This window comes from Wenyingzhuangia gracilariae (assembly GCF_056387575.1).
Window position 1 is genome coordinate 346,030 of the sequence record NZ_CM150748.1, and the last position, 230,686, is coordinate 576,715.

At 31.4% G+C, this 230,686-nt stretch carries 189 protein-coding genes, 2 tRNA genes and 1 pseudogene (2 of these 192 running past the window's edge); 99 read left to right on the plus strand and 93 right to left on the minus strand.

The annotated features are described in order from the left end of the window. From prmA to ACY2IJ_RS01345, 4 genes are all read right to left on the minus strand, one after another. A protein-coding gene (gene prmA, locus ACY2IJ_RS01330) for a 50S ribosomal protein L11 methyltransferase (protein WP_476725363.1) crosses the window boundary here: on the minus strand, positions 1-577 show its 5' portion. Its footprint begins 251 nt before the window's first position; 577 of the gene's 828 nt are visible here — the first part of the coding sequence; the start codon lies at positions 575-577; its stop codon lies beyond the left edge, outside the window. 83 nt (positions 578-660) lie between these two features. Continuing rightward, the gene (gene tpiA, locus ACY2IJ_RS01335; RefSeq protein ID WP_476725364.1) at positions 661-1,419 is read right to left on the minus strand and encodes a triose-phosphate isomerase; all 759 of its coding nucleotides are present in this window, start codon (positions 1,417-1,419) and stop codon (positions 661-663) included. Positions 1,420-1,427: 8 nt separating this feature from the next. Continuing rightward, positions 1,428-1,922, minus strand: coding sequence for a TlpA family protein disulfide reductase (locus tag ACY2IJ_RS01340; protein ID WP_476725365.1), 495 nt, complete (start codon positions 1,920-1,922; stop codon positions 1,428-1,430). A 4-nt stretch (positions 1,923-1,926) separates the two neighbouring features. Next, the gene (locus tag ACY2IJ_RS01345; RefSeq protein WP_476725366.1) at positions 1,927-2,997 is read right to left on the minus strand and encodes an ABC transporter permease; all 1,071 of its coding nucleotides are present in this window, start codon (positions 2,995-2,997) and stop codon (positions 1,927-1,929) included. 232 nt (positions 2,998-3,229) lie between these two features. Between ACY2IJ_RS01345 and ACY2IJ_RS01350 the strand changes: the two genes are divergently transcribed. The 3 genes from ACY2IJ_RS01350 to ACY2IJ_RS01360 all read left to right on the plus strand — a co-directional run bounded on the left by ACY2IJ_RS01350 (position 3,230) and on the right by ACY2IJ_RS01360 (position 7,366). Further along, on the plus strand, positions 3,230-4,357 hold the full coding sequence (locus tag ACY2IJ_RS01350) for a glycoside hydrolase family protein (RefSeq protein ID WP_476725367.1): 1,128 nt from the start codon (positions 3,230-3,232) through the stop codon (positions 4,355-4,357). Positions 4,358-4,359: 2 nt separating this feature from the next. Further along, complete coding sequence (locus tag ACY2IJ_RS01355; RefSeq protein WP_476725368.1) at positions 4,360-5,961, plus strand: sulfatase; 1,602 nt, start codon at positions 4,360-4,362, stop codon at positions 5,959-5,961. Between the two features lie 139 nt (positions 5,962-6,100). Continuing rightward, positions 6,101-7,366, plus strand: coding sequence for a glycoside hydrolase family 117 protein (locus ACY2IJ_RS01360; protein ID WP_476725369.1), 1,266 nt, complete (start codon positions 6,101-6,103; stop codon positions 7,364-7,366). 52 nt (positions 7,367-7,418) lie between these two features. Here ACY2IJ_RS01360 and ACY2IJ_RS01365 read toward each other — a convergent pair whose 3' ends face one another. Together ACY2IJ_RS01365 and ACY2IJ_RS01370 are read right to left on the minus strand one after the other, a co-directional pair. Then, a complete protein-coding gene (locus ACY2IJ_RS01365; protein ID WP_476725370.1) occupies positions 7,419-8,279 on the minus strand; it encodes a YihY/virulence factor BrkB family protein in 861 nt (286 codons plus the stop codon). 103 nt (positions 8,280-8,382) lie between these two features. After that, positions 8,383-8,544 carry a DUF1328 domain-containing protein gene (locus ACY2IJ_RS01370; RefSeq protein ID WP_476725371.1) on the minus strand — a complete coding sequence of 54 codons (162 nt, stop codon included), beginning with the start codon at positions 8,542-8,544 and terminating at the stop codon, positions 8,383-8,385. 286 nt (positions 8,545-8,830) lie between these two features. On the opposite strand from ACY2IJ_RS01370, the gene ACY2IJ_RS01375 reads away from it, so the two are divergent. The 4 genes from ACY2IJ_RS01375 to ACY2IJ_RS01390 all read left to right on the plus strand — a co-directional run bounded on the left by ACY2IJ_RS01375 (position 8,831) and on the right by ACY2IJ_RS01390 (position 15,987). Beyond that, positions 8,831-9,388, plus strand: coding sequence for an RNA polymerase sigma-70 factor (locus tag ACY2IJ_RS01375; RefSeq protein ID WP_476725372.1), 558 nt, complete (start codon positions 8,831-8,833; stop codon positions 9,386-9,388). Positions 9,389-9,486: 98 nt separating this feature from the next. After that, positions 9,487-10,653: a FecR family protein gene (locus ACY2IJ_RS01380; protein WP_476725374.1), complete on the plus strand. Its 1,167-nt coding sequence runs from the start codon at positions 9,487-9,489 to the stop codon at positions 10,651-10,653. 199 nt (positions 10,654-10,852) lie between these two features. Then, on the plus strand, positions 10,853-14,257 hold the full coding sequence (locus ACY2IJ_RS01385; protein ID WP_476725375.1) for a TonB-dependent receptor: 3,405 nt from the start codon (positions 10,853-10,855) through the stop codon (positions 14,255-14,257). An 11-nt stretch (positions 14,258-14,268) separates the two neighbouring features. Then, positions 14,269-15,987 carry a RagB/SusD family nutrient uptake outer membrane protein gene (locus ACY2IJ_RS01390; protein WP_476725377.1) on the plus strand — a complete coding sequence of 573 codons (1,719 nt, stop codon included), beginning with the start codon at positions 14,269-14,271 and terminating at the stop codon, positions 15,985-15,987. Between the two features lie 96 nt (positions 15,988-16,083). On the opposite strand, the gene ACY2IJ_RS01395 is transcribed toward ACY2IJ_RS01390, so the two are convergent. Next, the gene (locus tag ACY2IJ_RS01395) at positions 16,084-16,848 is read right to left on the minus strand and encodes a TIGR02757 family protein (protein WP_476725378.1); all 765 of its coding nucleotides are present in this window, start codon (positions 16,846-16,848) and stop codon (positions 16,084-16,086) included. Positions 16,849-17,077: 229 nt separating this feature from the next. Between ACY2IJ_RS01395 and ACY2IJ_RS01400 the strand changes: the two genes are divergently transcribed. The 7 genes from ACY2IJ_RS01400 to ACY2IJ_RS01430 all read left to right on the plus strand — a co-directional run bounded on the left by ACY2IJ_RS01400 (position 17,078) and on the right by ACY2IJ_RS01430 (position 24,410). Next, on the plus strand, positions 17,078-18,235 hold the full coding sequence (locus ACY2IJ_RS01400; RefSeq protein WP_476725379.1) for a cytochrome P450: 1,158 nt from the start codon (positions 17,078-17,080) through the stop codon (positions 18,233-18,235). 35 nt (positions 18,236-18,270) lie between these two features. Beyond that, positions 18,271-18,579 (plus strand): 2Fe-2S iron-sulfur cluster-binding protein, encoded by a 309-nt coding sequence (locus tag ACY2IJ_RS01405; protein WP_476725380.1) that lies wholly within the window; start codon positions 18,271-18,273, stop codon positions 18,577-18,579. A gap of 6 nt (positions 18,580-18,585) precedes the next feature. Further along, on the plus strand, positions 18,586-19,824 hold the full coding sequence (locus tag ACY2IJ_RS01410; protein WP_476725381.1) for an NAD(P)/FAD-dependent oxidoreductase: 1,239 nt from the start codon (positions 18,586-18,588) through the stop codon (positions 19,822-19,824). Positions 19,825-19,950: 126 nt separating this feature from the next. After that, positions 19,951-20,556 (plus strand): transcriptional regulator, encoded by a 606-nt coding sequence (locus ACY2IJ_RS01415; protein WP_476725382.1) that lies wholly within the window; start codon positions 19,951-19,953, stop codon positions 20,554-20,556. Further along, the gene (locus ACY2IJ_RS01420; protein WP_476725383.1) at positions 20,547-21,263 is read left to right on the plus strand and encodes a DUF3307 domain-containing protein; all 717 of its coding nucleotides are present in this window, start codon (positions 20,547-20,549) and stop codon (positions 21,261-21,263) included. The genes ACY2IJ_RS01415 and ACY2IJ_RS01420 overlap by 10 nt, the downstream gene beginning before the upstream one ends. 119 nt (positions 21,264-21,382) lie before the next feature. Next, the gene (locus ACY2IJ_RS01425) at positions 21,383-22,423 is read left to right on the plus strand and encodes an AI-2E family transporter (protein WP_476725384.1); all 1,041 of its coding nucleotides are present in this window, start codon (positions 21,383-21,385) and stop codon (positions 22,421-22,423) included. Between the two features lie 145 nt (positions 22,424-22,568). Next, entirely contained in the window at positions 22,569-24,410 is a 1,842-nt protein-coding gene (locus ACY2IJ_RS01430) for a sulfatase-like hydrolase/transferase (protein WP_476725385.1), read from the plus strand. 50 nt (positions 24,411-24,460) lie between these two features. Here the strand turns inward: ACY2IJ_RS01430 and ACY2IJ_RS01435 are convergent, their stop codons facing one another. The 3 genes from ACY2IJ_RS01435 to ACY2IJ_RS01445 all read right to left on the minus strand — a co-directional run bounded on the left by ACY2IJ_RS01435 (position 24,461) and on the right by ACY2IJ_RS01445 (position 27,548). After that, complete coding sequence (locus ACY2IJ_RS01435; protein WP_476725386.1) at positions 24,461-26,113, minus strand: RICIN domain-containing protein; 1,653 nt, start codon at positions 26,111-26,113, stop codon at positions 24,461-24,463. A 171-nt stretch (positions 26,114-26,284) separates the two neighbouring features. Beyond that, positions 26,285-26,812 (minus strand): KdsC family phosphatase, encoded by a 528-nt coding sequence (locus ACY2IJ_RS01440; protein WP_476725387.1) that lies wholly within the window; start codon positions 26,810-26,812, stop codon positions 26,285-26,287. Then, entirely contained in the window at positions 26,796-27,548 is a 753-nt protein-coding gene (locus tag ACY2IJ_RS01445; protein WP_476725388.1) for a Rossmann-like and DUF2520 domain-containing protein, read from the minus strand. The genes ACY2IJ_RS01440 and ACY2IJ_RS01445 overlap by 17 nt, the downstream gene beginning before the upstream one ends. 109 nt (positions 27,549-27,657) lie before the next feature. On the opposite strand from ACY2IJ_RS01445, the gene ACY2IJ_RS01450 reads away from it, so the two are divergent. The 3 genes from ACY2IJ_RS01450 to ACY2IJ_RS01460 all read left to right on the plus strand — a co-directional run bounded on the left by ACY2IJ_RS01450 (position 27,658) and on the right by ACY2IJ_RS01460 (position 29,091). Further along, positions 27,658-28,224: a glutathione peroxidase gene (locus ACY2IJ_RS01450; protein WP_476725389.1), complete on the plus strand. Its 567-nt coding sequence runs from the start codon at positions 27,658-27,660 to the stop codon at positions 28,222-28,224. Between the two features lie 2 nt (positions 28,225-28,226). Next, on the plus strand, positions 28,227-28,949 hold the full coding sequence (bshB1, locus tag ACY2IJ_RS01455; RefSeq protein ID WP_476725390.1) for a bacillithiol biosynthesis deacetylase BshB1: 723 nt from the start codon (positions 28,227-28,229) through the stop codon (positions 28,947-28,949). Positions 28,950-29,015: 66 nt separating this feature from the next. After that, positions 29,016-29,091 (plus strand) — tRNA-His (locus tag ACY2IJ_RS01460). 151 nt (positions 29,092-29,242) lie between these two features. Here ACY2IJ_RS01460 and ACY2IJ_RS01465 read toward each other — a convergent pair. The 3 genes from ACY2IJ_RS01465 to ttcA form a co-directional block, all read right to left on the minus strand. Then, complete coding sequence (locus ACY2IJ_RS01465; protein WP_476725392.1) at positions 29,243-31,297, minus strand: T9SS type A sorting domain-containing protein; 2,055 nt, start codon at positions 31,295-31,297, stop codon at positions 29,243-29,245. A 93-nt stretch (positions 31,298-31,390) separates the two neighbouring features. After that, the gene (locus tag ACY2IJ_RS01470) at positions 31,391-32,296 is read right to left on the minus strand and encodes a helix-turn-helix domain-containing protein (protein ID WP_476725393.1); all 906 of its coding nucleotides are present in this window, start codon (positions 32,294-32,296) and stop codon (positions 31,391-31,393) included. Positions 32,297-32,336: 40 nt separating this feature from the next. Further along, positions 32,337-33,125, minus strand: coding sequence for a tRNA 2-thiocytidine(32) synthetase TtcA (gene ttcA, locus ACY2IJ_RS01475; protein ID WP_476725394.1), 789 nt, complete (start codon positions 33,123-33,125; stop codon positions 32,337-32,339). 107 nt (positions 33,126-33,232) lie between these two features. Here ttcA and ACY2IJ_RS01480 point away from each other — a divergent pair, with 107 nt between their 5' ends. Continuing rightward, the gene (locus ACY2IJ_RS01480) at positions 33,233-33,916 is read left to right on the plus strand and encodes a DsbA family oxidoreductase (protein WP_476725395.1); all 684 of its coding nucleotides are present in this window, start codon (positions 33,233-33,235) and stop codon (positions 33,914-33,916) included. Between the two features lie 20 nt (positions 33,917-33,936). Further along, positions 33,937-34,536 carry a nitroreductase family protein gene (locus tag ACY2IJ_RS01485; protein ID WP_476725396.1) on the plus strand — a complete coding sequence of 200 codons (600 nt, stop codon included), beginning with the start codon at positions 33,937-33,939 and terminating at the stop codon, positions 34,534-34,536. 27 nt (positions 34,537-34,563) lie between these two features. Here the strand turns inward: ACY2IJ_RS01485 and ACY2IJ_RS01490 are convergent, their stop codons facing one another. From ACY2IJ_RS01490 to aroB, 5 genes are all read right to left on the minus strand, one after another. Then, entirely contained in the window at positions 34,564-35,397 is an 834-nt protein-coding gene (locus tag ACY2IJ_RS01490; RefSeq protein WP_476725397.1) for an ATP-binding cassette domain-containing protein, read from the minus strand. Next, positions 35,394-36,065 carry a molybdate ABC transporter permease subunit gene (gene modB / locus ACY2IJ_RS01495; RefSeq protein ID WP_476725398.1) on the minus strand — a complete coding sequence of 224 codons (672 nt, stop codon included), beginning with the start codon at positions 36,063-36,065 and terminating at the stop codon, positions 35,394-35,396. The genes ACY2IJ_RS01490 and modB overlap by 4 nt, the downstream gene beginning before the upstream one ends. An 87-nt stretch (positions 36,066-36,152) precedes the next feature. Next, positions 36,153-38,273 (minus strand): DNA helicase RecQ, encoded by a 2,121-nt coding sequence (gene recQ, locus ACY2IJ_RS01500; protein ID WP_476725399.1) that lies wholly within the window; start codon positions 38,271-38,273, stop codon positions 36,153-36,155. An 8-nt stretch (positions 38,274-38,281) separates the two neighbouring features. Beyond that, complete coding sequence (locus ACY2IJ_RS01505) at positions 38,282-38,623, minus strand: DUF1801 domain-containing protein (RefSeq protein ID WP_476725400.1); 342 nt, start codon at positions 38,621-38,623, stop codon at positions 38,282-38,284. A 198-nt stretch (positions 38,624-38,821) separates the two neighbouring features. Continuing rightward, a complete protein-coding gene (aroB, locus tag ACY2IJ_RS01510; protein ID WP_476725401.1) occupies positions 38,822-39,883 on the minus strand; it encodes a 3-dehydroquinate synthase in 1,062 nt (353 codons plus the stop codon). Positions 39,884-40,224: 341 nt separating this feature from the next. On the opposite strand from aroB, the gene ACY2IJ_RS01515 reads away from it, so the two are divergent. The 8 genes from ACY2IJ_RS01515 (at position 40,225) to ACY2IJ_RS01550 (ending at position 56,696) form a co-directional block, all read left to right on the plus strand. Beyond that, on the plus strand, positions 40,225-45,780 hold the full coding sequence (locus ACY2IJ_RS01515) for a DUF8202 domain-containing protein (protein ID WP_476725402.1): 5,556 nt from the start codon (positions 40,225-40,227) through the stop codon (positions 45,778-45,780). 135 nt (positions 45,781-45,915) lie between these two features. After that, on the plus strand, positions 45,916-51,408 hold the full coding sequence (locus ACY2IJ_RS01520) for a DUF8202 domain-containing protein (RefSeq protein WP_476725403.1): 5,493 nt from the start codon (positions 45,916-45,918) through the stop codon (positions 51,406-51,408). Between the two features lie 7 nt (positions 51,409-51,415). Beyond that, positions 51,416-52,663, plus strand: a complete 1,248-nt coding sequence (locus ACY2IJ_RS01525) for a metallophosphoesterase (protein ID WP_476725404.1) — start codon at positions 51,416-51,418, stop codon at positions 52,661-52,663. Position 52,664: 1 nt separating this feature from the next. Continuing rightward, complete coding sequence (locus ACY2IJ_RS01530; RefSeq protein WP_476725405.1) at positions 52,665-53,177, plus strand: hypothetical protein; 513 nt, start codon at positions 52,665-52,667, stop codon at positions 53,175-53,177. A 103-nt stretch (positions 53,178-53,280) separates the two neighbouring features. Continuing rightward, positions 53,281-55,053, plus strand: a complete 1,773-nt coding sequence (typA, locus tag ACY2IJ_RS01535) for a translational GTPase TypA (RefSeq protein WP_476725406.1) — start codon at positions 53,281-53,283, stop codon at positions 55,051-55,053. 88 nt (positions 55,054-55,141) lie between these two features. Next, positions 55,142-56,011, plus strand: coding sequence for a hypothetical protein (locus tag ACY2IJ_RS01540; RefSeq protein WP_476725407.1), 870 nt, complete (start codon positions 55,142-55,144; stop codon positions 56,009-56,011). 32 nt (positions 56,012-56,043) lie between these two features. Beyond that, positions 56,044-56,529: a YchJ family protein gene (locus tag ACY2IJ_RS01545; RefSeq protein WP_476725408.1), complete on the plus strand. Its 486-nt coding sequence runs from the start codon at positions 56,044-56,046 to the stop codon at positions 56,527-56,529. An 11-nt stretch (positions 56,530-56,540) separates the two neighbouring features. Further along, entirely contained in the window at positions 56,541-56,696 is a 156-nt protein-coding gene (locus ACY2IJ_RS01550) for a hypothetical protein (RefSeq protein ID WP_476725409.1), read from the plus strand. A gap of 131 nt (positions 56,697-56,827) precedes the next feature. Here ACY2IJ_RS01550 and ACY2IJ_RS01555 read toward each other — a convergent pair whose 3' ends face one another. The 5 genes from ACY2IJ_RS01555 to ACY2IJ_RS01575 are packed head-to-tail and all read right to left on the minus strand — an operon-like array spanning position 56,828 to position 63,048. Further along, the gene (locus tag ACY2IJ_RS01555) at positions 56,828-58,624 is read right to left on the minus strand and encodes an acyl-CoA dehydrogenase family protein (protein WP_476725410.1); all 1,797 of its coding nucleotides are present in this window, start codon (positions 58,622-58,624) and stop codon (positions 56,828-56,830) included. A 53-nt stretch (positions 58,625-58,677) separates the two neighbouring features. Next, positions 58,678-59,865 (minus strand): acetyl-CoA C-acyltransferase, encoded by a 1,188-nt coding sequence (locus ACY2IJ_RS01560; RefSeq protein WP_476725411.1) that lies wholly within the window; start codon positions 59,863-59,865, stop codon positions 58,678-58,680. A 13-nt stretch (positions 59,866-59,878) separates the two neighbouring features. Continuing rightward, positions 59,879-60,172, minus strand: a complete 294-nt coding sequence (locus ACY2IJ_RS01565; protein ID WP_476725412.1) for a four helix bundle protein — start codon at positions 60,170-60,172, stop codon at positions 59,879-59,881. Positions 60,173-60,211: 39 nt separating this feature from the next. Continuing rightward, the gene (locus tag ACY2IJ_RS01570) at positions 60,212-62,614 is read right to left on the minus strand and encodes a 3-hydroxyacyl-CoA dehydrogenase/enoyl-CoA hydratase family protein (protein ID WP_476725413.1); all 2,403 of its coding nucleotides are present in this window, start codon (positions 62,612-62,614) and stop codon (positions 60,212-60,214) included. Between the two features lie 2 nt (positions 62,615-62,616). Next, positions 62,617-63,048, minus strand: a complete 432-nt coding sequence (locus ACY2IJ_RS01575) for a MarR family winged helix-turn-helix transcriptional regulator (protein ID WP_476725414.1) — start codon at positions 63,046-63,048, stop codon at positions 62,617-62,619. A 252-nt stretch (positions 63,049-63,300) separates the two neighbouring features. On the opposite strand from ACY2IJ_RS01575, the gene ACY2IJ_RS01580 reads away from it, so the two are divergent. Genes ACY2IJ_RS01580 through ACY2IJ_RS01595 form a run of 4 tightly spaced genes read left to right on the plus strand, consistent with a single transcriptional unit; the run spans position 63,301 to position 67,152 of the window. Then, a complete protein-coding gene (locus ACY2IJ_RS01580; protein WP_476725415.1) occupies positions 63,301-64,221 on the plus strand; it encodes an ABC transporter ATP-binding protein in 921 nt (306 codons plus the stop codon). Further along, positions 64,214-65,461: an ABC transporter permease gene (locus ACY2IJ_RS01585; RefSeq protein ID WP_476725416.1), complete on the plus strand. Its 1,248-nt coding sequence runs from the start codon at positions 64,214-64,216 to the stop codon at positions 65,459-65,461. The genes ACY2IJ_RS01580 and ACY2IJ_RS01585 overlap by 8 nt, the downstream gene beginning before the upstream one ends. Before the next feature lie 8 nt (positions 65,462-65,469). Next, complete coding sequence (locus ACY2IJ_RS01590) at positions 65,470-66,633, plus strand: sigma-54-dependent transcriptional regulator (RefSeq protein ID WP_476725417.1); 1,164 nt, start codon at positions 65,470-65,472, stop codon at positions 66,631-66,633. Positions 66,634-66,672: 39 nt separating this feature from the next. After that, positions 66,673-67,152 carry a hypothetical protein gene (locus tag ACY2IJ_RS01595; RefSeq protein ID WP_476725418.1) on the plus strand — a complete coding sequence of 160 codons (480 nt, stop codon included), beginning with the start codon at positions 66,673-66,675 and terminating at the stop codon, positions 67,150-67,152. A gap of 1,152 nt (positions 67,153-68,304) precedes the next feature. Here the strand turns inward: ACY2IJ_RS01595 and ACY2IJ_RS01600 are convergent. From ACY2IJ_RS01600 to ACY2IJ_RS01635, 8 genes are all read right to left on the minus strand, one after another. Next, positions 68,305-69,723, minus strand: a complete 1,419-nt coding sequence (locus ACY2IJ_RS01600) for an efflux transporter outer membrane subunit (protein WP_476725419.1) — start codon at positions 69,721-69,723, stop codon at positions 68,305-68,307. A 3-nt stretch (positions 69,724-69,726) separates the two neighbouring features. Further along, entirely contained in the window at positions 69,727-72,867 is a 3,141-nt protein-coding gene (locus ACY2IJ_RS01605) for an efflux RND transporter permease subunit (protein ID WP_476725420.1), read from the minus strand. 23 nt (positions 72,868-72,890) lie between these two features. Beyond that, entirely contained in the window at positions 72,891-74,021 is a 1,131-nt protein-coding gene (locus ACY2IJ_RS01610; RefSeq protein ID WP_476725421.1) for an efflux RND transporter periplasmic adaptor subunit, read from the minus strand. 35 nt (positions 74,022-74,056) lie between these two features. Next, the gene (locus ACY2IJ_RS01615; protein WP_476725422.1) at positions 74,057-74,560 is read right to left on the minus strand and encodes a GbsR/MarR family transcriptional regulator; all 504 of its coding nucleotides are present in this window, start codon (positions 74,558-74,560) and stop codon (positions 74,057-74,059) included. Between the two features lie 322 nt (positions 74,561-74,882). After that, positions 74,883-75,446, minus strand: a complete 564-nt coding sequence (locus ACY2IJ_RS01620) for a hypothetical protein (protein ID WP_476725423.1) — start codon at positions 75,444-75,446, stop codon at positions 74,883-74,885. Between the two features lie 149 nt (positions 75,447-75,595). Beyond that, entirely contained in the window at positions 75,596-77,455 is a 1,860-nt protein-coding gene (locus ACY2IJ_RS01625) for an ATP-binding protein (RefSeq protein ID WP_476725424.1), read from the minus strand. Beyond that, positions 77,452-78,681, minus strand: coding sequence for a DNA cytosine methyltransferase (locus tag ACY2IJ_RS01630; RefSeq protein ID WP_476725425.1), 1,230 nt, complete (start codon positions 78,679-78,681; stop codon positions 77,452-77,454). The genes ACY2IJ_RS01625 and ACY2IJ_RS01630 overlap by 4 nt, the downstream gene beginning before the upstream one ends. Next, complete coding sequence (locus ACY2IJ_RS01635) at positions 78,678-78,899, minus strand: helix-turn-helix domain-containing protein (protein ID WP_476725426.1); 222 nt, start codon at positions 78,897-78,899, stop codon at positions 78,678-78,680. Before ACY2IJ_RS01635 ends, ACY2IJ_RS01630 begins: the two co-directional genes overlap by 4 nt. A 437-nt stretch (positions 78,900-79,336) precedes the next feature. Between ACY2IJ_RS01635 and ACY2IJ_RS01640 the strand changes: the two genes are divergently transcribed. Further along, entirely contained in the window at positions 79,337-79,594 is a 258-nt protein-coding gene (locus tag ACY2IJ_RS01640; RefSeq protein ID WP_476725427.1) for a helix-turn-helix domain-containing protein, read from the plus strand. Between the two features lie 148 nt (positions 79,595-79,742). Here the strand turns inward: ACY2IJ_RS01640 and ACY2IJ_RS01645 are convergent, their stop codons facing one another. Then, on the minus strand, positions 79,743-80,384 hold the full coding sequence (locus ACY2IJ_RS01645; protein ID WP_476725428.1) for a DUF6266 family protein: 642 nt from the start codon (positions 80,382-80,384) through the stop codon (positions 79,743-79,745). A 1,255-nt stretch (positions 80,385-81,639) separates the two neighbouring features. Between ACY2IJ_RS01645 and ACY2IJ_RS01650 the strand changes: the two genes are divergently transcribed. Then, positions 81,640-81,951 carry a GIY-YIG nuclease family protein gene (locus tag ACY2IJ_RS01650; RefSeq protein WP_476725429.1) on the plus strand — a complete coding sequence of 104 codons (312 nt, stop codon included), beginning with the start codon at positions 81,640-81,642 and terminating at the stop codon, positions 81,949-81,951. 819 nt (positions 81,952-82,770) lie between these two features. Here ACY2IJ_RS01650 and ACY2IJ_RS01655 read toward each other — a convergent pair. From ACY2IJ_RS01655 to ACY2IJ_RS01665, 3 genes are read right to left on the minus strand one after another with little or no spacing between them, the layout of a single operon-like run. Further along, positions 82,771-83,931: an iron-containing alcohol dehydrogenase gene (locus tag ACY2IJ_RS01655; RefSeq protein WP_476725430.1), complete on the minus strand. Its 1,161-nt coding sequence runs from the start codon at positions 83,929-83,931 to the stop codon at positions 82,771-82,773. A 45-nt stretch (positions 83,932-83,976) separates the two neighbouring features. Next, positions 83,977-84,609 (minus strand): NAD(P)H-dependent oxidoreductase, encoded by a 633-nt coding sequence (locus ACY2IJ_RS01660; RefSeq protein WP_476725431.1) that lies wholly within the window; start codon positions 84,607-84,609, stop codon positions 83,977-83,979. Between the two features lie 20 nt (positions 84,610-84,629). Continuing rightward, the gene (locus ACY2IJ_RS01665) at positions 84,630-85,211 is read right to left on the minus strand and encodes a TetR/AcrR family transcriptional regulator (protein ID WP_476725432.1); all 582 of its coding nucleotides are present in this window, start codon (positions 85,209-85,211) and stop codon (positions 84,630-84,632) included. A 289-nt stretch (positions 85,212-85,500) separates the two neighbouring features. Here ACY2IJ_RS01665 and ACY2IJ_RS01670 point away from each other — a divergent pair, with 289 nt between their 5' ends. Beyond that, complete coding sequence (locus ACY2IJ_RS01670; protein WP_476725433.1) at positions 85,501-85,836, plus strand: EF-hand domain-containing protein; 336 nt, start codon at positions 85,501-85,503, stop codon at positions 85,834-85,836. 57 nt (positions 85,837-85,893) lie between these two features. Here the strand turns inward: ACY2IJ_RS01670 and ACY2IJ_RS01675 are convergent, their stop codons facing one another. After that, a complete protein-coding gene (locus ACY2IJ_RS01675) occupies positions 85,894-86,919 on the minus strand; it encodes a LacI family DNA-binding transcriptional regulator (RefSeq protein ID WP_476725434.1) in 1,026 nt (341 codons plus the stop codon). A gap of 160 nt (positions 86,920-87,079) precedes the next feature. Between ACY2IJ_RS01675 and ACY2IJ_RS01680 the strand changes: the two genes are divergently transcribed. The 7 genes from ACY2IJ_RS01680 to ACY2IJ_RS01710 all read left to right on the plus strand — a co-directional run bounded on the left by ACY2IJ_RS01680 (position 87,080) and on the right by ACY2IJ_RS01710 (position 96,231). Next, on the plus strand, positions 87,080-89,677 hold the full coding sequence (locus tag ACY2IJ_RS01680; RefSeq protein WP_476725435.1) for a TonB-dependent siderophore receptor: 2,598 nt from the start codon (positions 87,080-87,082) through the stop codon (positions 89,675-89,677). A gap of 98 nt (positions 89,678-89,775) precedes the next feature. Beyond that, positions 89,776-91,104, plus strand: a complete 1,329-nt coding sequence (locus ACY2IJ_RS01685; protein WP_476725436.1) for an MFS transporter — start codon at positions 89,776-89,778, stop codon at positions 91,102-91,104. A gap of 10 nt (positions 91,105-91,114) precedes the next feature. Next, the gene (locus tag ACY2IJ_RS01690) at positions 91,115-92,038 is read left to right on the plus strand and encodes a carbohydrate kinase family protein (RefSeq protein WP_476725437.1); all 924 of its coding nucleotides are present in this window, start codon (positions 91,115-91,117) and stop codon (positions 92,036-92,038) included. A gap of 13 nt (positions 92,039-92,051) precedes the next feature. Then, complete coding sequence (locus ACY2IJ_RS01695; RefSeq protein WP_476725438.1) at positions 92,052-93,758, plus strand: alpha-amylase family protein; 1,707 nt, start codon at positions 92,052-92,054, stop codon at positions 93,756-93,758. A gap of 118 nt (positions 93,759-93,876) precedes the next feature. Next, positions 93,877-94,887 (plus strand): LLM class flavin-dependent oxidoreductase, encoded by a 1,011-nt coding sequence (locus ACY2IJ_RS01700; RefSeq protein ID WP_476725439.1) that lies wholly within the window; start codon positions 93,877-93,879, stop codon positions 94,885-94,887. Between the two features lie 146 nt (positions 94,888-95,033). Further along, on the plus strand, positions 95,034-95,915 hold the full coding sequence (locus ACY2IJ_RS01705) for a carbohydrate kinase family protein (RefSeq protein ID WP_476725440.1): 882 nt from the start codon (positions 95,034-95,036) through the stop codon (positions 95,913-95,915). Positions 95,916-96,063: 148 nt separating this feature from the next. Next, entirely contained in the window at positions 96,064-96,231 is a 168-nt protein-coding gene (locus tag ACY2IJ_RS01710; protein WP_476725441.1) for an adenylosuccinate synthetase, read from the plus strand. Between the two features lie 27 nt (positions 96,232-96,258). Here the strand turns inward: ACY2IJ_RS01710 and ACY2IJ_RS01715 are convergent, their stop codons facing one another. Continuing rightward, a complete protein-coding gene (locus ACY2IJ_RS01715; RefSeq protein ID WP_476725442.1) occupies positions 96,259-96,885 on the minus strand; it encodes a DEAD/DEAH box helicase in 627 nt (208 codons plus the stop codon). Between the two features lie 267 nt (positions 96,886-97,152). Here ACY2IJ_RS01715 and ACY2IJ_RS01720 point away from each other — a divergent pair, with 267 nt between their 5' ends. The 9 genes from ACY2IJ_RS01720 (at position 97,153) to ACY2IJ_RS01760 (ending at position 107,770) form a co-directional block, all read left to right on the plus strand. Beyond that, a complete protein-coding gene (locus tag ACY2IJ_RS01720) occupies positions 97,153-97,485 on the plus strand; it encodes an EF-hand domain-containing protein (protein ID WP_476725443.1) in 333 nt (110 codons plus the stop codon). A 132-nt stretch (positions 97,486-97,617) separates the two neighbouring features. Further along, positions 97,618-98,532 carry a helix-turn-helix domain-containing protein gene (locus ACY2IJ_RS01725; protein WP_476725444.1) on the plus strand — a complete coding sequence of 305 codons (915 nt, stop codon included), beginning with the start codon at positions 97,618-97,620 and terminating at the stop codon, positions 98,530-98,532. A gap of 201 nt (positions 98,533-98,733) precedes the next feature. Further along, positions 98,734-99,747, plus strand: coding sequence for an efflux RND transporter periplasmic adaptor subunit (locus ACY2IJ_RS01730; protein ID WP_476725445.1), 1,014 nt, complete (start codon positions 98,734-98,736; stop codon positions 99,745-99,747). 24 nt (positions 99,748-99,771) lie between these two features. Next, positions 99,772-102,969, plus strand: a complete 3,198-nt coding sequence (locus ACY2IJ_RS01735) for an efflux RND transporter permease subunit (protein WP_476725446.1) — start codon at positions 99,772-99,774, stop codon at positions 102,967-102,969. A gap of 96 nt (positions 102,970-103,065) precedes the next feature. After that, positions 103,066-104,343: a TolC family protein gene (locus ACY2IJ_RS01740; protein ID WP_476725447.1), complete on the plus strand. Its 1,278-nt coding sequence runs from the start codon at positions 103,066-103,068 to the stop codon at positions 104,341-104,343. Positions 104,344-104,356: 13 nt separating this feature from the next. Then, positions 104,357-104,956: a TetR/AcrR family transcriptional regulator gene (locus ACY2IJ_RS01745; RefSeq protein ID WP_476725448.1), complete on the plus strand. Its 600-nt coding sequence runs from the start codon at positions 104,357-104,359 to the stop codon at positions 104,954-104,956. Between the two features lie 137 nt (positions 104,957-105,093). Beyond that, positions 105,094-105,393 (plus strand): putative quinol monooxygenase, encoded by a 300-nt coding sequence (locus tag ACY2IJ_RS01750; RefSeq protein WP_476725449.1) that lies wholly within the window; start codon positions 105,094-105,096, stop codon positions 105,391-105,393. 408 nt (positions 105,394-105,801) lie between these two features. After that, positions 105,802-107,112 carry a KAP family P-loop NTPase fold protein gene (locus ACY2IJ_RS01755; RefSeq protein WP_476725450.1) on the plus strand — a complete coding sequence of 437 codons (1,311 nt, stop codon included), beginning with the start codon at positions 105,802-105,804 and terminating at the stop codon, positions 107,110-107,112. Then, positions 107,075-107,770: a hypothetical protein gene (locus ACY2IJ_RS01760; protein ID WP_476725451.1), complete on the plus strand. Its 696-nt coding sequence runs from the start codon at positions 107,075-107,077 to the stop codon at positions 107,768-107,770. Before ACY2IJ_RS01755 ends, ACY2IJ_RS01760 begins: the two co-directional genes overlap by 38 nt. 227 nt (positions 107,771-107,997) lie before the next feature. Here the strand turns inward: ACY2IJ_RS01760 and ACY2IJ_RS01765 are convergent, their stop codons facing one another. The 5 genes from ACY2IJ_RS01765 to ACY2IJ_RS01785 all read right to left on the minus strand — a co-directional run bounded on the left by ACY2IJ_RS01765 (position 107,998) and on the right by ACY2IJ_RS01785 (position 113,434). Continuing rightward, positions 107,998-108,687 (minus strand): YiaD family glycine zipper/OmpA-like lipoprotein, encoded by a 690-nt coding sequence (locus ACY2IJ_RS01765; protein ID WP_476725452.1) that lies wholly within the window; start codon positions 108,685-108,687, stop codon positions 107,998-108,000. 140 nt (positions 108,688-108,827) lie between these two features. Further along, positions 108,828-110,345, minus strand: coding sequence for a DEAD/DEAH box helicase (locus tag ACY2IJ_RS01770; protein ID WP_476725453.1), 1,518 nt, complete (start codon positions 110,343-110,345; stop codon positions 108,828-108,830). Positions 110,346-110,532: 187 nt separating this feature from the next. Beyond that, positions 110,533-111,708, minus strand: coding sequence for a hypothetical protein (locus ACY2IJ_RS01775; protein WP_476725454.1), 1,176 nt, complete (start codon positions 111,706-111,708; stop codon positions 110,533-110,535). Positions 111,709-111,785: 77 nt separating this feature from the next. Then, positions 111,786-112,265, minus strand: a complete 480-nt coding sequence (locus tag ACY2IJ_RS01780) for an Lrp/AsnC family transcriptional regulator (protein WP_476725455.1) — start codon at positions 112,263-112,265, stop codon at positions 111,786-111,788. Between the two features lie 113 nt (positions 112,266-112,378). Further along, the gene (locus ACY2IJ_RS01785; RefSeq protein WP_476725456.1) at positions 112,379-113,434 is read right to left on the minus strand and encodes a M14 family zinc carboxypeptidase; all 1,056 of its coding nucleotides are present in this window, start codon (positions 113,432-113,434) and stop codon (positions 112,379-112,381) included. Positions 113,435-113,743: 309 nt separating this feature from the next. Here ACY2IJ_RS01785 and ACY2IJ_RS01790 point away from each other — a divergent pair, with 309 nt between their 5' ends. Next, positions 113,744-114,172, plus strand: a complete 429-nt coding sequence (locus ACY2IJ_RS01790) for a helix-turn-helix domain-containing protein (protein ID WP_476725457.1) — start codon at positions 113,744-113,746, stop codon at positions 114,170-114,172. Here ACY2IJ_RS01790 and ACY2IJ_RS01795 read toward each other — a convergent pair whose 3' ends face one another. From ACY2IJ_RS01795 to guaB, 4 genes are all read right to left on the minus strand, one after another. Then, the gene (locus ACY2IJ_RS01795; RefSeq protein ID WP_476725458.1) at positions 114,173-116,644 is read right to left on the minus strand and encodes a M1 family aminopeptidase; all 2,472 of its coding nucleotides are present in this window, start codon (positions 116,642-116,644) and stop codon (positions 114,173-114,175) included. A 3-nt stretch (positions 116,645-116,647) separates the two neighbouring features. Continuing rightward, complete coding sequence (locus ACY2IJ_RS01800; RefSeq protein WP_476725459.1) at positions 116,648-117,178, minus strand: adenine phosphoribosyltransferase; 531 nt, start codon at positions 117,176-117,178, stop codon at positions 116,648-116,650. Next, a complete protein-coding gene (locus ACY2IJ_RS01805; RefSeq protein WP_476725460.1) occupies positions 117,179-118,351 on the minus strand; it encodes a putative sugar nucleotidyl transferase in 1,173 nt (390 codons plus the stop codon). Between the two features lie 103 nt (positions 118,352-118,454). Continuing rightward, positions 118,455-119,918, minus strand: a complete 1,464-nt coding sequence (gene guaB / locus ACY2IJ_RS01810) for an IMP dehydrogenase (protein WP_476725461.1) — start codon at positions 119,916-119,918, stop codon at positions 118,455-118,457. Between the two features lie 149 nt (positions 119,919-120,067). Between guaB and ACY2IJ_RS01815 the strand changes: the two genes are divergently transcribed. Next, positions 120,068-120,898: a universal stress protein gene (locus ACY2IJ_RS01815; RefSeq protein WP_476725462.1), complete on the plus strand. Its 831-nt coding sequence runs from the start codon at positions 120,068-120,070 to the stop codon at positions 120,896-120,898. Between the two features lie 114 nt (positions 120,899-121,012). Further along, positions 121,013-121,849 carry a universal stress protein gene (locus ACY2IJ_RS01820; protein ID WP_476725463.1) on the plus strand — a complete coding sequence of 279 codons (837 nt, stop codon included), beginning with the start codon at positions 121,013-121,015 and terminating at the stop codon, positions 121,847-121,849. 6 nt (positions 121,850-121,855) lie between these two features. Here ACY2IJ_RS01820 and ACY2IJ_RS01825 read toward each other — a convergent pair whose 3' ends face one another. From ACY2IJ_RS01825 to ACY2IJ_RS01840, 4 genes are read right to left on the minus strand one after another with little or no spacing between them, the layout of a single operon-like run. Continuing rightward, a complete protein-coding gene (locus tag ACY2IJ_RS01825; RefSeq protein WP_476725464.1) occupies positions 121,856-123,139 on the minus strand; it encodes a dicarboxylate/amino acid:cation symporter in 1,284 nt (427 codons plus the stop codon). A 17-nt stretch (positions 123,140-123,156) separates the two neighbouring features. After that, complete coding sequence (locus tag ACY2IJ_RS01830) at positions 123,157-123,282, minus strand: FeoB-associated Cys-rich membrane protein (protein WP_476725465.1); 126 nt, start codon at positions 123,280-123,282, stop codon at positions 123,157-123,159. Further along, on the minus strand, positions 123,282-125,246 hold the full coding sequence (gene feoB, locus ACY2IJ_RS01835; RefSeq protein ID WP_476725466.1) for a ferrous iron transport protein B: 1,965 nt from the start codon (positions 125,244-125,246) through the stop codon (positions 123,282-123,284). The genes ACY2IJ_RS01830 and feoB overlap by 1 nt, the downstream gene beginning before the upstream one ends. Continuing rightward, positions 125,243-125,476, minus strand: a complete 234-nt coding sequence (locus tag ACY2IJ_RS01840; RefSeq protein ID WP_476725467.1) for a FeoA family protein — start codon at positions 125,474-125,476, stop codon at positions 125,243-125,245. Before ACY2IJ_RS01840 ends, feoB begins: the two co-directional genes overlap by 4 nt. A 361-nt stretch (positions 125,477-125,837) precedes the next feature. On the opposite strand from ACY2IJ_RS01840, the gene ACY2IJ_RS01845 reads away from it, so the two are divergent. The 4 genes from ACY2IJ_RS01845 (at position 125,838) to ACY2IJ_RS01860 (ending at position 130,013) form a co-directional block, all read left to right on the plus strand. Beyond that, positions 125,838-126,185, plus strand: a complete 348-nt coding sequence (locus ACY2IJ_RS01845) for a hypothetical protein (protein WP_476725468.1) — start codon at positions 125,838-125,840, stop codon at positions 126,183-126,185. A 71-nt stretch (positions 126,186-126,256) separates the two neighbouring features. Continuing rightward, positions 126,257-127,477, plus strand: a complete 1,221-nt coding sequence (locus tag ACY2IJ_RS01850; protein ID WP_476725469.1) for an imelysin family protein — start codon at positions 126,257-126,259, stop codon at positions 127,475-127,477. A gap of 64 nt (positions 127,478-127,541) precedes the next feature. Continuing rightward, the gene (locus tag ACY2IJ_RS01855; protein ID WP_476725470.1) at positions 127,542-128,960 is read left to right on the plus strand and encodes a di-heme oxidoreductase family protein; all 1,419 of its coding nucleotides are present in this window, start codon (positions 127,542-127,544) and stop codon (positions 128,958-128,960) included. Further along, on the plus strand, positions 128,961-130,013 hold the full coding sequence (locus tag ACY2IJ_RS01860; protein ID WP_476725471.1) for an imelysin family protein: 1,053 nt from the start codon (positions 128,961-128,963) through the stop codon (positions 130,011-130,013). Positions 130,014-130,082: 69 nt separating this feature from the next. Here the strand turns inward: ACY2IJ_RS01860 and ACY2IJ_RS01865 are convergent, their stop codons facing one another. Both ACY2IJ_RS01865 and ACY2IJ_RS01870 read right to left on the minus strand, forming a co-directional pair. Then, on the minus strand, positions 130,083-131,594 hold the full coding sequence (locus tag ACY2IJ_RS01865; protein WP_476725472.1) for an HmuY family protein: 1,512 nt from the start codon (positions 131,592-131,594) through the stop codon (positions 130,083-130,085). An 11-nt stretch (positions 131,595-131,605) separates the two neighbouring features. Continuing rightward, entirely contained in the window at positions 131,606-133,759 is a 2,154-nt protein-coding gene (locus ACY2IJ_RS01870) for a TonB-dependent receptor plug domain-containing protein (RefSeq protein WP_476725473.1), read from the minus strand. A gap of 97 nt (positions 133,760-133,856) precedes the next feature. Between ACY2IJ_RS01870 and ACY2IJ_RS01875 the strand changes: the two genes are divergently transcribed. Further along, positions 133,857-134,759: a DUF6607 family protein gene (locus ACY2IJ_RS01875; protein ID WP_476725474.1), complete on the plus strand. Its 903-nt coding sequence runs from the start codon at positions 133,857-133,859 to the stop codon at positions 134,757-134,759. 4 nt (positions 134,760-134,763) lie between these two features. Beyond that, positions 134,764-135,252 carry a DUF2271 domain-containing protein gene (locus tag ACY2IJ_RS01880; protein WP_476725475.1) on the plus strand — a complete coding sequence of 163 codons (489 nt, stop codon included), beginning with the start codon at positions 134,764-134,766 and terminating at the stop codon, positions 135,250-135,252. Positions 135,253-135,306: 54 nt separating this feature from the next. Here ACY2IJ_RS01880 and ACY2IJ_RS01885 read toward each other — a convergent pair whose 3' ends face one another. The 6 genes from ACY2IJ_RS01885 to ACY2IJ_RS01910 all read right to left on the minus strand — a co-directional run bounded on the left by ACY2IJ_RS01885 (position 135,307) and on the right by ACY2IJ_RS01910 (position 142,877). Beyond that, positions 135,307-135,747 carry a heme-binding domain-containing protein gene (locus ACY2IJ_RS01885; protein ID WP_476725476.1) on the minus strand — a complete coding sequence of 147 codons (441 nt, stop codon included), beginning with the start codon at positions 135,745-135,747 and terminating at the stop codon, positions 135,307-135,309. Between the two features lie 3 nt (positions 135,748-135,750). Further along, positions 135,751-138,204 (minus strand): TonB-dependent receptor family protein, encoded by a 2,454-nt coding sequence (locus ACY2IJ_RS01890; protein ID WP_476725477.1) that lies wholly within the window; start codon positions 138,202-138,204, stop codon positions 135,751-135,753. After that, a complete protein-coding gene (locus ACY2IJ_RS01895; RefSeq protein ID WP_476725478.1) occupies positions 138,185-139,543 on the minus strand; it encodes an HTTM domain-containing protein in 1,359 nt (452 codons plus the stop codon). The genes ACY2IJ_RS01890 and ACY2IJ_RS01895 overlap by 20 nt, the downstream gene beginning before the upstream one ends. Positions 139,544-139,545: 2 nt before the next feature. Further along, the gene (locus ACY2IJ_RS01900) at positions 139,546-140,667 is read right to left on the minus strand and encodes an imelysin family protein (RefSeq protein WP_476725479.1); all 1,122 of its coding nucleotides are present in this window, start codon (positions 140,665-140,667) and stop codon (positions 139,546-139,548) included. Between the two features lie 89 nt (positions 140,668-140,756). Continuing rightward, positions 140,757-141,881 carry a DUF4856 domain-containing protein gene (locus tag ACY2IJ_RS01905; protein ID WP_476725480.1) on the minus strand — a complete coding sequence of 375 codons (1,125 nt, stop codon included), beginning with the start codon at positions 141,879-141,881 and terminating at the stop codon, positions 140,757-140,759. Between the two features lie 135 nt (positions 141,882-142,016). Continuing rightward, on the minus strand, positions 142,017-142,877 hold the full coding sequence (locus tag ACY2IJ_RS01910; protein WP_476725481.1) for a hydroxymethylglutaryl-CoA lyase: 861 nt from the start codon (positions 142,875-142,877) through the stop codon (positions 142,017-142,019). Between the two features lie 102 nt (positions 142,878-142,979). Between ACY2IJ_RS01910 and ACY2IJ_RS01915 the strand changes: the two genes are divergently transcribed. Beyond that, positions 142,980-144,500 (plus strand): NAD(P)H-hydrate dehydratase, encoded by a 1,521-nt coding sequence (locus ACY2IJ_RS01915; protein ID WP_476725482.1) that lies wholly within the window; start codon positions 142,980-142,982, stop codon positions 144,498-144,500. 134 nt (positions 144,501-144,634) lie between these two features. Then, entirely contained in the window at positions 144,635-145,648 is a 1,014-nt protein-coding gene (locus tag ACY2IJ_RS01920; RefSeq protein WP_476725483.1) for an aldo/keto reductase, read from the plus strand. Positions 145,649-145,702: 54 nt separating this feature from the next. On the opposite strand, the gene ACY2IJ_RS01925 is transcribed toward ACY2IJ_RS01920, so the two are convergent. Next, the gene (locus ACY2IJ_RS01925; protein ID WP_476725484.1) at positions 145,703-147,649 is read right to left on the minus strand and encodes a sulfatase-like hydrolase/transferase; all 1,947 of its coding nucleotides are present in this window, start codon (positions 147,647-147,649) and stop codon (positions 145,703-145,705) included. A 306-nt stretch (positions 147,650-147,955) separates the two neighbouring features. Between ACY2IJ_RS01925 and mnmE the strand changes: the two genes are divergently transcribed. Both mnmE and ACY2IJ_RS01935 read left to right on the plus strand, forming a co-directional pair. Further along, positions 147,956-149,347, plus strand: coding sequence for a tRNA uridine-5-carboxymethylaminomethyl(34) synthesis GTPase MnmE (gene mnmE, locus ACY2IJ_RS01930; protein ID WP_476725485.1), 1,392 nt, complete (start codon positions 147,956-147,958; stop codon positions 149,345-149,347). A 139-nt stretch (positions 149,348-149,486) separates the two neighbouring features. After that, complete coding sequence (locus tag ACY2IJ_RS01935; protein WP_476725486.1) at positions 149,487-152,453, plus strand: DEAD/DEAH box helicase; 2,967 nt, start codon at positions 149,487-149,489, stop codon at positions 152,451-152,453. A gap of 117 nt (positions 152,454-152,570) precedes the next feature. On the opposite strand, the gene ACY2IJ_RS01940 is transcribed toward ACY2IJ_RS01935, so the two are convergent. The 4 genes from ACY2IJ_RS01940 to ACY2IJ_RS01955 form a co-directional block, all read right to left on the minus strand. Beyond that, on the minus strand, positions 152,571-154,070 hold the full coding sequence (locus tag ACY2IJ_RS01940; protein ID WP_476725487.1) for a RagB/SusD family nutrient uptake outer membrane protein: 1,500 nt from the start codon (positions 154,068-154,070) through the stop codon (positions 152,571-152,573). A 16-nt stretch (positions 154,071-154,086) separates the two neighbouring features. Beyond that, positions 154,087-157,455, minus strand: coding sequence for a TonB-dependent receptor (locus ACY2IJ_RS01945; protein ID WP_476725488.1), 3,369 nt, complete (start codon positions 157,453-157,455; stop codon positions 154,087-154,089). Positions 157,456-157,563: 108 nt separating this feature from the next. Then, on the minus strand, positions 157,564-158,811 hold the full coding sequence (locus ACY2IJ_RS01950; protein ID WP_476725489.1) for a FecR family protein: 1,248 nt from the start codon (positions 158,809-158,811) through the stop codon (positions 157,564-157,566). A gap of 84 nt (positions 158,812-158,895) precedes the next feature. Further along, positions 158,896-159,534 carry an RNA polymerase sigma factor gene (locus tag ACY2IJ_RS01955; RefSeq protein ID WP_476725490.1) on the minus strand — a complete coding sequence of 213 codons (639 nt, stop codon included), beginning with the start codon at positions 159,532-159,534 and terminating at the stop codon, positions 158,896-158,898. Between the two features lie 147 nt (positions 159,535-159,681). On the opposite strand from ACY2IJ_RS01955, the gene ACY2IJ_RS01960 reads away from it, so the two are divergent. Then, the gene (locus ACY2IJ_RS01960; RefSeq protein WP_476725491.1) at positions 159,682-160,368 is read left to right on the plus strand and encodes a pseudouridine synthase; all 687 of its coding nucleotides are present in this window, start codon (positions 159,682-159,684) and stop codon (positions 160,366-160,368) included. Here ACY2IJ_RS01960 and ACY2IJ_RS01965 read toward each other — a convergent pair. Continuing rightward, positions 160,365-162,737 carry a heavy metal translocating P-type ATPase gene (locus ACY2IJ_RS01965; protein ID WP_476725492.1) on the minus strand — a complete coding sequence of 791 codons (2,373 nt, stop codon included), beginning with the start codon at positions 162,735-162,737 and terminating at the stop codon, positions 160,365-160,367. The two genes, ACY2IJ_RS01960 and ACY2IJ_RS01965, sit on opposite strands and share 4 nt — an antisense overlap. Positions 162,738-162,876: 139 nt before the next feature. Here ACY2IJ_RS01965 and ACY2IJ_RS01970 point away from each other — a divergent pair, with 139 nt between their 5' ends. The 5 genes from ACY2IJ_RS01970 (at position 162,877) to ACY2IJ_RS01990 (ending at position 168,527) form a co-directional block, all read left to right on the plus strand. Next, on the plus strand, positions 162,877-163,566 hold the full coding sequence (locus ACY2IJ_RS01970; protein WP_476725493.1) for a Crp/Fnr family transcriptional regulator: 690 nt from the start codon (positions 162,877-162,879) through the stop codon (positions 163,564-163,566). Between the two features lie 128 nt (positions 163,567-163,694). Continuing rightward, complete coding sequence (locus ACY2IJ_RS01975) at positions 163,695-164,207, plus strand: Dps family protein (RefSeq protein ID WP_476725494.1); 513 nt, start codon at positions 163,695-163,697, stop codon at positions 164,205-164,207. A gap of 34 nt (positions 164,208-164,241) precedes the next feature. Continuing rightward, positions 164,242-165,762, plus strand: a complete 1,521-nt coding sequence (locus tag ACY2IJ_RS01980) for a GH3 family acyl-acid amido synthetase (protein WP_476725495.1) — start codon at positions 164,242-164,244, stop codon at positions 165,760-165,762. A 334-nt stretch (positions 165,763-166,096) separates the two neighbouring features. Then, the gene (locus ACY2IJ_RS01985; protein ID WP_476725496.1) at positions 166,097-167,173 is read left to right on the plus strand and encodes a helix-turn-helix domain-containing protein; all 1,077 of its coding nucleotides are present in this window, start codon (positions 166,097-166,099) and stop codon (positions 167,171-167,173) included. 118 nt (positions 167,174-167,291) lie between these two features. After that, positions 167,292-168,527, plus strand: coding sequence for a leucine-rich repeat domain-containing protein (locus ACY2IJ_RS01990; protein ID WP_476725497.1), 1,236 nt, complete (start codon positions 167,292-167,294; stop codon positions 168,525-168,527). Positions 168,528-168,772: 245 nt separating this feature from the next. Here ACY2IJ_RS01990 and ACY2IJ_RS01995 read toward each other — a convergent pair whose 3' ends face one another. From ACY2IJ_RS01995 to ACY2IJ_RS02035, 9 genes are all read right to left on the minus strand, one after another. Beyond that, complete coding sequence (locus tag ACY2IJ_RS01995; protein ID WP_476725498.1) at positions 168,773-169,468, minus strand: hypothetical protein; 696 nt, start codon at positions 169,466-169,468, stop codon at positions 168,773-168,775. 11 nt (positions 169,469-169,479) lie between these two features. Then, a complete protein-coding gene (locus ACY2IJ_RS02000; protein ID WP_476725499.1) occupies positions 169,480-170,514 on the minus strand; it encodes an AI-2E family transporter in 1,035 nt (344 codons plus the stop codon). Between the two features lies 1 nt (position 170,515). Continuing rightward, positions 170,516-170,782, minus strand: coding sequence for a hypothetical protein (locus ACY2IJ_RS02005; protein ID WP_476725500.1), 267 nt, complete (start codon positions 170,780-170,782; stop codon positions 170,516-170,518). An 11-nt stretch (positions 170,783-170,793) separates the two neighbouring features. Then, entirely contained in the window at positions 170,794-171,105 is a 312-nt protein-coding gene (locus tag ACY2IJ_RS02010) for a hypothetical protein (RefSeq protein WP_476725501.1), read from the minus strand. A gap of 19 nt (positions 171,106-171,124) precedes the next feature. Next, complete coding sequence (locus ACY2IJ_RS02015; protein WP_476725502.1) at positions 171,125-171,376, minus strand: YtxH domain-containing protein; 252 nt, start codon at positions 171,374-171,376, stop codon at positions 171,125-171,127. Positions 171,377-171,388: 12 nt separating this feature from the next. Further along, positions 171,389-172,282 (minus strand): mechanosensitive ion channel family protein, encoded by an 894-nt coding sequence (locus tag ACY2IJ_RS02020; RefSeq protein WP_476725503.1) that lies wholly within the window; start codon positions 172,280-172,282, stop codon positions 171,389-171,391. Between the two features lie 18 nt (positions 172,283-172,300). Beyond that, positions 172,301-173,017, minus strand: coding sequence for a hypothetical protein (locus ACY2IJ_RS02025; protein WP_476725504.1), 717 nt, complete (start codon positions 173,015-173,017; stop codon positions 172,301-172,303). A gap of 170 nt (positions 173,018-173,187) precedes the next feature. Beyond that, positions 173,188-174,231: a response regulator gene (locus ACY2IJ_RS02030; protein WP_476725505.1), complete on the minus strand. Its 1,044-nt coding sequence runs from the start codon at positions 174,229-174,231 to the stop codon at positions 173,188-173,190. A gap of 4 nt (positions 174,232-174,235) precedes the next feature. Beyond that, complete coding sequence (locus ACY2IJ_RS02035) at positions 174,236-175,435, minus strand: PAS domain-containing sensor histidine kinase (protein ID WP_476725506.1); 1,200 nt, start codon at positions 175,433-175,435, stop codon at positions 174,236-174,238. A 171-nt stretch (positions 175,436-175,606) separates the two neighbouring features. Between ACY2IJ_RS02035 and ACY2IJ_RS02040 the strand changes: the two genes are divergently transcribed. From ACY2IJ_RS02040 to ACY2IJ_RS02095, 12 genes are all read left to right on the plus strand, one after another. After that, positions 175,607-176,101, plus strand: a complete 495-nt coding sequence (locus ACY2IJ_RS02040; protein ID WP_476725507.1) for a hypothetical protein — start codon at positions 175,607-175,609, stop codon at positions 176,099-176,101. Positions 176,102-176,130: 29 nt separating this feature from the next. Next, on the plus strand, positions 176,131-176,715 hold the full coding sequence (locus ACY2IJ_RS02045) for a porin family protein (protein ID WP_476725508.1): 585 nt from the start codon (positions 176,131-176,133) through the stop codon (positions 176,713-176,715). A gap of 45 nt (positions 176,716-176,760) precedes the next feature. Then, the gene (locus tag ACY2IJ_RS02050) at positions 176,761-176,970 is read left to right on the plus strand and encodes a hypothetical protein (protein ID WP_476725509.1); all 210 of its coding nucleotides are present in this window, start codon (positions 176,761-176,763) and stop codon (positions 176,968-176,970) included. 107 nt (positions 176,971-177,077) lie between these two features. Continuing rightward, a complete protein-coding gene (locus tag ACY2IJ_RS02055; protein ID WP_476725510.1) occupies positions 177,078-177,662 on the plus strand; it encodes a Crp/Fnr family transcriptional regulator in 585 nt (194 codons plus the stop codon). Between the two features lie 76 nt (positions 177,663-177,738). Continuing rightward, positions 177,739-178,542, plus strand: coding sequence for a type 1 glutamine amidotransferase domain-containing protein (locus ACY2IJ_RS02060; RefSeq protein ID WP_476725511.1), 804 nt, complete (start codon positions 177,739-177,741; stop codon positions 178,540-178,542). 212 nt (positions 178,543-178,754) lie between these two features. After that, positions 178,755-179,621 (plus strand): hypothetical protein, encoded by an 867-nt coding sequence (locus ACY2IJ_RS02065; protein WP_476725512.1) that lies wholly within the window; start codon positions 178,755-178,757, stop codon positions 179,619-179,621. 107 nt (positions 179,622-179,728) lie between these two features. Beyond that, complete coding sequence (gene argS, locus ACY2IJ_RS02070) at positions 179,729-181,501, plus strand: arginine--tRNA ligase (RefSeq protein ID WP_476725513.1); 1,773 nt, start codon at positions 179,729-179,731, stop codon at positions 181,499-181,501. Between the two features lie 6 nt (positions 181,502-181,507). Further along, positions 181,508-182,110, plus strand: a complete 603-nt coding sequence (locus ACY2IJ_RS02075) for a hypothetical protein (RefSeq protein ID WP_476725514.1) — start codon at positions 181,508-181,510, stop codon at positions 182,108-182,110. A gap of 209 nt (positions 182,111-182,319) precedes the next feature. Further along, complete coding sequence (locus ACY2IJ_RS02080; protein WP_476725515.1) at positions 182,320-183,471, plus strand: FecR family protein; 1,152 nt, start codon at positions 182,320-182,322, stop codon at positions 183,469-183,471. A 109-nt stretch (positions 183,472-183,580) separates the two neighbouring features. Beyond that, positions 183,581-187,138, plus strand: coding sequence for a SusC/RagA family TonB-linked outer membrane protein (locus ACY2IJ_RS02085; protein WP_476725516.1), 3,558 nt, complete (start codon positions 183,581-183,583; stop codon positions 187,136-187,138). A 12-nt stretch (positions 187,139-187,150) separates the two neighbouring features. Then, entirely contained in the window at positions 187,151-188,887 is a 1,737-nt protein-coding gene (locus ACY2IJ_RS02090; protein WP_476725517.1) for a SusD/RagB family nutrient-binding outer membrane lipoprotein, read from the plus strand. A 59-nt stretch (positions 188,888-188,946) separates the two neighbouring features. Then, positions 188,947-190,359: a purple acid phosphatase family protein gene (locus ACY2IJ_RS02095; protein ID WP_476725518.1), complete on the plus strand. Its 1,413-nt coding sequence runs from the start codon at positions 188,947-188,949 to the stop codon at positions 190,357-190,359. A gap of 55 nt (positions 190,360-190,414) precedes the next feature. Here ACY2IJ_RS02095 and ACY2IJ_RS02100 read toward each other — a convergent pair whose 3' ends face one another. Together ACY2IJ_RS02100 and ACY2IJ_RS02105 are read right to left on the minus strand one after the other, a co-directional pair. Next, positions 190,415-190,999 carry an RNA polymerase sigma factor gene (locus ACY2IJ_RS02100; RefSeq protein ID WP_476725519.1) on the minus strand — a complete coding sequence of 195 codons (585 nt, stop codon included), beginning with the start codon at positions 190,997-190,999 and terminating at the stop codon, positions 190,415-190,417. Positions 191,000-191,132: 133 nt separating this feature from the next. Further along, positions 191,133-191,492 carry a DUF983 domain-containing protein gene (locus ACY2IJ_RS02105; protein WP_476725520.1) on the minus strand — a complete coding sequence of 120 codons (360 nt, stop codon included), beginning with the start codon at positions 191,490-191,492 and terminating at the stop codon, positions 191,133-191,135. Between the two features lie 98 nt (positions 191,493-191,590). Here ACY2IJ_RS02105 and ACY2IJ_RS02110 point away from each other — a divergent pair, with 98 nt between their 5' ends. After that, on the plus strand, positions 191,591-192,463 hold the full coding sequence (locus ACY2IJ_RS02110) for an AraC family transcriptional regulator (RefSeq protein ID WP_476725521.1): 873 nt from the start codon (positions 191,591-191,593) through the stop codon (positions 192,461-192,463). On the opposite strand, the gene ACY2IJ_RS02115 is transcribed toward ACY2IJ_RS02110, so the two are convergent. From ACY2IJ_RS02115 to ACY2IJ_RS02145, 7 genes are read right to left on the minus strand one after another with little or no spacing between them, the layout of a single operon-like run. Beyond that, positions 192,464-193,852 carry an alkaline phosphatase family protein gene (locus tag ACY2IJ_RS02115; protein WP_476725522.1) on the minus strand — a complete coding sequence of 463 codons (1,389 nt, stop codon included), beginning with the start codon at positions 193,850-193,852 and terminating at the stop codon, positions 192,464-192,466. It lies immediately after the preceding gene. A gap of 8 nt (positions 193,853-193,860) precedes the next feature. Further along, a complete protein-coding gene (gene eboE, locus ACY2IJ_RS02120; protein WP_476725523.1) occupies positions 193,861-195,069 on the minus strand; it encodes a metabolite traffic protein EboE in 1,209 nt (402 codons plus the stop codon). Positions 195,070-195,080: 11 nt separating this feature from the next. After that, positions 195,081-196,223: a 3-dehydroquinate synthase gene (locus ACY2IJ_RS02125; protein WP_476725524.1), complete on the minus strand. Its 1,143-nt coding sequence runs from the start codon at positions 196,221-196,223 to the stop codon at positions 195,081-195,083. Between the two features lie 3 nt (positions 196,224-196,226). Further along, positions 196,227-197,126 carry a UbiA-like protein EboC gene (gene eboC / locus ACY2IJ_RS02130; protein ID WP_476725525.1) on the minus strand — a complete coding sequence of 300 codons (900 nt, stop codon included), beginning with the start codon at positions 197,124-197,126 and terminating at the stop codon, positions 196,227-196,229. Further along, a complete protein-coding gene (locus ACY2IJ_RS02135; protein ID WP_476725526.1) occupies positions 197,126-198,028 on the minus strand; it encodes a TatD family hydrolase in 903 nt (300 codons plus the stop codon). The genes eboC and ACY2IJ_RS02135 overlap by 1 nt, the downstream gene beginning before the upstream one ends. A gap of 16 nt (positions 198,029-198,044) precedes the next feature. Continuing rightward, complete coding sequence (locus ACY2IJ_RS02140; protein ID WP_476725527.1) at positions 198,045-198,836, minus strand: EboA domain-containing protein; 792 nt, start codon at positions 198,834-198,836, stop codon at positions 198,045-198,047. Positions 198,837-198,858: 22 nt separating this feature from the next. After that, the gene (locus ACY2IJ_RS02145; protein ID WP_476725528.1) at positions 198,859-199,224 is read right to left on the minus strand and encodes a transmembrane 220 family protein; all 366 of its coding nucleotides are present in this window, start codon (positions 199,222-199,224) and stop codon (positions 198,859-198,861) included. 446 nt (positions 199,225-199,670) lie between these two features. On the opposite strand from ACY2IJ_RS02145, the gene lpdA reads away from it, so the two are divergent. Together lpdA and ACY2IJ_RS02155 are read left to right on the plus strand one after the other, a co-directional pair. Then, a complete protein-coding gene (gene lpdA / locus ACY2IJ_RS02150) occupies positions 199,671-201,059 on the plus strand; it encodes a dihydrolipoyl dehydrogenase (RefSeq protein ID WP_476725529.1) in 1,389 nt (462 codons plus the stop codon). A gap of 134 nt (positions 201,060-201,193) precedes the next feature. Then, a complete protein-coding gene (locus ACY2IJ_RS02155; RefSeq protein WP_476725530.1) occupies positions 201,194-203,689 on the plus strand; it encodes a hypothetical protein in 2,496 nt (831 codons plus the stop codon). Positions 203,690-203,767: 78 nt separating this feature from the next. Here the strand turns inward: ACY2IJ_RS02155 and ACY2IJ_RS02160 are convergent, their stop codons facing one another. The 4 genes from ACY2IJ_RS02160 to ACY2IJ_RS02175 all read right to left on the minus strand — a co-directional run bounded on the left by ACY2IJ_RS02160 (position 203,768) and on the right by ACY2IJ_RS02175 (position 206,235). Continuing rightward, positions 203,768-204,604 carry an IS3 family transposase gene (locus ACY2IJ_RS02160; protein ID WP_476726529.1) on the minus strand — a complete coding sequence of 279 codons (837 nt, stop codon included), beginning with the start codon at positions 204,602-204,604 and terminating at the stop codon, positions 203,768-203,770. Beyond that, positions 204,601-205,110: a transposase gene (locus ACY2IJ_RS02165; protein ID WP_476723783.1), complete on the minus strand. Its 510-nt coding sequence runs from the start codon at positions 205,108-205,110 to the stop codon at positions 204,601-204,603. The genes ACY2IJ_RS02160 and ACY2IJ_RS02165 overlap by 4 nt, the downstream gene beginning before the upstream one ends. 63 nt (positions 205,111-205,173) lie before the next feature. Then, entirely contained in the window at positions 205,174-206,085 is a 912-nt protein-coding gene (locus tag ACY2IJ_RS02170; RefSeq protein WP_476725531.1) for a phosphatase PAP2 family protein, read from the minus strand. 76 nt (positions 206,086-206,161) lie between these two features. Then, positions 206,162-206,235, minus strand: a tRNA-Arg gene (locus ACY2IJ_RS02175). A gap of 249 nt (positions 206,236-206,484) precedes the next feature. Here ACY2IJ_RS02175 and ACY2IJ_RS02180 point away from each other — a divergent pair. The 3 genes from ACY2IJ_RS02180 to ACY2IJ_RS02190 all read left to right on the plus strand — a co-directional run bounded on the left by ACY2IJ_RS02180 (position 206,485) and on the right by ACY2IJ_RS02190 (position 208,421). Then, complete coding sequence (locus tag ACY2IJ_RS02180; RefSeq protein WP_476725532.1) at positions 206,485-207,420, plus strand: calcium/sodium antiporter; 936 nt, start codon at positions 206,485-206,487, stop codon at positions 207,418-207,420. Between the two features lie 69 nt (positions 207,421-207,489). After that, a complete protein-coding gene (locus tag ACY2IJ_RS02185) occupies positions 207,490-207,939 on the plus strand; it encodes a hypothetical protein (RefSeq protein ID WP_476725533.1) in 450 nt (149 codons plus the stop codon). Between the two features lie 77 nt (positions 207,940-208,016). Beyond that, on the plus strand, positions 208,017-208,421 hold the full coding sequence (locus ACY2IJ_RS02190) for a group III truncated hemoglobin (RefSeq protein ID WP_476725534.1): 405 nt from the start codon (positions 208,017-208,019) through the stop codon (positions 208,419-208,421). A 29-nt stretch (positions 208,422-208,450) separates the two neighbouring features. On the opposite strand, the gene ACY2IJ_RS02195 is transcribed toward ACY2IJ_RS02190, so the two are convergent. Together ACY2IJ_RS02195 and ACY2IJ_RS02200 are read right to left on the minus strand one after the other, a co-directional pair. Continuing rightward, positions 208,451-209,998 carry an SDR family NAD(P)-dependent oxidoreductase gene (locus ACY2IJ_RS02195; RefSeq protein ID WP_476725535.1) on the minus strand — a complete coding sequence of 516 codons (1,548 nt, stop codon included), beginning with the start codon at positions 209,996-209,998 and terminating at the stop codon, positions 208,451-208,453. Positions 209,999-210,067: 69 nt separating this feature from the next. After that, entirely contained in the window at positions 210,068-211,183 is a 1,116-nt protein-coding gene (locus ACY2IJ_RS02200; protein WP_476725536.1) for a peroxiredoxin family protein, read from the minus strand. 94 nt (positions 211,184-211,277) lie between these two features. Here ACY2IJ_RS02200 and msrB point away from each other — a divergent pair, with 94 nt between their 5' ends. The 5 genes from msrB to ACY2IJ_RS02225 all read left to right on the plus strand — a co-directional run bounded on the left by msrB (position 211,278) and on the right by ACY2IJ_RS02225 (position 214,971). Continuing rightward, on the plus strand, positions 211,278-211,718 hold the full coding sequence (msrB, locus tag ACY2IJ_RS02205) for a peptide-methionine (R)-S-oxide reductase MsrB (RefSeq protein ID WP_476725537.1): 441 nt from the start codon (positions 211,278-211,280) through the stop codon (positions 211,716-211,718). Then, positions 211,718-212,251 (plus strand): peptide-methionine (S)-S-oxide reductase MsrA, encoded by a 534-nt coding sequence (gene msrA, locus ACY2IJ_RS02210; RefSeq protein WP_476725538.1) that lies wholly within the window; start codon positions 211,718-211,720, stop codon positions 212,249-212,251. Before msrB ends, msrA begins: the two co-directional genes overlap by 1 nt. 5 nt (positions 212,252-212,256) lie before the next feature. Further along, positions 212,257-212,526 (plus strand): GNAT family N-acetyltransferase, encoded by a 270-nt coding sequence (locus ACY2IJ_RS02215; RefSeq protein ID WP_476725539.1) that lies wholly within the window; start codon positions 212,257-212,259, stop codon positions 212,524-212,526. Between the two features lies 1 nt (position 212,527). Beyond that, positions 212,528-214,069 carry a protein adenylyltransferase SelO gene (locus ACY2IJ_RS02220; protein WP_476725540.1) on the plus strand — a complete coding sequence of 514 codons (1,542 nt, stop codon included), beginning with the start codon at positions 212,528-212,530 and terminating at the stop codon, positions 214,067-214,069. A gap of 173 nt (positions 214,070-214,242) precedes the next feature. After that, positions 214,243-214,971 (plus strand): hypothetical protein, encoded by a 729-nt coding sequence (locus ACY2IJ_RS02225; RefSeq protein ID WP_476725541.1) that lies wholly within the window; start codon positions 214,243-214,245, stop codon positions 214,969-214,971. Between the two features lie 77 nt (positions 214,972-215,048). Here the strand turns inward: ACY2IJ_RS02225 and ACY2IJ_RS02230 are convergent, their stop codons facing one another. The 3 genes from ACY2IJ_RS02230 to ACY2IJ_RS02240 are packed head-to-tail and all read right to left on the minus strand — an operon-like array spanning position 215,049 to position 217,770. Further along, on the minus strand, positions 215,049-216,542 hold the full coding sequence (locus tag ACY2IJ_RS02230) for a cryptochrome/photolyase family protein (protein WP_476725542.1): 1,494 nt from the start codon (positions 216,540-216,542) through the stop codon (positions 215,049-215,051). Continuing rightward, entirely contained in the window at positions 216,527-216,676 is a 150-nt protein-coding gene (locus ACY2IJ_RS02235) for a DUF2256 domain-containing protein (RefSeq protein WP_476725543.1), read from the minus strand. Before ACY2IJ_RS02235 ends, ACY2IJ_RS02230 begins: the two co-directional genes overlap by 16 nt. Positions 216,677-216,681: 5 nt before the next feature. Next, positions 216,682-217,770 (minus strand): FAD-binding domain-containing protein, encoded by a 1,089-nt coding sequence (locus ACY2IJ_RS02240; protein WP_476725544.1) that lies wholly within the window; start codon positions 217,768-217,770, stop codon positions 216,682-216,684. A gap of 185 nt (positions 217,771-217,955) precedes the next feature. Here ACY2IJ_RS02240 and ACY2IJ_RS02245 point away from each other — a divergent pair, with 185 nt between their 5' ends. Then, positions 217,956-218,882 carry an aldo/keto reductase gene (locus tag ACY2IJ_RS02245; protein ID WP_476725545.1) on the plus strand — a complete coding sequence of 309 codons (927 nt, stop codon included), beginning with the start codon at positions 217,956-217,958 and terminating at the stop codon, positions 218,880-218,882. A 6-nt stretch (positions 218,883-218,888) separates the two neighbouring features. Here ACY2IJ_RS02245 and ACY2IJ_RS02250 read toward each other — a convergent pair whose 3' ends face one another. Together ACY2IJ_RS02250 and ACY2IJ_RS02255 are read right to left on the minus strand one after the other, a co-directional pair. Further along, positions 218,889-219,752, minus strand: coding sequence for a hypothetical protein (locus tag ACY2IJ_RS02250; protein ID WP_476725546.1), 864 nt, complete (start codon positions 219,750-219,752; stop codon positions 218,889-218,891). Positions 219,753-219,869: 117 nt separating this feature from the next. Then, on the minus strand, positions 219,870-222,503 hold the full coding sequence (locus ACY2IJ_RS02255; protein ID WP_476725547.1) for a valine--tRNA ligase: 2,634 nt from the start codon (positions 222,501-222,503) through the stop codon (positions 219,870-219,872). 120 nt (positions 222,504-222,623) lie between these two features. On the opposite strand from ACY2IJ_RS02255, the gene ACY2IJ_RS02260 reads away from it, so the two are divergent. From ACY2IJ_RS02260 to ACY2IJ_RS02285, 6 genes and pseudogenes are all read left to right on the plus strand, one after another. After that, entirely contained in the window at positions 222,624-223,025 is a 402-nt protein-coding gene (locus tag ACY2IJ_RS02260) for a DUF1573 domain-containing protein (RefSeq protein ID WP_476725548.1), read from the plus strand. Between the two features lie 165 nt (positions 223,026-223,190). Further along, positions 223,191-224,384, plus strand: coding sequence for a pyridoxal phosphate-dependent aminotransferase (locus ACY2IJ_RS02265; protein WP_476725549.1), 1,194 nt, complete (start codon positions 223,191-223,193; stop codon positions 224,382-224,384). A 10-nt stretch (positions 224,385-224,394) separates the two neighbouring features. Next, positions 224,395-225,204: pseudogene (gene proC, locus ACY2IJ_RS02270) on the plus strand (pyrroline-5-carboxylate reductase); the annotation flags it as partial. A gap of 178 nt (positions 225,205-225,382) precedes the next feature. Further along, positions 225,383-226,501, plus strand: coding sequence for an efflux RND transporter periplasmic adaptor subunit (locus ACY2IJ_RS02275; protein ID WP_476725550.1), 1,119 nt, complete (start codon positions 225,383-225,385; stop codon positions 226,499-226,501). Further along, positions 226,501-229,698 (plus strand): efflux RND transporter permease subunit, encoded by a 3,198-nt coding sequence (locus ACY2IJ_RS02280; RefSeq protein ID WP_476725551.1) that lies wholly within the window; start codon positions 226,501-226,503, stop codon positions 229,696-229,698. The genes ACY2IJ_RS02275 and ACY2IJ_RS02280 overlap by 1 nt, the downstream gene beginning before the upstream one ends. After that, positions 229,679-230,686, plus strand: partial view of a TolC family protein gene (locus tag ACY2IJ_RS02285; RefSeq protein ID WP_476725552.1) — the 5' portion only. 315 nt of this gene lie beyond the right edge of the window; only the first 1,008 of its 1,323 coding nucleotides appear in the window; it begins with the start codon at positions 229,679-229,681; its stop codon lies beyond the right edge, outside the window. The genes ACY2IJ_RS02280 and ACY2IJ_RS02285 overlap by 20 nt, the downstream gene beginning before the upstream one ends.

Here is a 230,686-nt window from a genome sequence, read left to right on the forward strand (position 1 = left end):
CAGTAATGTGCTTACAGTTGTTTTTTTCTACGTTTTCTTTGGTGTTGATGTAACACCATTCATCAATATCAATGGCATCAATAGGTTTGGCACCTTTCATTTCTGCAAAAATGGCTAAAATACCTGTTCCTGTTCCCATATCTAATACACTTTTGTTGGTTATGTTTAACTCTAACAGGTGTTTGATCATTAAATGTGTGGTTTCGTGGTGTCCTGTACCAAAACTCATTTTAGGTTCAATAATAATTTCGTATTCCAACCCAGATTTTTCGTGAAAAGGAGCAATTACACTTACTTTATTGTCTACTTGTATCGGTTCAAAGTTTTTTTCCCATTCTGCATTCCAATTTACTTGTTCTATTTCTGAATATGTATAAGAAATATCAAACTCAGAAGAGGTAAGGGCAAAAACAGAATCTAAAATATCTTCATTCCAATTTTGGGTTTGAATGTAAGCATTTACACCTGTGGTTGTTTCCTCAAAACTTTCGAAACCTAATTCGCTTAATTCTGCAATTAAAATATCTGTGGCAGGTTGTTGTGGTGTAACTGTAAAAAAGTAACCAATGTAATTCATAAGTTATTATCGTAATTGTGGGATACAAAAATAGCTAAAAGCAAAAGCTTTTAGCTATTTAAGAACTTAATATTTTTATCTAATTAAATGGCTTTAATTACAGCAGCAAAATCAGCAGCTACTAAAGAAGCTCCACCAATCAATCCACCATCAACATCTGGCTTAGAAAAAATTTCTTCTGCATTAGATGGTTTACAAGATCCTCCGTATAAAATAGATACGTTTTCAGCAACGCTAGCTCCATATTTATCGGCAACCAATCCACGAATAAAAGCGTGCATTTCTTGTGCTTGATCTGCAGAAGCAGTTAATCCTGTACCAATAGCCCATACTGGTTCGTATGCCAATACAATGTTAGACCATGCTGCAGCATCTAAATGAAATAAAGCTTCAGAAATTTGTTTTTTTACAACAGCTTCTTGTGTGTTAGATTCTCTTTCTTCTTTAACTTCACCAAAACAGTAAATTACTTCTAATCCATTTGCCAAAGCAGCATCTGTTTTTTGAGCTAATAAAGCTTCATCTTCACCAAAGTATTCACGTCTTTCTGAGTGACCTAAGATTACAGACTTAATTCCAGCGCTAGTTAACATTTCAGCAGAAATTTCTCCTGTGTAAGCTCCGCTAGCATTTTGGTTCATGTTTTGAGCAGCAACTTCTACAGCAGAACCTTCGGTTGCAGCTAATACAGTAGTTAAATTTACAAATGTAGGTGCAACAATTACTCTAGTATTTTCTAAAGAAACACCTTTTAATTCACTTACTAATTCTTGTGCTAACGCTTTAGATTCGGCAACGTTTTTATTCATTTTCCAGTTACCTGCTACAATTTTACTTCTCATTATGTTTATTATTTTTGATTTTCTAAAATTTCGATTATATCAGAATCATCGGCTTCAATGGCTCTGTAAACAACAACATCACTATTTGGATTGATTAGAATGTATCTAGGAATCCAATCTAAATGGATGTTCTCTGCAAATATACTTTTCCATCCATTTTCTGCATAGTAATGATCTCCTTTTATACTATAACGTTTGATACCGTTTTTCCAAGCTCTTTGATTGCGATCCAAAGATATAAATACATAGCTTATTTTAGGGTAGTTTTGCTGTATAGTTTTTAGTTTAGGCAAGCCTTTTATGCAGTCTCCACACCAACTAGCCCATACATCTATAAGAACTGTTTTCCCTTTATAAGATTCAACTAAGTTTTGAAAAGTAATTGTACTTCCGTTGTTTGTTACAATAGGGGCTTGTAAAGCTTTTGATGTAAATTGAGTATTGTTAGGTGGTTTGCAACTAAAGATTAGTAAACTAAGGAAAACATAAATAATTTTTTTCATGATTTTATTTTAATTCAACACTTGGATCTAAAATGCTGTAAGAAATATCTACCAAAATATTTAGGAGGATAAAAAATGCAGCAATGGTTAGAATACTTCCTGATATAACAGGTAAGTCGGAAGAATTTAAAGCGTTTACAATTTCTTTTCCCAAACCATTCCAGTTAAAAATATATTCTACAAAAACAGCTCCTGCTAATAAAGAGGCAAACCATCCGGATAATGTTGTAATTACTGGATTTAAGGCGTTTTTTAAAGCATGTTTTTTAACAATAGTAGTTGTTGTTAAACCTTTGGCTTTGGTTGTTCGTATATAATCTTTACTAAGCACATCTAACAAAGAGTTTCGGGTTAACTGAACAATAACAGCTAAAGGTCTAATTCCTAAAACCAAACTAGGTAAAATGGCATTTTTCCAAACTATTTTGGTTCCTTCACCAAAATCATCTACTTCAATAATATTCCCTGTCATTGCTAAGCCAGTGTATTTGTGTAGTACAAAACCAAACAACCAAGCAAAAATTATGGCCGAAAAGAAAGAAGGAAGACTCATACCTAAAGTACTAACAATCATAATACATTTGTCTAAAACACTATTTACTTTTAAAGCAGAAATAATTCCTAATATTAAACCAATAACTAAGGCAATACTAATAGCTGCTACAGCTAATAGCAAAGTATTGGGAAGTGTTTCGGCTAAAATACTGCTCACTTCTTTATCGTTTTTTTGAAAAGATTTTCTAAGGTTGGGCCATTTTAAAACCCAACTATATTCTTGCGTTTTAAACCATACAAACCTTTTTTTTGTTTTGGGTAAAAAAGAATAATCTGTAGAAGAGGTACTGTGTACAGAAATAGGCGATAAGTCGTTTAAGTAATGTAAATACCTTTTGTGCATTGGTAAATTTAATCCATATTTAATTTTAATATTTTCTAGCTGTTCTTGGTCTTCTCTTTGGTCTAAAAGCATTCTAGACGGATCGCCTAATAAGTTGAATAAAAAGAATAATAAGGTTGCAACTCCAAATAAGCTTACAAATCCTTTTAGTATATTTTTAATTAAGAATGATATCAATGGAAGTAATTATAGATTGTTTCAAATATATTACATCTATTTAAAATAAGTAAGTTCTAGGTTTAATAACTTAAATTATATTTAAAAATTAAAAGTTGTGTTTTTTATATAAATCACTCATAAAACCATTTGTTTCACAAAAATATGCATACCCGCTATTCAAATACCTAAGTATTTTTTTTATTTGCCATATCGTATTGCAATTTACGTATTACTAAAAAATAATATTTTTATGAAAATTAAAACTTTAGCAGTTTTATTCTTAGGATTAGCACTCATTACATCTTGTAAAAAGGTTTCTCAAAAATCAGAATTAAAAGATTATCAAAACATTTCTTTTGAACCCTTGTCTACAGCAGTAGTAACTAAGTTTTTTAACCATCAAACAGCAGCACAAGTTGTAGCAGAGCCTGGTTATTATGTTTGGGGATTGTCTGTTGTAAAATGGGAAGGGGAATACCATGCTTATTACTCTAGGTGGAAAAAAGAATATGAACACAAAGGTTGGATGACCCATTGTGAAATTGCTCATGCAGTTGCTAAAAACCCACAAGGACCTTTTGTGTTTAAAAATGTAGTACTAGAAAGTAAAAAAATAGGAGGTTGGGATGTAAATAATTCTCATAATCCATATGCAGTAGTAGCTAATGGAAAAGTTTGTTTGTATTATATAGCCAATGATATTAAAGAGTTGTTAGCAAAAGATGTTCCCCAAACTCCGGAGCCAACAACAGAATGGTTTGATGCACATAGAACACAAATTAGAGATAGTCAGCGTATTGGAGTAGCTGTTGCAGACAATCCTGCTGGGCCTTTTATACGTTCTAAAAATATAGTAGTTGCTCCAGATGATATAAAATTTAAGAAAATAGCCGTAAATCCTGCAGTTATTTATAAAAACAACGAGTATTTAATGATTATGAAAGGGGATGACTTACATCATAAAAATCCTTTTAGAATTCAGCTAGTAGGTAATTCTAAACATCCAGAAGGACCTTTTAATTTTTATGAAAAACCTGTATACGCAAAAGCACAAACAGAAGATGCTTGTATGTGGTACGATCAGGTGCTTAAAAAACATTATATGGTTTGTCATGTAATGGGAAAAAGTGAACTGGCCTTATTTAGTTCTACCAATGGTTTTGATTGGCAACCTGATGAAAGAAGAGTTTTTATGAAAAAGGAATTTGTATTGTCCGATGGAACTATATGGAAGCCCAAACGAGTAGAAAGACCTTTTGTATTAACCAATCAAAAAGGACAACCTATAATGATATATGTAGCAGTATATGATAAAAATGTAAATGGAAACATAGCAATTCCTATCAAATGGGAAAACTCTAAAAATAATAAAGAATAGACATGTTAAAATTAAACTACAATCTGTTAGCTATTTTTATACTAACAACTATTTTGTCTTCATGTAAAGAGAAACCAAAGAATATAATTAAAAAAGAACCTGAAAAGAAAAACATCTTGTTCATTTTAGCAGATGATTATGGGTATAATGATTTAAGTTATAGAAATAGTACTTTTTATGAAACTCCTAACATTGATAGAATTGCCAAAGAAGGAACTGCTTTTAATGAAGGGTATGCAGCTTGTCAAGTTTGTAGTCCATCTAGAGCAAGTATTTTAACAGGAACATTTCCAGCACGCCATGGAATTACCGATTGGATAGGTGCTAGATCTGGAGAAAAATGGAGAGAAAAAAAACGTTTCTCTAAATTATTGCCAGCTGAATACAATCATCATTTAAGTAAAGAAGTAGTAACATTACCAGAGGCTTTAAAAGAAGCTGGTTATACTACTTTTTTTGCAGGTAAATGGCATTTGGGAGAAAAAGGTTCGTGGCCAGAAGATCATGGTTTTGATATAAACATAGGAGGATATGAAGCAGGTGGTCCTAGAGGTGGTTATTTTGCACCTTTTAAAAATCCAAATTTAGAAAATCATCATGATGGGGAAAACCTATCTATGCGATTGGCCAAAGAAACTGTAAACTTTATGAAAGAGCATAAAGACCAAAAGTTTTTTGCTTACTTATCTTTTTATGCGGTACATGGTGCTATACAAACTAATCAAGAAAAATGGCAAAAGTATAGAGAGAAAGCGGTTAAAAATGGTATTGCAGATCAAGGATTTAAAATGGGACATTTTTTACCGATTAGACAAACACAAGACAACCCTGTGTATGCAGGTTTGGTAGAAAGTATGGATGATGCTGTGGGAACCGTTTTAAGAGGATTAGAAGAATTAGGTTTGGATAAAAACACGATTGTTGTATTTACATCAGACAACGGAGGAGTGTCTGCAGGAGATTCTTTTTCAACATCTAATTTACCTTTAAGAGGAGGAAAAGGATATCAGTATGAAGGGGGAATTAAAGAACCCTATTTTATTAAAGTTCCTTGGTTAAAAAATCAAGTAAAAGAGAGTAATACTCCTGTAACAGGAACAGATTTTTATCCTACATTATTAGATTTGGTAGGAGTGGAGTTAAAACCAGAGTCTCATAAAGACGGAATCAGCTTGGTACCTTTGTTACAAGGAAAAGAAACCAAAGAACGTCCTTTAATTTGGCATTATCCACATTACGGAAATCAAGGAGGAGAGCCATCTTCTATAATTAGACTAGGAGCTTGGAAATTGATTCATTATTACGAAGATGGAAGAAATGAACTGTACAATCTTGTGAAAGATAAGGAGGAACAATACAATGTTGTAGAAAAACATCCTGAGTTGGCCACAGATCTACATCAGCAATTATTTAGTTATTTAAAAAGTGTAGGGGCAAATTATCCCAAAAAAGATCCATTGTACAATGCTAAAAAGGAACAAGAATACTTACATAAAATAGCCACTAAAAAATTAATGAGTTTAGAAAAACAACGTTTAAATTTACTTAAAAAAGATTATCAGCCCAATGCAGATTGGTGGGGAAGCAAAATAACAAAAGACTAAGTAAAGTTGTTGTCTAGTTTAAATTCAGTTTTTCTGTATCAAAATAACCATATGATTTGTATAAATAAAGATATGTAGTTGATAAACTTTATTGTTTTTATTCTCTTTGTAACCAATCAACAATTATAAAATTTGTAAAATGATAAATTTGAATTTAACAAAATTGACAGCAGTAGCTTCTTTTTGTTTGTTAACGATGAGTGGTGTTGCTCAAGAAAAAACGGAAGCTTTTCCGTATAAATTGCCAAAAGAAAAACCAAACAGACCATTGAGTAGTTCAATGGAAAGAAGTTATGACCAATATGCTGCAACTCCTCAAGATAATGAGTTGTACTCACAATTTAAGTATACAGAAATAAAAGGATTAGATTATAGCAATCATGATGGTACTATAACTCGTAGAGATCCCTCTAAAGTAATTTTTAAAAACGGAAAATATTACGTTTGGTATACCTACAGACATACCAAAACTCCACCAATAGGAGGTAAAAATGCACACTTAGCTACAGATGAAATCCCATCGGCAGATTGGGATTTATGTGAAATTTGGTATGCTACGTCTAAAGATGGATTTACGTGGGAAGAGCAAGGACCCGCAGTAACAAGACCTAAAAAACCTCAAGCAGGATGGCGTTCTGTAACCACTACAGACATTTTAGAGTGGAAAGGTAAATATTACTTATACTACCAGGGATTTATGGAAGCTAGTGGAAAACGTGGAGACGATTGTCCTGTGGCAGTATCCTATGCAGACTCTCCTGATGGGCCTTGGACTCATTACGATAAAATTGTGATTCCTAACGGTAAACCAGGCGAATGGGATCAATATTCTATTCACGATCCATACCCATTGGTACATAATGGAAAAATTTACTTGTACTATAAGTCAGACTCTAACGGACAGCCAGATTTGATTCGTATGCATGGATTGGCTATAGCAGACAATCCTTTAGGGCCGTTTAAAAAACATCCATTAAACCCAATTTCTAGTTCAGGACACGAAACAACTATGTTTCCATTTAAAGAAGGAATTGCTTCTATAGTAATTAGAGATGGTAATGAACACAATACCATTCAATATGCAGAAGATGGAGTAAACTTTAAAGTAGCTGCTATTACAGAGTTTTTACCAAATGCAGCAGGACCTTTTATTCCAGATGCTTTTACAGATACGCAAAATGGAAGAGGAATTACTTGGGGAATTTGTCATTTTACAGCAGTAAATGGATGGAAAACTAACCATGCAATTTTAGCTCGTTTTGATTGTGATTTAAGTCAAGATGTAAATGATCCAGATATGAAAAAGAATCATGTGTATTTAAAACCAGAGTTCTTTTATAAAATGGGATTAAATGGTAAGCAAAAGAAACGTATAGCAGAAGAAACAAAAAAATTAAATAACTAATTTTTAAAAGTAGCATACAAAATATAAGCTCTGATTTATTTCAGAGCTTTTTTTAATTAAGAATACCTTGTCCGTATCTAGAGGCATACACTTTTGTAAATTCTGCTCCAAAAAATAAAATAAGACTAGAGTAAGAAACCCAAAGCAAAACAAGAATAACAGAACCTGCAGCTCCAAATGTAGATTCGGGATTGGTGGTACCAAAATAAATTCCTAATGCCATTTTACCTATACTAAATAATAAACTAGTCACAAAAGCACCTAGCCAAACATCTTTCCACTTTATAATTGCATCGGGTAAAATTTTAAACATTAATGCAAATAGCACTGTAATTAGTAGTAAAGGAATAATAAAGTTGATGATTTGAAATAACAAAATAACAAATTCAGGTAAAAAACCACGAATCCAGCCAGTAAGTGCATTAATAACAGATGTTAGAATTAAAGAGGTCAGTAATAAAAAACCTATGATTAAAACCAGACTTAAAGAAAATAATCTGTTTTTAATTAGTTTGAAAAAACTTTGATTTGTGTTTTCTGGCATGCCCCAAATTTTGTTAAGAGATTTTTGAAGCGAAATAAACAACCCTGTAGCACCATATATTAATGTGGCAATACCAATGTATAAAGCAATTGTAGATTGATGCGTGTTTAAAGAATTCTGTAAAATATTTTCAACCAAAACAGCAGTATCTTGTCCTAAAACAGCAGATATTTCATTAATTATTTTAGTTTTAATTTCTGATTTATTGTAAAATAAACCTATGGATTGTATAATAATAATTAACAAAGCAGGAAAAGAAAACAGTGCGTAATAACTAACAGCTGCACTCATTTGAAAAGGATCGTTACCAATCCAATTTTGATAAGTGTTTCCTAGTGTTTTTTTTATTTCTAGAATGCTTTTTTTCATAATTATTTAAAAAAGAGAATGTAAATTAGTTACACTCTCTTTGTTTTAAAATTTGTTCCTTTTTCATTTCAACTTTCATTTATATAGATTTTCTCAGTTGTTTTTAGACAGCTTTTCTTCCAAACAATAAAGAAATAAAAAACAAAATAATAAATAGTACAAATAGTATTTTGGCTATACTAGTTGCTCCTGCAGCAATTCCAGTAAAACCGAAGATACCAGCTATAATGGCTAAAACAATAAAACTTAAACTTAAACGTAACATAATTTTTGATTTAAAGGGTTTATAAATATGAGTTTGTAACTCCTGAAATCAAAATTAAGAGGTTTCTTAAATTTAAGTATTGACAACGAACAAGTTAAAAGTTGAGTAGTATCAATTTTATAAGAAATAATGGTCCGTATAAGGGGAAATGTGACAGACAATTGCTAGTCAGTAAACTAGGATTCTTTAAAATGTTTATTTAGGCTTGCTTTATGTTTTTTTAAGACTACTTTTCAGTGTTCTATTTTTATAATTTCGACAAACTAACTATTACTTTTTTGCTAAATTGACTGATAAAACCATATTATCATTAAAAGAATTTAAAGAACTTTATGATACTTTTTATTTTTCATTATGTCTGTTTGCTGATAGATATATGAATGATATTGAGTTGTCAAAAGATCTTGTTCAAGATGTTTTTGTAAAAATATGGAATAACAAAACCCCTTTTGAAAGTGAGTTGGCTATTAAAACGTATTTGTACAGGTCGGTTAGAAATAAATGTTTTGATGTGCTAAAGAGTAAAAATTTTAAATCTAAATCTAAACTCACAGATTATGATTTATCGATTATTGAATCTGAATCTTTTTATGAAAAAGAAATTTTTATAGAAGAGGTTTCTAGAATTATAAATACAGCCGTAAATACGTTGCCTAAAAAATGTGCTGCTATTATAAAATTGAGTTTAAAAGGTTTGTGCAACACACAAATATCCGAAGAACTATCTGTGTCTATTAGTACGGTTAAAGCACAAAAAAGGATTGCTTATCAAAAATTACGTCCCTTGTTAAAACAGAGTGTAATAAGTGTTTGTTTTTGTGTTTTTAACAGGTTTTTTTGTTAATAAATAAATTATTTATAAAAAAGTTTATCTTTTTTTAGTCTATTCTCTTTTTATATCGTCTTTAAGTATATAGGCAATAAATAAAGCTTGTGCTTAAGATGAAAAAAATTGAAAACATATTTATATTGGCAGCTAAAGTTGCTAAATCAATTTTAAAAAACAAGAAAGTAAATCTAAATAAGATTACGGAACTGTTTGATGAAAAAGAGGCTGTTGAAATTCTGAATAGATTAGATGCTATTGAAGAGAAAACGAACAGACAGTTAAAACTAAAGTCTCTAAAAAAAACTAAAAATAATGATTGGAAAAAAATCCATGAACAAGTTGTTCCTGCTAAAAAAACAATTCGTTTAGCATTGTTTTACAAAGTTGCTGCTGTGTTTGTTGCTGTTTTAGGACTGTCTTATTTTTTAACTTTTTACAGCAACAATAATACGGTATACAATATAGCAACGAATGATGCTATTGTTTTAAAATTAGATAATGGAAAAACTCAAATAATCCATACAGACGGATCTAGTGTCATTGTAAATAATAATGGAACTGTTGTAAGTAAACAAAAAGGAACAAGTTTAGAATATGTATCTGCAAATAATGTAGAAACTTTAATTTATAATGAATTAACAGTTCCTTTTGGAAAAACATTTCAAGTTTTATTGTCAGATAGTACCAAAGTGCATTTAAATTCAGGCACAACGCTTAAATACCCTGTAAAATTTTTAAAAGGAAAAGAACGTTTGGTTTACTTAACGGGTGAGGCCTATTTTGAAGTATGTAAAGATAAATATCATCCATTTACGGTAGTTTCTAAAGATATTAATATTAGAGTTTTAGGAACAGAATTTAATGTTTGTTCTTATCCAGAAGACTTTGGCTCTAAAACTGTTTTGGTAGAAGGTTCGGTTAGTTTATATAAAAACAATCAAGACTACAATAAAGAAAATGAAACACTTTTAGTTCCTAATCAAAAAGCGGTTTGGAATTTTAATAATAAAGAATTCATTGTAAAAGATATTCCTGATACTTCTATATATACAGCATGGATGGAAGGTAAAGTAGTGTTTAAACACACATATTTTAAAAATATCATCAAAAAATTGGAAAGGCATTACAATGTTAAAATTCAAAACAATAATTCTGAACTAGCACACAAAAAATTTACAGGATATTTTGATAATGAAACAATAGAACAAGTATTAAAAGCCTTCTGTAAAAACTATAAAATAGAATACACAATTAAAAACAACCTAATAACTATAAACTAAAATCAATGAAATAAAAAGAAAGAACTAAATCCGAAAAGAAAACGCTTTAAACTAAAAAATCGGAAAATGCTGCAACATTTCCCGATCGTAATTTAAAGTGTTACAATTATTAATTAAACACTAAACTCAAAACAAAAGTATGAAAAATCTCAAAAAGGTTGAGAGGTATTCCCTTTTTACATTAAAGTTTGACTTAAAGATGAAACTAACTATTTATTTGTTTCTATTTTCTCTTATCCAAATCAATGCTACAACTTATTCTCAAGACACAAAAATTTCCTTAAAACTAACCGATGTAAGTGTAGAAAAAGTATTAGATGAAATTGAAACCAAAACAGAATTTAAAGTATTATATAGCAGCGATGAAGTTGATTATACAAAGATTGTTTCTGTAAATGTTGTAGATACAAAAGTATCAGATATTCTAAATACTATTTTTAGCAATACCAATATTTCTTATGATTTGGTAGATAAACAAATTGTTTTATTTACTTCTAAAAACAAAAAAACAAACACCCATACTTCTAATAATACTCAGCAACAACAAACAAGGACTATTATTGGTAATGTAACCGATAAAAATGGAGTAGTTCCGGGAGTAAACGTAGTTGTAAAAGGTACCAATAAAGGAGCTATGACAGATTTTGATGGAAATTATTCCATTACTGTATCTGGACCTAGCGATGTGTTAGTTTTTTCATATGTAGGGTACGAAACAAAAGAAGTAATCGTAGGAACAGAATCACTAATTAACGTTGTATTAAAAGAAGACGTATCAGAACTTAATGAAGTTGTTTTGTTAGGATATACATCTCGTAAAAAAGGAGAATTAACAGGATCTGTTTCTCAAATTTCAGAAGAGGTTATAGAGAAATCATCTAGTAAGGACATCGCTAAATCATTAGCAGGTAGAGCTTCAGGTTTAATTATTAATGACCGTGGAGGATATCCAGGTGCTGGTAATGGAAACGGTGGAAATACAAATGATGATTCGACTACAATCTTAATTAGAGGGATGTCCACATTAGGAAATAATTCACCTTTAATTTTAATAGACGGTATTCAAGCGGGGTCTTTCTCTCATTTATCTCCACAAGATATTGCTTCATTAACCATTTTAAAAGATGGAGCAGCTGCAATATATGGATCTAGAGCAGCAAACGGAGTTATTTTAATTACGACAAAAAGAGGAAAAACAGGTGCTCCAAAAGTTAATTTTACAACTTCATACACCTCTTCTTCATTTTCAAGAACTCCAAGCTTAATGTCTTCAGAACAATTTGCTATTTATGAAAACGAAATAGCATCTAGGGCTGGCAATGCTGCTCCTTATTCTGCAGCCGATATCGCTAAATATAAAGATGGTTCAGACCCACTAAATTTTCCAAATACAAATTGGGCTGATTTAACCTTAGCAGATAGCTCACCAGAATCTCGTACAAGTTTAAGTATTTCGGGAGGAGATGATAAAACAAAATATTTTGTGAGTGGTGATATGTTTGACCAAAAAGGAATGTATAAATCAGGAGATTTAGGATTTAAACAAAAACAAATTAGATCTAATATAGATATGAATGTTTTTAAAGAACTAAAATTAGGAGTAGATTTATTAGGAAGATTTGGTGATAGAAATGAACCAGGAGTAGACGATGGTTTTATTTACAAACACATATACACAAATTCACCAACTCAAGTAGGATTTTACCCAAATGGATTAGCTGGATGGGGAGGAGAAAATGGAGCCAACCCAGCGGTAATGTCTAGTAATCAATCAGGTTTTATAAATAGAAAAGATACAGACTTAAGAGGGAAATTTTCTTACGATTTAAGATTAGATAAACTTGTTAAAGGTTTAAGTGTAAAAGGTTTTGCAGGTGTTAGAAAACAAAGTAATGATGAGAAATCTTGGTATACTCCATGGACAGTGTATGCTTTACAAGGTACTGATTATGTAGAACAACCAGGTTTTTCTCAAAGAGGACAAGAAAGGATTTTAAGAGAATCTTTTTGGAAATATGATGAAACACTATTAAATTCAACAATACACTACAATACTTCTATAGAGAATCACAATATTAGTGGTTTTGTTGGGGTTGAAAAATTAGAAAGTAAAACAAGACAATTTTGGGCACAAAGAATTGGAGGTTTTCCAACAGAAAATTCAACAGAGTTAGCTATTGGTGGACCCGACAATCAGCAAACATCTGGTCAGTCTAATGAGTTTAAAAGATTAGATTATTTTGGATCTATCTCTTATGATTATAATAAAAAATATTTTGTAGATCTTACCATACGTCGTGATGGTTCCAGTATTTTTAATAAAGGGTCTAGGTATGGAACTTTTCCAAGTATAGCAGTGGCCTGGGATATTAGCAAAGAATCTTTTATGGAAAACATTCCCATATTAAATTCTTTAAAACTTAGAACTTCTTGGTCAGAAATGGGGAATGATAGAATTGCTCCATTCCAATGGGCTACAGGTTATGCATCAGGAGAAGCAAACCCAAACAGTGCAATTCCACGATACTATACTTTTGGAACAGGAGGTACGCTAATTAATGCTTTTGGGGTAACCAATATTCCTAATAAAAATGTAACCTGGGAAACCGCTAACATGAAAAACATAGGTTTAACTTTTTCTATGTTAGATAAAAGATTGTCAGGAGATATTAATTATTTCCGTCAAGACAGAAGTGGTATTTTGGTAGATAACGCTAATGAAATTCCAGGTTTTACGGGTATAGATACTTCTTTAATTCCAGAAGAAAACATAGGGAAAACGAAAAGTTGGGGATATGAACTAGAATTATCTTGGGCAGATAAAATAGGAGCAGTTAACTATAATTTAGGAATGACTTTTTCTCAAGCTAAAAATGAAGTGGTAGATATTAATGAACCTGATGGTGTATTGGCATGGCAAAAAGAAGAAGGAAAACCTATTAATTCTTTCTTAGTCTACCCAACAAACGGAATTTTTAAAAATCAAGCAGAAGTTGATGCTGCTACTGCAAAATTGCCAGGAACTACAGAAGGAGAACCTTATTATATAGATACTAACAAAGATGGTGAAATTACAGGAGCAGATAGAGTTAGAGTTTCAGATACCAATATACCACAAGTTCAGTACGGTATTTTTGGAGGACTTACTTATAAAAACTTTGATTTTAACTTTTTATTACAAGGTCAAGCTGGTGCTAAAACTTTAGTGTTCTTTGATCAAGTAGGAGCTAAACCAGAATTTGTGTTTACAGACAGATGGACTCCAAATAATAGAAACGCATCTTATCCAAGATCTTTTGTTCAAGGAGATAAATTTAGTGGAAACCAAAGTGGTGATGAAGCAAATTTTGAAGGAGCAGATATTTATTTAGAAGATGCATCTTTTTTAAGATTAAAAGAAGTAGAAGTTGCTTACACATTTACCAAAGAAAAATTAAAGTTTGGAAACGTAAGAGTTTTTGCTAGAGGATTTAATTTACTAACCATGTTTTCAGATATCTATGATTTAGGTTTAGATCCAGAGGCTACAAGCTTTAATAATTTTAGAAATGCTACCTATCCTTCATTAAGAAGTTACACAGTAGGAGTAAATGTTAATTTTTAAAAATGAGAATGATGAAAATAATAAATAGATATAAATTAGCGTGTTTAGGTGTTTTTGCTGCTTTTAGCTTGTCTAGTTGTAGTGAAGATGTATTAGATACTTTACCAACAAATACAACAGAGGCTTCAGTAGTACTTTCTGATCCAGATTTAGTGGAACAATTACTGTTTAAAACTTATAATAGTACAGAGTCTTGGGGGTTTAACAGTAGAATATGGTGGTCTAGAAGATTTAATCTTGAAAACGCATCTTACGAAGCAAAATTTAATTTTAACAATTTAGATAGATTTAGAGTAAGAGCTGGTTGGACACCAACCAATATTGGTGATTTTAGATTAAAATGGGAAACGTACTGGCTTTATATTCGCGAAGCAAATGATTTTTTATTAAAAGTTCCTACTAGCGAAGCCATGACAAAAGACGAAGATGCTGTAAAAGTATTCATTGCTGAAATGAAATTCTTAAGAGCTAATACCTATGCAAAATTAGTAAACTTATGGGGTGGTGTTCCAATTATCACGAGCCCATTTGGTTTAAAAGATGATTTTCAAATAGAACGTAATTCTTATGAAGAGTGTATTAATTTTATTGTATCAGAATTAGATGCAGCAATTGCAGACTTACCAGAAACTAGATCGGGAGATGAATTTGGTAGAGCTACTAAATTGTCAGCCATGGCGGTTAAATCACGTATCTTGTTATATGCAGCAAGTGATTTACACGACCCTACAACGCTTCCAAATGGACCTTTGTATGATTATACAAAAAGCACAAAATGGCAAGATGCTGCCGATGCTGCTAAAGACATTATTGATGTAGTAGGAGATAGAGATTTAATTTCTGTAGCGAATGCAAAACAATACAATAACTTGTTCTTAGCACCTAATGACGATATTCTATTTGCTAGACCTTTTGGTTCTGATTTATACGGATTTGGAACAGACGTAAACTCTTTGCCAGATAAAACTCAAAGTCCAAGTGGTTACGGAGGATGGGCATTGTCATCTCCAACGCATAATTTTACATTAGAGTTTAATATGGAAGATGGTACAAACACATCTACAGGGACTTATGATCCTTTAAACCCTAACGATAATCGTGAAATGAGATATTATGCAAACATTCTTTACAACGGGGCTCAATTTAGAGGAAGAGATGTACAGTATTTTTTATCTGATGATCCTACTGTAAACCCACATGGATTAGATTCTCCTGAAGGATTAGGAAATCAATTGCATTCCTCTAAAACAGGGTATAATATTAAAAAGTTTCAGAACGAATCAACCACAACATTAACTGAAACTACCGCAGGAAGACCTTATATTTTGTATCGCTTGGCCGAAGTGTATTTAAATTATGCGGAAGCAATGTATCATGTAGGAGGTGGAGTTACTGAAGCTCAAAAATATGTAAGTAAGGTGTCTACAAGAGCCTTACAACCTGCAATTACGAGTGTAGGTGCAGAGCTTTTAGAAGATATTAAAAGAGAAAGAAGAGTGGAATTGTGTTTTGAGGGACATAACTTTTTTGATGAAAGAAGATGGATGAACACAGCACATTTAGGTTTTGATATTAAAGGGTTAAAATGGACCAAAGCAACAAATGGAGTTTTATCATTTAATGAAGAAACGGTAGTTACAAGACCTTGGTTTGATAAAATGTATTATTTACCAATTCCTCAAGATGAGATAAATAAAGTATCAACTTTAGTTCAAAACTCAGGATATTAATAGTTAGTTTTTTTAGGATAGAGAAAAGAGTTAGGTAAATTAATTTTTACTTGGCTCTTTTTGATTTTGTAGAAGTGCATAACAGCATTCAGTATATTAAAACCCTTTAAAAATTCCCAATCCAAATAATGCAAAATCGTACTTTACAGGGTCTATAGGGTCTAATTTTCTTAAAGAAGTATCTAATTCCAACAAGGCCTTAGCATCATTTTGTTTTCGGTTTATAAAACCTAGTTTTCTTCCCACATTACCTGTATGTACATCTAAAGGACAAGAAAGGTAGGCAGGCGGAATAGTTTTCCATATTCCCAAATCTACACCTAGTTTGTCTTGTCTTACCATCCACCTTAAAAACATGTTAATTCGTTTTGCAGCAGAACCTTTAAATGGATCAGAAACGTGTTTGGTGGTTCTAGTAGGGTGGGGTATTTCAAAAAACACCTTTTTAAATTCATGAATAGCAGGCTGTAAAGATTTGTCTTTTACATTGCTAGCAAATACATTTTCTAAACCTTTGTGGTGGGTGTATATGTTTTTTAAAGAACGAATAAAATATTGAAAGTCAATTCCGTTGAAAGTTCTATGTTTAAACTCGGTTAATTTTTCTAAATCAGCTTCGGTGTGATTTATTACAAAATCATAAGGAGTATTGCCTAACAATTCCATCATTTGTAAACAATTTTTAATAATCATAGGACGTTTTCCCCAAGAAATTGTAGCAGCTAAAAAGCCTGCAATTTCAATATCTTCTTTGGTAGAGTATATGTGTGGTATTTGAACAGGATCACTCTCAATAAACTCTCTAGTATTGTACTGTTCTACTTTTTGGTCTAAGAATAATTTTAAAGATTTTTGATCCATTGGTGTTTTTGTAATTAAAAAAATAAAGGTAAGAAACAAAATGACTATGCTAAGTATGAATTTCAAGCTGATTATATAGAAAGGTTAACTCTCTAAAGTTAATAAAGAGAAGTTATGTGTTAATATTGTATAATTTTTTAATATTGTGTTCCCTGTACATTTGCAAGTATTAGCTTTAAGATGTGGTATTGTTTAAAACACAGCATCTTTTTTACAAAAAACACAGCAAATGAAAACAAGTGAAATTTCAGATCCGTTTAAAGATACACGTATAGAGAAAGGTTGTGGGCATATGGAAGATCAAAACGATCCGGCTACCATGATATTGCGTTTAAAAGATGTGCGTAAATGTGCTCATAACTGGAAAACGTTTCAGTCGGGAGCAGAACCTGGTAGAATTGTAATACCATCAGAAGTACATATTAGAGATACCAGACAAATTCCTTTTGAAGTAGACCCACCAGAACACAAAGCCTATAGAAACTTGGTAGAAGCATGGTTCAAAAGACCTTTAGATGCGGATTATCAAGAAAAATTGACTGAAATTATAGATGGGGTTGTTGATGAGGTTTTGTCTAAACCCTCTATAGAAGTTGTTGCAGATTTATCATTAAAACTGCAATCAAGAGCTTTAACCCTTTTGTTGAATACTCCTTTTGAGGAATCAGAAAAATGGATTTCTTGGGGAACTCATGTGTTTAGAAGTGAAGACACTGCACTAGATGGAGATAAAGCTAATATTTTATATGATTACATTGATGCTGAAATAGACAAAGCGATAGCCAATCCAGGGTGTGATTTGTATTCAGTATTATTAGCTTCTGAAATAGATGGTAAAAAATTAACTAAAGAAGAGGTTAAAGGGGTAATGATTTTAACTTTTGCAGGAGGTAGAGATACTGTTATTAATGCATTAACCAATTCAGTAGCTTATTTTGCAGACAATCCAAAGTCCATAGAATATATAAGAAACAATCCAGAACATACAGGAAAGGCCGTAGAAGAATTAATTAGATATTTTTCTCCATTAACTCAAATGGGTCGTGTGGCTACAGAAGACACTACTGTTTGTGAACATGCTGTAAAAGCAGATACAAGAATTTCTTTATGTTGGGCTTCTGCAAACAGAGATGAAACTGTGTTTGAAAATCCAAATGAAGTAGTATTGGATAGAAAATTGAATCCGCATGTAGCTTTTGGTTTTGGTACACACAATTGTTTAGGAGCTACACATGCTCGTCAAATAATGAATATTTTTTTAACAACTATTGCAAAAAAAGTAGCTTCTATAAATGTTTTAGAAGCAAAAGAAAATATTGAAGATTTGGGAGATTTTAAAAGAAAAGTAGGGTATAATAGTTTAACTGTAAAATTTAATGCTCACTAAATAAAACAAACAAAACAACTAATACAAAGAATAGAATGGCTAAAATAACTTTTATTACAAGCGAAAACGAAAAAATAGAATTAGAAGCAACTTCTGGATCTGTAATGCAATTGGCGGTAGACAATGGTGTTCCAGGTATAGATGGAGATTGTGGAGGAGTATGTTCATGTGCTACATGTCATGTACACGTGTTGCCAGAGCATGTTGCTAAAACCGGAGAAGCAAGTGAAATAGAAAACGATATGTTGGAGTTAGATGATAATGTAAGTGAATACAGCCGTTTGTGCTGTCAGTTAGAAATTTCTGAAGCTTTAGATGGTGTTGTTTTACAAGTTGCTAAATAATTTAGGATGTCTGTAAATAAAGTATGCGTAGTTATTGGTGCTAGCCATGGTGGAGTAAATTTTGCGACCGCTTTGCGTAAAGAAGGTTGGGAAGGAGCAATTGTGTTGTATGATAAAGACCCAGAACTTCCTTATCATAGACCTCCTTTGTCTAAAGCTTATTTAACATCTCCTGATGGAATAGAAGCGTATCACTTAAAATCTGAAGAAAGTTATGCAAAAGACAATATTCAATTAAATTTAGGTGTAGAAGTTTTAAGTATTGATAAAGAAAATCAGCAAATATCTTTAAATAATGGGGCTGTTCAGTCATACGACAAATTAGTATTGGCTACAGGTGCAAGACCTATTATTCCTCCAATAAAAGGTATTCAAACAGCACATCATCTATATCCGCTAAGAACCGCAAAAGATGTAGAAAACATTCGTACAGCATTGTTGGCATCTACCACTAAAAAAGTAGTGGTTATTGGTGGCGGATATATAGGTTTAGAGACAGCAGCATCTTTAAAAAAAATGGGAGCTGTGGTAACTGTTTTAGAAAGAGAAGAACGAATTTTAGCAAGGGTTACAGCTCCAGAAATGTCTTCTTTTTTTAAAAATCTACACAATCAACATGGAGTAGATGTATTAACGAGTAAAAATGTAGTACAAATACAAACAGAAGCTAAAGTAAATACCGTTTTGTGTGATGATGGAACTTCTTACAAAGCAGATGTTATTGTAGTAGGAGTGGGAATTTCTGTAAACACAGAGTTGGCTAATTCTATAGGTTTAATTATTGAGAATGGTATAAAAGTAGATGAAACAGCAAGAACCAGCAATGATGCAATTTACGCTATAGGAGACTGTACGTACCATTTTAATTTGCATTACAATCAATTTATACGATTAGAATCTGTTCAGAATGCGGTAGATCAAGCAAAAATAGCCGCTGCTGCCATAGCAGGAAAAAATCCTATTTACAATAGTATTCCATGGTTTTGGTCAGATCAGTACGATGTAAAACTACAAATGGTAGGCTTGTCTCAAGGATATAATCAAGTATTGTTAAGAAAAGAGGAAGACTTAAAGTTTTCTATCTGGTATTTTAAAGACGATGTTTTATTGGCTGTAGATGCTGTAAACAATGCCAAAGCTTATGTAATAGGAACTAAGTTTATCAAAGAAAAGGTGTTGGTTGATAAAGAGAAATTAATAGATATTTCGGTGCCTTTTAAGCCTGCAGAACTAATACAAAAATAAACTTAAAACCTTAGATAATAAAAGTCTAAGGTTTTTTTATGAATTAAATAAAAATTAAACTTCTAAAAATATATGTAAAAAAGCATATATTTGTAATTATATGCTAATATGTATATATTTTAAAAAATGAAAGCTGTAATTACTGCCGATATTGTAAATTCAAGAAAAGTTTCTCCAGAAATATGGTTAGAAGCTTTAAAAAATACATTCATCACTTTAAACATAAAAGATAAAAATTGGGAATTGTTTAGAGGAGATAGTTTACAAGTAATACTAATGCCTCAGCAAGCATTGTATGCTGCAATCTTAATAAAATCAGTAATCAAACAAATACCAGATATTGATATAAGAATAGCCATAGGAATAGGAGAGGTTAGTTATGTGTCCGATAGCGTTACCACTTCTAACGGAACCGCTTTTATAAATTCTGGAACTGCGTTTGATCAACTTAAAAAATCTACATTAATCATTCAAACTCCTTGGGCAACTTTTGATGAGGTAATAAACATTATGTTAGATTTGGCTCAATTATCTATGAATAATTGGAAACCTGCCATGGCAGAAATAATAAGTAAACAGTTAGAAAACCCTAAATACAAACAAACAGAAATAGCAACTTTACTAAATAAAAAACAAAGCAATATAAGTAGTAGTTTAAAAAGAGCTGGATATTATGAAATTTTAAAGTTTATAGAATATTATAACAAAGAAATACATCAAAAATGTTGTTAATTAAATTACTATTAGCCCATGTTATAGGAGATTTTGTTTTGCAGTTTAAAAATTGGGTAGCAGACAAAGAAAAGAAACAACTAACTTCTAAATATTTGTATATACATGGTTGTGTTCATGGTCTAGTTTTATTAATTGTTCTAGGCTTTAAAACTCAATACGTTCCATCTATTTTATGCATAACCATAACACATTTAATTATAGATGGTATAAAAGTGTTACGACCTTTAAAAAACAAAAGAATATTGTTTTTGGCAGATCAAGTGGCTCATATTATGGTTCTTATAGGGGTGTTTTATTATTGGGAGCCTTTTTGTGTGTTTAAGGAGCCTGTTAAAAATCAATATTTTTTGTATGCTTTGTGTATTGTTTTATTAACCTCTGTAACTTCTGTAGTTTTAAAAATTATGTTTAGTTACTGGAATAAAGATGTAAAAGCATTACACAACAATCATAATTCTTTAAAAAATGCTGGAACTTACATAGGAATGTTAGAGCGTTTATTGGTGTTTTTATTTATTGTGCTAAATAAGTGGGAGGCTGTAGGTTTTTTATTGGCAGCAAAATCTATATTTAGATTTGGTGATTTAACAAGAGCTAAAGACAGACAATTAACAGAATATGTATTAATTGGTACATTGCTAAGCTTTGGTATTGCAATTGTAATTGGGGTTTTGTTTAATACGGTAGGTTTAATAACTTCATAATACAGAAATTAAAAGCTTTTTTAGCCATTTTCTTTTAAAATTAAGATTCGTTAATTTTAACAATTAGTACAAGTTAAATCATTACTTTTGAGTAGTTGTAAACCCTCATATTATAAAAAATGAAAGAGAGAAGAACCACCAATATGCTATTGTTAATTTTAGTAATACCTTTTATCTTTTTTTTATTAAAAACCTTATCATTTATATTTATTCCTTTAGTGTTGGCTATGTTTATAGCCTTGTTGTTTTTACCTTTAATGAGGTGGTTTGCTAAAAAGAAAGCCCCAAAATTTGTTGGAATTTTAGCAGTTATATTAGTAACTGTTGCTGTAGGAAAAATAGGAGTTGAATTGATTAAATTGTCTAGCAATGAAATTTTAGGAGCCAACAGTACTTTTTTTCAAAAAGCAGAAACAAAAATTGTTGATTTAGTGGTAATGATTGAGCAAAACTTAGGAATTGTAAGAGTAGAAGGAGACTCTCTAATGAGCCATTATTTTAAAGGAGACAATTTAATAGGAAAAATAATGCCATCTATAGATTTTGTAGGAGATATTATTTCTATGACTTTAATGACTTTGTTTTTTGCCATTTTATTATTAGCGGGTTCTGTAAACATGGAAAAACTATTAAACAACACAGTATTTAAACAAAAATATGCCTCTGTAAAAACATTTAGAAAAATAGAAAAAGACATTATTACTTTTGTAAAAGTAAAGTTTGTAATTAGCTTATTTACAGGAATAGGGTTTAGTTTGGCTTGCGTTTTTTTTGATGTAAGTTTTCCAATATTTTGGGGTTTGTTAGCGTTTTCTTTAAACTTTATTCAAATGATAGGTTCTATAGTTTCCATAGTGCTGCTGTCATTATTTGCGTTGGTAGAAATAGAAGTAATGAGTACGTTGTTGTTTTTTATAATAACAATTTCTGGAGTTCAAGCTATTTTTGGTAGTGTTTTAGAACCTATTTTTATGGGAAAAACTTTTTCCATAAACGTAATTACTATATTAGTTATGTTAATGTTGTGGGGGTTTATTTGGGGTGTGTCAGGTTTGATATTATCTATTCCAATAACAGTAATTATAAAAATTATAATAGACCAGTTTCCAAAATATCATATCATATCTAGTCTTATGGCAGGAGACAGTTCTAAAGTTTAAGTCTTTTAATTTGAGTTTGTACACTCAAAAATGTATTGAGAATCACTCTATTTAAACTGAACATTGATTGTTCCTTGAATTACGTATGTGTGTAAACAATTACTTTTGTAGTTAGTATTAACATTAAAAACACAACATAAATCTTATGATGAAGAGTAAATGGATGGCAGCTTTAATATGTTTTAGTTGCATCGCTTTGGCAAAAGCACAACAAAAACCAAATATTTTATGGATTGTTACAGACGATCAAAGAGCAGATGCTTTAGAGTGTTTTAATAGAGCAACAACAGGAAAATCAAAAAGTAAATTAGGATACGTTTCATCTCCTAATATAGATCAATTAGCTAGTGAAGGAGTTTTGTTTGTAAACGCATACAATAATTCTCCTGCATGTGGTCCTTCTAGAGGTTCTATGTTAAGTGGACGTTACCCTTTTAGAAACGGACATTATGCTTTTGAACAAACTCATCAAGAGCCAGACTTTGTAAAACCATCGTTACCACAAACCCTACAAAAACATGGATATGTAACTTCTTTGTTTGGAAAAGATGGAGCATATATTTTTAAATGGGGACCTGGTCAAACATTTAAAGACCCAGGACATTACAATTACAAAGTAAGTTTTAAACATGATTTGCAAAAGAATGATGTAGGTGATTTTTGGGCTCAGCCAGCTTATGTACCTGGTACATGGAAACTAATAGGAACAGAGGAACGCATTAAAACTCCAGACGGAAAAGTAGAGCATTATCTTATTAGCATGAAAAAGAAAAAAGATCCTGTAAGCGATGCTGATGTGCAGAAACGTAAACAAATGGAAGAGAAATATGAAATTTTACGTTCCTATACGCGTTTTGGAATGAAAGATTTAATTTTAGGTGGAGAAAATCCAATGCCAGCAGGACAAACCATTGATGGTAAAATTGTAGAAGAAATGAAATTGTATTTACAAAATGCAAATTCTACATTTAAAAACACTTACGGTAAACAAAAAAAAGGAGCTAACAGTCAAAAACCTTTATTGGTTAATTTAGGATTTCATTTACCACACACACCTGTATTGCCTCCAAAGTCTTTTAGAGATAAGTTTAAGAAGAAAAAATACAAAGTACCTGCATTTAGCAAAGAAGAAATGGAAACATTTACTCCTCAGTTAAAAAGATTGCACAGAAATTTAAATTTTTCTGACATGACCGATTCAGAAAAACAACAAGCAATTCAAGATTATTATGCTTTTTGTGCTTATGCAGATGCCTTGATTGGTGATGCAGTAAAGGCTTTTAAAAACTATTGTGAAAAAAACAATCAAGAGTATTTAATTGTTTATACTGTAGGAGATCATGGATGGCAATTAGGAGAACAAGGAATAGAAGCTAAATTTTCTCCTTGGGAAAAATCTACTAGAGGTGCTATGATTGTAGTTGCATCTGACAAGAAAAAAGTACCTAAAGGAAAAGTAAATACAGATTTAATAGAATATGTAGATGTTGCTCCAACATTGTTGAAAGCTGGAGGAGTTGCTATAGACACAGAAGCATATAACTATTTAGATGGAGTAGATTTACAAAAAACAATAAATGGTACGGCTCCTAAACGTGATTATATTGTAGGAGAAATGAATTTAATAGCAGGGCATAGAGCATATTTAAGATCTAAAGATTTTGCTTTTTCTATGCGAACTAGGCCACAATATATGAAGAATTGGAAACCTAATCAAAATGTAAAATGGGCTTTAAATTGTTCTGTAGAAGATGCAGAGTTGGCGTTGTACGATTTAAAGAAAGATCCGTTAGAACGTAACAATGTTGCCAATACCAAAAAATATAGAAAACTTGCAGCTTGGTTTAGAAATAAGTTAGGTTCTATTGTTTTGGGTGATGGTAGGATAGAGTGTGATTGGTCTCAGGCCAATACATACAATATAAGCAACTTTGCCAAAGGTGCTCATGATGGAAAATTAGATATTCCAAAAGAAATATTACCATAATTAAAAAAAGCATTTACCTTAAGGTAAATGCTTTTTAGTTTTAATAGGGGTTATTTTACAATGAATTTTTGAGTATAAGTGTTGGTTTCTGTTTCTGCTTTTAAAATATAAACTCCTTTTAAATTAGTTGTGTTTATAGAGGTGTTATTGTCTTTTGTTTGTATGCTTTGTACTAAAGTTCCATATACACTGTAAATATTTAACGTTGCTAGTTTATTGTTTAAGTTTAAAGAAACGTTTAAAACATCTCCTGTGGAAACAGGGTTTGGGCTTACTCTAAAAATAATATCATTATTGTTGTTAAAATTATTTGAATCAATAGTTTGTCTAGAGCTGCTAGGTGTTTGAGTAACTAATGCTCCAGAATTTACATCCACAAATTGCCACTGAGTCCAGTTTCCTTTGTAGGTATTGGGTCTTTGTTGTATTTGACTATAATCATTAGAGTTTTCTGGGCGAAAATACATTCCAGTTGCTTTGTTTTGTAAATAAAAATAATTTCCAGTACTACTAGTGCTTACTTTTTTAAATTTGGTATAATCACCTGTATAAGTATTTGGAACTTGTACTATTGGAGTTCCATCGGCATCGCTAGTTATGTTGGTATTGTTGCTAAGTGGTCTAAAAAACTTTTCGTTAGCCGTGTTTTTTAAATGGAAATATCCGTTTCCAGCATCTACCATTCTCCATTTTGTAGGCGTACCATTCCATGAATTTGGTACCAATTCTAAGTCTACAAAATTATTACTACCATTGGTTCTTAATTTTTTGCCTGTTTCTTTATTAACAATATAAAATTCTTGATTTTCTAGTTTCCAGGTTCTTACCCAGTCTACATACATGGTGTTAATGTTGTTATTGGTTAAATCACTCTGGTTGGCAAGTCCACCAATCCAATCTGCATCTGTAGTCCATAAATCCCAAATAATATTTAAATCTCTGGTAAATTCACGGTCATAAGTATTTCCATCTAAATGGTCTCCTACATAAATACTACCTGCTGGTTCTCCGTCTAAATAAAATTGAACATTTTTAGAGTCTGACCAGTATGCTCCAAAAATATGGAACTCCTCATTCCATTTTTTACCGTTAAGAGGATTGTTAGAGGATAAATTTCTGTTGTCAAAGTTTCCATGCTGACGAACTGTTTGTGGACTTTTATTTTCATCTGCTTGAAAATACTGAGAATTCATTTTCCAAGGAAAATCGGGTTGACATTCGCAAGATGGATTGGCATTGTTTTCTATGATATCAATTTCATCACGATTGTTAATATCACCATTGTTTAACCAATAGGTAGTATACGCAGAAATATTAGAAGAACGAATTCTACTTTCTGTATACATAGGATAACTTATTTGAACTTTTGACATAATTCTAGCAGATCTAAACCATCTTTCTGCTCTTTGGTCTAATGTGGCTCTAATCCAAAGATATCCATCCCATTCTCCAGAGTTGGCATTGTCTGCGGTCATTTCTACAGGAACATCATAATTCCATGTAGATTTTGTCCATTTGTTTGAGTCTAGAGAGTTGTCATTAAATTCATCTGTTAAATTGTCAACTTTTACCCATTTTTTACCTTGAGGCTTAGGGTCTGAGTTAAATGTTGGGGTGCTTTGTGCTGTTCCTATCAGGGTATAAAAAAAAGATAGGATTACTAATATGTTAATTTTTTTCTTTACAAAATAAATTTTTCTCATTATTTATAGTTTTTTGTTGTTAGTATTCTGTAATACTACTTTTAAAAATATAAAAACGACAAAATGAATATGTAAAAAGTTACCTCTTATGTTTTTAGTGATAAAAAACAATGTTAAAGGAGGTTTGTCTAGTTTTAGAGAATTTGTATTTGTTGTAAAGAAAAAAAAGTTTTAATCATATTTTGCATAAAATTTACCATTCCATTTACCTTGCACACGTAACACTTGTTCTATAATATCGCGTACACAACCTTCACCACCTTTAATGGGGGATACATATTTAGAAATGGTTTTAATTTCTGGAGCTGCATCTTGAGGTGCACAAGGCATTCCTACCAATTCCATAACAGGATAGTCAGGAATATCATCTCCCATGTATACAATTTCATCAGCCTTTAAACCGTGTTTTTCTAAAATTTCATGGTACTTTTTAATTTTATCATGCACTCCTAAATGAATTTCTGTAATTCCTAACCCTTGCAATCTGGTTCTAACTCCTTCGTTGCTTCCGCCAGAAATAATGCAAACAGGATATCCGGCATCAATAGCTGTTTTTAAAGCATATCCATCTTTAATATTCATGTTTCTTACCAATTCTCCGTTCGGAAAAATAGTAACCATTCCGTTGGTTAAAACTCCATCAACATCAAAAATAAATGCGTTTATATTGTTTAGTAATTCTTTATAACTCTGTGCCATGTTTTTCTTGTATAGATTTGGTTAATATTTTATAAACTTCTAAGTCAGTACCTTTTAATTGATTATAATGTGTTTGTATGGTTTTATCATCTCCTCTTAATGCAGGTCCTGTTTGAGAGATATGCGGAGGAAATAATTGGGCTTTTAAAAATGTTTCTTGTATTATAGGTTGTAAAATGTTAAAATCTAATTGATTTTCTTTACAAATATCATAAGCAATCCCCATAACTCTATTGCTAAAATTATTTACAAATACAGCTGCTAAATGTAGCTTTTGTCTTTGGGTTTGATTGATTTTATAGACCACATTTGACAGCAATTTTGCAAAATTTTCCAATAGAATAAAATCGGTATCAAATTCTGTTTCTAGACACAAAGGTATTTGTTTAAAACTAATTTTTTTTTCTTTGGTAAAACTTTGTGGAGGGTAGAGCACACCTCTTTTTAATGCTTTTAGGTTGGTGTAAGGAACGGTTCCTGAGGTATGAACTACTAAGCCCTTTAAATGTTCTAAATTTAATAAAGGAATTACGGAGTCTGGCAATGCTACAAGGTAAATATCTGCTTGTTTTAATTCAGATATTTGGTGAGTTATAGACAACATATCTTTAAATAATTCTACACCTTTGGCAGATCTGTTGTAAATTTGAATCAAATCAATATTAGGGTGATTGATGCATGCATGAATTAAATGAAGCCCAACTTTACCAGTTCCTAAAACACATATTTTAATCATAGTTTTCAAAAATAAGAACAATTCTAAACACTACCTTGAAATATATTACATTTGATTACGACAAAGTGGTAGCCTATCTTTGAGAGAAGAATAAACACATTTTATGACCATGAAATATATTTATATAATACTCCCTTTAGTTGTTATAGGAATTTATGCCTTTAAAAGTTCTAAAGTAAAATTAACCACCAACAAAACCAATTTGTACAATTTTGTGGTAAAAGATTTGCAAGGAAATGATTTTGACTTTTCGACCTTAAAAGGGAAGAAGGTAATGATTGTAAACACAGCTTCTAAATGTGGATTAACTCCTCAGTACAAACAATTGCAAGAAATTTATACAGAATATAAAGATTCTTATAATTTTGAAATTGTAGGGTTTCCATCAAATGATTTTTTATTTCAAGAACCAGGAAACAATCAACAAATAGAAGAATTTTGTCAATTAAATTACGGAGTAACGTTTCCGATGATGTCTAAAATAGATGTAAAAGGAAAAAATCAGGCAGAAATTTATCAGTTTTTAACCCACAAAAAATTAAATGGATTTAAAGATTCTAAAGTAAAATGGAATTTTCAGAAATATTTAATTGGTAGAGATGGAAAATTAGAAAAAATTATAAACCCTAAAACAAAACCGAACGACCCAAGTATTATAGCTTGGATTACAAAATAATTATGAGTTTTAAATTAGACATATTAGCCATTGGAGCACACCCAGACGATGTAGAGTTAGGATGTGGTGCAACCATTGCCAAAGAAGTGGCAGAAGGAAAATTAGTAGGAATTTTAGATTTAACCAAAGGAGAATTAGGAACCAGAGGAACTCCAAAGATTAGAGCCATGGAAGCGGAAGCTGCAGCAGGAATTTTGGGAGTTATGGTAAGAGAAAATTTAGGATTACCCGACGGTTTTTTAGAAAACACCAAAGAGTACCAATTAAAAATTGTAGAGATTATTAGAAAATACCAACCAGAAATAGTGTTGTGTAATGCCATTGATGATAGACATCCAGACCATGCAAAAGGAAGTAAATTGGCTTCTGATGCTTGTTTTTTAGCAGGATTAAGAGCTATTAAAACAGATATAGGTTTTGGGGAGCAAGAAGCTTGGAGGCCTAAAAACGTATATCATTATATTCAGTGGAAAGGTTTAGAACCAGATTTTGTGGTAGATGTGTCTGATTATATGGATGTAAAAGAAAATGCTATAAAAGCATTCAAATCTCAATTTTATGATCCAAATAGCAATGAGCCAGAATCACCTATAACTAGCAAAAATTTCTTTGAAAGTGTAAATTACAGAGCTAAAGATTTGGGTAGAATTATAGGGGTTGATTATGCAGAAGGCTTTACCTCAGAACGTTATGTTGCCGTTAAAAAATTATCAAATATTTTTTGATTTTTTTCTTTGTAGAAACTAAGAAACGTCTTATATTTGCAACCGCTAACGCAAATGCGCGCAAATGGTGATTGTAGTTCAGTTGGTTAGAACGCCTGATTGTGGTTCAGGAGGTCGCCGGTTCGAATCCGGTCCTTCACCCAAGAGTTGATAACTCTTTAAACTAAAAGCTTAAGATGTATTTCTTAAGCTTTTTTTTATGGATGTATTTTAAAATATTTAGAATTTAAAAAGCCCTCATTTATAACAAATGAGGGCTTTTAATGTAGGTTTTACGTTGATTTTACAACGGATTATTTTTTAATGAATTTTTGAATTGAAATTCCTTTTTCAGTTTTTAGGTTAAGAATATATACTCCTGTAGTTAAATTAGACAAATTAATTGTGTTGTTTGTTACTAGATTGTTTTCTTGTACCAAGCCTCCTGTAATATTGTATATAACATATTTTATAATGGATGAGTTTGTTGCAATGTGTAACTCATTTTCTACTAATTTAGGATATATACGAACCGAAGTGTCCTTTGTTAGGTTTTTAGAACTTAATGTACCATTGTATTCATAAGCTCCTAAATCAATAGTTGTGTTATAAACTCTGTTAGTACCTTGGAGGTCTAAACTACCATATGTATTTGTGTCAAAAAGGGTATTGTCTCCCTGATTTAATACATAATTAGAAGCAGAAGTTGGTTTGTATTCTGCATCTAAATGGAGAGATATTGTGTTTGGATCTAAATCTTGAACGTTTGTAAATGAGGGTGCACTATAACTACCAGAAGCTCCTCCGTTATTTGAGGTTTGAACAATTGAGTTTTTAATATTTAATAGGTAATGATTACCCTGAGTACCATATGAAATATCTCTGTCGGCATAATTTCCATTTAAGGTATTTCCGAAAAAGATAGAATTGTTTACAAGTAACTGACCCCAAGTATTTTCCGATCCCATAATAATACATTGACCATAAGATGTGTTATTGATATTAACAACATTGTTGTTTATAAATGAGTTATTATTTAAAGTTAGGTGTAATTCTCTAAAGTTTGTAAATGAACCATTAGGAATTCTGTATGCATTGATAACAGAAAATTTGGTTTGGTTATCCGCAAACAATACATTGGTAAAGTCTGCATAAATCTCGTTAAAGCGATCTGCATGTAATAAAATAATACTTTGTCCAGTACTTACATTGTTTATAAAACTAACGTTGTAAAGTTTGAAATTATCTTTTAAACCAATTCCTTTTATTAAAAAGTCGTTACTGTAATTGTTTTTAAAAGCACAGTTTTTGATGCTTAAGTTTTCTATCCAAGTTGAAGCTCCAACCTGTTTTGAATATATAACTCCATTATCTTGGTTATGTGCATTGCTTGTATTGTCGTAAATATTTTGAAATACCAAACCATTAAGATTGATACCAATAGCATCTACCAATATTAACCTATCGGCATTATCTGTTTTATTACTTGCAAAATCACCATCAATATCATCACCATTCATATCACCAGTAATAATTGTAGCATTGTCTGTGTTAATTTTTGTTACATCTCTGTCCGATAGTTCAGTTTCAGTACCATTAAAACCTCCATAAATAGAAATAGTTTCGTTAATTTCTAAAGGTGTGTTTTGTGCAGATGGTTTATAAATACCCTTAGCCACCCATATTCTACTATTAGTACCGGCAACAGCTAAGGCATCTTGTATTGTAGTGTAAGCATCAGCCCACGAACTACCATCATTTGCACCTGTAGCATTTACATTTACATAAATAGGTTCATAACCACAGTTAATAGAATAACTAGAGCTTGCATCTCTAGTCCAACCTGTAGCATACTGACCAGCATTGGTGTAAGATGGCGTAAAACTAGCATCGTGCTGAATACAGGTTAAATTAGGATTTCCGTAAGATTTCATGTAAGAAAAATTAGCATTGTTGCCATTAGCTAAATTTAACTTAACCAATTGATTGTTTTGGCAGTGAATTTGAGTTAGTGTTGGAATATTACTTACATCCAATGTAGTTATTTGGTTGTTGGCACAATGTAATCGTGTTAAGCTAGTGTTATTACTCACATCTAAAGAAGTTAAATTATTATTGTAAACTTCTAATGTGGTAATATTCACAAAGGCTTCAATTCCGGTTAAATCTGTAATCCCTATACCTGTTGCTGATATTGTTCCTGTAAAAGCTTGCGCTTCGGTAATCGAAATTTCAGAATCAGAATTTGTATTGATTGCAGTATTGTTTAATAAGTAATTTTTAAAGTTAGCATCGGGTATGTTTACGTTTTGTGCCATTGCATAAAACCCTGCTAAAAAGCTTAAAATAGGTAGTAATTTTTTTTTCATGTTTTTTATAATTTATAAAAAACAAAAAAACAGAAGATTCTATCGTTAGAATAACACAAAAGATGGATGTAATAACAAAAAAGTAGAAATAGATTATTGGTGTAGTTCTCTATAGGTTTTTGGGGTTACATCGTTGTATTTTTTAAATAGTTTGATAAAATAATGTGGTTGTGTAAACCCCATTTCATAAGCTATTTCTTGGATGGTATTTTGGGTGTTTAAAATCTTAATTTTTGATTTGTTAATGACAAATTGATTGATGTAATCTGTTGTCTTAATTCCAGTAATTTTATATATTAAATTGCTTAGATATTTATCCGAAAGATTTAAACAATCAGACAAGTAGTTTATTTTGGGGATTCCATGGGTTAGTTGTAGTTCTTTAGAAAAATAATTTTCAAGAATTTTTTCTATACTCACAATGATATCATTGGTTTTGGTAATAGCTTTTAATTGTAGTTGCTTTTGTAGTATTCTAGAAGCATGCCTAAGTATTAATTCTAGTTCAGAACAAATAATACCTTTAGAAAATTCATCGTTGATAGTTATTTCGTTCGCAATTCGTTCTGCGCAACTATTAATTATTTTTTCTAGTTTTGGCTTTAATTCTAGCGCTGTATTTAGTTCGTAGGAAAATAAATTAAAACTATCTAAAGTATTTAACAAGTTTGTTTTCTTTAAAAATTTAGGAGAAAAACAAAGAATCCATCCTTTTTTACTGTTGCTATTTTCTGTTCCTTCTATCACTTGATTTGGAGCTACAAAAGCTAAAGAACCAGATTGTAAATTGTATTCTTGAACACCATAACGAAGATTGTTAGAAGCTTTGTTAAACATAATACAGTAAAACTCACAAGTAACTTTTAAGTTTATAAGCTCTTTAGGAACATTTAAATCTTTTAGATTGATGTAGGCAAAATCTGAAAAATTAGATTTAGGATATTCTAATTTTTGTAAAAAATAGGAAACAGATTTGTAATGTATAGTTTTATGTGCCATTTTAAAACTATTTAAATAAAGGAATTAAGTTTTTAAAAATCTAATTTTTATTAGGAACCAAGCTTTCAAGATTCTTAAAATCATACAAATCACGATCTAGTAGGTGAGAGGGGTATACGTTTTGCAAAGCATTCATCATAATAGAACTTCTGTCAGGAAAATCTGCTTCCCAATCTTCTATCATTTGTTTTACTTTTTTACGTTGTAAGTTTTCTTGAGATCCACACAAATTACAAGGTATAATAGGGAATTTTAAATGGTGTGCATAGGTTTCAATATCACTTTCTCTACAAAAAGCCATAGGTCTTAAAATGACCAAATCTCCAGCATCGTTTACAAATTTTGGAGGCATGGTTTCTATTTTTCCAGCAAAGAAAAAGTTTAAGAAAAAGGTTTCTAGAATGTCATTTCTATGGTGTCCTAAAGCCAATTTATTACATCCCAAATCTTTAGCGGCTTCGTACAAAGTTCCTCTTCTTAATCTAGAACACAAACTGCAGGTGGTTTTCCCTTCTGGAGTTTTTTCCATCACCACTTTGTAGGTATTTTTTTCTATAATTTTATAATCAACTCCCAAGTTACTTAAATAAGTAGGCAGTACTTCTTCAGGGAATCCTGGTTGTTTTTGGTCTAAATTAACAGCCACAATTTCAAAAGAAATAGGAGCTACTTTCTGAAAATGCAACATCATGTTTAACATTGCATAACTGTCTTTTCCACCAGACAAACATACCATTACTTTGTCTCCATCTTCAATCATTGTAAATTGCTCTATAGCTTCTCCCACAGCACGGTGCAATTTTTTAGTAACTTGTTTTATATTCTCCATAATAACCACAAAAATAGTGTTTAGATGCTTAGAAATAAAGAATATCTTTTGCTTCTGTTACGAAATTAAACTTTGTTAGTTTTAAAATTTTATACGTCTAAAAAATCATGAAAACAGAAGCGTTACAAATAGATTTGATATATGATATTATTTGCCCTTGGTGTTATGTAGGACATCAACGTTTGGTGAATGCCATCAACAAAACAAATACCAATGTACAAATACATTTAGTTCCTTTTCAAATAAGGCCTAATCTTTCTGAACAAGGGATTTCTATCAAAGAATATTGGGAGGCAAAAGGAGTTACCAATGTATTAAAAGCTTACGAAAAAGTGATTGAGGCTGGAGAGTCAGAAAATTTAGATATTAATCCGAATAAGTTTTCTAAAATTCCGAATACCTTAAAAATTCATCAAGTAATTCTAAAAGCCGAAGAAAAAGGAGTAGGATTGGAGGTTTTGCATGCTATACAAACAGCATATTTTTCTAAAGGAGAAGATTTAACCAAATTAAATACCCTGGTTAAGATAATTAAGGATTTTTTGTCTGAAGAAGAAGTTGTTGATGTATGGAATGATGACAATCAATATAAAAATGCGGTGCTAACCAAAGAAAAACAAGCCAAAGAATTACATGTAAAAGCTGTGCCAACGTATGTTGTAGCGCAAAAACATCGGATTTCTGGAGCGGTTTCTAACTTTACTTTGGTAGATATGTTAAATCAATTGGCACCTAAAGAAATTATAGGCGATTTTTGTGATGTAGAAACAGGAAATTGTGAAACTTTGTAGGACTAAAAAATAAGATAAAAATGGATTTTTTAAAAGCAATAAAAAATAGATATACGACTAAATTATATGATCATTCTAAAAGAATTGATGTGGATAAAATTCAAAAATTACAAGAAATTTTAACTTTATCTCCATCATCCATCAACAGTCAGCCTTGGGAATTTGTTTTTGTGTCTGATGCTACTATAAAAGAACAATTGTCTAAAGTATCGCAACACAATACACAAAAAGTGTTAGACTGTGATACGGTGGTTGTTTTTAGAAGTATTGATAATTTATCAAAATTTAAAAACGAATTGAAGGAAAGGTTGCCAGAATATGCTATGGGGTTTTATGATGATTTTACGGAACATCATTCTGAAAGTGACGTAAAAATATGGATGGATAAACAAGTATACATTGCTTTGGGTACTTTTTTAAGTGCATGTGCTACTATGGAAATAGATGCAACTCCTATGGAAGGAATAGAACCAAAGGCTTATGATGCTATTTTAGGAAACGATGATTATAGAAGTATTTTGGCTGTAGCCATAGGATATAGACATGAAAAAGATGTAAATCAGCTACACATAAAACCAAAATCTAGAAAAAAAATAACTGAAGTAGTTAGAACTATTTAGAAAACAATAGAACCAGGGGCATAAAACTTAAGTCAAGTTGTTTTGAATTAAAACACGAATAATTTGTCCTTGTGCATAGTCTGTATCTAGTATTTGTGATTTGTTTACCAAAATTTGTTGCACTCCAATTAATATTGTTATTGTTGTTTTGTTGATGTGTAAAATAGTTCCTTTTAAAGTATTGTCAGGATTTTTAGATAACAAAATTTCTGTAGTTCCCTGGTCTATAACTTCTCCGTGGTTCATTACACAAACGTGATGCGCTATTTTTAAAACCTCTTGTAAACTATGCGTAACCATAATAACGGTAAACTGATACTTTTTTTGCAAAGTAATTAAGTACGATTGCAATTTGTGTCTTAAAACTTCATCAATAGCTGTTAAAGGTTCATCTAACAGTAACAAATCGGGTTGTTGTACCAATGCTCTAGCCAAAGCCACACGCTGTTTTTGACCCCCCGAAAGTTCATTGGGTTTGGTCATTAATAAATGTTTAATTTCTAGAGTGGCAATTACATCGTTTAGCAATTCTTGATTCAGTTTCTTTTTAACAAACTTTAAGTTGTTTAAAACGGTCATATTAGGAAACAAACCATAATCCTGAAATACATAAGCAATGTTTCTTTTAGCGATAGGTGTTCTTTTTCTCTTAGCGCTATGTTCCCAATAAACATGATTGAATTTTACAATTCCCTCATCAATTTTATCTAGACCGCTAATTAAACGTAATAAAGATGTTTTTCCGGCTCCAGAAGGACCATAAATCACATTGATTGCCTTGTGTTTAAAAGAGGAATTTATGTTTAAGGTAAAAGCTCTTTGATGACTGGTATAGGTTTTAGAAAATTCACATTTAATCATTGTACCACACGTTTTAAATAACCACCATTAATTAAATATACACATAACAATACCGTAAAAGAAATTCCTAATAAAATAAGAGAATATTGATTGGCTGCTGTGTAGTTTAACGCTTCTACTTCATCATAAATGGCAATAGAAGCTACTTTGGTTTTGTTAGGAATGTTTCCACCAATCATTAAAACCACTCCAAATTCTCCAATAGTGTGTGCAAAAGTTAAAACAATGCTTGTAAGAATAGCGGGTTTTATATTGGGTAATAATACTTTGCTTAGAATTAAAAACCGAGACTTACCCATTAGTTGCGCTGTTTCTGTGTAAGATGTTGGCAATGCTGCCAATCCTGCTTGAATAGGGTGCACCATAAAAGGTAAACTGTAAAGAATGGAAGCTACTATTAATCCTGTAAAAGAAAAAACAAGGTGTATGCCAAATGTATTTTGCAACCACAATCCTATAAAATGGTTAGGTCCTAAAAACACCAAAAAGTAAAATCCTAAAACAGTAGGAGGTAGTACCAAAGGCATGCTAACAATAGTTTCTATAATAGGTTTAAATTTAGAACGTGTTTGTACCAACCAGTAACATAGAGGAATGGCTATAAAGAACAATAAAAAGGTTGTAATAGCAGCCAGTTTAAAGGTAAGATATAAAGGTTCTAATTCCATGTGTTTTCAAATTCTTTAATAATTAAGATACAACTAATATTTTAGAACAGTTTTAAGTGTGTATTTAAGAACGATTGTAGTGTGTGTTTATTTTTCTTCATTTTCAATCACCACCAAAGCCATTTTAATAGCTGCATATTCTAATTGCTCATTAAAATACTCATAATAACTTTTTAGTGATTTAGGATTTTCTACTTTGGTCATGGCTTCTCTAACAGATTCAATTTCTTTTTCCGAAACAAAGTCTGTTAGGTTTATTTGAATGCCTTCGTTATATAGTTTTACAAAATGACTCTGAATTGTATTTGGAGTTAAACCTCTTTCTTTGGCAATTTCTTCTACAGACAAACCTTGTTTGTGTAATTCTAAGGTTTCTAAATGAGTAGCTGATTTTCCTTTTTTCTTTTTAGTAGGCTTGCTTACTTTTTCTTTGTTAAATTTTATGATTTCTGTAATAAAATCATAACCATAATCTTGTAGTTTTTTTTGACCCACTCCTTCTATTTCTAAAAAATCTTCATCGGTAACAGGACGTTCGTTTGCAATGGCTTTTAAAGTAGCATCACTAAACACCACGTAAGCAGGAACACCTTTGGCAGTTGCTAGTTCTAAACGTAAAGTTCGCAAACGCTCAAATAAATTGTTTTTAGGAGTGCTTGTTTTTTGCTGCGTTTTAGGTTCAGCTTTAACAAAATCTGCTGGTTTAGTTAAAGAAACTTTCATGCCGTTAAACAACACTTCTTTAGAAAGTTCGTTTAGTTTTAATGTATTGTTTTCATGAAAAGCAATTTCACAAAATCCTTGGTTAATGAGTTGAACCATGTATTGTTGCAAATCTTTCCAGGCAATGTCTTTAGCTACTCCGTAGGTTTTTAGTAAATGATAATTTTTGTCTAAAATGGTTGCATTTTGCGAACCTCTTAAAAAATCGACGACTACGTTTAAAGGCTCGTTTTCTTGCAATCTAAAAATTCCAGACAATACTTTTTGAGCAATAATAGTTCCATCAAAAATAACAGGAGGATGTTTGCAGACATCACAGTTCCCACATTTTTTGGTAGCAGTTTCTCCAAAATAACTTAGTAATATATTTCTTCTACAACTAGTCGCTTCTGCGTATTGCAGCATTCTTTCTAGTTTGGCTAACTGTACTTCTTGGTTTCCAGATCCTTCTGCAAATTTTCTGAGTTGAATCACATCTGCATAGGAGTGGAATAAAATGGTTTCGGAATCTAGTCCGTCACGTCCTGCACGACCAATTTCTTGGTAATATCCTTCTATATTTTTAGGCAAGTTATAATGTATAATCCAACGAACGTTAGATTTGTCTATTCCCATTCCAAAAGCAATGGTTGCACAAATAATAGGAGTGGTGTCGTGAATAAAGTTTTCTTGGGTTTTGCTTCTAACATCGGCAGGTAATCCAGCATGATAAGCAGCTGCTTTAAATCCGCTTTTCTTTAACCTATCGGCTAATTGTTCGGTTTGTTTTCTGCTTAAACAATATACAATTCCAGATTCATTAGGTCTAGATTTTACAAAATCTACAATTTGTTTAACCCTGTCTTGTGCAGGTCTGACTTCTAGACTTAAATTAGCTCTATTAAAAGAACTGATGTTTCTTTTGGCATTGGCAATGTCTAACTGATTGGCAATGTCTTCTCTAGTGGCTTTGTCTGCAGTTGCAGTTAAGGCAACCAAAGGTGTGTTAGGTAATCTTTTTTTTAAAAAAGATAATTGAGTATAAGCAGGTCTAAAATCGTGTCCCCAAGAGGAAATACAGTGAGCTTCGTCTACAGCAATTAAACTAATTTCGCAAACCTGAGAAAGTTGTTCAAAAAAGGCCAAACTTTCAGGAGCCAAATAGAGCAATTTAATTTCTTTGGCTTTTACCTTTTCTATGATAGAAGAATTCTCAAAATCTGTTTGGGTACTGTTTACAAATGCTGCAGAAATTCCGTTGGCATTTAATGCATCTACCTGATCTTTCATTAAGGCTATTAAAGGAGATATCACTAAAGTCAATCCGTCCATTAAAATAGCAGGCAATTGGTAACAAATAGATTTTCCACCCCCAGTAGGCATAATCACTAAGTTATCGTTTCCTTCTAGAATACTGGTAATAATTTCCTTTTGTAAAGGTCTAAACTGCTCGTATCCAAAATAATCTTTTAAGGTTTTGTGTAAAAGTATATTTTGATTTGTCATAACAGTGTTTAATAGAGTTTAATGGCTTGGTCTAAAATTTCTTGCAACAAATTTAGATCAATATCTTTATTTGGGTTGATAGGGAGTATTTTAAAAATTTTTCTATTTCCTTGTACTAATGCAGAATGATGTAAATCTGGACCTTTCGCAAAACTAATGTAAGGTTCGTTTGTTTTTTTATCTTTCCAAAGATAGCACAATGGCTTTGCTTTAAAATAAAAATAAGGTAGTCCCCATTTTAAATGCAATGTTATTTCTGAATGGTATTGATGGATGAAATTTCTAAGAAATAAAAACACACTTTTGTTGGGTTCTTCTTGTTTCTCAAAAAAAGCATCAGTAGCACTCATTAATTTATATATTATTTTAAATAATAAGATCTTTTTAGCAGTGTTGATAACTAGGTGTCTCCAGTCTACTTTGGTTGTAACTCAGTACAGACTGCTAAATGACAATAACTTCTTTTTGATTTATTTTTCATTCAATACAAATACATCTCAACTACGCTCGATGATCCTAATATGTTGACTGCACTTGATGAACTTGTTTTAAACTAAATAATAATCCAAAGATTCTTTAATCAAATCAATAGAAACCTTACAGTCTATTTTATATTTCTCAATACCTTCAAGTAATACAAAGTTTACCTGTCCGTTTACATTTTTTTTGTCGTGTTTCATTAAATCAATCACAGCAGGGTAATCTTCTTTTAAAACAGGTACTTTTCCAAAAATTCTAGTAATTGTTTTCTTTATTAAAGTTAAATCATCTTCTGGAAAATCAAATAATTTACTAGAAATATATGCCTCTGTAATCATTCCCAAAGCAATAGCTTGTCCGTGGGTTAATGTTTTTTTGTCTTCAGATTCTAAAAAGTATGATTCAACAGCATGTCCAATAGTGTGCCCATAGTTTAAAATCTTACGTAAGTTAGCTTCTAATCTATCTTCTAAAACTACTTCGTTTTTAATTTCAATAGAACGGTGAATCATTCCAACCAAGTCAACGTCATTTTCCTGATTGGTAAATTGATCCCACAAAGATTTGTCGTAGGTTAAACCGTATTTAATAATTTCTGCCATTCCAGAAGTCATTTCTATTTCTGCTAGTGTTTTTAAATAAACAGGGTCTATAAGTACCATTTCAGGGTCTGCAAACAAACCTATTTGGTTTTTTAACACCCCTAAATCTACTCCTGTTTTTCCACCTACAGAAGCATCTACCATACTTAGTAAAGTAGTTGGAATGTTAATAAACTGAATTCCACGTTTGTAAGTAGAGGCTACAAAACCTCCCATATCGGTAATCACACCACCACCAATGTTAATCAATAAACTTTTTCTGTCAGCTCCCAAATCAGTTAAAGCTTGCCAAACACTCATGCAAGTTCCTAAATTTTTGTTTACCTCTCCAGATTCTATTTCTATAACTTCAAAAACTACATTTGCTGTAACTTCTTGTTGTAAAATAGGCAAACAATGTTCGTGTGTGTTTTCATCTACCAAAATAAAAATAGTTGTAAAGCCTTTTGTTGTAATAAAATTATTTAAGGCATTGTAACCAGTTTCTTGAAAATGAACAGGATAGCTTGTAGATTGTATTGTTTGCATATTCACATAAAATTTAGCTACAAAATAAGGTCAAATTATTTGAAAAATAAAAAAAAAATGGTTTTATAAATTTAAAAGGTTAGGTGTGTTTTGTTTGTGATAAGTTTAATTAAAAATGATATTTGTTATGTTTTTTTGTAGTAAAGTATTTGATTAGTCTTTATAATTACACCATTTGTCTATTTATTGTATGTATAATGAATTTGTAGTAATATTTTTATGGGTTGTGCTTACCTAACTAAACCCAGTGAATTATCATTATGAAAAAATTATTAATAATAGTCTTTTTTATAAATTTTCTAGTTTATTCTCAAACTCCAGGGGGAGTCTCTACTACAAATATGTCAATTTGGTTATCGGCAGATAGTAACGTAACAGATTCTGGAACACTAACATGGGGAGATAAAAGTGGGGTAGGATACAATGCATATCAAGCTACACCAGCTAATAAACCAACACAATCAGTATTGTTTAATTACAACGAAACTTTTAGTTTTGATGGAGTAGAAGATTTTTTAGCGGTTCAAACCTTAAATTACACCAACGGAACTAATATTAGCGATTTGTATGCTTTTGTAGTTTACAGAACAGGGTTTTCGGGTAGTACTACCGCTAACTGGGCTTTTTTAGATTTTGACAGGAGTGAATCTTACAGTTTAAGTGTAAGTGGAAATGGAAAACTAAGAATGTCTTACAAATCTGGTGGTTCTATTATAGATGCAGATGCAAACACTGTAACCAATAACAATTCTCCCCACATAGCAACTTTTATTTTTGACAATTCGGTAACCAATGAAACTCAAATGAGAGCAGATGGTTCTTTGGATTACAATCAGAATAGAGTGAGTAATGATATCAACGTAACTGCAAACCGATATGGTTTTGTAGGAGACGGATCTGAAGCATCTAGTGAAAATGGATCTAGAAATGATGTTTTTTATGATGGAGAAATAGCAGAAGTAATTTTATTTGACAAAGGATCTATAACAGCAACAGAGGTTTTAAAAATAGAATCTTATTTAGCGTTAAAATATGGTATTACTTTAAATTCATCAAACGCTACATACCTAAACTCAAGTGGAACTACAATTTGGGACAATACTACCTATTGGAATAATGTAGCAGGAATTATTAATGATAGTACAACAGGAGCTATTCATCAAAAAATAGCCAAATCAGAAAAATCCAATTTAATTGTTTCTACAACAAATGATTATTCATCTGCCAATAGCAATGGAGCAAGAACCTCTTTACCATCTGGGGCTTATTTGTTGTTTGGAGAAAATGGACTTGCAGGGTATGACACATACAACGCAGGTGCAAGCGAAAATATTTTAAGAACCAAGTGGTTGTTTAAAGAAAGTGGAACAGACACAGGTACTATTTATGTTGCTTTTCCTAAAGCAGAACTTCCTACAGGAACAAGTGTAGATTTAATTGTAAGTTCTGGTGATGATGTTTTTGATGTTACAGACACAAGGTATACCATGACCGATGATGGAACATATTATTATAAAGATGTTAATATTTCAGATGGAGATTACATTACATTTATAGTAACCGATGCTAAAATAGCAGGAGTTTCTGTAGCTAACTTTGATATTTATTTAAGAGCAGACCACACAACCACTAGCGGTAGCGATTTAAGTTTAACAGATGGTAGTTTTAACAACGCACATGCGTACCAAAGCAATGCTTCAAATATTCCTTCTACAAGTAGTTTAATGAATTTTAATCCTACTTTAGAGTTTGATGGTAGCAGTGATTACATGTACATTAGAAATAAAAAATATACCGCTTCACAAGCTATTACAGATTTGCATGCTTTTGCAGTTTATAGCACATCTTTTATTGATGATGTGTATAATACAAACTGGTCTTTTTTAGATTTTGATAGAAGTGAATCTTACAACATGTATATTCATGGTGATGGACGTTTGGCATTCTCATACCAATCAAGCGGAACAAAAGATTTGTATAGCAATTCTTTAGGAAATGATGGGCTGCCACACATTGCAGAATATATTTTTGATGCTAGTTTAACCGATGAAACATTTATGAAATTTGATGGGAATATAGAATACAACTCCAATTTAACTACCGGAAATATTGTTGTAAAAGCAGATAGATATGGTTTTATTGGAGAGGGTTCTGAAGCTAGTTCTGAAAATGGTACAAGAAACGGAATTTATTTTGATGGTAAAATATCAGAAATTATATTGGCAGATAGACAATCTTTTACAGCAACAGAATCTTTAAAAATAGAAACTTATTTAGCATTAAAATATGGAATTACCTTGCACAATTCACTGGTAAATTATTTAAGTGCAGATGGAACCGTTTTATGGGATAATACTAGTTATTGGAACGGAATAGCAGGAATTGTAAAAGATGATATTGATAGCGATTTAGATCAAAAGGTAGCGCAATCAACATCAGCAAAAGATTTAATTTTAGCAACCACCTTAGATTTTTCATCAAGTAATTTAAATGGTGCTAGAACTTCTGTAACAGAAGGAAGCTCTTTGTTATTTGGAAACAACGGATTAAGTACAGGAGTAGAGGTTTTTAATATAGGAGCTAATGAATACATTACAACTAGAAAGTGGTTGTTTAAAGAAGTAGGTGCAGATACCGGTACTGTCTATTTAGCCATTCCAAAATCTTACTTTAGCGATGATGTAACTACTGTAGAACTATTGGTAAGTACAGATGATACTTTTGATGGCACAGATACAAGATTGTCTTTAATAGATGATGGTACAAATTATTACATTCATAGAAATATAGCCAATGGAGAAAGAATTGCTTTTATAGCAACCATTCCTTCGTTACCTGCACCTGGTAGTGTGAATAACGGATTGACAATGTGGATTAAAGCAGATAACAATGCTGTAAGTTCAAACGGAATTTTAACTTCTATTGGAGGTTCTACAACAAACGGATATGGAGTTTCACAGTATACAAACATTTTAAAACCAACAGATAGTTTAAGCTCTAATTACAATCCTTTGGTAGATTTTGATGGGACGAATGATTATTTAGCTATTGAAAATTTAAATTATACAACAACTGGAGAAATTACTAAAATGTATTCTTGGGTAGTTTATAAAACAGATTTTAGTGATACACCTACTGGAGGTGGATACGACACAAGTAATTGGGCATTTTTTGATTATGACAGAGATGAGTATTTTAGTACTTCTATTGGTGGAGATGGTAAATTAGGCTTTTCATACACTGCAAACGAATCTACTTATGACAATCAAGGAACTACTACGGGAACAAATGATGGAAAAACACATATAGGAGGTTTTATTTTTGATACAGCTATAGGAACCAATGAAACTGTAATAAGACTTAATGGGGCTGATGATTTTACTGGAAATGTAACAAACAATGCCATCGGTTCTGGTGTTACCAGATATGGTTTTTTAGGAGATGGATCTAACGCTACTACGTTTAACGGAGGTACTACAGGAAATTATTACAAAGGAGGAATTTCAGAAGTAATTCATTATACAGGAACAACGCTTACAGCAGCAGAAATAAATAGAATAGAAAGCTATTTAGCTATCAAATATGGAATCACATTAAATTCAAGTGGAGGAGGAACCTCAGGAGATTATGTCAATAGTTTGGGAAGTACCATTTGGGATGCCTCATCCAACTCATTGTATAGTTATGGAGTTGCTGCTATTGGTTTGGATGAAGAATCAGAGTTGAACCAAAAGCAATCTCGTTCTGAGTCAGCAAATTCAATTTTAACAATTTCTATAGATGGAAATATAGCAAGCAGTAATCAATTAAATACGGGTAGTTTTGATGATGATTTAGACTTTTTGTTTTGGTCTAACAATTCAGGAGGTAGCACAGTTACTATTGTAGATGCAGACATTCCCACAGGAACTTGTTTGCGAAGTACCAAAAAAATAAATAGAGATTGGAAAGTTCGCAATGTAGGGTCTGTAGGAGCGGTTACACTTTCTTTTGATTTGTCTAATATTCCAGACCCAGACAATTACGATTTGTTAATAGACCAAGACGGAGATGGGGATTTTGATACAGGAACAGTAGAGAGCATTACCACAGGTGTTGTTACCGGAAGTACTTTAACATTTACAGGAGTTACTTTGTTAGATGGTGAAGTTTTTACCTTACAAAGCAAAACAAGAACAGGTTTGGCTATTTATGGAAATGGAGTTTGGTACGGAGGAACCGGAACAGCAAATGCCATTTCTACATCAGACAGTAGTAAATCAGTTCAAATATTAGAGAATGTCACTTTAACAGAAAATGCAGTTTGCGATTGTATGAATGTGGCTAGTGGAAGTGTGGTTACAGTTCCAACAGATCAGTATTTAGAAGTTATCAATGGATTGGAATTAGATGGAGATTTATATTTAGAAGGAACAGCAGAATTGATTCAAACCGGAGCAAGCAATGCAAATCTAGGAACAGGGAAAGTTTATAAAATCATCAACGAGGCAACTAGTTCAATTTACCGATACAATTATTTTTCTTCTCCAGTACACAATTCAGGATTGTTTAGTATTGGGAGTGATTTAAAAATAAACAACGGTCCAACATTAGGAGACAATACAACTCCAGGATTTATAAGTCATGATTTGGATGGATTTGGAACTACGTTTAGTACCCGTTGGTTTCACACGTTAATAGATGATTTTGATTTTACAGAAATAGATCAAAATACGACAATGGCTCCTGGAATAGGTTTTACCATGAAAGGTACAAGTACAGCCAATGCTTATAATTTTATAGGAACACCTAATAATGGAGCTATTGATGTTTCTATATCAGCAGGAAAGTTCTTGTTAACCGGAAACCCATATCCATCAACCATAAGTGCCAATGCGTTTAACACAGCAAACAATACAGCTACAGATGGAACCATTTATTTGTGGGATCAACCTACAGATATAGGAGACCATTACAATGCGTTGACAGATAATAGTGGAGGGTATGCAACCATAACCAATGGAGTTACTGTAGCGGCAGCAAAGTACGAAGATGAAACGACCACGGTACCGGGTTCTACCACGCCATCTTTATTCATTAAACCAGGACAAGGATTTATAGTGTATAGTACCTCAGGTGGAACGGTTTCTTTTACCAATGGAATGAGAGATGGAGTTGCTTATGATGGTAGTAGACATTTCTTTAAAACCAAAGCCACCAAAACATTAAACATCATTAAGCCTTTGGTTCGATTAGGTTTTGAATATGAAACAGATGATCATAAAACTTATCACCGACAATTGGTCACTTCATTAGAAGGAAATACATTGGAAAAAGAGATTGGAAAAGATGCATTTATGTTTGATTACTATAGCAACGATGCGTATTGGATTGTAGAGAATGATATCGATCGATTTATCATTACCAGTGTACCTTATGTAAGTGAAACCTTAGAGCTACCAATTGGAGTCGTAGTAGATTCAGAAAAAGAGGTAACTTTTAAAATAGATGATGTAGAGAATTTAGCAAATGACATTTACATCTTAGACAAAGAAGAAGGAAAGGTGTCTAAAATTAGCAGAAATGATACTTACACAACAACCGTAGGATCAGGAGACCACCAAAATCGTTTTAGTTTGGTTTTTAAAGAATCAGAGAATTTAGATACAGAATACATAGATAAGAATAGCAAAACGGTTATTTACATTCAAGACAAAGTAATGAATGTAGTGTTAGAAAGCGGAAATATAGAACAAGTAGAAATCTACAATTTGGCAGGGCAAAAAATTGTTTCAAAACAAAATAAATTAAGTGAAAATAGGATAACAGTTGATTTAAGTAAGTTGGCAGAGCAAATTTATATTGCTAAAATTAGAACCAACACAAGTACGTTTACACAGAAAATCACACTAGAATAATTAAAGGGCTAATCTATTAAAAGCTGTCTTTTGTCTAATTAATAGTAAATGTTTACAAAACAAACTCTATTTTTGACCTTAGTTAACTTGTTAAAAGTTTAAAATACCCCAATATTATATATGAAAGCTATTTTTTTGAAAAGTAATTTACTTGTTGCTTTATTATTATCCCTAAGTATTTATGCACAGGTGCCAACCCCGGGAGGTGTTGAGGGAACAGTGTTGTGGCTAAAAGCAAATGCAGGAACCAATACAACTACAGATGGAGTTGGAATTACTTCTTGGACAGATCAGAGTGGTAACGGATTTAATGCCACAGGAACAGGAGATGCTGTATATTCTAGTGCCAATGCCATTAATGGAAATCCAGTTATTTATTTTACAGATGACGATCAACCAATTACAGGAACCACAATAACAAGAGGGTTAGGTCCTAATAGTAGTATTGAACAAAGTACTTCTTTTATAGTTCAAAGAAAATCAGCAACAACAGATGACTGTTTTATAGAATTTTATGAAGGAAGTTCAAGACAATTTTATATTGACAGAAGGTATGATGCCAACGAACCATTTTTTACCTTACCAACAGGAGTTCAGCAAATTATATCTGTAACAGATCCTGGAGGATCTGGATCTGGTGCTAATTCAAATATTTATCTAAATTCAAATCATTTTTTTACGTCACAAAATTTATTTTCAACCACATGGGAAAATGGTTCTTACGTAATTGGAGATGATAGTACAGGAGATAATGAATTGAATGGAGAAATAGCAGAAATTATTTACTTTGACTACGAAATGTCTGAGGCCAATAGAAAAAAAATAGAAAGTTATTTAGCTGTAAAATATGGAATTACATTAGACAATACAGATGGAGGAACAGATGGAGATTATACTACTAGTACAGGAATTACTATTTGGGATGCCTCTGTAAATGCTACATATCATAATGAAGTAATTGGAATAGCTAAAGATAATGGTACAGCTTTAGATCAAAGAAAGTCTACAGAATACAATACAGATCCAACTTTGTCTATAGAAAAAGCTGCTGGTTTTTCGAACGATTTAGATTACCTTATTGTTGGTAACAATGCGGCTTCTTTGGCTTTTTCTACATCAGGAGTGCCTAGTGGAGTTACAAATAAATCAGGAAGAACTTGGAAAACAGAAACCAATGGAACTCCTGGAACTATATCGGTTAGTTTTACTTTAGGAACCAGTTTAACCAATTCAGGTAATCCATCAGAATATGCTTTGTTAATAGATGCTGATACCGATTTTACTACAGGGGCAGCTGTACACACGAGTGGTGCTTCTATAAATGGTAATGTATTAACATTTACCAATGTAAGTTTAGCTGATGGAGACTTTTTTACATTAGCATATACTCCTATCAATGAATTTCCTGGAAATGTATCTACAGGATTAACGCATTGGTTTAAAGCTGATACAGGAATTACTACAGATGCAAACGGTATTACAAATTGGGGGAACCAAGCCACAACAGGTAGTGGTAACGATGCCATAAGAAATGCTGCGGTTACTACAGATTATCCTACAGTTGTATCAGATAAACACAACTATAATGCTTCAGTATTAATTTCAAATGGAGACAATGGATTCTTTGATTTGAATTTGGCGGATATTAAAAGTTCAGACTATAGTGTTTTAGCTGTGGTAGAAAGAACAAATACAAATGATCATAATTATTTTTTAGGAACTACATCAACCACTACAAATCAAAGTTTACGAATCGGATATAGAAATAACAATACCAATCCTAGAGGTTTATTTCATCAACAAGGTTCTGGTAATTCTGTATCTAGTAGTTTTGTAAGTTATAATGCATCTACAGAGCAAGCTACTTTATATAGAAGTGTTTTAGATGTTGGTGTAGAAAGAAACATATCTATGTTAATGTCTGGAGTTGAATATGAAAATGACAACTCTAACTTTTCTGCTTTAACAGGAACTGCAGCTGGAGTATTGGGAAAAGGAAATACCGCTACTAGAGGTTTTGAAGGGTATATGTCCGAAGTTATTATATACAACACAGCCATTTCTGGAGTTAGTTTAAACAAAATAGAAAGTTATTTGGCGGTTAAATATGCTTTAACATTAGACAATACAGGAGGTGGTACTAACGGAGATTATATAGACAGTGATGGAAACATTATATGGGATGCCTCTGCAAATACTACGTATCACAATGAAATTATAGGAGTAGGTAGAGATGATTCTTCTGCATTAAACCATCAAAAATCATCAGAACCTATTTCATCAACCAATTTAACGGTAGAAAAAACAACTAGTTTTAGTAATAATCAAGATTATCTTTTAATAGGTAATGATAATGGAACTATTGGAGTAACATCATCAGGAATTAGTCCTGTATATGCCGAAAGAATAGAAAGAACATGGAAAGCTGCAGTTTCTGGAACGGTTGGCGGAGTGTCTATAAGTATTACATTGCCAACAACAAGTACAGGAAACACAGGAGATTATGCTCTTTTAATAGATTCTGACACCGATTTTTCAAACAGTAGAATTCATACAGAAGGTATTTCTTTAAATGGTGATACTGTAACATTTACCAATGTAAATTTTTCTGATGGAGATGTTTTTACTGTTGGTATAGGATTGTCTTTTGGACCAGCAAATGTAACGAGCGGATTGACACATTGGTTAAGAGCTGATGATGGAACATCTACAACTACAAATGGAGCAGCAATTACGCAGTGGGACAATTTAACAGGTTCTAACCATGCAACACAAGCAGGAACTAGTGATTTTGCAACCTATGAACAAGCAATTCACAATTTCAATCCATCTGTACATTTAACAAACGGTGATAATGGATATTTTGATTTGAATTTAAATGCTATTAACAATTCAGATTACAACGTAATTGCTATTGTGGAAAGAGATAATACCGATGTTGAAAATTACATATTGGGAACAAATGCTTCTACTGTAAATCAAAGTTTCCATTTTGGTTATAGAAATAATAACAGTTTAACTCTAGCTCAATTTAGTAATGATGTTGATGTTGCAGTAAATAATTATAATGATCCGGCCATTTCTAGAGCATTAATAAGAGGTCAGTTAGACAGCAGTAGCGGAAAAGTAATTCAGGAATTAAGAGATGGAAGTTTTTCAGAAAACTCTCATACTTCTACTACCTTTTTATCTGGAAACAACCCAGGAGTATTAGGTCGTGGATTTAATACAAATGGTTTTCAAGGTTATGTATCAGAAGTAATTGTATACAACAACACATTGTCAAACGTGAATTTGGCTAAAATATATTCTTATTTAGCCATTAAATACGGAATGACTTTAGATCCTACGGATGGGGTAACCAACGGAGATTATACAGATAGTAGTGGAAACATACTTTGGGATGCCTCTGCAAACAGCACATATCACAATGATGTAACAGGTATTGGATATGACATAGCATCTAACTTAATTCAAAAACAATCCAAATCAGAAAATTCAGATGATATTTTAACCATTTCTATATATAGTTCTGTAACAGCTACAAACAATTTAAACTTAGGAAGCTTTGATGATAACTTAGATTATTTAATGTGGGGAAATAACGGAAGTACTTCTAGCATTGCTTTGGTAGATCACATAAGTTCAGAAAATGCTTGTTTAAAACAATTTGATAGAGACTGGAAAATTAGCAACACAGGAAATGTACAAAATGTAACACTTCAGTTTGACTTATCTGCTTTTAGTTCTAGAGAGTTCAATTTAATTGTTGATGTAGATGGTGATGGAGATTATACCACAGGTACAATACAAACCATAGCTACAGGTAGTGTAAATGGGAATAATATTATTTTTACAAATGTAGATTTGCCAGATGGATGTGTGTTTACATTGGTAGATAATAGTTCAGATATTGAGTACAAAGTAGGAGCGTGGATTGGTGGTGCAGGAACGAATCAAGAGTTTGATACTTCTGCTACAGATTTGGTAAAATCAGTAAGAATATCAGAAGATGTTACTTTAACAGGATCTCATAACTGTAAATGTTTAACCGTTACCAATGGTGCAAAAGTTACCGTATCTACAGATGAGTATTTAAAAGTAACCCATACACTAACTTCTAATGGTTCTGTTTATTTAGAAGGAACAGCAGAATTGGTACAAACAGATTCAGACACAAATTCAGGAACAGGGAAAGTTTATAAAATCATCAACGAGGCAACCAGTTCAATTTACCGATACAATTATTTTTCTTCTCCAGTACACAATTCAGGATTGTTTAGTATTGGGAGTGATTTAAAAATAAACAACGGCCCAACATTAGGAGACAATATAACTCCAGGATTTATAAGTCATGATTTGGATGGATTTGGAACTACGTTTAGTACCCGTTGGTTCCACACGTTAATAGATGATTTTGATTTTACAGAAATAGATCAAAATACGACAATGACCCCTGGAATAGGTTTTACCATGAAAGGTACAAGTACAGCCAATGCTTATACTTTTATAGGAACACCTAATAATGGAGCTATCAATGTTTCTATATCAGCAGGAAAGTTCTTGTTAACCGGAAACCCATATCCATCAACCATAAGTGCCAATGCGTTTAACACAGCAAACAATACAGCTACAGATGGAACCATTTATTTGTGGGATCAACCTACAGATATAGGAGACCATTACAATGCGTTGACAGATAATAGTGGAGGTTATGCAACCATAACCAATGGAGTTACTGTAGCGGCAGCAAAGTACGAAGATGAAACGACCACGGTACCGGGTTCTACCACGCCATCTTTATTCATTAAACCAGGACAAGGATTTATAGTGTATAGTACCTCAGGTGGAACGGTTTCTTTTACCAATGCAATGAGAGATGGAGTTGCTTATGATGGTAGTAGACATTTCTTTAAAACTAAAGCCACTCAAACATTAAACACCATTAAGCCTTTGGTTCGATTAGGTTTTGAATATGAAACAGACGATCATAAAACCTATCACCGACAATTGGTCACTTCATTAGAAGGAAATACATTGGAGAAAGAGATTGGAAAAGATGCATTTATGTTTGATTACTATAGCAACGATGCATATTGGATTGTAGAGAATGATATCGATCGATTTATTATTACCAGTGTACCTTATGTAAGTGAAACCTTAGAGCTACCTATTGGAGTTGTAGTAGATTCAGAAAAAGAGGTAACTTTTAAAATAGATGATGTAGAGAATTTAGCAAATGACATTTACATCTTAGACAAAGAAGAAGGAAAGGTGTCTAAAATTAGCAGAAATGATACTTACACAACAACCGTAGGATCAGGAGACCACCAAAACCGCTTTAGTTTGGTTTTTAAAGAGTCAGAGAATTTAGATACAGAATACATAGATAAGAATAGCAAAACGGTTATTTACATTCAAGACAAAGTAATGAATGTAGTGTTAGAGAGCGGAATTATAGAACAAGTAGAAATCTACAATTTGGCAGGACAAAAAATTGTTTCAAAAATTAGTAATCAAAAAACAGATAGATCGACTATTAAACTCCATAATTTGGCAGAGCAAATATATGTTGTTAAAATAACAACAAATAATAGTAGCTTTACCCAAAAAATAGTTTTAGAATAAGTTATACATGATTCAAAGAATATTAATTTTTGTCACCATACTATTGGTTTTAGACATATACCTCTTATCTAGTTTTAGAAATTACTTTACCAACACTACTTTAAAGTTAAGTTTTAAATGGTTTTATGGCGTTAGTATGGTTTTAAGTTATGCTTGTTTTGCTTTAATTCTTTTAAAATTAAATGATAGACCTACACAAGCATCACTAATAATAAACTTATGGTTTGGATATACTTTTGCATTTATTGTGTTAAAAATAGGAATGTTTTTAACTGCTGCTTTTGATGATGTTATTAGAATTGTAGAGTTTGTCGGAAAATCTATTTGGAGAGTGTTTTTAAGTTCTGATACTCCTGTAAAATTTAGTGACAGAAGAAAATTTATAGGCCAAGTAGGGTTGGGCTTAGCAAGTATTCCTTTTTTATCTATGTTGTACGGAATTACCAAAGGGAAATACAATTATAAAGTAAAAAACATTGTTTTGTCTTTTAAAAACCTGCCAGCATCTTTTAATGGTTTAAAAATAGTGCACATATCAGATATACATTCAGGTAGTTTTGATGACATTAACGAAGTAAAACACGGAGTAGATTTAATCAAACAACAAGAAGCAGATTTAATTTTGTTTACAGGTGATTTGGTGAATAATGATGCTGTAGAAATAGTACCTTACAAACAACTATTTAAAGAAATGACAGCTCCTTTAGGAGTTTTTTCTAGTTTAGGAAATCATGATTATGGAACACATAAAAGATGGAATAGCTCAAAAGAAAAACAACAAAACTTATTAAATCTTTTTCAACATCAAAAAGAAATGGGGTTTAATTTGTTAAACAATAGAACTCATACAATCACAAAAAACGGAGAAGAGTTAGATGTAGTTGGAGTAGAGAACTGGGGAAAACCACCGTTTCCTCAAATAGGAGATTTAAGTAAAGCCTTAGAAGGAACCAATCCAAATAATTTTAAAATACTATTGTCTCATGACCCAACACACTGGGATGAAAAAGTAATTCCTCACAAACAGCATATAGATTTAACGTTATCTGGTCATACACACGGAATGCAGTTTGGAGTAGAAATACCAGGATTTAAATGGAGTCCATCAAAATATATTTACAAAAGGTGGGCTGGTTTGTACACAAATAACAACCAGCATTTATATGTAAATAGAGGTTTTGGATTTTTAGGATTTCCTGGAAGAGTTGGTATTTGGCCAGAAATTACAGTAATTACTTTGCATAAAGAAAGTTAGTATGGGTGTGTTTCATCAACAATTAAAATATTGGTACGAAAAATCTAAACTAGCGTTAGAGGGTAGAGCTTTAAAAGAAAAAGAACTTTTAAAAAGAGCACATTTATTACAGCATTCAGAATACAATCCAGACTTTCGTGTTAACATGGTAAATGTATGTGGGATCTACGAAATTGTAGGAGGAAATCCAGATATTAAGGATAGCTATTACACAGGGCTGTTGCATATAGATTTAATCAGCAATCAAATAGAAGCTAGTTGGCTAATAGAAGGAGAACAACATCAAACAGGATATGGTTTTGTATTTAACAATACTTTAATCATTCATTTTAACTACCTGTCTAACAAAGAAGTTTACCACGGTATTGTAGCCTACGAATTTTTAACTTCAGATGTGGTAATAGGTAAGTGGACAGAAGAAGTTGCCATAGAAAATGCTTTTGAAATGGGACGAAAATTAACTCCAAACGAGTTAGGAGAACCTTATCCTGAAGATTTTTTTAGTGCCAATTAAATAAAAAGTGCCATCACTTATAGGAATCAAGTTAATAAATGACTTTTAATCCTAAAATGTAACTTCTTTTAATTACTTTTGCGCTTTAAATTTAAAGCACAACATGCAAGAAATAAGAAACATTGCTATTATAGCTCACGTTGACCACGGTAAGACTACTTTGGTAGATAAGATCATTGATCAAGCAAAAGTTTTAGACGAACGTAAAGAACGTACAGACTTATTATTAGATAACAATGATTTAGAGCGTGAAAGAGGAATTACTATTCTTTCTAAAAACGTATCTGTAAATTATAAAGGAACTAAAATCAACGTAATTGATACTCCTGGTCACGCCGATTTTGGTGGTGAAGTAGAACGTGTATTAAAAATGGCGGATGGTGTTTTATTACTAGTTGATGCTTTTGAAGGTCCAATGCCACAAACTCGTTTTGTATTAGGGAAAGCAATCTCTTTAGGGTTAACTCCTATTGTAGTTGTAAACAAAGTAGACAAAGAAAACTGTACACCAGATATAGTTCACGAAAAAGTTTTTGACTTAATGTTTGCTCTAGAAGCATCAGAAGAGCAATTAGATTTTACAACCATTTATGGTTCTGCTAAGAACAATTGGATGAGTACTGACTGGAAAAACCAAACTGAAGATATTGTACCTTTGTTAGATGCAGTATTAGAGTCTATTCCAGCAACAAAATACAATGAAGGTACTCCTCAAATGCAAATTACTTCTTTAGATTTTTCTGCATTTACAGGTAGAATTGCAATTGGAAGAATATTTAGAGGAGATTTAGAAGTTAACAAAGATTACATGTTATGTAAAGCTGATGGTTCTACTAAAAAAGTAAGAATTAAAGAATTACATGTTTTTGAGGGAATGGGTAAAGTCCAAGTAGAAAAAGTAAGATGTGGAGATATTTGTGCAATTACAGGTGTTGATGGATTTGAAATTGGGGATACAATTGCTGATTTAGAGAACCCAGAAGCATTACCAAGAACAGAAATTGACCAACCAACAATGAGTATGTTGTTTACTATCAACAACTCTCCTTTCTTTGGTAAAGAAGGTAAATTTGTTACTTCTCGTCACTTACGTGATCGTCTGTTTAAAGAACTAGAAAAGAACTTAGCTTTAAAAGTAGAGACTACAGATTCTGAAGATAAATTTAACGTGTTTGGTCGTGGTGTATTACACTTATCTGTTTTAATTGAAACAATGAGACGTGAAGGATACGAGTTACAAGTAGGTCGTCCTCAAGTTATCTTTAAAGAAATAGACGGTAAAAAATGTGAACCATACGAAACATTATCTATAGATGTTCCTGAAGAAGTTTCTTCTAGAGCTGTAAACTTAGTTTCTTTACGTAAAGGAGATTTAATGGTTATGGAGCCTAAAGGAGATTTACAACATCTAGAATTCACAATTCCATCTCGTGGATTGATTGGTTTAAGAAATAAAATTTTAACTGCTACTCAAGGGCAAGCAATTATCAACCACAGATTTAGTGAATACGGACCTTTTAAAGGTGAATTTACCGAAGAAGAAAAAGGAGCTATTGTTTCTGCTGCTGCTGGTAAAGCAACTGCATATGCTTTAGACCGTTTACAAGATAGAGGTAAATTCTTTATTGATATAAATGAAGAAATTTATATTGGTCAAGTAATTGGTGAAAACAGCAAAGCTGATGATATGGCTGTAAACTTAATTAAAGGAAAGCAGTTAACAAACATGCGTAAATCTGGTACTGATGAAGCTATGAAAATTGCTCCTAAAGTAAACTTTTCTTTAGAAGAATGTATGGAATACATTAGAGCTGATGAATATTTAGAAGTAACTCCAGAAAGTTTAAGAATGAGAAAAATAAACTTTAAAGGATAATACTTACCACATAAATTTATAAAAAACTCTTTCAAATTTTGAAAGAGTTTTTTTATGCCAACATATAATATTTTTGTAAATTAAAATTATGAAGTATTTTATTGTGATTTTTTTGCTATGGACACAATTACTTTCATCTCAATCCTTTAAAATTGAAAGAAAAGTTAGCTTGTCAAAAAAACTTGAAGAAACATCAGGTTTAATTTATTGGAATAAAGAATTAATTTCTTTTAATGATTCTGGAGGAAAAGCAGAACTATATATTTTAAATCCTTATACGGGAAAAAGAAATAGAACTGTTAGAATTCAAAATGCTCAAAATATAGATTGGGAATCAATAGCCCAAGATGAAAAAGCCATTTATATTGCAGATACAGGTAATAATTATGGAGATAGAACTAATTTGGTTATTTATAAAATTTTAAAAAAAGACATTGCAAGAAGGAATGCTGTAAATGCTCAGAAAATATATTTTTCTTATGAAGATCAATTTTTTTACGAAAGGCAAAAACACTATACCAATTTTGATTGTGAATCAATCACCATATACCAAAATCAATTATTAATATTTACCAAAAACTGGGGGAATTATCAAACAAATATATACAAACTACCCATAAAACCAGGGAACTATAGTGCTATTAAAATACACTCTTTAGATATTGGTTGCTTGTTAACTTCTATAGAATACAATCATCAAAATAACAAGTTTATAGGTACAGCATATGATAAAGATTACAAATCATATTTAATTTTGATAGAAGATTTTTATTTAAGCAAACAAAAAGTATCTAAAATAGATTTGACCCCAAAATTAAAATATGCAAATCAAATAGAAGGAATTGCATGGAAAGATAAAAATGAAGTTTATGTATCTAGAGAGGCCTCTAAGCGAAAAGTAAACGGAAAAAAATATAAGAACAAACAAAAACTCTTTTTAATCAAGCTAAAAGATTAGTTGTATTTTTGTGTATTCATAAAAACAATCTTGTGTCTAAATTTTCTAAACTAGTACAAAAACAAAAAGAAAATCAATCTTCTAAAAAACATCGGTTTAATTTAGAGGCTAAAACCAATGCCAATAGGGAATTGGTGTTGTGTGCTTGTGGTTCTCAAAAATCTTATAAAGTTTGTTGTGGTGTATATCACAAAGACATTTTAAAAGTAGAATCTCCCTTGCAATTAATGAAATCTAGATATACTGCTTATGTAGTTGCCGATATAGATTATTTGTTAAAAAGTCATCATTCTTCTACAAGACCAACACAAGAAGCTGATGAAATTTTGCAATGGACAACTTCTGTTACGTGGTTAGGCTTAGAAATTATAAAAGCAGAAAGACCCCAAAAAGAAGAAGGGTACGTAACTTTTGTAGCCCATTTTTTAGAAAAAGGTATTAAAAATACAATTACAGAAACTTCTAGGTTTGTAAAAGAAAATAAGCATTGGACTTATATTGATGGAATTCATCTATAAAAAAACTTACAATGGCAAAAGCAGGAAGCGATAAAAACACAAAAAACAAATCCAAACATACCAAGTTAATGGATAGAAAAAAGAACAAAATTAAAGCCAAAGAACAAGCTCACAAAGATAGGCTTAAAGCTTTAAAAGAGCAGATAAAATCAAAACAAGAAGAATAAAAAAATCAGAAATAGAGTGTGCAATAAACTCTTATTTCTGATTTCTTCGTAAATTTCATTCAACCTAAATTTACTTTGCTAATATATAGCTTTTTAAATAAAAAACTGAGAAAAAACAGTTTTTTATTTCTTTAACAAGGATATTCGTTTTTAGCAATGGCTACAGCAGCAATTTCTTTCTTTAAAGCTACAATGTTAGGATAGTTAGTGTATTTTGTAAATCGTTTTAATCCCATTAATAACATTCGTTGTTCGTCATTTTCTGTAAATGAAATAATAGCCTCTTTTCCTTTTCTGTTAATGGTTTCTACTGCGTTAAATAAGTTTAATTTTGTCATGGCAATTTGTAAACTAGCTTTACTTTCAGATGTTTTAGAAACCAATTTTTCAGTTTTTAATAATGTAGATTCAGCCATGTAAATTTCTATCAAAATTTCAGCAGCACACAACACAATTTCTTGTTGTTTTTCTAATTCCATTCCAAACTTTTCCACAGCTTTTCCGGCAATCATTAAAAAGGTTTTTTTCAATTTTGTTAAAACCTCTTTTTCTTCAGAAAATAAAACACTGTAATCAGGAGTATCAAAAGAAGGAATAGCCATCAAATCGTTAGCCACATTCATGGCTGGAGTCATTAAATCTATTTCTCCTTTTAAAGCTTTTTTCATCAGCATACCAATAGATAACAATCGGTTAATTTCGTTGGTTCCTTCATAAATTCTAGAAATACGAGCATCTCTCCAAGCACCTTCCATAGGAGTGTCTTCAGAGAATCCCATACCTCCATAAATTTGTAAACCTTCGTCTGCATTAAATTGACCTACTTCGGATCCATAAACTTTTAAAATGGCACACTCTAAAGCAAAATCTTCAACTCCTTTTAATTCAGCTTCTGCATGAGGCATTCCTTCAGAAATTAAAGCATCAATTTTGTTTTGAATATCTCCAGCAGCTCTATACACTCCACTTTCTGTTACAAAAGTTTTAGTACACATTAATGCTATTTTTTCTTGAATAGCACCAAAGTTTGCAATACTAGTTCCAAACTGTTTACGCTCATTGGCATAGTTTACTGCGTTGTGTATAATTCTTCTACTAGCATCTAAACAAGCGGCAGCCAATTTAATTCGACCAATATTTAAAATATTTAAAGCTATTTTAAATCCGTTTTGTCTTTCTGACAACATGTTTTCGACCGGAACGATTGTTTCGTTATAGAAAACTTGTCGGGTAGAGGAGGCTCTAATTCCTAATTTTTTTTCTTCCTCACCCATAGTAATTCCATTCGGGTTTTCTTTGTCATATTCAACAATAAAAGCTGTTAAGTTTTTATCATCTTCTATTCTAGCAAATACAATCATCAAGTTGCAAAAACCAGCATTTGAAATCCACATTTTTTGACCCGATATTTTATAATGTGTTCCATCTTCAGACAATACTGCTTTGGTTTTTCCAGAGTTGGCATCAGAACCTGCACCGGGTTCTGTTAAACAATAAGATCCAAACCATTCTCCAGTAGTTAATTTAGGAACGTATTTTTGTTTTTGTTCTTCGGTACCATACAATACAATAGGCATGGTTCCAATACCTGTATGTGCTCCAAACGCTGTAGCAAAAGAACCTGTAGCTCCAGAAATATAATCACAGACCAAAATGGTGGACATAAAAGACATGCCCATTCCTCCGTAAGACTCAGGAACAGCAATACTTAAAAATCCCATTTCTCCTGCTTTTACCATTAGTTCTTCTGTAAAAGCATAGTCTTTTTTCTCGAAACGTTCTTTGTGTGGCCAAACTTCACGATCTATAAATTCCTTTACAGATTCTTTCATCATAGATTGCTCTTCTGTAAAATCTTCAACAATAAAAACATTGTTAGCGTTTGTTTCTTTAACTATAAATTCTCCTCCTTTGATTGTATTTTTCATGCTATTTATTTCTTTATTAATTTTAAACTAAATTTTTATTTGTTTAAAAAAGGTTATTTTAAAAATTCATAAATTCCTGCTGCTCCTTGTCCTGTTCCTACACACATGGTTACAATACCATATTTGTTATTCCGTCTTCTCATTTCATTAATAAGTTGGACAGATAACTTTGCTCCAGTGCAACCTAAAGGATGCCCTAGGGCAATGGCTCCTCCGTTTACATTCACAATATCTGGATTGATACCCAGTTCATTAATTACGGCTAAAGACTGTGAAGCAAATGCTTCATTCAATTCAATTAAATCAATGTCTTTTAAACTCATTCCTGCATTTTTTAAGACTTTAGGAACCGCTCTTACAGGACCAATTCCCATAATTCTAGGTTCTACACCTACGGCAGCAAAAGAAACCAATCTAGCAACAGGTTCTAAATTCAGTTCTTTAACCATTTCTTCGCTCATTACAATTACAAATGCAGCACCATCGCTCATTTGCGATGAGTTTCCTGCAGTAACAGATCCATTGTTGGCAAATACCGGTCTTAATTTGGCTAAGACTTCTAAAGAAGTGTCTTTTCTTGGTCCTTCATCTTGGGTTACTTCATAGTTTTTAGTTTGTTTTTTACCATCGTTATCTACAAAAATTTCTTCTATGTTAATGGGAACAATATCATCTTCAAATAAGTTTTCTGCTTGCGCTTTTAAAGCTTTCTGGTGTGAGTGAAAAGCAAATGCATCTTGGTCTTTTCTAGAGATTTTAAATTGTTCTGCAACTGCTTCAGCCGTTAATCCCATTCCCCAATAATATTCTTCATTACCTGCTTTGGTTTCTTTGTAGTTGGGAGAAGGTTTGTATCCTCCCATAGGAATGTAAGACATACTTTCTACACCTCCCGCAATAATACAATCGGCCATACCTGACTGAATTTTAGCTGCTGCTATGGCAATGGTTTCTATTCCAGAAGCACAATAACGATTCACGGTCATACCAGCTACATCATCAATTTTTAATCCCATTAAAGAAATTAGACGTCCCATGTTTAAACCTTGCTCTGCTTCGGGCATTGCATTTCCTACAATCACATCATCAATTCTAGTTTTGTCTAATTCGGGAGTTTTTTCTAGTAAATATTCAATGGTTTCTGCAGCCAGTTCATCAGGTCTTTTAAAACGAAATAAACCTTTAGGAGCTTTTCCTACTGCTGTTCTATATCCTTTAATTATATATGCTGTTTTATTCATTAGTCTTGAGTTTTTAGATACGAGGTTTTAGAGCGTTTTGAAAACCGTAAATCATTTTTTGAATTTCTGTACATAATTCTAAAACGCTTGTTAGTTTGTTTTTATTGATAAAGTTTAATTCATGACATAATATTAATTGGGTTTGTCGTTCATAAGCAGATCCATTAGCAATTCCTAAAAAATGATGAAATTCCTTATTAGAGTTTCGGCCAGCTCCTTCTGCTATATTTGATGCAATTGATTTAGAACTTCTTTTATTGAATTCAATAGATTTTTGCCAAATTTTTAAATCCTCTATTTTATGCATCTCTCAAATCTAATTTCTATGATCTCATTAACCAAAACTTTAGTTTCTCAATGGTTTTCCTGTTTTTAGCATGTGCTGAATTCTTTCTAAGGTTTTTCTTTCTCCTAAAAGAGATAAAAAAGCATCTCGTTCTAAATTCAATAAATACTGTTCAGATACCTCCGTAGGTTCCGACAAATCTCCACCGGCCATTACATAACCCAATTTATTAGCAATCAATCGATCGTGTTCTGATGCGTATTTTCCTGCCACCAAACTATCAGCTCCTACCTGAAACATTCCTAAGACTTGCTGACCTAAAACTCTTACTTTTTGAGGTGTAGGCTTTAAATAACCGTCTTCTAACATTTGTATAGCATGTCTTTTGGCTGTGGCTATTTGTTGATGTTCATTAACAACAACAAGGTCTTTGTGTTCTTTGTAATATCCTAAATCAAAAGCTTCATGTGCCGATGTAGCTACTTTGGCCATTGCAATATTGATGAACGCATCTCGCATTCTATTTAATTTTACATCATCTTTTAAAACGGAATCTGAAACTCTTTTAGCCATTTCTTTGGTTCCACCACCACCAGGAATTACTCCAACACCAAACTCCACCAAACCAGTGTAGGTTTCTGCTGCTGCAATTACTTTATCGGCATGTAGACTTAATTCACAACCACCACCTAATGTTAATCCTCTAGGAGTAATTAGGGTAGGGCAAGAGGAGTAACGCATTCTCATTACCGTATTCTGAAAGTATTGAACGGCAAAATTTAACTCGTCATATTCTTGTTCAATAGCCAACATAAATACCATGGCTAAATTGGCTCCTACCGAAAAATTAGTGGCTTGATTTCCTAAAATTACAGCATCATATTCCGATTCTGCCAAATCAATCCCTTTATTTATAGCTTGTAAAACTCCGCTACCTAACGTATTCATTTTAGATTGGAATTCTACATTTAAAACACCATCTCCTAAATGCTGAATAGAAGCTTCTGAATTAGACCAAATGGTTTGACTTTCTCTAATATTATTTAAAATGATGAAACTATCTTGTCCTGGTATTTTAACCTGTTCTTTAGAGCTGATATTGTAGTAGTGTTTTTTTCCTTCTTTAACAGTATAAAATGTTGAGTTTTCTGAAGTGTTAAGTTCATTTACCCAAGCAGCATACGATAAATTTTCAGATTTCATTAGTGCAATTCCTTTGTTAACACCAATGGCATCCCAAATTTCAAAAGGACCGTGTTGCCAGCCAAAACCAGCTTTCATAGCATCATCTATTCTGTAGATTTCATCAGATATTTCTGGAATTCTATGACTTACATAGGCAAACAAGGCAGCAAATGTTTTTCTATAAAACTCACCTGCTTTGTCTTGTCCTTTGATTAATATTTTAAACCTATCGGTAACATTATCTATGGTTTTGGTTGCGCTTAAACTATTAAAATTAGCTTTTTGGGAAGGATGGTATTCTAAGGTATTTAAATCTAAAGCTAGAATAGATTTTTTTCCTTTGTCATCTACATGTTTTTTGTAAAACCCTTGTCCGGTTTTACTTCCTAACCATTTATTGTCTAACATGGTTTGTATAAAATCAGGAAGTTTAAACAATGCTACAGACTCATCATGCTTGCAATTTTCGTACAAACCATTGGCTACATGTACCAAAGTATCTAAACCAACCACGTCTACCGTTCTAAAAGTGGCAGATTTAGGTCTACCAATAATAGGCCCCGTTAATTTGTCAACTTCTTCTACTGTCATTTCCAAATCTTTTACAATATGGAGCATGCTCATAATTCCAAAAATTCCAATTCGGTTTCCTATAAAAGCAGGAGTGTCTTTGGCCAAAACAGTTGTTTTTCCTAAGAATTGGGATCCAAAGTTCATTAAAAAATCTATAACCTCTGGTTTACAGTCTGGACCTGGAACCACCTCAAATAGTTTTAAGTATCTAGGAGGGTTAAAGAAATGACTTACAGCAAAGTGTTCTCTAAAATCTTGAGAACGCCCTTTGTTCATAAACTGAATGGGTATTCCTGAGGTATTACTTGTAACAATTGTTCCTGGTGTTCTATGTTTTTCAATTTGCTCAAATACTTTTTGTTTGATGTCTAAGCGTTCTACGACCACTTCAATAATCCAATCAACCTCTTTAATTTTATGAATATCATCGGTTAAATTACCTGTAGTAATTCTATCAGCAAACTTTTGTGTGTATAAAGGTGCAGGATTTGATTTTATGGTTTTTTGTAGGTTTGTATTTACAATTCTATTTTTTACCAAAGGATGATTTAAATCTAATCCTTTAGCTGTTTCAGAACTGCTTAATTCAGTGGGTGCAATGTCTAACAGTAAAACTTGAACTCCAATATTTGCAAAGTGACAAGCAATACCTGATCCCATAATTCCTGAACCAATAACTGCTATTTTGTTGATGTGTTTTTTCATACTTAAAAAATTAATTTTTGGTCTATCAATTCCTGAATAGTTTCTGTCACAACTTTAAATGTTTCTATTTGTTTAGGGGTTAAATTATCTGCTACTGTTTGATTAAATTTTAATACGAGTTGTTTAGAAATCTCTCGTTGTTTTTTTCCTTTATCAGTTAGTTTTATCAATACACTTCTGCCGTCATCAGGATTTTTTTCTCGATAAATCAACTCTAGTTCTTCCATTTTTTTTAAAGTTCTGGATAGGCTAGTTGCTTCAATTCCCATTTTTGGGCCTAATAGCGTAGAAGGAGTTCCGTCTTTATAGTGAATGCAAATTAATACAAAGCCAATAGTCATTACACTATTTCTTTTTAAGGCTTCCTCATTGTACATTTTGTTAATGGATTGCCAGGTACTTCTAAATAAATAATCAAAAGGTGTTGTTTTCATAGACTTAAATATACTAAAAATAAACTATGCTTGCACAATATTTGAAAATAAAATTATTTAATATGTTGATTTTTTAACAGCTTTTTTAATATATAGTAGTTTTTAGTGATGAAAATTTAATATAAAGTAATTACGTAAAAAAAATAAACAAAGGGTAGGTTGAGTTTTTAGTTTGAATATTACAATCAATATATCCGTATATATACCTAACATTATAATATCTTTGAAACCGAAAATTAAAGGAAAGCAGTAATGCAAGAAATAATTCTGAATATACAGAACCTACAAAAATCCTATGGTTCTAAAACAGCTTTAAAAGAGGTTTCTTTACAAACTAACAAGGGAACTATTTATGGGTTAATAGGACAAAACGGAGCAGGAAAAACAACTTTAATAAGAATCATAAATCAAATTATAGAAGCTGACCACGGAACTGTTTTGTTTAAAGGTAAAAAGTTATCCTTAAACCATATTCAGCATATAGGTTATTTGCCAGAGGAAAGAGGGCTGTACAAAAACATGTCTATAGAAGAACAGGCTTTGTATTTTGGACAGTTAAAAGGGATGACAAAAACAGATGCAAGAACTCAGCTAAATTATTGGCTAGAGCGTTTTGATATTGTAGACTGGAAAAAGAAAAAAATCCAGGATTTGTCTAAAGGAATGGCTCAAAAGGTTCAGTTTATCATAACCGTACTGCATCAACCTGATTTGTTGATTTTAGATGAACCTTTTAGCGGTTTTGATCCTGTAAATGCAAATTTAATTGCAAACGAAATTAAAACGTTGGCTAGTAAAGGAACTACGGTTATTTTTTCATCACACAGAATGGAATCTGTAGCAGAAATGTGTGATGCTTTGAGTTTAATTCACAAAGGAACTATTTTATTAGAAGGTAGCATTGCCGAAATCCAACAAAAACACGTACAAGAACTTTATCAAATAGAGATTACATCTTTAAACAATGCAGCCATACCTTCTTTTTTAGAAAACACTAACTATTGTGTTAACGTGTTAAATCAAACTCCTAAAATATTAAAGCTAGAAGTAACCAAAGTAAACAAATCAGCAAATTTATTAGAAGACGTTTTAAAATTGGGCGAGTTAATTTTATTCAAACAATACATTCCTAGTCTTCAAGAAATTTTTATAAAAACAATAGAAAATGCATAAGTTACTGTTAATTATAAAAAGAGAATTTATAACCAAAGTACGTAGCAAATCTTATTTGATTTTAATTTTTCTAAGTCCTTTGTTAATGCTCTGTATGTTTGCGGCTATTTTTTATTTTGCGAGTAAGGAAGAAAAAGCAAACAATCATCAAAACAAAATTTTAACCATTACCACTCCAGAAATAAATTCTGAAATTCAGAAAACTCACCCCAATCTTATTTGCGAACAAGGCAATGCAATTTCTTTTGAGCAAGCCAAAACATTGGTAGATCATGCAGATTTTAATGGTTTGGTGTATGCAAATCCAAGTTTGAGTGTAATGGAAATTTATGGAGATCAAAATATTCCTTTACAATCTTTAAAATCAATCATTGAAAAACACAGAAGAATATACTTGTTAGAGCAACACCAGATAGATAAAAATATCATTCAGCAAGTAGCTACTACAAATATTGTTCATATTACTCATAAAAAAGAATCTAAAAAAGAAATCCAAAAATGGGTAAAAGGAACTGTAGCAATAGGTACTGGGTATTTAATTATGATGTTTGTAATTATTTACGGAAACTCAGTAATGCGAAGTATTATAGAGGAAAAAAATAGTAGAATTATTGAAATTATGGTATCTACAGTTAAACCTTTCCAATTGCTGTTAGGAAAAATTATAGGAAATGCTTTGGCTGGAATTTTACAGTTTTTTATCTGGGGATTATTGCTTTTAATAGGCTTGTTGGTTCTTAAATTTACCATCCCAGGCAATGCAAACGAAACCCAAAAAATGATGCAGATTTTTACCGTTATTTGGGATTTAAATTACTTACAAATTATAACTTGTTTCATCGCTTTCTTTTTAAGTGGTTATTTGTTATATAGCGGTTTTTACGCATCTGTGGGAGCAGCTGTAAATAGTGAAACCGACACCCAACAATTTGTACATCCTATATTGTTACCTTTAATGTTTGCGGTTTATATTGGTATTGTTACTGTTGTAAACGGAAATGCCAACGGACATACGGCCACCTTGTTTTCTTTTGTCCCTTTTACCTCTCCAATAGTTATGTTAATGCGCATTCCATACGGTGTTCCTATGTGGCAAATACTTTTGTCCTTGGCATTATTATTGGTTAGTTTTATCACAACTGTTTATATAGCAAGTAAAATTTATAGAATAGGAATCTTAACTTACGGAAATAAACCCAATATGAAACAGTTGGTAAAATGGATGTTTCAAAAACAATAAAGTACATTATGAGTAAAATTTTAATTATTGAAGATGAAGATGCAATTAGAAGAGTTTTAAAACGCATTATAGCTGATGAAAATAAAACTTACGAAGTTGAAGATGTAGAAGATGGAATTAAAGGGTTAGAATTGGTTCAAAATCATGAGTATGATTTGATCTTATGTGATATTAAAATGCCTAAAATGGATGGTGTAGAAGTGCTTGAAAAAATAAAAGCTTTAAAGCCAGAAATACCAGTTATTATGATTTCTGGTCATGGAGACTTAGACACAGCTGTACAAACCATGAGAATGGGAGCTTATGATTATATTTCTAAACCGCCAGATTTAAACAGACTTTTAAATACCGTTAGAAATGCCTTAGATCAAAAACAACTAATTGTAGAAAATAAAATTCTAAAGAAAAAAGTTAGTAAAAAGTATGAAATGATTGGGGAAAGCCAACCCATAATTCATATCAAACAAATGATTGATAAAGTGGCTCCAACAGAAGCAAGAGTGTTAATTACAGGGCCTAACGGAACAGGTAAAGAGTTGGTAGCACATAGATTACACGATTTAAGTGAACGTTCCAAATCTCCAATGGTAGAAGTTAACTGTGCAGCCATTCCATCAGAGTTGATAGAAAGTGAGTTGTTTGGGCATGTCAAAGGTTCTTTTACAGGTGCCAATAAAGACAGAGCCGGAAAATTTGAAGCTGCTCATGGTGGAACTATTTTTTTAGATGAAATAGGAGACATGAGTTTGTCTGCTCAAGCCAAAGTGTTGCGTGCCTTGCAAGAAAATAAAATAAGTAGAGTAGGTTCAGACAAAGACATTAAGGTAGATGTAAGAGTTTTGGCAGCAACCAATAAAGATTTGCGTAAAGAAATAGAAGAAGGACGTTTTAGAGAAGATTTATACCACCGTTTGGCAGTAATTTTAATAGAAGTACCTTCGTTAAATCATCGTAGAGATGACATTCCTATGTTAATCAACCACTTTACAGTTATCATAGCAAAAGAACAAGGGATGACTCCTAAAACTTTTTCTAAAGAAGCTATAGAAAAATTACAAGAATACAATTGGACAGGAAACATACGAGAGTTAAGAAATGTAGTAGAAAGATTACTTATTTTAGGAGAAAAAGAAATTAGTGCTACTGATGTTGAACTTTTTGCAAGTAAATAAAAAATAAAATTCTAATAAATAGGGCAAAGCCTACATACAATGATTGAACAAATAAAAAATATTGAAATAGGAACAGGGGTTGGAGCTGTTAAGTTTGGAATGCTAAAATCTGATGTTTTAAGCATTTTAGGAATGCCCACAGACAAAGTTGTAGAAAAAGACTTTGAAACAGGTGATGCTGTAGAAACTTGGGATTACGACAATTGTGGTATTGCTTTTTCTTTTGATGAAGAAGAAGATTGGAAGCTAGAAACCATAACGATCAACTCTAGTTATTTTGAATTAAATGGAGTAGGTCTAGTAGGAAAAGGGATTCAAGAAGTTCAAGATTTTGTTGAGCAAAATAAATTGGGAGACATGGAGTTTGAAGATTATTCAACCCCAGAACTACCCAATCATGAATTGATAGACATAGATGAAGCCAATATGTTTTTATGGTTTACAGATGAAATTTTACAAGAAATTCAGTTCGGTGTAAAATGGGATGACGATGACAATGCTTTGTGGCCAACACGTTAATAAAATAAACATAATAGTTCATCGACCACATCGAGACACAAAATATTATACAAAAAAGCTCCAACTTTAAACAGTTGGAGCTTTTATCTTAAATACAATTAAATCAACTGCAACAGGTCATCGAGCAGCATATCATTACGTATCTTTAAAAGGGGGTTCGAGCAGCTTGTACTGAGTAACATCATTAGCTCTCCTAAAAGGGTGTTCGAGTAGCCTGTACTGAGTTACATCGAAGTAGAGTCGAGAACAGAAACATCTCTTGTTATAGTAACATTTAATTACACCTAAACACTCTACTTCTCGACTACGCTCGAAGATCGTAATATTAACACAACATATAACCCCAAAAGGTGTTCGAGTAGCCTGTGCTGAGTAACATCATTAGCTCTCCTAAAAGGTGTTCGAGCGGAGTCGAGAACTGAAATATCTCTTGTTATAGTAACATTTAATTACACCTAAACACTCTACTTCTCGACTACGCTCGAAGACCGTAATATTACAACACACAACCCCAAAGGATGTTCGAGCGAAGTCAACAATACATCATTACATATTTGGTGTTCAAGTAACCTGTACTGAGTAACATCATTAGCTCTCCTAAAAGGTGTTCGAGCGCAGTCGAGAACTAGAATTTTTCTTATTGTAGAAACTTTTATTTACACCTAAACACTGTGCTTCTCGACTACGCTCGAAGATCGTAATATTAATACAACACATAACCCCAAAAGGTGTTCGAGCAAAGTCAACAATACATCATTACGTATCTACAAAAGGGTGTTCGAGCGCAGTCGAGAACTAGAATTTTTCTTATTATAGCAACATTTAATCACACCTAAACACTCTACTTCTCGACTACGCTCGAAGATCGTAATATTAACACAACACAATCCTAAAAGGGTATTCGAGTAGCCTGTACTGAGTTATACTGAAGTAGAGTCGAGAACTAGAATTTTTCTTATTGTAGAAACTTTTATTTACACCTTAACACTGTCCTTCTCGACTACGCTCGAAGACCATAACACATACCCCTAAAAGGTCATTAAGCAGCTTGTGCTAAGTTGTAAATGAGTTAAGATGCAAAATATTACCATAAAAAAAGCTCCAACTTTAATTCGTTGGAGCTTTTTTATTTCTAAGATTAGGTAAAAGGATTTATTTCCATCCACCACCTAAAGCTTTATACAAATCTACAACCGTTAATAGTTGCTGTAACTTGCTATCTACCAAATTTAATTTGGCACTTAAAGCACTTTCTCTAGTAGTTAATAAATCTAAATACGTAGCATATCCGTTCTTTAGCAATTCTTCCGAATTTGCTTCAGCGTGACTTAGAGCTTCTGCTTGGTTTACAATGTATTTAAATTTAGTGGTTTCTGCCTGATACGCAAAAAGAGCGTTAGAAACTTCGCTACCTGCAACCAACAATGTTTTTCTATAATTTAACAAAGCTTGTTCTTCATTGTTTTTAGCAACTTCAACCTGTGTTTTTAACTTACGTTGATTAAAAATGGGCTGTGCAATTCCACCTATTACATTGGTAAAAATAGAATTTGCACTCAACCAATTGTCAACAGCTAAACTTTCAAATCCACCAGAAGCGGTTAATGTTAACGATGGATACAAATTGGTTTTGGCTACATTTTTCAATTCAAAAGTTTCCATCAAGCTGTATTGAGCAGATTTTACATCAGGTCTGTTACTTAATAGTAAGGCAGGAACGCCAATTTCCATTTCAGTATCAATAGCTTGTTTGTTCAAAGCACTTCTTTTAAATTCTTGAGGATGAATACCTAATAAAATGCTAAAACTATTTTCCAATTTAAAAATTGCTGTTTCTAAATCTACTTTTAATGCTTCGGCACTGTTGTATTGAGCAATGTTTTGATCTACAGCAACCTGATTCACTTGACCAGATTCCATTAAAGCCTTAATGGTTTCTACTCCTTTTTTACGAACAGCAATGGTTTGTTCTGTAATTTCTAACTGAGCATCCAAAGCAAGTAATTGATAATAAGTACCTACAATTCTAGAAACCAATTCGGTTCTAACTGCTTGTTGAGCAGCAGTAGACTTTAAATAACTAGCATAACTAGCTCTTTTGCTACTGCGTATTTTTCCCCAAATGTCTGCTTCCCAAGATAAATTACCCGATAAGCTATAGGTTTGAATGTTTCTATTAGGAGACAGTCCACCAAACCTACTGTTTTTAGAAATACCTTGATCTGTTACATTGGCTCCAACACTAAACGTTGGCAAATAACCTGCTTTTCCTTGTTTTAAATAAGACTCCGCAGAATTCATTTGTTTGATGGCTATTTGCAAATCAAAATTGTTTTGCAATCCTTGGTGTACATATTCTTGTAAATAAGCATCTGTAAACATGGTTTTCCAAGATACATTTGCCATAGATACAGAGTCCATTTCTTTGGCAGTGTTTTCATCAACCCTAAACACATCTTTAGAAGTTTCTTCTACTTTGGGTTGTCTGTAATCTTTAACAGCCAGACAAGAGGTTAGGAGTGTGGTGGCTCCTAACATCAAGATTGCTATATATTTACTATTTTTTTTCATGATTTAATCAATTTGTTTGTTTAACTCTACTGCTGTTTTAGATACTTTTTCTTGCAACCATTGAAATAGTATAAATAGAATTGGAATGACAAAGACACCTAAAATGGTTCCTATCAATAAACCTCCAACAGCACCCGTACCAATAGATTTGTTTCCTTCAGATCCTACACCTTTGGCTAAAACTAAAGGCATTAATCCTAAAATAAAGGCAAAAGATGTCATTAAAATAGGACGTAAACGAGATTTTGCTCCATCAATGGCAGCTTGCACAATGGCTTCTCCTTGTTTTCTTTTTTGCAAGGCAATTTCTACAATAAGAATGGCATTTTTGGCCAACAACCCAATCAGCATAATTAGAGCAATTTGGAAATAAATGTTGTTTTCTAAACCTAAGAACTTGGTGCTAATATAGGCTCCAAATACACCAAATGGTAAAGATAGAATTACAGCAAAGGGTAGTAAATAACTTTCGTATTGAGCACTTAACAAGAAATACACAAACACAATACTTAAAATAAAAATAAACGTTGTTTGGTTTCCTGCATTTACTTCTTCACGAGTTAAACCAGAATATGCAATGCTATAGTTGTTAGGCAATTTGGCTGCTTCTTCTTCAATAACTCTAATGGCATCTCCTGTACTGTATCCTTCGTTAGTTGCTCCTGTAATACTTGTGTTGTTTAACAAGTTAAAACGTGTTACCGCTTGTGGTCCATATACTCTTTCTAGTTTTACAAACTCTGTAATAGGAGCCATTTCACCTTTGTCGGTTCTAACAAACATATTGTTCAATGCATTGGTGTCTGCTCTGTCTTCTGGTAGTGTTTGAATGTAGACTCTAAACTGTTTTCCAAATTTAGAAAAGTCCGATGCGTATATTCCTCCAATATATCCTTGTAAAGTAGAAAATATGCTAGAAACAGAAACTCCTTTTTCTTTGGCTAGCGGTACATTTACTTTCATTTCATATTGCGGATAATTGGTGTTAAATGCAGATTGAGCATATTTAATTTCAGGATGACTCATTAATGCAGCAGCAAAATCTTGATTTGCTTTGTCTAAGTCTGTAAATTCTCCTCCAAATTTATCTAAAAGGTTTACCTCAAAACCAGCAGAGTTACCAAAACCACGAATACTTGGCGGAGAAAAGAAAATAATTTTTGCTTCTGGAACTCCTGCAGCAACACCAAATAATTTTCCAGTAATGGCTTGTGAAGAAAGAGAAGGATCTTCACGTTCGCTCCAATTTTTTAATTTAATAATTCCCATTCCGTAGTTAGAACCAGAACCATTAATTAAACTTCTACCTTTAATAAAGTTAACAGCATCAATCCCTTCTATTCCATCTATTTTTGCATATAGCTTTCTGGCTACAGCATCGGTTCTGTCTAAAGATGCACCGGCTGGTAGTTCAATATTGGCAAAAATAATTCCTCTATCTTCATTTGGTACAAAACCTGTAGGTGTTGTATTGGCTGCCCAATAAATTCCAACTCCAGCAATTAGCAATAACAATACAGATACAAATTTGTTTTTGTATAAAAATTGCAACGATTGTCCGTATTTGTGAATTGTAGCATTAAAACCTCTATTGAACAATGTATAAAAACGTTGTAACGGATTTTTACTTTTTAGTTCCTCATCTTTATGGTGTGTTTTTAATAACAAAGCACACAAGGCAGGACTTAAAGTCAATGCATTTACTGCTGAAATTAAAATAGCAATAATTAAAGTTACCCCAAATTGTTCGTAAAACACCCCTGTAGGTCCAGTAATAAAAGTTACCGGAATAAATACAGCGGCCATTACTAGGGTAATAGAAACAATGGCTCCAGAGATTTCATTCATCGCAACTAAGGTTGCTTTTTTAGGATTCTTTTCACCTTCGTCCATTTTAGCATGAACAGCTTCTACTACTACAATGGCATCATCTACCACAATACCAATGGCTAGTACCAAGGCAAATAAAGTTAGTAGGTTGATAGAATATCCAAATACATTTAAGAAAAAGAACGTACCAATAATAGATACCGGTACTGCAATGGCCGGAATTAAGGTAGATCTTAAATCTTGTAAAAAGATAAATACCACTAAGAATACTAATAAAAAGGCTTCTAATAAAGTACTGATTACTTTTTCTATAGAGGCATTTAAAAACAAACTAGTATCATAAGGCACAAAAATATCCAATCCATCAGGAAGGTCTTTTTTAATGGTTTCTAAAGTTGCTTTAATGTTTTCTATAATTTCTTGTGCATTGGATCCTTTGGTTTGAAAAATTCCCATAAATACAGCAGGATTTCCTAAACTCATGGCATTAGAAGCATAAGATTGTGCATCTAATTCTATGGTAGCAATATCTTTTAAACGTAAAAACTCTCCGTTTCCTAAGGCTTTAATCACAATATCACTATACTGACTTTCGTTTTTAAAACGTCCGCTATAAGTTAAAGTGTAAGAAAAAGACTCTCCACTGTTCTGACCTAAAGATCCTGCAGCAGCTTCTAAGTTTTGTTCTTTTAAAGCTGCAGTTACATCAGAAGGAATTAAGTTGTAAGCCGCTAATTTTTCTGGTTTTAACCAAATACGCATTGCGTAATCTTGCTGAGAAAACACACTTACATCTCCCACACCACTAATACGTTGCATGGCAGGAATTACATTAATTTTTAAGTAATTCTGAATAAAAGTAGCATCGTAATCTTTGTTTTTAGAGTACATAGAAATAAACATCAAAGCACTGTTTTCTTGCTTTTGTGTAATTACTCCTGTTTGTGTTACTTCTTGTGGTAATAATGCCGAAGCTCTTGCTACACGGTTTTGTACGTTTACAGCAGCAATATCTGCATCCATTTCTTGGTCAAAATAAACCGTAATTTCTGCTGCTCCTGTGTTAGATGCCGTAGAGGTAATGTAGGTCATTCCTTCTACACCATTTATTTGTTCTTCAATAGGAATAATTACACTTTCTAATACAGTTTCTGCATTGGCTCCTGTATAATTTGCTGTTACCTTAATGGTAGGGGGTGCAATATCAGGATATTCTTCTATGGGTAAATTAGTAATACTAATAACCCCTAGCAATACTATAATGATAGAGATTACCGTTGAAAGAACGGGTCTTTCAATAAATGTTTTTAACATAATTGTAAAATTTCTAGGTTCAATTAATTTTTAAATAATGTAGCTATAGGTTTTATAGCTTCTTCAAAAGGAGTGTCTTTTGGAGAAATTGTAGCCCCATTTCTTAACTTGTTAACACCGGTAATAATAATTTTATCACCCACATTAAGCCCCGATTCTACTACGTATAAGTTATTTACAACACCTGCTATTTTTAATAAAGTAGCTTTAATTTTATTGTCTTTTCCTAACGTGTATATCATCACATTTTTTTGTTGTTCAAAAGTTGCAGATTGTGGTACTACAATTGCATCTTTATAGGCAATAGGCAATCTAATTTTTCCACTATTCCCGTTGGTTAACAATTCGTTAGGGTTGTTAAAGGCAGCTCTAATTGTAATGGTACCTGTGTTTTGATTGATTTGACCAGTACTTGTTTGAATACGACCTTTTTCTGAATATACTTTTCCATTGGCCAACACCAAAGTTAAATCTGGAGCATTTTTAATACGTTCGGCTTTGGTAGTTCCTTCATAACGTTGCAAGTGGTCTATGTATTGAGCTTCATTAAAACTAAAGAACGCATATACTTTGTCTATTTCACTTACGGTTGTTAATGGTGTGGCATCATTAGGGCTAACCAAAGCACCTTGTCTAAAATTAATAGCACCTACATAACCATTTATAGGACTTTTAATTGTTGCATAACCAATATTAGCAAACACACTACTGTAATTTGCTTTGGCTTGTGCTAAGTTGGCTTTGGCTGTTTCTAATTGTATAGGACTAATAATTTTTTTCTCTACCAACGGAATTAGTTTGTCAACCTCAACTTTGGCAACGTTTACTGCTGCTTTTGCTGCTTCTGCATCCTGAGATAATGTTTGTGTTTCTAACTTAAACAATGCTTGTCCTTTGTGTACTTTTTCGCCTTCATCTACCAATACTTTTTGAATGTATCCCGATACTTTGGCTCTTACATCACTATTTACAACTCCTTCTATAGTAGTAGGGTATTCTGTATAGCCTGTAACTGTTTTTTGTTGAATTGTTGTTACCGGAATGCTAGGAGGGGGAGCTGTGGCATGTGCGGTTGCTTCTGCTTTACTTTTTCCGCAACTAAACAAGGTTGCAGAGACCAATACTAGTGCTGCTGCTTTATATACTGTATTCATTTTATTTAATTTTAGTGATTAATTTTCTTTTTATTTTAAAGATCAAATTGGGTATCTGTTAATTTTGCTCTTAACTCTTTAATAGATGTGCTGGCATCATCTATAAACTTGATGTAGTTATTATGGAAGTTTAATTCAAATTTTTCATCTTCATTTTCTATCTTATTATTGTTGATAATTTCTTTATATTCTTTTATTTCTAAATGCAAGGTTTTAACTTCTGCCCATTCTTCTATCATATCATCAATATGTTGTAAAATCATATCTTTATTAATGATGAAGTACTTTTTACGATCGCCAGTTTTGGTGTAGTAAATAATTTTTTTTAAATCTTGTAAATGATTCAGGTGTGTAGAAATTGTACTTTTACTAGCACATAAAACACAAACCATTTCGTCAAAAGTGGTTCCTCTTTTTCCTGTAAGAATAATATAGGCTAGAATTCTAGCTGCAACAGGAGCCAATTGCTCTCTTTTTTCTAAGTGCACACCTAGCTTTTCTACCAAAGCCATTTTCTTACTACATATCTGTTCTTTCATAACTTTCTAAATTATAGAATGCAAATATACGACTAGTTCGGTTATAACCGAACTAAAAGAACTCTAATATTTATTATTAAAAACAAAATGTAACATATGTTTATGCTTATCGATAAAAAGAGGGGTGATAATACTATATGTTTTGTAAAATATACGGTCTTCGATTAGCCTGTGCTGAGTTAGACCGAAGTAGAGTCGAGAAGTAAAGTGTTTAAGTATGATTAAACGTTGCTATACTAAGAAACATCAATTTTTAACTTTGTTCAAACGCAATTATATACAATTGTATTTGATACTCTCTTAAAACATAACATATAAAAGCTTATGAAACACCAAGTGCTTGTTTCAACTTAGTAAGTTCTTCTAAATTCTGAATGTCCTTTTTGTACAAATCCATTCCATCTTTTAAGTTTGTTCCTTCTTCAATCAATTTAAAATCAAATCGATTGATAATTTTTAAACCACTTGATGAATAAGCCAAGGCATAAATAGAAATAGGTAAATTATTTTCGATACTTGAAAACCAATATGTAAAAAAAGTAGAAAACAAGTCTGTTACAACACGACTTCCAATTCCTTTTTCTTTTGCCAAGCCTCCCCATAGCCATATTTTTTTATGCTCTATATCTAATTGCTTTTCTGTTAATGCCAATTCACTCCATTGTCCGTTTTGCAATCCTTTTATAAAATCTTTTTTAACAGGCCACATATCCAAAGCAGCAACAATAGATTTATTTTTTTGAACAGTCCAAATACCATGCTGGTACATATCCCAACAATTAACAACTGTATTTAAAGCTAACATTTGTCCATCAAACCTGTCATTAAAAAATTGATGAAATAATGTCAATTCGCTTTTTAACAATGGAACCCCTGTTTTATTCATTTTTGTATTTGGTTAATGTTTTTTCTTTAAATGTTGCGTTTTGATTGGGTAATAAGTAAGTTGTTGTAAGTTATGTTTTTATAAATGTGGGGTTAACTAACACTAACGGTCTTGTGTGAATTGTAAATGTGTATGGCTTTCAGTGTTGGCTATTCAGTTCCATTATGTCTGTTGTAAGCTTCAATAAATTCTTTATGATATTCTTTTGATTGTTCCAAAAGCTCTCTGTAAGTTTTTACAAAAACTTCTCCTGACCTAGCATAAGTTTCTTCCTTTGCTTTAAAGTTATAATCTTCAGAATGTTTTTCTCCACCAACAACATAGCAAACAACTTTTGAAAAACCTGTTTCAGAAGCATATTTGTTTTTTAAAAAAGTCCCATATTTATAAGCTTGTTCAACTGCTTTTTCATCTACTCTATAAGTACTTCTTTTTATTTCAATTACATAAAGAATTTCGCCTAAAGCATTACTGCTTAAAAAGTCAATTCGCTTATTTTTTTCTTCAAGCTTTTCTTCTGGAAAAGCATCTTTTAAAAGTTGTGAATACGTTACTTCATCTCTAAACTCTAGAATTCTTGGGTCTAGTAACCACGGGAATTTTTTCAAGAAATTATGTAGTGTTGGAACTTCCTTAGTGTTAGTATTTAAATAAGTTTCAAACTGCTTAATTACCTCAATTCTTGCATCCGCTAATCCTTTAATTTCCTTTGCCTCTATAGCTTTCCAATCATCCATTAACTTCAAAAGCGTTGGTATATCTTCAGGATTTGATATGTCAGCAATTTTTGAAGCGTATTCTTTAAATGTTTGATTGTTAAATTTATCTATAACATTACCAATTATCTCACTAGATTCTTCAACATCAATATTTGAATTTTCAAGAATTGGGTCTATTATTTTATTACTTAGTTCTCTTTCATAAGTAGGTAATTCACCTTGCCATTTGTCTATATCTAATTCCTTAGTTTCAACAATAGATGTTTTTTTTATCGCTGCTCTTTTAGTTTTCCATTCACTACCAATTCTGCGAATAATTTTATGTAGATATTCTTGTAATTCTCTGGTTTTTTCATTTTCCCAGTTTAAGGAATGTCTATCAGTTGAAATAACGTCTTCATCAAATTCGTCAATAAAATCTACTTCTAAATAACCTGTTACATAACTATGAAATTGGTCATTATCTCTTGCTCCATAAAATTCAGCTGTATTAACAATTTTACCTCTTGAAGTCAAGTACAAACCTCTCATTTCAGTATCCTTAACAGGTGTTTCTAGGGTGAAAATATTTCCTTCTATATCTTTCCAATGTTCATAATCTTTATCGTATTGCTCATCTGGAAATTTCCATTCGAATTGTGTTTTTAGCTCTCTAAACTTTAGGTCATTAGTTACTGGAACTTCATTTGAATTATTCAAATAAAGAGTAGTTTTCATTTCGTCAAAAATCAAAAACTTTTTAGATAGACTCAACGCTATTTTGTCGAGTTCAAAATCAGATTTTCTTCTTATCTTTTTTAAGTATAAAATTGTTCCTTTTTCGTCATCTGTTGGTTCATTTTTTGAAATTATTTCAGGTTCATATTCGCCTTTACTATTTCTGATATCTTCCAAACTCATTTTAAAATGATTTTTAAAACCATTTTTTACTGAGATAACTTCTATAACATCACAAATTCCAAAAACAGATAATTTTCCAAGTCCTTTTTTTCCTATGACTTTTCTTTTTTTTACATCACTTTCCTGTTTTTCTGTGTCTTTTCTTCTGTTTCTCCCTATAACTAAATATTTTTCTTGTAGTTCTTGGAAATCCATTCCATTACCATCATCTGTGTAGTGAATTTCTTTACCATTATCATCAACTTGAAAATTAATAAGTACTGTATCTGCATCAGCATCCCAAGAGTTTGAAATTAGTTCGGATAATACACTTGGTAATTTTGAATATAATGAGATACCTAAGTGCTCAATTGTATTTGGGTCAAATACAAGTTTTAAATTTTTATTCATAGTTGTTCTGTAATTTTTTTAGCAATTTCATTTGCCATTAATGGTGGAACAGCATTTCCAATTTGGCGAAAAGCAGCACTTCTACCTCCTTCAAAGAAAAAATCGTCAGGAAATGATTGAATTCTAGCAGCTTCTCTTACCGATAATGACCTTACTTGCTGACTGCTTGGATAGATATAATGGTGACCATCTTTAGCAATATGAGCAACCATTGTGTGAGAAAGTCCATTGATATCAACAACTTTATATCTGTCAACAAATGATTTTTCGTTTTTGTGAGTTTTAAGTTTGCTTGGCAAATCTGGATATTTGAGACGTTCTGATTTGTTTAACCATTTATTAATAGCAATTTTATAAATGTTCAAATCTCTTTCGTTATGAGGTCTTGCTATGTGTTGAGTAACAAAGTCAATACCATTTCTAATTTCAAACTTCTCTAGATATTCTGTTGCATTCGATACATATTTAGTGACTAAATTTTGCTCTCCAGGATTTAAATATTTTAAATCTGAAAGTATATCTTCAATTGTATAATTTATATCTGTTTTTGTGAACTTAGGATACTTAAAATCTAATCCTTTTTGCCAACCAATTAATATTATTCGTCTCCTTTTTTGCAAAACTCCAAAATGTTCTGATTTTTGGATTGTATAATCTAGTTCAAAACCAATTCTTTTAAAATATGCTTGCATATTTTTAAAATAACTTCCTTTATCGGCTGTAATTAAACCCATTACATTTTCAAACACAAAAACTTTTGGCTGATATTTCTTTAAAAACTTTCCATATTCTTTATAAAGAAAATTTCTAGGGTCATTTTGCATTTTATTTTTATCTCTTGCTCTTCCAACAAGAGAATAGGCTTGACAAGGTGGACCACCTACAATTAAATCAATTTGTTGACTTCCAATAAGATTGTCAATTTTATTGAATATTGTTTTATTGTTTTTTCCACCAATAGGAATGTTAATTACAGAATTTGAAATCTCATTATTGCCGTGTTTTTTCAAGAAATCTTCACGAGTAGTTTTTTGAGAAATATAATCATAGTAGAATTGGACTTTGTTCTCTTTTTTTAATTTATGATAGACAAGTCTTGTTTCTAAAGTATCACAAGCTTTTTTGTCTATTTCTACGTGAGCAATAGGATTAAAGCCTGCTTTTATAAATCCTTCTGATAAACCACCTGCTCCAGAAAATAAATCTATGAAGTTCAAATTTTTCATAGTGATTTATTCAGATTTATATGTCCGTATATTTTTTCAAGAATATCTTTTGGGTCGGCATCAATAGCTTTAGAAATCAGATATAGTTCCTCAGCTTTAAGATTTGATTCCTCTTTTTTGCTAAGATTACTAAGACGAGATTTTCTAATTCCTGTTTTTCTAGAAACTTCCGCTTTATTAATTGATTTATCAGTAAAATACTTACCTAGAAATGTCATAATTATAGCTAATAGATTAATTCCTCAAATGTATACAATAGTTCCGATTAAAACAACTTTTGTTGCTTTTAAAGAAATTTTTATTAAAGGTGATTTGTGGCTGGAAAAGAGCTTGACTGAGCGTTGGGCTTTTCAGCTTGTTGCCAACACCTAACATCAATACCCAAGGTGTTTTTTTGTTAAAAAACGAAGTTACATATTTTAAATAATTAACTTTTGTTAATATTAAAAAATATTCACAAAAAATAGTTTTTAATCTAACAATGTTAGACAATTCCTAGTTTAGAATAGAGTGGAGGGTGTTGTAAAACTCTCATTAACAACACTTAAACTAGTGGGTGTGTTTAGGTAGAAGTTTATTTTTTGTAAAAAAACACTTATATTAGCAGGTAATCATCTCTATTTTAGAGGTGTATATAACTTAAAAATATGCTGTTATGAAAAAAGAAAAACAACCTTTGTTAAATGTAAAAAACAATCCTTTAGAGTTAGATGCTCATTTGTTAGAAAACGAAGTTTGGCTAACCACAGAACAAGCCATGGCACATTTAAATGTAAGTCGTAGTACTATTTATAGATTGCGAAAACAACATCACATTCCCAGTTTTAAATTAGGGCACAGTCCTATGTATCCAAAACATTTATTAAACAAATTGTTTATGTACAAAGCTATACAAAACATTAAACAAGATTAATAGAGGTATCTAAATACCTACCTTTTACAAAACTATTTTTGCATTCAGAATATAAAAAAAAATCGTGTTAGCCTATAACAAATATTGTGTTACACGCTAACACGACTTAAAGAACTAGCTTACAAGCAGTGTTTAAAATTGAGTATTTTTACAGTACCGTAACTGCTCCCATATAGGTACTTATAGATGCAAAATGAGTTTCTGGTTTGCTAAAAGCAACCCAAACTTGCACCTCAAAACTAGCCATGTAATTGGGTAGAGTTACGTTTGTTGTTGCAGCATCTCTAGTAGCAGCGGCTGTATTGGTATAAAACAATTGCAAATCTGGAGCATAAACCACCACCATAAAAGCATCTGTAGCAGTGGCTTTTCCTTGTCCGCTATTGTCTTGCCAGCTAAAACTTAAAACCTGGTTTGCAGCAGCACTTAACGTAGCCCCATCAACCCCTCTTAAATCTCCTTTGCTAATGAGTACTTTTTCATAATCCATAACCATTCCTTGCGGAGAGCTTACCACTGCATTTTTAAGATGATAAGAAGTAGCCATGTTAGAACGAGATCTATCGCCCTGAGGGGTTCCAAAATAAAGATTTAAAATTTCTACAATTGGACTTAAGAACACAATAACTGTTTTAAATTTTTCGCGTTGTTCTTCTTGTTTTACGGTAGGTACATAAGATCCACGTTGTGGTAAACTACGCATTACATTTTTACCTCTCCATCTTGTACCTACTACGTTTCCTACTTTACCAGAAAATCCGCCAAGTATTCCTTTTTCAAAAGTTGCCATAATTTATTTTTTTTGATTAATAGAAGACCAATCTAAGGTCTAAAAGACAGAAAATCAAACCTTTGGTATGTGTTGACACAAAGTAACATGTATAGATAGGTTGTTCTTATTATTGGCTTTGAACAGTTTTTATTGATAGTACAAAAAATTCAATAGCATTTACTGACTTGTATTGGTACACAAACCTTGTTTTTAGAGGCTTTTGTTCGAGTTTTGTTCGAGAATCCTTCGGTACAAAGCATACTGTATATTTGAAAAATGCAGTTTTTTGGGAGCAAACAGGGAGAAAACTAGGGGAGTACTTAGTTGTGTTGTGTTAAAATTATGATCTTCGAGCGTAGTCGAGAAGTAGGGTGTTTAGGTGTGATTAAAGGTTACTATAACAAGAAATATTCCAGTTCTCGACTTCGCTCGAACACCCTTTTTGGGGAGCTAATTGTGTAACTCAATACAGGCTGCTCGAACACCCTTTGTGTGTGGTGCAATATTACGGTCTTCGAGGGCAGTCGAGAAGCACAGTGTTTTACTATAATTAAAAGTTGCTATAACAAGAAATATTCCAGTTCTCGACTTCGCTCGAACACCTTTTGTGGAGAGCTAATGATGTTACTCAGTACAGGCTGCTTGAACACCCTTTGTGTGTGGTGCAATATTACGGTCTTCGAGCGCAGTCGAGAAGTAGGGTGTTTAGGTGTGATTAAAGGGTTTTTATAACAAGAAATGTTCCAGTTCTCGACTTCGCTCGAACACCTTTTGTGGAGAGCTAATGATGTTACTCAGTACAAGCTGCTTGAACACCCTTTGTGTGTGGTGCAATATTACGGTCTTCGAGGGCAGTCGAGAAGCACAGTGTTTTACTATAATTAAAAGTTGCTATAACAAGAAATATTCCAGTTCTCGACTTCGCTCGAACACCCTTTGTGGAGAGCTAATGATGTAACTCAGCACAGGCTACTCGAACACCTTTTGAGGAATGTGTAGTGTTATGGTCTTCGAGCGTAGTCGAGAAGCACAGTGTTTTGCTATAATTAAAGGTTTCTATAATAAGAAAAATTTCAGTTCTCGACTTCGCTCGAACACCCTTTTGTAGATACGTAATGATGTATTGTTGACTTTGCTTGAACACCCTTTGTGGAGAGCTAATGATGTAACTCAGCACAGGCTACTCGAACACCTTTTAGGTATGCGTAATGATGTATTCTTGATTCTGTTCAAGATTAAAAAGTTAACAATTATCCTTATCTTAGGGTGAAAAATGGCTGGATACTTATATATATTAGAATGTTCCGATGGAACTTATTATACAGGAAGTACAAGAAATTTAGAAAGAAGATTAGCAGAACATCAATCTAAAAAAGGAGCTAATTATACCAAGACTAGATTACCAGTAACATTGGTTTTTCAAGAATTCTTTTTAAATATAGCTGATGCTTTTTATTACGAAAAGAAAATTCAGAAATGGTCGCACGCTAAAAAAAAGGCAATGATTGAAAACAACTGGAAACTCTTACCTATACTTTCTGAATGTAAAAATGATACGCATTTTAAGAATCAGGAAAAACGTTAAGTTTTAGATTTTTATAATAAGAAATGTTCCAGTTCTCGACTTCGCTCGAACACCTTTTGTGGAGAGCTAATGATGTAACTCAGTACAGGCTGCTCGAACACCCTTTGAGGATGTGTAATGTATGGTCTTCGAGCGCAGTCGAGAAGTAGGGTGTTTAAGTGTAATTAAAAGTTGCTATAACAAGAAATATTCTAGTTCTCGACTCTACTTCGGTATAACTCAGTACAGGCTACTCAAACACCCTTTTGTAGATACGTAATGATGTATTGTTGACTTCGCTCGAACACCCTTTTAGGAAAGCTAATGGTGCAACTCAGCACAGGTTACTCGAACACCCTTTTGAGTGATGTTGTATAAAATGTATGGTCTTCGAGCGCAGTCGAGAAGCACAATGTTTTGCTATAATTAAAGGTTTCTATAATAAGAAATACTCCAGTTCTCGACTTCGCTCGAACACCCTTTGTGGAGAGCTAATGATGTTACTCAGTACAGGCTGGCTGCTCAAACACCCTTTGAGGATGTGTAATGTATGGTCTTCGAGCGCAGTCGAGAAGCAAAGTGTTTGATTGTAATTAAAAGTTGCTATAACAAGAAAAATTCCAGTTCTCGACTTCGCTCGAACACCCTTTGTGGAGAGCTAATGATGTTACTCAGTATAGGCTGCTCGAACACCCTTTTGTAGATGCGTAATGTATGGTCTTCGAGCGCAGTCGAGAAGTACAATGTTTTGCTATAATTAAAGGTTACTATAACAAGAAAAATTTTAGTTCTCGACTTCGCTCGAACACCCTTTGTGTTTTTTGTTATAGTAGCATATATTTAATATGCCATTTCTACAATTTTCTCTACATCGGTAGGAGTTAAGTTTTTGTGTTCACCCAATCCGTTCCAGCCTCTAGATTCAAATCGTTTGGCTATTTTTTGAGCTGTACCTTGATATTCTTTGGTGTAATCAGATAATTTGGTGTCTATATCTAAACTCTTAAAAAAGGCTTCGGTTTTAACAATGGCTTCTTTTGCTTTGTCTTCTACAGAACCATTGGTAATATTCCATACACGTTCTGCGTATTGAGCCAGTTTTTCTTTTTTAGCTTCAAAATTATGATGGTAATGACTTGGTGCAATAATGGCTAAAGTTCTAGCATGATCTATTCCAAACATAGCCGTTAATTCGTGACCTATAGCATGTATAGCCCAATCGGTAGGAACTCCTTTTTGGATCAATCCGTTTAAAGCCATGGTACAGCTCCACATAAAATCTGAAGCGGCTTTATAATTGCTTGGATCTTTTATGATTTTAGGGGCAACTTCTATTAAAGTCTGTAAAATACTTTCTGAAATTCTATCTTGCAATAAAGCATTAATAGGATAGGTCATGTATTGTTCTAAAACATGCGTAAAGGCATCGGTAATACCATTGGCCAATTGTCTTTTAGGAATAGACTGAATAACTGTAGGGTCTAAAACAGAAAATTGTGGAAACAAACCAGGACCACCCATGGCTAGTTTTTCTTGAGTTTCTTCTCTGGTTATTACAGCTCCAGAATTCATTTCAGATCCTGTAGCAGGTAGGGTTAATACGGTTCCAAAAGGCATTCCTTTTGTTGTGCGTATGTTTTGAGTTAGAATGTCCCAAGGACTGTCTCCTTTGTACAAAGCAGCCGAAGCTAAAAATTTGGTTCCATCAATAACAGAACCACCACCTATAGCTAGTAAAAAATCAATATTTTCTTCTTTAATAACTTTTAAGGCTTTCATTAAAATGGCATATTCCGGATTGGCAGGAATTCCACCAAATTCAATCACCTTAAAATTAGATAAAGCTTTGGTTACCTGCTCATAAATTCCGTTTTTTTTAATGCTCCCACCACCGTATAACATTAATACATTTGCATTTGCAGGTATTTCTTTAGCTAGGTTTTCTATTTGATTTTTACCAAATAGTATTTTGGTTGGGTTTTGATATTCAAAATTATTCATGTTGATGTTTTTAGAGGTTTGTAATGTTTTTTTGTTGGTAAAAACTTATTCTATTACTGTTACTAAATCTTCTGTGCTTTTTCTAACCTTAACCAAAGGCTCTAACCAATCATTTTCTGCATTTCTATATCCAAGAGGTAACAATACGGTACTTCTTAATCCTTTTGCTTTTAGGTCTAAAATTTCATCAACAGCAGCAGGATCAAATCCTTCTATAGGAGTTGCATCAACCCTTTCAAAAGCAGCAGCAGCAATAGACAATCCAAAAGCAATATAAGCTTGTTTGGCAGCGTGGTTAAAGTTTTCTTCTGCCTCTTTTTGCGGATAAGCTCCTAATAACATTTGTCGGTAGTTTTCCCATCCTTCGTTTTTAAAACCACGAATCTCATTGGTCAAATCAAACATATAGTTAATTCGGTCTTCGGTATATGTGTCCCAAGCAGCAAAAACCAACAAATGAGAACAGTCTGTAATTACAGATTGATTCCATCCTACAGCTTTAATCTTTTCTTTCAACTCTTTGTTTTTAACCACAATAATTTCAAAAGGTTGCAATCCGCTAGAAGTAGGAGCTAGTCTGGCAGCTTCTATAATTTTATCAATTTTTTCTTGAGGTACACTTTCTCCGTTCATTGCTTTGGTAGCATATCTCCAGTTTAATTTATCTAATAATTCCATAATTGTATTGAATCTAATTGTTATGTTAATTTTATACTATCCCAAGCCATTTTAAAGGCTTGTTCTTTATTTTCGTCGGTAAGTTCGTAAGCATCTCTTTGTTTGGCATTGATTAAAAAGGCCAAAGGATACACGGCATATGCATACAAAACATAAGGACAAGCTTTTTTTATAATTCCATCATTCTGACCTTTTTCCCATAGGTCAAGTAGGGGTTGTAAATGTTTAATACCTTCTTTTCTACTTTCGTCATCAATAATGGGGGTGTTGTCGCAATGAGATAAAAACAAAGCTTCTTCTACTTGTTGCAATCGATAATCAGCAATTTGATACCAAATGGTTTTAAAACTTTCTTCTACCGGTGTGTTTGGACTGTAATTTTTAAAAATTGCTTGTGTAAACTTTTGCTTTACATGTAAGTATACGTTATTGATAAGGTCTTGTTTGTTTTTGTAATACAAATAAATAGTACCAGGAGATATACAAGCTTCTTTGGCTATTTTAGACATAGGAGTTGCATGAAAACCGTTGTTGATAACCAGTTTGATAGTTGCATTGATTAATGCATTTCTTTTAAGATCGCTTTTACTTAACTCTGCCATATGTTTTGTTTGCTGATACAAAGGTACTATAAAAAATGAATGAACGTTCATTTATGAAAAATAATATTTTTATTTAAAAAATTACAGTCTGATAATGTGTTGGTTACAAGAAATATTGTAAAAAAAAGATTTTTTTTTAGAGATAGATTAAACCTTTGTTTAAAGCTAGGGTCAAAGCTTGGATTCGATTATTAAATTGATATAGAATATGATGATGAAGTAAGGATGTTTGAATAAAAGAATCATATTAAAGAAATAATTATAACAGAAATTAAAAACATTAAGAAAAATGAAATCACAAAAAATTACAGTTATCGCATCAGCAATTTGTTTATTTGCAGCAGTAAGTGCTTTTTCTCAAGAGCAAAAACCAAAACCATCTCCAGAAAAAATGTTTAAAAACTGGGACAAAAACAAAGATGGAAAAATTACAAAAGAAGAATTAGAAGGTAAAAAAATCTTAAATAGATTTGATAAAATAGATAAAGATGGGAATGGGGTTTTAACTTTAGAAGAAGTTAAAAACGCAATGAACAAACAAGGAAAAGGTAAAGGAGAAGGAAAAGCTAAAAAAGAAAAAGCGGCTCACAACCACGACGATGACAACGAAGGAGGAGAAGAATAAATAAATTCTTATAAAATAAAAGAAAAGCACTTACCCATTTTGGGTAGGTGCTTTTTGTTATTTAGTAGACTCTCTTTTAATAAGGGTTGTTTCTAATTGAATAATTTCTGGAGGAAGTATAGTTTTATCTTTTAAAGCCTTTATTTCTTTATACAATTGTTTAAAAGCTGTTTGTCCCATGGCATACCCCGGCTGATTTATAGTAGTAATGTTTGGAGATATTACAGAAGACATAAACCAATTGCTAAAACCAACTATAGAAATTTCATTAGGTATTTTTACACCCAGTCTGTTAAATTCTGCAACAGCACCAATGGCCACCATATCTGTATTTATAAAAATACCATCTACATCTTTATGTTCATTATATAGTTTAAGTGCATTCATTTTACCATCTTCAAAACTATTTTCATCACAATCGTTTAAATAAACCAAGCTAGGATCGTATTCCATCCCGTTATCTTGTAAAGCTTTTTTGTAGCCTAAAAAACGATCAATAGAGTTTTGAGGCAATAAAGGTCCTCTAAAATGAGCTATTTTTTTACAACCTGTATCTATTAAATGCTGTGTTGCCATGTAAGCAGATTTTTGATCATCTATAATTACTTTAGAGCATTTTACTAGTTTGGCTATTTTATCAAACATAACCAAAGGTTTGTTTTGTTGAATTACAGCATTTAAATGTTTAAAATCAGCACTTCCGTTAGCTAATGAGATTAATATTCCATCTACTTGATGACTCATTAACAATTCTATTTGTTTTTTTTCTAACTCATAAGATTCATTAGATTGTAAAATAATTACCAAATAACCTTTTTTTTCCGCTTCGGATATAATTCCTTTAATCACATTAGAAAAAAAATGGTGCACTACTTCAGGAATTACCAATCCAATAGTTTTAGATTCTTTGGTTCTTAGATTTACCGCAAAACTATTAGGAGTATAATTTAATGTAGCTGCTAGCTCTTTTACCAATGCCTTGGTTTTAGGGCTAACATCTGGATAATCTTTTAAAGCTTTAGAGACTGTTGTTACAGATATGTTAAGTTTTTCAGCAATTTCTTTTAAAGTTACTGGTTTCATATGTTTATTTTTAAGTGAAAATAATAAAAAAATAGGAATCGAAAACGTTTTCGGTTAAATCGAAAACGTTTTCGGTGAGAAAAATGTAATTTGAACTAGTGTTGGTTTATAATTTAGCAAAACAATAAGTCTTTTATTAACAAATTACTACAATACTATTATGAAAAAATCAAATCAATTTAAATTTGGAATTTTGTGGGTACTACTGTTTTCGGTATCTACAATAGTTGCACAGTCAACAGTTTCTGGAACGGTTAGTGATGAAAACGGAGAACCTTTATTAGGAGTTAGTGTTCTTGTAAAAGGAACTTCTCAAGGTTCTGTATCAGATTTTAATGGTAATTACTCTATTACTAATGTAAAAGAAGGAAGTTACACATTAATTGCAGATTTTATAGGGTACACCAAAACCACTAAAAAAATTACAGTAAGAAATCAAAATATAAGTCAGGATTTTGTCATGAAATCGGATGCACAATCTTTAGACGAAGTAATTATTACGGGAGTTGCTACTCCAAAGTCTAAAATAGAATCAAGTGTTTCTGTTACCACCATGAAGCCTTCTGTAATAACTCAATCTGCTCCTAGATCTACAGCAGAAATTTTTAGAACTATTCCTGGTATTCGTGCAGAATCATCAGGAGGTGAAGGAAATTCTAACATTGCTGTAAGAGGGGTGCCAATTTCTTCTGGAGGTTCTAAATACGTACAGTTGCAAGAAGACGGTTTACCTGTGTTGTTGTATGGAGATATAGCTTTTGGTACTGCAGATATTTTTACAAGATTTGACAACAATGTATCTAGAATTGAAGCAATTCGTGGAGGATCTGCATCTACATTAACATCTAATGGACCTGGTGGAATCATCAATATTATTAGTAAAACAGGAGAAAACGAAGGAGGATCTATAGGAACTACTTTTGGAGTAGATTACAATTCATTTAGAACCGATTTTGATTATGGAACTAAAGTAGATGATGGATTGTTTTTACACACAGGAGGGTTTTATAGAGTAGGAGAAGGAATTAGAACTACAGGTTTTACAGCAAATAATGGTGGACAATTAAAAGTGAGCTTGACTAAAAAGTTTGACAACGGACATGTAAGATTGTATGCTAAATATTTAAATGATAGAACAGCAGCATATATGCCAGTACCAATTAAAGTAACAGGAACAAATAGCAATCCAGATTGGTCTGATGCTCCAAACTTTAGCGCTACTAAAGGTTCTCTTCACTCAGCAAACTTAACACAAACATTGCGTACAGGTGCTGATGGAGAAACAACAAGAGGAAATGTAACGGAAGGAATGCACCCAGTGTCTACATCTGTAGGATTTGAAGCTAGTTTTGATTTAGATAATGATTGGAAAATTACAAACAATGGACGTTTTTCTATGAACAAAGGTAGTTTTATAACTCCATTTGTAGAAAGTTTAGCTTCTGGAGCTGATATGGAATCAACTTTAGGTGGAGCCTTAACTTATGCAGACAATGGAGCTACTGTTGCAGATGATGCATTGGTAAGTAGAATACACATGTTTGATGTAGAATTAAACAACTTAAATAATTTTATGAATGATGTTAAGTTGTCTAAAACAATAGATAATATAAGTGTTACAGCAGGATACTTTAAATCTATACAAAACATATCTATGTCTTGGTTATGGAACACTTATGTGCAAGAAGTGAATGATGATAATGCTAGATTAATTAATGTAGGAACTTTAAGCGAAAATGGATTGTTAAATTACGGAACACCAGCATGGGGAAATTTACAACGTAACTACGACACTCAATACAATGTGTCTGCACCTTATGCACAAATTTCTGTGGATGCTACAGAAGATTTAACCATTGATGGTAGTGTAAGGTACGATATGGGAAAAGTAAGCGGATCTTTTGCAGGAGGAACAGAAGGAGCAATTGACGTAAATGGAGATGGAGCAATTTCTACAGCAGAGCAAACGGCACATGTTATTGATAACGCAAACCCAACAGCAGTAGATTATGATTATGACTATATTTCTTACTCATTTGGTGCAAATTATAAGTTTTCTGAAGGAGAGTCTGTGTTTGCAAGATACAGTAAGGGAGCTTCTGCTAAATCAGATCGTATTTTATTCTCTGGATTAGATTATTTGAATGGAGATAAAATCAACGCGTTAGATTTTTTAAGTCAAGCAGAAATTGGATACAAAAGAAACTTAAAAAGAGGAGCTGTATATGCAACTGCTTTTTATGCAACAACAAATGAAGAAGGAGGTTTTGAAGCATCTTCTAATAGTATTATAGAAAACGATTACAAATCTATGGGGGTTGAATTAGAAGGGTTTTACAACTTTGGAGATTTTAATTTAAGAGGAGCTGTAACTTACACAAAGGCTGAAATTACTTCTGGAGATAACAAAGGAAATAAACCAAGAAGACAACCAGATTTAATTTACAATATTATGCCGTCTTATAACTTTGGGGCACAAAAACAAAACTCAGTTGGTTTAAGTTTTGTAGGGCAAACAGAAGCTTATTCTCAAGACTCTAACGAGTTGGTAATGCCAAGTTTTGTAATTGCAAGTGGGTTTGTAAATTATGCAATCACAAAATCATTAAATGCAAACCTATCTGTTAACAACATTTTTAACACAATTGCTGTTACAGAAGCTGAAGAAGGTAGTATTACAGACAACCAAGTGAATTATGTAAGAGCAAGAACCTTACCAGGTAGATCTATTAGTTTAGCTTTAAAATATCAATTTTAATTAATTGTTAGGGATGTATTAGGTTGGTGTAGCAATATTGTTTCACCAGCCTTTTATAAAAGTGTTAAGAAAAAACAACAACATTAATAAATAAAGCTATGTTCGGAAAAGTAAAATTAAGTTTTTGGCAAATATTAAACATGAATGTAGGTTTCTTTGGTATTCAATATAGTTTTGGATTGCAACAAAGTGCTGTTAACCCAATTTATGATTTCTTAGGAGCAAGTCCACATGAAATTCCATTGTTAAATTTAGCAGGCCCTGTAACAGGCTTATTGGTGCAACCTTTAATAGGAGCTATGAGTGATAAAACTTGGTCGCCAAAATATGGAAGAAGAAAACCTTATTTTTTTATAGGAGCCTTAATGTGTAGCTTATGTTTAATAGCTTTTCCTTTTAGTAGCTCTTTGTGGATGGCAGCTGGTTTGTTGTGGATCTTAGATGCCGGAAACAATACTGCAATGGAGCCTTACAGAGCTTTTATTGCAGATAAATTAGATGATGAACAACAGCCTTTAGGGTTTCAAATGCAAAGTTTTTTCACCGGTTTTGGACAAACATTAGCCAATTTATCGCTATTTATTTTTCCAATGATATTTATAGGAAAAACAGGATCTCTACCTACATGGGTATATGCTTCTTTCTTTTTAGGTGCAGTTTGTTCTATAGGTTCTATTCTTTGGAGCATGAAAACAACCAAAGAAATTCCACCTACACCAGAAGAGTTGGCAAAAATAAAAGCAGAAAAGAAAAGTGCTTTTAAGCCTTTGATAGAAATATTTTCTGCCATTAAAGGAATGCCTAAAATAATGTGGCATTTAGCTTTGGTCTATATGTTTCAATGGTATGCTTTGTTTTGTTACTGGCAAAATTCATCTAAAAGTATTGCTTTGTCTGTTTGGAATGCAACACCCAAAAGCAATCCGGAAGCTTATGAAAAAGCAGTTAGTTGGACAGGTTTGGTAAATGGTTGGTACAATATTGTTACGTTTTTGGTGGCTTTTGTATTGGTAGGATTTGCTAAAAAATACAGTCCTAAAGCTGTACACACAGTATGTTTATTATTAGCAGCTGCAGGTTTCTTAGCTTTTCCACACATACAAGACAAAAACATATTGTTTTTTGCTATTACTGGTTTTGGAATTGGATGGGCAAGTATGATGGGAATTCCGTATTTAATGGTTGTGGCAGATATTCCTAAAGAACGTTATGGAGTTTATATGGGAATTATCAATATGATGATTGTAGTTCCAATGATTATTCAGAATGTAACTTTTGGGTATGTATTAAAAAATTATTTAAACAACGATCCTCGTTTGGCGATTTCATTTGCAGGAGTATTATTACTTATAAGTGCTGTGGTTACTTTGTTTATGAAAACCAAAAAAACAAGAAACCAAACTACTGTTGTTGCAAGTCATCATTAAGAAAAAAAACATGAAAACAAATATAAAAAATATAGATATTCTATGTGTTGGAGAGGTGTTGATAGATTTTATTGGTCATCAATCTGATGTACAAATTAATCACACAAAGGATTATAGAAGATATTTAGGAGGTTCCCCTACAAATGTAGCTATCTATAGTTCTAAATTAGGCTTAAACACTTCGTTGGTAGCCGCTATTGGTAAGGATGGATTGGGAGAGTTTATATTAAAAAGTTTAAAAAAGTTAAATGTAAATACTCAACATGTAAAACAATATGATAAAAAATCTAGCAGTGTGATTTTTGTTTCAAGAACCAAAGGAACACCAGATTTTATTCCTTACAGAAATGCAGATTATTGTATTGATGAAGATCAAGTATCTAAAGAAACTTTATTAGATACTAAAATTTTTCACACTACCTGTTTTGCTTTAAGTAAAGGTCAGGCTCAAAAAACAATTTTAGCTAAGGCTAAAGAGGCTTATGAATTAGGATGTCAATTAAGTATTGATATTAATTATTCTGAAAAAATTTGGGATAGCGAACGTTCAGTTTCAGAGGTTATTAAGGAGTATTGTCAATACAATCCGTTAGTAAAAGTTAGTGAAGACGATGTAGAAAGACTATTTAATAAATCTTTAAGTCATCAAGAAATATTTGATTTATTTCATGGTTTAGGTGTAAATATTATCTGTTTAACATTAGGAGGTAAAGGGGTTGTATTATCAGAAAAAGGTAAAAACCCTATAGAATTGCCTGCAATACAAGTTGATAAAATTGAAGATGCCACAGGTGCTGGAGATGCTTTTTGGTCTGGTTTTTTAACAGGTTTTACAAAAGAAAAATCGTTGCAAGAATGTTTAGAAATGGGATTGAAAGTTGCCTCTATAAAATTACAACATATAGGAGGTTTGCCAGATTGTGTAGAATTATAAAAAAAACATCAACATGAAAAAAGATACAAACCAACAAGTAAATGGAGTAATGCTAAATGCTTATCCGGATAGTATAGGAAGCAATTTGCAAGATATGATCCATGTTTTAAAATTATCTGAATTTAAAAATGCATTTTCATTATTTTATATATTGCCTACTTTTTTTAATAGTGATTTAGATAGAGGTTTTTCTATTGTTGATTATAATATTAACCAAGAATTGGTTTCGGAAAATGACTTAAAAGAATTAGAAAAGTTAAATGTTTCTTTAAAATTTGATATTGTATTAAACCATTTATCTGTAGCTTCTCCTCAGTTTAAAGATTTGTTAAAAAATGGAGAAAACTCAAAGTACAAAAACTTTTTTATAGATTGGAATTCTTTTTGGAAAGAAGAAGGAGTTTTGAACAATGATGGAGTGGTGATTCCAAACGAAAAGCATTTGAATAAATTATTTATGCGTAAATCTGGTTTGCCTATTCTAAAAGTACGCTTTCCAGATGGTACTGAAAAACCTTATTGGAATACGTTTTACCAAAAAATAGAATTTCAAACTATTGAAACTGTAGATTTAATTAAAATCAAAAATATTACAATAAAACAAGCCAATGAAATTTGTAAAATCATCAACAAAACTATAGAACATAATAAAGATATTTTTGATGTTGATTTGGGAGAAAATAATAAATACAAAGAACAAGTATTACAAATAGTTACACAAAACCTTACTTATTTAGGGCAAATGGATGTTAATGCAAAATCTCCATTAGTTTGGGAGTTTTACGAAGAAACTTTACAAAAATTAAGTAATTACGGATGTAAAATATTACGCTTAGATGCTTTTGCCTATTTGCACAAGCAAGTAGGACAGACTAATTTTTTTAATACTCCTGGTACTTGGGATTATTTAGAAAGAATTAAACAAATAGCTGTTAAAAATAACTTAACATTATTGCCAGAAATTCATGCAGAATACGGTATAGGTCTGCATGATCAAGTTGCAGAAAAAGGATATCAAATTTATGATTTCTTTTTGCCTGGCTTAATGATCCATACATTAGAAAATAAAGATAGTTCAGCATTACTTACTTGGGCTAAAGAAATTATTAGTAAAGGTTACAAAACAGTTAATATGCTAGGTTGTCATGATGGAATTCCTGTATTAGATTTAAAAGGGAAAGAAATAAATGGAATTTACAACAAAGGATTGTTAGAAGATAAAGATATTGAAAGCATTATGACTACCATAATTAATAGAGGAGGTAGGGTTAAAAACTTATACGATGCTGAAGGTAAAAAAATATCTTATTATCAAATTAATGCAACTTTTTATAGTGCTTTAGGAGAAAATGATCATAAAATGTTACTTGCTAGAGCTTTGCAATTATTTATGCCAGGAACTCCACAAGTTTGGTACTTGGATATTTTTGCAGGTACTAATGATTATGATGCTGTTGAAAGAGGAGGAAAAGATAGTCATAAAGAAATTAACAGAACTACATTGGGTATTGAAGAGGTTAAGAAAAGTTTACAGAAAGAAGTTGTATTAAAACAATTAGAAATGATAAAAGTTAGAAATACTCACAAAGCATTTCTAGGAACTGTAACAATTAAAGAATCTGCAAAAGATAAAATCTATATTGTTTGGATAAATAATAAAGCTAAGGCCGAATTAACTGTAGATTTAACTACTTTAGAATATAACATAAAAACAACATAATAAATATTACCCCTATTAAAAAAAGCACTTACCTATTTTTGGTAGGTGCTTTTTGTGTTTAAGGCATTTTTTTTGATAGTTTTTATAAAGATTGTAGACTTAAACAAAAAAGGAATTTATGACGTTTAAAAATATAGCATACTCCGTATTAGATTTGGCAATTGTATCGGAAGGTAAAAATTTACAAGAAACATTTAAAGACACTTTAACATTGGCCCAACAAACAGAAGCGTTTGGCTATACCCGTTACTGGTTGGCAGAACATCACAATTCTTCTAATATAGGAAGTAGTGCAACCTCTGTTTTAATAGGATATGTGGCTCAAGGAACTCAAACCATACGTGTAGGATCAGGAGGTGTAATGTTGCCCAATCATTCTCCATTAATAGTAGCAGAACAGTTTGGTACTTTAGGCTCTTTGTATCCTAACAGAATTGATTTAGGGTTGGGAAGGGCTCCAGGAACCGATAGAGAAACTGCAGAGGCCATTCGTTCTGATTTTATGAAAGCGGCTCATTCTTTTCCAAATGAATTGGAAAAAATAGAAACTTACTTTTCTACAGACAATGCAAATTCTAATGTACGTGCTACTGTAGCAGAAGGGGTAAATGTGCCTATTTATATTCTAGGTTCTAGTACAGATAGTGCTCATTTGGCTGCCCAAAAAGGATTGCCTTATGCGTTTGCGAGTCATTTTGCAAGTACACATCTTACCGAAGCTTTAAAAATTTATCGTAACGAGTTTACCTCATCAGACATGTTAAAAGAACCGTATGTTATAGCGGGAGTCAATGTTATTATAGCAGATACAGATGAAGAAGCTGAGCGTTTGTTCACTTCTTTAATTGGTTTAATTGTAGGTTTGTTTACCGGTAAAAGAAAAAAAGTACAAGCTCCAGAAGCGTTTACAAAAGAACACGAGCAAATTTTAGAACACCCACAAGTTCATCAAATGTTAAAATATTCTTTTGTAGGAAGCAAAGCTAAAGTAAAACAGCAAGTACAAGATTTTATAACACAAACTCAAGCAAATGAATTGATTGCGGTTACTAATATTTATGATGTAAAGGATAGAATTAAATCATATCAGTTGTTTTCTGAAATTATGCAAGAATTAAATCAGTCCTAGTTTTTTAAATAATTGACCACTTGTAATAAGAAGTCACATTGGGTATTGGCAATGGTAAATTTAGGATCTTTTGTATTTTTAGTTAAGATAATGGTGAATGCTGTTGTTGCTTTGGCAGCAATCAGTCTATTTAAAAATAAGGAAAAATGAAAAACATAGTTTGTTTTGGAGAGGTGCTTTGGGATGTTTTTCCAGAGCATAAAAAAATAGGAGGAGCTCCTTTAAATGTTGCTGTTAGACTACAATCTTTAGGTAATCATGTAAGCATGATTAGTAGTGTGGGGCAAGATACAGATGGAGATAAAATCATAGATTTTGTAAAAGAACACAAAGTTAATGCGAGCAATATTCAAATCAATCCTGCACAGCAAACAGGAAGTGTAGCAGTAACTTTAGACAATGAAGGATCTGCTACTTATGAAATTGAACACCCTAGAGCTTGGGATAAAATTGAATTGTCTGAAAAAGCGATAAACAGGACCAAGACGGCAGATGCTTTTATTTATGGAAGTTTGGCAGCTAGAGATTTAGTTTCTAGAAACACACTTTATGAATTGTTAAAAATAGCTCCTTACAAAATTTTTGATGTGAACTTAAGAAAGCCACATTACAGTTCAGAAATTTTAAATGAGTTGATGCATCAAGCAGATTTTATAAAATTTAATGATGATGAAATTCTAGAAATTGTAAAGAATTATACAGCAGGTATACATACTGTAGAAGAAGCAATTCAGTTTATTGCCCAACAAACCGGTGCAACTTCAATATGTGTAACCAAAGGAAGTAAAGGAGCGGTGTTGTATTACAATGGAAAACTTTATCAAAATCCGGGTTATAAAATTACTGTGGTTGATACGGTGGGAGCTGGAGATTCGTTTTTAGCTTCGTTAATCAATCAATTGTTACATAATTCAAGTCCACAAAAAGCCATTGATTTTGCTTGCGCTGTGGGAGCTATTGTAGCGAGTAGAGAAGGAGCAAACCCTACTATTGAGACTGCTGCAATTGAAGCATTAATGAATACATAAGTTTATTTAGGTACCCCTATATTTGTAACATCTCCTAAAAATTTAGTTTTTAGGGGGGGTATACAGTGATGTTGAGCAGAATCAACATCAGTTTTCCTTTAATTAGCAAGTGTTTCCGTAATTTTAAGCAACGTAAAATATAAAAAATATGTTATCTCTCTATTACTTGCTTATTCAAAAACCAGCAGAAATTCCAAGTCCACATAACAATCATCCTCTAGACACATCAAACCCTTTAGAAATAACGGTTTACATTATTTTGCCCATTCTTATTTTTGCCTTGTATTTTTTATGGAGACAAAAGAGAAAAAAATAAATATTTTTGGGCTTTTACAGTAGCTACCTAAAGCTCTACAACCTTAGAGTATTCCATAAAATAAGATTCCAAACGTTTTAAGTGGGGATCTAGCTTTTCGGCATAAATTACATATTGGCATTTTTTAATGCTTTGCGATATAGATAACAATGTTGCATACACCTCTTTTTTAGCTAAAAACTCCGCATCTTCTACACTAACTATTTTTAATAGAGAAGTGTTTACTCCATAAGTAGAAAGCAGTTTTTGAGTGGTTTTAGGAGTCGCAATTAAAATATCAATCCCTTCAAAAATTTCAGATTTTAACAAGTCAATATGTTCTTTTTCATTGGCAAAATAAACACGTAAAGAGGTATATCTGGTATATTCTAAAAAAACATTGTACAAATCCAATCCTTTTTCGTTGTTTTCTACCCATACCATAGCTCGTGGTGCAGTTCCTACTTCTTCGCAACTTAATTTTTGCATGGTGGTTAAGACCAATGTACTTGTTTTTCCACTTCCTTTAGGAGCAATGCAAAAAGTGTTGGCACTACTTTTAATAACCGGAATGCTTTGTATTTGAAAATCTGTAGGAGTTGTTATTTCTAAGCGTTCTAAGGTTTCTTTTATATGTGGATGTAGCTTTTTAAACGGAGCAGGAAATACAGACATAAACACTAAATTTTTAGATACTTTTTAGACCTCAAAACTACATGTTTTATAGGGGAAATAAATAAAATTAAACAAATTATAATTAGAAATCTGTTTTACAGGGTTTTATGGATGTTAAAATTTTAAAAATAAAAAAAGAATTTAAATATTTTAATTTAAAACTATGATTACTATTGCTGCATAAAATTACATTAAAACATGGGGTAACTATAAGGTTGTCAGTTGTGTATAGGTGTAGATAAACAATTTTTAAAACAAAAAAATAAAATGAAATCACAAAAAATTACAATTATTGCAAGTGCAATTTGCTTAGTAACATCTGTAGCTTCTTTTTCACAAGAAAAAGAAAAACCATCACCAGAAAAATGGTTTAAAAACTTAGATAAAAACAAAGATGGTAAAATTAGCAAAGCAGAATTAGAAGGTAAAAAAATAGAAGACAAATTCGATGCAATCGATAAAGATGAAAATGGTTCTATTTCTTTAGAGGAGTTTTTAGCTTTTGCACAAAAAGGTAAAAAAGCCAACGTAGCTAAAAAACCAATTAAAGTTGTAGAAGAAGAGCCTGAAGCTATTGAGGATGAGGGTGGAGAAGAATAATAAAATTAGTTAATACCAGATATTTTAGACTCTTTGTTTTTTTAAACAAAGAGTTTTTTATGTGTAGCTTATCGCATTCAGTTTGATTAAATAGTATATTTGAAAAAAAACTCAAAAAGTATTTTTCCTCTTTTGAAAAAATCATCTATAAAAAATCTTACGATAAGTGAAATTGTAAAAGTCCTTGGTGATGCAGATCAAGGAGATGGTTTACATGTACATATTTCGCACAATAAGTTTGATGAAATTCCACTAAAATATCCTTTTAGGAGTGATAGTTTTTCTATCCTATTACTCGTTTCGGGTAGTTTTACCATACAGTTAAATTTAATTACACATACACTTTATAAAAACGAAGCTATTATTGTTAAGCCACAAACTGTGGCTCATGTATTAGAAATGCACGCTCCTTTAAGTGTAGTATCTATTAGTTTTACAATTGATTTTGTTTTAAAAAACGGATTTAAAAAAGAGGATTTTGATGTTTTTGATTTCTTTACAACAGACAATATTCCCAAAGTAAAACTAAGCAAAGAAGAAGTTGGATCTGCGGTTGCCATAGCTGAAATACTGGAAAGAAACAAAAGATTTTCTCTGGATAAAATACCTTACAAAGAAGAGTTAATTCAGCATTCTTTTAAGTTACTGCTGTATCATTTTTCATCTATCTATACAAAAGCTTATCCTAATTTAGAAGCCAATTTATCTAGGCAAGAAAATTTAGGGTTGAGATTCATCAATTTGTTAAACGAAAATTTAAAACAAGAAAGAACCGTTCAGTTTTATGCAGATGTACTTTGTGTAACACCAGGATATTTGTCTAAAGTGTTAAAAGAAGTTACAGGAAAAACAGCCAACCAATTAATAGATGAAGCAGTTGTTTTAGAAATTAAACTATTATTAAATACTCCCTCCTTAAGCATTACAGAAATTTCTGAAGAGTTACAATTTAGCAATCCTTCTTTTTTGGGTAAGTTTTTTAAAAAACATACAGGGTATTCTCCTTCGGCTTTTAGAAAAATGCACATAGCACATTCTACCCAATAAAAACGATTATGTACTATGTTTTTTATTCATAGACTAAGTGTTCATAAGGGTTTGTATTCTTTTTTGTTTTTTTTAGCAATAAAAAAATAACGGTTTTAGACCAGTTTATGCTTTTTATAGACCTTTTACAATTGTTTCAATAGGGACAAATTTGTGGTGTAAAAAATAACTAAATCAATATTTACACAAACAATCATATCTATGAGACATTTATTAACGCTAACAGCACTCGCTTTTTTGTTAGCTAGTTGTTCCCACAAAGAAGAACCTAAAGTTAAGGAACAAATTCAAAAAGCAACTATTAGAGAAATTACAAGTACCTCCGAAAATGAATTACTAACCTATAGTGGAACTATTGAAGCAGACAATATTGTTTCTATAGGCTTTTCTGTTGCTGGTAGAGTAAATCATGTAGCTGTGCAAGAAGGGCAAAGAGTTAAAAAAGGACAATTGTTAGCTTCTATTGATGCTATTAATTATCAAAACGAATTTACCATTGCAGAGGCCAATGCAGAACAAGACACAGATAATTTTAATAGATTAAATGGTTTGTACCAAAAAGGAAGTTTGCCAGAACGTGACTTTATTGCTGCAAAAGTAGCTATTGCCAAAGCAAAAGCAAATAAAAGCATGGCTGCTAAAAATTTGGCAGATACCAAATTGTATGCACCGTTTACAGGAATTATTACAGCCAAAACTACGGAGATTGGTGCAACTGTTGCCCCTGGAGTTCCTGCTTTTACCATTATGAAAACAGATAGGGTATATGCAAAAGCATCTATTACAGAATCGGAAATTTCTAAACTAACTCTTGGCAAACAAGCTGTGGTTACTGTTGCATCTTTAAACCAAACATTTAAAGGAACCATAGATGTTTTAAACCCTAGTGCAGATGAACTTACCAGAACATTTACCATAAAAGTTGGTTTAGACAATAGTGATAATCAATTATTGCCTGGGATGATTAGTAGCATTCAAATAAACACAGGGAATCCTGTTAAAGTGATTACCATTCCTTCTGTTTCTGTAGTAAGGGATGCTAACGATTTACTGTATGTATTTGTGGCAGAAAACGGAAGAGCCCTTAAAAAAAGAATCACTGTGGGTGGTTTTAAAGGCAATAACATTGTGGTAAACTCTGGCTTAAACGTAGGAGATAAGGTGCTAGTAGAAGGGCAAAAGAATGTAAAGGAAGGACAAAGAATTGCCTTATAATTTGAACCGAAAGACACTTTAGAAATGAAAAAAGTAAAAATAAACCTCATAGAAGCTTCTATGAAATACCATCAGGTAACCATTGTACTTACTATACTATTAATGATTTTAGGAATTTACTCACTAGCTACCATGGCACGTAGTGAAGATCCTAAGATTACAGTACGAAAAGGTTTAGTAGTTGCAGCTTTTCCTGGAGCTGATGAAGTTCAGGTAGAAAAACAATTAACAAATCAACTAGAACAATATTTATTTGGTTTTGAGGAAGTAAGAAAAGAAAAAACAGTTTCTGACACCAAAGAAGGACAAGTAATTGTAACTGTAGAACTGAATGAAAATGTAGAGAATCCAGACTTGTTTTGGTCTACATTACAACGTGGTTTAAACACCACTTTTAGACAGAATTACACTTTACCACAAGGAATGATTGGACCTATGGTAAATAGCGATTTTGGAGATGTAGTTGCACAAATGATTACGGTATCTGCTCCCGGACGTAGTTATGCAGAACTAGAAACTTACTTAGACCAGTTAGAGGATGGATTGAAAGTGATTCCTGAAACCTCTAAAATTAAAAGATACGGTGGACAAAAAGAACAAATTTATGTGACTGTTAAAGATGAAAAACTAAAACAATACGGATTTGATTTTTCTACCATTGCCCAAGTCATTCAAATGCAAAATAACATAGGCTATGCAGGTGGAATTACTTTAAAAAACTCCGAAGTTTCTGTGTTTGCAGATAATGAATACAAAAGCATTACTGATTTAGGAAATCAGATAGTGTACAGTACTCCTAACGGAAAAGTGGTGCGTTTAAAAGATGTAGCAACTATAGAACGTCGTTACCAAGAAACCGAAAGTTATATTAAAGTAGGGAATGATAAAGTAACTATGATTGCTGTAGAAATGCAACCAGGAAACAATATTGTGGAGTTTGGAGAAAAATTAGAAGTTGCAGTACATAAAATAGAACAAGAATTACCCAAAGATGTACACATACAAACTATTGTAAATCAGCCAGAAGTAGTAGAAGAAAGCATTAGTCATTTTATGCTTGAGTTTGCCATTGCTATTTTAGCTGTAATAACAGTTGTTATTGTATTACTTCCGTTTCGCTTTGCGGTTGTGTCTGCAGTGGCTGCTCCCGTTTCAATATTCATCACTTTTGGAGTTTTAAATATGATGGGAATAGAAATTCATCAAGTAACCTTAGCGGCCTTAATTATTGTATTGGGAATGGTGGTAGATGATGCCATTGTAGTGGTTGATAATTATATTGAAAAATTAGACGAAGGTGTAGATCCTTGGACTGCAGGTTGGCAAAGTGCCACACAATTAATGGTACCTGTATTTACAGCTACCATGGCCATTATTTGTTCCTTTTTACCTTTGGCATTTTTCTTAAATGGTTTGTCTAAAGAGTTTATACAAGCTTTACCAATTGCGGTTGCTGTAGCTTTATTTGCATCGCTATTAGTGGCTTTGTTGTTAACTCCGTATTTGTGTTATGTCTTTATCAAAAAAGGATTAAAAGATACCGAAAAAGAGGAAAAGGAAAAGAAAAAAGACAGCATGTTAGATCGCTTGCAAAATGTGTTTAACACTGCATTAGATCGTTGTTTTAAAAAGCCAAATTTAACACTATTAATGGGGCTTTTGTCAATATTCTTAGCTTTTGGAGTGGCTTCAGGATTGGAACAGGAATTGTTTCCTACCGCAGAAAGAAATCAATTTAACATTGAGGTTTGGTTGCCAAACGGAGGTAGCTTAGCACAAACGGAAGAAGTTGTAAAACGTGTAGAAAACCAAATACAAGGAGATGATAGAGTGGTAGGAGTTGCAAGTTTTGTAGGAACAAGTTCTCCTCGTTTTCATTCTACCTATGCACCAGAATTTCCACGTAAAAACTTTGCCCAAATTTTTATAACCACCACAGGTAAAGATGCTACCAAAGAGCTAGCTAAAGAATATTTGGTAAAGTTTAAAAACTTTGTACCAGATGGTTACATAAGAATACGTGAACTGTCTTTAAACGAAGCACCTGCACCTGTTGAAGTGAGAATTGTAGGAGAGGACCTTAATAAACAAAAAGAGGTTGCCATACAGGTAGAAAAAATCTTAAACAGTACAAAAGGAACCAACTGGGTAAGAACCTCTTATCAAGATGATTACTTAGGAGCCAAAATAGAATTAAAAGATGATGTTGCCAATAGGCTAGGAGTAACCAATGCCAATGTGTTGCAAACTTTAGGAGCAGGTTTAAAAGGATATCCGGTAAGTACCCTTTACGAAGGAGATAAGGCTATTGATATTTTAATGCGTTATGATGAGAAGGATAGAAATAACATAGATGATCTTGCTGCTATTCATATATCTACTGCTTTTGGAACCAAAATTCCGTTAAGAGAAGTAGCCCATATTTCTCCAGAATGGCATACAGGAGTTATTACGCACAGAAATGGATTGCGTACGCTTACAGTAAGAGCAGAAGCTCAATTAGGCGTAAAAGCTGCAACCATTCAAGCAGAAATTATGCCTAAAGTAGATGCTTTAAAGTTGCCCGATGGAATTAGTATTCATTACGGAGGTGAGTTTGAAAGCATCAACGAAACTGGACCTGGAATGGGAGCATCTATGGGAATTAGTGTCTTGTTAATTTTTTTAGTGTTGCTATTTCAATTTAAGAATTTTACCAAGGTGTTAATTGTATTGTCAACGTTCCCTTTAAGTTTATTAGGTGCCTTTTTAGGATTGTATTTAACAGGAAATCCAATGGGATTTACAGCCTTTATGGGAATTATTAGTCTGATTGGGATTGTGGTTCGTAACGGAATTATACTGGTAGACTATGCTGATGAATTAATTTTAGAACATGGATACAGCAAGTTAGAAGCCGCTAAAGCCGCAGGAAAAAGACGTATGAGACCTATTTTTTTAACATCAACCGCAGCAGCAATTGGAGTAGTGCCTATGATTGCAGGAAAATCTCCACTTTGGGCTCCTTTGGGTAGTGTTTTAGCTGTAGGACTGCTAGTATCTATGGTAATGACTTTGTTTATTGTTCCTGTTTTGTATTACAAATACGTAAAAATAGAAGCACCAGAGTTTCATCCGCATCCAAACGCACAAACTTTTGAATCTATTTTATACAAACCTAAAAAAAGTAGAACAGCTAGAAAGTTGGCTGTCTTAAAACACAAATTAAAAAAACGAATTTAAATAACTAAGAACTATAGTCTACTACGCTCTTTATAAAAAGCGATTGTTCCAAAAAGCCAAGAGGTAGTAGCTATAGTTTGTATTAAAATAAAAATAATGAACACCTATAAATATATACTGTCCTTTGTTTTTTTGATGGGGTTTTCTGTTCAGCATATCCATGCTCAAAAACAAGTATTATCTTTAGAAAAAGCAAAGACACTTGCCAAAACAAACAATAAAAAAACACTAAGAGCTTTGCAAAATATAGAAGCTGCCAAAGCCGCAAAAGCTTCTGTATCTGCAACAGATAAACCCTATGTAGAGGCTAGTGCAATGGGAATTCATGTGGGAAATCCTATAAGTGTTTTGTTGCCAGATTTTCAGGCATCAGCATCTTTAGGAGTCACACAAGTTATTTATGCAGGAGGAAAAATAAAGAACTCTAAAAAAATGAGTACAACTGCTGTTAACTTGTACAGTGCTCAAAAAGAATTGACTGAAGCAGAAGTTTTGTTAGATGTAGAAACTACTTATTGGCAAATTATAAATGTGACTGCCAAAGTAGATTTGGCTCATAAATACAAAGATTTGTTAACGGAGTTGTTAAAAGACTTGACCAATTCTTACGATGCGGGTCTTATTTATAAAAACGATGTGCTGCAAGTACAAGTACAATTAAATCAGGCCTCCTTAGATTTGATAAAAGCAAAAGATGGACTGTCTATTTTAAAGTTAAAAATGGCACAATTGATAGGGCTTAACAACACAGATTTTGAAGTAAATACCGAAATGAGTAATGAAACCTTGGTTACTCATAAAGCCAATCCAGAAGAAGCAATATCACAACGACCAGAAATAAAAATGCTTACAGAATCTGTAACCTTAGAAAATTTACAAACCAAAGTGTTAAAAGGAGATAGAAAACCAACGGTTTCTTTAAATGTCAGTGGTTTGTATGCTACCGGAAAAAACATCAATTTTAGTGATGGAGGTAACAGTTTAGCTTCTTATTACGGTGTGTTAAATGTTAGCGTTCCTGTGTTTGATTGGGGAAAAAGAAAACAAAAAGTAAAAGAACAAGAGTTTAAATCTGCTGCAAAACAATTAGAGTTAGAAGAAACAGAGGAGTTGGTACTTATACAAATTGAAAATGCTTATTTAGAATTGCAACAAGCTTTAAAAAGAGTAGAAATCACAGAAAAATCTTTAGAGCAAGCAGATGAGAATTTAAGATTGTATCAAGATCGTTTTGAAGCAGGTACCGTTATTGGTAAGGATGTTTTAGAAGCACAAGTACTGTGGCAACAAGCTTATTCCGAAGTGATTGATGCAAAAGCAATTCAACAAATAAGTTTGGCTAATTATAAAAAAGCAATTGGTGAAATTAATTAAAATCGTTTAAAAAATGTTTGTCAAAAATCACATTTTAAAAGTGTCCAAAACATTGTTTTTTAGTTTTGGTATTAAAAATATTAGCATGGATGATATTGCTAATAAATGTGGGATTTCTAAAAAAACAATTTACAAACATTATGAAAGCAAAAGTAATTTATTAAATCAAACCATTGTGTTACAGGTAGAAGAATTAAAAAATAACCTAATTAAAACGAGTGCAGTTTCTAAAAATGCTTTAGAAGAATTGCATTCGTTTTTTGCATATATTAACGAAATATCTTACGTAATATCTCCTGTATATGGAAAAGAATTAAAAAAGTATTATCCTTATAAATATATAGAATTGTTTAGGTTTAAAAACGAAATTATTATTCCTTTTGTTTTACAAAATATTGAAAAAGGAATAGAAGAGGGGCTTTATAAACAAGAATTAAACATTCAGGAAACCTGCGAATCTTTTGATGCTATTTCTAAAATTATTTTTACTTCAGATGCCTCTTTTAATTACCAAACCAACAAAAATGCAGTAGTTTTTCTAAATTCACTTTTTATACATAGATTGGTTTCTGTAGAGGGTTTGAATCTTTTAAACGAGTTAAATAAGAGCTAATTTTTGATAAAATAGGTTAAAAAAGCATCATTCATAGGGTTAATGATAACCTTTATACATACACAAACTTCCGTTTATAATACTTTAATCTACTAGACAACGTACTTAACTTTGTTTTTAAACTAAAAATCTAGATGATGAAAAAATCTTATTTAACTATTGTGGCAAGAATAAAAGTAGCAGAAAATGATAGAGAATTTATTCTATCTGAACTTATAAAATTAGTACGTATTAGTAAAACCGAAGTTGGAAATATAGATTATGTTTTGCATGACGACAACGAGAATCCAAATCAATTTTTTGTGTTTGAAAGATGGGCAACGTTAGCATCTTTAAAGGACCATGGTCAGAGCAAACATTTCATTCAGTTTAAAAATGCTACCGATGGAAAGTTAAAAGAATTTGTTGTTCATAAAATGACAGAAATTATCAACTAAGATTTCTATACTATATTTTTTAGTATAGTTTGTCAATCTCTGAGAATCGCGTATTTGATTTTATTCTGTACAATTGATCAAATACACGATTTATAAATATAACTATTTTGGTTATATATTAAGTAATGTTCTCCGTTATGTAACTTGAGCTTTGGTAAAAGCGAAAGTTGTTACTATAGGTTTCTTAAAAAAAAAATATTCTAAAAGTTTCTTCTACAATGTTAATGGAAAGCTTTTTATGAGACGACGTAGGAGGGAGGCATAATGTGTGTACAATAAATACATATGCTTATTTGTCAGTATTTTACTGTTCTTTTGTTGTATTCTGTCAGATTATTATATGCATATCAAAAAAATACAATTGGTATAAATATTGACATAACGTAAATAACATATCTATAAAAGCTTATGAGTAAGTATTACAAAATCACTTTTCTTTTTACTGGATTATTAATACTGTTTTATAAGCCTATAAAGAAACTATATGACGATACAATAATTAATCCTGTCTTAAGTAAGATAGAATCTAATTTAGTTATAGATTTAATCTTTGCAATTGTTTTATTTTTTATTATTAGAAAAGTATACCTAAACTTTGTAAATAGAAGTTATGTTTCTGGACACCAATGGTTATTTAGTTTGATAGCTATTGGCTTTTATGTTTTCATAAGATTTTATCAGAATTATAATTTTTTCGGATTTACTTTTTTCGACTCTTTAAAATACCTCGATATTTTATCATTCTATTTTTTAGTTTCCCCATTAAGTTCAATTTTATCTGTTTTTCATAAAAAGAAAAAAAGAGTAGAAAACAATGACCATCTTTTTGATGATTCGCCGATAGATTCAGAAAATGAAGATGCACTTGATAGAAATTATAAAGCTAAACGTATAGCAGATGAAATTTTTCAATCAAAAACAAACGAAGCAATTGGGTTTGGGATAACAGGAGAATGGGGAAGTGGAAAAACCTCTTTTCTAAATTTACTAAAAAAGGAAATCGAAACTAAAAATTCAGAAAACGATTTTATTGTTATTAATTTCAATCCATGGCGTAATTTAGGTGTTGAACCGATTATCCAAGACTTTTTTGATACTATTCAACAATCTTTGAGACCATATAGTGAAGATGTATATCGTGAAATTAAAGAATATTCAAATTCATTATTGAATATTAGTAAATCAAATATAGCAGATAGCTTAAAAGAGATTTTAGGATTAGCTTTTAAAAAAAACATTTCTTCTGACTTTAATTCTTTAAATTCTCTTTTAAAAAGCATCGATAAGAGAGTAATAATTTTTATTGATGATTTTGATAGACTACAGGCTAATGAAATTTTTGAAATCTTAAAACTTATTAGGAATACTGCTGGCTTTGACAATTTTGTTTATGTTGTTGCCTTTGATAAGGTATATCTTAATGATTCTTTAGAACATTTAAATATCCCAAATCCTCAAAGTTTTTCAGAGAAAATATTCTTAAAAGAAGAACATTTAATACCTGTTACTCAATCTCAAATCAAAGAGTTTATTAAGGTAACATTAATTTCAAAAGTAGAAGATAAAAAAGAAGAAATTGAGTCTTATTTCGGTGATAGTTCTTTAATTTTTGGAACAGAACATAATGATATCCCTTTGAATCATTTGCGAGGTGCTAAAAGGTTTTTGAATTCTTTTGTTAATGATTATTTACAAATCTTTACAAAATTTTATTTCTAACAGAGATAATAAAATAACCGATAAATTTTATGATGGTAATATCCAAGAGTTTAAAGATTTCATTTTATCCATTTTAAATAATTCTACGTCTCCATATTTGTTTGAATCAGATTTTCTCAATCATGTTATTGATGACAACTTTAATGAAGAACATTTTATTTTATCAGAAAACGAAATAAAAGATGTTCTAACCAAATATTTAAGAGATTATTTAAAGACCTCAAATGAATTGTCGAATAAAGTTTGGGCTTTATTCGACAATTGTAAAACCATTACAACAGAATTAAATGAGCAACATCAAAGAGTAAGAACTTTTAATTATTTTGATGATGTACAAGAATTACTGATTGAATTCATGAAAAAAGATTTAGATAATTTTTTGTTGAATTTTATTGAAGCTATGCCATTTAGAGGAAGTAGTCAAGGAGATAATTTAGTTGGTGTGTCTCATGGAATTAAAAACAATATTTTCGGAAGTTTTGAAGTCTTTGAGAATTGGTTAAATGATTTAAATGAAGATGATTTAGCTAAACCAACTTTATTTAAGGTGGAGTTTTTAGAATTTTTCAGAAAATTTAAAGAAGCAGAATTCAATAAGGTTGATTTTGATTTCAAATTTCAACCTGTAATTGATAAGTTAAAATCACTTGAGCGTTAGTGTGATTATATTTTAATTAGTATTTCAGCTTTTTAAAGAATTTTCTTCAGTCACCTTGGTTAGTTTTTTTATGAAACAAAGATAAGTGAATTTAAATAATGTCAATTATAGCTTACGAATAGATAAACCGCTCTTATTAACAAGATAATATATTTGTGTTATAATTTATATTATGTTAAATAGAATATTTTAAAGAAAAGGACTGTAGTTATTACAGTCCTTTTATATTATTGTTGCTTAGCTTCTTGTTCCGCTTGTTTTTTCATAGTTTCATTTGCTATAATAGCCAATTCAACTCTTCTGTTTTTAGCTTTTCCTTCTGCAGTAGAATTATCAGCAATTGGTAACAATTCACCTTCACCTTTTACTGTAAATCTATCAGCAGGAACTCCTAAAGTTTGTAAATAGTTTGCTACTGCTTGTGCTCTTTTTTCAGACAAAGTTAAGTTGTATGATTCAGCTCCGTCAGAATCTGTATGTCCGGTAACAAATAAATTTGTTTCTGGATACTTTTGCAATACCTCTGCTAATTTTGTTAATACGTTTTTAGTTTCTGTATTGATTGATGTTCCGTTAGAAGCAAAATAAATTCCAGAATCTTTGTCAAAAACAACATCAATTCCTTCTCCAACTCTATATACTTGAGCTCCAGGAATAGAATTTCTTAGTTCTTCTGCTTGTTTGTCCATTTTTTTACCAATGATTACTCCCGTAGTACCCCCAACAGCAGCACCTCCAATAGCTCCAATTGCAGCTCCTTTTTTACCACCAATTAAAGCACCAATTCCTGCTCCAATTGCAGCACCAGCTCCTGTTCCTAAAAGACCTCCTTTGGTAGTGTTGTTCATACTAGAACATCCAACAAACATGCTTGTGCTTAAACAAACTAAGACTAAATTTCTAAAGATTTTTTTCATTGTTATATTTTTTATTGTACTGTAAAAATAAATTCTTTTTTGATTATAAGTTCTATAAAATAGACCAATGGATTAAATGTAATTATTATTTAACATATGATTACTTTAAATTGGTGTTTAAATAGAGTTTTAATAGTTAACTATTCTTTAAACTTCATATTAATAGCCGTATTCAGTTTACGTTTGTAGTCTTCTTCTAACCACATAATGTAATTTTTTGTACTCTTAATCATGTAATGAGAATACTTTTTAATTCGGTCTTTAATATCATCATCTAATAAAATAGCCAATTCTCTAGCATCAAAAACATCTTCTGCGTTTTCGTAACACATTTGTGCATGTTGTTCTACAGATTTGTCTAAAACTATTTTTGATTTGATTCCTCTTTTAATGGCTTTTTCGTATTCTTCTTTTACTTTGAATGAAATATCTTCGGAGTTTTTAAATTTCTCTCTAACCTCAGGTGGCATTTCATATACAAATTGACGTTCTATTTCCTCGTCATTAATTAAGTTGTCTAAATAATAATCTGGAGATTTAAAAATACGCTTCCAATTAATGGGTGCACTCCACAAGCCAAATCTGGCAGCATTGTTACCTAAATCAATAACATTAAATGTTTTTTTGTTTTTAAACACACGTGAACCACGACCAATCATTTGGTAATATAAAGTGATAGATTTTGTGGCTCTGTTTAATATAATGGTATCTACACTTGGCTCATCAAACCCGGTGGTTAATATACTTACAGAGGTTAAAATTGCATCGGGTGTGTGTTTGAACCATTTTAAAATGTCACTTCTTTCTTGTTTTGAAAAAGTATTATCTAAATGACGAATGTTTTCGTAACCTGCTGCCTTAAAAGTATCGTATACATGCCATGATGTGTTGATACCATTGTTAAAAATTAAGGTTTTTTTACCTAATGACTTTTCTGCATATGCGTGTAAAAGCTTGTCTTGCATTAGGTTACTAGAGTATAAATCGTCTGATGATTTAACAGTATAATCACCATTGATCCCCACTTTTAAACCTCCTAAAGCAACATCAAAAGTATAGGTAGTTGCTTTTGCTAAAAAGCCTCTTTCTATAAGAGTAGATATAGGCTCTCCCACTAACAATTCATCATAAATTTCGTTCATAGGAAGTTTTATGTTGGAACTTAATGGGGTTGCAGTTACTCCAAGTATAAAACAGTTTTGAAAATATTTAAATAATTTTCTAAAAGAATTGTAATGAGCTTCATCAATAATTACCATGCTAACATCTTGCATATCTAGCAACTCATCATTCAATCTGTTTTTTAGAGTTTCTACCATGGCAACAAAACACATGTATTCGTCTTGGTCGTCTAATGATTTTACATCACTTGTAATTACTTTGTTAGCAACTCCAAATTCTGCCAACATTTTTGATGTTTGACTACTTAATTCTATTCTATGTGTTAGGATAAGAACCTTTTTTTTAGATTCCTCAATAAAACGTCTTGCAATTTCTGAAAAAATAACAGTTTTTCCCCCTCCTGTTGGTAGCTGAAATACCAAGTTATAATTGTCGGGTTTGTTGTTGATTTTATCAAATACTTTATCAATATTTTCTTTTTGATAATCGTATAACTGTTTTCCTTTTTTAACTTTTTTATTTTCTTCTACTTCCATATGGTCTTTATGAGTTTTGCAAAACTACGCAGTTTTTAAAGTTCTACGAAATTATTACCTCATTTTTACTCATAAAATATGGTAGTTGGGTTAGTTTTAGGGGTTTGTAAAATAAAAGAAAGCTATTTGTACATTATTTGTGGCTATATCTTGTTTAAATTAAGAATTGTACAAAGGTAGTTTTAGACTATATTTTCTTAAAAGGCTTTCTTATTTCGTAATTGCTAGGTTTTACATATTGTGTTAAAGGTTTTAAAACACAATGCAACAATGGGTTTGTGTGTTTTATATACAAATTCATTTCTTTGGGTATAGCACCTAAAGAACTTTTCATAGTTTCTGCTGTTCTTCCTAATCTTAATTCTGTTACTTGTTTGTCTATGGCTAATTTTACATAATCATATAAAATTCTTTGATAAACAGGTTGTGTTTTATTTACGTTGTAATTAAGTCCTACGTAATTTGCATCTAAATAATTGTTGTTGATACAAGCAGTACTAAAAGCAATTAATTCTTTGTCTAAAAAATATCCTGTAAAAATAAAAAGATCTTTAAGTTGCTTTTTTAATTCATAAAAACTGTTGGTAGATAATCTGACCATATTAAAACTAGCTGTATCTAGAACGGAATTATAAAGTTGATGAATGGTTTTGTTATGAGTTTTAATATCTTCTGCCAAAAATGGTTGACTAGTAATTAATGATGTTTTTTTGTATACACTTTTGGCTCTGGTTCTATATTTGGTAACCATATTGGCTAAATAATCATCAAAGGAAAGCCAGTTTTTAGAGAGACTTAAAACCATGTTTACATCTATTTGAAAACAAGCATGTTTTTTTAGCAGTTCTTGTTGTAGGGTTGTTTGTTGATTGAACCAAAACTCTTTATGCATGATAAATTTTAGTTTGGTTGTTTTTTTTGATTTGGATAAATGTTTGGTTAATTTCTTTGTTATTAAAGGAATTAATTCTGTAGATACATTAGGTTTGAAATAAAAGCCATGAGGCCCTGTGGCAAAAAAGTTCCCACACAACAATAAATTTCCATTTATTCTTTTTAAAATGTTGGAGGTTGTAGTATTGTGTATTTCGCTTGGGAATTTTTTTTGATTGAAAAATTCATTTTGTACATGAATCCATTGAAAATACATTACTCCTACAGGAATGTTGGAAGCGTATACAACTACATAAATAAAAACAATTGAAGAAGAAGTGCTTTTTTCTATAGCTTTTAAATATGCGGGTTGTAAGTAAATGTTTGGTACTTCTACTTTTTTCCAATCAGTTTCTAAGCTACTAAAGGTAAAAGAATAGGAAAAAGAGAGATGGGAGTTTATGGTTGTCCTTTCTGGAAATTCAATCATTATTGGCAATTACATGGTATAAAAAAAACACCTTAGTAGTGGTTTACTAAGGTGTTTCCTTACAAAGAATAAAACAATTAATAATCTTTAAAAATTGCGTGCATCATTCTTTTTTTATCGTTTATACTTTCTTCCATAGAAATCATGGTTTCAGTTCTTCGAACCCCATCAATATCATCTATTTGGAAAATTATATCTTTAGCTTGGTTGGTGTCTTTTGCTCTAATTTTACAGAAAATATTATATTTTCCTGCAGTTATGTAGGCTACGGTTACATTTGGAATTTTTTCTAATGCATCTAATACACCTCTAATTTTAGAACTACTTTCTAAAAACAATCCAACGTGTGCAATAAAATTGTATTGCATTTTTTCGTAGTCCAAGGTTAATGTAGAACCTTTTATAATTCCCTCATCTTCCATTTTTTTTACACGTACGTGAATGGTTCCTGCAGACACTAATAATTTTTTAGCAATATCGGTAAATGGTGTTCTTGCATTTTCGATCAACATGTCTAATATCTGATGATCTATTTCGTCTAAATGATGTTTTTTCATGGCCTAATGGGTACTTTACTTTCTATATTTTTACAAGTAGCAAAAATACAATAATTTAAAAATCTATTGCATTTTTATAAACTAAATATAGGGATTCTTAACGATAATATAAACTAAATTTCCTGATAGCCATAAAAATTTTTCAAATCTCCTCTTTGATGTTCTACCAATTTACTAACAAGTTTGTTGTTAACTACCTCATATTCATATTGAAAAGCAATGTCAGAGGTTGAATTATCATCTGTTTTTTGATTTCTGATAATTAAATCAAAATTTTGTTTTCCGTTGTTTGGAATGTCAAAATAGGGTTCGTAATTGTTATAATTGTCATTATTTACTAAATAAATAAGTCCGCTTAACATTGCGTAAAAGTTAAATTTACGTACAATGTCTCTATCGTAATCATTTTTATAATGTCCTGCTTCTATTAAAATAGTATTATGTCCTAGTTTCTGAAAATTATCTCCGGTAGCGGTTGGATAAAATTCATCGGTATATCTACCAACGTGATTTGGAATTAATTGCTGCAAAGTATTATTCATAGCAACAATGGCTGCCATGGTTTCTTTTCTACCTTGTGTTAAAGTTCTTTCTACATCTATAGAAGGAGCTAAAAAAGAAATGGTTGCAGGGTTTGTAAATCCTTCTACATTAAAAATGGTTCTTTGGTCGTGTAGGTTGAAACAAAATTGTGGATTAAAAGTATCTAATACATTTCTTAGCAATCTACTTTCTTTTGCTTTTAAATCTACTGCATCTCTATTTAAATCAATTTGATTGGCATTTACTCTTGTAAAATTTTGTGATCCATCTGGATTCAACATAGGAATAAAAACCAAAGTACATTTTTCTAACAAGTCTTTTGTGAATGTTTTTTCATTTGCTGAGTCACTAATATATCTAAAAACATCAAAAAGAGCTTTGGTTCCTGTACTTTCATTTCCATGCATTTGAGACCATAGTAAGATTCGTTTAGGTCCGTTTCCTAATTTTACTTGATATATATTTCTACCCTCTTCGGACTCTCCTATTTTTAAAACTTGAAAAGGAGCTTTTAAGTTTGTAAGAATTGGCTCTATGTCTTCTAATAAAATTCGTCTACCTGCTAGTTTGTTTTCAAAATTAGCAGCATACCATTTTTCTAAAATATCTAATTCTGTTTTTTTCATGTTACAAAAGTAAACTAAGTTTTGTTTACAAATGTGATTTACAAAAGTAAACAAAAGGTGAGTTTTTGAATCATTAAAACACAAGAAGGAAATTAATGTTGTAAACCTACTATAATCAATGCCTATATATTGTTTTTTACTTTAATTAAATGTATTTAATTAGTTGAAAAATAGTTTTTTACGATGTTTTATCTAAAGTCGATTAATATTGTTTGTCTTGTGTATACACTATAGTTTATATATGGGGAATTTCTTTTGGTTACAATTGTAAAATGATTATCTTTCCGTTGTGAAAAATAATTGTTTACAATGTTAAATCAAGAAGCGTTTATAGATAGGTTACATAAAGTATTTAATCATTATGGATTAAGTGCCTCTACTTTTGCTGATGATATTAAAGTGCAAAGATCTAGTATATCTCATTTGTTGTCTGGTAGAAATAAACCTAGTTTGGAGTTTGTGTTAAAAATAGTAGATACTTATAAGGAAGTAGATTTGGAATGGTTGCTTTACGGAAAAAATGCATTTCCCAAATCAAAAAGTAACACAGAAGTAAAAACAACTAACACTAAAGTAAGTACAACTCTTTTTGATACTGTTGAAAAAGAACATACAGAAGTGAATACGAGTAAGGAAATTCTAGATAGAGATCAAAAAAAAACAACCCCTTCTGCAATAGAAAGGATTGTTATTTTTTATAAAGACGGTACTTTTAAGGAATATGTTACTAATGAATAGTTAATCTACCGCTAGTTTTCTAATTCCTTGCTCTATAAGGTCTATTAGTTTTGTTTGATTTTTGTTTTTTACTTCCTTTTGTTTGGTAATTACTTTTCTTAAAACTCTAATTGCTTCGTAATTAAAGTTGTATTTTTTATACCTAAGTCCTTTTTCTACAAAATCATCTACTAAAACCTGAATAGCTTCTTCGTTATTGGTACTAGCTACCCAATCAAAAGCATTTTCAAAATCTTTTTTAAATTTTTCGTCTTGTATTAAATACATTCCTGTTAACAGATATTTGGCTACAAACGTTACGTGTTCATCTTTTCTGTCTTCTAAATACATTTTTAATAACGGAACATAAATAACATCTTTTATGTTGTTAGGAAGCTTATTGGCATATTCTTTAGCGGTTTCTTTGTCTACATAATACATGGCCAACAAACTATTTCCTTTTACTTTAGGCGATATGTTGTTTATACTTTCTTTAAAAATAGGCAAATACTCTACGTTTATTAATTTACCTAGTGTAGAAATTGCTGCTGCTGCCACATTAGGATTTTTGCTTTTTGCTAATTTTTCAATTTTAGAAACGGTTTTCTTTTTGGTGTATTTGGCAGATAAATTGATGTTTTCTATAGCGTATACTTGAATTACATCATAAGAATCTTCCATGGCTAATTCAAAAACTTTAAAAACATCTTTTTCCTCTTGTTTGTCTTTTAGCAACTCTAAAGCTCCTAACCTATCTACAAAGTGTTCTACGTTTTTGTATTGAAATATAAGCTCGTCGGTACTTAGTTCAGGTTCATTAATTTCGGCTAATAAAACATGATCTGAATTTACTTTGATCAATTTGATATCATCGCTATAAGGAAATCCAAATGTTTTTTCTTTTTGATCTACAAAAACCTTATAATTTTGCTTTCCTTTTTTGGTGTAAATATCAATAGATAAAGGAAAATCGTATATTTTTTCTAATTGAGTAATTTTAACTTTTTGTTCTCCTGCCAACAAATCTTTTTCTACAGATATGTTAAGTTTTGGATGACCACTGTTGTAGTACCATTGACTAAAAAACCACATTAAATCTTCTCCAGAAACTTCCTCAAAAGCCAAACGTAATTGATGTGCTTCTGCAGATTTAAATTTATGATGATTTAGATAGTGCTGCAAACCAGCAAAGAATTTTTCATCACCTAAGTAATTTCTTAGCATGTGTAAAATCATTCCTCCTTTGTTGTAGCTAATCACATCAAAAACATCGTCTTTTTTGGTGTAATTATACCTAACAAGGTGTTTTTCATAGTTTTCATGCAGTCTATCCGGGTTTTTGTTTAAATAAGCATCTTTGGTTTTTTGCATATGCTCATTGGCTCTGTCTTTTCCGTATTTATGCTCTAACCACAAGTATTCGGAGTAGTTGGCAAAACTCTCGTTTACAGTAATATTGGCCCAACTTTCTGTAGTAACCAAATCTCCAAACCAATGATGGAACAATTCATGAGCAATTACTGTTTCCCAAGTATTTCTTTCAGACAGTTCTCCTTTACTTAGCATGGCTTGTTCTGCGTGTATAACAGCTCCAGTGTTTTCCATTGCACCACTAACATAATCCCTAACAATCATTTGACTGTATTTGTCCCACACATAGTCTACTCCTGTTATTTTAGAGAAAAAATCTAACATTTCTGGAGTGTTTTTAAACAATTCTGCAGCGGTATCTTTGTAAGATGGTTCTACGTAATAACTCACTTCTTTACCGTTCCAGTTGTCTTTTATAATTTCAAAATCACCAACTCCTACAAAAAACAAATATGGAGCATGTGGCAAATCTTGTTTCCAAACATCTGTTCGGGTTCCATCGTTATTTTCTGTTTGAGAAATTAACAATCCGTTAGATAAGGTTTTGTATTTGTTTGGTACAGTTAGCGTAATTTGCTGAGTTGATTTTTGATTAGGTTTGTCTATAGTGGGAAACCAAGCACTGTTTTGTTCTGGTTCTCCTTGAGTCCATATTTCTGTTGGTTTGTTTTTGTCCAATCCTTTAGGGTTGATGAAATACAAACCTTTGTTGTCTGTAATGGCAACACCACCTTCGTTTTGAACTTTGTTAGGGTTTCCTTTGTATTTGATGTACAGTTTAATTGTATCGTTTTTGGTATAAACTTTATTTAAATCTATATTTAAATGCGTTCCTGAATTGTAAAACTTTAAATCTGTGTTTTCTGATTTTACCTCATACACATTCATTTTTTTTGCATCTAACTGTAAATTGTTAGCAGCATCAAAATGAGGTTTTAATAAAATCCAAGCTTCACCATCAACGGTTTGGTCATTAAAATTAAATTTTAAATTTAGTTTGGTATCAATCAAATCAAACTCTTTAGTGCTTGTTTTACCATTGTCATTGTATCTATAAATACGTTGTGCATTTGTATTGAATACAAGAATCAGAAATAATAACGTTAAATAGTTTCTTTTCATAAATTAATATTTAATTAAAGATGTTGTTGTACTAATTTTATTTAGTGGCTCTATTCCTTTTAAGAATTCTAGTTCTATTACAAAACTAAATCCGGCTACGTTTGCTTTTTGTTGAATTAATTTAGCTGCGGCAATGGCAGTTCCACCAGTAGCTAATAAATCATCGTGAATTAACACATTGCTGTTTGGAGTAATGGCATCTTCATGAACCTCTATGGTTGCTGACCCATATTCTAATTCATACGATTCTTTAATGGTTTTGGCTGGTAATTTTCCTTCTTTACGAATCATAATAAAAGGAACTTCTAGTTTTTGAGCTAATAGAACTCCAAATAAATAACCTCTAGATTCAATACCAGCAACAGCATCTATTTGGGTGTCTTTAAATTGATTGGCCAATTCATTAATTAACTCTTTAACAAGTTTAGGATTTAGTAAAATGGGTGTAATGTCTTTAAATAAAATTCCTTCTTTAGGAAAATTAGGGACATCTCTAATAACCGATTTTATTTTTTCTTGTATAGATAAACTCATTTATTTTTTTCTGTATTTTTCTGTTAATGTGTTTACATGTTCTAATATAGAAATGTCTTGTTCTGTAATCTCTTGTCCTGTTAGTTCCATCATTTTAGTGGCGGTTCTAATGGCTTTTTTAAAAGTATAAACATCTACAATTTTGTTACCACTCCAACTAAAAGAAGGCACAAATTTTTCGGGCATATCTGATCCAAAAATATTGGCACTTACTCCAACAACTGTACCAGTATTAAACATTGTATTGATACTGGTTTTGGAGTGATCTCCCATCATTAAGCCACAGAGTAACTGACCTGTTTCTTCATAAATTTCTTCTTCGTAACTCCATAATCGTACTTTGCTGTAAGTGTTTTTTAGATTAGATACGTTGGTGTCTGCTCCAAAATTACACCACTCTCCTATTACAGAGTTTCCTAAATATCCTTCGTGACCTTTGTTAGAATTTGCAAATAGAATGCTGTTTTTAATTTCTCCACCCACTTTACAGTTAGGTCCCACAGTGGTAGCTCCATATATTTTTGCTCCCATTTTTACCAAAGATTTTTCCCCTAAAGAAAAAGGACCTCTAATAATGGCTCCATCTAAAACAACCGCATCTTTAGCAATGTAAATAGGGCCGGATGATGCATTTAAAATACAAGGATTGATAATGGCACTTTCTTTTATAAAAATATCTTCTTTGTTGATCGCTTGTACATAATCTGGAATTGGTGCCGAAATTTCATCTTTGGTCAATAGCTCAAAATCTTGTCTAATAGCCAAATCATTCAACAAAAACAAATCCCATTTGTGCTCTATGGATTGTACATTTTTTACCTCGATGCTATCGTAACTAGAAAAATCTATTTCTTCTTGATCTTGGGTGCTATAAAAAGCAATCATTTCACCATTACAATATACAGCCTGATTTGGTTGTAGATGTTTAACAGCATTAAAAAAATCTAGATTGGGAAGATATCCTGCGTTGATAAAAATGTTTTCTTCCATTTCTAACATCGGATATTTATCTTCTAAATATTCTTCTGTTAACGTTGTGGTGGTCAATCTTAAAAAAGTTTCCCATTTTTCACGAATCGTTAAAATACCAACTCTTATGTCAGCTACGGGTTTGGTATAAGTAAAGGGCAATAATCCATCTCTAAAGGGACCATCGTAAAGTATGTAATTCATAGTCTTTTTTAAAATAAACGGGGTTGTTTTTTTTAATGGAAAAGATATAAAAAAACCACCTAACAGTAATTGTAGGTGGTCTAGTTTATTTTAGATGTACGTGTTATCTAGAATAGTTTGGAGCTTCTTTAGTAATGGTCACATCATGCGGATGGCTTTCTGCAATTCCAGAGGCTGTAATTCTTACAAACTCAGCACTTTTTTGATCTTGAATTGTAGCAGCACCACAGTATCCCATTCCGGCACGTAACCCACCAATAAACTGATGCATTGTATCGTACAATTCTCCTTTATAAGGTACACGACCTTCAATTCCTTCTGGAACTAATTTTTTGCTATTGTCTTCATCTCCTTGGAAATATCTGTCTTTAGAACCTTTTTTCATAGCCTCTACAGACCCCATTCCTCTGTATGATTTAAATCTTCTTCCGTTAAACAAAATAACTTCTCCTGGAGCTTCTTTTGTACCTGCTAATAAAGATCCTAACATTACAGAATCTGCACCTGCAGCAATAGCTTTAGGAATATCTCCTGTGTAACGTACACCACCATCTGCAATTACAGGTACTCCACTTCCTTCTAAAGCTTCGGCTACTTGCATAATGGCAGACAATTGAGGGTATCCTACTCCTGCAACTACACGAGTTGTACATATAGAACCAGGTCCAATACCAACTTTTACTCCATCTGCTCCTGCAGCAACTAAATCTAAAGCGGCTTTTGCAGTTACTATATTTCCAGCAACTACATCTAAGTTAGGATGCACCGCCTTAATTTCTTTTAGTTTGTTTAATATGTTAATTGAGTGACCGTGTGCAGAATCTAAAACTACAGCATCTACTCCTTCTTTTACCAAAGCAGCAACACGTTGTAAACAATCCTCTGTTACTCCAATAGCGGCAGCAACTCTTAATCTACCATATTCATCTTTATTCGCTTCAGGGTTTTCTCTTACTTTTACAATATCTCTAAAAGTAATCAATCCAACTAATTTAAAGGCTTCATCAACAATAGGTAGTTTTTCTACTTTATTATCTTGTAAAATTACTTCGGCTTCTTTTAAAGAAGTTCCTGCGGAAACAGTAACCAAACCTTCAGAAGTCATTACTTCAGAAATTAATCTTTTGCTGTTTTTTTCAAATCGCAAATCTCTATTGGTTACAATTCCTTTTAAGACACCCTCAGCATCTACAACTGGAATTCCTCCAATTTTATGTTCGCTCATTAACAAATTTGCATCCATAACTGTTTCTTGAGCAGTAATGGTTACAGGTTCTAAAATCATTCCAGCTTCAGAACGTTTTACTTTTTTTACCTGTCTAGCTTGTTCTTTAATAGACATGTTTTTATGAATCACTCCTATTCCACCTTCACGAGCAATAGCAATAGCCATTCTTCCTTCTGTAACCGTATCCATAGCAGCAGAAATAATAGGTGTATTCAAAGGAATGTTCCTTGAAAATTTAGATTTTATTGAGACAGTATTGGGTAAAACTTCTGAGTATGCTGGAACCAACAATACATCATCGTAAGTAAGTCCTTCAGTTATAACTTTGTAAGTAGACATTTGCAATTAGTTATGATTTAATTGCATGCAAATATACAACATTTTAAACGATTGGGACGAAATGATTTTAAAGAATTTTAAAGACCTAAACCTTTGTATATCAAAGTGTTTTTTTATAACTTTAATAGAGTCATTAATAAGCCACTGTTATGAAAAATATAATTATACCTGTAGATTTTTCTAAATATTCAGAATATGCATTAAAAGTTGCTGTAAAATTATCAAAAAAACACAACTCTAATTTAATTTTAGTCCATATGCTTGAAATGCCCACTGGGTATTCTGACCATGGTGGAGATTATGGAAAAACGATTGTTTTTTTAATTAAGTATGCCGAAAAAAAGATGGAAACTTTTATTAAAAAAGACTACTTACAAGATGTTAAAATAACCGTAGTAATCAAACATTTTACTTTGTTTCCTGAAATAGGAAATTTAGCAGCTGAACATGATGCTAGTCTTATAGTAATGGGGTCTCATGGAATTAGTGAACACAATGATACTTTTTTAGGATCGAATACAGAAAAAGTAGTGAGAAGTTCTCCTGTACCTGTTTTGGTTGTAAAAGAGGAAGTTGAAAATGTTGAGTTTGATAAATCGGTGTTTGTGAGCGATTTTAAAATGGAATCAGTACAGGCATATCAAAAGGCTCAACGTTTTTTTAAAACATTAGGAGTTAAACCGACGTTGTTATTTATCAATAAGCCAGATGGCGGTTTTGTTTCAACAGGAGAAATGAAAGCTAGATTTGAAAACTTTTTAATGAAAGCAGATGGAAATCTAGACAACCTATCTTACTTTGCCAATTACGATGATTACTCTGTTGTGGCTGGGGTTAAATATTATGCTAACGAAAATCAAGTAACATTAATAGCTGTTGCTACACATGGAAAATCTAGTTTGTCTAAATTTTTTAACAAAAGTATTTCTTTAGATATTGCAAACAAATCAACATTACCAGTATTAACAGTACTTATATAAGCAAAAACAGTATTAAAAAAATGTTCTAAATTTTAGAAATAGAAATTGTTTTTTTGTTTAAAACTCTCTACTTTAGTCGACTTTTCCAAATAATTGTCAAACTTTATAAAAGTTATGAAAAAAATTATTGTTCCTGTTGATTTTTCAGAGTATTCAGAACATGCATTAAAAACTGCTGTTTCATTAGCAAAAAAGCACCAGTTGCACATTACGCTTGTAGCAATGGTTAAAAACCCTGCCTCTTTTTCAGAGGAGACTATTACAGAATCTAAAGAACGTTTTTTATCTGTAGAACAAGCAGAACAAAAAATTAAAGATTATGTACAGCAAGATTATTTAAAAGAAATTTCTGTTGATTATGTGATTAGATATTATAGAATTTTTAGCGAATTAGATGGATTTGCTAAAGATTTAAATGGGGATTTGATTGTGATGGGAACTCATTCTGCGACACATACAGAAGATTTCTTTTTAGGATCGAATACAGAAAAAGCTGTTAGAACCACAAGAATTCCTGTTTTAGTGGTAAAAGAAGTAGAATTAAATTTAGATATAAAAAAGGCTGTATTTGTAAGCAATTATAGACCTAAGGCTGTGATAGCTTATCAAAAAGCAATGAGTGTTTTTAAAACTCTAGGAGTACAACCTACTTTGTTATTTGTCAATAAATTTGGTGATAAGTTTTTAACGGAAGAGGAAATACAAAAAAGAATAGAAAGTTTTTTAATGTTGGCAGATGGTCATTTAAAGAATTTAAACACTTTTAAAAGTATAGATAGCGAATCTGTTGGTAAGGGAACTCACACTTTTGCAGAAGAGAATGAAATAGGTCTTATTGCAGTGGCTACCCAAGAAAAAACAAGTATAGGAAAGTTTTTAAAAAAGAGTCAAAAATTTAATTTAACAGAAAAGAATAACTACCCTATTATGAGTGTGAAAATGAGCAACTAAACAGTCTTATCTGTTTTCTTTTTCCATTTTAGAAACTATTAAAGCCACTGTAGCATCGCCAGTTACGTTAATGGTTGTTCTTAACATATCCAGAGGTCTGTCTACTGCAAAAATTAACGACAATCCTATAGGTAATAATTCTTTAGGGAAACCAATGGTGTCTAACACAATTAATAACATTACCATACCTGCACCTGGAACCGCCGCAGAACCTATAGAGGCAATTAACGCTGTCACAATTATGGTGATTTGATTGCTAAATGTTAAGCCTTCTGGCCACAAAACCTGCATGATAAAAATAGCGGCTACGGCTTGGTACAAGCTTGTTCCATCCATATTAATAGTGGCACCTACAGGTAATACAAAACTAGAAACTTCTTTTTCAACTCCCAAATGCTCCTCAACACGCTCCATAGTTACAGGCAAGGTAGCTGCACTAGAGCTGGTAGAAAAAGCCAACAATTGAGCTGGAGAAATATTTTTTAAAAACCAAATAGGTGATTTTTTAACAATGATAGAAATACACAAGGTGTAAAAAACAATCATTAATAACAAACCTAATACTACTATTCCTGCATATTTTAATAATGCGATTAAGACATTTAGATCATCAGAATTTACAACTACGGTGGCTAACAAAGCAATTACAGCATACGGAGCAAATAGCATAATTATGTCTATCATTTTTAAAATGACATCATTTAGAGAATCAAAAAAATCTTTTAGTGGTTTTGCTTTTTTCTCTTCAATTAACAACATACAAATTCCTAAAAACAACGTAAAAAAGATGACTTTTAACATGCTTTTGTTGTCTGACATAGCCTCTACAATATTGCTAGGAATGATGTCTTCTATAAATTGTAAAGGCCCTTGAGATCTTTGGTTTTGAGCTTCGGACAGCTTACTTTGCACCCCAGCATTGTTTACATAATTGCTTTTTAAAGTCTCTACGGTTTCATTAGAAATTCCATCGCCTGGTTTAAAGAAGTTGGCTAAAGACAAACCTATAGTGATAGCAACTACTGTAGAACAGATGTATAATACAATGGTTTTAATTCCCATGGATCTAAATTTAGAAATGTCTTTTAAATCCGAAATTCCTTTAATTAAAGATCCCATTATTAAGGGAATGGCTATAAGTTTTAATAGTTTTACAAAAATGGTTCCAAAGGGTTGAACCCAATCAATTATAAACTGCTTTCCTCCTGTGAATTGTGAGCAACTAAAACCTAAGATTACTCCTAAAAAAAGTCCTATAATTATTTTCCAATGTAAAGCTATTTTTTTCATGCAACACTATTATTTAATTAACATCCACAACTATCTTTACCACATGTTTTTTTAGTAGAACTAGGACGAATAAATTTACGATACAAGTACCAAATGGCTCCTGCAACTACAATAATAGTCAATATGTTTTGAATCCAAATCATTAGCTAAGAGTTTGATAAGCAATGAATGCTGTTATATAGGCCAAACCAGACATGATAAACATTTGAATCAAAGGCCATTTCCAGCCGTTTGTTTCTCTTTTTACTATGGCAATGGTACTCATACATTGCATAGCAAATGCGTAGAATAACAGAATAGAAATACCCGTAGCAAAAGAATATACAGGTTTTTTGGTGTCGCTATATACCTCGTTTCTCATCCTTTTTTTTATGGTAGATTCTTGTTCGTTTCCAACACTATATATAGTAGCTAATGTTCCTACAAAAACCTCTCTTGCTGCAAAAGAAGTAATTACGGCAACCCCAATTTTCCAATCATAACCAAGAGGTTTTATTACAGGTTCTATAAATTTTCCCATTACACCAATATATGAATGCTCTAATTTGTAGGATGCAATTTCTGTTTGTTTTTGTTCTTCGCTAATGGTAGAATGATGTTTTTCTACATATTCTGTTGCATTTTGCATTTCATTACCTGGACCATAAGATGCTAAAACCCATAATAGAATAGAAATAGCTAATATGATTTTACCTGCTTCAAAAACAAATGCTTTGGTTTTTTCAATAACGTTATATGCTACATTTTTAAACAAAGGAAGTTTGTAGTTAGGCATTTCTACGACAAAGTAAGATTTAGATGTTATTTTTAAAAACTTATCTAACAAAGCAGCAGCTACAATTGCAGTAAAAAAGCCTAGTAAATATAATCCCATTAGCAATAAACCTTGTACGTTAAAACTTAGAAAAGTAGCATTTGCGGGTATAATTAAGCTAATTATAATAGCATACACAGGCAAACGTGCAGAACAGGTGGTAAACGGAGTTACTAAAATAGTGATTAAACGTTCTTTCCAACTTTCTATATTACGAGCAGCCATAATTGCAGGAATAGCACATGCAGTTCCTGAAATTAAGGGAACAATACTTTTTCCGCTCAAACCAAATCTGCGCATAATTCTATCCATTAAAAACACAACACGACTCATATAACCACTTTCTTCTAAAAACGAAGTAAATAGAAATAAAAAGGCAATTTGTGGAATAAATATAACCACACCACCAATACCAGGAATAATTCCTTCGGCCAATAAATTTGTAAAAGTTCCTTTAGGCAAATGGTTTCTTGTTAGTTCTGATAAAGTTGCAAAAGCACCATCTATTAAGTCCATTGGAATGGCAGACCAACTAAACAAGGCTTGAAAAACCGTAAATAAAATTGTAAAAAAGATTAAATATCCATAAACTTTATGAATTAAAATTCGATCTAAAAGTGTACGAACATCTTTAGCGTTTTGTGGATCTTGAGAATATGTTTTTTCCAAAACATTTTTTAAAAACTGATATCTTCTAACGGTTTCTAAATGGTGTTTTTTCTTTTCGTCTTTGGCAAATTTAGACAAAACAGATTCATGTTCAACAAAGCAAGGAGCTGTACTTACAGTGCTATATCCTGCAATTAGTTTTTTTAAATAAGAAATTCCTTTATTTTGTTTAGAACTAACTAGTGCAATTTTAGTTTCCAGTAAAGATTCAAGTTTAGGAATATCAATATCAATTCCTCTAAGTGTCATTTGATCAGCCATATTAATAGCCAATAACGTAGGAATTCCTAAATCTTTAATTTGAGTAAAAACAAACAAGTTACGTTTTAAGTTTTCAATATCTACCACTACAACCACCACGTCTGGGTAATTCTCGTTATTTTGATCAGAAAGTACTTTTACAGCTACATCCTCATCCATAGAACTAGCATTTAAGCTATAAGTTCCTGGTAAATCAATTATTTCAGCATTCGTTTTATTGTTTATTTTAGAAAAACCTGTTTTTTTATCAACCGTAATTCCAGGATAGTTTCCCACTTTTTGGTTCAATCCTGTTAATCTATTAAATAGTGATGTTTTTCCGGTATTAGGGTTTCCTATTAAAGCTACTTTAATATTGCTCATAATTTTTCTACTAATATTTTAGAAGCTACCTCCAATCTAATTGCTAAATAAGTACCACTAATATTAATATATAAAGGGTCTTGCATTGGTGCTCTTTGTAAAACTTCTACATAATTTCCTTCTATACACCCCATTTCAATTAACTTTAAGGGAATGTCTATTTCTACAAAAGATTTGATGATGGCTCTCTCCCCTCTTTGTAAATCTGCAATAGTATTAGCTTTTGTCATTCAATTCTATTTTATAAAGGGATCTTCCCTTTTTTGTTAAACTCTTGTAGTGTTTAACATTTATGACCTTTAAAATCTAGCTTTTTAAGCAACTTATAGAACCATTATTTCAATGATTTTGTTCATTTTAAAAGAATGTCAAAGATATAAACTATTTAGATTTATTTAAAATAAATAGTTCCTAATTTTTAATTATTGCACCACCTATAAAATAAGCCTTCTGAAATTTAGAAGGCTTATTTGGTAAACAAAAACAAACAATAAAATCTTATACAAGACACTTAGTATAATGCTACAAATATATTTATTTTTATTAATTCTAAATAAAAATAAATGTTATTTTTGAAAAAAAAAATATTTCATGAAAACCTTAGATAAAATATATCAAAACAACTTAGGAATAAGTTATAAAACTCTAAATTCAGAAAACTCTCCATTAATTGTATTAGAAATACATCAAATTTCATTTATGATTAATAGCAAAGAATTAAACTCATTTGTTACGTCTACAGAAACAATTATTAACTACCATAGTACTTGCACTTGTCCACCAGATTTAGAAAATAAAATGGTGGTATACCAAGCTAAACAAACAGAAATTAGAATGCAATTAAGTTTCAATCAACTATTACAACTAAAAGATTTGTTAAAAGGAACTGAGTTTAAACTCTCTATGGACAAAATTTTAGAAAAATATAAAATAAACTAAATATTATTTTTATTAAATCTAAATAATTATACATTTGCTACAAAATTAATATTAACAAAATTTAAATAAGCATGTATTGTTTTAAAAATGTAACAAAACTAACCTTAGTAATTATTACCTCAATTATGATTGGATGTAACAACGATGATGATAGCGGTGAAAACAATTTAACCATTACAGAAAATGGTTTTATTGAAAATTATGCAGAAATAGCTGCAGCCAATTACGAAGATGCCTACACAACTGCATTGGCAATGAAAACAAAAATTGATGCTTTTATAGCAACTCCAAGTGAATCTAACTTAATAGCAGCACGCAATTCATGGTTATATGCACGTGATTATTACGGACAAACAGAAGCTTTTAGAGAAGCTAATGGACCTATAGATAACAAAAATTTATTAGGAATAGAAGGACAAATTAATGCTTGGCCATTAGATGAAAATTACATTGATTATGTTTTTGATTCTAACACACACAGTTATGTAAATAATGGATTGATTGGAAATGAAACGTTTGAATTGACAGAAGCCAACCTTATTGCAAAAAATGAAGAAGGCGGAGATCCTAACATTTCTACAGGATGGCATGCTATTGAATTTTTATTATGGGGACAAGATTTTAATGTAAACAGTAGTCATCAAACAGATTATTCAGTATCTGGAGAAAGACCTTATACAGATTATACAACGGCTGATTTTGCAGAAAGAAGAAAAAAATATTTACAAATTGTAACCAATTTATTAGTAAATGATCTTAAAGATTTAAAAGATGTTTGGAAAGAAGGAGGTTCTTATAGAACTGAATTTGAAAGCATGGACAAGACCAAAGCATTAAAAAACATTTTAAATGGAATAGGATTTATTTCCAACGGAGAAATTGCTGCAGAAAGATTAGATCCTGCTATAGATGAAGATCAAGAAAATGAACATTCTTGTTTTTCAGACAACACAAATCAAGATATGTGGGCAAATGTGCATGGAATAAACAATGTAATTATTGGTGAATACAAAAGAGAAAACGGAACTAAAATTTCGGGAATTTCTTTAATAAATTTAACAAAAGAAGTTAGTGTAAGTGCTGCCGAACACTTAAAAACTTCTGCAGAAACAACCATTTCTAAATTAAATACACTATTGTCTTTAAATAAGAATTTTGACGAAATAATTTCAGAAGAATCTATAGGTAGTAAAGGTCCTGCAGGTCAATTATCATCAGCATTAAAAGCACAAGGAAGTGCAATAGCAGAAGTAGCAACCTCTTTAGGAACAAGTATTTCTATAGGAGAATAACAATCTTTTTTTATGTAAAAACTGAGACTAAAAAATAGTCTCAGTTTTTGTCGTTTTATAGAATATGAAAAATATAAATTTATTAATTAGTACATTTTTTCTCTTTTCTTGCTCTACAGAAGTAGGCTTGAGTGATGATGAAGTGTATATCAGCACCCATTATCAAGAGGGGGAAGAAAATTTAGTTTCTAATTTATCTACAGATGCTTTTACAGCAGACAAAGCTTTTGGAAGAGGTGTCCCTGGTTTGTCGGATACCGAAACTGCTTTTTTTGGTATAGGAAACGCAATGTTCGATCAAAGTTGGGTGTCATCTCCAGCCTCTACAACAACTAGAGACGGATTGGGGCCTATTTTTAATGCAAGAGCCTGTAGTACTTGTCATCAAAGAGATGGACGTGGTATTCCTAAATTAGAAAACAACATTGGTTCACAAGGTTTTTTAATTAGATTAAGCCAAGGAAACTCCCCTACTTCGGGTCCTATTCCTTTTCCTAATTATGGAGATCAATTACAAGATGCTTCTAATTTAAATGTGTTGCCAGAAGCAGATATTCAAGTAGACTTTCAAATTATAAAAGGAACTTATCCCGATGGTACCACTTATGAATTAAGAAAACCAACATATAGTTTATTACACGAAAATTATGGAAGTTTAGCCAATGTAGAAACCTCGCCAAGAGTAGGCCAGCAAGTTATAGGGTTGGGTTTTGTAGATGCACTTTCTGAAGTTAGTATTTTAAAAAATGAAGATATTAATGATGTTGATGGTGATGGAATTTCTGGGAAAGCAAATTATGTGTGGAATGTCAAAGAGAATAAACGAACCATAGGTAAATTCGGATGGAAAGCCAATCAGCCTACTTTGGCACAGCAAATTTCAGGAGCTTTTAATGGAGATATGGGATTAACAAGCTCTATTTTTCCCAATGAAAATTGTCCAAATGGAATAGACTGTTCTAAAATAGCTAATGGAAACAATCCTGGAGAAAATGTAGAAGTATCCGACAAGCAGTTTAGTAGAATTTTACTTTATCAAGCAGCATTATCAGTACCTAAGCGTAGAGATGTAAAAGACTTAGATGTTTTAAAAGGTAAAAACCTATTCCACAATTTGGCTTGTATAAAATGTCATCAAACCAATTTTACAACAGGGAACAACTACCCTACTTTACCGTTGTTAGAAAATGTAGCTATTCAACCCTATTCTGATTTTTTATTACATGATATGGGAAGTGATTTAGCAGATAATAGAGGTGATTTTTTAGCCAATGGAAACGAATGGAGAACACAGCCATTATGGGGATTAGGACTAATAGAAATGGTAAATAATCATACTTTTTTACTACACGATGGAAGAGCTAGAAACATAGAAGAAGCCATTCTTTGGCATGGCGGAGAAGCAAATACATCTAAAAATGCTTTTATGAATTTATCTAAAAAAGAAAGAAATCAATTACTAAAGTTTTTAAACACGCTATAAATGAATAAATACATTTTAATAATTACACTATTTGTATTAGCTAGTTGTAAAAATGACAATACTCCAAATAATGAAGTTTTAAATACAGAATTTTATAAGAATTACTATCAAAACAATATTGCTCCAAGTATCTCATTATTAAAAGAAAACGTAAATAAACAAATAGAATATATAGAAAACTTTCAAAAATCAAAAAATCAAGAAGATTTTGAATTGGTAAAATCTCAATGGCTAGCTTGTGCCCAGCAATATTCTAAAGCAAGGGTTTATAATTTTGGATTGATTAAAGAACGTTTTTTTGATATTAATATTTATAATTTTCCTGCAAGCACATTGGCTATTGAAAGTAATATTTCTGAAAAAACAACATATAATACTGATTTTTTAAGGAAAGAGAGTACTGGAACTAAAGGATTAGGAGCTATAGAATATTTATTATATAGTAACAATGCTTTTAGTTCATTAACAAACGATTCTTATAGAATAGATTATTTACTTGCCATTGGTAAAGAATTACTTAGGCAAGTAGATTTGTTGCAAACAACTTGGGAACAAGAATATTTAGAAATTTATGTAAACTACAATGGAAGTTTGTGTACACAAAATGCTAAATGTTTAACATTTAATCAGTTGATTAATATTTTAGATATCACGAGAGTTACCAAAATAGGAAAAGCAGCAGGTTTAGAAAAATCGGATAAAGTGGTGCCAGAGAATTTAGAAGCTTATAGAAGTAAATCTTCTTTGCTTTTAATTAAAGCAATGCTAGAAGAAGTAAAATATGTATATCAAAATAGCGATACCAATTTAGCTTCTATAGTCAATTCAATAGATAAATCGGGAAAAATAAGTTCAGAAATAGCTTTAAAATTTCAGAATTTAGAACAATTAATTCAAAATTTTGACAACAATTTATATGATGCTATTCTTACAGATCCTACAAGTGTAGAACCAATTTATAATGCATTGGGAGAGTTGGTTGTTTTATTTTCTGTAGATGTGAATAGCACATTGTCTTTAACTGTTTTACCTACAGATAATGATGGAGATTAACATGTTAGTATATATTTTTAAAAAAGAGAGGTCGTTATTATAGCAACCTCTTTTTTTAGAAAACTTTGTCTAATTCAGTTTTTCATATTCAAATTGTGAATGTCCACGTTCTCCACTACTACTTAATAAGGCAGTAAATCGTAATTTATAAATATTTCCATCAGCATCTTTTACAATATAATATCTATCATCTTTAGCAATACCATCACCACTATTTCTCCAATCGCTTGCAATCACTGCTTGGTTGTTGTATACAAAAGCACTAGTATCTACATCGCTTAAAGAAAATTGGGTGTAACTAGGTACATTGTTATTTGTTCTTACATCATCTTTTATTTCATAGGTCAACACTTGGTACAAAACAACATTTCCTAAAGAGTTGTGTAATCCGTAATCAGAATATGTTAATCCGTATCCTCCCGAACTGTAAGAAAATACACCTGAAAAGTTAAGATCCCATTTAGAAGATTCTGGCTCTACTTCTACTACAGCATCATTTGTTAAACTAATGGCTGTTTTAACTTTATTACTATTCTTTTGTACAACAATTTCTTTATAAGTAGTTGTTTCATTTAAATCAGCATAGCGAATGGTATAAGAATCTCCATCGGTTAAGACTCTTACTTTTACAAAACCTCTATGTTCTCCTGTTGTTTTTATGGCTCCTGGTTCTGCAGCATCGGTAGGAATTTCATAACCAAGCGAAACAATGTATACGTTGTTTTCACTATCTGTGGTAGAAATTTCTGAAAAAGCAGTTTCGTTTACATTTCCTTCTTTAGAATCTGTAAATACAATTCCTTGTTCTACATTGCTAAACTGAGAATATCCTACAGGTAAATTCACCAATAATTCAGAAACTGTAGTTACCTCCGTAGGTGCTCCCCAAGAGTTTAACGTTAGTGTTTCTGTTAAATCACTAGCTTCTGTTATAGCTAATAAATCTGTTTTTCCTTTTAATTCTGCTGCGGCTACTAATAAAGAAGAGTTTAAAAACACGCTGTTTTCTGTACCATTATAAACTGCAATTTCCCAAGTATCTCTTTTTACAGCGGTTTGCTTACCGGTACTTAAATCTATATAACTTTGGTTGGGTTGTGTAGAGCCACCTGTTAATAAATCTATCACAGCTCCTGTAGAAGTCACTGGAGTAAAACTAACGTTAATGGTTTTGTTAGCTCCATAGTCCCATCCTGCACTTTCTAATGAGGCAATTGTAAAATCAATACTTCTAGAGGTTCCTTCTATAGGATCTGTAAATTTTGTTAAGGTAATACTAGCCTTACTATCTCCGGAGGCTACAGGAATTGAAATGATTCCGTTTTCTCCAGAAGGATTTGTGGTAAAATCTGTTCCATAAACAGCATTTTCTACAGTATAAGAAATATCAATAACTCCAGAGGTAGAAGCGGCTCTAGAAAAATTTAAATCGATATCTATTTCCGATTCACCTTCTATAATACTTGTAGATGTATTTGTAAAAGAGACGGTAAAATCTATTAAATTGTTGCTATCATCGTTGCTGCAAGAACTAAAGACAAACAGTGCACATAATAGTTTTATAAATAATTGTTTTTTCATTTTGATTGATTTTAATTTAGGTTTAAAGTGAATAATAATTTTAAAAAATAAGATCTTCCGTTTCCAAAAAGTCTAGAGTTTGCTGCGTTTTGATGAGCTTCTGCCGTTACATCCGATGCATTTACAGTAACAATATTTAGTAAGTTTCTAGCTCCAAAAGTTAATTGTACATATTGGTTAAGTTTGTGTCTTATAGAAGCATCTATCCAGGTAAAAGAATCGGTTTTTCCAATTTCTACACTGTTTTCTTCGGTGTTGTTTCCTAATAACACTTGTCTTTTTCCAGTATATTTTAATTGACCCGACAACGTAGTTCTTAACAATGGAATAGTGTAGTTGATGTGAGATTGCACATTAAAGCTCCATAAATAATTTGAGTTAGATAGGTTTAATGCCTTAATAGAGGTGGCTGTACCCAAATACGTTCCGCTTAAACCTAAGGATAGGTTTTTGTATTGAAAGTTATTTTCTAAAGAAATTCCAGCTATTTTAGAATTGTCTATGTTAGCAAATGTAAACAGGTTGTTTCCGTCCTCTTCTACCTGAGTTACATCTGCAATTTTGTTTTCAATATTAAAATAATAGCTTTTTAAACTGGTTTTTAATCTACTTTGATTGGAAAAATAACTTTGCTTGTGAATGTTTAAAAGAAGAGAAATTCCATCTTCAGGTTGTAGGTGTTGGTTTCCTTGTACATTGTGATTGGCATCTACAAAATAATAAAACAACTCACTAAAATTAGGAGCTCTAAATGCAGAACCCAACACAGCTTTTACATGCAATTGTTCTGTAATTTGGTAGGTAGATGATAATGACCAAATAAGTTTATTTCCAAATTGGGAATTGTTGGTTATTCTAGCTCCTGGATAAAAAGACAATTTGGGAGTAATGTTTACATCTGCTATTCCAAAAAAATCATAATTGTTCAATTGATTTTCTACAACATCTTCAGAATAACTTCCTGTAGCAATAGCATCAAATCCTTTTTGCCAAGAAAATTCATATCCTAATTGTAAATTAAAATAGTTTGATTTAGGAAGGATATTGTTTACAAAAACTTTAGAAAACCATACATTGCTAGACTGGCTTAAAGCATTAGTGTTGTATCCTTCTATGCCTTGTAATAAAATATTGTAAACAAATTCTTGATAATATCGTTTTTGGTTTTGTTGAGAAAAAAACAAATTGTAATTCGTTTTTCCTGCTAAAGGTCCCGATATGGTTAAGTTGTTTACCCATCTGTTGGTTGTAAACATTTCATCTGTTGCTGTTGCTTTTACGCTTCCATCATCTTGTTTTCTACCTGTAACAAACTTGTCGTACACAGAAACAGATTCATCAAAATATTGAAGTTTGTAAAACAACTTGTGTTTTCCTAATACTACATTGGTGTTGGCAAAATAGGTTGTTTGTTTTTTAGGATTCCATTCAGTTCCTCTTAAAGTATCGTTTTTTACAACTCCGTCTTGTATGTTTACATAGTTTTTTCCTTGGTAACCATTGTAAAATCCTTGATAATTGTTTTTAGAAACCCCTACAGTTAAATTAAGGTTCTTGTTAAAATTATGAGCAAGTTTTAAATTTTGAACATGACGACCTCTGTCTGAAAAATTATATTCTTTACCAATACTTTCTTCTTGTAATGATGCTTGAATTTGCCATTTGTTTTTTTGTTTGCGTTGGGTAACAATATTAATAACCCCTGCCACGGCATTGTCTCCATACAACACACCCATAGAACCTTCAACCACTTCAATTCGCAATACATCTTCAATATTTAACTGGCTTATGTCTATGTTGTTTCCTATTCCATTGTCATTTGCAATAGGAATACCATCTAATAAAATTTTTACATATTGTCCATCCAAACCAAACATACTAATGGTTGATTTTCCTGTTGCAGCATCTGGAATAATGGTAATGTTTAAGTTCTGAGTTAATAAATCTGCTAAATTATTGGCTGCAACTTTTTCTAAATCTTCTTTTTTAAGCTCTTGTACCGTAAACAATTTTTTACTTAAAGACATTACATTGTCTTTGTGCGTAAGCACTACTGCACTTAAAGCTTCTACTTCTAAACTATCTATAAACGCTTTGTGTTGCGCAACTATTTTTGTTGATAAGACGACTAAAAACAAGACTAGATGTTTTTTATTTATATCCATTCCAAATAAATTTTCAGCAAATATATAAACTATTTTAAATCAATCTAAATTAATTTAGTAAATTTGTCGGCAAATAAATTCTTAAAAATTAAAGTAAATGAACAAGTTTTTGATAACCAGCTTTTTGCTGAGTTTTGCCCTAGTGGGAAATGTGCAAGCCCAAAAAAAGAAAGACAGAAAAGCCATAAAAGAAATGTGTGGTTGTTTTGAAGTCAGTTTTAATTTTGTCGAAACATTTCAGTATAGCAAAGATTCATTGTACAAGCCCTCTAAAACCAAACAAAACGAAACAGCATTAGAATGGGCTCAATTGGTAACCGATGATAAAGACCATATTTCCATACAACATTTACTACAAGTAGGTCCACCAAACAAGCCTTTTATTGTAAAACATTGGCGACAAGATTGGTTGTATGAAAACAGAGATTTTTATATGTATAACGGAGATAGAGTTTGGAATTTTGAAAAGAAATCAAAAAAAGAAGTAAACAACCAATGGACACAAAAAGTCTATCAGGTAGATGACAGTCCTAGATACGAAGGAACTGGTTCTTGGGTGCATGTAGATGGAAAAACGTATTGGGAAAACACAACTACAGCTCCATTACCAAGAAGAGAATACACCAAACGTAGCGATTATAATATTACGTTAAGAGGAAATCGTCATGAGATTACTAATACAGGATGGATTCACGATCAAGACAATGCAAAAATAATTAGAGAAAAAGGAAAAGAAGATATCATCATTGCCCATGAAAAAGGGTACAATATCTACAGAAAAGTAGCCGATGAAAAATGCAAGGCAGCCCAAGATTGGTGGACAAAAAATAAAGACAAATGGGCGGTTGTTCGTGCTAAGTGGAACGAGGTTTATGGTAGAAATAAAGATTTGCACTTAGAGGCCAAAGTAAACAACAAATTATTATACAAATATTTATTTTCTGACGATTATGAATCTCCAGAAAAAATTAATAAGATTATAGAGGATTTTGTAAAATAAGCAGATGAAAATAAGAACAAAACATTTATTATTCTTAGTCATTACATTGTGTTTGTTTGGATTTGCTACCAGTCCAACTCCAAACAAATACAAATGTTTGATTCAAATGCAAAACTACGTAGGAGAAGGAGCTTATGTTGTGGTTTCGTTACTAAACCCTAACGGAGTTTATGAACAAACTTTATATGTACATGGAGATGATGACGATTGGTATTTTGACATTTCTGAATGGTGGGATTTTTATGGAAAAAAAAGAAACAATATAGATGCCATTACTGGAGCTACACTAAGCGGTGGAAAACGTGGTATGAGTGTATTAGCGTTAGATGCCGATAAACTAAATAAAGGTTATAAAATTCGTTTTGAAACAGCTGTAGAAGATCAGGAATACTACAAAAATGATGTAGAAATAGAATTTACAGACCAAATCTTGAATCAAAAAATAAAAGGATTGGGGTTTATTAATTATGTTAGGCTGATAGAAACTCCATAAAAAAAAGGTTTGATACAGTGTATCAAACCTTTTTTTATGATTTTAAAAATGTCTTTAATAATTAGACATGGCTTTTTTAGCCCAAGCCACTAACAATTCACTTTCTGATTTTGTTAGTTCTCCATGAAGTTTTTCATAAGATTCTAAAGGCATTTTCCCCTCTTCTACCTCTTCTTCTACTTCGTGTAATTTGTGTTTTTTTCTTTTTGCATCATATGCAGCCCAACCCGAAAAGTTTAGGTGTTCTTTACCTTCTTCTACATGATGGTTGATCCAAAATGAAACGGGAGCAATGTTGGCATACCAAGGATACGCTGTTTTGTTAGAATGACAATCGTAACATTTAGCGGCTAAAATGCTCTGAACTTCTTTACTAGGTTTTGTTTCATTTACAAACAAATCAACTTCAAAAGTTTCTGCTTCATTTTTTTCTGTACCTATAAATTGTATGGCTATAAATACAACAACAAGTCCAATTAAAATTTTTTTCAACATAATTTAAAATTTAATTTCTAAGGTTCCGTAAAAGTATCTAGGTTCTGCTGGAATAATTCCAGGTCCAGGATACCCAGTTGCTCTACGTGTAAAATAATTGTTGTCTAATATATTATTTATTCCTGTTTCTAAAAGAAAATGCTTAGAAAATTTATAAGAAAGAGAAACGTCTAAAATGTCGTAATAAGGAATGGCACCAATTACGTTTACATCATTGTTTGGGTTGTACGGAGAGTTGGTCACATCTGTAAATTGTTCACTTATGTAAGTGTACTGAATGTTTCCTAACAAATTATCCCACCCAAAACTAGCTCCTGTTTTTAAATTGATGAGAGGTATAAATTCAACTTCGTTTCCTGCCACTCCATTTTCTTCAGATTTTAAGTATACAGATCTAGTTACAGCAAGATTAGTAAAAATATCTAACTTTAAATTTTTATGATCTTTAAAATAGGTCTCTTTAAGGTTCCATTGCAACAGAGATTCCAATCCGTAAATAAAAGCAGTTCCTATATTTTTACGTACCCACTGAGCTCTGTTGTTCAACACCTGTCCTATTCTATTTCCGTAAACCAAGGTAAATATATTGGCATCGTAAGAGAATTTTTTAGCAATCCTACCTCTTACACCTAAATCTCCAGTATAACCTGTTTCATCTGTAATATTAGGATCTATTTTAAATGTTGGATTGACTGTTCTAATGTCAGAAAAAGTAACCGAACGATAATTCTGAGAAAAATTACCGTACAACTCAAAAACCTTACTAGGTTTGTAACTAATCCCTAAGCCTAACAATACAAAATTGCGGACAAACTCATTATTGTCATCTACATTAAAACTTAAATTAGGTCGATTCGTATTATAAACAAAATAATTTCCATCAGATTTGGTACTAATATGTTCAAACCTAAAACCTGGAGTAATACTCAAGTAATTGTTAACATTAAAAATATGCTCTCCAAACAACGAAGCATTAAAGTTTGGAAACTTAAACTCATTCTGATTAGGGTACTGGGTAGCCAGCTCATCAAAAGAAAAATCTGCACCTACACCTTTACTTCCTGCTCCTTGTCTTTGACTATTGTTGGCCTTGTAAATTTTACCTCCAAATAAATAATAATTAGTTTGTTTTCCAAAAGAATAACTCGATAAAAAACGAGTTTCCATTCCGTAATTTTTAAAATTCCCAACAATTAAATCTCTATTAAAAAGATAACTTCCATTGCTATTTTGTTCATCTCCACTAGGATTAAAAACACTTCCTCCAACATTATTAGGATTTCCTCTAAATCCAATAGCTTTTCTAGAAGCATTCAATGCAAATACACTCACCGTTAGTCTAGAAATATCGGTCAATTGTTGCTCTAACTTAAAATTGTACAACTTCCAATCCACTCCAAACCAATTACGCTTTAAATAACTTTGCGTAGGATCTTCTAAAAATTGTACATCAGACAATCCTCCAGGTTGATGAGCCACATAATTAAAAGAAGAAATTTCGAAACTTGCTTTTGTGTTTTCGGTAAACTGATACCCTATGTGTGCAAATAAATTGTTGGATTTGTAATCTGAATTTGGTCTAAAACCATCTCCTTCTTTTCTGTTGTAATATGCATAATAGCTTAGCTTATCTATAGTTCCACTAACCGATGTAAAACTCGCTAAGGTTCCAAAAGAGGCAATAGTATGTCTTGTTATAAATTCTATAGGTTTATCTACAGGTTTTTTGGTGATGAAATTGATCAATCCACCAAATTGAGTTCCGTATTGCAAAGATGCTGCACCACGAATGATTTGAATTTGCTCTAAAGCTTCTGTGGGTGTTGTGTAATAACTTTCCGGATATCCTAACACATCGGCACTAATATCGTAATCGTTTTGGCGAGTGTTAAAGTTGGCGGTTCTATTAGGATCCAATCCTCTACCTCCAATATTTAATTGCAAACCACCATCGTTACTATCATAAATATTTAGTCCAGCAACTTTAGCAAAAATTTGTCTAGGATTGTTATTGGCTTTGTTACCACTTACCAAATCTAAATTAACAACTTCTGTTTTTTTACCTGCGTAAATATGGGTTCCTTCTACAGGCTTTAGTGTCGTTAATCCGTAGTTAATTCTTTTTGTTGCATTTAACACAACAGCCGATAATTCTTCTTTTAAAGGAGCTAAAGAAATAGTAATTTCTTGTGATTTGGTGAAATTATAATCTTGCTCTACAGTTGCATAACCGTAATAAAAGAACATTAAATGTACTTTGTTTTGGTTAAAATTGGCTTTTAAAACACCATTCTGATTGGTGCTTCCTATATAAGTATTTGTTCCTTGCACAACCTGTACTCCTTCTATGGCTTTGTTGGTTTCTGCATTTATCAATTTAAAAGTTATTTGATAAGCATAACCAAATTGTACAAACAATACAAATAGAATAAGTATACTAAAATCCTTTAATTTCATCTTTTAAGGGTAAAATCCATGTTTTGTTATGAAAGCCTTCTTTTTCTTTATACAAATCAACTTTTGGGTTGATGTAAAGTTGATTCAAACGACCGTTTAAGGCTACATAACTCTCTACAAAAATTTGTATATTTTGATGTCCTTGGCTTTTAAAATGATCTCCTAACAAATGCGCATATTCCAATATAAAATCGGGTTGAAAGCTCATTTGTTTGATTTGGAAAGAGGTTAAAAAATCGGAATTTTTTACGTGAAATTGCTTTCCCGACACACTGTCTTTTACTGTAAAGGTAGTGTACCCCGCTTTTTCCATTAACATTACTCGCCAAGAAAAACGAAACCCTTGTTCTGTCCAAAATAACTCACCAGGGTAACACAAATTTCTGAAGGGCAAAAATAGTTGAATTGTAAAAAATAGACTAATTATAAATAGGATATTTTTAGGTTGCTTATAACGGTAACTTTCTTGTAAACAAACCTTAACGTTTTTAGGAATTCGTAACGATTTTTGAATCTGTTTTAAGAACTTTTCATGCAAGTTACTATCAAAGAAAATAAGCGTAGCACAAATCATAATGTACGGGAACATTCCAATATTGAAAAGAATTCTAGTAAATACATGAAAAATTACTACAGCAACAAATGCGTAAGGTCTTGTTTTACGGATTAAAAGTAAAAACGGAATGGTTAAATCGTACAAAGCACCACTCCAACTCATGGTATAATGAAACCAAGACTGATTCATAAATGGTCCTACAATGGGTAAATCTGTTTTGGTAGACAACCAAATTTTTAAAGGTTGGGCTCTAAACAACCAATCGGAATTTAGTTTGGCCAAACCTGCATAAAAATACACAATACCTAAAAGTAGTTTTATGCTGTCAACCGTCCATTTAGGAACAAAAGTATATTGTATTTCTTTTTTACGAGTATCTAAAGAAAAGGTAGCGTTTAAAGGCAAAAAGCATAATAAAAAACTTAAAATACTCACAAAGTAATAATGATTTAAATAGGTGGTTTTGTCTATCAATTCTATGTAAGTAAAACTTAAAAAGAATAAAATGATGGACAATCTATATTTGTAACCTAAAATAATTCCTACAGAAGCCAACATTGCTAGAACAAACAATCCGTAGGTATAGATTCCCAACGTTTTTACCCAACCAAATCCATAATAGTTAAAATGCCATTTAGGCAATACATAAAATTGCTCTACCCAATCCATAGCCACAAAACGGATAAGACTGGTAAGCATTAAAACTCCAAATAGAATACGAAAAGCAGCCAATGTAGCTGCTTTTGTTTTTTTTGTGTGTATGTATGTTTGAAATCGATTCATTTTTAATCTCCGTCTGTATCTTGATAATCAATACTAATATTTAAGGCTTGCATCATATTGGTTTTTAACAAAGGAATAAAATCCTGTAATACATTGTAAAGCGCTACCATTTTCGCATTATCAGTTTCTACTTGTTTAGCAAAATCATTGTCTAAAACAGCAACTGCCGCATCAATATCTTCAAAGTGTTTTTCTATATATTTAGACAAAGTAATCGTTTGATTTCCAATAGCAAGATCAGCATTTAAAAAATTTAAATACTCTTGTATTCCACTACCACTAATCTTAGTTCCATCATAAGAAGCTCCATAAAACAAATTTTTAAAAGCCTCTAAATTTTCTACAAACAAAGCTTTTGAATGCTCAGAACTATAATAAGACTCTACATCTTTGGCTACTTTTTCTGTTGGACTACTATTAGGAAAAGTACCTGATGGATTTCCTATTTTAGCAGTTCTAAGTTCTTGTTCGGCATAAGAAATATAATCATTAATCATAATACTAAAAGAACCAGTAGCAGTTTTATTTGTATTATTAATAATACTTGTTTTGTTGTTTTCCCAGTAGGTTTTTCTTTCGCTAACTCTTGTCAAAAGAACATCAATAACACTACTTAAAAACAATTGATAATTTGTTTTATTTTCGAAACTAGTATAGGTATTACTATTGACTAAATAATCAATGGTATTTAATCCTTGGTACGCTATAGAAATAGAAGAAGTAAAACGTTTTTCATTTTTATCAAGAATTGTTCCTATTTGCTTTTTAATCATATCAGGATCTATAGGATAATTTCCTGTAAACAAACGAAAAGAAGCAAGATCTTCAAATTTATGTCCTATATCAAACATAGCCGCATATTGCCAAGCTTTTTGTGCCTCAAATAAATCGGTTTTTAATTTGTTTAAGTCTTCTTGTGTTACATTGCTCCCAAAATTATTTTTGGTGTTTTGCATAGCTTTTACCTTAGTTTCCAAAGCAACAAAAGAGGGAATAACACTATGATCTACCCAGTTTTTCAATAAATTTTGTCTATTGTAATTATCAGTACTTACTTTAGTATTTTCTTGTACACAAGAAAATAAACTACTTATAAAAAGTCCTATTGCGATCCATTTTTTCATACTACCTAATCCTTAAATCTTTAACCTAAAAAAGAAGATAAATTTGAATTCACAAATTTATCTTCTCTTCAATGTGTATATCTTAAATATTATTCTACGGCTTTAGCCACAACTTCTTCTATAGTACCAACACCTAAGTCACCTGATACTTTATTATAAATTGGGGTCATTAAATCATCCAAGATCCCTCCATTAGTTAAGTCGTAAAATCCATCATTTTTTTCTAAAACACCAATATAAGTTTCAACATCAGCATTAGTAAAATAAGGCTTATCTGTAGCTACGTTATAGGTATATTGTAAAGAATGAATAAATCCATATCCTTCTGATAAAGCGTGAAAACTTTCAGGCTTTCCAGCTGTTTGTCTAGCATTATTTAAATAATACAACCCTCTAACAACAGGTACTATAGACAATTGTGTTCTTAAAGTTTTAATGGCTGCATCTAAAGCAGTTTCATTATTTGCTACAATGGCTGCTCTTCCTGAAATAAGTGCTGCATCAACAACAGATTTTACTTTTTTAAAGTTTTCTTGTCCTTGAATTTCTTCTAAATAATGTCCTAAAAAACGATCTCTGTAATCAGAATCATCTTCAGATATCCCATTCAAAAGTCCGTAAGCTTTATCCCACAAATGCTCTTGTTCTGTATAGTTTTTACCAGCAATAACTGTATTACTTGCTGTTTTAACATCACTAAGAATTACATTTACAATTTGATCTAAAGTAAAGGCACCAATTAACCCTTTGTAATAAGCTTGTGCGTATTCCAATCCTTTTTCGTTAAAATAACGAGTTTTACTACCTGAAACATACTTTCCAGCCACACCTGCTGATGCATCTTTACTACTAGCAAAAACATCATTTATTTGACCTGAAATATATGTATCAAAATCTGCAAGAGAAGTTGAGGCTACAAAATCAACTAATTTAGACCCGTTTAAATCCGCATCACTAAAATTAGTTCCCTCTTTAAAACGATTGTTAATATCTGCTACTGTAAGAGCAGGATCTTCTGGTGCTGATAATTTTGCACCAATTTCATAGGCTTGTTTTAATAAAACAGTTTGTTCAGAATAGTCTACTGTAGATTTACCATCTCTGGTAAATTTATATTCCGACAATTCATCAATCTTATCATCACTTTTAGAACATGATGTAAATACAGCTCCTGCTGCTACTAATACGGCTAATGTTAACTTTGTAATTTTCATTGCTACTTATTTAGACTTAATTTAAGTTGTTATTTATTTACGGCTACAAATATACAGACCAATTCTAAATAAGCAAAGTTTATTTTAATTTATTATAAATAAAATAACGAAATTGTTTTCGTTGTTTTTTTTTTGTTAAAAAACTTGTAAAGCCACATTGTAGGTACTTTCAAAACGAAGAGTTTGTATGTTTGTGGATACTTTTTGTTGTGTAAAATAAGACAGCATTTTTTCAGTAGGCATATTTCCAGTTAAAGCATTGGTGGCCATAGGGCATCCGCCGTAACCTCTAATAGCACCATCAAAACGAAGACAACCGCTGTTATAAGCTGCATCAATTTTTTCGTGCCATTGGTCTGGAGTTGTGTGTAAATGTGCTCCAAATTCCATTTTAGGATATGCTGGAATTAAATTGGAAAATAAGTGGGTAATAACTTTTGGTGTAGAAGAACCTACGGTGTCTGATAATGATAAGATTTTTACACCAATAGCAGATAATTTTTCTACCCACTGCCCTACTATGTCTACATTCCAAGGATCTCCATAAGGATTACCAAACCCCATACTCAAATAAGTAACCACTTGTTTGTTGTGCTTGTGTGCTATTTCAATAATTTCTTTTAAAAGCTCAAAACTCTGAGCTATGGTTTTATTGGTGTTTCTAACTTGAAAAATTTCTGAAATAGAAAAAGGATATCCTAAATAAGTTATTTCTTCAAATGCACAAGCATCTTTTGCCCCACGAGCATTGGCTACTATGGCTAGTAATTTACTTTTTGTGGTTGTTAAATCTAATTTGCTTAATACTTGTGCTGTATCTGCCATTTGAGGAATGGCTTTGGGAGAAACAAAGCTACCAAAATCAACCGTATCAAAACCACATTGTAAAATAGCGTTGATGTATTTTGCTTTTAAATCTGTAGGAATAAAATCTTTAATGCCTTGCATGGCATCTCTAGGACATTCAATGATTTTTACGGGTTGTGGCTCTATCATAATATCAAATATAATAAGCTTCTTTTGAATACGTTTTATAAACTTTAAACAATGTAAATTTTAAAAAAGAAATCCCTAATTTTAATCAAAAGATTCTTTTCTATGAAAATTTTTAATCCACATCAAATCAAAGAATTAGATACTTATACAATTCAAGAACAACAAATTACCTCTGTTGCTTTAATGGAAAGAGCTGCGCAACAAATTGTTAATTATCTGGTTTCTAGATATACAAAAACGCAACATTTTACCATTTATTGTGGAATGGGGAATAATGGTGGAGATGGTTTGGCTATTGCTAGACTTTTGTTAAATAAAGAATATACTGTAACCGTTTATTTGGTAAAATATACTGCAAAAACCTCTTTTGAGTTTGATGAAAACTTAAAAAGATTGAAAGAAATAACCACAATAAGAACCATTATTTCTGAAAAACACATTCCCCCAATTCCTAAACACACCCTAGTGATTGATGCTATTTTAGGTTTGGGAATTAATAGACCTTTAGACAAGCTTTGCAAAACTTTGGTAACGATTATAAATGCTTGTGATAATTTTAAAATTGCGATAGATATTCCTACTGGTTTGCCATGCGAAATATCTTATTTTTCTGACAAAGAAACTATTTTAAAAGCAAATACAACGTTGACTTTTGAAGCCCCAAAACAATCCTTTTTACTACCTAGTTCTGCAAGTTATGTAGGGAATTGGATTGTAATGTTTATTAATTTGTCTGAAAACTACAAGAATACCATAGAAACAGATGCTACTTATGTAGATTCTAATTTTGCACAAAAATTAATAAAAACCAGAACTAAATTTTCACATAAAGGAAATTTTGGACACGCAGAAATTATTGGAGGAAGTTTTGGCAAAATTGGTGCTGTTGTTTTGGCAACCAAAGCTTGTTTAAGAGCAGGTGCAGGTTTGGTAACTGCCTATACGCCAAATTGTGGAATGCAAATATTACAAACTACGGTTCCAGAAGCTATGTGGACAGGAAACACCCCTTGTGAATATTATTTGGAAGGAAATTATATTTCTACAAACAAAACCATTGGTATTGGACCTGGTTTAGGAATGCACCCTAATACGCAAAGTTTTTTACACTTGGTACTTAAAACAACTCATACTCCTATGGTTATAGATGCTGATGCAATCAACATTTTAGCAAAAAACAAAGAGTGGTTTAAAGAAATACCCGCAAACAGTATTTTAACACCACACCCCAAAGAGTTTAAACGTTTGGTGGGTGATTTTACAAATGATTTTGAAAAACTAGAAAAATTAAAACAGTTTGCAAAAACATACAATTGCATTGTTGTTTTAAAAGGAGCGCATACTGTGCTGTGCAACACAAAAGGACAATTGTTTTTTAACAGCACAGGAAATCCGGGAATGGCAACTGCTGGTAGTGGTGATGTGTTGACAGGAATTATTACAGGGTTGTTGGCTCAAAAATATTCTCCACTTCAAGCTGCAATTTTAGGAGTGTATATACATGGTTTGTCTGGTGATTTGTCTGCGGAAACAACAGGAGAAATCTCTTTAATAGCAACAGATCTTGTTCAAAACATATCTAAAGCATATATAAAAACAACAACTATTGCAACTACTGTTTAAATGATTTTACTTTTTTAGGTCGACAAATAATTTTTATAAATCAATATACAATAGTACTAAAACTAACTGGAATTAAGTTTTAACCTCTCTTTAGGGTTTTGTACATTTAGGGTTCATAAAATTATTGATTTCATATGAATATTAACGACAAATCTAATCCAAGCCCTTATACTCCTAACCCAGAAAGATATAACACAATGGAATACAATCGTTGTGGAAACAGCGGTGTGTTATTACCAAAAATATCCTTAGGACTTTGGCACAACTTTGGTTTTTTTGATTCTTTTGAAAATGCTAGAAATATTTTAAAAAAAGCCTTTGATTTAGGAATTACTCATTTGGATTTAGCCAATAACTACGGACCACCGTATGGTAGTGCTGAAGAAAATTTTGGTCGTATTCTTAAAAAAGATTTTGCCAATTATAGAGACGAGTTGTTTATTGCCTCCAAAGCTGGGTACGATATGTGGCCTGGACCTTATGGAAACCATGGATCTAAAAAATATTTAATAGCTAGTTTAGATCAGAGTTTGCAACGCATGGGCTTAGATTATGTAGATGTGTTTTATCACCATAGACCCGATGCAGATACTCCTTTAGAAGAAACAATGGCTGCTTTGGATTTAATGGTAAAACAAGGAAAAGCTCTGTATGTAGGTTTGTCTAATTACAATCATACCGATACAGAAAAGGCTCATAAAATTTTAAAAGACTTGGGTACTCCTTGTTTAATTCATCAATCTAAATACTCTATGTTTGAACGTAGTAGGGAAAAAACTTTATTTCCTACCTTGTTAAAAGAAAACATAGGTTCAATTGTGTTTTCTCCTTTGGCACAAGGAATGTTAACGGATAAGTACATTAACGGAATTCCAGAAAACTCTAGAGCATCTAAAGACAAAACGTATTTAAATACGGAAACGGTAGAACAAAACATTTCCAAAATAAAACAGTTACACGAATTGGCTTTGGAAAGAGAGCAAAAGTTATCTCAAATGGCTATTGCGTGGATTTTAACACAACCCGCAATTACATCTGTATTGGTTGGAGCTAGTAGTCCACAACAGTTAGAAGAAAATGTATTGGCATTAAACAATACTTTTTTTGAGCAAGAGCTTTTAGATAAAATAGACTCTATATTGTCCTAAAAATCAAAAAGTCCTCTAAAATTTTAGAGGACTTTTTGACTATTTTTCTTGTTTTTAAATTTTCACCATTTTTTCAATGGCAAAATTGTCATCAGCTTTAATTCTTACTATATAAGTTCCACTTTCTAGATTTGAAATATCTATTTTAGGTTGATTATTTTTAGATACGTTTACTTTTTGTATGGATTGTCCTGTAATTGTTAACACTTCTAACTTTAAATTATTTACAGAAAGATCAAATGTTACATTTACAAAATCTGAACTAGGATTTGGATGAATATGAAACAAGCTATTAAAATAAGCATCTATACCTAAAGCCAAATCATCCGATTCAAAAGCAGCATCATACTGAGGTAATTCATGAGTATTAAACCATAATTTTCTATGTGGATGTCCTCCATTTCTTTCATGGTCAAACCAAAGAGGTTTTACGTTTTTAAACTCTTTAACATAGTCTATTCCTTTATTGATTAAACCTTGTAAAATTTCAGGTTTATTAGTAATTTTTGTAGTTTCTCCAGGATCGGTTTCAATATTGTACAATTCCCAAGCGGAGTTTTTAGATCTTTTAACAGCTTTGTATGGATTAGCTGCTATTGATATTGCGTGAAAACCATTTAAAGGTCTTAATACATAAATAGGATCTTGTGTTCTTATAGGTTGACCTGCAATTAATTTATCCATAAAAGATTTTCCATCTAATTTTTTGCCTGTCGGTACGCTACCCCCTGCCAAATCTACCAAGGTAGGATAAATGTCTAACGCACTTATTTGGTATTTGTAAGAACTTGTTTTTTTAATTTTATTTGGCCAGTGTACAAAAAAAGGAACTTTATGACCACCTTCAAAAACACTTCCTTTTAATGCGTATAAAGGATGATTAACGGCTCCTTTGCTATAAGTATATCCTCCATTATCACTTAAAAATAAAATCAAAGTATTGTTAAAAACATCCATATCTTTTTTAAGTTCTGTAACAATTCTACCTATATTTTTATCCATATTGGTTACCATAGTTGCATAAATAATTCTGTTTTTTGTGTATTCATCCAACAAATTACTTCTATACTGGGCTACTTTGGCTTCTTTTTCTTCTTGCGATAAGGCATCATAATCATAGCTCGTTTCCTTTTTTAATTCACGCTCTACTTTATCCAACTCATACCCTCCCGATTTTTTTAAATAATTACTATTTCTAACCAAACTCTCAAAATTTGGATTTTCTACTTTAAACTGAGCAATTTCGTCAGCAGGTGCTTGCAAAGGTGTGTGCGGTGCATTGTAAGCCATATACATAAAAAAAGGATCTGACTTTGTTTTGTTTTCTGCAATGTATTTAATGGCTTCATTCGTTAGAATATCTGTTAAATACTCATCTTGACTGAATTCATCTTTTGCAACATAATTACGTTGTCTTTGCAGTGGATCTTGATATTCATTAGTAACTGGGTTACTACCTCCTAACCTTCTGTAATACAAATCTTCATATTCACGTTCAAAATATGATTTTCCTCCTCCTAAAAAACCAAAGAAATAATCAAAACCTCTATCTAAAGGTTGGTATTTTCCTTCTTCAAAACCTAAATGCCATTTTCCAAAGGCAGCTGTATTGTAGTTGTTGTCTTGTAGTATTTTAGAAAAATATGTTTCTTTTACAGGAACTCCTAAAGTTGAAGTAATATCATTAGGCAAATTGTATTGTGCTCCTATTCTGTTAGGTTGAACCCCCGTCATAAGAGCAGTTCTACTAGGTCCGCAAAATGGATGAGCTACGTGTCCGTTGGTACAAATAATTCCGTTAGCGGCTAAAGCATCTAATTGTGGTGTAGGAATTACTCCTTTTTCTGTTGGAAAATTTGGAGCTCTGTTAAATCCAACATCTGCATATCCTAAATCATCGGCCAATATGACAATTACATTGGGTCTAGTATTGTTTGTTTGCGAATAGATAGATCCGCTTACAATTGACAAACAAAAAGCAATAAAAGTAGTTTTAATCATTTTTTACATATTTTGACTTTAAAACAAGCATCATTATCAATTCTTAAATCAAGATTAAGGGTATCTGCTTGTCTGCTTGACAAAATTAGAGGATATCCTAAGTATTTATAAATCCTATTTTGACCAAAACAAGTCTAAAATACAGAGTTATAAATTATATATCAAAAACATTATCAATACAATAACAAAAAGAATAATTTATTGTAAAAAATAAAATATCAGAAAAGTGGTTTTCTATAATACAAAACTCGTTGATTATTTTTTAGGAATGCTTGAAACTTTAGGAACTATACCTACATTTGCATTATGATTTTAAAAGATACCATAGTAGCTTTAGCAACAGCCTCAGGAGTAGGTGCTATTGCCGTAATACGTTTGTCTGGACCTAATGCTATTCAAATAGCAAATGAATGTTTTAACTCTGTAAAAGAAAATAAATCTTTATTAGAGCAAAAGTCTCATACGCTACATTTAGGTCATTTTATAGACAACAAACGTGTTATAGATCAGGTATTGGTATCTGTATTTAAAAATCCACACTCTTACACAGGAGAAGATACTATAGAAATATCTTGCCACGGTTCTTTATACATTCAGCAAGAAATTTTACAAGTTTTGTTGAAAAAAGGAGCTAGAATGGCCGATGCAGGAGAGTTTACTCTACGTGCATTTGTTAACGGAAAGTTAGACTTGTCACAAGCTGAAGCGGTTGCCGATTTAATTTCATCGGATTCTGAAGCCTCTCATCAAGTAGCCATGCAACAAATGCGAGGTGGTTTTTCTAATGAAATTCAGAATTTAAGAGATCAGCTTATCAATTTTGCTTCTTTAATAGAATTGGAATTAGATTTTGCTGAAGAAGATGTAGAATTTGCAGATAGAACTCAATTTAAAACACTAGTAGCTAGAATTCAATTAGTTTTAAAACGTTTGATTGATTCTTTTGCTGTTGGAAACGTAATTAAAAACGGAATTCCTGTAGCCATTGTAGGAGAACCTAATGTGGGGAAATCTACCCTTTTAAATGCTTTGTTAAACGAAGAAAGAGCTATTGTTTCTGAAATTGCAGGAACCACTCGTGATACCATAGAAGATGAAATTATTATTGATGGTGTTGCCTACCGTTTTATAGATACTGCTGGAATTAGAGAAACTAAAGATGTTGTAGAAAATATTGGAATTCAGAAAACTTTTGAAAAAATTGGTCAAGCCCAAGTTGTTATTTACTTGTTTGATTTGAATAATATTCAGTATCAAGTTTCTAATATTAAATTGGAATTAGAATCTATTAAGAATAAGTTTCCTCAAAAACAATTGATTGTGATTGGAAACAAAGCCGATACTATTTCGGATTCACATATTACGGCACTAAAACAAGAAATTCCTGAGTTGATAGCTATTTCTGCCAAATCTAAAATTGGAATTGAAACTTTAACCAATGAATTGACCAAATTGGTAAATATAGGTGCTTTAAACAATAGCGACACCATTGTTACAAACTCACGTCATTACGATGCATTGCTAAAAGCTTTAAACGAAATAGACAAAGTGGACTACGGTTTACAAAACGATGTTTCTGGAGACTTAATGGCCATAGACATACGTGAAGCCTTGTATTACTTTGGTTTAATTACCGGAGAAGTTACTAGTGACGATTTGTTAGGGAATATTTTTGCTAATTTCTGTATTGGGAAGTAAAAAATAATTTCTTCTTGTATCAAATGACTCTTTGTTTTAATAAATAGACTTATTGTTTATAACTTTGTTTTATTCGCTTATGAAAACAAGCCTATAATCTTTCTGAAAAAATTATTTTAGCTAGCTTTTAAATTAAGTTATGGCTAACGAAAAAAACTGGTTACACTATTATAAAAACAGCTTAACAGATAGCGAAAATTTAGCTATAGATATTAGTAGAGTTAAAAATTTATTTGAAGAAAAAAACTGTTTTGTTGGCAATGGAACGTTAAACGCCAAACACGCAAAAGAAATGCTTGAGGCCGAAGAACGCAGAATTAATAGGTTAAAAGGCATCTCCAAAAAAGACAATACCAATTGGATAGAAATTACTGAAACTGAAATTTTAATAGCTCCTTTTTACTTAAGCTATTTAACAGATCATCCTCATACAAATCAAAAAGTAATTCGTCCTTTTTGGATTCCTGCAAGAGTCAACAGATCGGGCCAATTGTCTGTTTCTAAAAATATGTTTCCGTTGTTTGTTAGAAATTATTTAACTCCTATAGCAGACATTCAAAATGATTTTATTTTTTCTACAACAGATAGAATTATTGAGGCTAGAGATATAGAATCTCCTGTTACTGTTGAAGAAGATAATCCTATTTCTTGGAATGAATATTGGGAATACGCCAATCAAGTTTTTAAAAAAATCACCTTTAAAAACATTTCAAATTATTCAGTAGAAAACTATCAAACCATACAGCATTCACTATATTTTGCAACCAGTTCTAAAATAGCTACCGCCAAAAGCATTCTATTTTTATATGATCATATTTTAAACGAAATTGAAGACTTACCACTATTAACTAAAATTATAACTCCTACAACCCGAACACGTAAAAATGCAATTACAGATCAAGGTTTTTTAAGCTACAATCATTTTCACACAGGGCAAATGTCAAACCAATTTCCCTTGTCTATTAGTCAACGAAAAACGCTTTTATCTTATTTAACAGCAGAAAACAATGCTGTTATAGCGGTAAATGGCCCCCCGGGAACAGGAAAAACCACACTATTGCAAAGTGTAGTTGCTACTGAGTTTGTAAAATCTGCAATTTTAGGAGATGAGGCTCCTGTGATTTTAGCTTGTTCCAGTAACAATCAGGCAGTAACCAATATTATAGATAGTTTTATAAATTCTCAAAGTAGTTATCAAAAATTATCTCAAAGATGGATTCCTGATTTTACAGGTTATGCAACCTATTTACCTTCTAGTTCTAAAAGCCTAAAATCTTTAGAAAATATCAATTTTTTAAAAGGGAATTTATTTGGACATGAAGGTACTTTGTGTGATTTAGAAACGGATGATTATTTGAGTAAAGCTGAATTCTATTTTTATCAACAGTTTAGAAATTATTTTCAAACAGAGGTAGATTCCTTAGAAGAAGCTTCCGAATACATTCAGAAAGAACTTATTTTACTAGAAGACGAATTGATTAACGGAAGTAAAATTTGTACCGATTATATTAATTCTATCGATAAGATTAATGCAATCTTAATTGATCCTAACAACTATATTCAAAAAGATAAAATTCAAATTTCCAATTTAAAACAATGGAGAGATGCGCTAAACAAAATAAAATCTGGAGCTAAAAAAACAAACTTTATAGAGTTGGTTAAAACAGTTTTTAGCAATCATAAAAACGAAACAACAGCTATCTTTAAAATTCCCACATCAATATTATCCGACGAAAGTCAAACACTAAACTATGTTAAAGAAAATTTATCGAATTTAAATACTGCATTACAAGCCAATATTAAACTTAACAATTGGAAATTAAAAAACAACATTAAAGGTTATCCTTTTGTATCGGAAGAACAAATGTGGGATTTTGAGTACGAAAAATTAAATTCTACTCAAAAATCACATCAATATTTTTATGATGAATTAGATGTAGGTATTAGACACAAAGCTTTTTTATTAGCAACTCATTATTGGGAAGCTCGTTGGATAGAAGCTACTAAAGAAGCTTTAGAAAATGAAACTGAAAAAGGTACCGGAGAAAAAACAATGAGTGCAAAATGGAAAAGAAGAGCAATGTTAACACCTTGCTTTGTCGCTACATTTTACATGGCTCCTCCACACTTTATTTACAGTCAATACCAAGGAGAAGACTCTAATGGAAAACCTATTTTTGAGTATTTGCCTTTGTTTAATTTTATTGATTTGTTAATTGTTGATGAAGCTGGACAGGTAACTCCAGAAGTTAGTATTCCCCTATTCTCTTTAGCTCAAAAAGCAATGGTTGTTGGAGATTTACAACAAATAGAACCCATTTGGTCTATTCCTCCTAAAATTGATGAAGGAAACCTTTCTCAGCAAAATATTATTTCGGCACCACAACAGACAGAAGAATTAGAGGAGTTAGGTTTTTTAGCTTCTAGCGGAAGTATTATGAAAATGGCACAAAATGCTTGTGAATTTGAAACGTTATTACCTGTTGGAAATCAGCCAGGAATGGTTTTGTTAGAGCATAGAAGATGTAACGATGAAATTATAGGTTTTTGTAATGAACTGGCTTACAATGGAATTCTAAAACCTATGAAGGGTACTGCTTCGGAGGATCAAATATTCCCTTCTATGATTGCCTACCATGTGGAAGGAGTTAGCGAAAGAAAATACAATAGCAGGTGTAATATAACAGAAGTAAATGCTATTATTAAGTGGTTAAGACAGAATGAAGAAACAATATCTGAAGCTTATAATGTAACTAATATTGAATCGGTTTTAGGTATTATTACTCCTTTTGCTAGTCAAAAAACAGAATTATCAAAAGCCTTAATAGAAGCTGGTTACAATATTAATAATATTAAACTAGGAACTGTACATGCTTTACAAGGTGCCGAAAGAGAAATTGTATTATTTAGTACTGTATATACCAATTTAGATGAGGGAACCTTATTTTTTGATAGAGATAATAAGCCCAATATGTTAAATGTTGCTGTGTCTAGAGCCAAAGATAGTTTTATTTTATTTGGAGATACTCGCGTATTAGACGAAACACAAAATACACCTTCTGGAATTTTAAAAAGACATTTAAATGTTTTAGAATTGGTGTCTTAAAATAGGTTTGTTTTTACTATTAACGTTCTTTGTTTATGTTACTTTAATTAAAGAATCCCTCCATTTATTTGTAAATAGAGGGATAAAAACCTATAAACTATTATTTTACAATATATACTACCACTCTGGGTTAGTATTCAATTCGTTTTGTGGAATTGGATAATATTTGTTTTGTGAAATATCAAAAAACTCTTTTCCTACTTTATCGCTATTTGAAATTTCTTGCTCTAACAAGTTCCATCTTTTTAAATCATAGAATCTTTGACCTTCTCTAAAAAACTCAATCATTCTTTGATGTCTTATTTCTTCCATTAATTCTGTTTGATTTTTTCCTATTGTTAAAGAGGGTAAATCGGCTCTATTTCTAATTTTGTCAATAAAAGGATATGCTTCTGTTAACTTGTTTTGCATTGTTAAAGCTTCTGCTTGCATTAACAAAACATCGGCAAAACGCAAGACCTTTTCATTAATTTCAGAAATTTTAATCCCTTCATTGTTATCTCGCCAGTTTTGATATTTTTTAATCATTGAATGATATCCAAAAAGCAGTGTAAATTCTGAAAAAGGTTTGTTATAAAATACGGCTCCAGGATAATCCCACATAATAGAAGCATACATTCTAGGATCAAAATCGTTTGCAATTGTTTTTTCTTTTTGAAATTCATCAAATATTTTGTTGGTAGGAAATCCCTCGAACCATCCACCAACTTCTGCAGGAGCAAAAAATTGACCATTTACATTTCCTTGAGATTCATTTGCGTTTTCAGCTTGTCCAATATTAGTACCTCCTACGTTTTGAAATTGAATTTCAAATAGAGATTCTTTATTATTATCGTACTCTTTTAAAAAATTATCTTCATAATTAGATAATAAATCATAAGAATAAGGAGCTTTTGAGTTTCCGTTTTCATCTACCAAAAGTGAAAATTCTGCTTCAGCTAAATCCCATTTGTTTTGATACAAGTACACCTTTCCTAAAAAACCTATTGCAGCTCCTTTGGTAGCTCTTCCTACCCATTCATTAGTATAAGAAACAGGCAAACCACTTTTAGCTTCTTTAAAATCTGTCTCTATTTGTTTCCACACGTCAGCTTCTGGCGAATGCTTCTTAAAATAATCTTCTTTAGAGGTTGGCAAATCTGTAATAATTGCCACATCACCAAAATTTATTACTAAATAAAAATAATTTAAGGCTCTTAAAAATTTTGCTTCTGCAATAAACGCTTTCTTTTCATCTTCTGACAAATCTGCATTTGGTGTATTTATTATTACTTGATTAGCTCTGAAAACACCTGTATAAAGTCCTTCAAACGTTTTTGAAACACTTACATTAGTTGATGCGTTGGTAAATGTTGATAATTTATAAAAATCAGCTACATCATTTCTAATATAAAAATCATCACCTCTACCATTGGCTATAGGTATACCATTATTATTATAATATCCCGTTCTTCTACTTTTAAATGTTTTATAGGTTGCTGCTAAACCAGACAACACATCCTTTTTGTTTTTCCAAAAATTTTCTTGAGTTATTACATTTGGATTGATTTGTTCCAACTCGTTTGTACATGCTCCTAACATAACCACAAACATTAATATATATATATGATTTTTCATTTGTATTGCTTTTAAATTAAAAGGTTAATTGAACTCCTGTTAGAAAAGTACTAGATAATGGATATGCTAATGATCCAAAATCTACCCCTCTATTTAAAATTGAACCATTGTTTCCTAAATCAGGATTAAATCCTTTGTATTTAGTAATTGTAAATAAATTATCAGCACTTACATATAGTCTTAAATTATTCAATCCAATTTTTTTAACAACTGATTCTGACAAAGTGTATCCTAATTGAAATGTTTTAAATCTTAAATAAGAACCATCTTCTAAAAAACGACTAGAGGTTTGATCATTTCTGTTAGGGTCATTAATAACTGCTCTAGGCATGTTTGTGTTTGTATTTGTTGGTGTCCAAGCGTTTAATGTAGAAGCAGCATAGTTATACTCTGCATCCATACCTTCTAAATCTTGTCTTAATCCATTATAAATTTTATTTCCGTAAGTTCCTTGAAAATACAATCTCATATCAAAACCTTTCCAGTTAAAATTCCCTCCAAAACCAAACGTAAAATCCGGTGTTGGGCTTCCTAAATATTGTCTGTCGTTTTGATCTATTTTCCCATCATTATTATAATCTACAAACTTTACATCTCCTGGTTTAGCATTGGGTTGAATTAATATTCCGTCTTTAGTATAATTATCTATTTCTTCTTGAGATTGAAACAATCCATTTTCTTTAATTAAATAAAATGCTCCAACAGGTCCACCTGCTTGCGTTATAGTTGTTAAAGCATCGTGAATAGTAGCTGTACCTCCAAAAATTTGTTGTGTACCGGTTCCTAATTTATTTACTTTATTTTTTATAGCAGCTACGGTACCTATAACTTCATAATGAAAATCTTTTATTGAGTTACTATATGATGCTGAAAATTCAAAACCTCTATTTGTAATTTCTCCTGCATTTACATATGGACTATTTGCACTAGCTCCTGTTGATAATGGAATAGGAACTTGAAGAATAATGTCTGTGTTTTTTTTAATAAAATAATCAGCAATAATTTTTAATTGGTTATCAAAAAAACTAACATCTGTACCAAAATTTAATGTTTTTGAGGTTTCCCATTTAATATCTGGTGAAGCAAATGCAGTTTGAATAGCTCCAGACCAAAGTTCTTGATTTTGTCCGGTTACATAATTGGTGTTTAAATTAATCGTTGAATTGTATCTATAATTAGCGAAGTTTTGACTACCTAAAACCCCATAACTCATTCTAAATTTTGCATTATTTAAAATACCATCTTTATTAAAAAAATCTTCATTTGATATATTCCATGCAGCAGATAATGAAGGGAAATATCCATATCTGTTGTTTTTTCCAAACCTAGAAGATCCATCTCTACGAAGGATTCCTGTGACTACATATTTATCATCATAAGAATACATCATTCTTCCAAAGTAAGAAATCAGTACATTTTCATTTGCATTACTTCCTGTTTGAATGTTTGTTGTACCAGCATCTAAAACTTTTATACCATCTGGCATACCACTTTTACTACCTGTTAAAGATCTGTATTTGGTGCCTTGGTATGTATAACCAAATAAAGTTTTTAAGCTGTTTTTACCAAATTTTGTATCATATTTTAAGGTGTGTTCTAGTAGAGTAGTATTGGTTTCATTTCTTGATTCTGTTAAATCTGTATTTAGATTTGTAAAAAAAGTTCCTATTTCATAAGCAGGAGTATAATACATATTGTAGGTATGGTTATTTGTATATCCTAAATTGAATTTATAGGTTAACCCTTTAACAATAGAGGCTTCTAAATAAGCATTTATTACAGTTCTTTTTTCGTTATCCTCAGGTTTTATTAAATTTGATTGAGCCACAGGATTTATTACAGTTACCACTGGACCATATGCACCTGCATAACCACCTATTGCACTTGCATCATAAACATCAAAAACAGGAAGCATTTTTGCTGCAGAACCTGCAGAGTTACCTCCTTGTCCTTGTCCCCATCCGCTTAATATTCCATTTGTTGTTCCGTTAGATAACAGGACTGTTTCCCCTATAGTAAAACGTCCTTTTTTTATTTCAGATTTCAACCTTAAGTTTAATCTATTATAATCTGTATTTATGACAATTCCTTCTTGTGATAAATAACCTCCAGATAAACTAAATGTATAATTTTCTCCACCTCCACTTATATCTAAATTGTAATTTTGTGTAGGTGCTATTCTATATATTTCACTTTGCCAATCTGTTCCTTTTCCTAATGATGATGGGTTTTGGGCAAGATCTAATCTAGGTAAACCCGCATTATCATGTGCAGCATTGCTAACATTAGCCCATTGCTCTGCGTTTAAAACATCTAATTTTTTTGTTACTTTTTGCACTCCAGAATAGGCACTAAAGTTAATTTTAGTCTCTCCTTTTTTACCTGATTTGGTTGTAATAATAACAACACCGTTAGCTGCTCTAGACCCATAAATGGCTGCAGCAGAAGCATCTTTTAAAATATTCATAGAGGCAATATCTGTAGGGGCTATATTATTAATATCAGATACTTGAACTCCGTCTACAATGTATAATGGATCATTATTTCCTAAAGATCCTGTTCCTCTTACTAAAATTCTTACTCCAGAACCTGGATTTCCTCCAGCAGATTCTACTTGAACTCCTGCTATTTTACCTTGTAAAGATTTGGATACTGTATTTGTTCCTTGTGTTACAATATCATCGGCTTTTATTGTAGAAACAGCTCCTGTAACTTCATGTCTACTTTCTGTTCCATATCCTACAATTACAACTGCGTTCAATTCACTAACATCTTGTGCTAAAGACACGTTAATTGTTATTTGATTTCCCACAACTACCTCTTTGTCTTTATATCCTACATAAGAGAAAATTAATATAGGGTTATTTCCGTTTGTAGTAATTTGATAATTTCCATCAAAATCTGTGATAACTCCTTGAGTAGTTCCTTTTATAGTGACATTAGCTCCTGGGACTGGCATTCCAAACTCATCACTAACAACTCCTTTTATTAATTTTTGTTGTTGTTTAACGTTTAAATTTGGTGATGTTTTAGTAAGAATTATTTGCTCTTCTAAAATTTTGTAATGAATATTAGTATTGTAAAATAGTTTTGTTAAAACACTATTTATTAATTCATTATAAGCAGATATTGTTATTTTTTGATTTAAATCTATTTCTTCTTTGCTGTAAAAGAAACTATAATTAGTTTCCTTTTCTATTTTTTCTATAACTTGTAAAATAGTTACAGATTCTTCTTTAATTGTAATTTTTTTATTTTGAGAATAGCCTGTTTTGGCTTGTATATGTAAAACACTAATTAATAAAAATAGAATAGAACATTTCATTTTTAAATCTAATTTTAAATAGGCGAAGTATTGCCCATATAGATTGTCTTTTTTTTTCATAATTTTGAATGATTTTTGTTTTTAATCGGACTGAAATCTTTTACTATCGGAAGATGTTGGCCCATCTTCCGATTCTTTATTGTTTTAAGGACTCATATTAGTTGTTGTTTATTTAGTTATAATTACTTCTTTATGTTTTATTTCATAGTTAAATGTTGTGTGTGCTTTAAAAACATCTAAAACCACATGTAAAGGTTCATGTTTAAAAAGTCCTGTAAACTTTTTAGTATTTAACAAATTGTATTTATTGTGTATTTTAACATTGTACTTTCTTTCCAGCTTTTTTATAATTACATCAAAAGAATCATTAATAAAAACCAGCTTATCTTCTGTCCACCCTGTATATTTTGATATATCAACCTTTGTTATTCCTATTTCTTTATTTTTATATAAAGCTTTAAATCCAGGTTTTATAAGTATTGGTTTTTCATCTATTTTTTCTCTATAAACCCCTACACTACCTTCTATCAAAACGGTCTCTGTTTTTTGTTCGTTTTTATAACAAGAAACGTTAAATTTTGTACCATAAACTCTTGTATTCATTTTATCTGTTATTACAGTAAATGCATTCTTTTTATCTTTAGCAACTTCAAAAAAAGCTTCACCTTCTAGATATACGTTTCTAGGTGTATTTTCTAAAAATTTTATAGGATATTTTAATTTTGTTCCTGAGTTTAAAAGGACTTTAGAACCATCAGATAGTTCAACCTCATAAATTTTACCATAAGGCACAGTTATTTTATTGTAAACTAATTTATTAGTTTCTTTTGTAACATTTTTATAAGATATTTTCTTTTTACTACGAACAATAGCACTTGTTTTATTTTTTATAAGTTCAGAATTTACATCTTCTAAATAAACAATACTCCCATCTTCTAGTTCTAAACTTACTTTTGTATTATTGGCTATTTTTAATGGTTTTTTTATTAAAGTAGGAGTAAAATAATAAGTAGCATAACCTAAAGTCAACAATCCTAAAAATATAGCTGCAATTTTTAATAATAATAATTGTTGGTTTTTATTTTTTTGAATGTTTACAATACCATTTTTTAAATCTCTATTAACAATTATATTTCTCCAAATAATTTCAAAATCTTCTTCAGACAATGTATCCTCATTTTGATCTAACAACAAAACGAGTTTACGCGCTTTTTTTACTGTTTCTTTTTGATTTGGATGTTCTTTTAACCAATTTGTCCAAAACTTATTTGCCATCTCATTATTCTCGTATACCCATGTTTGAAAATATGGGTCACTTGCAAAATCTTCTATGGAATAATTATTGTATTTCATTATACGTGATGGATTATTATGTCTGTATATTGATAAAGAGATATTGTTTTGTATTTTACTCATAAAAAAAGTGATTTTTTTATTAAAAAATCACTTTTTATTGTTTTTGAATTAACAATACACGTTTAAAGGCCTTATTCAATACTTTTATATTTGTAAAACAAATAGTACTAAAACCAAAACATTTTTAAGTGTTTTTAATGTTCTAGACAATAAATTGTAGGCTTGTTTTTTATTTAAAGACATGATATCCATAATTTCTTCGTAGCTAAGACGGGCATAAAATTTTAGATATACAATTTCTTTTTGTTTAGGTCTTAAATTATCTAAACATTTTTTTAAAGATTTTAACTCAACATCTAATTGTTGTTTTTCTATCAAACTAAACTCAATAGATTTTAACTCATCTTTAAGTTCATCAACACTTTCATTGGAATTGTGTGTTTTTTTATATTTAATCTGTTGTTTAATTAATTTTCTTCTAAGAGAAATATATAGATATGATTTAATTGAATTTACTTCAGAAAGTTTTTCTTTAGTATCCCATAATTCAATAAATAGATCTTGAATTGCATCTTTCACTAAATTTTTATCATAAACTACCTTTAAACCATATTTATATAGTTTGTCTACATTTTCTTTATAAATTGTAGCAAAAGCTAATTCACTTCCTAATTGAAATTCTTTCCATAAAGTAAGATCATTGTTAACTTTAGGTATAATTTCTTTATCCTTTTTAGGAAAAGACACTTCTTTAAATCCTGAAAGATTACTTAAGTTTTTCATAAAAAAAATGATAACAAAATAACGATACCTTAACAAAACTAACAAAAAAACAACAATATCCAATTATTGATATCTTATTGTTAAACTGTTTGTTTTTTACAATATGTAGGTTGTTATATATTTACAGAATATAATTATTTCTTTTTTATGATTTCAATTCTTTTTCAAGACAACTACACTCTAGCCGTTTACAAACCTAACAATATGTTGGTACATCATTCTTCTATGGCTAACAATCAGTTAACCGAAAAGTCTTTAGTACAATTGTTAGGGGAACAGTTGGGTGTAAAATATTATCCCATACACCGGTTAGATAGAAAAACATCTGGAATTATTTTATTTGCCAAACAAAAGGAATATATTGCTCCTTTTCAAAAGCTTTTTGTAACCAATAAAATTCAGAAAACTTACTACGGATTGGTACGTGGTTTTATTCCTGAAAACGGAAAAATAGACAGTCCCGTAAAAGGTCGTGATGCCAATGTACACAAAGATGCTTTGACTTATTATAGCAGAATTAAAACGTACACAGTATCTGTAGAAGTAGGACCTTATCAAGAATCTAGATATAGTTTGGTGGTTTTACAACCTAAAACAGGACGGTTACATCAACTAAGAATTCATTTGAACAAAATTAGCCACCCTTTAATTGGTGATCCTAAGTATGGAGATAGATTTCATAACAGAATGTTTGCCAAACAACTTAAAATAGACACTCTTTTTTTACATGCAAAAACTTTAGAGTTTGTACATCCGTTTACTCAAAAAAAAATAGCACTAGAAGCTCCACTTCCAGAAAAATGGGAGACTGCTTTGAATTTCTTAACAAATTAGGCTTTGTAATTTTTTAACGGATTGGCTAACACATTGGTGGCTATGGTAACAAACAATACTATAGTTATAGAACTTAAAGGCATTAATATAGCTGCAATTAATGGGGTTAAAATTCCTGCAACAGCAAAATACAAACCTACTATGTTGTACAAAACAGAAAGTGCAAAACTAATTTTAACCACAGTTAAACTCTGTTTACATAAGCGAATATAGTTAGGTAATAAATGTAATTTTTTAGCATCTATAATAGCATCACTAGCAGGAGAAAAAACATTTACATTTTCTGCCACCGCAATACCTACCTGTGCTTGTAACAATGCTCCTGCATCATTCAAACCATCTCCTACCATTAATACAGAATTTCCTTTATTTTGACATTCTTTAATGTGTTGCAATTTATCGTGTGGAGATTGTTGAAAATAAAAAACCGTTGAACTTGGTAGCTGTTTTTTTAAAAAAGGCAAAGCCGCTGCATTGTCTCCAGACAAAATATTGATTTGGTATTTTTTTGAAAAGTAAAGTAACATCTCAAAAATGTTTTTTCGATACTCATTCTCAAATTTAAAATATCCTTTCACCTTGCTGTCTATAGATACATATATCCTACTCTCTGTTTCTAAGTCAGTTTCTTTACTTTTTACAAAAGCAGCAGATCCTATTTTAATAATTTTATTATTGTGCGTACACTGCAAGCCCATTCCTTCTATTTCTTCAAAAGAACTTATCTCTGTAATTTTTGCTTTAATATTAAAAAAAAGAGTTCTACTTAATGGGTGGTTAGAATTCCTTACCAAAGTTTTAAGAATGGTAAGTTCCATTGGTGTTAATGCTTCCCCTACATAACTACAATTTTGTTTGTTTCGGGTTGTTAAAGTTCCCGTTTTGTCAAAAAATAAACTTTGTACTTGTGTTATATGTTCTATTACCATGGCATCTTTTAAATAAAAGCCCTGTTTTCCTAAAATACGTAACACATTCCCCAAAGCAAATGGTGCCGATAATGCCAAAGCACATGGACATGCTACAATTAAAATAGATGAGACTACATTGATTATTTGGCTAGCATCTATAAAAAACCAAATAAAGGCAGCAACCAAAGTAACACATAGCAAACCTATGGTAAAATACTGACTAACTTTGTCTGTAATGTTTGTTAATACAGATGAATTTGTATACGTATTTTGACTCCATAATTTGGTTAAATAACTCTGGTCAACAGTTTTGGTTACTTGCACCGTAATAGTGGTTCCTTGTTGTTTACCCCCCGCAAAAACAGTATCTCCAGATTTTTTAGCAATTAAATTAGCTTCTCCCGTTACAAAACTATAATCTAACAATGGTTTTCCTTTTAATACAATTCCATCGGTTGGTATAATTTCTTCATTTCTAATTAATAAAATATCAGTAACCTTAAGTTCGTTTACAGGAACTACAACTTCATTTCCGTTGACCATTGTTGTTACAGCAATGGGAAAATAAGATTTAAAATCTCTTTCAAAAGATAAAAAGTCGTAGGTTTTTTTCTGAAATAATTTTCCTAGTAATAAAAAGAAAATCAACCCTGTTAAGCTGTCAAAATAACCTTGACCTGTTTGGGTAAAATATTCATAACAACTTCTACCAAACAACATTATAATTCCTAAACTTATAGGAACATCTATATTTAAAATTCTTTTTTTCAACCCTTTATAAGCCGAAATCAAATAATCATTTCCGGCATAAAAAACTACAGGAATGGAAAACAACAACATTAAAAAAGAAAACAATGGTTGGTAATGTGTAAGCCAAGCATCGGGTTTTCCAAAATAGTCTGGAAAAGACAAAAACATAGTGTTTCCAAATGCAAAACCGGCAATGGCTATTTTATAGGTGCTAGATTTGCCTGAGGTTTTGGCTTTATTGCCATTTTCTAAACTAATATATGGATCGTAACCAATGCTAGCTAACAATTCTACTAATTGCTGTAGTTGTAAAGTGTTTTTATAAGTTATTTGTACTGTTTTTTTGGAAAAATGAACTCTAGAATTTACAATATTATCTTGTAGTTTTTGTAAATTTTCTAGCACCCATACACAAGAACTACAGTGTATTTGTGGAATGTAAAGTGTTACAATTTCAATCCCCTCTTCTTTAAAATCTAAAAGTTTATTTACAATTTCCTGATTGCTTAAAAAACTATATTTCCCTTTTATTTTATTTGGAGAAATCCCTGGTGTGTTTTCTAAATTGTAATAATCAGAAAGATGGTGTTCGTTAAAAATTTGATATACTGTTTTACAACCATTGCAGCAAAAGGTTTTATCATCAAACAAAACAATAGTCTCCGTAGCTTTATCTCCACAGTGATAACAAGTGTGTTCTTTATTCAATTTTCTTATTCTTTATTCTATGCAAACATCTACAAATAGGTTGTTTTTTAAAATGACTTATGTCATAATATACCCATATAATCCACTCGTTTATTACGCTAAGTTTTAGTACATTTGTTAACACAAATCCCCTTTTGTAATGATGAGTAGATGTGAACAATGCCTAATTAAAGAGTTTAACAATTTAAACGCTTTATCTAAAGAAGAGTTAAAAAAAATTTCAGATTCAAAAGATATACATACATTTAAAAAAGGAGAAGTTATATTTAACGAAGGTAAATTTGCATCGGGAGTATATTGCATAAAAGATGGAGTATGTAAGTCTTCTCAATTGAATGCAAACGGAAAAGAACAAATTGTTAAGTTTACTAAAAAAGGAGATTTAATTGGTTATCAATCTGCCATAACTAATGAACCTAATACCATTACAGTTACTGCTTTAAGTGATGTTTCTGCTTGTTACATTCCTCAAAATTTAATTAAAAAGCCTTTAGATGAAAATGCTAAATTTTCAAACGCAATGTTTAAAACCGTTTGTAGCGATTTAAAAGAGGCTAACAATGCAATAACCAATATATCTACCAACACCGTTCATCAAAGAATGGCCGATTTGATTTTGTTTTTAAAAGATACCTATGGAATTACAAATGCAGGGGTCATTAAAATTCAATTAAGTAGAAAAGAAATTGCCAGTGCTGTAGGAACAGCTACAGAATCTGCTATTAGGGTTTTATCTACCTTTAAAAAAGATGGGATGATTGACTTAACAGGAAAGTCTATTACCATTATAGACGAAGAAGCTTTACTTAGACTTGCAGAAGGTTTTTAAACCAACATATACCTTGTTGTTTTTTATCAGTTGATACATATCAATTTGTAAAGCCAATTGGCTCAACACTATCATTGTATTCTTGTTATACTTTTGAGTAAGTATTAATCATAAAAACTCAAGTAAACATGAATTCAATAGAAAAAACAAAACCTTTTGCAAAACTAGGATACACACATTTAGAAACTGCTGAAATAGTTTCTGCCCTAAACAAACTATTAGCATCTTACCACGTACACTATCAAAAATTAAGAAACTACCACTGGAGTGTTGTTGGTCCTGATTTTTTTGATATCCACGAAAAATTTGAAGCACAATACAATGTTGTAAAATTAAATATTGATGAAGTTGCAGAACGTATTAGAATCTTTGGAAAAAAACCAACAGGTACATTAAAAGAATATTTAGAGGAATCTGAAATTTCTGAAGTATTAGAACCACAAACAGCAACTGAAATGGTAAAAGAAATTTTAAATGATTTTGAAATTCTTTTAAACCAAATGAACAAAGTAATTGATGCTGCAGAAAATATTAATGACCGTGGGACTGAAGATATGATGAGTGGATTTATCTTACAAATGGAAAAAATACACTGGATGTTAACATCGTTCTTAAAAGACGAAAAAAGTGTTTTATCGTAAAATTACTTTTCAACTCACTTAAAAAATAATCAACATGGCTATTCTAGGAAATATAATAAAAACAACCATAGATACTCTAGACACTTTTAGTTTTGATACTAAAAGTGCCTATGAGCATCAAGAAGAACAATTAAGAAAATTACTAACCAATGCACAAAATACGTCCTTTGGAAAATATTACAATTTTCTAAACATCCTAGATAGCAATAATATTGTAGAAGCGTATCAAAAAAACGTTCCAATATTTACTTACAAAACGTTAAATCAACGATGGTGGAAACAACAACAAAAAAATCCAGATATTACTTGGCCTGGTAAACCCAATTTTTTTGCAAAAAGTAGTGGTACCACAGGTAAAAAAAGTAAACGTATACCTGTTACCAACGATTATATTTCATCAGTAAGAAGTGTAGGTACCTCTATGATTAAAGACTTGTCTAACTTTGACTTGCCATCTGAGGTTTTTGAAAAAGAAATTTTTATGCTCAGTAGTTCGGCCAAATTAAAAGAACATAAAAACGGATTTGAAGAAGGTGAAATTAGTGGTATTAACGTAAGTAATTTTCCAGACTGGTACGATGTATTTTACAGACCTGGTAAAGAAATTGCCACTATTGATGATTGGGAAAAACGCAAAGAAAAAATTGCAGAAGAAGCACCCAATTGGGATATTGGTGCCATTGCCGGAATACCCTCTTGGATTTTAGAAGTTTTAAAAGCTATTATAGAAAAAAACAACTTAAATAACATTCACGATATTTGGCCAGACTTTAGCGTATATTCTACCGGAGGTGTTGCTTTTGAAACGTATAGAGCATCATTTGAAAAAGTTTGTGGTAAAGAAATTTCTGTACTAGATACTTATTTAGCATCTGAAGGTTTTTTTGCCTACACAGCAAGACCCAATACCATGAGTATGAAGTTGGCTGTACAACATGATATGTTTTATGAATTTATTCCTTTTGATGAGGATGGATTTGACGAAGCAGGTAACTTGTTAGAAAATCCGAAAGTAGTTGCCTTAAATAAAGTAGAAAAAGGAAAAGAATACGCATTATTAGTTAGTACTTGTGCAGGTACTTGGAGGTACATGGTAGGTGACACCATTGAATTTACAGATCTTGAACATCATGAAATAAAAATTACAGGAAGAACCAAATTCTTTTTAAACGTAGTAGGATCTCAGTTAAGCGAAGAAAAGCTAGACAAAGCGATATTAGATACTTCTAAAAAGTTTGATGTAGAAATTAACGAATATACCGTTGGAGCTACTAAAAAAGGAGAAGACTATTTTCATCAGTGGATATTGGTAACAGATCAACAATTAAATACAGAATCATGTAAAAACTTTATAGATGATTGCTTACAAGAAGCAAACAAAAACTATAGAGTTGCCCGTAGCAAAGCTTTAAAAGGTATTGATGTACTTGTAATTAGCAAAGACAAATACCATGCGTATCTAAAAGCACAAAAGAAAAATGGAGGACAAATAAAAACACCTAAAGTGATGCCTCAAGAAAAACTAGAGACTTATTTAAAATTTTTAGATCAATAAAAACAATACCGTTTAGGGATTAAAGAGCAAAGTTGTAATATAACTTTGCTCTTTTTTATACAATTACTTTTATATAAACTTTAATAAATATTAGTTTTTTAAACCAACTAAAAAAAAATACAGCAGTTTTATAGCTGAAAAACAAAAAACACTATTTATGTTTTAAGTTGAAAACACTAATTCACAGCTATTTAAGAACAAGTTTAACTTTTGTTAAAAATAGCGTTAATTTTAGTATTTTTATACAAGAAATGCTGTAACCAAATAAACTTTAATAAATGACTTATTTTTTTATTGCATATGGTGTTTGTAATAAAAAACAATTTAGTTAAGCATGAATTTAGCCAAGTGGGTTCAACTCGTTAAACCAAATCTAAAACTTTATAAGGGAGGTTTTTTTGAATTTCCTTTTCTGGCTAACACTCCTGAGTTAATGATAGAAAGTACTATTAAAACACCCGGAAGTAAACACATTAAAGAAGAGCAAGCTGTTTATAGAAACAATCCTTTTACTAAAGGATCTTTTCATTACCGAAAAATTGAAGAGGGTTTGTGGCTTACCATTACCGATGTAAAATTTAAATACAACACCGTTATCAAATCGGTATATGATAAAGAAATTCCAAGCGACCACTACACCATTACCTTTACCCTGTTTGAAAGTGAGGTAAAGCTTCAGAACACTTTTATAGATAAAGTGCCTTTTCACAATAAATTTTGGGGATTTAAAAAACCTGGAACCGATGTTGGTGCCTGTTTTTACAAAGGATCCAAGTCTAAATTTTTTATTTATTACATAAGCCCAGAGTGGATTGAGAAAAATGTTCCTTTAAATAAATTGGCCAAAGACATTCCTTTTAAAAAGTTTTTAGATTCTAACAAAGGGTTTATTTCATACCAAGATATTGTACCCAATGCAGAAACATTATCGTATGAAATTTTACATACGGTTAAAACCTTTAAAAACGATATTTTTAATGAAACTCTTTTAAAATCTCAGGCTTTTAGTTTAATATCATCTTTTTTTAAACATGTTTTTAGAGATGTTAGAACCGACAACTATCAAGAAAAAGGAAAAGCTGATTATAAAAAAATTTCGGAATGTGAGCGTATTATTTCTACAAACTTAAGTGCTCCTTTTATAGGTATAGATAATATAGCTAAAAAACTAAACATATCTCCCTCCAAATTAAAAACCGACTTTAAATCTGTTTATGGAACTTCTATATTGCAATACCACATTCAAAAAAAGATGGAATTGGCTATGCAATTAATACTCAATACCCATTTGCAAATTAAGTACATAGCTCAAGAGGTAGGTTACGAAAGTCAAAGTAAATTTAGTATTGCTTTTAAAAACAAACACGGAAAACTTCCATCAGAAATACGCAGAAACACTACGGTTGATTAACTAGAAACTTTACATCGTACATAAAAAACAAAAAAATACCCGATTGGGCTATTGATTTGTCTGAATTGGCTACTCAAACACTTTTCTGTATAATAAATTTGTTATAAACAAACAACTTATGGTTAAGTGGTTTAATTGTATGCAAAACCACATGAATTTGCCTTTTAATGGCTTTTTAAATAGACAAATTATGATTAAGAAAACACTTTTAAAATTCATTTTCTTGAATTTACGTACACCTTCTACATCAAAACCTGTTTCTTTTAAATTAAAAAATATTAGTTATCAACTAATTTCATCTACAGCTGTAAAAGTAATTGCGTGTAAAAACCAAACTTTAAATAACACTGTAGTTCTTCCCGAACACATTTTTTATAAAGGAAAAAATTATACGGTTACTACTATAGGAAATGGTGCTTTTGCCAATTGCTATAGTTTAAACAGTATTAGCATTCCTTCTACAATTTGCTGTATTGAAAACAATGCTTTTGCCAATTGTTACGGGTTGGTTCAAGTAATTTCTAAAATGGAAAAGCCCCTAGAAATACACAAATCTGTTTTTGGTTATGCTGCAGAAAACTGCAACTTAGTGGTTGCATCTGCTTCTTTAGAAAACTACAAAAAAGCAACTATTTGGAGTACATTTAATGTAATTACTACGGTTGAACCTTTTACAGTTGCAGGAGTTACTTATGATATTACATCAAATTCCACGGTTAAAGTAGTTTTAAATATTAACGATGGATATACTGGTGCTATTCACATTCCAAACACCGTTTGTTATAATAGCACAACCTATAAGGTAACCGAAATTAGCGATAGAGCTTTTTCTTATAACAAAAACATTACGGCTATTAAAATAGGGAATAACATTACCACTATTTTAGACTCTACCTTTGATAGTTGTTCCAATTTGTCTCTGGTAGAAATACCTAATTCAGTAACTACTATAGGTATATCTGCCTTTGAAGATTGTACTAGCTTAACTTATATTTCTATCCCTAATTCAATTCTGTCTATTGGAGAATCTGCTTTTGCAGGTTCTGGATTGACATATTTTATTTTTCCGAACACCGTAACCACTATTAAAACAGCTTTGTTTTACAGATGTGAAAAATTAGAAACAGTAATTATTCCAAATTCTATAACAAAAATAGAAGAATTGGCTTTTGCACAGTGCTTTACTTTGTCTACTTTAATTTGTCATGTAAAAACCCCATTAACACTATCTTTAAATGTATTTTGTGGAGATACAAACATTCATGCTAGTGTGTTAGAGGTTCCTGAACACAGTTTAAAACTTTACAAAGTTTCTGATATATGGAATACTTTTGGATCTATTATAGCTAGTTAACACTCTATAAAACTAACTGTATATATTTTCTTTCCTTGTTTCCAATTTTTCTAAAATAAAATGATACCCGATTGGGCTATCGATTTGTCTTAATGGGCTATTCTATATTTTTTATGAAGAATAAATTTGTTTCCCTAAAACAACTTAAATTAATTTCTAATGAAACAAAAACTACTCCTATTATTTACTATTCTTTTTATAAGTAGTATCCAGGCTCAAAGTTTTATAGTTAATGCACTCTCCTATTATTCATGATACATTTTAGAAAGTGCAGCATCATCTTCTTTTTCTTTTTTCTCTATATAATTTTTTACGGTATCTAAAGGCATGTAATATCTATTCATGTTGATTAAATACTTGCTAGAAAACACATTGCTTAAAAGAATGTAACGTTTGGTTTTTAAAAGTTCGTTTTTAAATCCTTTTGTCAAAGCAATATAATCAGCCTTGTGTTCCACTTCTTTTTTAAACGAATTAGAGGTTAAGTATTTAATTCCGTACCAAAGCATTCCCCAATTAGAATGTTCTGTATAATCACATATATGCCCTAATTCATGTGCAAACCATCCTTTTAAAACCCCTAAAGGTACTTCAGATAATTCTATATCAGTATCTTTTAAATATTTTCCTATTTTAATTCTGTATTTTTTGGTTCCGTTAAACAAACTCATAAAACCAATAATGGGTTGAGCCTGCATAGTGGTTTCCCCTATTCTTTTTTGAACAACTGTAATTTCATAGTTATGAATAGTAGGATACTTTTTGTACACTTCTATAAAGCTAGTTTTTATTTGTTCATCGGTTATATTTAAAAATGTTACATTCATTGTTTTAGGATTCTTTTTTTGACTATGCGCAGTTGTAGCTAGTAAAATAGTTAGTGCACAGATTAAAACCTGATTCCATAAGATAGTTTTGTTATCTAATCGTCTTATTATCATATACGTATAGTTTATACTTTAGGTTTTAAAAAAGACTCTTTTTTTAGATTTTTAACAGCAATGGCAATAATTGCTGTTATGGGTAATGCTACAATCATTCCTGTAATCCCCCATATTTGTTCCCCAATTAGCAATACAACAATGGCCAATAAAGGATTTAAATTAATTTTATTTCCAATTACTTTAGGAGTAACAAAATTCCCTTCTACAAACTGAATGATTCCAAACAAAATAGATATTGAAATTAATTGAGATACAGATTGGTTAATTATAAACGACACCAGCATAACAATAACAGATCCTATAGTAACTCCTATATACGGAATAATGGCTAAAATGGCGACTAAGAATCCTAAAGCAAATGCATAAGGAACGTTAATAAAAAATAAGCCTATAGAATTTGCCAATCCTAAAATTAACATTACCAAAAACAATCCTTTTAAATAACGTTGTACAAGCAATGTAGTTTCTTGAAACAAAGGTTTAGATTTTATTTGCATGGACTGCAATATGTTTTTAACCGTTGTTTTAATTGTGTCTTTATACAACAACAATAAAAAAATATAAATAGGAATTAAAGATATGTAGGCTATAAAAGTACCTATATTCCCAAAAAAAGAGGTAATTGTAGAAGAAGCTGATGACAAAATTTGATCTTTGTTTTCTTCTGTAGCTTCTATAAAATTAAGATCGGACAACCCTAAAGTATTTTCTAATAAATTTTCTGTTTGTGTAACTAATAAAACAATCCTTTCTTCCATATCTGGATAATCGTTGTAAAAATCAGATATTTGAGAGCTTATTAAGTATACAATTAAATAAATTATAGAAAATAAGGTTCCTGTAACCAAAGTTACCGCTAAAAAATTGTTTTTTATTAGCTTTTTAACCGCTCCTAATACAGAGCACAATGCCAAACTGATTAAAATAGAAATAATAAGCGGTGCTAAAATAAACTTACATTTAACAACTGCAAAAACCAACAATGTTAACGATATAACAGCATAGGTTACATATTGCAGGTAGGTAAGTTTTAACAATTTCATTTTATATTTTTTTAATTATTTTTTGAATTTCTTTGACAATAGATGTAAAACTTTTGAGCTTGTATACATATGTATGTAATTCGTTAAATTTACGCCCTAACATAACTACAAAAGGCTTAGAAAATCCTAAACGTTTTAAAACTCCTTCCGACAGAACAATTTCTGCAATGTTAAATGGCTTTTGAAAATGATGAGCTACAATTTTTTCTTGCAATGCTAATTCTCTTATTAATAATTGTTTGTGTAAATAAAAATTTGACTTCTTCATGATATTTATTTTTAAGATGGAATATGGTTGTTAATGTAGGTTTTAAACATCCAATTTTTTAGACTTGTTTTAAAGACAAACACCAAAACTAAAATGATTAAAAACAGAGAAGAAACCAATGTAAAACCTAAGTAAATACTGTTAAAAAGATGATTTAAGTACAAAGCAGTACCGATACCTAAAAACATTAAAAATGTAAATAGAAATAGAGTGGTAAAAACTCTAAATAATATTTTTGCTCTAATTTCTCCTATTTTTTCAATAGCTTCAAAATGGTATAACTTTTTTTGTAAGTCTAGGTATTTTAATAAATCATCTTTCATAGTAGTATTTTTTAGTGGTTTAACAAGGCATTGCCTTTTTCAGTTCTTTTTCTAAGCTTGTTATTTTAGCTTTCATTGCTTTTATTTTTTCTGAAGCAATATCTTCTCCTTTTTCAATTAAATCTAAAACCTCTCCTTTTAGTTCTAAAATTTTATTCTTAATATCTTCTCTAGTTTCTTCTCCTTTTTTAGGAGCAAATAAAACTCCTGCTGCTGCACCTGCTATGGCTCCAGCAAATAATGATACGATTACTTTTCCTGTAGTGTTCATGTTTTTTAATTTTTATTGATTATTACTATTTGTGATTATTTCTTTTATTTTTTCTGAATCAAAATTCAATGTTCTTATAGGGAACGGAATATCAATATCGTTTTTATCAAAAGCTTGTTTTAAAGCTATAATAGCATCATTTCTCGCTTTTAAAAATCCAGGCTGATCATTTGCCTCTATCCAGAAATACAGCGTAAAATTGATAGAACTTCCTCCGTATTCGTTAAAAAATACATTTACATCTTTTGATTTGTTTACAAATTCTAAAGAGCTAATAGCTTCTTCTCCAATTTGTTTAACACGTTCTAAATCCGAACTGTAATTTACACCGCAGTTAATTTCAATTCTTCTGTCTGGCAAAGAAGTGTAGTTTCTAATTTTATTTTGAAAAACATCTTTATTCGGAATAATTACTTCTTGTCCGTTAAAAGAATGCATTACAATATTTCTTAAATTAATGTGTTGTACAATTCCCATTTCATCAGCAGTTTCAATTACATCGCCTATTTTAAAGGGTTTTCTAACAGCCATAAATACTCCCGAAATAAAGTTGGTTGCAGAATCTTGAAAAGCAAAACTTAAAGCCAAACCAATTACCCCAGCACCTGCTAACAATGAGGTAACTGCTTTGTCTAATTTTAACACACTAAGTGCTACAAATATTCCTAAAGACATTACAATAATAAAAGTAATGGTACCTGTTAGCTTTGTTAAAGCCTGGTTATGTGTAATTTTTTTAGATCCTTTTTCTGTTAACATTTTTACCAATCGGGCAAAAAAGTAAAAAGCTATTAAAAGAACCACACACAAAACAATATTGGGAAGCATTGCTATAATGGTTTCTGCCCAACCTATCAGTTTGTCTTTTACGATTTCATAAGATTTATTGATATTAAAATACTCCATACTGTTTGGTTTAGTTGATTATTTTGATTTTAAGATTGCTTGTATGGTTGTTCCTTTGGTTGGCATATGCATAGGATCTACCAAATAAACTTCGCCTCCATACAAATAAGTCGTAATGGCTGCCAAATTGATTAAAGACATGTTTTGATTGTTTTTTTCACTATCAATCATGGTGGTTTTGTTAACAACATCATACACACCATATACTCCATTTTTAGAAGACACATACAATCTGGCCACTTTACTTTCAAATGCCTTTGGAATTATTTTTTCCAACCTATTGGTGGTTAAATCTTCATTAAAAACTACTTGTTTAATTTTTAAAGAATCTTCTATTAATTGAGAGTTGGTTGCTTTTTTAAACAACGGAAGCAAATAATAATTAGAGGTAATATGCACACAATTGTCAAAATAATTATCCACTATAAAAGTTTGAATATTATTTTCGTTTGAAAAAACAATTAGTGTTTTAGGTTCTTTAAAAGTAATGCTGTTCCATAAAGAAGCATCGTTTAGTATTTGTTCTAATTTTCCTATTATATTTTGAGCATCTGTAGGGTTTGTACCTTTAGCAATTAGCTTTTGCTCAACTTTGTTTATTAAAAGAGATAAATTGTTTTTAGAAACTTTTACTCCTGTATGAATAGAACAATAAATAGAAACACAATTAAAATCTGTGATACTAGCTAAGTCTCTAAAATTTTCTGTAGCTATATGTGTTTTAAATGTAATCATTGCCGTACTTAATATATCTTGTTGTTTGTTATTACAAATTTCAAAATATATGTGCTTATATGTGTTGACAGGCATTGAAAATAAAGTTGATTCTCGTCAACTTTTACACACAATTCATAAAAAAAAACCTCACTAAATTAGTGAGGTTTTTTGTTGTTTATTTAAGATGGTTACCAAATTAAATCCATCTTTTGAAGTTTTTGTCTATCTACCAAAATAATCTTTTTCCCTTCGGTTTTAATTATTTTACTGTTTTTAAACTCGGTTAATGTTCTTGTTAAGCTTTCTTTGGTCGTTCCAGTTAGTTTTGCCAAATCTGTTCTTAATAAAGTTATTTCATCATCATCTGCTAATAGTTCTTGTAATTTTTTAGATACTCTTTTTCTAACAGAACTATAAGCCATTAACATTAAATCTTGTTCTTTAGAGCTTAATGTTTCTGATATGATTTTCATAAACTTTTGAGCTACTTCCCTATTCTCGTATATTAAGGTTAAAAAATCTTGTTTAGATATTTTTGTCAACTCCGTTGCTTCTAAAGATTCTGCAATTTCATCATATGTTCTTTCTTCAAAAATAGGTTGAAATCCAAAAAATTGTCCTTCGGTGTATACCGATGTGATGTATTCTTTTCCATCATCACTATATCTATACGTTTTTACACTTCCTTTTTCTATGTAGTAAACAAAATGTACGTGTTCTCCTTCTTTATAAATATATTCTTTAGGAGAAAAACTAAACATGTATGATTTTTCTTTGATATCTTTTAAAGAAACTACTTTTTTAGCTTCGTTTAAAAATTCGTGTACTCCTTTACTACCAGTGCTATATTGTTTTTTTAACAGATCGTTTTTTTTAAGTCTGCTTTCTATAGCAGAAATTAATTCTGTACTTTCAAAAGGTTTAAACAAATAATCATCAGCTCCTAGGTTCATTCCTTTTCGCAAATCTTCTTTTTCTGTTTTTGCGGTTAAAAAAATAAAAGGAATGGTGGCTGTTTCTGGGTTTTGACTTAAAATATACAAAACACCGTAGCCATCAAGTTCTGGCATCATTACATCGCATATAATAAGATCTGGTAAAAAGCTTTTTGTTTTTTCTACCCCTAACATTCCATTTTCTGCTACCTCTACTTGGTATCCTGCCAATTCTATTAACTCAGAGATGTTTTCTCTCATGATTAAATCGTCCTCAATCAATAATATTTTTTTCATAAGCTTAGACCATTTTTTTTATATCTGTATCTTGTGTGTGGTTTTTATTGGTAGGAAAAGTTATTTTAAATACAGTTCCTACATTTTCTTTACTTTCAAAATCTATAGTTCCTTTCATTAGCAATACATATTTTCTAACAATATTTAATCCTAAACCTGTACCCTGTAAATTGGTAACGTTTTTAGCTCTAAAAAAACGTCTAAACAAGTTGTCTTGATCTTCATCGGGAATTCCCATTCCTTCATCTCTAACAGAAATATGTATTTGTTCGTTATTTATAGAAGCAACTATGTAAATGTTTTTACCAGGAGGTGTATATTTTATTGCGTTAGATAATAAGTTGGTAAACACATGTCTTAAAATATTTTTATCTAAATAAGCCTCTTCCTCATCAGATTGAAAGTTGAAATGTATGTTTTGACCATCTTTGGCCAAAGCAGTAAACTCTTCTTTAAACTTTAATAAGGTGGTCTTTAAATTAAAACGTTCTTCGTGGTATTCTATTTTACCTTCTTCTAATTGTCCTAATGATAAAAATTGATTTAACGTGGTTGTAAGTGTTTTTATAGAAGTTTTTATTTTGGAAACATGAGATTCTACTTTTGTTTTGTGTACAAACTGATTCCACAACTGTTCGTTAGTCTTTAAATATCGTTCTATTAAATCTATAGATGATAATATACCGGCCAAAGGAGTTCTAAATTCGTGAGATGCAATAGATATAAATCTAGATTTCATATCGTTCAACTCTTGTTCTCTTTCTAACTTTTCTAAAATTACTTCCTTAGATTTTTTTTGATGTTCTAATTCTTTTTCTAATTTTTTACGTTTGGTAACATCATTTAAAATACAAATAGTATATACTTTATTATCTTCATCAGAAATAAAATTTTGATTGCAATCTATTTCTAAAGTTATAAGCTGGTTGTTTTCTTGAAAATAATTGATTTCATATTTACCATAATTCTTAGTTTCTTGATTTAAACAGTTTTCAAAATAACTTTGAAAATCTTCTTTATAGTTACTAGGCAATAAATTACTTAACAATACACCTTCTAATTCTACAGGTTGTTTTTGCAATAAGTGCAAACTAGCTTTGTTAAATTCTAACACAACTCCTTTTTGTGTCATTAGTATTACACCATGAAACAAATTGTTTAGAATGGAAGTAAATTTTTCGCTGTAAATATGATTATCACTCATAATATAATAAAGTTCTTAAAACTTGTTTCTCCAAATATAGTCAATAATTAGAAGGGTTGTTTCTGTAATTTTTTAAAATTGACCAAGATCAATTTACAATCATACATTCATCAATTTAAACAGCTTACTTCTCTTCTAACTTTGCAGTATACAAACGTAAAAACAAGTATTATGAAAAAATCAACAAAAAGAAATTTATTCACACTTATGTGTGCCATAGGTTTAGGAGTTGCAGGTGCAAATGCACAAACAATAGCTAAGAATGCAATAGGAATTAGAGCTGGAGACAATGATGGTTTTGGATCTGAAATATCTTATCAAAGAGCTTTAGGAAACGCTACACGTTTAGAGTTAGATTTAGGTTGGAGAGATACCAATAATTACGATGCTATGAAGTTTTCTGCAATTCACCAATGGGTATACCCTATAGAAAATAGATTTAACTGGTTTGTTGGTGCTGGTGGTGGTGTTGGTTTTTTTGATAACAACAATATAAATAACGATGATGAAGTATTTGTAGTAGCAAGTGGTGATATAGGTATTGAATACAATTTTAACATTCCGCTAATTATTTCTTTAGACTTAAGACCCGAAGTAAGTTTTAACAACGAATACTCAGACGGATTAGATTTAGATGCTGCCTTAGGGATTAGATATCAATTTTAAAACCAATTATAAACTAAAAAAACAGACCCATGAAAAAGTTAATTATTGCAATCATGTTACTTCCTACAACCTTATTATTTGCACAGCAAGACTTGCATAAAAAATCTAGCGTAGGTATTAAAGGAGGTTACAATTTAGCTAGTGCCCAAATTAATGGAGACAACAATGTGGATCAAAGACACGGTTTTCATGTAGGGTTTTACAACGAAGTCTTTTTACAAGAACATTTTGCCATACAAACAGAACTTTTGTATTCGCAACAAGGATATAAAATTAAGAACGACAGTGGAACCTTTACTCAAAAGTTAGATTACATTAATTTGCCAGTAATGTTTAAAGGTTATTTATCTGATCATTTTTACATAGAAGCAGGACCACAATTTGGAGTTTCTGTAAACCATACAGAAGAAATAGATGCCAACTTTGATATTTTTGATAGTACCAACGAAACAACTCCTAACGATTACGATTGGGGAGCAAATGTAGGTACAGGTTTTAAAACTAGTACCGGATTTAATGTAGGTGTTAGATATTACTTTGGTTTAAACAAAGTATATGATGAAGAAAATCAGAAAAACAGAGTTTTACAAGTATCAGTCGGTTTCGACTTTTAAAGAACAAAATACCCAATCAATTATTAATCATAAAAATAAATCAAAATGAAAAAGTTATTTACAATAAGTACAATTTTATTAGCCGTAGTTGCTATAACAGTAAGCTGTAAAAAATCGCCAAAAGAAAAAGTAGAAGATGGATTTGAAGAAGTTGGAGAAGGAATTAAAGACGGTGCGCATGATGCCGGAGATAAAATAAAAGAAGGTTATGAAGAGGTAAAGGATGAAGTAGACGATGCAACAGATGCAAAGTAACCCCAACTTTATCTTTGTACGAGAGCTATCAAATATTTGATAGCTCTTTTTAAATGTATTTTTAGTAGATTTAAATGTTATTTTTAGAACAACTTACTCTCTATACAATGGATGTTACAAACTCAATTGTTTCCAAAATTTTTAAAGAAATTTCATTTAATGAATACGAAACTTTTTGTATTGAAAAAAAACTAAAAAAATTACATTTAAAAAAAGGAGAAACATTGTTAAGAGCAAATGAAACTGTTTTTTATCAATTTTACGTGCATTCTGGTTGCTTAAGAACTTATTTTATAGATAAAAAAGACAAAGAGCATACATTGCAATTTGCAGTTAATGATTGGTGGATTAGTGACTATACTGCTTTTTTTTCTACAAATAAAGCTACTATGTATATAGAAACTTTACAAGATGCTATTTTGTACAGAATATCTAAAAAAGAAATGGAAATACTATTTACTGAAGTTCCCAAAATAGAAAGCTTTTTTAGAAAAAAAATGGAAAAGGCTTTTGCCCGTTTTCAGAAAAGAATTTTAGCAAACTTAGCAGAATCTGCTTTAGAAAGATATGTTTCTTTTGTAAAAACATATCCTAATATTGAACAGAATGTTAAAAACTACCACATTGCATCTTATTTAGGAATTACCACAGAAAGTTTAAGTAGAATTAGAAAAGAATTGGCACTTCAGTAGTTTTATTATCCTACATCAATTTTTTAGTTTTTGATTGGTTGTAAACTTGTAGTGCAAAACAAAATTTACATACAACATGAAAAAAATAGCACTATTTGCCATTGCAACAGCTTTGTTTGTCTCTTGCGGTCGTCATAAAAACAAAGACCCTCATACTCCTGAACAACAAAAAAGTAATCATCAACAAAAAAACACAAAAATGAAAAAAGTATTATTTGTATTAACAAGCCACGAAGATTTAGGAAACACTGGTCATAAAACTGGTTTCTGGATAGAGGAATTTGCAGCTCCATATTATTTATTAAAAGACAAAGGCATTGCAATAACTATAGCATCTCCTAAAGGAGGACAACCTCCTATAGATCCAAAAAGTAACGAACCAGATTCTCAAACTCCAGCGACCATTCGTTTTAAAAAAGATAAAGAAACTCAAGAAATTTTATCAAACACATTAAAATTAGCAGAAATCAATCATCAAGAATATGATGCTGTGTTCTATCCTGGTGGTCATGGACCATTGTGGGATTTAGCCGAAGATCAATACTCTATTTCTTTAATAGAAGATTTTTATAGCAATAACAAACCTGTAGCAGCAGTATGCCACGCTCCTGCAATTTTTAAACACACAAAAAAACAAGACGGAACACCACTAGTAAGTGGTAAAAAAGTAACTGGATTTACAAATAGCGAAGAAGCTGCTGTGGAACTAACCAACGTAGTTCCTTTCTTGGTAGAAGATATGTTAAAGAATAATGGAGCAATTTATTCTAAAAAAGAAGATTGGGCTTCATATGCTGTACAAGACGGATTGTTAATTACAGGACAAAACCCTGCATCTTCTGAATTGGTTGCTGAAATTTTATTAGAAAAAATTCAGTAATTAAGCAACACATTTAAACAATGTATTAAGCGATTTAGAGTGTATCTAAATCGCTTTTTTCTATAATACATAGTTGTTAATTACTTAAATCATAACATCCCCATTAAAGAACGTTCATCATTAAAATAAAATATTTATCTCTAAAATATAACTTTATTATATGTAGATTTATATAAAAAATTGACTTCAATATTATCTATACAATTAGAAAAATGAAAATCTACATTGCAACCATATCTTTAATTCTACTAAGTTGTACCAAACAAAACAATCTTAATTTACCTCAAGAGTGTAAATTAATTTTTAGTGATGGTGTCTCTATAAATGGTCCCGTTTTTAACAATTCAATCTCTACAAATTCACCAACTTCTCTAGGAGTTTCTCCTATAAACACAGAACAAGATACAATTGTATATAAAAGTCATTATTTTTATAACAAACACAATCAGCTAGAAAAAAGAGTTAACTATACACTATCTAAAAATTACGGAATTACAATTATGAATTATGATTCAACGGATAGTTTGAGTTACGATCATCAAGGTAGAATTGACAAACTATATTCAAAAAACACTCACCATTATTCTTATGAATATTTAAAATCCAGTAACAAACCCCATAAAATTTACCATTATTATGGATTGGATAAAAAACTTTATAGCACAGAGAGCATTGCTTATGATGAACTAAAACGTATTAAAACAGTAAAAATTAACTATACTTCTACTAAAGACAACAGTTACTTTATATCTAAAACAGAAACTGAATATAAATACCAACATCATAATTTAATTGAAATTGAAACACTTCAATCTGTTATTGCTACAGAAAATAACCCTATAACTAAAATTCATACGATTCAAAAATTTAAAAATTACGACACTAATAAAAATCCCTTAAAAAACGTGCCTTTTATCAATGTAAGGGGAATTTCAGAATCTGATAATAATTATACAAAATACACTACCGAAACTATTACATCTCGTAAAAACTTACCCGATATAAAGAGTAGTTCTGGCTACGAGTTGACTGATGAAAGTTTAAAATATCTTGAAACATCTAAATTTAAGTGCGATTAACTTTCTATACATAACATACTCACAAAGCTTATGTAATTTTCAATTTCACAAATAGACATAAAAATAATTATTTCCGTACTTTCGCAGTTCAATAGAAATAAACAAAAATGAGTATCCAAAACCATTTAGAAATTGCTGTTAAAAAAGCATTTGAAGAAATTTTTAAAACTGAAATTCCATCTGTAGAATTCCAAGCAACTCGTAAAGAATTTGAAGGAGATATTACCATTGTAGTTTTTGCATTTTTAAAATATGTAAAAGGTAATCCGGTTCAAATAGGAACTCAAATAGGAGAATACCTAAAAAACCATGTAGATTTAGTGACTAATTTTAATGTGGTTAAAGGATTCTTAAACATTTCTATCAACCCTAGTTATTTTGTAGATAGTTTTTATACAATTTACAATACAGAAAACTACGGAACCCTTACTCCTGATCCAACAGACAAAGCAGTAATGGTAGAATACTCTTCTCCCAATACCAACAAACCTTTACACTTAGGACACGTACGTAACAACTTGCTAGGTTTTTCTGTAGCAGAAATTATTGCGGCTAGTGGTAAAAAGGTTTACAAAACTCAAATTATAAACGATCGTGGTATTCATATTTGTAAAAGTATGTTGGCATGGCAAAAGTTTGGAAAAGGTGAAACTCCAGAAAACACAGGTTTAAAAGGAGACAAATTAGTAGGAAACTATTATGTAGAGTTTGATAAAGTTTACAAAGAAGAAATTAACACTTTAATTGCCGAAGGTAAAACGGAGGCCGAAGCCAAAAAAGAAGCTCCAATTCTATTAGAAGCTCAAGAAATGTTGCGCAAATGGGAAGCTGGAGATACAGAAGTTGTAAGTCTTTGGAAAACTATGAACCAATGGGTGTACGATGGTTTTGCGGTCTCTTATAAAAACTTAGGAGTTTCTTTTGATAAAAACTATTACGAAAGTGAAACCTATCTTTTAGGTAAAGATTGTGTGCAAGACGGTTTAGACAGTGGGGTATTTTATAAAAAAGAAGACGGTTCTGTTTGGATAGATTTAACCGATGAAGGTTTAGACGAAAAACTAGTATTGCGTGGAGATGGAACTTCTGTGTACATTACTCAAGATTTAGGAACAGCTATTCAGCGTTTTCAAGAATTTGATATTAATGCGTTAACCTATACAGTTGGTAACGAACAAGATTATCATTTTAAAGTATTGTTTTTAATCTTAAAAAAACTTGGTTTTTCTTGGGCAGACAATATGTATCACTTGTCTTATGGTATGGTAGATTTACCATCAGGGAAAATGAAATCTAGAGAAGGAACCGTAGTAGATGCAGATGAACTGATGGAAGAAATGACCAATACTGCTCGTGAAATTTCTCAGGAATTAGGAAAGCTAGAAGGTTACTCTGATGACAAAAAAGAAGAGTTGTACAAAACCATTGGAATGGGAGCTTTAAAATATTACATTTTAAAAGTAGATCCTAAAAAACGTATTTTGTTTGATCCTAAAGAATCTATAGACTTTAACGGAAACACAGGTCCATTTATTCAGTATACCTACGCACGTATTCAGTCTATTTTAAGAAAAGCAGATTTTGATTATACAGCAAAACAAACTATAGAAATTTCTGACAAAGAGCTAGCTGTTATTAAAACATTACAGTTGTATCCAGAAACAGTGCAATTAGCGGCTAAAAACCACAGTCCTGCTTTAATTGCAAACTACACTTATGATTTGGTTAAAGAATATAATTCATTCTACCAGAGTTCTTACATTTTAGGGTGTGAAGATGAAGCTCTAAAAATATTTAGAACTCAATTGTCTAAAAAAGTAGGTGACACCATAAAATCGGCCTTTAATTTATTAGGAATTGATGTTCCTGAAAGAATGTAATTCTGAATGACAATTCCTCAAAAAAACATAGCTATATCACTCCTCAAAGCAACTTTAAAAATTTGCATTGCTGGAGTGTTTATAGGTTTATTGCATAAGCATGATAAAATTGTAGCTGGAATCTTAGTTTTAAAAGTCATACATTCTATGTATAGCTTAGGGTTTAAAAACAAACAGAAATTCTGGATGGTTCCTATTGGAATGGTCTTGTCTGGTTTGCTAGGAATTGGTGCTGAGTATTGGGGAATTTCTAATGGATATTGGGAATACCACCATATAAATACACTAATGCCTTATTGGCTACCTTTTGCCTGGATGTTGGCTTTTAGTTACATTTATAAATTAGAAAAAGAATTGTTTAGTCAATTAAACACCCCACCCTTAGTTACCAAAACTTTGATTACTTTTTTATTGGCTTTAATTTTTCCTGCTTTTGGAGAAATCATCACTATTAACTTAGGTGTTTGGACCTACTCTTGGCCTTATCAGTTTTTAGGAGTTCCTTTGTATGCTTTAATCTGTTTGGTTATTTTTCATATGTGTGTCAACACTTTTATCTATGTGTTAACAAACAAACTACAAATCAAAGATCCTGTTTTTAGTAAATAAACAAGAGTTCTTTTCTTCTATTTTTATCCTTTTTAACTATTTTTTCTTAAAAAAAATTTTTAACACACATATAACCTATAGTAAAACACTGTAAATCAGTAGTAATATGTTTACAGATTAATTTGTAAACATTGTAGTAACATACTCATAACACTGTATTTCTAGGGTATTGCTTTTTAGCAATGTCTTAGGTATATAAAAGAAAAAGTATGATTCCATCTGACATAGAAAACAGTATTTTACACTACCTAACTGGCAACGCTACTGAGCAAGAATTGGCTATGTTAGAACGTTGGATACAAATAGATAATCACAGAGAACTGTTTAATGAGTATATAAAAGTCTATTACCTTACCAATACCTTGTATACCAAAACCACCTCTACAAGTTTTAAAAACAAAGAGTTCACTAGAATTCAAAAAGAAAAAAATCATAAACAAAAAGCAATTATATATCTCGGTTTAAAATACGCAGCTATATTAATTCTTTTTATAGGTTCTAGTTATTTTCTGTATGATAGAAACATTGTAAAAGATACTTTTGGTATAAGTTCAAATCAAATAACACTACAATTAGCAAATGGACAAGTTGAAATTATCAACGAAAAAAGTTCAAAAGAAATAGTAGATATACACGGAAACAAAATAGGGATTCAAGAAGAAAACAGAATTGTTTATTATAAAAAATCTATTTCTAACACACCCGTTTATAATCAACTAAGTGTTCCTTACGGTAAACAGTTTGAATTAGTCTTGTCTGACGGAACTACTATTACAATTAACGCTGGTACAACAGTAGAATATCCTACCCAATTTGCCTCTAATCAAAAAAGAGAAGTTAGTATACAAGGAGAAGCTTTTTTTAAGGTAGCAAAAGATTCTCTTAGGCCTTTTGTTGTAAAAGCAAATGATTTAAAAGTTCGTGTTTTAGGAACTCAATTTAATGTATCAGCATATCCTGAGGAGCCCAATATAGCAACAGTGCTAGTAGAGGGATTGGTGGGGCTTTATAACAATGATTCTTACAATAGCAGTACTACTACCCTGCTAACTCCTGGTTTTAAGGCACTTTATAATGAAAAGAAAGGTTCTATATCTAAAGAAAAAGTAGACACCAGAATTTATACAGGTTGGAGAACAGGACATCTTATATTTAGAAATATCCCTTTTAAAAACATTATAAAAAGATTAGAACGCAGCTACAATGTTCAAATAATTAACCATAACAAACAGCTACAGCAAGAATGTTTTAATGCAGCTTTTAACAGTAAAAAAGAAGATGTATTTAAAGTGCTAAACACTTTTCAAAAAAGCTACAAATTTGAATATACTTCAAACAAAAATCAAATTATTATTCACTAAAAAACAACTAATAACATGACATAATAGAACAAAAAAAAACGGGAAATGCGCTAACATTCCCCATTAAGGAAAGTGATAAAAATTACCACTAAAAATCTCAATCAAAAATATGAAAATTTTCACACAAATCAAGAGTATGGCTTTGTGCGCTCTAAAATTTAATTTAAAAATTAAATTAACCACCTTTTTTTTAGTTGTTAGCCTGTTTACACTACACGCTAACAACACCAATCAAAACATTAAAATTACCTTAAATCTAAACAAAGTAACTATTGAAAAAGTTTTAGATGAAATAGAATCTAAAACAGAATACCAATTTTTATACAACACCAAAGATGTAGATATAAATAAAATTGTTAGTATTCATGTAGTCAATGAAAAAGTAGAAACTGTACTAAATCAATTGTTTAAAAACACAAACAAAATTTACGAAATTGTAGACACCCACATTGTTCTTAAAACAGCCCCTATAAAACCGCTTAACTCCAAAACGGTACAACAACAAGCTATAGAAATTACTGGAGTAGTACAAGATTCTCAGGGAATGTTATTGCCAGGAGTAAATGTATTAATTAAAGGCACTAACAAAGGAGTGCTTACAAATTTTGATGGTGTTTTTAAAATTACCGTGCCCAACAAACAAACTATTTTGGTGGTTTCTTATGTTGGAATGCTTCCTCAAGAAATAACAATTAACAATCAAACAGAATTAAATATTGTTTTAGAACGCTCTGTAGAAAACATGAACGAAGTAGTAATTACTGCTTTGGGTATGAAGAGAGAAAAAAAGGCTCTAGGATATTCTGTAGGAGAATTAAATACAGAAAAATTAAACCTTGTTCCTCAAGAAAACGTATTGGGAGGTATGTCTGCTAAAATTTCTGGATTAGACATCCGTAGAGGAGGAAACGATTTAAATAGCGAAACATATGTATATATTAGAGGAAAAACTTCTTTAACCGGAAACGATCAGCCATTAGTCGTTATTGATGGTTCTCCTATTGGAGACACTAATGTTTTGGGAGATATTAGCGCTATGGATATTGAAAACATATCGGTATTAAAAGGAGCTAGTGCAGCAGCATTATATGGTTCTAGAGCTGGTAACGGGGTTATTCTTGTTACTACAAAATCAGGAAAACACGTTAAAAAAGGAATTGGAGTTTCTTTTAACACCACCACAACTTTTAACACTCCTTACAAATATATTGACTTGCAAAATAGATTTACAAATGGACAAAAAGGACAATTTGACGAAGCTACTTGGCAACATTGGTATGGAGCCGAAGAAGGAACTCCTGCTGTGCAATGGAATAGCAATGGACAAGAAACTCCTTTAAAATTTTACGACAATAGTTTAGAAGATTATTTTAAAACAGGAATAACTACTATTAATGATGTTAGTGTTTCTGGTGCTTCCGAAAAAGGAGAAATTCGTCTATCTCTTTCTCATTTAAAAGGAGAAGGTTTTTCCCCAGGTACAGAACTAAACAAAATAGGTTTTAATCTTGCCACTAGCTATCAGATAACAGACAACGTTAAAATATCCACAAACATCAATTTATCCAATCCAAAATCAAACAACTTTCCTGTAAAGTCTATTGGTAATAACGATCAGTATTTTGACATTTACAACATTGCTCCTCATATTAACATTAACGATTTAAAAGGAGATTATTGGACTGATAAAAACTCTCAACAAAAAAAAGTAACAGAAGGGTATAACAATCCTTGGTTTTCTGCTAACGAAAGAAAAAACACTTTTGATAAAACCAGAGGTTTTGGAAACGTAAAATTAGATTGGGAAATTACTCCTGATTTTAATGCAATGGCTAGAGTTTCTCATAGTAGCACAACAAACAAAACAGAAATTATAAAACCTTGGTCTTACGATGGATTTGGAAGTAGCAAACCTTTTGGTTCTTATAATATTAGTAATACTATTTCTAGAGAATCTAATATTGATGCCCTTTTTTCATACAAAAAAGATGTTGGAGATTTTAACATAGCTCCATCTGTAGGTGCCAACATTATGCATCAAAACGGCTACTCTATAAACAGTGGTGGAGACAATTTGGTACTACCTGGTTTGTATACATTGTCAAACGTATCTAGAGGTGGTTTAAACTATGCTAGTGCTAGCTATAAAAAAGCGATTTACAGTGTATATGGTATGGTATCTCTTAGTTTTAAAGACTATGCTTTTGTAGATATTACGGCTCGTAACGATTGGTCTAGTACTTTGCCTAAAGAGAACCGTTCTTATTTTTATCCATCTGTTTCTACAAGTGTATTAGTTTCAGAATTTGTAAACATGCCAAATTGGGTATCTCTTTTTAAGTTAAGATCTAGTTGGGCACAAGTAGGTAAAGACACTTCTCCTTACATGATTAGCCCTACCCTATCTCAAGGTTATTGGGGAGATGATTTTACTTATTCATTACCTAGTAGTATGCCTAATACAAACCTAAAACCTGAAATTGCTACTTCTTATGAAATTGGTACTGATGTAAAACTTTTTCACGGTCGTTTAGGCTTTGATGCTACTTACTACAAAACTCAAAACAAAAACCAAATTTTAAATGTAGCTGTATCTCCTCTTACAGGTTATACCAGTACTACAATTAATGCAGGTAATGTAGAAAATTATGGTATTGAATTAGGAATGAATGTAATTCCTGTAAAATTCAAAGATTTTGAATGGAACATGAATCTTAACTTCACCAAACAACAAAGTAAACTGGTAGAATTGGTAGATGGTATTGATAGAGTTTCTTTTGGAGGAGGTACGGATATGGGTGCATTTACAAGAGTAGGTGGTACTATTGGAGACCTGTACTCTCCTTACATTAAAAAAGTAGAAGAAGGAGAATACAAGGGTTGGAATATTTTAGATGCTAACGGTAGATGGGAGGTAGATAGAAGCAAAGAAAATCAAATTAAAGTAGGAAACTTTAATAACGATTTTGCTATGGGACTTAACACCTCTGTTAGTTATAAAAATTTCACAATTTCTGCTAGTTTTGACTGGAGACAAGGAGGAAATTTCTTTTCTGAATCTATGAAAAGAATGGCTAGATCTGGAAAAATAGAAAATTGGAAAAATGGAATCAGTTCTAGTACATTTTCTGGTGTATTAAACGCTAATTCTTATAATGGCGATAGAGAAGCCCTTGCCGAAGCCATTAAATCGAACCCTGCTTATAGAGATAACGATGTATGGGTTGGGGGTAGAAATCAAGAGCTAGGTGGTTTTGAATACAACGGAAATTACAATGGTGCCTTTTTTCCTGGAGTTATAGACAACGGAGATGGTACTTATACAGAAAACTTTGGAGGTGCTGGTACTAAATTCTTTGATGCATACAGAGTGGTAGAATCTAGTGGGAGTTTTTGGAGAACCGGATATGCTTTTATGTACGATGCTTCTTTTGTAAAAATGAGAGACATTACTCTTACTTACAAATTTCCAAAAAATATTGCAGAGTATATTTCAGCTCAAAACATATCTTTTTCTGTATACGCTAAAAACATCATGTTATGGACAAAGGCAGGAATTGGAATAGATCCTGAATTGGCTTACGATGGTGGTAATCAAGGTTTCGAAAAATGGAATCTTGCTCCTTGGACAATACCAATGGGATTCAGACTTAATGTTACTTTTTAAATAAAAAACAAGATGACACAAATAAAAAATAAAATAATCACACTATCTGTAGCTTTAGCAACTCTTCTGTTTTCTGCTTGTAGTGAATCTTTAGACGAAATAAACACGAGTCCTAATACACTTAGTGACACAGAGGTTGATATTAAATTTGTACTAACAGGTGTGCTAACAAAATCGGCACAAATAAGGAGTAGAATTGCCTTTGAAGGAGGAGAGTTATCTGCTGCTACTCAATACTTACAAAGAGATTTTACCAGTTACGAAGAAAACAATTATCAATGGGGAGCTAGTGATTTTAGTATTTATTATGAACCTTTAAAAGACAGTCAATACATTTTTGAACGTGCTGAAAAAGAAAAAAAGGACGAAACAAAAAACTATTATCAAGCTGTGGCTTTGATTATGAAATCTTATGAATTTGGTTTTCTTACCTCTGCTTTTGGAGACATTCCTTATAGCAAAGCTTTACAAGGTGAAAAAGGAGGAAATGAATTTTTTAAACCAGTGTACGATTCTCAAAAAGATGTTTTTATAGGTATTCTAAATGATCTAAAAACAGCCAACACTTTGTTAAAAAACACTGGAGTTATTACAGAAGCAATAGATGCTGATGTTGTATATAATGGTGATGGGCAAAAATGGAGAAAACTAGCCAACTCATTACGTCTTAGGTTTTACATGAGGTTGTCTGAAAAGAACAATTCTGATATTGATGTATCTGCAGAAATAGCTACAATTGTAAACAATGCTAGTGAATTTCCTATTTTACAAAACAATAATGACAATGCCATGATTGCGTATATTGGAACAGATAGCGATAATAGTTGGTCTGGTGGGGCTTTAAATTACAGTAATCGTTCTGAATTTTACAGAAGAAAACCGTCGGCAACTATTGTAAAAGATCTTACAGAATTAAAAGATCCTCGTTTAACCAAATGGATAAAACCTGTAGATGTACAACTAGCACAAGGAGCTACCAATCAAGTAGTAGAAGAAGCTGGTAAAATAATACGCTATGTAAATATAGACATCAATGCTATTAACACAGATGCAGATAAAGAAAATGATATCAATACCGATTTATTTGTAGGGCTTCCTGTTGCTTTAAGTGCTCCAAACGACTTTAATTTAGGAGGTACTATTAGTGATTATAAAAACGACATTGCCAACCTTGATGCCACTATTTACTTAAATGCAGCTGCAAATCCTCATGCTTCTTATTTAACAGATATGTATGCAGCAAACAACCATCCTTTGGTTAAAGCTACTTTAATGAATGTTGCTGAAGTTCAATTTATTTTAGCAGAAGCAAGTGCTCGTGGATGGATTACAAACAATGCTTATGATTATTACAAAAATGGAATTAAAATGTCTTTTGAGCAGTATGAAATTACCAATGGTGATGACAATTCCGTATACGATAAAGCAAACAATACTTTAATTTCTTTTGATGAAAATGAATACATAGCCAATGTTAAAAATATTTTTGACAATGCAAGTAACAAGCTAGAACCTATTATACATCAAAAATGGATTGCTTTGTGGCTAACTAGTGAATCTTGGTTTGATTGGAGAAGAACGGGTTTCCCTGATTTAAATAGCAATATTATATCAGGAAGTAACGGAAACAATACTCCTGTAAGATTCTGGTACACGGATCCTTATAACGAAGATAATATGCTTAAAGCAATTGAAAAATTACAACCTGCCACCAATAATCAATGGTCTAAAATGTGGCTATTACAATAAATTACAAACTAAAAACAGGAGTACATTACTCCTGTTTTTTTTAACTTTTATCCAAAAAAATGAAGAAATTAATACTTTTTTGCAGCTGCATTATTGTGTTCTCTGCCTGTAATCAAACTTCTCACGAACAGCAGCACAAAGAACATGCACACAATCACAGTCACTATCAAGCAGATGTACCTGCTCATAAATTAATTTTTCCATCAACCACACCCGATAGAATTATTGTTAATTTAACAGAAGATTCAGCACATAGTTTTGCTGTAAATTGGAGAACAAATCAAGAAATAGATACGGCTTATATAGAAATAGCAAAAGAAACACATGGTCCAGATTTTTTACTAAACAACCATATAAAACGCATTAGAGCAATAACTCAATTTATAAAAACTGAAAATACTAGAGATCAAGAACCTTTGGTACACGCAGCTTATCATTCGGTAATTGCAACCAATTTAGAACCAGAAACCACTTATGTGTATCGTGTTGGGAGTGGTGCTAAAAATAGTGATACTTGGAGCGAATGGTTTCAAATAAACACACCTGCCAAAGACACAAACAAAGCTTTTAGTTTTATTTATTTTGGAGATGCTCAAAACAATGTAAAATCTATGTGGTCTAGGGTAATTCGTAAGTCTTATAAAATGATGCCTACGGTGGATTTTATGCTACACGCAGGAGATTTAATCAATCATAGCGAATCGGACAAAGAATGGGGAGAGTGGTTTTATGCAGGAAGTTTTATTCATGCCACTGTACCTAGTGTAATGACTCCTGGAAATCATGAATATGACAAGAGCAGCAATCGTAAAAATTTATCTGCCTTATGGAAACCTCAATTTACATTACCCGAAAATGGCCCTTTAGAAGAGTTAAAAGAAACGTGTTACGCCATCAATTATCAAAACATGAAATTAATTTCTATTGATGCACAAAGTTTTATCAACAATCAAAACTCTAGAAATGCTCAAACAAAATGGTTAGATTCTGTTTTAACCCACAACCACAAAAAATGGACAACTATTACCATGCACTACCCTATTTATTCAACAAAAAAAGGTCGAGATAACAAAGAGTTACGTGAAATGATACAACCATTGATACAAGAACATGGTGTAGATTTAATTTTACAAGGTCATGACCATACTTATGCTAGAGGTTATGCTTCTAATCAAGGTTTAGGAAAAACAGTTGTAGAAAATGCTGGAGCAATATATGCAGTATCTGTAAGTGGACCTAAAATGTACGAGTCTCAAAATCAGGAATGGATGGTAAAACGTGGAGAATACACACAACTGTTTCAAATAATTACCATAGAAAACAATACATTAAATTACAATTCTTACACACCTAAAGGGAGTATTTATGATAGTTTTAGTTTGGTAAAAGATGCCTCTGGAAAAAAGACCATAACCAACAATAAACCAGAAATTGGTGTAAGACACCGAAAAGACTTTGTTTCTAAAAAGTAAGTTTTTGTTTTGTTCATTTCAATTTTGTTAAAATTGAAATTAGTATGAAGACCGTCTATTTAGACGGTTTTTGTTTGTCTGTATTGTTTTGTTCTTTTTTGGATTCCGTTCGCTCCCTAAGAATACTAAATGCATTTGTAATGTGAGCTTCTACAGCTTTTTTTGATATTGATAAATATTCTGAAATTTCTGCATTGGTTAAGCCCTCTTCTTTACTTAATAAAAAAACCTGTTTGCATTTAGTAGGTAAAAGCTCAATTTCACTTTTAATCAATGCTAATTTCTCATTCAATAAATTAGTTTCTTCGGGTTCTGTAAAAGAGTTTAACGTATCGTAAAAAATTTGATCTAAAACTATAGAAGATTGTTTTTTTCTATAACTATTTACAAAATCATTGTAAACAGATTTGTACAAAAAGCTTTTTACAGATTCTTTTATGTTTAATTTCTTTCTAGTTTCCCAAACGCGCATAAAAACATTCTGAACAATATCTTCTGCCAAAGCAGAATCGTTGGTAAGACTATAGGCATATCCAAAAAGTTTTTGATAATAAATATCTATTAAAGCTATGTAGGCTTTTTCATCTCCTTTGATGAGATTTTTAAGTAAAATCGTAATATCCTTTTCTGCATTAGTCATTTATAAAACCCTAGTTTGAACTATAAATTTCAGCTATTAAAGCTCAATACAACTAAAAACGGAATTACCTTATTATTAAAAAATTTATATCAATAAGTAAAGTTACTACTGGGGTTTAATAAATAAGCTTGGTCTACTTAATACTCCTAAACATATAAATCCAAATCATTCTAGAAATTCTAATATTAAAAAATGTTAGTAACAGCATTACTACAATTAGAATAGGAATAATTCTTAAATCTAAAGACTTTTCAAAAAAAGGACTGGCAATAAAATAAGTTAACACACCTTCGGCAACTCCTAGCCCATAACTTACATACATAGCACCAATAAAAAAACCAGGTTCTTTTATAAATTTATAATCGCATACATTACAAGTAGCATTCATTTTAGGAATGCTCACACTAAAAACAATGTTTTTGTCTTTAAACACTTTTCCTTTACCACATTTAGGACATTTGTTTGTAAATATATTTTGTATTAGCTTTAGCATTTTGTTGTTGATTTAAAGCTTCAAAAATAGATATTCATAGTTTTTAATATAATTAACATCTTCACAAACAATAGCACAATAAAGACATTTTAATTGCCATGAAAAAAGTCCCTATATATACAATTCAGAATTTTAATTCTAACAGTTACAAAGACCATTTGTATATAAATACATTTAAGCAACATTTAATAGCACATAGTTTTATAGAACAATCGCATCGTCATAATTTTTATCTTTTAGTTTTATTTACCAACGGAACAGGAACTCACCAAATAGACACCAATACTTTTGATATTAAAAGAGGGAGTTTATATGTGCTAAAACCCGGACAAGCACACGGTTGGACACTTTCTAACGATATTGATGGTTATATTCTTTTTTATTCTGATGAAATTTACAACCTCTATTTTGGACACAAAAAAATTGAAGAATATCCATTTTACGAGCCTTCTAAAAACATATCTGAAATTATGTTTAATGATAAAGAACTTTTGGAAATTGAATTTTATTTTAAACTGTTGATTCAAGAAAATTCGCAATTAAAATCTAGAAAAACAGATAAGCTTCTAAATATTATTGATATTATTCACATAGAAATATCAAGAAAATTTTTATCAGAAAACACCTATTCGTACCATACATACCATCAAAAAATAAAAATTTTCAATCAACTATTAGATCGTTATTATACTACAGAAAAATCTCCTTCATTTTATGCTTCTAAAATGAACATTACTCTAAAACACTTGAATAGAATTTGTAAAGAACTTTTAAACAAAACAATTACCGAATTAATTTCTCAGAAAATTATTTTAGAAAGCAAGCGGATGCTTACTTTTAGCAATGCATCTATCAACGAAATTGCGGCTAGTTTGGGTTATGAAGATTACTCCTATTTTTCTAGATTGTTTAAAAAACACACGCAACAAACTCCTACAAAATTTAGGGCATTGTTGCATAAAAATGTTTAGTTATGGATGTTTAGGGAATATTTGATTTAGAATAACCTCAAAAACATCGGTTGCTTCTATAAAATCTTGACTGGTTTCTTTTGTATTGGAATCTTGGTTTTGAATTAATAAAGGATAATATGCTTCTTCTATGTTTACAGCTCCATGAGATCCTTTAACCAAAGTAGCATCTAATGGAATTACATCTAACATAGACCTAAACCCTAGTTTTTTCTTTAAAATTTTAAAGATAATTCTAGCAGTCATAAATTTCTTTTTAGGATCTGTAAACATTTCTACAGGATCGTAACCTGGTTTTTTATGAATATCTACATTTCTAGCAAAATCTGGAGCTTTTTGATCATTTAACCAATAATAATATGTAAACCAATAATCTTGCTTGGCTACTAAAACCAAATCTCCTGCTCTGTTGTGCTGTATGTTGTATGTTTCCTGGGCTGTTTTATCTAACACCATATCAATTTCAGGACAATTCACAAAAAGCTTTTTTACAGCATCTATATTGTTTTTATCTTTTACATATACATGTGCTATTTGATGATCTGCAACCGAAAAAGCAGCACTTTCTCCAGCATCCAATAGCTCTAAACCATTCTCTTCTCTTATTGCTAACAAATTATGCTCTCTTAACACACGATTGACGTGAAAAGGAGCTTTTACTGGAGCAATTCCATATTCTGACAAAACAATAATATTCACATTGTTGGCCTCGTAAAAAGCAACCAAGTCTTTAAAAACAGCATCAAGTTCTTGTAAATTTTTTAAAATAACTTTTTCATCATTTGTTTTTTGCAACACATAATCTAAATGAGGCAGGTAAACCAATTGCAATGTTGGTGAGTGCCATTTAAAAACCAATTTAGAAGCATCTGCAATCCATTTTGTAGCTTTTATAGAAGTGTTAGGTCCCCAAAAATGAAATAAAGGAAATGTGCCTAATTCGTTTTGCAATCGATCTCTTAAATCTCCTGGTTTAGAATAACAGTCTGGTTTCTTTTGACCGTCAGCTCTATACTGAGGTCTTGGAGTAACGTTGTAATCTGCATTAGAATACATATTGTACCACCAAAACATATTAGAACATGTAAAATTTTTGTTTTTTTCTTTAGCAACATCCCACACTTTAGGAGCTTCTACCAAATGGTTTGATTGTCTCCATAATTTTATTTCACATTCGTCTTTAAAATACCATCCGTTTGCAACAATACCGTGTTCTTTTGGCCATTTACCTGTTAAATAGGTAGATTGTGCTGTACAAGTTACCGCAGGCAATACAGGCTTTATTTTAGATGTTTTTCTCTTTTTAATCCATTCCGATAAAAAAAGACCATCGTATGTTAACAAGGAACTTGACAAACCAACAATATCTATAACCACTGTTTTTTTCATTTGATATTTTATTTTTCTAGTTGATTGGTAACCCACTCTAATTCTCTTACAACAGAGCTAGTAATATCTGTCTGTAAATATTCAGGCAGCACTCCCCAAGTATAAGTTTCTATTTCTAAATGCTGTGTGTACTTTAACTCTTTTAGCAATTGCAAAGCTGCTATAATATCATTCTGAGTAGACTGTAAAACCTTAAAATCTGTGGTAAAAACAGGTACGTGAAAATGGGTTCTTATTTCCTTAAAATTTGGGGAACTCATCAATTCTATTCCCTGTGCTAAATCTGGAAAATGAACCAAACTATTGTCTTGCAACTGTACTATGGATTGATGTAAATAGGTAGGTTCATCAAACTGCTGTAAACATTCTTGTTGCGTTTGTATAGAAATATTTTCTGATTTTTGGCACTTAATTGCTGAACTTATTTGAATTTTACCAATTTTAATTTGATGCTTTAACAAAGATTTGATGACAAACTCTGGACGTTCATAAGCCAACGCAAAATGGCAAACATCATAACAAACTTGAATGTGATTTAACACATGTTCTTGGGCTGTTTCTAAAGAACAATTTAAAGTGTTTTGAACAATAGCTGCTCCCGTTTGCAATAAATGTTCTTTGTAAAAAGAAAGTACTTCTTGTGTGTTTTCTAAAAAACCATCAGGTTCTGGCTCAATATCTAAATGAATGGTTTTTCCTGTAGTTTGCTTAACAGTTATTAGATCCAAAGCAATTTGAGCTATAGAATTACACGTAATACTTGTTACTTTTTCTTTTTCGTCTGTGGAATTAAACCAATATTTATAAGATAACGGAGAGGTAGATATACCTCCATCTATACCATTAGGCAGTAGATAGGTTAAAATTTTAATTAGGTTTTGAGTATAAACAATACGGTCTTTTGTGGTCCAATCGGGTATGTGTACTTTATCTTTAATGGCAACATCATGAAAATCTCCATAAGGAAAACCATTCATGGTAAACACATACAAATCATGCTCTTGCAACCATGTCTTAAATTCTTTTAAATGGTTACCTTCTAATAAAACATTTGCACTTTTGGCAGAAAGTCTTAAACCAATACCTAGGGCTTTGGTTGGGGCTACTTTTTTTTTGATAGCCAAAGTGTGTATTTGTAAACTTTTAAAAACTTCGTCCCATGTTTCTCCTGGGTGAATATTAGTGCAGTACGTTAAATGTCCTTCATTTAATTTCATATAACCTGTTTTTAAGACAAATAGTTATTTAAATAATCTATGGATTTCAACACTAAATCTGCCTCAATTTCGTGTACTTCAAAACCAGTTCCTAAAGCAGACAACAGCATAATGGTTAGCTTTCCTCCTAAATGTTCTCTAAACTCCTCTAAGCCTTTTATAATTCCTTCATCCATTTCGGTATAAGAAATAGAAAAGCCTAAGTTTAACGTGGTGTTTAAAACTCGATGCAATTCTGTTTCTGACAAATAACCTTTTAAATAAGAATAAGTACTATCTAAAGCAATTCCTATGGCTACTGCTTCACCATGTCTTATGTTAAAATTAGATAGTTGTTCTAATTTATGTGCAGACCAATGACCAAAATCTAAAGGTCTAGAGGAACCTTGTTCAAAAGCATCTCCAGAATATTGAATATGCTTCATGTGTAAATCTGCACAACGATAAATCAACTCATTCATCACCTCTAAATTTCTATTATTTAAAGCGGCTGTATTTTGTTCTATCCATTCAAAAAACTCATAATCTTTAATCAAAGCTACTTTTATAGCTTCAGATATTCCTGATCTCCAATCTCTATCATCTAATGTAGATAAAAAAGCATCGTCGTTAATAACGGCATAAGGAACCGCAAATGTTCCTATAAAGTTTTTCTTCCCAACAAAATTAATTCCGTTTTTAACACCTATTCCAGAATCGTTCTGAGACAATACTGTTGTTGGTACACGAACCAAACGAACTCCTCTATGAGAAATTGCAGCTGCATATCCCATGGCATCTAACACTGCTCCTCCTCCAATTACAAGTATGTAAGAATGTCTGTCTATACCATATGTATTTACTTTTTCTAGAACAGAATTGATGTATGCATCATTATTTTTTGCAATTTCTCCTCCTGGAACCTCCATCACATCACCTTGCAAACTTATTTGTTCTTGGTAATGTTTAAAATAATTTTGAATGTTTGTTTTTAAATTTGGATGAGCCTTAGAAACCCCACCGTCTAAAACAACCAACACTTTAGCAACTCTATCCTTGTCAATAATTGTATTGGCTAGCGTTGTGTTTTTAGTGTCAAACAAATTACTTGTAAACAGTAAATTAAAATCAAATTGTACTTGAAAGGATTGCTTAATTATTTTTGTTGAATTCATAAATTAGGTAACAGGGAATTTTTTTGAAAAATAGATAGAAATAGGCAGCAAACATAATACCAATAATGCAGTATTTACAGAACTAAAACCAGCCACATAACTTGCATTTAACGGAATTAACGATAAAACTGCTATTTTAACCGCTTTCATAATTAATTTAGGTTGGTTTTTTACAATCGCATTTATTTTGGCTACTACATTTACACCGTACCACAAGGCTAAAAAAACACCTGCTTTTTGTAAAGAAAAATTAAAGTTTTTTGCTATTAACAAGAATCCAACCACAATACTAGCATCTAACAACATGGCTACTGCAATGGCTAATTTGTTTTTCCCTTTGGTTTCTTTTTGTGCTGTTAATGTAATGGCAGATACAAACAAAATAGGTAGAATTGCTATTAAATATAGTTTTTCATCTAAGTGAGTAAGAATACTCATTCCCAAAATTAAGTTCAATCCCCTACACATTCCCATATTTATAGGTCCTAAAAAAGAATGATGTTTACCGTATTTATCATACGTTAATGCACAAATAACAATACCAATGGCAACAAACATGCTAAAAACAGAAACCCACAAACTAGCTGCTATAGCGAGTATAAAAAGAACAATTCCTGCTGTTTTTGCTTGTTGTATACTTAGTTTTCCGCTAGGTATAACACGTTCTGGTCGGTTAATTCTATCCGATTCTACATCAAAAATATCGTTAAAAACAATTCCACCAGCATACAAACAAGCTGTAGCAAAGCTCAACAATAGTCCTTTTACAAACAACGGATTTGTTATTTCTGTATACTGCAAACATCCTGCTATGGCTATTCCTGCCAAAACATCTGCTACAGAAGTGACTACGTTTGCAGGTCTTATAATTAAGAGGAATGCTTTTAATTTAGCGTTAAACATTACTTTGCCATTCCTTTAAAGTTTATTTTTTTAGGATCTTGACCTCTTAACACAGAATTTCCGGCTAACAAATCAGCTTGATCAACCGTGTTTTCTTGCAACCAATCCGACTCATTAAACTGTCCGCTTTGACTGTAAAAAGACAATGCGTTTTGATAACAAATTTGATGAACATCTTCTTTAGACACACCTTTTTCTAACATTAAGGCTGCTGTTTTGGGTACAGACAAAGCATCGCTCACCCCCCAGTCTGCAGAACTATCTACAATTACTTTGGTAGAACCGTATTGTTTGGCTACTTCTACCATTCTTTTTTTTCCCATTTTTGTTTTGGGGTAAATGGTAAATCCTGCCCAAAAACCACGATCTAACACTGCTTTGGCGGTTTCTTCGTTGTTGTGATCTATCAATACCAAATGTGGCGGAATTCCGTGTTCTTTTACCACATCCATACTTCGTAAAGTTCCTTGTTTTTTGTCTCTGTGTGGAGTGTGCACCAAAACAGGCAAATCGTACTCTTTGGCCAATTCTAATTGAATTCTAAAATATTTATCTTCCAATTCTGTTTGATCATCATAACCAATTTCACCAATAGCCACCACACCTTCTTTGGCAATAAACTGTGGTAATAATTCTATCACCTGATCTGCCAAAGCTTCATTGTTAGCTTCTTTGGAGTTTAAACCCATGGTACAATAGTGCTTAATTCCAAACTGAGAAGCTCTAAAACGCTCCCAACCTACCAAGGTGCTAAAATAGTCTTTAAAAGAACCAACATTGGTACGTGGTTGCCCTAACCAAAAAGCAGGTTCTATAACTGCTACAATTCCTGCAGCTCTCATATTTTCATAATCATCTGTAGTACGAGAGATCATGTGTATGTGTGGATCTATAAAATTCATTTTACATCTATATTTTTTAACCATTTGTATTCCAATAATCAGAAGATAATGGTTGATTGTTTATAATTTGATTTAATATTTCTTTTTCTACACCTGTAGAAGTTCTTTTTAAAATTAACTCTTTAACATCGTCTCTTAAATATCCCTCTATCATTCTCCATGCTTCTACAGGAATTTGTCTACCTGCTGCCCAACGTTCTTTTACAAACTCTTGTAGCATAATTGCTAAATCTTTGTTCTTTCCATCATCCAACCCTTGTACTTTAGAAATGTTTCTATCCATAAAAAAACATTTTAAAATTAGCTGATTCCATTCTGATTCACTTAAATAAGCTTTGGCAAACGGATTTCCAAAAGCAATAGCATCAAATACATCTGCAATATTGGTTCTAATACCTTCTGTATATTGATGTGTAAATTCTTTAGCGTTTTGTAACAAATACAATCCTTTATACAAGGCTACTTGTTCTTTAATTTCGGCCGTTTCAAAAAAAGAGATAATTATTGATTTGTTTATCTTTTCATCTAAGCTCATCATTAATTGTATACGAGCCAATTCTTGTTTGTTCCAAGTATTGTTATTAAATCCAGGATATAAGTTTTCTAATTCTTTTTGTTGATGTTCTTCCCATTCACAAACTTCATCTTTAATAAATCTTGAAACCAAACTAAAAAAAACGTTGAATTTTTGACTGCTTTCTACAGAGCTAATTTGATCTGTTTTTATACCAATCCAATCAAATTCCTTTGGCGAAAATTGAGATTGTATATTAGAAATGAACTGAAGTTGATCTTTTTTTGAAATCATAATTTTGAGTGTTACTTATAATTTACTTTTTCTTTTTTAACTGATACAAAACTCCTAAAGCTGCAATTAATAGGCCCATAAATTCTCTAGAACCTTCTAAATATGGTTTTTCATACACCATGGTTCCAAAAATTTCTTCTTTATGGTCTATTTGTAAATAATCAATAAAAAGAGATAAATAAAACAAAGAATAGCCCAATAGCAGTACAATTACTAGTATTAAAAAAGCTTTGGGAATAGGTTTAAAAATAGCATACAAACAAATAAAAGCAACTGCTGCATAAATAGAAAACCAAATGGCACTATCTGGGTCGTTTAACTGAACAACAGCAAACAGAATAAATAAGATAAAAAGAATAATATTGATTGTTTTTGCAGAAATCTTCATTGTAAAAACACTTTTTTTAATAATAATAAATCAGTTTTGTTAAAATAATAGGAACAACACAAAACTAACAAAGTTTTCTATTAGTAGTGTTCAATTTTATTCACTGTAAAAATACAAACAAGAATAAACGTACACTAAAATACTTGCACAATATATTTCTGTAAATTTATTTGATGTTGCAAAATTTCACAAAACAAACAAAACTTGTCTATAATTTATTTCTAACACAAAACAGCATTCTTGCACAAACCGTTTTATATCTTTTTATTAAACCTCAAAACATCAGTAACTTAGCAGATTTGTTTTCTTTTTAAAAACATTAATTTGTTATAAAAAGCACAGTTAATAAACAATTATTTATAGGCTGGCAGGCTATGTAATATAATTTTGAATTGTTACATTTGCATACATTATAAATTTCAATCACTAGATTAAAAAATACACACATGAAATACGACATTATTGTTATCGGAAGTGGACCTGGAGGATATGTTACTGCAATTAGAGCTTCACAACTAGGTTTTAAAACAGCTGTTGTTGAAAGAGAATCTTTAGGAGGTATCTGTTTAAACTGGGGATGTATTCCTACAAAAGCTTTATTAAAAAGTGCTCAAGTATATGATTATTTAAAACATGTTGATGATTATGGTTTAAAAGCTGAAGCTATTGATAAAGATTTTGAAGCAGTAATTAAACGTTCTCGTGGTGTAGCAGAAGGAATGAGCAAAGGTGTTCAGTTCTTAATGAAGAAAAATAAAATTGATGTGATCAATGGTTTTGGAAAAATAAAACCTGGTAAAAAAGTAGATGTTACAGATGCTGATGGTAAAGTAACAGAATACGATGCAGACCATATTATTATTGCTACAGGTGCTAGATCTAGAGAATTACCTAACTTACCTCAAGATGGTAAAAAAGTAATTGGATACAGACAAGCAATGACTTTGCCTGAACAACCTAAAAAAATGATTGTTGTAGGTTCTGGTGCTATTGGTGTTGAATTTGCTCACTTTTACAATTCAATGGGAACAGAAGTTACCATTGTAGAATTTATGCCAAATGTAGTTCCTGTTGAAGACGAAGATGTATCTAAAGCTTTTGGTAATGCTTTAAAGAAATCTGGAATTAAGGTAATGTTAAATTCTTCTGTAGAATCTGTAGATACTTCTGGAGATGGAGTAGTTGCTACCGTTAAAACTAAAAAAGGAGAAGAAAAATTAGAAGCAGATGTGTTATTATCTGCCGTTGGTATTAAAACAAACATAGAAAACATTGGTTTAGAAGATGTTGGAATTGTTGTTGATAGAGATAAAATTATTGTAAACGATTACTACCAAACAAACATTCCTGGTTACTATGCTATTGGAGATGTTGTTCCTGGTCAAGCTTTAGCACACGTTGCTTCTGCAGAAGGAATTACTTGTGTAGAGAAAATTGCTGGATTACATACAGAAACTATTGATTATGGAAACATTCCTGGATGTACTTATGCTTCTCCAGAAATAGCTTCTGTTGGTTTAACAGAAAAAGCAGCCAAAGAAGCTGGTTACGAAATTAAAGTAGGAAAATTCCCTTTCTCTGCTTCTGGAAAAGCATCTGCTGCAGGAAACAAAGAAGGTTTTGTAAAAGTTATTTTTGATGCTAAATACGGAGAATGGTTAGGATGTCATATGATTGGTGCAGGTGTTACTGATATGATTGCTGAAGCTGTTTTAGGACGTAAATTAGAAACTACAGGACACGAAGTATTAAAAACAGTTCACCCTCACCCAACCATGTCAGAGGCTGTAATGGAAGCTGTTGCTGCTGCTTATGATGAAGTAATTCATTTATAAAATAAAACACTTAATTCATAAAAAAATAGGAAAGCTTAAAACTTTCCTATTTTTTTTTATCTTTTTTTAAATTAAAAATAAACTATATTTGATTTTTGAGGTCTAACACAAGTTAGAGAATCTTATAAAAAATCATGAAAAAAATATTATTATTTAGCATTTTATTATGCTTGGCATCTTTTACTGTTTTTAATGCTACAGACTTTTTAAACAAAGTTGAACAAAAACTTAATCTATACACAAAATACCATCCAGAAAAAATCTACATTCAGACCGACAAACCTTTCTATTCTACAGATGAAGATTTGTGGTTTTCTACCTATTTGGTAAACGGAATAACACACCAAAAAACAAACAAAAGTAAAGTAGTTCATGTAGAATTAATCAACCCAAAAGATAGTATTGTATCTAAAAGACGATTATTCTTTAACAATACCATTGCTGCTGGTGATTTTAAAATTAATAAAAACTGGACTCCTGGAACCTACATTTTAAGAGCCTATACCAAATACATGCAAAATAATAGTAGTGATTATTTTTTTCAGAAAGAAATCCCTATTTACGCAGTTACCAATCAAGACAGCATAGCTAGCAATACTCCAAAACCAACAACCACAGTGGTTTCTCAAAAAGCATCCATCCAAAAGGAAACCAACAGACCCAATTTAAGATTTTATGCAGAAGGTGGAAATTTAGTTTACAACACAGCCAATAAAATTGCTTTTGAAGTAAAAGACAAACGCTACAATCAAATAAATCTTAATGGTATAATTAAAGATCAAAACCATAACGAAGTTGTAGACTTTAAAACATTGGAATTAGGATTGGGAAGTTTTATTTTTATTCCTGAAGAAAACAAACACTATTATGCGAGTGTTATGATTAACGGAAAAGAAGAAAAATATTATTTGCCTAAAATAATAGCTAAAGGGTACACGCTTGGTGCAACCAATAACGGAGATCATATTATTATCCACAACTCATCTACATTAGAAAATGGCTTAAAAGGATCTTACTTAGTTGCCCATCAAAGAGGACATCTATTATATAAAAACTTTGAAACAGAAACTAAAACAAGTAATACAATTAAAATTTCTACCAAAGAATTGGCAGATGGTATTGTAACTATAACATTATTTGATAAAAACGGAAACCCGGTTGCAGAAAGGCTAATTTTTATAGACAACCCTAATAATAATTTAAAATTAACCATTCATAATTCACAAAAAACCGCAGAAGCACGTAGCAAAGTAACCTTAGAATTAAATGTTAAAAACAATGCCAATCAAAATGTAAACAGCAACCTATCTATGGCTGTTAGAGATTTAAAAGCGTATCCACACAACACTAGATCTGGTAATATAAAATCATGGTTATTGTTAAATTCCGATTTGAAAGGAAGTGTTAAAAATGCAGGTTATTTCTTTGAAAAAGAAAATGATAGCAAAAGAAGATATTTACTTGATTTAGTAATGATGACTCATGGTTGGAGACGTTTTACTTGGCCACAAATTTTGAGCAAATCAGATACAGTTACACCTACAATAAAACCAGAACTAGGTCTGTATATTTCTGGTATTACCAAACAATTAAAAAAACCATATGAAGCATTTTCTGCTCCCACTAGGTTAACATTTTTTGGAAAAAACATTTTTCAAGAACCCATTAAAAACTCAGACACTTTAGGAAAGTTTAAATTTGGACCTTACGTATTCTTTGATTCTATGCCTGTAATTATAGAGTCTAGAATGGATCATTTTAAATCTAAAAAAAGAAAATCTAGAAATGTGGTTATTTTAGTAGATAAAGACCGTAGTACTCCAAAAATTGAAAAAAATGTTTTCTTTAACAAAAGTGATGATGAGGACAAAAAACTAGAAGTTGCCAATTTTATAAAAGTAACCCAATACATCAAAGAAGAAAAGTTTAGATACGAAAAAGAAGTGGAAAAACTAAACGAAATTACTTTAGTAGCTAAAAGAAAAACTGAACTAGAAAAAAGACAAGAAGAAATGAACAGCCTTACCGATTATGGTGAACCTATGATGGGAGAACGCTTAGACTTGTTAAACGATTTTACTGCACCTGGTAGTTATACTGCTTTTGATATTGTTAGCCAAATGAATGGGGTTTTTGTTAATGGCGATACCATTTTTTTAAGAAGAGCTAATAACCCTGCTAAAATTGTTTTAGACAACCTAGAAGTAGACGGAAGCTTTTTACAGTCTATTAACGGAGATGAAATTTCTTTTATAGATATTTTACAAGGTTCTGATGCCGTTACATTTAGCAACGCTGCAAACGGTGTAATTGCCCTATACTCTAACACAGGAGATGTGGGGAGTAAAAGCATAAAAAGAAGCCCAGGTATTATAGATTTTCAAGCTAAAGGGTTCTATACTTCAAGAAAATTTTATGCCCCAGATCATGTAAACGATTTTGAATTGTTAAACAAATCTGATTTAAGAACGACCCTGCATTGGGAGCCAATTATTAGAACAAATACTAACGGAAATACAGAAGTTTCTTTTTACACAAGTGATTTAAGAAGTGATTATATAATAGAAATAGAAGGTATTGCTGATGATGGAACTCCAATTCACGGAATACAAACTTTCCATGTAGAGTAACATCTAATTTACAATAAAAAAAGGAGAAAAAGTGTAATGTACTTTGGACAGCCCCCAAAAAGTTGGACGGTTAAAAAATTAATTATTGATATGAGCTCGATATTTTATCGGGCTCATTCCATTTAAAGCTACTGATATTCTATCATTATTATAATAGCAAATATATTCATTAATTTCCTTTTCTAATTGCTCAATCGAGTTCCATTGTTTTAGATAAAACAGCTCAGATTTTAAAGTTCCAAAGAAATTTTCAATAATAGCATTATCTAAACAATTCCCTTTTCTAGACATACTTTGAATCATCTTGTTCTTTTTTAAGATATTCTGATATTTTTCCATTTGATATTGCCATCCTTGATCCGAATGTAATAACACATTTGCTGCTTTATACTTTTTAAAAGCTTTCCCCAGCATTTGAGTTATTTGTCTAAAATTAGGACTCCTAGAAATTTGATAACTAATGATTTCTCTACTACATAAATCAATAATTGGAGACAAATAAAGTTTTTGACCTTTAACTTTAAACTCTGTAATATCTGTAGCCCATTTTTGATTGGTTTTAGAAGCCTTAAAATTCCGTTTAAGTATATTGGGAGCTATTTTACCTTGACCTCCTCTGTAAGAACGATACTTTTTAACTCTAATCAAAGATTTTAACCCTATGGACTTCATTAGTCTTAATACTGTTTTATGATTGATGATAATCCCTCTGTTGTTTAGTACTAAAGTGATTCTTCTATAACCATACCTACCTTTGTGTTGATGGTAGATTTGAGTAATAAACCTTTTTATAAATTCATATTTATCAGGCTCTTTACTTTTTTGTAAATGATAATAAAAACTACTTCTAGCCATCTTTGCATGATGTAACAATACCGACAAATCATGCTTATGCCTTAACTCATTTATGACTATTGCTTTTTCTCTCTGGCTTGAGCTAAGGCTTGTAACTTTTTTAGCAAATCAAGTTCTGCTTTTAAAGATTGATTCTCTTTTAAAAGTTTTTCTTCTCTAGTTAATGGTATAGATTTATTTTTTCTAGACTTGGGTTTCATTCCGATAGGTCTTCCTTTAGGTTGATTTTTAAGACCTTTCAAACCTAAGGATTTATATCTTCTTTGCCAATTAATAATACTAGCACCACTTCCAATATCAAATAGAATACATGCTTGCTCTAAAGAAAGATGTTCTTTTTCTATTCGTTGTAAAATATCAAGTTTAAATGATGATGTATATTGTTTATTTATCTTTGGTAACAAACCTTGAACTCCTTTGTGTTCATATTGCCTACACCAAAGAGAAAGAAGAGAACTATCAAAACCTAGCTCTTTACTCAAACTAGTTATAGAGCGTTCTCCTTTAAGAACTAACTTCACACATTCTTGTTTAAAGCCTAATGTGTATTTTACTTTTCTAGACATAAAAATACCCCCAAATTGTGTCTAACATTTTGGGGGCACTCTACTTTTTCTCCTTTTTTTTATTTAGAACGTAGCTACCAATTGCAATCCATTATAAGATGATGAAATGGTGGGAATACATTTGAACGAAACTTCTTGATCCTTATTTGGTAAAATACCTCTAGCTTTCCAACTACTTTTTACAACAGATCTACCAATTACAGTTCCTATAATTCCACCTGCAACCAAATCAGAAACCCAATGTCTGTGTTCCTTAATTTCGGCTGCAAAAACAACTCCAATAACACTATAAGGAATCCAGTAATTATCAAATTCCATTTGAAATACTTTCGCAATTGCAAAAAAAGCAGTTGCATGTAAAGACGGCATTGAAGATCCTTTTCTATCAGACATTAAAATCTTTCCTCCTCTATCATTAAAAAAATCAAAAGGATTATCTGTTGTATGAGAAAGAATATCTGTACCCTGTTTTAGACTCGTATAAGGTCTTTGTCTTCCAAAGGCAGATTTTAATAAAATTTGAGTTATTAAAATAGAATAAGTCAATGCTTTAAAACTATTAACTGCAGCATACTGTCCTTTTTCATATGCAGAAAATAAAGAACCTACATACATACCAGACATGGTGTAAAATAAATACGCATCATTACCGCTAACCCACGGATATGTATTGTTGTTAATAGCTATGTTGGGTAAAGAGTATCTAATATTGTTTTCTATATGTTCTTGATAAAATTGGGTAACCGGTTTATCTACCAATATTAACGAGCCTACCAAACCTGTATACAATGCCGATTTTGTCCAATCATCAGATACATTTTTTCCCATATAAGTAAAATCAGTAGGAATTGTTTGTACAGATGTTTTAAACACTTTGTAGGCCAAATTTGTTGTTTTAGAAAAGTAAGAAGACTTTTTTTCTTGCGCTAACAATAAAAAAGGAACTATTAAGATTGATAAACAAATATTTTTCATCGTTTTTTTGGAGTAAAAATAGAATAATTTAAGCATAAAAAAAGCTCATAATAAATTAATATTATGAGCTTTATAGTGACTCCGGGAGGATTCAAACCTCCAACCTCTTGAGCCGTAATCAAGTGCACTATTCAGTTATGCTACGGAGCCTATTGCGGATGCAAATATACAGGTTTATTACAATGTCACAAAATATTTTTCTATTTTTTAAAGAGAATTTTTAGTAATGTAATATCGCCACGCAATTATCATTTTCTGAAAAGTATTTGCTTTACTTATATCCAGTCCTTTACGAGAAAAACTTGGCAAAAACATCTTGTTTATTTTTGCTAAAAATCTAAAAATTCTTTTTTTCATCTTCTTGTTATTAAGAACTATATTCGCATTAAATTTAATAAAATGAATGCACTCTTTATTATTACAGGTTTAATTATCTTAATTTTTGGAGGAGATTGGCTTTTAAAGGCATCTGTTAATATTTCTTTAAAACTAAACATATCCAAAATAGTTATTGGTATGACTGTGGTTTCTTTTGCTACATCTGCTCCAGAACTAATTGTAAGTATCAAATCTGCTTTAGAGGGCTTTCCTGATCTTGCTTTAGGAAACGTAATTGGTTCTAATATTGCAAATCTTGCACTAGTATTAGGAATTACAACATGTTTAAGCTCTATTAGTGTAGACCGTTCTTTTTACACCATAGATGGACCTATTATGATGATAGCTTCTCTTCTATTGTATTTCTTTATTGGTTTTGATGGTATTTTAAACCGATATGAGGGAATTATCTTCTTTTTATTTTTAATTGTGTTTTTAATTTTCCTTTTAAAAATACAAGGAAAAAAGAACATAGAAACTATAGATTTAGAAACAGAAACCATTCCATTAAGCAAAACCATTATTTATTTAGCCTTAGGAGGTGTTGGCCTTTGGGGAGGTTCTGAATTGTTAATTAAAGGAGCTGTTGGTTTGGCTCAAGAAATAGGAATTAGCGAAAGAATTATTGGTATAACTATTGTTTCTGTTGGTACAAGTATCCCAGAACTTGCTGCCTCTATTATTGCTGTTATTAAGAAAGAAAAAGCAATATCTATAGGAAACTTAATCGGATCTAATATTTTTAACATTTTAGCAGTACTAGGAATTACCTCTATTATAAACCCAATAACTGTAGGAGATCCTAAAATAATAAGTAACGATATTTTTTGGATGCTAGGAGTATCAGTACTTATATTTCCTTTGTGTTTTATACCTAAAAAATTAAATTTTGGATTAAAAGAAGGAATACTTTTACTAATTACTTATGCCCTATTTATTTACAAGACTATATTTTAGTGTTTTAAATAAAAAAACCAATCATTTTTATTAAATTTATTTCATTGACTATCAGTAAAATAAATTTAAATGATTTGTTATGAATATTTTAACAACAACACAATATTAATTGTTAAATACCAAGGAACAATTACAAAGTTAATGTTAAGCTCTTTTTTAAGTTTTCTTTTTAAAGAAACCGATGTTTCTAATTTAAAAGACATTATTGCAGATTATAGAAAAGCACAAATGGGTTTTTCTACTCAGGATGTAAATGAACTTACCCAACATAGAATGCTTGTAACCCAACAAGCAAAAATTCCTCCTAGCCAAATAAAATCTATATTTTTAGTAAACGGTCCTAAAGAAATTGCCATTACCACACTTTTTTCAATGGCATTAGAAAAATTTTCACCTGTTTTTATATTTTCTACAGATGATCCACGCATAGAACAACTTTCTTTAACTAAAACTTCTTTTGAATTAGAAGATAAAATCAAAAACTTAAAACACACATTTCAAACTCCCCATAGTAATTAATTTATTATTTTATGTTATTGATAAAATCATGATATATTTCATAAAATACACAACTAAATTGATTGTATTTTTACAGCATGAAAACAGATATTAAAAACAGAAAAGATGTATACAAATTAGTTTGCAGCTTTTATGACAATATTAGAGTGGATGAACTACTAGGACCTATTTTTAATCATATGATTAAAGATGATGAATGGCCAGCACATCTAGAAAAATTAACGGATTTTTGGGAAACTAATTTATTTGGAATTCCTAAATTTAAAGGTAGCCCTACGCAAAAACATATACAAACCGATGCGGCTTTTGATCATGCCATAAATCAAGTACATTTTGATAGATGGCTATCTATATGGGAAAAAACAATCAACAGTTTGTATGTGGGTGATTTGGCTACTAGAGCTCAAATGGCAGCTCATAACATTGCTCAAATCCAGAACATGGTCATCAGAAGACAAAAACCTAAACACAAAAAAGAGTAGCATTTGCTACTCTTTTTTATTGAATTGTTTTACCAATCTATAGGTTTGTAATCTTTCAAGAATTTACCACACCAATGTTTTCCTGTATTAATTCCATCAAACAAAGGATCTATCACCCTAGCAGCACCATCTACAATATCTAACGGTGGCTGAAAATCATGTACTTCTTGTTTCTTTTTAGACAATTCCACAGGATCTTCATCGGTAACCCAACCAGTATCTACAGCATTCATATAAATACCGTGTTTTGCTAAGGTAGATGCAGATGTATGCGTTAACATATTTAAAGCGGCTTTTGCCATATTGGTGTGCGGATGTCTATCTTCTTTTTTAAAGCGATAAAACTTTCCTTCCATAGCAGATACGTTTATAATATGCTTTTTTCCTGTGTTCTCTTTCTTCATCAACTCTGCCAAACGGTTGATCAATACAAATGGAGCTACGGAATTTACCAATTGTACCTCTACCATTTCAGTAGTTTCAATCTCCCCTATTTTTAATCGCCAACTATTGGTTTTACGTAAATCTACTTGTTGTAAATCTGCATCTAATTCTCCTTCTGGAAACACCTCGCTAGTTGTTAAAGAACTGTCAAAACTATAAGGTATTTGAGACAATTTAGCAGATGCTCTTAGACCAACTCCAGGTTGCTCTCCGTGCCAACTTACCGGAGCATTGTTTTTAGTAGCAACTACACTACCACTTAACAAGTTTAGCTCATTTAAACAACTATAATGATCGCTTAACAACTCTTGGGCATTTACGGGTAAAGCAGATAATGGTTTTTCTTCATTCTCCATTAAATGTGAATAAAAACCAGCAGGTCTACGTACGGTTTGTGCAGCATTGTTAATTAAAATATCTAATCTATCGTATTTTTGTTCTATATAATTACAAAATATTTCTACACTAGGAATGTGTCTTAAATCCAAACCATGAATTTTTAAACGATGTCCCCATTCTTGAAAATCAGGTTCTTTTGCAAATCTTAAAGCTGAATCTGCAGGAAAACGAGTTGTTGCTATAACGGTTGCACCAGAACGCAACATCATTAATGTAATATGATATCCTATTTTTAAACGAGAACCCGTCATAATGGCCACCTGCCCAGTTAAATCTGCTTCTTGAAAACGCTTGGCATAATTAAAATCACCACATTCTGTACACATACTATCGTAGAAATGATGCAGTTTTGTATACAAGGCTTTACATACATAACAATTTCTAGGTGATTCTAGTTCTGGTGTATCGTCTTTCTTTATTTCTGTAAACGTTAACATTTTAGGGGCTTCAAAAACAGCTGCTTCTCTGGCAGACCTAATTCCCGTTTCTTTACGTGCATGTTTTTCACGCTCACGCTGTTTACGTTTGGCTGCTTTTTTAGCATCTTTTCTTCTTCTATCTTGCTCCTCTTTTGTAGGTCTACTTAACAAACCTGCTACTTTCATTAAAGCAACACGTTGTTCTTCTGGCATTTCAAAAAGCTGATGGGTATTTTGCAACAAAGACTCTAGTGTGTGAATACACTGTTTTACTTCTTTGTCGTTTACCATATGTTGATTTGTATCTTCTGACATAAATTATTTAAAATGGAATGCAAAGATACTACATTTAGCTTTATAACTAATTGATGTTAACTCTTTAAACTACTCTAGACTTGTAATATAATTATCTACCCTATTCATAATTTCTTTTGAGGTTCTAGCCCCTAATCCGTAGGTAACATATTTAACAATACCTTTTTGATTAATTATCATAGTAGCTGGGTAACGTTCAATACCAAAACGTTCTGCACACCACCTTGCTTCTCCAACTAATTGATAATGAATTCCTGTTTTTTCTCTAAACACTTCAACATCATACGGATCATCTAAAAAAAGACTCAACACAAGTACATTTGGATTGTTTTTATAATGTTCTTCCATATCATTTAAATAAGGAATTGCATTTTTACATGCTCCAGATTTTACAAAAGAAAAATTAAGAATCATACATTTTCCTAACATTTTTTTGGTGTCTACTTTAACTTTATCTAAAGTCTTTAATCGCAATCTAGGAGCTTTTTCTTCTAAATATTGGTATTTTACATTACTAATAGATTTTTTTCCATTCTTTTTATACTCAATCCATTCTTCTGCCGTATACTTTTGGTAATTAGTAAGTGAAAAAACCGTTTTAGGTAATTTTATTGATGCAATACTTTTTGCTACATATTTTCCTCTTCCATATTTTTTTGAATAAAACGGATATTCTAAAACAAACCCTTCTATATTATAATTATCTACATATTTTAATCCTAAACTTTCTGTAGCATATATTGTTGTAGGTACTCCATTTGTTAAAACAATGTACTCTTTACAATTAAGCCCTATAATTTTTTTAGTTCTATTTTGATTTTCTGCATTTATAGTTCCTTTTTTAAAAGGAGTACTAACTGCTGTTTTATAATTATTGGAATCTGTGCATTCATATATTATTTGATTGTTATAATCTAATAATTTATGATGAGTATATTTTAATTTGGTCTTAGGACTAAAGTCTTTAATCAACATAAAATCCTTGTTAAAAGTTATAATTCTTTCGTTAGGATAGTATTCTTGCTCAAATTTATTTAACGTTTTTTCGTAGATAATTTTATACCTAATAGAAAACTCATTTCTTAATTGATTTGCATTGGGGTACTTCCACGGGTTTTCTTGTGCATTTACACAAAAAAAAGCACATGTTATTAGTAAAATAACGAAGGTGTAATTCTTTTTCATTTTTAATTTTTTCGCAATATATACATATTTTTAAACTCATTAAATATCTGTAAGCTTTTCTCTACTTTTGTTACTAAAAAATAAAACAACACCTATGCTTACCTGGAAAGATATTATACATTTTAGCATAAAAGGAAATCCATCTCCCAATAATAGAGTAGAAAAATCTGCTAAAGAATGGAAAGAGATTTTAACGCCAAAGCAATTTCAAATTACCAGAATGTCGGGTACAGAAATGCCTCATACGGGTGAATTTTGTACAAGTCATCAACCTGGTATTTACAGTTGTGTATGTTGTGGTAATGAGTTGTTTGATGCTACAATAAAATTTGAATCTGGAACCGGATGGCCAAGTTTTACACAACCTACACGAATAAATGCGATTAAATACATAAAAGATGAATCTCATGGCATGATTCGTGTAGAAATACAGTGTAACAATTGTGATAGCCATTTAGGTCATGTTTTTCCTGATGGTCCTGAACCTAGTGGCTTGCGTTATTGCGTAAACTCAGAATCTTTAACAAAAAAATAATGGCTAAAATAGAACAAGCTACTTTAGGAGCCGGATGCTTTTGGTGTGTAGAAGCTTTTTTTAATGAAGTAAAAGGTATATTAAAAGCTACATCGGGTTATAGTGGAGGAACCGTACCTGGAACACCTACATACCGAGAAATATGCTCTGGATTAACGGGACATGCAGAAGTAATTAGAATAGAATTTGATGCTGATATTATTAGCTTTGAAGAAATTTTACTGTTATTTTATACAGCTCACGATCCTACAACATTAAATCGTCAAGGAGCAGATGTAGGTACACAGTATCGCTCTGTTATTTTTTATCATAATAAAACCCAAAAAGAAATAGCTGAGCAAATTACAAAAGAGGTTCAACAATATTTTAACGAACCTATTGTAACAGAAATCAGCCCTTTGATTAATTATTTTGATGCCGAAGATTATCATCAAGGTTATTACAAGCAAAACCCAGAACAAGGTTATTGTGCCATGGTGGTAGGACCTAAACTAAATAAATTAAGAAAACTACATGCCAATAAATTAAAATAAAACTTATGGAGTTTACTCATCAAAAAGACAAAAAAAACTACATTTTAAATGTTGATGGAAATATTGCTTATGTAGAATATGTCATCAAAAACGAAAAAATGTACCTTACCTATTCTGAGGTACCCACAAGTTTAAGAGGACAAGGAATTGGAAAAATTTTGGTAGAAAAAACATTTGAGAAATTAACCGAAGAAGGATACAAGGCTGTAGCAATTTGTAGTTATGTAAAAGCTATAGCACAACGTAGTCCTAAATGGAAAGATATTATTGAATAAAATGAAATTAAACATACAAAATACTTTTACAAGTGAACTTCCTGCTGATGAAAATTTAGAAAATTTTACAAGACAGGTAACCAATGCTTGTTATTCATATGCAAATCCTATTCAAACCCAAGCTCCTAAATTATTACATGTTAATAAAAACTTAGCTCAAAAATTAGGGTTTAAAACATCAGAATTAAATTCAGATGCTTTTTTAAATCTAGTTACAGGAAACTCTATATATTCTAATACAAAGCCGTATGCTATGTGTTATGGTGGGCATCAATTTGGAAATTGGGCAGGTCAATTAGGAGATGGTAGAGCAATTAACTTATTTCAAGTAAAAACCGATGCATCTTATACCTTACAATTAAAAGGAGCCGGAAAAACTCCATATTCTAGAACTGCCGATGGTTTGGCGGTGTTACGTTCATCTATACGCGAGTATTTATGTGCCGAGGCTATGCATCATTTAGGGGTGCCAACAACGCGTTCTTTGTCTTTATCTTTAACAGGAAATCAGGTTTTAAGAGATTTATTTTACAACGGAAATGCTGCCTATGAACCTGGAGCCATTGTTTGTAGAGTTTCAGAAAGTTTTATTCGCTTTGGAAGCTTTCAAATATTTGCTTCCAGAAACGACAAAACCAACTTGGCTGCATTAATCAACTATACCATTCGTCATTATTTCCCTCATTTAAAAGAAAACGACAACAACAGTTACGTAGCACTTTTTCAAGAAATTGTAAATGCAACCGTAAAAATGATTGTACACTGGCAACGCGTAGGTTTTGTACATGGGGTAATGAATACCGATAATATGTCTATTTTAGGACAAACCATAGATTATGGTCCATATGGTTGGTTAGATAATTTTGATCCAAATTGGACTCCAAATACAACCGATAGTCAGAACAGACGTTACCGTTACGGACAACAACCTAATATTGGTTTGTGGAATTTGTATCAATTGGCCAACACGTTTTATACATTAACAGAAAATGCTAAACCTTTAGAAAAAGCTTTGAATAGTTATAAAACACAATTTGAAGCACAAAACCTACAAATGATGTGTGCAAAAATTGGTATTGAAACTCCTAACAAACAAGATTATATTTTAATTCAGTCTTTAGAAACCAATTTAAAATTGATAGAAACAGACACGACCATCTTTTTTAGACTGCTAGCAACTGCCAATAAAATTGAAGATTGCTTAGAAGCTTTTTACATTCCAGAACAATTAAAAAACGAAACACTAACCGAATGGCAAGTTTGGTTTGAACAATACAAAACAAGATTAGATAACCAATCTATTTCTAAACAAGATAGAATTAGGAACATGAATGCCGTAAATCCTAAGTATGTATTGCGTAATTACATGTCTCAATTAGCTATAGAAGCTGCCGAAAATGGTGATTATAGTTTGATAGATGAACTGTACAATCTTATTCAAAAACCATATGATGAACAACCCAAATTTCAAAAATGGTTTGCCAAAAGACCCGATTGGGCCAAACAAAAACCAGGTTGTTCTATGTTGAGTTGTAGTAGTTAAAAAGTACTATTATAACAAAGCAACAAAGTACTAGAACAGATGTAGAATTTAACATCTAAAAAACGTCGCTAAATCTATACAAAATCTAGACTATTACTTATAAAAACAAATTTTATTGTTCCCTGTTTTATATAGTTATAAATTTGATGAATTAACCAATAATAATGATATTTATGAAAACAAAATTCTTTAAAAAAGTACTTCCTTTAGTTTTAGCTTTTGCTTCTTTTTCTTTAGCTTCTGCTCAAAAAGATAATGTATCTTTTGCCAACAAAACTACAAGTGTTCAAAATGTAAAACCATTAGTTTTTGAAGTGAACTACACTGCCTCAGAAGACAGAGAAATTAACATAGAGCTTAAAAACTTTGAAACAAACAAATGGGTTGCAGGTAGAACTGTTAAAGTTGATAAAGGTGAAGGAACTACTAAAGTAAAACTTAACACTAAAGGTCAATTTAAAGATGGAAGCAACTATACTGTAATTCTTACTATTAGACCTGTAGGAAGCACTTGGAAAGATGCTATTGTAAAAAAAGAGCTTAAGCCATTTGCTATTGGTAAAAATGCTAGTAATGGTGAAATTACTGAAGATAAAATTTCTTTTATTGAAGGAACTGGAAAATTGGCAAATCCTAAATTGTTAATTTTTGATGTTAAATATGCTGCTACTACTGATAGAGATATTGTTTTAGAATTAAAAAATTCTACAAACAACAAATGGATTGCTGGTAGAAAAGTTAAAGTTAGCAAAGGAGCTACTACCACAGCTATTAAATTATACAATAAGGATGGATTTGAAAAAGGAGATTCTTATTTTATCAATGCTTCTATTAGACCTTCAAATTCTACTTGGAAAGAAAATATTGACAAAGCCACAATCAAACCTTTTTCTATTAAATAATTGATAGAAGTTTAAAACTTAAAAAAGAGTTGTTATTCCATGGAATAACAACTCTTTTTTTATGCAATCAATATGAACTAGCCTTCCAATTCTCTATCTAACTGCTCTAAAAACATAGCTGCATTTTTTAGGTGTGTTTCTTTTTTTTCTGCCGATAAACGCTCAAAAGTACGATACATCATAGATAAACGAGGATTTTTCTTTATGTAGTCGCTTTGCTGGTCTATAAAATTCCAAAACAAACTATCCCACACCACTTGCCAATCTCCAGTGCCGTAGTTGCTCATTTTTTTAATGTAATTAGATCCGCTTATATATGGCTTTGTTGCCAACACACCTCCATCAGCAAACTGACTCATTCCATAAACATTAGGGACCATAACCCAATCATAAGCATCTACAAACAATTCCATAAACCATTGGTACACTTCATCTGGATCAAACTCACACAAAAGCATAAAATTCCCCAACACCATTAAACGCTCTATATGATGACAATATCCCGTTTTTAAAGCTTTTTTTATCGTTTCATCAACCGGAGCAATACCCGTAGTTCCATTGTAAAAACTCTTTGGTATTTTTCTTTTAAAACCCCAAAAATTTCGAGTTCTACAAAAACTACCTTTTGCTACATAAACCCCTCTTAAAAACTCTCTCCAGCCTAAAACCTGTCTTATAAAACCTTCAAGAGAATTCATAGGAATATCCTTTTCATTTCCATAAGCAATAGCTTTGTGAATAACCTCTAAAGGAGATAAAAGACCAATATTAATTAGCGGAGAAAGTAAGCTGTGGTGCATAAACACCTCTTCTTTTACTATTGCATCTTGATAGGTTCCAAACTCTGAAAATCTATATTCAAAAAACTGATGTAACCAAGCTTCAGAAGTTTCAAAATCTGTAGGATAATAAACTCCCTTATTTATTTCTCCATAATTATCATTAAAATATTTCTCTACATAAACAACTGCTTCCTGCCAATACTCGCTAACTTCAGGAAAATAAATAGCCGGTGGAATTTTATCTTTTGGATACTTTTTACGGTTATCACTATCAAACGTCCACTTTCCTCCTTTGGGTTGATCGTTAAAATCCATTAAAATATCTAAATCCTTTCGTTGTTTTTTATAAAAATTAGTTTGAAAATAAGACTTGGCATCTTTTTTAAAATAAGCATCAATAGCGGTTGTTGAGTTGATAAAATTTGGATTATCGTAAACATGTAGTTCACAGCCCTTAAAAGCAGATTTTATTTTTTTGTCCAACCAATTGTCAACACAATCTATAAGATAAACTTCCTTAATATTTTGCTCCTCTATTTCTAAAGTAAAATTACAAATGTCCGACAGTTTATGTTGCTCATCTATATACACTACCTCTACCCCTTTACTGATTAAATATTGCTCATAAAATTTTAAAGTAGCTCTATGGAATGCTAATTTTCGTTTGTGAAATTTGTATTGACTAAAAAACAATTCCTCTTCTACCAAATAAGTTTTGTAACCATTGTTAATTAGTTTGCTTTCTTTAAATAGTTGATGTGGAAAAATAATATTTATTTGATTACCCATGCTTTTACTTTGTTCTTTTTGCACCTTTCGCTACAATATTTTACTTGTTCCCAATTCTTTTCCCATTTTTTTCTCCACGTAAAACTTCGTTGGCAAACAACGCATATTTTTGTGGGTAAGTGTTGTTTTTTCATTTTGTTTATAACTCTTTTTTACATTGATTCCAAAACTTAAAAAAAGAGGTATAATAACCTGTAGCGCTACTCATCCAATCTCTTGATACCGGTGTACCCTTGTAATGTAAATTGGTAGGATGTTCTTTGTAAACTAGGTTTTGTTCGTCAACAAATTTTAACAACTCAGAAAATTCACCAACAAAAAAATGAATTTCGTTTATGTTTTTAGTGAGTTCTAAAGAAAAATCTAAACATTTTTGACTTACAGGATATTTCTCAAAAAAAGAGGGTTCTAACAAAAACACACGTTGTACGTCTTCACCTTTACACCAATAAGGATCAATATTATAATAATTATAAATGAGTGTTTTTTTGTTTTTATCAAACGTAAGGGTTTGTGTTTTTGGCAGCATCAAATCATTAGAAAAAGAGCTGGTTTCTTTTAACCCTTTAGGAATTTCCATCGTATCAAAAGCTTCATAAGGTACATCTAAAAAAGTAGCAGTTTGATCGCTCTTAAAATACTTATTTATATTTTCTTGATTGGCTACATATTTCTTGTTAGAAAACGCTCCTGCAACCCATTGCCAGCTTAAATGATTGCTTGCCAAATCTCCATCTAACAAATGACTATACATCCATTTGGCAGGTTCTAACCAATGTGATTGGCCTATATTGCAACAAATAGCAGCCACATACATTCTCATATGGTTATGCATATAACCAGTCGCATACAATTCTTTTATGGCATTATCTACTTCAATAATTCCTGTGCTTGCTTCTAAAATTGCTTTGGGAATTTTATGGTGATTTACCTTAATCTGTGGTCTTTTTAAATCTGTAAAAATAGAGTCTCCTTTGGCAATCCAAACTTGCTGCCAATAATCTCTCCAAGCCAATTCTTGAATTAATTTTTGTGTACGTCCCCAAGGCAGATCCATTTCTTTTATGTACTGATGTACTTGCTTGGTACTAATAACACCTCTAGAAATATAGGGACTTAAATAGGTTACAGCACCATCTTTATAATTTCTAGAACTTGCATATTTTATAGGATCAATAGCTTTTATTCTTTGAGTGATGGATTTTATATCTGTAGGAAAGCTTGTCATTTTTAGAATTTTATCAAATACAATTTAGTACGAGCTTTTAAGAATGACTAAGTTTTACAACCGATTGCTATTATTTAAAATCAAACTAAAAGAAATTAAGCTTGATGTTTTTTAAAACTAAGAAAAGAGCTTTTATTAAAATTAATAACTCCTCTTTTTTTATATTATTTAAGTATTTTTAGTCCATGACAAAAATAGGATTGGGCTTAGCGGCTTTGGGTAGACCAGAATACATAAACATAAGAGAGCATAGCAATGTAGATAAAAGTAAAGAAGCTTTTAAAAACAATGCTTTTGATATGTTAACTACTGCATATCAACTAGGAGTACGTTATTTTGACACCGCTCCATCTTATGGAAAAGGAGAAGAATTTTTAAGAGAATGGCAAAACCTATATCAATATTCAGATACAGATTTAGCCACCAAATGGGGATATACTTATGTAGCTAATTGGCTATTGGGGTACAAAGGAGCTCATGAAATTAAAGAACATAGTATTGAAAAACTAGTGGAGCAATGGGAAACCTCTAAGGAATTACTGCCTGCACTTAGGGTGTATCAAATCCATTCTGCAACTTTAGAAAGTGGAGTTTTAGAAAATCAGAAAGTATTAAAAAAACTAAGCCAAATTAAAAAAGAAACAGGTTTGTTAATTGGTTTAACAACTAGTGGACCCAATCAAGATGCTGTTTTAAAAGAAGCAGAAAGTATCAAAATTAACCATCAGCCTTTATTTGATGTTTTTCAGGTAACTTATAATATTTTTGAACAAAGTACTTTTCAAACTTTAATCGATTTTAAATCTAAAGGGAAAAAGATTGTTATTAAAGAAGGGATTGCCAATGGTAGAATTTTTAACAACACTCCTCCTCTTTTAACAAATTTAGCCACTAAATATAGTGTAACCATAGATGCTGTTGCTTTACGATTTATTATAGATACCTTACAGCCTTATGTTTTGTTAAGTGGTGCTTTTACTCAAAAACAACTTCAAGAAAATTTAATGTGTTTGAACTTTAAATTGACCCAAGAAGAAATTGAGAAACTAGCAGCTTTAAAACAAAATAAAGAAAATTATTGGACGGAACGCAAACAGTTGTCTTGGAATTAACGTTTTTTATTTGATTATATTCCCTTTTATTAAAAGGCTTAATGGTTTATAGCCAATATCACTCACATAGTTATTGGTTAGATCATCATATACCAAATAGCCTAAATTTTCATTAAAATAAAAATCAAACAAAGCTACAGCACTGTAAGTACCAATTTCTGAGGCATTTGATGTAAACACATTTACTTTAGCTTCTTCATTAGGATTTAAAACATCTATACTATTTGTAAGGGTAGCACTAAAAATATTGTTTGTGTTGTTATTAGGTGTATTTATATCTACATATTTATCTGTTCTAAATGTAAGCCTAATAGGGTAATTACCTACATTTACACAAGTTTCAATTTCTAAACCACTGTAATTGGTATGTGCTTTTGTATCTGGAATTGTAATTTGAGGAGAATTAAATAATATAGGTCTTTCTGTATCTACAATTATTCTATAAATCTTATACAGCGATTTGTCTGAGTTAGAAACTTTAAATTCAACAATATTCGGATAACTAAAATCAATACGCTCTCCTTTTTTGATCGCGTATTCTTTAAAATTATTTTTGTTAACCCTGTACTCTATTGTGCTTCCTAAATAAGTGATTACAGGTGTTAAATCTGTAAAATCTACAGATGCAGGAAATAAACAGACAAGCAAAGAGTCTACAGAATGTAGATGAGATTCTAAAACAACATCAATATTGGTATAAGCAGAGTTATCGTTAGCCAACAATTCAAAATTGGTTATAGCTAAACTCTCAACAGGCCTTGGTTCTGTTTTAACTGAATCATTTAGACTATCATCAGAATTACACTCTATTCCTAAAACAGAAAAGAATATTAAACCTATTAATTTCAACCATTTACACCTTATTTCCATACAAGTAAATATACATAGAGAACCATTGCTTTGTGTTAAAATTATATTATAATTGAATCAATAAAAAAAGTCGAAAGCATACACTTTCGACTTTTATCTTATGAATTGTAAGTTCTTTTATGCCAAAGAACTTAAACTTGCTTTAATAGTTTCTATTTTAGCCATAGCATCTGCCTCTTTTTTGCGTTCTATTTCAATTACTTTTTCAGGAGCATTGTTCACAAAACGTTCGTTAGATAATTTCTTTTGAACAGATTTTAAGAAACCTTCTGTGTAAGACAATTCTTCTTTTAATTTAGCTACTTCTGCTTCTACATCAATAGCTCCAGCCATTGGCACAAAATATTCGTTAGATTTTACACGGAAACTCAGTGCACCTTCTACTGCTTCTGTAACATAGTTAATAATAGCTACATTCCCCATCTTAGCAATTACAGCATCAAAATCTTTAGATGTATTATCGTTGTTTAAAACAGACAAATCAATGGTTTCTTTAAAAGAAATGTTTTTGTCTTTACGAATGGTTCTTATTCCTGATATTACTTCTGATGTCAATTCAAAATCAGTAATAATAGTTTGATCATAATCTGTAGCTTTAGGATATTCTGCAATAATTAAAGCTTCTTCTGGTGTTCTATCTGCAATTAACTGCCAAACTTCTTCGGTTAGGTGAGGCATAAACGGATGTAAAATCTTTAAGTTATCTTCTAAGATTCCTATTACTTCTTTAAAAGTAACAGCATCCATTGGAGATCCAAAAGCAGGTTTTACCATTTCTAAGAACCACGCACAAAAATCTTCCCAAACCAATTTATAAATGCTCATTAAAGAATCACTCAATCTATACACTTCAAAATTAGCATCAATCTCAGCCAATGTTTTTTGGAATTTAGCTTTGTACCAATCAATAGCAATTTTAGAAGCCTCTGGTTGTGCTTCGGTTTCTGAAACTTCCCATCCTTTAATCAATTTAAAGGCATTCCATATTTTGTTAGCAAAGTTACGTCCTTGCGCACATAAATCTTCATCAAACATTAAGTCGTTACCCGCTGCAGCAGATAATAACAACCCTACACGAACACCATCTGCTCCGTATTGTTGCATCAACTCAATTGGATCTGGAGAGTTCCCTAAAGATTTAGACATTTTACGTCTTTGCTTATCACGAACAATTCCTGTAAAATATACGTTGCTAAATGGTTTATCATTTCTAAATTCATACCCTGCAAATACCATTCTAGCTACCCAAAAGAAAATAATATCTGGCCCTGTAACCAAATCATTAGTTGGGTAATAGTAATTAATTTCTTCGTTATCTGGATTGTTAATTCCATCAAAAACAGAAATTGGCCACAACCAAGAAGAGAACCAAGTATCTAAAGCATCTTCATCTTGTTTTAAATCGGCAACTGTTAAATTACTGTTTCCAGATTTTTCTTTAGCTAAAGGCAATGCCTCATCAATAGAAGTAGCTACTACAAAATCTTCTACTCCTTCTCCATAGAAAAAAGCAGGTATTTGGTGTCCCCACCACAATTGACGAGAAATATTCCAATCGCGAATATTTTCTAACCAATGACGGTATGTATTATTGTAACGCTTAGGATACAACTTAATTTCTTCATCTTTTAACACCGCATCTAAAGCAGGTTTTACAATGTCTTCCATACGTAAAAACCACTGAGCAGAAATTTTAGGCTCAATAACCGCCTTTGTTCTTTCTGATGTTCCCACTTTGTGCATGTGTTGTTCTACTTTTACCAAAGCTCCAATTTCCTCTAACTCTTTGGTAATTTCTTTACGAACCACAAAACGATCTTTACCGTTGTAATGCAATCCGTTTTCATTTAAAGTAGCATCATCATTTAAAATATCAATAACTTCTAGGTTGTGTTTCTCCCCTAAAACTTTATCATTTTGATCGTGTGCTGGTGTTATTTTTAAACAACCCGTTCCAAACTCAATGTCTACATATTCATCTTCTATAATAGGAATCACTCTATTGGCAATAGGTACAATGGCTTTTTTTCCTTTAAGATGTGTGTATCTTTCGTCATTTGGATTGATACAAATAGCGGTATCTCCTAACAATGTTTCTGGACGAGTAGTTGCAATGGTTACGACTTCATCAGTCCCTTCAATTTTATAATTGATGTGGTAAAAGTTTCCTTGTTTTTCTTCAAAAATAACTTCCTCATCAGACAACGTAGTTTTTGCTTCAGGATCCCAGTTTACCATGCGGTAACCTCTATAAATATCTCCTTTTTTGTATAAATCAACAAAAACTTTGGTTACAGACTCACTTAAATCTGCATCCATAGTAAATTTTGTACGTTCCCAATCGCAAGAAGCACCTAATTTTTTAAGTTGGTCCAAAATAATTCCACCATGCTTATCTGTCCATTCCCAAGCGTGTTTTAAAAACTCATCTCTAGTAAGGTCTTCTTTATTAATCCCTTCAGATTTAAGTTTAGCTACTACTTTAGCTTCGGTAGCAATAGATGCGTGGTCTGTTCCAGGTACCCAACAAGCATTGTAACCTCTTAAACGAGCTCTACGAATCAATACATCTTGAATGGTATTGTTAAGCATGTGTCCCATGTGCAATACCCCTGTTACGTTAGGTGGAGGGATTACAATTGTATAAGGTTTTTTATTGTTAGGTGTTGAATGAAAATAGTTGTTTTTCATCCAGTAGTCGTACCATTTTTCTTCTACCGCAGTAGCATTGTATTTATTAGGAATACTCATTGTTTGTTTTTGTTAAATAACAGAATGCGAAAATACAAATATACTTATGACAAAAAAAAAATACGGTATAGTTATTGAATGTTCCTATAAAAATTTAATTTTATCAAAAATTTAACCAACATGAGAAAATTAGCTCTTATTATTTGTATGACTTTGGCACCTTTACTAAGTTTTGCTCAACACGCAAACACTGCCAAAGAAAGTTCTTTAAAACCAGAAATGAAATTTGAAACAGAAGTGATAGACTACGGAAAGGTAGCTCACAATGCAGATGGTGTCCGTTTTTTTAAGTTTACAAACGTAGGTAGTGCTCCATTGGTCATTCAAAGTGTTAAAGGTAGCTGTGGATGTACAGTACCAACAAAACCAGAAGAACCAATTATGCCTGGACAATCTGGAGAAATTAAAGTAAAGTATGCTACAGACAGAGTAGGTAGATTTTCTAAAACAGTAACCATTGTGTCTAATGCAACAGAACAACCTAAAGTTGTAAGAATTAAAGGAGAAGTGTTAAAAGACTAAACTTTAATTATTCATAATTTAAAAAGCCATTCCTAAAAAGAATGGCTTTTTTAGTATTTCTTTTTTTGTTGATTCTAATCAACTTACAATATCAGGGGTTATATGCTGTATAGAATCAATAAATTTGTACTTTTGTTGCCCTTAAATCATAAATAAAAACATACAATGCTTAGAGTTTCTAATAAAGGTCGTGCTATTCCTGAGTCTCCAATTCGTAAATTGGTTCCTTATGCAGAAGCCGCCAAGAAACGTGGTACAGAAATTTTTTATTTAAACATTGGTCAACCCGATATTAAAACTCCCAAAGTTGCTTTGGATGCGGTGCGTAATATAGACATGGAAGTGTTAGAATATTCTACCTCTAACGGTTCTGAACAATACAGAAACAAATTAGTTGATTATTACAAAAAACATAAAATTAAGCTAACTAACGAACAGATATTAGTGACCACTGGAGGTTCCGAAGCATTGTACTTTACCATTGCTAGTATAACAGACCCTCAAGATGAAATAATTATTCCAGAACCTTTTTACGCAAACTACACTAGTTTTTCTATTGCAGCAGGTGTACATGTGGTACCTATTAATACGAGTATAGACAATGGTTTTGCTTTGCCCAACATTAGTGAGTTTGAAGCCTTAATTACCCCTAGAACTCGTGCTATTTTAATTTGCAACCCCGGAAACCCTACAGGGACTGTTTATTCAAAAGAAGAAATTAAACAATTAAAAAAACTAGTTGTTAAATATAATTTGTTCTTAATTGCCGATGAAGTATATCGTGAGTTTGTCTACACCAAAGAAGGACATTATTCTATAATGGAGGAAAAAGGGATGGATATGAATGCTATTATGATTGACTCTACCTCTAAACGTTACAGTATGTGTGGTGCTAGAGTTGGATGTGTGGTTTCTCGTAATCCAGAATTGATTAGTACGGTCATGAAAATGGCTCAATCTCGCTTATGCCCTCCTACCATTGCACAAATAGCTGCAGAAGCAGCCTTAGAAACCCCACAAAGTTACTTTGATGAAGTGCGTACAGAATATATAGAACGTAGAAACATACTTATAGAAGAGTTGTCTAAAATAGAAGGTGTTCAAGTAGTAAAACCCGAAGGTGCTTTTTATTGTTTGGTAGATTTACCTGTAGACAATGCTGATAAATTTGCTCGTTGGATGTTAGAAGAATTTAACGACAACAACCAAACTGTTATGGTAGCACCTGGTAGCGGATTTTATTCTACACCAAACATAGCACTTAGCCAAGTAAGAATTGCATACGTGCTTAAAAAAGAAAAATTAATTCGTGCAGTTGAAATTCTTAAAAAAGGAATAGAAACTTACAACGCACAATAAATCTAAAAAAGAACAAATTAGTATGAAAAAAATAGTTGTAATTGGTGGTGGAAACATGGGATTCACCTACGCAGAAGGAATTTATAATGCAAATATTGCAGACATACAAATTATAGACAAATCAGAAGATAGAATTGCTGAAATTAACAGCATGAACAAAATGAAAGCCACAAGCTCTTACGATGTTCTCGCCCATGCCGATATTATTTTTTTAGCCGTTAAACCACAAATTGCTCCGTTAGTTTTTGCTGATATTAAATCTATTGTAAATAAAAACCAATTGTTTGTTTCTGTAATGGCAGGAATGACCATTGAGACTATACAACAAGGATTAGGAATAGACAAAGTAATTAGATGCATGCCTAACTTGCCTGCTTCTATTCAGTTAGGAATGACTACCTATGTAGGTTCTAAAGAAGTAGCAAAAGAAAACTTAGACTTGGTGGGAACCATTTTAAAAGCTACAGGAAAAGCCTTTGAAGTAGAAACAGAAGATATGATTGATAACACTACTGGAATTTCTGGAAGTGGATCTGCATACATTTTTTACTTTATGAATGCTTTGGCAGAAGCTGCTGAAGATTTTGGATTTACTAGAGAACAAGCCAAAACATTAACCGCACAAACTTTTGAAGGAGCTGTAGAATTGTATAAACAAAACGACATTTCTTTAGAAGAATGGATGAACCGTGTTGCTTCTAAAGGAGGTACAACACGTGCTGCCTTAAATAATTTTGACAGTAATAATGTTCACAATTTAATTAAAGAAGGAACCGTTGCTTGTGTAAACAGAGCTAAAGAATTAGCAGCAGACAAATAAGCAAAATACTACCTTTTTATAAAAAAACTCCTTTTAAGATTAAAAGGAGTTTTTTTATATTCAATTACATCAGTTGGCGTGATTTTTGTTAAAACTCTTTGTTTACAAAGTATCAATAAAAGCTAATAACTTTATAGCTAATTACATAACTTAGTTAACGATTCTATTACATACAACAATGCGAAAAATTATTCTATCTATCTTAGGAGTTCTATTAATTATAGGTTCCGTTTTTATTGCTAAAACATTAATTGCCAATAAAAAGAAACCCAAACCTATTGTAAAAAAAACAATCAAATCGGTGTTTATTGATACTGTACAAAATGGAGATATTCAAATTGTAATGCCTGCAAATGGTAGTTTGGTAGCTAAAGAAAACATAGAACTATACACAGAAGTACAAGGAATATTTAAACTAGGATCTAAACTATTTAAAGTAGGTCAGGTTTACAAAAAAGGAGAAACAATTATAGAAATAGATGCTTCAGAATTTAAATCGAGCGTTCAATCTTCTAAAAGTCAATTGTACAACACAATAGCAGCAATTATGCCTGATTTAAGATTGGATTTTCCAGAAGTATATAACAAATGGGTTGCCTATTTAAAAGATTTTGACATGAATAAACCTACACCTAAACTTCCAAACATGGATTCTGAAAAAGAAAACTATTTTATTAGTGGTAGAGGAATTGTTAGCAGTTATTACAATGTAAAAAACCTAGAAGAACGATTGAACAAATACAGCATACAAGCACCCTTTACAGGGATTCTAACAGAAGCTTTAATTACTGAGGGAAGTTTGGTTAGAAGCAATCAAAAACTAGGAAGATTTATCAAACCTACTCATTATGAAATGCAAGTATCTATTGGAAAATCTTTTGCTAAATTTTTAAAATTAGGGGAAACTGTAAAATTAACAAACCTAGATAAAACCGAAGAATACAAAGGAACAATTACTAGAATTAACGGAAGTGTAGATGTTACCACACAAACCCTAGCTATTTTTATAGAAATAGAAAATTCGAACTTAAAAGAAGGTATTTATTTAGAAGCTTTGATCAATGCAAAAAAAGTAGAAAATGCTATAGAAATAAACAGAAATTTACTTTTAGATAATAACGAAATTTACTGTATTGTAAAAAATAAGCTAGCAAAAATAACTGTTAAACCTATTTATTTTTCAGACACAAAAGTAGTACTACAAAACATTCCAAACGGAACAATTATTTTAAGCAGTCCTATTTCTGGAGCATATGCAGGTATGCTTGTTAAACCTTACGCTAACACTGTACAATAATGAAAAAAATTATAAGTTACTTTATCAAGTATCACGTAGCAGTAAATATTTTTATTATTGCCTTTTTTGTCTTTGGTATATTTGGAATCAACTCTCTTAAATCGTCCTTTTTTCCTTTAATAGAGTCTAAAATCATCAATATAAACATAACCTATCCGGGAGCAGCTCCTTTAGAAATAGAAGAAGGAATTGTTCTGCAAATTGAAGACAATTTAAAAGGTTTAGAAGGTGTAGACAGAGTTACCTCTGTATCTAGAGAAAATAGTGGTACCATTACCGTAGAAATAGAAAAAGGAGAAAACATAGATTTTATGCTTTTAGAAGTAAAAAATGCTGTGGATAGAGTTCCTAGTTTTCCTACTGGAATGGAACCTTTGGTTGTTTCTAAACAAGAAGAAGTTAGACAAACCATTTCTTTTGCTTTAAGTGGTAAAGACGTTCCTTTGGTTACGCTAAAACAACTAGCTAGAACTGTAGAAAATGACCTAAGAGCCATTGATGGAATTTCACAAATAGAAATTACCGGATATCCAGAAGAAGAAATAGAAATTGCGGTAAACGAAACACAACTATTAGCTTATGATTTAACGTTTAATGATGTAGCCAAAGCCGTAAGCAATTCCAATATTTTAACCACCGGAGGTGAAATTAAAACTGATGTTGAAGAATATTTAATAAGAGCCAATAATAAAGCATATTATGGTGCAGAATTAAGTCATACAATTGTAAAAGCAAGTGACGATGGTAAAGTTATTAGATTAAAAGATGTAGCTGTTATAAAAGATCGTTTTGAAGAAACCCCCAATGCTACCTATTTTAACAAGCAACTTTCTGTAAACATTACAGTTACCAGCACCAATAGTGAAGATTTAATTTCTGCTGCAGAAAAAGTTAAAGATTACATAAAAACATACAATCAAAAGAATGAAAACGTACAGTTAAATATTGTAAGTGATTTGTCTAAAACATTGGTACAAAGAACCGAACTACTAACAGAAAATGCCATTGTTGGAATGATTTTAGTTTTGGTGTTTTTATCCTTATTTTTAAACACTCGTTTGGCTTTTTGGGTTGCATTTGGACTGCCTGTAGCATTTTTAGGAATGTTTATTTTTGCTGCTCAGTTTGATGTTACCATTAATGTATTGTCGCTTTTTGGAATGATCATCGTTATTGGTATTTTGGTAGATGACGGAATTGTTATTGCAGAAAATATTTATCAGCATTACGAAAAAGGAAAATCACCCATACAAGCTGCTATTGATGGAACTATGGAAGTAATTCCACCCGTGGTATCGGCCATTATTACAACACTGCTAGCTTTTTCTTTGTTTTTATTCTTAGACAGTAGAATTGGTGAGTTTTTTGGAGAAGTATCTGTTATTGTAATTTTAACCTTGGTAGTTTCTTTGGTAGAAGCCTTAATTATATTACCAGCCCATTTGGCACACTCCAAAGCGTTAAAACCACATGTAGAAGAAGAAAACCCATCTAAATTAAAGCAGTTTTTTGCTAAAATGAGAAGCATTAATAAGGTTGGGGATGCGTTAATGACCTATTTAAGAGATAAGCTTTACAGCCCTGTTTTAGATTTTGTTTTAAAATTTAAAATACTATCTGCCAGTATATTTGTTGGTTTGTTAATTCTGACTATAGGAGCAATTATGGGAGGAATTATAAAAGTAACGCTATTCCCTACTATTGCAAGTGATCGTGTAACCATTCAACTAGAAATGCCAGCAGGAACAAATGAAAAAACTACAGATTCTATCATATCTTTAATTGAAGAAAAATCTTTTATCGTAAATAAAGAGCTTAGTGATCAATATCTAAAAGGTACAAACAAACAACTATTTGAAAACACTATTTTAAGATTCACAAGTAGCTCTAGCGCACAATTAACCATTAACTTATTACCCGGTGAAGAAAGACCTGATGAAATTAAAGCACACATGGTAACCAATAGGTTAGAAGAACTGGTTGGACCTGTAATTGGGGTAGAAAAATTAATTTATGGTTCCGGAGGTAATTTTGGAGGAAGCCCTGTATCTGTTTCTTTATTAAGTAATAATATTGATGAGTTAAAAGCTTCTAAACAAGAATTAAAAGCTTACTTAGAAACCAATCCTATACTAAAAGATATAGAAGACAATGATCCTGTTGGAATTAAAGAAATTAGAATAGAATTAAAAGAAAACGCATATTTATTAGGCTTAGATTTAAATACAGTAATGACTCAGGTTCGATCTGGTTTTTTTGGAGTACAAGCACAACGTTTTCAGCGTGGCCAAGATGAAATTAAAGTTTGGGTTCGTTATCATAAAGACAATAGAAACTCTATTAATGATTTAGACAACATGCGTATTGTTACCCCAACTAACAAAAGAATATTCTTTAAAGACATTGCACATTATAGCATTGTTCGCGGAGAAGTTGCAATTAACCATTTAGAAGGACAACGAGAAATTAGAGTATCTGCAGATTTAAAAGACCCTAGTGCAAGTACTACAGATATTTTAGAAGATATTAGAACTCAGTTTATTCCTAGTTTACAAGAAAAATATCCTAGTATTTCTGCTTCATACGAAGGACAAAATAGAGAAGCTAGCAAATTATCATCATCTCTAAAAAGTGCAGGTTCTATCATATTACTTTTAATATACATTACCATTGCGTTTACTTTCAGAAGTTACAGTCAACCCCTATTACTACTACTTTTAGTGCCATTTAGTTTAACTGCTGTTGCATGGGGACACTGGATTTTAGGTTTTCCTGTAAACATACTATCACTATTAGGAATAATTGCTTTAATAGGAATTATGGTAAATGATGGGTTGGTATTAATAGGAAAATTCAACACCAATTTAAAAGAAGGGATGAAATTTGACGAAGCATTATTAGAAGCAGGAAAATCTAGATTTAGAGCTATATTTTTAACCTCTTTAACGACCATTGCAGGGTTGGCTCCATTACTTTTAGAAAAAAGTAGACAAGCCCAATTTTTAAAACCAATGGCTATTTCTATATCCTTTGGAATAGCCTATGCCACTCTACTAACCTTATTAGTTCTCCCATTATTCCTATCATTTAGCAATAGTATTAAAAAGAATGTTAAATGGTTGGCAACCGGAGATAATGTTACAAAAGAAGAAGTTGAACGCGCAATAAAAGAGCAACATGAAGAACAAGAACATTAAAACCTATATATGGATTGCATTTGCCTTTTGCTTTGCTAACACAAAAGCACAAGAACTGCTAACCCAAAACAAGGCTATTACAATTGCCTTAGAAAATAATTATGGTATAAAAATGGTAAACAACAATGTTGAAATTGCCAAAAATAGTGCTGATATTTTAAACTCTGGTTATTTACCCACTTTAACAGGAAATGCTGGAGCTAACACAAACTTAGACAATACCGAGGCTAAGTTTTCTAATGGAAATGTTACTGTGCTAGAAGGAGCCAAAAGCTCATCTTACAATGCCTCTATCAATCTAAACTATACCTTGTTTGATGGTTTGGGAAGAGAGTACAATTATCAGAAATTAAAAGAAGAATACCAGTTGTCCGAGTTACAAGCTAGAGAAACTATAGAAAACACCATACTCCAACTATTTTCTTTATACTACAACGTAGCTTTGCTAAAAGAAAACACAACTACCTTAACCCAAACTTTTAATATTTCTAAAGAAAGAACCAAAAGATCAAATTACCAATTTGAATATGGTCAAAACACAAAATTAGAAGTTCTAAACGCACAAGTAGATGTTAACAATGATAGCATAGAGTTGATGCAAATTGAACAAGAATTAAAAAATGCCAAACGTAATTTAAATGTAATTTTAGGAACTACATTAAATACAAATTATGATGTTGATACAAAGGTTGATTTTAGTTTACAATTAAAAAAAGAGCAACTATTTAACAAGACAAAAAACAGAAATATTGCTTTGTTAAAAGCCGATACCAATATTGCCATTAAAAAATTAGAAGCAAAACTTATTCAATCAGAATTTTTACCCACATTAGGATTAACAGGTCGTTATGGTTGGACTAAAAACAATAACAATGCAGCTTCTTTTTTAAGCTCTGCTACAAACAAAGGTTTATCTGCAGGACTAAGCTTAACTTGGAATTTATTTGATAGTAGAGTTTTTATAGCTTCTAAAAACACCAAACTAACT

Excerpts from the sequence above, each read along its gene's own strand:
- ACY2IJ_RS01705 (WP_476725440.1), top strand. The coding sequence starts at position 95,034 with ATGAAAAACATAGTTTGTTTTGGAGAGGTGCTTTGGGATGTTTTTCCA.
- eboE (WP_476725523.1), bottom strand. The coding sequence starts at position 195,069 with ATGAAATTAAATGAAGGACATTTAACGTACTGCACTAATATTCACCCA.
- lpdA (WP_476725529.1), top strand. The coding sequence starts at position 199,671 with ATGAAATACGACATTATTGTTATCGGAAGTGGACCTGGAGGATATGTT.
- ACY2IJ_RS01395 (WP_476725378.1), bottom strand. The coding sequence starts at position 16,848 with ATGGATCAAAAATCTTTAAAATTATTCTTAGACCAAAAAGTAGAACAG.
- ACY2IJ_RS02145 (WP_476725528.1), bottom strand. The coding sequence starts at position 199,224 with ATGAAGATTTCTGCAAAAACAATCAATATTATTCTTTTTATCTTATTT.
- ACY2IJ_RS02195 (WP_476725535.1), bottom strand. The coding sequence starts at position 209,998 with ATGTCAGAAGATACAAATCAACATATGGTAAACGACAAAGAAGTAAAA.
- ACY2IJ_RS02090 (WP_476725517.1), top strand. The coding sequence starts at position 187,151 with ATGACACAAATAAAAAATAAAATAATCACACTATCTGTAGCTTTAGCA.
- ACY2IJ_RS01650 (WP_476725429.1), top strand. The coding sequence starts at position 81,640 with ATGGCTGGATACTTATATATATTAGAATGTTCCGATGGAACTTATTAT.
- ACY2IJ_RS02275 (WP_476725550.1), top strand. The coding sequence starts at position 225,383 with ATGCGAAAAATTATTCTATCTATCTTAGGAGTTCTATTAATTATAGGT.
- ACY2IJ_RS02260 (WP_476725548.1), top strand. The coding sequence starts at position 222,624 with ATGAGAAAATTAGCTCTTATTATTTGTATGACTTTGGCACCTTTACTA.
- ACY2IJ_RS01925 (WP_476725484.1), bottom strand. The coding sequence starts at position 147,649 with ATGATTAAAACTACTTTTATTGCTTTTTGTTTGTCAATTGTAAGCGGA.
- ACY2IJ_RS01450 (WP_476725389.1), top strand. The coding sequence starts at position 27,658 with ATGAAATATATTTATATAATACTCCCTTTAGTTGTTATAGGAATTTAT.
- ACY2IJ_RS01735 (WP_476725446.1), top strand. The coding sequence starts at position 99,772 with ATGAAAAAAGTAAAAATAAACCTCATAGAAGCTTCTATGAAATACCAT.
- ACY2IJ_RS01410 (WP_476725381.1), top strand. The coding sequence starts at position 18,586 with ATGTCTGTAAATAAAGTATGCGTAGTTATTGGTGCTAGCCATGGTGGA.
- ACY2IJ_RS02185 (WP_476725533.1), top strand. The coding sequence starts at position 207,490 with ATGATTTGTTATGAATATTTTAACAACAACACAATATTAATTGTTAAA.
- msrB (WP_476725537.1), top strand. The coding sequence starts at position 211,278 with ATGCTTACCTGGAAAGATATTATACATTTTAGCATAAAAGGAAATCCA.
- ACY2IJ_RS02085 (WP_476725516.1), top strand. The coding sequence starts at position 183,581 with ATGAAAATTTTCACACAAATCAAGAGTATGGCTTTGTGCGCTCTAAAA.
- ACY2IJ_RS01440 (WP_476725387.1), bottom strand. The coding sequence starts at position 26,812 with ATGGCACAGAGTTATAAAGAATTACTAAACAATATAAACGCATTTATT.
- ACY2IJ_RS01480 (WP_476725395.1), top strand. The coding sequence starts at position 33,233 with ATGAAAACAGAAGCGTTACAAATAGATTTGATATATGATATTATTTGC.
- ACY2IJ_RS01880 (WP_476725475.1), top strand. The coding sequence starts at position 134,764 with ATGAAAATAAGAACAAAACATTTATTATTCTTAGTCATTACATTGTGT.
- ACY2IJ_RS02045 (WP_476725508.1), top strand. The coding sequence starts at position 176,131 with ATGAAAAAGTTAATTATTGCAATCATGTTACTTCCTACAACCTTATTA.
- ACY2IJ_RS01830 (WP_476725465.1), bottom strand. The coding sequence starts at position 123,282 with ATGATTTGGATTCAAAACATATTGACTATTATTGTAGTTGCAGGAGCC.
- ACY2IJ_RS01765 (WP_476725452.1), bottom strand. The coding sequence starts at position 108,687 with ATGAAAAAAATCTTTAGAAATTTAGTCTTAGTTTGTTTAAGCACAAGC.
- ACY2IJ_RS02165 (WP_476723783.1), bottom strand. The coding sequence starts at position 205,110 with ATGTCTAGAAAAGTAAAATACACATTAGGCTTTAAACAAGAATGTGTG.
- ACY2IJ_RS02190 (WP_476725534.1), top strand. The coding sequence starts at position 208,017 with ATGAAAACAGATATTAAAAACAGAAAAGATGTATACAAATTAGTTTGC.
- ACY2IJ_RS01900 (WP_476725479.1), bottom strand. The coding sequence starts at position 140,667 with ATGAAAAAATGGATCGCAATAGGACTTTTTATAAGTAGTTTATTTTCT.
- ACY2IJ_RS01390 (WP_476725377.1), top strand. The coding sequence starts at position 14,269 with ATGAAAATAATAAATAGATATAAATTAGCGTGTTTAGGTGTTTTTGCT.
- ACY2IJ_RS01525 (WP_476725404.1), top strand. The coding sequence starts at position 51,416 with ATGATTCAAAGAATATTAATTTTTGTCACCATACTATTGGTTTTAGAC.
- ACY2IJ_RS01350 (WP_476725367.1), top strand. The coding sequence starts at position 3,230 with ATGAAAATTAAAACTTTAGCAGTTTTATTCTTAGGATTAGCACTCATT.
- guaB (WP_476725461.1), bottom strand. The coding sequence starts at position 119,918 with ATGTCTACTTACAAAGTTATAACTGAAGGACTTACTTACGATGATGTA.
- ACY2IJ_RS01340 (WP_476725365.1), bottom strand. The coding sequence starts at position 1,922 with ATGAAAAAAATTATTTATGTTTTCCTTAGTTTACTAATCTTTAGTTGC.
- ACY2IJ_RS01600 (WP_476725419.1), bottom strand. The coding sequence starts at position 69,723 with ATGAAAAAAAATAGTAAATATATAGCAATCTTGATGTTAGGAGCCACC.
- ACY2IJ_RS01875 (WP_476725474.1), top strand. The coding sequence starts at position 133,857 with ATGAACAAGTTTTTGATAACCAGCTTTTTGCTGAGTTTTGCCCTAGTG.
- ACY2IJ_RS01615 (WP_476725422.1), bottom strand. The coding sequence starts at position 74,560 with ATGAAAGAACAGATATGTAGTAAGAAAATGGCTTTGGTAGAAAAGCTA.
- ACY2IJ_RS01985 (WP_476725496.1), top strand. The coding sequence starts at position 166,097 with ATGAATTTAGCCAAGTGGGTTCAACTCGTTAAACCAAATCTAAAACTT.
- ACY2IJ_RS01760 (WP_476725451.1), top strand. The coding sequence starts at position 107,075 with ATGATTATTTACAAATCTTTACAAAATTTTATTTCTAACAGAGATAAT.
- mnmE (WP_476725485.1), top strand. The coding sequence starts at position 147,956 with ATGATTTTAAAAGATACCATAGTAGCTTTAGCAACAGCCTCAGGAGTA.
- ACY2IJ_RS01675 (WP_476725434.1), bottom strand. The coding sequence starts at position 86,919 with ATGAAACCAGTAACTTTAAAAGAAATTGCTGAAAAACTTAACATATCT.
- ACY2IJ_RS01670 (WP_476725433.1), top strand. The coding sequence starts at position 85,501 with ATGAAATCACAAAAAATTACAGTTATCGCATCAGCAATTTGTTTATTT.
- ACY2IJ_RS01785 (WP_476725456.1), bottom strand. The coding sequence starts at position 113,434 with ATGAAAAAAACAGAATTAGATATTTTAGAAAAATGGTATGCTGCTAAT.
- ACY2IJ_RS02060 (WP_476725511.1), top strand. The coding sequence starts at position 177,739 with ATGAAAAAAATAGCACTATTTGCCATTGCAACAGCTTTGTTTGTCTCT.
- ACY2IJ_RS02220 (WP_476725540.1), top strand. The coding sequence starts at position 212,528 with ATGAAATTAAACATACAAAATACTTTTACAAGTGAACTTCCTGCTGAT.
- ACY2IJ_RS01805 (WP_476725460.1), bottom strand. The coding sequence starts at position 118,351 with ATGAATTACATACTTTACGATGGTCCCTTTAGAGATGGATTATTGCCC.
- ACY2IJ_RS01710 (WP_476725441.1), top strand. The coding sequence starts at position 96,064 with ATGTTATCTCTCTATTACTTGCTTATTCAAAAACCAGCAGAAATTCCA.
- ACY2IJ_RS01645 (WP_476725428.1), bottom strand. The coding sequence starts at position 80,384 with ATGGCAACTTTTGAAAAAGGAATACTTGGCGGATTTTCTGGTAAAGTA.
- ACY2IJ_RS02265 (WP_476725549.1), top strand. The coding sequence starts at position 223,191 with ATGCTTAGAGTTTCTAATAAAGGTCGTGCTATTCCTGAGTCTCCAATT.
- aroB (WP_476725401.1), bottom strand. The coding sequence starts at position 39,883 with ATGCAAACAATACAATCTACAAGCTATCCTGTTCATTTTCAAGAAACT.
- ACY2IJ_RS01595 (WP_476725418.1), top strand. The coding sequence starts at position 66,673 with ATGATTGAACAAATAAAAAATATTGAAATAGGAACAGGGGTTGGAGCT.
- ACY2IJ_RS01580 (WP_476725415.1), top strand. The coding sequence starts at position 63,301 with ATGCAAGAAATAATTCTGAATATACAGAACCTACAAAAATCCTATGGT.
- ACY2IJ_RS01505 (WP_476725400.1), bottom strand. The coding sequence starts at position 38,623 with ATGAGTGCTACTGATGCTTTTTTTGAGAAACAAGAAGAACCCAACAAA.
- ACY2IJ_RS02080 (WP_476725515.1), top strand. The coding sequence starts at position 182,320 with ATGATTCCATCTGACATAGAAAACAGTATTTTACACTACCTAACTGGC.
- ACY2IJ_RS01860 (WP_476725471.1), top strand. The coding sequence starts at position 128,961 with ATGAATAAATACATTTTAATAATTACACTATTTGTATTAGCTAGTTGT.
- ACY2IJ_RS01865 (WP_476725472.1), bottom strand. The coding sequence starts at position 131,594 with ATGAAAAAACAATTATTTATAAAACTATTATGTGCACTGTTTGTCTTT.
- ACY2IJ_RS01575 (WP_476725414.1), bottom strand. The coding sequence starts at position 63,048 with ATGAAAACAACACCTTTTGATTATTTATTTAGAAGTACCTGGCAATCC.
- ACY2IJ_RS01745 (WP_476725448.1), top strand. The coding sequence starts at position 104,357 with ATGTTTGTCAAAAATCACATTTTAAAAGTGTCCAAAACATTGTTTTTT.
- ACY2IJ_RS01940 (WP_476725487.1), bottom strand. The coding sequence starts at position 154,070 with ATGAAAAATCATATATATATATTAATGTTTGTGGTTATGTTAGGAGCA.
- ACY2IJ_RS01915 (WP_476725482.1), top strand. The coding sequence starts at position 142,980 with ATGAAAATTTTTAATCCACATCAAATCAAAGAATTAGATACTTATACA.
- ACY2IJ_RS01770 (WP_476725453.1), bottom strand. The coding sequence starts at position 110,345 with ATGGAAGTAGAAGAAAATAAAAAAGTTAAAAAAGGAAAACAGTTATAC.
- ACY2IJ_RS01730 (WP_476725445.1), top strand. The coding sequence starts at position 98,734 with ATGAGACATTTATTAACGCTAACAGCACTCGCTTTTTTGTTAGCTAGT.
- eboC (WP_476725525.1), bottom strand. The coding sequence starts at position 197,126 with ATGTTTAACGCTAAATTAAAAGCATTCCTCTTAATTATAAGACCTGCA.
- ACY2IJ_RS01895 (WP_476725478.1), bottom strand. The coding sequence starts at position 139,543 with ATGAATCGATTTCAAACATACATACACACAAAAAAAACAAAAGCAGCT.
- ACY2IJ_RS01430 (WP_476725385.1), top strand. The coding sequence starts at position 22,569 with ATGATGAAGAGTAAATGGATGGCAGCTTTAATATGTTTTAGTTGCATC.
- ACY2IJ_RS01360 (WP_476725369.1), top strand. The coding sequence starts at position 6,101 with ATGATAAATTTGAATTTAACAAAATTGACAGCAGTAGCTTCTTTTTGT.
- ACY2IJ_RS02280 (WP_476725551.1), top strand. The coding sequence starts at position 226,501 with ATGAAAAAAATTATAAGTTACTTTATCAAGTATCACGTAGCAGTAAAT.
- ACY2IJ_RS02180 (WP_476725532.1), top strand. The coding sequence starts at position 206,485 with ATGAATGCACTCTTTATTATTACAGGTTTAATTATCTTAATTTTTGGA.
- ACY2IJ_RS01570 (WP_476725413.1), bottom strand. The coding sequence starts at position 62,614 with ATGAAAAAACACATCAACAAAATAGCAGTTATTGGTTCAGGAATTATG.
- ACY2IJ_RS01665 (WP_476725432.1), bottom strand. The coding sequence starts at position 85,211 with ATGGCAGAGTTAAGTAAAAGCGATCTTAAAAGAAATGCATTAATCAAT.
- ACY2IJ_RS01385 (WP_476725375.1), top strand. The coding sequence starts at position 10,853 with ATGAAACTAACTATTTATTTGTTTCTATTTTCTCTTATCCAAATCAAT.
- ACY2IJ_RS02155 (WP_476725530.1), top strand. The coding sequence starts at position 201,194 with ATGAAAAAAATATTATTATTTAGCATTTTATTATGCTTGGCATCTTTT.
- ACY2IJ_RS01685 (WP_476725436.1), top strand. The coding sequence starts at position 89,776 with ATGTTCGGAAAAGTAAAATTAAGTTTTTGGCAAATATTAAACATGAAT.
- ACY2IJ_RS01820 (WP_476725463.1), top strand. The coding sequence starts at position 121,013 with ATGAAAAAAATTATTGTTCCTGTTGATTTTTCAGAGTATTCAGAACAT.
- ACY2IJ_RS02095 (WP_476725518.1), top strand. The coding sequence starts at position 188,947 with ATGAAGAAATTAATACTTTTTTGCAGCTGCATTATTGTGTTCTCTGCC.
- ACY2IJ_RS02235 (WP_476725543.1), bottom strand. The coding sequence starts at position 216,676 with ATGAAAAAACAACACTTACCCACAAAAATATGCGTTGTTTGCCAACGA.
- ACY2IJ_RS02005 (WP_476725500.1), bottom strand. The coding sequence starts at position 170,782 with ATGAAGAAGTCAAATTTTTATTTACACAAACAATTATTAATAAGAGAA.
- ACY2IJ_RS01635 (WP_476725426.1), bottom strand. The coding sequence starts at position 78,899 with ATGACATTTCTAGGTAAGTATTTTACTGATAAATCAATTAATAAAGCG.
- ACY2IJ_RS02105 (WP_476725520.1), bottom strand. The coding sequence starts at position 191,492 with ATGCTAAAGCTAATACAAAATATATTTACAAACAAATGTCCTAAATGT.
- tpiA (WP_476725364.1), bottom strand. The coding sequence starts at position 1,419 with ATGAGAAGTAAAATTGTAGCAGGTAACTGGAAAATGAATAAAAACGTT.
- ACY2IJ_RS02170 (WP_476725531.1), bottom strand. The coding sequence starts at position 206,085 with ATGAAAAATATTTGTTTATCAATCTTAATAGTTCCTTTTTTATTGTTA.
- ACY2IJ_RS02110 (WP_476725521.1), top strand. The coding sequence starts at position 191,591 with ATGAAAAAAGTCCCTATATATACAATTCAGAATTTTAATTCTAACAGT.
- ACY2IJ_RS01465 (WP_476725392.1), bottom strand. The coding sequence starts at position 31,297 with ATGAAAAAAAAATTACTACCTATTTTAAGCTTTTTAGCAGGGTTTTAT.
- ACY2IJ_RS01555 (WP_476725410.1), bottom strand. The coding sequence starts at position 58,624 with ATGAAAAATACAATCAAAGGAGGAGAATTTATAGTTAAAGAAACAAAC.
- ACY2IJ_RS01720 (WP_476725443.1), top strand. The coding sequence starts at position 97,153 with ATGAAATCACAAAAAATTACAATTATTGCAAGTGCAATTTGCTTAGTA.
- ACY2IJ_RS02245 (WP_476725545.1), top strand. The coding sequence starts at position 217,956 with ATGACAAAAATAGGATTGGGCTTAGCGGCTTTGGGTAGACCAGAATAC.
- ACY2IJ_RS02135 (WP_476725526.1), bottom strand. The coding sequence starts at position 198,028 with ATGAATTTTATAGATCCACACATACACATGATCTCTCGTACTACAGAT.
- argS (WP_476725513.1), top strand. The coding sequence starts at position 179,729 with ATGAGTATCCAAAACCATTTAGAAATTGCTGTTAAAAAAGCATTTGAA.
- ACY2IJ_RS01605 (WP_476725420.1), bottom strand. The coding sequence starts at position 72,867 with ATGTTAAAAACATTTATTGAAAGACCCGTTCTTTCAACGGTAATCTCT.
- ACY2IJ_RS02025 (WP_476725504.1), bottom strand. The coding sequence starts at position 173,017 with ATGATTACATTTAAAACACATATAGCTACAGAAAATTTTAGAGACTTA.
- ACY2IJ_RS02040 (WP_476725507.1), top strand. The coding sequence starts at position 175,607 with ATGAAAAAATCAACAAAAAGAAATTTATTCACACTTATGTGTGCCATA.
- ACY2IJ_RS02240 (WP_476725544.1), bottom strand. The coding sequence starts at position 217,770 with ATGACAAGCTTTCCTACAGATATAAAATCCATCACTCAAAGAATAAAA.
- ACY2IJ_RS02255 (WP_476725547.1), bottom strand. The coding sequence starts at position 222,503 with ATGAGTATTCCTAATAAATACAATGCTACTGCGGTAGAAGAAAAATGG.
- ACY2IJ_RS02065 (WP_476725512.1), top strand. The coding sequence starts at position 178,755 with ATGAAAATCTACATTGCAACCATATCTTTAATTCTACTAAGTTGTACC.
- ACY2IJ_RS01355 (WP_476725368.1), top strand. The coding sequence starts at position 4,360 with ATGTTAAAATTAAACTACAATCTGTTAGCTATTTTTATACTAACAACT.
- ACY2IJ_RS01400 (WP_476725379.1), top strand. The coding sequence starts at position 17,078 with ATGAAAACAAGTGAAATTTCAGATCCGTTTAAAGATACACGTATAGAG.
- ACY2IJ_RS01740 (WP_476725447.1), top strand. The coding sequence starts at position 103,066 with ATGAACACCTATAAATATATACTGTCCTTTGTTTTTTTGATGGGGTTT.
- ACY2IJ_RS02200 (WP_476725536.1), bottom strand. The coding sequence starts at position 211,183 with ATGAAAAAGAATTACACCTTCGTTATTTTACTAATAACATGTGCTTTT.
- ACY2IJ_RS02225 (WP_476725541.1), top strand. The coding sequence starts at position 214,243 with ATGAAAACAAAATTCTTTAAAAAAGTACTTCCTTTAGTTTTAGCTTTT.
- ACY2IJ_RS01700 (WP_476725439.1), top strand. The coding sequence starts at position 93,877 with ATGACGTTTAAAAATATAGCATACTCCGTATTAGATTTGGCAATTGTA.
- ACY2IJ_RS01625 (WP_476725424.1), bottom strand. The coding sequence starts at position 77,455 with ATGAATAAAAATTTAAAACTTGTATTTGACCCAAATACAATTGAGCAC.
- ACY2IJ_RS01380 (WP_476725374.1), top strand. The coding sequence starts at position 9,487 with ATGAAAAAAATTGAAAACATATTTATATTGGCAGCTAAAGTTGCTAAA.
- ACY2IJ_RS01980 (WP_476725495.1), top strand. The coding sequence starts at position 164,242 with ATGGCTATTCTAGGAAATATAATAAAAACAACCATAGATACTCTAGAC.
- ACY2IJ_RS01695 (WP_476725438.1), top strand. The coding sequence starts at position 92,052 with ATGAAAAAAGATACAAACCAACAAGTAAATGGAGTAATGCTAAATGCT.
- ACY2IJ_RS01515 (WP_476725402.1), top strand. The coding sequence starts at position 40,225 with ATGTCAATTTGGTTATCGGCAGATAGTAACGTAACAGATTCTGGAACA.
- ACY2IJ_RS02215 (WP_476725539.1), top strand. The coding sequence starts at position 212,257 with ATGGAGTTTACTCATCAAAAAGACAAAAAAAACTACATTTTAAATGTT.
- ACY2IJ_RS01660 (WP_476725431.1), bottom strand. The coding sequence starts at position 84,609 with ATGGAATTATTAGATAAATTAAACTGGAGATATGCTACCAAAGCAATG.
- ACY2IJ_RS02125 (WP_476725524.1), bottom strand. The coding sequence starts at position 196,223 with ATGAATTCAACAAAAATAATTAAGCAATCCTTTCAAGTACAATTTGAT.
- ttcA (WP_476725394.1), bottom strand. The coding sequence starts at position 33,125 with ATGGAGAATATAAAACAAGTTACTAAAAAATTGCACCGTGCTGTGGGA.
- ACY2IJ_RS01840 (WP_476725467.1), bottom strand. The coding sequence starts at position 125,476 with ATGACAAAAGCTAATACTATTGCAGATTTACAAAGAGGGGAGAGAGCC.
- ACY2IJ_RS01945 (WP_476725488.1), bottom strand. The coding sequence starts at position 157,455 with ATGAAAAAAAAAGACAATCTATATGGGCAATACTTCGCCTATTTAAAA.
- ACY2IJ_RS01935 (WP_476725486.1), top strand. The coding sequence starts at position 149,487 with ATGGCTAACGAAAAAAACTGGTTACACTATTATAAAAACAGCTTAACA.
- ACY2IJ_RS01620 (WP_476725423.1), bottom strand. The coding sequence starts at position 75,446 with ATGAATAAAACAGGGGTTCCATTGTTAAAAAGCGAATTGACATTATTT.
- ACY2IJ_RS02020 (WP_476725503.1), bottom strand. The coding sequence starts at position 172,282 with ATGGAGTATTTTAATATCAATAAATCTTATGAAATCGTAAAAGACAAA.
- ACY2IJ_RS01795 (WP_476725458.1), bottom strand. The coding sequence starts at position 116,644 with ATGAAAAGAAACTATTTAACGTTATTATTTCTGATTCTTGTATTCAAT.
- ACY2IJ_RS01845 (WP_476725468.1), top strand. The coding sequence starts at position 125,838 with ATGAAAACCTTAGATAAAATATATCAAAACAACTTAGGAATAAGTTAT.
- ACY2IJ_RS01530 (WP_476725405.1), top strand. The coding sequence starts at position 52,665 with ATGGGTGTGTTTCATCAACAATTAAAATATTGGTACGAAAAATCTAAA.
- ACY2IJ_RS01885 (WP_476725476.1), bottom strand. The coding sequence starts at position 135,747 with ATGTTGAAAAAAATTTTAATTGGACTTGTTGTTGTATTTATAGCCATA.
- ACY2IJ_RS01755 (WP_476725450.1), top strand. The coding sequence starts at position 105,802 with ATGAGTAAGTATTACAAAATCACTTTTCTTTTTACTGGATTATTAATA.
- ACY2IJ_RS02100 (WP_476725519.1), bottom strand. The coding sequence starts at position 190,999 with ATGACTAATGCAGAAAAGGATATTACGATTTTACTTAAAAATCTCATC.
- ACY2IJ_RS01445 (WP_476725388.1), bottom strand. The coding sequence starts at position 27,548 with ATGATTAAAATATGTGTTTTAGGAACTGGTAAAGTTGGGCTTCATTTA.
- ACY2IJ_RS01910 (WP_476725481.1), bottom strand. The coding sequence starts at position 142,877 with ATGATAGAGCCACAACCCGTAAAAATCATTGAATGTCCTAGAGATGCC.
- ACY2IJ_RS01955 (WP_476725490.1), bottom strand. The coding sequence starts at position 159,534 with ATGAAAAACTTAAGTAATCTTTCAGGATTTAAAGAAGTGTCTTTTCCT.
- ACY2IJ_RS01655 (WP_476725430.1), bottom strand. The coding sequence starts at position 83,931 with ATGAATAATTTTGAATATCAAAACCCAACCAAAATACTATTTGGTAAA.
- ACY2IJ_RS01715 (WP_476725442.1), bottom strand. The coding sequence starts at position 96,885 with ATGTCTGTATTTCCTGCTCCGTTTAAAAAGCTACATCCACATATAAAA.
- ACY2IJ_RS01590 (WP_476725417.1), top strand. The coding sequence starts at position 65,470 with ATGAGTAAAATTTTAATTATTGAAGATGAAGATGCAATTAGAAGAGTT.
- ACY2IJ_RS01585 (WP_476725416.1), top strand. The coding sequence starts at position 64,214 with ATGCATAAGTTACTGTTAATTATAAAAAGAGAATTTATAACCAAAGTA.
- ACY2IJ_RS02140 (WP_476725527.1), bottom strand. The coding sequence starts at position 198,836 with ATGATTTCAAAAAAAGATCAACTTCAGTTCATTTCTAATATACAATCT.
- ACY2IJ_RS01870 (WP_476725473.1), bottom strand. The coding sequence starts at position 133,759 with ATGGATATAAATAAAAAACATCTAGTCTTGTTTTTAGTCGTCTTATCA.
- ACY2IJ_RS01490 (WP_476725397.1), bottom strand. The coding sequence starts at position 35,397 with ATGATTAAATGTGAATTTTCTAAAACCTATACCAGTCATCAAAGAGCT.
- ACY2IJ_RS01485 (WP_476725396.1), top strand. The coding sequence starts at position 33,937 with ATGGATTTTTTAAAAGCAATAAAAAATAGATATACGACTAAATTATAT.
- ACY2IJ_RS01435 (WP_476725386.1), bottom strand. The coding sequence starts at position 26,113 with ATGAGAAAAATTTATTTTGTAAAGAAAAAAATTAACATATTAGTAATC.
- ACY2IJ_RS02230 (WP_476725542.1), bottom strand. The coding sequence starts at position 216,542 with ATGGGTAATCAAATAAATATTATTTTTCCACATCAACTATTTAAAGAA.
- ACY2IJ_RS01890 (WP_476725477.1), bottom strand. The coding sequence starts at position 138,204 with ATGAAATTAAAGGATTTTAGTATACTTATTCTATTTGTATTGTTTGTA.
- ACY2IJ_RS01775 (WP_476725454.1), bottom strand. The coding sequence starts at position 111,708 with ATGATTGAATTTCCAGAAAGGACAACCATAAACTCCCATCTCTCTTTT.
- ACY2IJ_RS01550 (WP_476725409.1), top strand. The coding sequence starts at position 56,541 with ATGGCAAAAGCAGGAAGCGATAAAAACACAAAAAACAAATCCAAACAT.
- ACY2IJ_RS02010 (WP_476725501.1), bottom strand. The coding sequence starts at position 171,105 with ATGAAAGATGATTTATTAAAATACCTAGACTTACAAAAAAAGTTATAC.
- typA (WP_476725406.1), top strand. The coding sequence starts at position 53,281 with ATGCAAGAAATAAGAAACATTGCTATTATAGCTCACGTTGACCACGGT.
- ACY2IJ_RS01995 (WP_476725498.1), bottom strand. The coding sequence starts at position 169,468 with ATGATAATAAGACGATTAGATAACAAAACTATCTTATGGAATCAGGTT.
- ACY2IJ_RS01405 (WP_476725380.1), top strand. The coding sequence starts at position 18,271 with ATGGCTAAAATAACTTTTATTACAAGCGAAAACGAAAAAATAGAATTA.
- ACY2IJ_RS02075 (WP_476725514.1), top strand. The coding sequence starts at position 181,508 with ATGACAATTCCTCAAAAAAACATAGCTATATCACTCCTCAAAGCAACT.
- recQ (WP_476725399.1), bottom strand. The coding sequence starts at position 38,273 with ATGACAAATCAAAATATACTTTTACACAAAACCTTAAAAGATTATTTT.
- ACY2IJ_RS01690 (WP_476725437.1), top strand. The coding sequence starts at position 91,115 with ATGAAAACAAATATAAAAAATATAGATATTCTATGTGTTGGAGAGGTG.
- ACY2IJ_RS01540 (WP_476725407.1), top strand. The coding sequence starts at position 55,142 with ATGAAGTATTTTATTGTGATTTTTTTGCTATGGACACAATTACTTTCA.
- ACY2IJ_RS02035 (WP_476725506.1), bottom strand. The coding sequence starts at position 175,435 with ATGAGTGATAATCATATTTACAGCGAAAAATTTACTTCCATTCTAAAC.
- ACY2IJ_RS01920 (WP_476725483.1), top strand. The coding sequence starts at position 144,635 with ATGAATATTAACGACAAATCTAATCCAAGCCCTTATACTCCTAACCCA.
- ACY2IJ_RS01630 (WP_476725425.1), bottom strand. The coding sequence starts at position 78,681 with ATGAAAAATTTGAACTTCATAGATTTATTTTCTGGAGCAGGTGGTTTA.
- bshB1 (WP_476725390.1), top strand. The coding sequence starts at position 28,227 with ATGAGTTTTAAATTAGACATATTAGCCATTGGAGCACACCCAGACGAT.
- ACY2IJ_RS01990 (WP_476725497.1), top strand. The coding sequence starts at position 167,292 with ATGGTTAAGTGGTTTAATTGTATGCAAAACCACATGAATTTGCCTTTT.
- ACY2IJ_RS01750 (WP_476725449.1), top strand. The coding sequence starts at position 105,094 with ATGAAAAAATCTTATTTAACTATTGTGGCAAGAATAAAAGTAGCAGAA.
- ACY2IJ_RS01975 (WP_476725494.1), top strand. The coding sequence starts at position 163,695 with ATGAATTCAATAGAAAAAACAAAACCTTTTGCAAAACTAGGATACACA.
- ACY2IJ_RS01790 (WP_476725457.1), top strand. The coding sequence starts at position 113,744 with ATGTTAAATCAAGAAGCGTTTATAGATAGGTTACATAAAGTATTTAAT.
- ACY2IJ_RS01565 (WP_476725412.1), bottom strand. The coding sequence starts at position 60,172 with ATGCATAAAATAGAGGATTTAAAAATTTGGCAAAAATCTATTGAATTC.
- ACY2IJ_RS02015 (WP_476725502.1), bottom strand. The coding sequence starts at position 171,376 with ATGAACACTACAGGAAAAGTAATCGTATCATTATTTGCTGGAGCCATA.
- ACY2IJ_RS01825 (WP_476725464.1), bottom strand. The coding sequence starts at position 123,139 with ATGAAAAAAATAGCTTTACATTGGAAAATAATTATAGGACTTTTTTTA.
- ACY2IJ_RS01470 (WP_476725393.1), bottom strand. The coding sequence starts at position 32,296 with ATGGCACATAAAACTATACATTACAAATCTGTTTCCTATTTTTTACAA.
- ACY2IJ_RS01800 (WP_476725459.1), bottom strand. The coding sequence starts at position 117,178 with ATGAGTTTATCTATACAAGAAAAAATAAAATCGGTTATTAGAGATGTC.
- ACY2IJ_RS01905 (WP_476725480.1), bottom strand. The coding sequence starts at position 141,881 with ATGAAAATTACAAAGTTAACATTAGCCGTATTAGTAGCAGCAGGAGCT.
- ACY2IJ_RS01680 (WP_476725435.1), top strand. The coding sequence starts at position 87,080 with ATGAAAAAATCAAATCAATTTAAATTTGGAATTTTGTGGGTACTACTG.
- ACY2IJ_RS01425 (WP_476725384.1), top strand. The coding sequence starts at position 21,383 with ATGAAAGAGAGAAGAACCACCAATATGCTATTGTTAATTTTAGTAATA.
- ACY2IJ_RS01960 (WP_476725491.1), top strand. The coding sequence starts at position 159,682 with ATGATTTCAATTCTTTTTCAAGACAACTACACTCTAGCCGTTTACAAA.
- modB (WP_476725398.1), bottom strand. The coding sequence starts at position 36,065 with ATGGAATTAGAACCTTTATATCTTACCTTTAAACTGGCTGCTATTACA.
- ACY2IJ_RS01850 (WP_476725469.1), top strand. The coding sequence starts at position 126,257 with ATGTATTGTTTTAAAAATGTAACAAAACTAACCTTAGTAATTATTACC.
- ACY2IJ_RS01420 (WP_476725383.1), top strand. The coding sequence starts at position 20,547 with ATGTTGTTAATTAAATTACTATTAGCCCATGTTATAGGAGATTTTGTT.
- ACY2IJ_RS02050 (WP_476725509.1), top strand. The coding sequence starts at position 176,761 with ATGAAAAAGTTATTTACAATAAGTACAATTTTATTAGCCGTAGTTGCT.
- msrA (WP_476725538.1), top strand. The coding sequence starts at position 211,718 with ATGGCTAAAATAGAACAAGCTACTTTAGGAGCCGGATGCTTTTGGTGT.
- ACY2IJ_RS01560 (WP_476725411.1), bottom strand. The coding sequence starts at position 59,865 with ATGAATAAAACAGCATATATAATTAAAGGATATAGAACAGCAGTAGGA.
- ACY2IJ_RS01370 (WP_476725371.1), bottom strand. The coding sequence starts at position 8,544 with ATGTTACGTTTAAGTTTAAGTTTTATTGTTTTAGCCATTATAGCTGGT.
- ACY2IJ_RS01640 (WP_476725427.1), top strand. The coding sequence starts at position 79,337 with ATGAAAAAAGAAAAACAACCTTTGTTAAATGTAAAAAACAATCCTTTA.
- feoB (WP_476725466.1), bottom strand. The coding sequence starts at position 125,246 with ATGAGCAATATTAAAGTAGCTTTAATAGGAAACCCTAATACCGGAAAA.
- ACY2IJ_RS01815 (WP_476725462.1), top strand. The coding sequence starts at position 120,068 with ATGAAAAATATAATTATACCTGTAGATTTTTCTAAATATTCAGAATAT.
- ACY2IJ_RS01365 (WP_476725370.1), bottom strand. The coding sequence starts at position 8,279 with ATGAAAAAAAGCATTCTAGAAATAAAAAAAACACTAGGAAACACTTAT.
- ACY2IJ_RS01970 (WP_476725493.1), top strand. The coding sequence starts at position 162,877 with ATGATGAGTAGATGTGAACAATGCCTAATTAAAGAGTTTAACAATTTA.
- ACY2IJ_RS01610 (WP_476725421.1), bottom strand. The coding sequence starts at position 74,021 with ATGAATACAGTATATAAAGCAGCAGCACTAGTATTGGTCTCTGCAACC.
- ACY2IJ_RS02250 (WP_476725546.1), bottom strand. The coding sequence starts at position 219,752 with ATGGAAATAAGGTGTAAATGGTTGAAATTAATAGGTTTAATATTCTTT.
- ACY2IJ_RS01950 (WP_476725489.1), bottom strand. The coding sequence starts at position 158,811 with ATGAGTAAAATACAAAACAATATCTCTTTATCAATATACAGACATAAT.
- ACY2IJ_RS02115 (WP_476725522.1), bottom strand. The coding sequence starts at position 193,852 with ATGAAAAAAACAGTGGTTATAGATATTGTTGGTTTGTCAAGTTCCTTG.
- ACY2IJ_RS01780 (WP_476725455.1), bottom strand. The coding sequence starts at position 112,265 with ATGAAAAAACATCATTTAGACGAAATAGATCATCAGATATTAGACATG.
- ACY2IJ_RS02030 (WP_476725505.1), bottom strand. The coding sequence starts at position 174,231 with ATGAAAAAAATATTATTGATTGAGGACGATTTAATCATGAGAGAAAAC.
- ACY2IJ_RS01415 (WP_476725382.1), top strand. The coding sequence starts at position 19,951 with ATGAAAGCTGTAATTACTGCCGATATTGTAAATTCAAGAAAAGTTTCT.
- ACY2IJ_RS02055 (WP_476725510.1), top strand. The coding sequence starts at position 177,078 with ATGGATGTTACAAACTCAATTGTTTCCAAAATTTTTAAAGAAATTTCA.
- ACY2IJ_RS02000 (WP_476725499.1), bottom strand. The coding sequence starts at position 170,514 with ATGAAATTGTTAAAACTTACCTACCTGCAATATGTAACCTATGCTGTT.
- ACY2IJ_RS01855 (WP_476725470.1), top strand. The coding sequence starts at position 127,542 with ATGAAAAATATAAATTTATTAATTAGTACATTTTTTCTCTTTTCTTGC.